Annotated in this window: 201 protein-coding genes, 20 tRNA genes, 17 rRNA genes, 4 pseudogenes, 1 riboswitch and 2 other annotated features; of the genes and pseudogenes, 217 read left to right on the forward strand and 25 right to left on the reverse strand. The window is 41.7% G+C overall.

From position 1 onward, the window contains the following. Positions 1-14: 14 nt before the first annotated feature. The 13 genes from UP17_RS00155 to rsmI all read left to right on the forward strand — a co-directional run bounded on the left by UP17_RS00155 (position 15) and on the right by rsmI (position 11,103). Positions 15-2,948, forward strand: a 23S ribosomal RNA gene (locus UP17_RS00155). Positions 2,949-3,012: 64 nt separating this feature from the next. Then, positions 3,013-3,128 (forward strand): 5S ribosomal RNA (rrf, locus tag UP17_RS00160). Positions 3,129-3,336: 208 nt separating this feature from the next. Beyond that, positions 3,337-3,555, forward strand: coding sequence for a sigma factor G inhibitor Gin (locus UP17_RS00165; protein ID WP_081108652.1), 219 nt, complete (start codon positions 3,337-3,339; stop codon positions 3,553-3,555). Between the two features lie 229 nt (positions 3,556-3,784). Continuing rightward, positions 3,785-5,239 (forward strand): aminotransferase class I/II-fold pyridoxal phosphate-dependent enzyme, encoded by a 1,455-nt coding sequence (locus UP17_RS00170; RefSeq protein WP_061440310.1) that lies wholly within the window; start codon positions 3,785-3,787, stop codon positions 5,237-5,239. 39 nt (positions 5,240-5,278) lie between these two features. Further along, complete coding sequence (gene tmk / locus UP17_RS00175) at positions 5,279-5,920, forward strand: dTMP kinase (RefSeq protein ID WP_061440311.1); 642 nt, start codon at positions 5,279-5,281, stop codon at positions 5,918-5,920. A gap of 102 nt (positions 5,921-6,022) precedes the next feature. Beyond that, positions 6,023-6,352, forward strand: a complete 330-nt coding sequence (locus tag UP17_RS00180; protein WP_061440312.1) for a cyclic-di-AMP receptor — start codon at positions 6,023-6,025, stop codon at positions 6,350-6,352. A 24-nt stretch (positions 6,353-6,376) separates the two neighbouring features. Then, entirely contained in the window at positions 6,377-6,817 is a 441-nt protein-coding gene (locus UP17_RS00185) for a YaaR family protein (protein WP_061440313.1), read from the forward strand. Positions 6,818-6,825: 8 nt separating this feature from the next. Continuing rightward, on the forward strand, positions 6,826-7,830 hold the full coding sequence (gene holB, locus UP17_RS00190; RefSeq protein WP_155727169.1) for a DNA polymerase III subunit delta': 1,005 nt from the start codon (positions 6,826-6,828) through the stop codon (positions 7,828-7,830). A 1-nt stretch (position 7,831) separates the two neighbouring features. Further along, the gene (locus tag UP17_RS00195) at positions 7,832-8,662 is read left to right on the forward strand and encodes a PSP1 domain-containing protein (protein ID WP_061440314.1); all 831 of its coding nucleotides are present in this window, start codon (positions 7,832-7,834) and stop codon (positions 8,660-8,662) included. A 50-nt stretch (positions 8,663-8,712) separates the two neighbouring features. Continuing rightward, a complete protein-coding gene (gene yabA / locus UP17_RS00200) occupies positions 8,713-9,051 on the forward strand; it encodes a DNA replication initiation control protein YabA (protein WP_375166265.1) in 339 nt (112 codons plus the stop codon). A 178-nt stretch (positions 9,052-9,229) separates the two neighbouring features. After that, positions 9,230-9,973 carry a tRNA1(Val) (adenine(37)-N6)-methyltransferase gene (locus UP17_RS00205; protein ID WP_061440316.1) on the forward strand — a complete coding sequence of 248 codons (744 nt, stop codon included), beginning with the start codon at positions 9,230-9,232 and terminating at the stop codon, positions 9,971-9,973. Beyond that, positions 9,960-10,220 (forward strand): GIY-YIG nuclease family protein, encoded by a 261-nt coding sequence (locus tag UP17_RS00210; RefSeq protein ID WP_061440317.1) that lies wholly within the window; start codon positions 9,960-9,962, stop codon positions 10,218-10,220. The genes UP17_RS00205 and UP17_RS00210 overlap by 14 nt, the downstream gene beginning before the upstream one ends. A 1-nt stretch (position 10,221) precedes the next feature. Next, positions 10,222-11,103 carry a 16S rRNA (cytidine(1402)-2'-O)-methyltransferase gene (rsmI, locus tag UP17_RS00215; RefSeq protein ID WP_061440318.1) on the forward strand — a complete coding sequence of 294 codons (882 nt, stop codon included), beginning with the start codon at positions 10,222-10,224 and terminating at the stop codon, positions 11,101-11,103. Between the two features lie 64 nt (positions 11,104-11,167). On the opposite strand, the gene UP17_RS00220 is transcribed toward rsmI, so the two are convergent. Beyond that, on the reverse strand, positions 11,168-11,452 hold the full coding sequence (locus UP17_RS00220; protein WP_057915383.1) for a transition state genes transcriptional regulator AbrB: 285 nt from the start codon (positions 11,450-11,452) through the stop codon (positions 11,168-11,170). Positions 11,453-12,076: 624 nt separating this feature from the next. Between UP17_RS00220 and metG the strand changes: the two genes are divergently transcribed. The 28 genes from metG to UP17_RS00355 all read left to right on the forward strand — a co-directional run bounded on the left by metG (position 12,077) and on the right by UP17_RS00355 (position 38,981). After that, positions 12,077-14,038, forward strand: coding sequence for a methionine--tRNA ligase (gene metG / locus UP17_RS00225; protein WP_061440319.1), 1,962 nt, complete (start codon positions 12,077-12,079; stop codon positions 14,036-14,038). Between the two features lie 209 nt (positions 14,039-14,247). Continuing rightward, entirely contained in the window at positions 14,248-15,015 is a 768-nt protein-coding gene (locus UP17_RS00230; protein WP_061440320.1) for a TatD family hydrolase, read from the forward strand. 278 nt (positions 15,016-15,293) lie between these two features. Next, entirely contained in the window at positions 15,294-16,448 is a 1,155-nt protein-coding gene (locus UP17_RS00235) for a G5 and 3D domain-containing protein (RefSeq protein ID WP_250211734.1), read from the forward strand. A gap of 265 nt (positions 16,449-16,713) precedes the next feature. Then, positions 16,714-17,277 (forward strand): ribonuclease M5, encoded by a 564-nt coding sequence (gene rnmV, locus UP17_RS00240; RefSeq protein WP_061440322.1) that lies wholly within the window; start codon positions 16,714-16,716, stop codon positions 17,275-17,277. Next, a complete protein-coding gene (gene rsmA, locus UP17_RS00245; RefSeq protein ID WP_061440323.1) occupies positions 17,270-18,148 on the forward strand; it encodes a 16S rRNA (adenine(1518)-N(6)/adenine(1519)-N(6))-dimethyltransferase RsmA in 879 nt (292 codons plus the stop codon). Before rnmV ends, rsmA begins: the two co-directional genes overlap by 8 nt. Positions 18,149-18,349: 201 nt before the next feature. Beyond that, a complete protein-coding gene (gene yabG / locus UP17_RS00250; RefSeq protein WP_061440324.1) occupies positions 18,350-19,228 on the forward strand; it encodes a sporulation peptidase YabG in 879 nt (292 codons plus the stop codon). 313 nt (positions 19,229-19,541) lie between these two features. Further along, the gene (gene veg, locus UP17_RS00255; RefSeq protein WP_061440325.1) at positions 19,542-19,793 is read left to right on the forward strand and encodes a biofilm formation stimulator Veg; all 252 of its coding nucleotides are present in this window, start codon (positions 19,542-19,544) and stop codon (positions 19,791-19,793) included. A 151-nt stretch (positions 19,794-19,944) separates the two neighbouring features. Further along, positions 19,945-20,121 carry a small, acid-soluble spore protein, alpha/beta type gene (locus UP17_RS00260; protein WP_061440326.1) on the forward strand — a complete coding sequence of 59 codons (177 nt, stop codon included), beginning with the start codon at positions 19,945-19,947 and terminating at the stop codon, positions 20,119-20,121. A 323-nt stretch (positions 20,122-20,444) separates the two neighbouring features. Next, complete coding sequence (ispE, locus tag UP17_RS00265) at positions 20,445-21,314, forward strand: 4-(cytidine 5'-diphospho)-2-C-methyl-D-erythritol kinase (protein WP_061440327.1); 870 nt, start codon at positions 20,445-20,447, stop codon at positions 21,312-21,314. 61 nt (positions 21,315-21,375) lie between these two features. Beyond that, positions 21,376-22,200: a pur operon repressor gene (gene purR, locus UP17_RS00270; protein WP_061440328.1), complete on the forward strand. Its 825-nt coding sequence runs from the start codon at positions 21,376-21,378 to the stop codon at positions 22,198-22,200. Between the two features lie 13 nt (positions 22,201-22,213). Then, positions 22,214-22,588: a RidA family protein gene (locus UP17_RS00275; protein WP_061440329.1), complete on the forward strand. Its 375-nt coding sequence runs from the start codon at positions 22,214-22,216 to the stop codon at positions 22,586-22,588. A gap of 197 nt (positions 22,589-22,785) precedes the next feature. Next, positions 22,786-23,082 (forward strand): septation regulator SpoVG, encoded by a 297-nt coding sequence (spoVG, locus tag UP17_RS00280; protein WP_034316332.1) that lies wholly within the window; start codon positions 22,786-22,788, stop codon positions 23,080-23,082. 665 nt (positions 23,083-23,747) lie between these two features. Further along, complete coding sequence (glmU, locus tag UP17_RS00285; RefSeq protein ID WP_061440330.1) at positions 23,748-25,121, forward strand: bifunctional UDP-N-acetylglucosamine diphosphorylase/glucosamine-1-phosphate N-acetyltransferase GlmU; 1,374 nt, start codon at positions 23,748-23,750, stop codon at positions 25,119-25,121. A 15-nt stretch (positions 25,122-25,136) separates the two neighbouring features. Next, positions 25,137-26,090 (forward strand): ribose-phosphate diphosphokinase, encoded by a 954-nt coding sequence (locus UP17_RS00290; RefSeq protein ID WP_061440331.1) that lies wholly within the window; start codon positions 25,137-25,139, stop codon positions 26,088-26,090. Positions 26,091-26,330: 240 nt separating this feature from the next. Further along, positions 26,331-26,489, forward strand: coding sequence for a hypothetical protein (locus UP17_RS27235; protein ID WP_155727171.1), 159 nt, complete (start codon positions 26,331-26,333; stop codon positions 26,487-26,489). 5 nt (positions 26,490-26,494) lie between these two features. Next, positions 26,495-26,698 (forward strand): type 2 periplasmic-binding domain-containing protein, encoded by a 204-nt coding sequence (locus tag UP17_RS00295; RefSeq protein WP_061440332.1) that lies wholly within the window; start codon positions 26,495-26,497, stop codon positions 26,696-26,698. 519 nt (positions 26,699-27,217) lie between these two features. Beyond that, on the forward strand, positions 27,218-27,856 hold the full coding sequence (locus UP17_RS00300; RefSeq protein WP_061440333.1) for a 50S ribosomal protein L25/general stress protein Ctc: 639 nt from the start codon (positions 27,218-27,220) through the stop codon (positions 27,854-27,856). 261 nt (positions 27,857-28,117) lie between these two features. Beyond that, the gene (pth, locus tag UP17_RS00305; protein WP_061440334.1) at positions 28,118-28,678 is read left to right on the forward strand and encodes an aminoacyl-tRNA hydrolase; all 561 of its coding nucleotides are present in this window, start codon (positions 28,118-28,120) and stop codon (positions 28,676-28,678) included. A gap of 104 nt (positions 28,679-28,782) precedes the next feature. Then, a complete protein-coding gene (locus UP17_RS00310; protein WP_061440335.1) occupies positions 28,783-29,013 on the forward strand; it encodes an anti-sigma-F factor Fin in 231 nt (76 codons plus the stop codon). 169 nt (positions 29,014-29,182) lie between these two features. Continuing rightward, positions 29,183-32,719 carry a transcription-repair coupling factor gene (gene mfd / locus UP17_RS00315; protein WP_061440336.1) on the forward strand — a complete coding sequence of 1,179 codons (3,537 nt, stop codon included), beginning with the start codon at positions 29,183-29,185 and terminating at the stop codon, positions 32,717-32,719. 190 nt (positions 32,720-32,909) lie between these two features. After that, positions 32,910-33,446, forward strand: coding sequence for a stage V sporulation protein T (gene spoVT / locus UP17_RS00320; RefSeq protein WP_061144055.1), 537 nt, complete (start codon positions 32,910-32,912; stop codon positions 33,444-33,446). Positions 33,447-33,659: 213 nt separating this feature from the next. Further along, positions 33,660-35,279 (forward strand): putative polysaccharide biosynthesis protein, encoded by a 1,620-nt coding sequence (locus UP17_RS00325; protein ID WP_061440337.1) that lies wholly within the window; start codon positions 33,660-33,662, stop codon positions 35,277-35,279. After that, positions 35,272-36,744: a bifunctional methyltransferase/pyrophosphohydrolase YabN gene (mazG, locus tag UP17_RS00330; protein WP_061440338.1), complete on the forward strand. Its 1,473-nt coding sequence runs from the start codon at positions 35,272-35,274 to the stop codon at positions 36,742-36,744. The genes UP17_RS00325 and mazG overlap by 8 nt, the downstream gene beginning before the upstream one ends. 23 nt (positions 36,745-36,767) lie before the next feature. Further along, positions 36,768-37,031, forward strand: a complete 264-nt coding sequence (locus UP17_RS00335; protein WP_061465928.1) for an RNA-binding S4 domain-containing protein — start codon at positions 36,768-36,770, stop codon at positions 37,029-37,031. 76 nt (positions 37,032-37,107) lie between these two features. Next, positions 37,108-37,416, forward strand: coding sequence for a sporulation protein YabP (yabP, locus tag UP17_RS00340; RefSeq protein ID WP_053348985.1), 309 nt, complete (start codon positions 37,108-37,110; stop codon positions 37,414-37,416). Continuing rightward, entirely contained in the window at positions 37,413-38,045 is a 633-nt protein-coding gene (yabQ, locus tag UP17_RS00345; RefSeq protein WP_061440339.1) for a spore cortex biosynthesis protein YabQ, read from the forward strand. Before yabP ends, yabQ begins: the two co-directional genes overlap by 4 nt. Positions 38,046-38,058: 13 nt before the next feature. Beyond that, the gene (locus tag UP17_RS00350) at positions 38,059-38,445 is read left to right on the forward strand and encodes an FtsB family cell division protein (RefSeq protein ID WP_061440340.1); all 387 of its coding nucleotides are present in this window, start codon (positions 38,059-38,061) and stop codon (positions 38,443-38,445) included. Positions 38,446-38,525: 80 nt separating this feature from the next. Then, positions 38,526-38,981 carry a S1 domain-containing RNA-binding protein gene (locus UP17_RS00355; protein WP_061440341.1) on the forward strand — a complete coding sequence of 152 codons (456 nt, stop codon included), beginning with the start codon at positions 38,526-38,528 and terminating at the stop codon, positions 38,979-38,981. Positions 38,982-39,179: 198 nt separating this feature from the next. On the opposite strand, the gene UP17_RS00360 is transcribed toward UP17_RS00355, so the two are convergent. Next, a tRNA-Glu gene (locus UP17_RS00360) sits at positions 39,180-39,251 on the reverse strand. 20 nt (positions 39,252-39,271) lie between these two features. After that, positions 39,272-39,345 (reverse strand) — tRNA-Met (locus UP17_RS00365). Between the two features lie 326 nt (positions 39,346-39,671). On the opposite strand from UP17_RS00365, the gene spoIIE reads away from it, so the two are divergent. The 102 genes and pseudogenes from spoIIE (at position 39,672) to UP17_RS00870 (ending at position 125,660) form a co-directional block, all read left to right on the forward strand. Then, positions 39,672-42,146, forward strand: a complete 2,475-nt coding sequence (gene spoIIE, locus UP17_RS00370) for a stage II sporulation protein E (protein ID WP_061440342.1) — start codon at positions 39,672-39,674, stop codon at positions 42,144-42,146. Between the two features lie 201 nt (positions 42,147-42,347). Then, positions 42,348-43,085, forward strand: a complete 738-nt coding sequence (locus UP17_RS00375; protein WP_061440343.1) for a VWA domain-containing protein — start codon at positions 42,348-42,350, stop codon at positions 43,083-43,085. Continuing rightward, positions 43,051-44,049, forward strand: coding sequence for a protein kinase domain-containing protein (locus tag UP17_RS00380; protein WP_349817584.1), 999 nt, complete (start codon positions 43,051-43,053; stop codon positions 44,047-44,049). Before UP17_RS00375 ends, UP17_RS00380 begins: the two co-directional genes overlap by 35 nt. 91 nt (positions 44,050-44,140) lie before the next feature. After that, a complete protein-coding gene (gene tilS, locus UP17_RS00385) occupies positions 44,141-45,535 on the forward strand; it encodes a tRNA lysidine(34) synthetase TilS (protein WP_061440344.1) in 1,395 nt (464 codons plus the stop codon). 32 nt (positions 45,536-45,567) lie between these two features. Further along, complete coding sequence (hpt, locus tag UP17_RS00390; protein ID WP_061465930.1) at positions 45,568-46,107, forward strand: hypoxanthine phosphoribosyltransferase; 540 nt, start codon at positions 45,568-45,570, stop codon at positions 46,105-46,107. A gap of 117 nt (positions 46,108-46,224) precedes the next feature. Further along, entirely contained in the window at positions 46,225-48,285 is a 2,061-nt protein-coding gene (gene ftsH, locus UP17_RS00395; RefSeq protein ID WP_081108653.1) for an ATP-dependent zinc metalloprotease FtsH, read from the forward strand. Positions 48,286-48,466: 181 nt separating this feature from the next. Then, a complete protein-coding gene (locus tag UP17_RS00400) occupies positions 48,467-49,246 on the forward strand; it encodes a type III pantothenate kinase (protein WP_061440345.1) in 780 nt (259 codons plus the stop codon). Between the two features lie 27 nt (positions 49,247-49,273). Beyond that, positions 49,274-50,155 carry an Hsp33 family molecular chaperone HslO gene (gene hslO / locus UP17_RS00405; RefSeq protein ID WP_061440346.1) on the forward strand — a complete coding sequence of 294 codons (882 nt, stop codon included), beginning with the start codon at positions 49,274-49,276 and terminating at the stop codon, positions 50,153-50,155. A 19-nt stretch (positions 50,156-50,174) separates the two neighbouring features. Then, positions 50,175-51,071, forward strand: a complete 897-nt coding sequence (locus tag UP17_RS00410) for a peptidyl-prolyl cis-trans isomerase (protein WP_061440347.1) — start codon at positions 50,175-50,177, stop codon at positions 51,069-51,071. Positions 51,072-51,198: 127 nt separating this feature from the next. Continuing rightward, complete coding sequence (gene cysK / locus UP17_RS00415) at positions 51,199-52,125, forward strand: cysteine synthase A (protein WP_061440348.1); 927 nt, start codon at positions 51,199-51,201, stop codon at positions 52,123-52,125. 161 nt (positions 52,126-52,286) lie between these two features. Further along, the gene (gene folP, locus UP17_RS00420; protein ID WP_061440349.1) at positions 52,287-53,123 is read left to right on the forward strand and encodes a dihydropteroate synthase; all 837 of its coding nucleotides are present in this window, start codon (positions 52,287-52,289) and stop codon (positions 53,121-53,123) included. 1 nt (position 53,124) lies between these two features. Continuing rightward, positions 53,125-53,484, forward strand: a complete 360-nt coding sequence (gene folB / locus UP17_RS00425) for a dihydroneopterin aldolase (RefSeq protein ID WP_061440350.1) — start codon at positions 53,125-53,127, stop codon at positions 53,482-53,484. A 2-nt stretch (positions 53,485-53,486) separates the two neighbouring features. Next, positions 53,487-54,014 carry a 2-amino-4-hydroxy-6-hydroxymethyldihydropteridine diphosphokinase gene (gene folK, locus UP17_RS00430; protein ID WP_061440351.1) on the forward strand — a complete coding sequence of 176 codons (528 nt, stop codon included), beginning with the start codon at positions 53,487-53,489 and terminating at the stop codon, positions 54,012-54,014. Then, positions 53,966-54,178, forward strand: a complete 213-nt coding sequence (locus UP17_RS00435; protein ID WP_061440352.1) for a helix-turn-helix domain-containing protein — start codon at positions 53,966-53,968, stop codon at positions 54,176-54,178. The genes folK and UP17_RS00435 overlap by 49 nt, the downstream gene beginning before the upstream one ends. A 23-nt stretch (positions 54,179-54,201) precedes the next feature. Further along, the gene (gene dusB, locus UP17_RS00440) at positions 54,202-55,200 is read left to right on the forward strand and encodes a tRNA dihydrouridine synthase DusB (RefSeq protein WP_061440353.1); all 999 of its coding nucleotides are present in this window, start codon (positions 54,202-54,204) and stop codon (positions 55,198-55,200) included. A gap of 187 nt (positions 55,201-55,387) precedes the next feature. After that, the gene (gene lysS, locus UP17_RS00445) at positions 55,388-56,887 is read left to right on the forward strand and encodes a lysine--tRNA ligase (RefSeq protein WP_284149548.1); all 1,500 of its coding nucleotides are present in this window, start codon (positions 55,388-55,390) and stop codon (positions 56,885-56,887) included. A 423-nt stretch (positions 56,888-57,310) separates the two neighbouring features. Next, positions 57,311-58,861 (forward strand): 16S ribosomal RNA (locus UP17_RS00450). A 176-nt stretch (positions 58,862-59,037) separates the two neighbouring features. Continuing rightward, positions 59,038-61,971, forward strand: a 23S ribosomal RNA gene (locus UP17_RS00455). 64 nt (positions 61,972-62,035) lie between these two features. Further along, positions 62,036-62,151 (forward strand): 5S ribosomal RNA (rrf, locus tag UP17_RS00460). A gap of 10 nt (positions 62,152-62,161) precedes the next feature. Continuing rightward, a tRNA-Val gene (locus UP17_RS00465) sits at positions 62,162-62,237 on the forward strand. 10 nt (positions 62,238-62,247) lie between these two features. Next, positions 62,248-62,323 (forward strand) — tRNA-Thr (locus UP17_RS00470). 42 nt (positions 62,324-62,365) lie between these two features. Continuing rightward, positions 62,366-62,441 (forward strand) — tRNA-Lys (locus tag UP17_RS00475). Positions 62,442-62,450: 9 nt separating this feature from the next. Then, positions 62,451-62,532, forward strand: a tRNA-Leu gene (locus tag UP17_RS00480). 5 nt (positions 62,533-62,537) lie between these two features. Next, positions 62,538-62,612: transfer RNA gene (locus UP17_RS00485), tRNA-Gly, on the forward strand. Positions 62,613-62,624: 12 nt separating this feature from the next. After that, positions 62,625-62,713, forward strand: a tRNA-Leu gene (locus UP17_RS00490). A 9-nt stretch (positions 62,714-62,722) separates the two neighbouring features. Then, positions 62,723-62,799: transfer RNA gene (locus tag UP17_RS00495), tRNA-Arg, on the forward strand. An 8-nt stretch (positions 62,800-62,807) separates the two neighbouring features. After that, positions 62,808-62,884 (forward strand) — tRNA-Pro (locus tag UP17_RS00500). A gap of 9 nt (positions 62,885-62,893) precedes the next feature. Further along, positions 62,894-62,969 (forward strand) — tRNA-Ala (locus tag UP17_RS00505). Between the two features lie 157 nt (positions 62,970-63,126). Beyond that, positions 63,127-64,677: ribosomal RNA gene (locus tag UP17_RS00510) — 16S ribosomal RNA — on the forward strand. 176 nt (positions 64,678-64,853) lie between these two features. Continuing rightward, a 23S ribosomal RNA gene (locus UP17_RS00515) occupies positions 64,854-67,787 on the forward strand. Between the two features lie 64 nt (positions 67,788-67,851). Next, a 5S ribosomal RNA gene (gene rrf / locus UP17_RS00520) occupies positions 67,852-67,967 on the forward strand. The 16S, 23S and 5S rRNA genes sit together here with 9 tRNA genes alongside, the layout of an rRNA operon. Before the next feature lie 269 nt (positions 67,968-68,236). Then, positions 68,237-68,698 carry a CtsR family transcriptional regulator gene (locus UP17_RS00525; RefSeq protein ID WP_061440355.1) on the forward strand — a complete coding sequence of 154 codons (462 nt, stop codon included), beginning with the start codon at positions 68,237-68,239 and terminating at the stop codon, positions 68,696-68,698. Between the two features lie 21 nt (positions 68,699-68,719). Continuing rightward, the gene (locus tag UP17_RS00530) at positions 68,720-69,271 is read left to right on the forward strand and encodes a protein-arginine kinase activator protein McsA (RefSeq protein WP_061440356.1); all 552 of its coding nucleotides are present in this window, start codon (positions 68,720-68,722) and stop codon (positions 69,269-69,271) included. Next, positions 69,268-70,344: a protein-arginine kinase McsB gene (locus tag UP17_RS00535; RefSeq protein ID WP_061440357.1), complete on the forward strand. Its 1,077-nt coding sequence runs from the start codon at positions 69,268-69,270 to the stop codon at positions 70,342-70,344. The genes UP17_RS00530 and UP17_RS00535 overlap by 4 nt, the downstream gene beginning before the upstream one ends. A 129-nt stretch (positions 70,345-70,473) precedes the next feature. Further along, positions 70,474-72,915 carry an ATP-dependent protease ATP-binding subunit ClpC gene (gene clpC / locus UP17_RS00540; RefSeq protein ID WP_061440358.1) on the forward strand — a complete coding sequence of 814 codons (2,442 nt, stop codon included), beginning with the start codon at positions 70,474-70,476 and terminating at the stop codon, positions 72,913-72,915. Between the two features lie 205 nt (positions 72,916-73,120). Then, entirely contained in the window at positions 73,121-74,509 is a 1,389-nt protein-coding gene (gene radA, locus UP17_RS00545) for a DNA repair protein RadA (protein ID WP_061440359.1), read from the forward strand. A 2-nt stretch (positions 74,510-74,511) separates the two neighbouring features. Beyond that, a complete protein-coding gene (gene disA, locus UP17_RS00550; RefSeq protein WP_061440362.1) occupies positions 74,512-75,585 on the forward strand; it encodes a DNA integrity scanning diadenylate cyclase DisA in 1,074 nt (357 codons plus the stop codon). Positions 75,586-75,810: 225 nt separating this feature from the next. Beyond that, positions 75,811-76,890, forward strand: coding sequence for a PIN/TRAM domain-containing protein (locus UP17_RS00555; protein ID WP_061440363.1), 1,080 nt, complete (start codon positions 75,811-75,813; stop codon positions 76,888-76,890). Between the two features lie 21 nt (positions 76,891-76,911). Beyond that, entirely contained in the window at positions 76,912-77,595 is a 684-nt protein-coding gene (gene ispD, locus UP17_RS00560) for a 2-C-methyl-D-erythritol 4-phosphate cytidylyltransferase (RefSeq protein ID WP_061440364.1), read from the forward strand. Between the two features lie 17 nt (positions 77,596-77,612). Beyond that, positions 77,613-78,092 (forward strand): 2-C-methyl-D-erythritol 2,4-cyclodiphosphate synthase, encoded by a 480-nt coding sequence (gene ispF / locus UP17_RS00565; protein ID WP_061440365.1) that lies wholly within the window; start codon positions 77,613-77,615, stop codon positions 78,090-78,092. A 90-nt stretch (positions 78,093-78,182) separates the two neighbouring features. Then, entirely contained in the window at positions 78,183-79,640 is a 1,458-nt protein-coding gene (gene gltX / locus UP17_RS00570; RefSeq protein WP_061440366.1) for a glutamate--tRNA ligase, read from the forward strand. A 42-nt stretch (positions 79,641-79,682) separates the two neighbouring features. After that, positions 79,683-79,932, forward strand: a binding site (T-box leader). Between the two features lie 80 nt (positions 79,933-80,012). After that, positions 80,013-80,663, forward strand: a complete 651-nt coding sequence (gene cysE, locus UP17_RS00580; RefSeq protein ID WP_061440368.1) for a serine O-acetyltransferase — start codon at positions 80,013-80,015, stop codon at positions 80,661-80,663. Between the two features lies 1 nt (position 80,664). Continuing rightward, positions 80,665-82,062, forward strand: coding sequence for a cysteine--tRNA ligase (gene cysS / locus UP17_RS00585; RefSeq protein WP_061440369.1), 1,398 nt, complete (start codon positions 80,665-80,667; stop codon positions 82,060-82,062). Between the two features lie 3 nt (positions 82,063-82,065). After that, the gene (locus UP17_RS00590; RefSeq protein ID WP_034305071.1) at positions 82,066-82,488 is read left to right on the forward strand and encodes a Mini-ribonuclease 3; all 423 of its coding nucleotides are present in this window, start codon (positions 82,066-82,068) and stop codon (positions 82,486-82,488) included. Continuing rightward, positions 82,485-83,228 (forward strand): 23S rRNA (guanosine(2251)-2'-O)-methyltransferase RlmB, encoded by a 744-nt coding sequence (gene rlmB / locus UP17_RS00595; protein ID WP_061440370.1) that lies wholly within the window; start codon positions 82,485-82,487, stop codon positions 83,226-83,228. Before UP17_RS00590 ends, rlmB begins: the two co-directional genes overlap by 4 nt. A gap of 4 nt (positions 83,229-83,232) precedes the next feature. Continuing rightward, positions 83,233-83,742 (forward strand): NYN domain-containing protein, encoded by a 510-nt coding sequence (locus UP17_RS00600; RefSeq protein ID WP_061440371.1) that lies wholly within the window; start codon positions 83,233-83,235, stop codon positions 83,740-83,742. 85 nt (positions 83,743-83,827) lie between these two features. Next, positions 83,828-84,460: an RNA polymerase sporulation sigma factor SigH gene (sigH, locus tag UP17_RS00605; RefSeq protein WP_089364078.1), complete on the forward strand. Its 633-nt coding sequence runs from the start codon at positions 83,828-83,830 to the stop codon at positions 84,458-84,460. Between the two features lie 185 nt (positions 84,461-84,645). Further along, positions 84,646-84,795: a 50S ribosomal protein L33 gene (gene rpmG, locus UP17_RS25875; RefSeq protein WP_081108654.1), complete on the forward strand. Its 150-nt coding sequence runs from the start codon at positions 84,646-84,648 to the stop codon at positions 84,793-84,795. Positions 84,796-84,845: 50 nt separating this feature from the next. Further along, complete coding sequence (gene secE, locus UP17_RS00610) at positions 84,846-85,028, forward strand: preprotein translocase subunit SecE (protein WP_061440373.1); 183 nt, start codon at positions 84,846-84,848, stop codon at positions 85,026-85,028. Between the two features lie 258 nt (positions 85,029-85,286). Next, positions 85,287-85,820, forward strand: a complete 534-nt coding sequence (gene nusG / locus UP17_RS00615; RefSeq protein ID WP_061440374.1) for a transcription termination/antitermination protein NusG — start codon at positions 85,287-85,289, stop codon at positions 85,818-85,820. 174 nt (positions 85,821-85,994) lie between these two features. After that, positions 85,995-86,420 carry a 50S ribosomal protein L11 gene (gene rplK / locus UP17_RS00620; protein WP_034305057.1) on the forward strand — a complete coding sequence of 142 codons (426 nt, stop codon included), beginning with the start codon at positions 85,995-85,997 and terminating at the stop codon, positions 86,418-86,420. Between the two features lie 104 nt (positions 86,421-86,524). Beyond that, the gene (gene rplA / locus UP17_RS00625; protein WP_061440375.1) at positions 86,525-87,220 is read left to right on the forward strand and encodes a 50S ribosomal protein L1; all 696 of its coding nucleotides are present in this window, start codon (positions 86,525-86,527) and stop codon (positions 87,218-87,220) included. 46 nt (positions 87,221-87,266) lie between these two features. Continuing rightward, positions 87,267-87,417 (forward strand) — a sequence feature (ribosomal protein L10 leader region). 39 nt (positions 87,418-87,456) lie between these two features. Further along, positions 87,457-87,957 carry a 50S ribosomal protein L10 gene (rplJ, locus tag UP17_RS00630; protein ID WP_061440376.1) on the forward strand — a complete coding sequence of 167 codons (501 nt, stop codon included), beginning with the start codon at positions 87,457-87,459 and terminating at the stop codon, positions 87,955-87,957. Between the two features lie 64 nt (positions 87,958-88,021). Next, positions 88,022-88,381 (forward strand): 50S ribosomal protein L7/L12, encoded by a 360-nt coding sequence (gene rplL / locus UP17_RS00635; RefSeq protein ID WP_053349071.1) that lies wholly within the window; start codon positions 88,022-88,024, stop codon positions 88,379-88,381. A gap of 188 nt (positions 88,382-88,569) precedes the next feature. After that, positions 88,570-89,175 carry a class I SAM-dependent methyltransferase gene (locus UP17_RS00640; protein ID WP_061465931.1) on the forward strand — a complete coding sequence of 202 codons (606 nt, stop codon included), beginning with the start codon at positions 88,570-88,572 and terminating at the stop codon, positions 89,173-89,175. 238 nt (positions 89,176-89,413) lie between these two features. Continuing rightward, positions 89,414-92,983, forward strand: a complete 3,570-nt coding sequence (gene rpoB, locus UP17_RS00645; RefSeq protein ID WP_061440377.1) for a DNA-directed RNA polymerase subunit beta — start codon at positions 89,414-89,416, stop codon at positions 92,981-92,983. 184 nt (positions 92,984-93,167) lie between these two features. Further along, complete coding sequence (rpoC, locus tag UP17_RS00650; protein WP_061440378.1) at positions 93,168-96,767, forward strand: DNA-directed RNA polymerase subunit beta'; 3,600 nt, start codon at positions 93,168-93,170, stop codon at positions 96,765-96,767. A gap of 287 nt (positions 96,768-97,054) precedes the next feature. Further along, the gene (locus tag UP17_RS00655; protein ID WP_034305040.1) at positions 97,055-97,303 is read left to right on the forward strand and encodes a 50S ribosomal protein L7ae-like protein; all 249 of its coding nucleotides are present in this window, start codon (positions 97,055-97,057) and stop codon (positions 97,301-97,303) included. Between the two features lie 104 nt (positions 97,304-97,407). Further along, complete coding sequence (gene rpsL / locus UP17_RS00660) at positions 97,408-97,830, forward strand: 30S ribosomal protein S12 (RefSeq protein WP_061440379.1); 423 nt, start codon at positions 97,408-97,410, stop codon at positions 97,828-97,830. Between the two features lie 41 nt (positions 97,831-97,871). Beyond that, complete coding sequence (gene rpsG / locus UP17_RS00665) at positions 97,872-98,342, forward strand: 30S ribosomal protein S7 (RefSeq protein WP_048677878.1); 471 nt, start codon at positions 97,872-97,874, stop codon at positions 98,340-98,342. A 44-nt stretch (positions 98,343-98,386) separates the two neighbouring features. Further along, complete coding sequence (fusA, locus tag UP17_RS00670) at positions 98,387-100,465, forward strand: elongation factor G (protein WP_061440380.1); 2,079 nt, start codon at positions 98,387-98,389, stop codon at positions 100,463-100,465. Positions 100,466-100,585: 120 nt separating this feature from the next. Then, a complete protein-coding gene (gene tuf / locus UP17_RS00675; protein ID WP_061440381.1) occupies positions 100,586-101,773 on the forward strand; it encodes an elongation factor Tu in 1,188 nt (395 codons plus the stop codon). A 419-nt stretch (positions 101,774-102,192) separates the two neighbouring features. After that, positions 102,193-102,501, forward strand: coding sequence for a 30S ribosomal protein S10 (gene rpsJ / locus UP17_RS00680; RefSeq protein ID WP_019244375.1), 309 nt, complete (start codon positions 102,193-102,195; stop codon positions 102,499-102,501). 40 nt (positions 102,502-102,541) lie between these two features. After that, complete coding sequence (rplC, locus tag UP17_RS00685) at positions 102,542-103,171, forward strand: 50S ribosomal protein L3 (RefSeq protein WP_061440382.1); 630 nt, start codon at positions 102,542-102,544, stop codon at positions 103,169-103,171. 25 nt (positions 103,172-103,196) lie between these two features. Continuing rightward, positions 103,197-103,820 (forward strand): 50S ribosomal protein L4, encoded by a 624-nt coding sequence (gene rplD, locus UP17_RS00690; RefSeq protein ID WP_061141104.1) that lies wholly within the window; start codon positions 103,197-103,199, stop codon positions 103,818-103,820. After that, positions 103,820-104,104: a 50S ribosomal protein L23 gene (gene rplW / locus UP17_RS00695; RefSeq protein ID WP_034305023.1), complete on the forward strand. Its 285-nt coding sequence runs from the start codon at positions 103,820-103,822 to the stop codon at positions 104,102-104,104. Before rplD ends, rplW begins: the two co-directional genes overlap by 1 nt. Positions 104,105-104,130: 26 nt before the next feature. Continuing rightward, positions 104,131-104,961: a 50S ribosomal protein L2 gene (gene rplB, locus UP17_RS00700; RefSeq protein WP_061440383.1), complete on the forward strand. Its 831-nt coding sequence runs from the start codon at positions 104,131-104,133 to the stop codon at positions 104,959-104,961. Positions 104,962-105,021: 60 nt separating this feature from the next. Beyond that, positions 105,022-105,300 (forward strand): 30S ribosomal protein S19, encoded by a 279-nt coding sequence (rpsS, locus tag UP17_RS00705; RefSeq protein ID WP_034305018.1) that lies wholly within the window; start codon positions 105,022-105,024, stop codon positions 105,298-105,300. A 17-nt stretch (positions 105,301-105,317) separates the two neighbouring features. Further along, entirely contained in the window at positions 105,318-105,659 is a 342-nt protein-coding gene (gene rplV / locus UP17_RS00710; protein WP_061440384.1) for a 50S ribosomal protein L22, read from the forward strand. A gap of 3 nt (positions 105,660-105,662) precedes the next feature. Further along, complete coding sequence (rpsC, locus tag UP17_RS00715) at positions 105,663-106,319, forward strand: 30S ribosomal protein S3 (protein WP_061440385.1); 657 nt, start codon at positions 105,663-105,665, stop codon at positions 106,317-106,319. Between the two features lies 1 nt (position 106,320). Further along, a complete protein-coding gene (gene rplP, locus UP17_RS00720; protein ID WP_053349061.1) occupies positions 106,321-106,755 on the forward strand; it encodes a 50S ribosomal protein L16 in 435 nt (144 codons plus the stop codon). Next, positions 106,745-106,948 carry a 50S ribosomal protein L29 gene (gene rpmC / locus UP17_RS00725; protein ID WP_034305010.1) on the forward strand — a complete coding sequence of 68 codons (204 nt, stop codon included), beginning with the start codon at positions 106,745-106,747 and terminating at the stop codon, positions 106,946-106,948. The genes rplP and rpmC overlap by 11 nt, the downstream gene beginning before the upstream one ends. A gap of 18 nt (positions 106,949-106,966) precedes the next feature. Then, positions 106,967-107,230, forward strand: a complete 264-nt coding sequence (rpsQ, locus tag UP17_RS00730; protein WP_034305007.1) for a 30S ribosomal protein S17 — start codon at positions 106,967-106,969, stop codon at positions 107,228-107,230. Positions 107,231-107,271: 41 nt separating this feature from the next. Next, on the forward strand, positions 107,272-107,640 hold the full coding sequence (rplN, locus tag UP17_RS00735; protein WP_061440386.1) for a 50S ribosomal protein L14: 369 nt from the start codon (positions 107,272-107,274) through the stop codon (positions 107,638-107,640). A gap of 43 nt (positions 107,641-107,683) precedes the next feature. Continuing rightward, positions 107,684-107,995, forward strand: coding sequence for a 50S ribosomal protein L24 (rplX, locus tag UP17_RS00740; protein WP_061440387.1), 312 nt, complete (start codon positions 107,684-107,686; stop codon positions 107,993-107,995). A gap of 29 nt (positions 107,996-108,024) precedes the next feature. After that, a complete protein-coding gene (rplE, locus tag UP17_RS00745; RefSeq protein ID WP_048677889.1) occupies positions 108,025-108,564 on the forward strand; it encodes a 50S ribosomal protein L5 in 540 nt (179 codons plus the stop codon). Between the two features lie 25 nt (positions 108,565-108,589). Further along, entirely contained in the window at positions 108,590-108,775 is a 186-nt protein-coding gene (locus UP17_RS00750) for a type Z 30S ribosomal protein S14 (RefSeq protein WP_034304998.1), read from the forward strand. Positions 108,776-108,805: 30 nt separating this feature from the next. Continuing rightward, entirely contained in the window at positions 108,806-109,204 is a 399-nt protein-coding gene (rpsH, locus tag UP17_RS00755) for a 30S ribosomal protein S8 (protein WP_061440388.1), read from the forward strand. A gap of 30 nt (positions 109,205-109,234) precedes the next feature. Further along, positions 109,235-109,771: a 50S ribosomal protein L6 gene (gene rplF, locus UP17_RS00760; RefSeq protein WP_061440389.1), complete on the forward strand. Its 537-nt coding sequence runs from the start codon at positions 109,235-109,237 to the stop codon at positions 109,769-109,771. A gap of 32 nt (positions 109,772-109,803) precedes the next feature. Next, on the forward strand, positions 109,804-110,166 hold the full coding sequence (rplR, locus tag UP17_RS00765) for a 50S ribosomal protein L18 (RefSeq protein ID WP_061440390.1): 363 nt from the start codon (positions 109,804-109,806) through the stop codon (positions 110,164-110,166). Between the two features lie 22 nt (positions 110,167-110,188). Then, on the forward strand, positions 110,189-110,689 hold the full coding sequence (gene rpsE, locus UP17_RS00770) for a 30S ribosomal protein S5 (protein WP_034304987.1): 501 nt from the start codon (positions 110,189-110,191) through the stop codon (positions 110,687-110,689). Positions 110,690-110,705: 16 nt separating this feature from the next. Further along, complete coding sequence (gene rpmD, locus UP17_RS00775; RefSeq protein ID WP_057915223.1) at positions 110,706-110,888, forward strand: 50S ribosomal protein L30; 183 nt, start codon at positions 110,706-110,708, stop codon at positions 110,886-110,888. Positions 110,889-110,920: 32 nt separating this feature from the next. Continuing rightward, on the forward strand, positions 110,921-111,361 hold the full coding sequence (gene rplO / locus UP17_RS00780; protein ID WP_034304982.1) for a 50S ribosomal protein L15: 441 nt from the start codon (positions 110,921-110,923) through the stop codon (positions 111,359-111,361). Continuing rightward, the gene (secY, locus tag UP17_RS00785) at positions 111,361-112,656 is read left to right on the forward strand and encodes a preprotein translocase subunit SecY (RefSeq protein WP_061440391.1); all 1,296 of its coding nucleotides are present in this window, start codon (positions 111,361-111,363) and stop codon (positions 112,654-112,656) included. Before rplO ends, secY begins: the two co-directional genes overlap by 1 nt. 58 nt (positions 112,657-112,714) lie before the next feature. Next, positions 112,715-113,368, forward strand: coding sequence for an adenylate kinase (locus UP17_RS00790; RefSeq protein ID WP_061440392.1), 654 nt, complete (start codon positions 112,715-112,717; stop codon positions 113,366-113,368). Between the two features lie 71 nt (positions 113,369-113,439). Then, a pseudogene (locus UP17_RS28500) lies at positions 113,440-113,891 on the forward strand (M24 family metallopeptidase); the annotation flags it as partial. Between the two features lie 42 nt (positions 113,892-113,933). Beyond that, complete coding sequence (gene infA, locus UP17_RS00795; RefSeq protein WP_028390440.1) at positions 113,934-114,152, forward strand: translation initiation factor IF-1; 219 nt, start codon at positions 113,934-113,936, stop codon at positions 114,150-114,152. Positions 114,153-114,192: 40 nt separating this feature from the next. Then, positions 114,193-114,306 (forward strand): 50S ribosomal protein L36, encoded by a 114-nt coding sequence (gene rpmJ, locus UP17_RS00800; protein WP_003156543.1) that lies wholly within the window; start codon positions 114,193-114,195, stop codon positions 114,304-114,306. A gap of 22 nt (positions 114,307-114,328) precedes the next feature. Next, positions 114,329-114,694: a 30S ribosomal protein S13 gene (gene rpsM / locus UP17_RS00805; RefSeq protein ID WP_057915228.1), complete on the forward strand. Its 366-nt coding sequence runs from the start codon at positions 114,329-114,331 to the stop codon at positions 114,692-114,694. A gap of 22 nt (positions 114,695-114,716) precedes the next feature. Next, entirely contained in the window at positions 114,717-115,106 is a 390-nt protein-coding gene (gene rpsK / locus UP17_RS00810) for a 30S ribosomal protein S11 (RefSeq protein WP_028390438.1), read from the forward strand. 177 nt (positions 115,107-115,283) lie between these two features. Then, positions 115,284-116,228: a DNA-directed RNA polymerase subunit alpha gene (locus UP17_RS00815; protein WP_053349049.1), complete on the forward strand. Its 945-nt coding sequence runs from the start codon at positions 115,284-115,286 to the stop codon at positions 116,226-116,228. An 83-nt stretch (positions 116,229-116,311) separates the two neighbouring features. Beyond that, on the forward strand, positions 116,312-116,674 hold the full coding sequence (gene rplQ / locus UP17_RS00820) for a 50S ribosomal protein L17 (protein ID WP_061440393.1): 363 nt from the start codon (positions 116,312-116,314) through the stop codon (positions 116,672-116,674). A gap of 367 nt (positions 116,675-117,041) precedes the next feature. Then, positions 117,042-117,881: an energy-coupling factor ABC transporter ATP-binding protein gene (locus UP17_RS00825; RefSeq protein ID WP_061440394.1), complete on the forward strand. Its 840-nt coding sequence runs from the start codon at positions 117,042-117,044 to the stop codon at positions 117,879-117,881. Further along, the gene (locus tag UP17_RS00830; protein ID WP_061440395.1) at positions 117,857-118,723 is read left to right on the forward strand and encodes an energy-coupling factor ABC transporter ATP-binding protein; all 867 of its coding nucleotides are present in this window, start codon (positions 117,857-117,859) and stop codon (positions 118,721-118,723) included. The genes UP17_RS00825 and UP17_RS00830 overlap by 25 nt, the downstream gene beginning before the upstream one ends. Beyond that, a complete protein-coding gene (locus UP17_RS00835) occupies positions 118,723-119,520 on the forward strand; it encodes an energy-coupling factor transporter transmembrane component T family protein (protein ID WP_061440396.1) in 798 nt (265 codons plus the stop codon). The genes UP17_RS00830 and UP17_RS00835 overlap by 1 nt, the downstream gene beginning before the upstream one ends. A gap of 14 nt (positions 119,521-119,534) precedes the next feature. Beyond that, positions 119,535-120,275 (forward strand): tRNA pseudouridine(38-40) synthase TruA, encoded by a 741-nt coding sequence (truA, locus tag UP17_RS00840; protein WP_061440397.1) that lies wholly within the window; start codon positions 119,535-119,537, stop codon positions 120,273-120,275. A 267-nt stretch (positions 120,276-120,542) separates the two neighbouring features. After that, positions 120,543-120,980, forward strand: a complete 438-nt coding sequence (rplM, locus tag UP17_RS00845) for a 50S ribosomal protein L13 (protein WP_034304960.1) — start codon at positions 120,543-120,545, stop codon at positions 120,978-120,980. Positions 120,981-121,000: 20 nt separating this feature from the next. Next, a complete protein-coding gene (rpsI, locus tag UP17_RS00850; protein ID WP_034304957.1) occupies positions 121,001-121,393 on the forward strand; it encodes a 30S ribosomal protein S9 in 393 nt (130 codons plus the stop codon). A gap of 464 nt (positions 121,394-121,857) precedes the next feature. Continuing rightward, positions 121,858-122,385: an ECF transporter S component gene (locus UP17_RS00855; protein WP_061440398.1), complete on the forward strand. Its 528-nt coding sequence runs from the start codon at positions 121,858-121,860 to the stop codon at positions 122,383-122,385. A gap of 845 nt (positions 122,386-123,230) precedes the next feature. Beyond that, positions 123,231-123,656 carry a DUF2521 family protein gene (locus UP17_RS00860; protein WP_061440399.1) on the forward strand — a complete coding sequence of 142 codons (426 nt, stop codon included), beginning with the start codon at positions 123,231-123,233 and terminating at the stop codon, positions 123,654-123,656. A gap of 82 nt (positions 123,657-123,738) precedes the next feature. Next, the gene (gene cwlD, locus UP17_RS00865; RefSeq protein ID WP_061440400.1) at positions 123,739-124,455 is read left to right on the forward strand and encodes an N-acetylmuramoyl-L-alanine amidase CwlD; all 717 of its coding nucleotides are present in this window, start codon (positions 123,739-123,741) and stop codon (positions 124,453-124,455) included. Between the two features lie 146 nt (positions 124,456-124,601). Beyond that, the gene (locus tag UP17_RS00870; protein ID WP_061440401.1) at positions 124,602-125,660 is read left to right on the forward strand and encodes an Mrp/NBP35 family ATP-binding protein; all 1,059 of its coding nucleotides are present in this window, start codon (positions 124,602-124,604) and stop codon (positions 125,658-125,660) included. Between the two features lie 37 nt (positions 125,661-125,697). Here UP17_RS00870 and gerD read toward each other — a convergent pair whose 3' ends face one another. After that, positions 125,698-126,273 (reverse strand): spore germination lipoprotein GerD, encoded by a 576-nt coding sequence (gene gerD, locus UP17_RS00875; RefSeq protein WP_061440402.1) that lies wholly within the window; start codon positions 126,271-126,273, stop codon positions 125,698-125,700. A gap of 137 nt (positions 126,274-126,410) precedes the next feature. Between gerD and UP17_RS00880 the strand changes: the two genes are divergently transcribed. Further along, positions 126,411-127,091, forward strand: a complete 681-nt coding sequence (locus UP17_RS00880; RefSeq protein WP_061440403.1) for a KinB-signaling pathway activation protein — start codon at positions 126,411-126,413, stop codon at positions 127,089-127,091. Between the two features lie 90 nt (positions 127,092-127,181). Here the strand turns inward: UP17_RS00880 and pdaB are convergent, their stop codons facing one another. Beyond that, positions 127,182-127,934: a polysaccharide deacetylase family sporulation protein PdaB gene (gene pdaB / locus UP17_RS00885; RefSeq protein ID WP_061440404.1), complete on the reverse strand. Its 753-nt coding sequence runs from the start codon at positions 127,932-127,934 to the stop codon at positions 127,182-127,184. A gap of 131 nt (positions 127,935-128,065) precedes the next feature. Here pdaB and UP17_RS00890 point away from each other — a divergent pair, with 131 nt between their 5' ends. From UP17_RS00890 to rocF, 14 genes are all read left to right on the forward strand, one after another. Then, on the forward strand, positions 128,066-128,302 hold the full coding sequence (locus UP17_RS00890) for a hypothetical protein (protein WP_061440405.1): 237 nt from the start codon (positions 128,066-128,068) through the stop codon (positions 128,300-128,302). A 279-nt stretch (positions 128,303-128,581) separates the two neighbouring features. Continuing rightward, positions 128,582-130,132, forward strand: a 16S ribosomal RNA gene (locus UP17_RS00895). Positions 130,133-130,308: 176 nt separating this feature from the next. Next, positions 130,309-133,242: ribosomal RNA gene (locus UP17_RS00900) — 23S ribosomal RNA — on the forward strand. Positions 133,243-133,318: 76 nt separating this feature from the next. After that, positions 133,319-133,434 (forward strand): 5S ribosomal RNA (gene rrf, locus UP17_RS00905). Between the two features lie 45 nt (positions 133,435-133,479). After that, positions 133,480-133,554: transfer RNA gene (locus tag UP17_RS00910), tRNA-Asn, on the forward strand. 3 nt (positions 133,555-133,557) lie between these two features. Continuing rightward, positions 133,558-133,630, forward strand: a tRNA-Thr gene (locus tag UP17_RS00915). 35 nt (positions 133,631-133,665) lie between these two features. Next, a tRNA-Glu gene (locus UP17_RS00920) sits at positions 133,666-133,740 on the forward strand. An 18-nt stretch (positions 133,741-133,758) separates the two neighbouring features. Beyond that, positions 133,759-133,834: transfer RNA gene (locus tag UP17_RS00925), tRNA-Val, on the forward strand. A gap of 14 nt (positions 133,835-133,848) precedes the next feature. After that, positions 133,849-133,924 (forward strand) — tRNA-Thr (locus tag UP17_RS00930). An 18-nt stretch (positions 133,925-133,942) separates the two neighbouring features. Next, positions 133,943-134,026, forward strand: a tRNA-Tyr gene (locus UP17_RS00935). Positions 134,027-134,130: 104 nt separating this feature from the next. Then, positions 134,131-134,205, forward strand: a tRNA-Gln gene (locus tag UP17_RS00940). A 3-nt stretch (positions 134,206-134,208) separates the two neighbouring features. After that, positions 134,209-134,280: transfer RNA gene (locus UP17_RS00945), tRNA-Gly, on the forward strand. 19 nt (positions 134,281-134,299) lie between these two features. Continuing rightward, positions 134,300-134,375, forward strand: a tRNA-Ala gene (locus tag UP17_RS00950). 208 nt (positions 134,376-134,583) lie between these two features. Then, positions 134,584-135,486, forward strand: coding sequence for an arginase (gene rocF / locus UP17_RS00955; protein ID WP_061440406.1), 903 nt, complete (start codon positions 134,584-134,586; stop codon positions 135,484-135,486). Between the two features lie 137 nt (positions 135,487-135,623). On the opposite strand, the gene UP17_RS00960 is transcribed toward rocF, so the two are convergent. Next, positions 135,624-135,809: an aspartyl-phosphate phosphatase Spo0E family protein gene (locus tag UP17_RS00960; protein WP_061440407.1), complete on the reverse strand. Its 186-nt coding sequence runs from the start codon at positions 135,807-135,809 to the stop codon at positions 135,624-135,626. Positions 135,810-135,981: 172 nt separating this feature from the next. On the opposite strand from UP17_RS00960, the gene sigW reads away from it, so the two are divergent. From sigW to UP17_RS01005, 9 genes are all read left to right on the forward strand, one after another. Continuing rightward, positions 135,982-136,545, forward strand: a complete 564-nt coding sequence (gene sigW / locus UP17_RS00965; protein ID WP_061440408.1) for an RNA polymerase sigma factor SigW — start codon at positions 135,982-135,984, stop codon at positions 136,543-136,545. A gap of 16 nt (positions 136,546-136,561) precedes the next feature. After that, positions 136,562-137,185, forward strand: coding sequence for an anti-sigma factor family protein (locus tag UP17_RS00970; protein ID WP_061440409.1), 624 nt, complete (start codon positions 136,562-136,564; stop codon positions 137,183-137,185). A gap of 219 nt (positions 137,186-137,404) precedes the next feature. Next, the gene (gene cdaA / locus UP17_RS00975; RefSeq protein ID WP_061440410.1) at positions 137,405-138,229 is read left to right on the forward strand and encodes a diadenylate cyclase CdaA; all 825 of its coding nucleotides are present in this window, start codon (positions 137,405-137,407) and stop codon (positions 138,227-138,229) included. Beyond that, complete coding sequence (locus tag UP17_RS00980; RefSeq protein WP_061440411.1) at positions 138,222-139,574, forward strand: CdaR family protein; 1,353 nt, start codon at positions 138,222-138,224, stop codon at positions 139,572-139,574. Before cdaA ends, UP17_RS00980 begins: the two co-directional genes overlap by 8 nt. 53 nt (positions 139,575-139,627) lie before the next feature. Further along, the gene (glmM, locus tag UP17_RS00985) at positions 139,628-140,977 is read left to right on the forward strand and encodes a phosphoglucosamine mutase (RefSeq protein ID WP_061440412.1); all 1,350 of its coding nucleotides are present in this window, start codon (positions 139,628-139,630) and stop codon (positions 140,975-140,977) included. Between the two features lie 460 nt (positions 140,978-141,437). Then, positions 141,438-143,240, forward strand: a complete 1,803-nt coding sequence (glmS, locus tag UP17_RS00990) for a glutamine--fructose-6-phosphate transaminase (isomerizing) (protein ID WP_061440413.1) — start codon at positions 141,438-141,440, stop codon at positions 143,238-143,240. A 284-nt stretch (positions 143,241-143,524) separates the two neighbouring features. Continuing rightward, positions 143,525-143,896: an iron chaperone gene (locus tag UP17_RS00995; protein ID WP_061440414.1), complete on the forward strand. Its 372-nt coding sequence runs from the start codon at positions 143,525-143,527 to the stop codon at positions 143,894-143,896. 357 nt (positions 143,897-144,253) lie between these two features. Next, entirely contained in the window at positions 144,254-144,802 is a 549-nt protein-coding gene (locus UP17_RS01000) for a hypothetical protein (protein WP_061440415.1), read from the forward strand. Between the two features lie 77 nt (positions 144,803-144,879). After that, positions 144,880-145,740 (forward strand): CPBP family intramembrane glutamic endopeptidase, encoded by an 861-nt coding sequence (locus UP17_RS01005; RefSeq protein ID WP_061440416.1) that lies wholly within the window; start codon positions 144,880-144,882, stop codon positions 145,738-145,740. A gap of 330 nt (positions 145,741-146,070) precedes the next feature. On the opposite strand, the gene UP17_RS01010 is transcribed toward UP17_RS01005, so the two are convergent. The 3 genes from UP17_RS01010 to UP17_RS01020 are packed head-to-tail and all read right to left on the reverse strand — an operon-like array spanning position 146,071 to position 149,545. Beyond that, on the reverse strand, positions 146,071-147,105 hold the full coding sequence (locus UP17_RS01010) for a sensor histidine kinase (RefSeq protein WP_061440417.1): 1,035 nt from the start codon (positions 147,103-147,105) through the stop codon (positions 146,071-146,073). Beyond that, positions 147,102-147,776 (reverse strand): response regulator transcription factor, encoded by a 675-nt coding sequence (locus tag UP17_RS01015; RefSeq protein WP_061440418.1) that lies wholly within the window; start codon positions 147,774-147,776, stop codon positions 147,102-147,104. The genes UP17_RS01010 and UP17_RS01015 overlap by 4 nt, the downstream gene beginning before the upstream one ends. A 23-nt stretch (positions 147,777-147,799) precedes the next feature. Then, positions 147,800-149,545, reverse strand: coding sequence for an ABC transporter ATP-binding protein (locus UP17_RS01020; protein ID WP_061440419.1), 1,746 nt, complete (start codon positions 149,543-149,545; stop codon positions 147,800-147,802). Between the two features lie 379 nt (positions 149,546-149,924). Between UP17_RS01020 and UP17_RS01025 the strand changes: the two genes are divergently transcribed. The 13 genes from UP17_RS01025 to UP17_RS01090 all read left to right on the forward strand — a co-directional run bounded on the left by UP17_RS01025 (position 149,925) and on the right by UP17_RS01090 (position 166,510). Continuing rightward, the gene (locus UP17_RS01025) at positions 149,925-151,094 is read left to right on the forward strand and encodes an ATP-grasp domain-containing protein (protein ID WP_081108656.1); all 1,170 of its coding nucleotides are present in this window, start codon (positions 149,925-149,927) and stop codon (positions 151,092-151,094) included. Between the two features lie 13 nt (positions 151,095-151,107). Further along, a complete protein-coding gene (locus UP17_RS01030; protein WP_061461128.1) occupies positions 151,108-151,941 on the forward strand; it encodes a HAMP domain-containing protein in 834 nt (277 codons plus the stop codon). Beyond that, positions 151,892-152,803, forward strand: a complete 912-nt coding sequence (locus tag UP17_RS01035; protein WP_061461129.1) for a methyl-accepting chemotaxis protein — start codon at positions 151,892-151,894, stop codon at positions 152,801-152,803. The genes UP17_RS01030 and UP17_RS01035 overlap by 50 nt, the downstream gene beginning before the upstream one ends. A 323-nt stretch (positions 152,804-153,126) precedes the next feature. After that, complete coding sequence (locus tag UP17_RS01040; protein WP_034304915.1) at positions 153,127-153,327, forward strand: cold-shock protein; 201 nt, start codon at positions 153,127-153,129, stop codon at positions 153,325-153,327. Between the two features lie 554 nt (positions 153,328-153,881). Next, on the forward strand, positions 153,882-154,253 hold the full coding sequence (locus UP17_RS01050) for an ArsR/SmtB family transcription factor (RefSeq protein ID WP_061461131.1): 372 nt from the start codon (positions 153,882-153,884) through the stop codon (positions 154,251-154,253). Next, positions 154,246-156,369 (forward strand): heavy metal translocating P-type ATPase, encoded by a 2,124-nt coding sequence (locus UP17_RS01055; RefSeq protein ID WP_061461132.1) that lies wholly within the window; start codon positions 154,246-154,248, stop codon positions 156,367-156,369. Before UP17_RS01050 ends, UP17_RS01055 begins: the two co-directional genes overlap by 8 nt. Positions 156,370-156,786: 417 nt before the next feature. Next, positions 156,787-158,049 (forward strand): GTPase HflX, encoded by a 1,263-nt coding sequence (gene hflX, locus UP17_RS01060; RefSeq protein WP_061461133.1) that lies wholly within the window; start codon positions 156,787-156,789, stop codon positions 158,047-158,049. Between the two features lie 697 nt (positions 158,050-158,746). After that, entirely contained in the window at positions 158,747-160,105 is a 1,359-nt protein-coding gene (locus UP17_RS01065) for an NAD(P)-dependent oxidoreductase (RefSeq protein WP_434218689.1), read from the forward strand. A 26-nt stretch (positions 160,106-160,131) separates the two neighbouring features. Next, a complete protein-coding gene (gene preA, locus UP17_RS01070) occupies positions 160,132-161,418 on the forward strand; it encodes an NAD-dependent dihydropyrimidine dehydrogenase subunit PreA (protein WP_061461135.1) in 1,287 nt (428 codons plus the stop codon). A 14-nt stretch (positions 161,419-161,432) separates the two neighbouring features. Next, complete coding sequence (hydA, locus tag UP17_RS01075; protein ID WP_061465932.1) at positions 161,433-162,851, forward strand: dihydropyrimidinase; 1,419 nt, start codon at positions 161,433-161,435, stop codon at positions 162,849-162,851. Positions 162,852-162,893: 42 nt separating this feature from the next. Continuing rightward, positions 162,894-164,378 carry an NCS1 family transporter gene (locus UP17_RS01080; protein ID WP_061461136.1) on the forward strand — a complete coding sequence of 495 codons (1,485 nt, stop codon included), beginning with the start codon at positions 162,894-162,896 and terminating at the stop codon, positions 164,376-164,378. Between the two features lie 16 nt (positions 164,379-164,394). Beyond that, the gene (locus UP17_RS01085) at positions 164,395-164,610 is read left to right on the forward strand and encodes a hypothetical protein (RefSeq protein WP_061461137.1); all 216 of its coding nucleotides are present in this window, start codon (positions 164,395-164,397) and stop codon (positions 164,608-164,610) included. A 268-nt stretch (positions 164,611-164,878) separates the two neighbouring features. Beyond that, positions 164,879-166,510, forward strand: a complete 1,632-nt coding sequence (locus UP17_RS01090; RefSeq protein WP_061461138.1) for a PucR family transcriptional regulator — start codon at positions 164,879-164,881, stop codon at positions 166,508-166,510. Positions 166,511-166,629: 119 nt separating this feature from the next. On the opposite strand, the gene yhfH (UP17_RS25885) is transcribed toward UP17_RS01090, so the two are convergent. From yhfH (UP17_RS25885) to yhfH (UP17_RS29115), 4 genes are read right to left on the reverse strand one after another with little or no spacing between them, the layout of a single operon-like run. Continuing rightward, positions 166,630-166,770: a protein YhfH gene (yhfH, locus tag UP17_RS25885; RefSeq protein WP_081108658.1), complete on the reverse strand. Its 141-nt coding sequence runs from the start codon at positions 166,768-166,770 to the stop codon at positions 166,630-166,632. Between the two features lie 28 nt (positions 166,771-166,798). After that, complete coding sequence (gene yhfH / locus UP17_RS25890) at positions 166,799-166,936, reverse strand: protein YhfH (protein WP_081108659.1); 138 nt, start codon at positions 166,934-166,936, stop codon at positions 166,799-166,801. Between the two features lie 29 nt (positions 166,937-166,965). Continuing rightward, positions 166,966-167,142, reverse strand: a complete 177-nt coding sequence (gene yhfH / locus UP17_RS25895) for a protein YhfH (RefSeq protein WP_284149575.1) — start codon at positions 167,140-167,142, stop codon at positions 166,966-166,968. After that, positions 167,143-167,277: a protein YhfH gene (yhfH, locus tag UP17_RS29115; protein ID WP_284149549.1), complete on the reverse strand. Its 135-nt coding sequence runs from the start codon at positions 167,275-167,277 to the stop codon at positions 167,143-167,145. A 496-nt stretch (positions 167,278-167,773) separates the two neighbouring features. Here yhfH (UP17_RS29115) and UP17_RS01095 point away from each other — a divergent pair, with 496 nt between their 5' ends. The 12 genes and pseudogenes from UP17_RS01095 to UP17_RS29665 form a co-directional block, all read left to right on the forward strand. After that, entirely contained in the window at positions 167,774-168,661 is an 888-nt protein-coding gene (locus UP17_RS01095; protein ID WP_061461139.1) for a diacylglycerol/lipid kinase family protein, read from the forward strand. A gap of 282 nt (positions 168,662-168,943) precedes the next feature. Continuing rightward, complete coding sequence (locus UP17_RS01100) at positions 168,944-170,977, forward strand: Na+/H+ antiporter (protein WP_061461140.1); 2,034 nt, start codon at positions 168,944-168,946, stop codon at positions 170,975-170,977. 195 nt (positions 170,978-171,172) lie between these two features. Then, on the forward strand, positions 171,173-171,490 hold the full coding sequence (locus UP17_RS01105; protein ID WP_284149576.1) for a GNAT family N-acetyltransferase: 318 nt from the start codon (positions 171,173-171,175) through the stop codon (positions 171,488-171,490). Between the two features lie 137 nt (positions 171,491-171,627). Then, positions 171,628-173,013, forward strand: coding sequence for a protoporphyrinogen oxidase (locus tag UP17_RS01110; RefSeq protein WP_061461142.1), 1,386 nt, complete (start codon positions 171,628-171,630; stop codon positions 173,011-173,013). A gap of 604 nt (positions 173,014-173,617) precedes the next feature. Then, positions 173,618-174,160: a helix-turn-helix domain-containing protein gene (locus tag UP17_RS01115; protein WP_061461143.1), complete on the forward strand. Its 543-nt coding sequence runs from the start codon at positions 173,618-173,620 to the stop codon at positions 174,158-174,160. Between the two features lie 69 nt (positions 174,161-174,229). Further along, positions 174,230-175,339 carry an ABC transporter ATP-binding protein gene (locus tag UP17_RS01120; protein WP_061461144.1) on the forward strand — a complete coding sequence of 370 codons (1,110 nt, stop codon included), beginning with the start codon at positions 174,230-174,232 and terminating at the stop codon, positions 175,337-175,339. Continuing rightward, the gene (locus tag UP17_RS01125; protein ID WP_061465933.1) at positions 175,329-176,132 is read left to right on the forward strand and encodes an ABC transporter permease; all 804 of its coding nucleotides are present in this window, start codon (positions 175,329-175,331) and stop codon (positions 176,130-176,132) included. Before UP17_RS01120 ends, UP17_RS01125 begins: the two co-directional genes overlap by 11 nt. Position 176,133: 1 nt before the next feature. Continuing rightward, positions 176,134-176,937 (forward strand): ABC transporter permease, encoded by an 804-nt coding sequence (locus UP17_RS01130; protein WP_061461145.1) that lies wholly within the window; start codon positions 176,134-176,136, stop codon positions 176,935-176,937. Continuing rightward, a complete protein-coding gene (locus UP17_RS01135) occupies positions 176,934-178,007 on the forward strand; it encodes an ABC transporter substrate-binding protein (RefSeq protein WP_061461146.1) in 1,074 nt (357 codons plus the stop codon). Before UP17_RS01130 ends, UP17_RS01135 begins: the two co-directional genes overlap by 4 nt. A 309-nt stretch (positions 178,008-178,316) precedes the next feature. Then, entirely contained in the window at positions 178,317-179,213 is an 897-nt protein-coding gene (locus UP17_RS01140; protein ID WP_061461147.1) for a foldase protein PrsA, read from the forward strand. Between the two features lie 143 nt (positions 179,214-179,356). After that, positions 179,357-179,692 (forward strand): HTH domain-containing protein, encoded by a 336-nt coding sequence (locus UP17_RS01145; RefSeq protein WP_081108662.1) that lies wholly within the window; start codon positions 179,357-179,359, stop codon positions 179,690-179,692. 318 nt (positions 179,693-180,010) lie between these two features. Further along, a pseudogene (locus tag UP17_RS29665) lies at positions 180,011-180,284 on the forward strand (IS3 family transposase); the annotation flags it as partial. A 96-nt stretch (positions 180,285-180,380) separates the two neighbouring features. Here UP17_RS29665 and UP17_RS01155 read toward each other — a convergent pair. Further along, a complete protein-coding gene (locus tag UP17_RS01155) occupies positions 180,381-180,905 on the reverse strand; it encodes a hypothetical protein (protein WP_061461149.1) in 525 nt (174 codons plus the stop codon). A 236-nt stretch (positions 180,906-181,141) separates the two neighbouring features. Here UP17_RS01155 and UP17_RS28155 point away from each other — a divergent pair. Beyond that, positions 181,142-181,313 (forward strand): annotated as a pseudogene (locus UP17_RS28155) (hypothetical protein); the annotation flags it as partial. 98 nt (positions 181,314-181,411) lie between these two features. Here UP17_RS28155 and UP17_RS01160 read toward each other — a convergent pair. From UP17_RS01160 to nagA, 4 genes are all read right to left on the reverse strand, one after another. Further along, positions 181,412-182,134 carry an SIS domain-containing protein gene (locus tag UP17_RS01160; protein WP_061461150.1) on the reverse strand — a complete coding sequence of 241 codons (723 nt, stop codon included), beginning with the start codon at positions 182,132-182,134 and terminating at the stop codon, positions 181,412-181,414. Positions 182,135-182,214: 80 nt separating this feature from the next. Continuing rightward, positions 182,215-182,937, reverse strand: coding sequence for a GntR family transcriptional regulator (locus UP17_RS01165; protein WP_061461151.1), 723 nt, complete (start codon positions 182,935-182,937; stop codon positions 182,215-182,217). A gap of 15 nt (positions 182,938-182,952) precedes the next feature. After that, a complete protein-coding gene (nagB, locus tag UP17_RS01170) occupies positions 182,953-183,687 on the reverse strand; it encodes a glucosamine-6-phosphate deaminase (RefSeq protein WP_061461152.1) in 735 nt (244 codons plus the stop codon). Then, positions 183,687-184,865: an N-acetylglucosamine-6-phosphate deacetylase gene (gene nagA, locus UP17_RS01175; protein ID WP_061461153.1), complete on the reverse strand. Its 1,179-nt coding sequence runs from the start codon at positions 184,863-184,865 to the stop codon at positions 183,687-183,689. Before nagA ends, nagB begins: the two co-directional genes overlap by 1 nt. A gap of 303 nt (positions 184,866-185,168) precedes the next feature. On the opposite strand from nagA, the gene nagE reads away from it, so the two are divergent. After that, on the forward strand, positions 185,169-187,079 hold the full coding sequence (gene nagE, locus UP17_RS01180; protein WP_061461154.1) for an N-acetylglucosamine-specific PTS transporter subunit IIBC: 1,911 nt from the start codon (positions 185,169-185,171) through the stop codon (positions 187,077-187,079). Between the two features lie 232 nt (positions 187,080-187,311). Here the strand turns inward: nagE and UP17_RS01185 are convergent, their stop codons facing one another. Next, positions 187,312-189,045, reverse strand: coding sequence for an AAA family ATPase (locus UP17_RS01185; RefSeq protein WP_061461155.1), 1,734 nt, complete (start codon positions 189,043-189,045; stop codon positions 187,312-187,314). A 255-nt stretch (positions 189,046-189,300) separates the two neighbouring features. Here UP17_RS01185 and def point away from each other — a divergent pair, with 255 nt between their 5' ends. Beyond that, positions 189,301-189,879, forward strand: a complete 579-nt coding sequence (gene def, locus UP17_RS01190) for a peptide deformylase (RefSeq protein WP_061461156.1) — start codon at positions 189,301-189,303, stop codon at positions 189,877-189,879. A gap of 46 nt (positions 189,880-189,925) precedes the next feature. Here def and UP17_RS01195 read toward each other — a convergent pair whose 3' ends face one another. Continuing rightward, complete coding sequence (locus UP17_RS01195) at positions 189,926-190,627, reverse strand: SGNH/GDSL hydrolase family protein (RefSeq protein WP_061461157.1); 702 nt, start codon at positions 190,625-190,627, stop codon at positions 189,926-189,928. A gap of 127 nt (positions 190,628-190,754) precedes the next feature. Then, positions 190,755-192,269, reverse strand: a complete 1,515-nt coding sequence (locus UP17_RS01200; protein ID WP_061461158.1) for an MDR family MFS transporter — start codon at positions 192,267-192,269, stop codon at positions 190,755-190,757. A gap of 129 nt (positions 192,270-192,398) precedes the next feature. On the opposite strand from UP17_RS01200, the gene UP17_RS01205 reads away from it, so the two are divergent. From UP17_RS01205 to UP17_RS01220, 4 genes are all read left to right on the forward strand, one after another. Next, entirely contained in the window at positions 192,399-192,872 is a 474-nt protein-coding gene (locus tag UP17_RS01205; RefSeq protein ID WP_061461159.1) for a MarR family transcriptional regulator, read from the forward strand. A 159-nt stretch (positions 192,873-193,031) separates the two neighbouring features. Beyond that, a complete protein-coding gene (efeO, locus tag UP17_RS01210) occupies positions 193,032-193,913 on the forward strand; it encodes an iron uptake system protein EfeO (protein WP_289319068.1) in 882 nt (293 codons plus the stop codon). Beyond that, positions 193,914-195,200, forward strand: a complete 1,287-nt coding sequence (gene efeB / locus UP17_RS01215) for an iron uptake transporter deferrochelatase/peroxidase subunit (RefSeq protein ID WP_061461161.1) — start codon at positions 193,914-193,916, stop codon at positions 195,198-195,200. It abuts the gene before it with no gap. Between the two features lie 87 nt (positions 195,201-195,287). After that, a complete protein-coding gene (locus UP17_RS01220) occupies positions 195,288-197,042 on the forward strand; it encodes an FTR1 family iron permease (RefSeq protein WP_061461162.1) in 1,755 nt (584 codons plus the stop codon). Between the two features lie 141 nt (positions 197,043-197,183). On the opposite strand, the pseudogene UP17_RS01225 reads toward UP17_RS01220, so the two are convergent. After that, positions 197,184-198,542: pseudogene (locus tag UP17_RS01225) on the reverse strand (IS1182 family transposase). Between the two features lie 866 nt (positions 198,543-199,408). Here UP17_RS01225 and UP17_RS01230 point away from each other — a divergent pair. From UP17_RS01230 to UP17_RS01250, 5 genes are all read left to right on the forward strand, one after another. Next, entirely contained in the window at positions 199,409-199,780 is a 372-nt protein-coding gene (locus UP17_RS01230; protein ID WP_250211735.1) for a MerR family transcriptional regulator, read from the forward strand. A 197-nt stretch (positions 199,781-199,977) separates the two neighbouring features. Then, entirely contained in the window at positions 199,978-201,276 is a 1,299-nt protein-coding gene (locus UP17_RS01235; RefSeq protein WP_061465934.1) for a hemolysin family protein, read from the forward strand. Positions 201,277-201,631: 355 nt separating this feature from the next. Beyond that, positions 201,632-204,433: a response regulator gene (locus tag UP17_RS01240; protein WP_061461164.1), complete on the forward strand. Its 2,802-nt coding sequence runs from the start codon at positions 201,632-201,634 to the stop codon at positions 204,431-204,433. Between the two features lie 28 nt (positions 204,434-204,461). Beyond that, positions 204,462-205,295 (forward strand): CheR family methyltransferase, encoded by an 834-nt coding sequence (locus UP17_RS01245; protein WP_061461165.1) that lies wholly within the window; start codon positions 204,462-204,464, stop codon positions 205,293-205,295. Between the two features lie 284 nt (positions 205,296-205,579). Next, positions 205,580-206,722, forward strand: coding sequence for a PP2C family protein-serine/threonine phosphatase (locus UP17_RS01250; protein WP_061461166.1), 1,143 nt, complete (start codon positions 205,580-205,582; stop codon positions 206,720-206,722). Between the two features lie 102 nt (positions 206,723-206,824). Here UP17_RS01250 and UP17_RS25900 read toward each other — a convergent pair whose 3' ends face one another. After that, entirely contained in the window at positions 206,825-206,995 is a 171-nt protein-coding gene (locus tag UP17_RS25900) for a CsbD family protein (RefSeq protein WP_081108663.1), read from the reverse strand. Positions 206,996-207,073: 78 nt separating this feature from the next. Further along, on the reverse strand, positions 207,074-207,832 hold the full coding sequence (locus tag UP17_RS01255; RefSeq protein WP_061461167.1) for an alpha/beta hydrolase: 759 nt from the start codon (positions 207,830-207,832) through the stop codon (positions 207,074-207,076). A gap of 903 nt (positions 207,833-208,735) precedes the next feature. On the opposite strand from UP17_RS01255, the gene UP17_RS01260 reads away from it, so the two are divergent. The 7 genes from UP17_RS01260 to UP17_RS01290 all read left to right on the forward strand — a co-directional run bounded on the left by UP17_RS01260 (position 208,736) and on the right by UP17_RS01290 (position 220,096). Next, positions 208,736-210,286, forward strand: a 16S ribosomal RNA gene (locus UP17_RS01260). 177 nt (positions 210,287-210,463) lie between these two features. Beyond that, positions 210,464-213,397 (forward strand): 23S ribosomal RNA (locus UP17_RS01265). 64 nt (positions 213,398-213,461) lie between these two features. Further along, positions 213,462-213,577 (forward strand): 5S ribosomal RNA (gene rrf, locus UP17_RS01270). A gap of 546 nt (positions 213,578-214,123) precedes the next feature. After that, positions 214,124-215,674 (forward strand): 16S ribosomal RNA (locus tag UP17_RS01275). A gap of 177 nt (positions 215,675-215,851) precedes the next feature. Further along, positions 215,852-218,785, forward strand: a 23S ribosomal RNA gene (locus tag UP17_RS01280). Between the two features lie 64 nt (positions 218,786-218,849). Further along, positions 218,850-218,965: ribosomal RNA gene (rrf, locus tag UP17_RS01285) — 5S ribosomal RNA — on the forward strand. 291 nt (positions 218,966-219,256) lie between these two features. Next, positions 219,257-220,096 carry a tyrosine-type recombinase/integrase gene (locus UP17_RS01290; RefSeq protein ID WP_061461168.1) on the forward strand — a complete coding sequence of 280 codons (840 nt, stop codon included), beginning with the start codon at positions 219,257-219,259 and terminating at the stop codon, positions 220,094-220,096. A gap of 330 nt (positions 220,097-220,426) precedes the next feature. On the opposite strand, the gene UP17_RS01295 is transcribed toward UP17_RS01290, so the two are convergent. Then, on the reverse strand, positions 220,427-223,555 hold the full coding sequence (locus tag UP17_RS01295; protein ID WP_061461169.1) for an efflux RND transporter permease subunit: 3,129 nt from the start codon (positions 223,553-223,555) through the stop codon (positions 220,427-220,429). A gap of 191 nt (positions 223,556-223,746) precedes the next feature. Here UP17_RS01295 and UP17_RS01300 point away from each other — a divergent pair, with 191 nt between their 5' ends. The 6 genes from UP17_RS01300 (at position 223,747) to UP17_RS01325 (ending at position 230,660) form a co-directional block, all read left to right on the forward strand. Further along, the gene (locus UP17_RS01300; RefSeq protein WP_061461170.1) at positions 223,747-224,601 is read left to right on the forward strand and encodes a TetR/AcrR family transcriptional regulator; all 855 of its coding nucleotides are present in this window, start codon (positions 223,747-223,749) and stop codon (positions 224,599-224,601) included. A gap of 165 nt (positions 224,602-224,766) precedes the next feature. Next, entirely contained in the window at positions 224,767-225,663 is an 897-nt protein-coding gene (locus UP17_RS01305) for a diacylglycerol/lipid kinase family protein (protein ID WP_061461171.1), read from the forward strand. A 126-nt stretch (positions 225,664-225,789) separates the two neighbouring features. Then, on the forward strand, positions 225,790-226,452 hold the full coding sequence (locus tag UP17_RS01310; RefSeq protein WP_061461172.1) for a hypothetical protein: 663 nt from the start codon (positions 225,790-225,792) through the stop codon (positions 226,450-226,452). Between the two features lie 14 nt (positions 226,453-226,466). Continuing rightward, positions 226,467-227,729, forward strand: coding sequence for an efflux RND transporter periplasmic adaptor subunit (locus tag UP17_RS01315; RefSeq protein WP_061461173.1), 1,263 nt, complete (start codon positions 226,467-226,469; stop codon positions 227,727-227,729). A 201-nt stretch (positions 227,730-227,930) separates the two neighbouring features. Then, positions 227,931-228,080: riboswitch (cyclic di-AMP (ydaO/yuaA leader) on the forward strand. 171 nt (positions 228,081-228,251) lie between these two features. After that, positions 228,252-229,511, forward strand: a complete 1,260-nt coding sequence (locus tag UP17_RS01320; RefSeq protein WP_061461174.1) for a cation:dicarboxylate symporter family transporter — start codon at positions 228,252-228,254, stop codon at positions 229,509-229,511. A gap of 366 nt (positions 229,512-229,877) precedes the next feature. Then, positions 229,878-230,660, forward strand: a complete 783-nt coding sequence (locus UP17_RS01325) for a hypothetical protein (protein ID WP_061461175.1) — start codon at positions 229,878-229,880, stop codon at positions 230,658-230,660. The last annotated feature ends 26 nt before the right edge of the window (positions 230,661-230,686 follow it).

Consider the following 230,686-nt stretch of genomic DNA (forward strand, 5'->3'; position numbering starts at 1 on the left):
AGATCTTTTTTAACGGTTAAGTTAGAAAGGGCGCACGGTGGATGCCTTGGCACTAGGAGCCGATGAAGGACGGGACTAACACCGATATGCTTCGGGGAGCTGTAAGTAAGCTTTGATCCGGAGATTTCCGAATGGGGAAACCCACTGTTCGTAATGGAACAGTATCTTTACCTGAATACATAGGGTACTGAAGGCAGACCCGGGGAACTGAAACATCTAAGTACCCGGAGGAAGAGAAAGCAAATGCGATTTCCTGAGTAGCGGCGAGCGAAACGGAATTAGCCCAAACCAAGAGGCTTGCCTCTTGGGGTTGTAGGACACTCAACATGGAGTTACAAAGGAACGGGGTAAATGAAGTGATCTGGAAAGGTCCGTCAAAGAAGGTAAAAACCCTGTAGTTGAAACTTCGTTCCCTCCTGAGTGGATCCTGAGTACGGCGGGACACGAGAAATCCCGTCGGAAGCAGGGAGGACCATCTCCCAAGGCTAAATACTCCCTAGTGACCGATAGTGAACCAGTACCGTGAGGGAAAGGTGAAAAGCACCCCGGAAGGGGAGTGAAATAGATCCTGAAACCGTGTGCCTACAAGTAGTCAAAGCCCGTTAATGGGTAATGGCGTGCCTTTTGTAGAATGAACCGGCGAGTTACGATTTCATGCGAGGTTAAGTTGATAAGACGGAGCCGCAGCGAAAGCGAGTCTGAATAGGGCGAATGAGTATGAGGTCGTAGACCCGAAACCAGGTGATCTACCCATGTCCAGGGTGAAGTTCAGGTAACACTGAATGGAGGCCCGAACCCACGCACGTTGAAAAGTGCGGGGATGAGGTGTGGGTAGCGGAGAAATTCCAATCGAACCTGGAGATAGCTGGTTCTCTCCGAAATAGCTTTAGGGCTAGCCTCAAGATGAGAGTATTGGAGGTAGAGCACTGATTGGACTAGGGGCCCCCAACGGGTTACCGAATTCAGTCAAACTCCGAATGCCAAATACTTATTCTTGGGAGTCAGACTGCGAGTGATAAGATCCGTAGTCGAAAGGGAAACAGCCCAGACCACCAGCTAAGGTCCCAAAGTATACGTTAAGTGGAAAAGGATGTGGAGTTGCTTAGACAACCAGGATGTTGGCTCAGAAGCAGCCACCATTTAAAGAGTGCGTAATAGCTCACTGGTCGAGTGACTCCGCGCCGAAAATGTACCGGGGCTAAACGTATCACCGAAGCTGTGGATTGACACCATTTTGGTGTCGATGGTAGGAGAGCGTTCTAAGGGCGTTGAAGTCAGACCGGAAGGACTGGTGGAGCGCTTAGAAGTGAGAATGCCGGTATGAGTAGCGAAAGAAGGGTGAGAATCCCTTCCACCGAATGCCTAAGGTTTCCTGAGGAAGGCTCGTCCGCTCAGGGTTAGTCGGGACCTAAGCCGAGGCCGAAAGGCGTAGGCGATGGACAACAGGTTGATATTCCTGTACCACCTATACATCGTTTGAACGATGGGGGGACGCAGAAGGATAGGGTAAGCGCGCTGTTGGATATGCGCGTCCAAGCAGTTAGGCCGGAAACGAGGCAAATCCCGTTTCCATTAAGGCGGAGCTGTGATGGCGAGGGAAATATAGTACCGAAGTTCCTGATTCCACGCTGCCAAGAAAAGCCTCTAGTGAGATGTAAGGTGCCCGTACCGCAAACCGACACAGGTAGGCGAGGAGAGAATCCTAAGGTGTGCGAGAGAACTCTCGTTAAGGAACTCGGCAAAATGACCCCGTAACTTCGGGAGAAGGGGTGCTTTTTAGGGTGAATAGCCCGGAAAAGCCGCAGTGAATAGGCCCAGGCGACTGTTTAGCAAAAACACAGGTCTCTGCGAAGCCGCAAGGCGAAGTATAGGGGCTGACACCTGCCCGGTGCTGGAAGGTTAAGGGGAGAGGTTAGCGCAAGCGAAGCTTTGAACCGAAGCCCCAGTAAACGGCGGCCGTAACTATAACGGTCCTAAGGTAGCGAAATTCCTTGTCGGGTAAGTTCCGACCCGCACGAAAGGTGTAACGATCTGGGCACTGTCTCAACGAGAGACTCGGTGAAATTATAGTACCTGTGAAGATGCAGGTTACCCGCGACAGGACGGAAAGACCCCGTGGAGCTTTACTGCAGCCTGATATTGAATTTTGGTACAGCTTGTACAGGATAGGTAGGAGCCTGAGAAGCCGGAGCGCTAGCTTCGGTGGAGGCGTTGGTGGGATACTACCCTGGCTGTATTGAAATTCTAACCCGCGCCCCTTATCGGGGTGGGAGACAGTGTCAGGTGGGCAGTTTGACTGGGGCGGTCGCCTCCTAAAGAGTAACGGAGGCGCCCAAAGGTTCCCTCAGAATGGTTGGAAATCATTCGTAGAGTGTAAAGGCACAAGGGAGCTTGACTGCGAGACCTACAAGTCGAGCAGGGACGAAAGTCGGGCTTAGTGATCCGGTGGTTCCGCATGGAAGGGCCATCGCTCAACGGATAAAAGCTACCCCGGGGATAACAGGCTTATCTCCCCCAAGAGTCCACATCGACGGGGAGGTTTGGCACCTCGATGTCGGCTCATCGCATCCTGGGGCTGTAGTCGGTCCCAAGGGTTGGGCTGTTCGCCCATTAAAGCGGTACGCGAGCTGGGTTCAGAACGTCGTGAGACAGTTCGGTCCCTATCCGTCGCGGGCGCAGGAAATTTGAGAGGAGCTGTCCTTAGTACGAGAGGACCGGGATGGACGCACCGCTGGTGTACCAGTTGTCTTGCCAAAGGCATAGCTGGGTAGCTACGTGCGGACGGGATAAGTGCTGAAAGCATCTAAGCATGAAGCCCCCCTCAAGATGAGATTTCCCATGGCGCAAGCTAGTAAGATCCCTGAAAGATGATCAGGTTGATAGGTCAGAGGTGGAAGCGTGGCGACATGTGGAGCTGACTGATACTAATAGATCGAGGACTTAACCAACGCTTTTTAAAAAATGAAATACCTTCTTATTATCTAGTTTTGAAGGAACAACGTTCCTGATATGTTTGGTGGCGATAGCGAAGAGGTCACACCCGTTCCCATTCCGAACACGGCAGTTAAGCTCTTCAGCGCCGATGGTAGTTGGGGGTTTCCCCCTGTGAGAGTAGGACGCCGCCAAGCCATTTAAAAAGATCAGCCATCCGGCTGGTCTTTTTTGTTGAATGAAAAGAAAAATCATTAGATATAAAGGGTTTATCAATTATGGAAACTTTTATAAAGACATACACGTATTGAAAAACTTCATCATACATTGTTAAAAGCATCCCCGGTTCTCTTAAACTATTTAAATTAATGTATGTGAACAATGGTTTTTGGGGAGAATGCAGGTATGGAGGTGGAGATGTTGGGGACAACAACAACCAAAACAACGGCAGGGGAATCGTGCGTGGTTTGTGAACAAATAAAAGGGATGGGAATACATCTATATACGACTTTTATTTGTGAGGAATGTGAAAGGGATATGATCGGGACGGATACGAACGATCCAAAGTACAAATATTACTTAAAGCAATTAAGAAAAATCAATAATCCTGAAATATTTTCATGAATAAGCAGTTTGAGAAAAGTTAAAGAGTCAGAGAATGAAGAAATGGAGTGTTTCTTTATTCTCTGACTCTTTTTTTGGTACTTTAGAAGAATGCTTGCTAACAAGCTGCGTTTCTGTATTTAAACAGAGTGTTCGAAGATACATAATTGCCTTTCTGTCGAGCAATAAGAGATAAATATGAACTTATTTGATAAAATGAAAAAATACTATGATTTGAGGGAAGAGAAAAATGAATCAATCACAGACACCATTGTTCGATGCAATGAGTGCCCTTTATAAAAAAAGACCAATATCCCTGCATGTGCCAGGACATAAAAATGGATGGGTCTTTAGTAAAAAGGGCGAAGCAATATATAACCCCCTGCTTGGCATAGATGCCACGGAGATAAGCGGTTTAGATGACCTTCATGCTCCAGAGGGCGCCATTTTAAAGTCCGAGCAACTGCTCGCTGATTTATATGGGGTAAAGAAAAGTTACTTTCTGGTTAATGGGTCAACCGTAGGCAACATTGCGATGATTCTTGCTACCTGCCGTGAAGGTGATAAAGTGCTTGTCCAAAGAAATTGCCATAAATCAATTTTGCATGGGTTGATGTTAGCGAATGTACAGCCGATTTTTTTACAGCCGGATTTTTATGAGGAATGGGGCATTGCTGGTGGTGTAGGATCAAAATTAATTGAAGAAGCTTTGAGTGCCAATCCAGATGTTAAAGCCATCGTTGTAACCTACCCGAATTATTATGGTCTTGGTGAAGACTTGACGGAATTGGTGAGACTTGCACATCAAAAGGGAATCCCGGTGCTGGTGGACGAAGCACATGGCGCTCACTTTCAGTTAGGAAGTCCGTTTCCTAAAACAGCTATTTTCGCAGGGGCAGATGCCGTTGTCCATTCAGCACATAAAACACTGCCGGCTATGACGATGGGGTCATATCTTCATGTCAATTCATCCTTAGTTGATGTGGGGCAAGTATCATTCTATTTACAAATGCTTCAGTCTAGCAGCCCGTCTTACCCAATTATGGGATCGCTCGACTTAGCCAGAGCATACTTAGCCGCTTTTACATCAGAAGATAAAAAATCCCTTATTAAAAAGATATCAGATTTCAGACGGGAATTGGGCGCCCTACAAACAGTAAGGGTGTTAGAGGCGCCACCAGGTACTTCAGCAGACCCATTGAAAGTAGTCATTCAATCAACAAATGGCTTAAGCGGGTTTGAGTTACAGCAGCTATGTGAAGCCGAAGGCATTTTTACAGAATTAGCTGATCCTAATAATTTATTAATGATTTTACCTTTATTAAAAACGAGTATCGATTTTCCCTTTCAAGAAATCGTTCAAAATATAAAAAGTGCGACTAAAGACAGAACTGGAAGCGTCGAAGCAAATCAAGTGGGTAGCTGGTTTGCTGGAAGTTCGATTACGGCTCTGGAAATTACTTACTCCGTCATGAAGCATAGTAAATCGAGACCGGTTGTATTGAGAGAAGCCGTAGGAGAGGTATCTGCCGAGATGGTCATCCCTTATCCGCCAGGAATTCCATTAATTATGTCCGGGGAAATGATTACGACAGATCATATTACCAATTTGAAGAGACTGCTTGAACTGGGATCAAGGTTTCATGGAGGTTCCTCCCTTTCAAACGGAGAGTTGATCGTTTATGAAAGCGGGCATGCTGGTTAAAATGATATACTACAAACAAAGAACCTTGGAGGTACATCGATGAAACGTGGTATTTTTATTACAATGGAAGGGCCCGAGGGTGCTGGGAAAACAACAATTACCCAAATGCTTGGCAAGGCTCTGCAACAAGAAGGCTACAAAGTCCTATTAACGCGTGAGCCAGGGGGAGTTCCCATTTCGGAGCAGATTAGGGAAGTGATCCTTAATAAGGATAATACAGCTATGGACTCGAGAACAGAGGCCTTATTATATGCAGCGGCTAGACGTCAGCATTTAGTGGAAGTGGTCATGCCGGAGTTGGAACGAGGGGGAATTGTCCTCTGTGACCGATTTATAGATAGCTCGTTAGCCTACCAAGGCCATGCAAGGGGTTTGGATATTGAAGAGGTTTACAGTATCAATAAATTCGCAATTGGAGATATGATGCCCGATGCCACTTTCTTTTTTGATATAGATCCAGAAGAAGGATTGAGACGTATCCAGGCCAATGGGGAACGGGAAGTGAACCGGCTGGATCTTGAAGCCCTGGACTTTCATAAAAAAGTTTGTGAGGGGTATCAGTCCATTATAAATAGATGGGAAGACCGTTTTATTATCATTGATGCAGGACGTACAGTTGATGAAGTTTTTGAAGAAGCGAAAGCCAGTTTGTTTAATTATCTGGAGAAAACAGGGAATTAAATATTAGGTTTCCATATTATTCAACCCGAATACTATTCCAAGCAAAGACTAGTTGCTATAATGGAGTTAGGAAAAATTCAGAGTAACCGGAGGATGATGAGAATGAAAATGATCATTGCTGTCGTTCAAGACAAGGATAGTCATCGCCTGCTAAATGAATTAGTTGAAAATAATTTCGGAACAACCAAGCTAGCCAGCACTGGCGGGTTTTTAAAATCAGGTAATACGACTTTTATGATTGGCACAGAGGATGAACGTGTTGACCAAGCCATCCAGATCATCAAACAGAATTGTCAGTCACGATCCCAGTTAGTATCACCGGTTTCTCCGATGGGCGGGAATGCCGAGTCCTATGTACCTTACCCAGTGGAGATTCAAGTAGGCGGTGCGACCATTTTTGTTCTGCCGGTTGAAAACTTTTTACAATTCTAACGGTTAGCTGCAGGGAGGTTCATTATGAAAATCAACCATGATACTCCTATTAAGCTGGATAAATCGCGCCAGGATGCCAAACAGTTTCAAATCGGGAATGGAAGATTTAAACAAATGGTCCAGACGCAGGATCAAAAAATGCAAATCCAAACATTAAACCGTTTGATAGGCGATATAGAAGGGGCGGGACAGCGTTTAGTAAGGTCACGTACTTTTAGGGAACTGGCAAAATATAAAGCATTAGTGAAACGGTTTGTTAAAGAAGCGGTTGAATATGGACTGGAACTGAAGCAATCCACTAGCTGGAACCAATATGGACAGAGCCGGCCGTTGAAAACCGTGGAAACGATAGATGCAAGATTAGTGGAGTTAAGCGAGGAAATTCTTAATAAAGAGAAAAGCTCGCTTGAAATATTGGAAATGATAGGTGAAGTTAAAGGTCTTCTGATTAATTTATATACTTAAGTGAGTTGATGGTTTTGGATAAAACATGGCAGGACATGAATCAAATTCAGCCGCAGGTAATGATGATGCTGCAAAATAGCATAATGAAGAACAGGGTGGCTCATGCGTATTTATTTGAAGGGGAAAAAGGGACGGGTAAGCAAGATATAAGCAAAACCTTTGCCAAAAGCTTATTATGTGAAGCACCAAAAGCGGGTTATAAGCCATGCGAACTTTGCCGAAATTGCAAACGGATTTCCAGTGGGAACCATCCTGATGTCCATTTAATAGAAAAAGACGGTCTTTCAATAAAGAAAGAACAAATTAAGGAGCTCCAAGAAGAATTTTCAAAAAAAAGCGTAGAGGCGGATCGAAAGGTTTATATGATTGCCGATGCGGACAAAATGTCAGTGGGGGCAGCCAACAGTCTATTGAAATTTTTAGAAGAACCTTCGGCCGATACCGTAGCAATATTGATGACCGAACAGCTTCAGAGGATTCTGCCGACCATATTATCAAGATGCCAAGTGATTTCGTTCAAGCCATTATCCCCGGAGAATGTGAAACGGAAGCTGATAGAACAGGATTTAGAACCGCAGCTTGCCTCGGTTATTGCACATATAACACAGAATGTGGAAGCTGGAATCGAGCTTAGCAATGATGAATGGTTTGTACAAGCTCAAAAAATAGTGGTAAAATTATATGAAGTGTTAAAACTTAATTCCTTGAAGGCATTGTTGTACCTGCAGACGGATTGGTTTTCACACTTTAAAGAAAGAGAACAGGTTGACAGAGGTCTTGATTTGTTACTTCTTATATATAAGGATTTATTATACATTCAGTTGGACAAAAAGGACTTCGTTGTATTCCAAAATAAACTGAAGGAATTTGAAACTCACGCTCTTCATCTTTCCCCAAGACGCCTTGCTGAACATATGGGTTGTATTTTGGAAGCAAAACGGAAGCTGATGTCCAACACGAATCCACAGCTGTTGATGGAACAGCTTGTGCTGAATTTGCAGGAGGGATCATGATTTGTATGATGTTGTAGGTGTCCGTTTTAAAAAGGCGGGCAAAATATACTACTTTGATCCGGGTGAATTCGCTATTCCTAAGGACGATTTTGTAATAGTGGAGACTGTCCGCGGTGTTGAATTCGGTAAAGTTGTTACAGCCCGTAAACAAGTAGATGAAAACGATGTTGTCCTGCCGTTAAAAAAAGTACTTCGGGTCGCTGATGCAAAAGATAAGCTGATTGTTGATGAGAACAAGGCGGCTGCAGAAGAGGCCTACTCTATATGTTGCCAAAAGGTTGTTGAGCATAAGCTGGATATGAAGCTGGTTGATGTGTCATATACTTTCGACAGAAATAAGGTCGTGTTTTATTTTACAGCGGATGGTCGCGTGGATTTCCGTGATTTAGTCAAAGATTTAGCTGCCATATTCAGAACTCGGATAGAACTGCGCCAAATTGGGGTAAGGGATGAGGCCAAGATGCTTGGTGGCATTGGACCTTGTGGCAGAATGCTTTGTTGCTCCACATTTCTTGGAGATTTTGAACCGGTTTCCATCAAAATGGCGAAGGATCAGAATTTATCATTGAACCCTACAAAAATCTCAGGATTATGCGGTCGATTGATGTGCTGTCTGAAATATGAAAATGACGAGTATGAAAGTGCGAAGGAAATGCTTCCTGATTTAGGTGAAATGATTAATACGCCTGGTGGCAAAGGCAAGGTAGTGGGGCTTAATATTCTAGAACGCGTACTTCAGATTGAACTAATCGAGCAGGAAAGAGTATTAGAGTATACTCTTGATGAGATTCTAAAAGAGGGAGCCGTTTCTATTCAAGCCACAGATTATTAAGGTGGTGGGAGAGCGTGGATAAGAAAGATATTTTTGAGTCGGTGACCAATATGGAAACCCAGATAGGCCAATTATATAAGCAGCTTGGAGAATTGAAGCAGAACTTAGCTGAAATCCTTGAGGAAAATCAGTCGCTCAAGCTGGAGAACGAACACTTGCGTCATCGGTTAGGTCTTGTGGAAGTCGAAAGTGCGCCTGCTGCAGTGAAGGTTAAACAAAAAGTGAAAAACCGTACTGCTAGTACGGACAAGGTTATGGATATCGGGGAAGGCTATGATAATCTAGCCCGTATCTATCAAGAAGGCTTCCATATTTGCAATCTGCATTTTGGCAGTTTACGAAAAGAAGGAGATTGCCTGTTCTGTTTATCTTTTTTAAACAAAAAGTGATAATGGAATAATATAAAAGATGTTCCATCTCTTTTACGTGATAGATAGACCGTTTACAATATATAGTGATTCGGGGTCTGACGCATACTATGAGTCAGATCCCTTTTTTTACGATACGAATGTCGAAGCATGGACCCTAAACATGCGTTTTCCATACATAATTAGGAGGGTAACAGCAATGGTAGAACTTAAAGGAGATGAACGCCTGGATTATCTATTGGCTGAGAATTTAAGGATCATCCAGAGCCCATCAGTATTCTCTTTTTCATTAGATGCCGTTTTATTATCAAGGTTCGTAAATGTCCCGATCCAAAAAGGGAAAATCGTAGATCTTTGCTCAGGGAATGGGGTCATCCCCTTGCTGCTGAGTACAAGAACGAAAGGGACAATTACAGGTGTTGAGATTCAAGAGCGGTTATATGACATGGCCAAGAGGAGCATGGACTATAATGGCGTATCCTCCCGGATCGAAATGATTCATGGGGATATAAAAGAGATTCCGAAGCAGATAGGATACAGCAAGTATGACGTGGTTACTTGCAATCCACCCTATTTCCCGACGCCATCAATTGAGGAAATGAATAAAAATGAGCATTTTGCAATTGCCCGTCATGAAATAATGTGTAATCTTGAGGACGTCATGCGTATTTCAAGCCAGTTGCTGCGTCAAGGTGGAAAAGCGGCATTCGTTCATAGGCCGGGCCGTCTGATGGATATCCTGCGATTAATGAAGATGTACAGGATTGAACCGAAGCGATTGCAATTCGTTTATCCAAAAAGCTCGAAAGAAGCAAATACGATTCTAATTGAAGGGATAAAGGACGGCAACCCTGATTTGAAGATTTTACCTCCTCTTGTTGTGTATAACGACCAAAATGATTATAATCCGGAAATAAAAAGGATTTTATATGGAGAGGAATAAGCACTATTTTTATGTTTTAAAATGCAAGGACGGCAGCTATTATGCTGGGTATACAAATGACTTGGATCGTAGGATTGATGCTCATAATCAAGGCAGGGGGGCAAAGTATACCCGAGGACGGACCCCGGTTGAACTGATTCATCATGAAATATTTGAAACACAGACATTGGCCATGCGGGCTGAATATAAGTTTAAGCAATTAACAAGAAAACAAAAGCAAAAGTGGATGGCAAAGGAGGATGCATGATATGTGGCAACAAAAGAGTTTTGAAAAAGAAGGATTGGAGCCAGCTCTATATCTGGTTCCTACACCGATAGGAAACCTTGAAGATATGAGCTTTCGGGCTTTAAGAATCTTAAAGGAAGCGGATGTCATTGCAGCTGAGGACACACGAAATACGAAGAAATTATGCAACTACTTTGAAATTTCGACACCTATCGTCAGTTACCATGAACATAATAAAGAATATAGCGGGAAACAGATGCTCGAGCGGCTTCGATCAGGAGAGGTCATCGCATTGGTAAGTGATGCTGGCTTGCCAACGATATCCGATCCGGGATATGAACTGGTCAAAGATGCCATTGCTGAACAGTTTAAAGTCATTCCGTTGCCAGGTGCCAATGCTGCATTAACTGCATTGATTGCATCTGGGCTCATTCCACAGCCTTTTTACTTTTATGGCTTTTTACAACGGGGAGCAAAAGAAAAAAAGCAGGAGCTGGAAAAGTTAAAAAAAATGGAATCCACATGGATCATTTATGAATCGCCACATCGATTAAAAGAAACGTTGAAACATATGCATGAAATTTTAGGTGACCGTCGAATAGTATTATGTCGCGAATTAACTAAGAAATTTGAAGAGTTCATTCGAGGGACGGTAAGTGAAGCATTGACGTGGGCGATGGAATCCGAGATTCGCGGTGAGTTCTGTTTAATAATAGAAGGTGGACAATTGACTGAGGATGAATCTGAGGAAGCTTGGTGGGCGGCACTTGATTTAGTCGGTCATGTTAATCATTATATAGAAAACAAGCAGCTCAATTCAAAGGACGCAATCAAGCAGGTCGCAAAAGATCGCAATATACAAAAACGCGATGTATATCAAGCGTATCACATTGATATACAATAAAAATTATAACGATAAATAAGCAAAAAAAAACTTCCGAAGATCGGAAGTTTTTTTTTTATATCATTTATTTAGAAGTAGTGAAGTTTTGTTGAATTTCTTGGATAAGTAATTCAGCACCTTCACGACTAAGAATCAATTTACCATTAGCAAGTGTAAGGTTATTATCGGAAACTTCACCTGTAACTTGGCAAGTCATGTTTGGTTTGTATTTTTTCAAGATGATGCGTTCGTCATCAACATAGATCTCAAGAGCATCTTTCTCAGCAATACCCAATGTACGACGAAGTTCGATTGGAATAACCACCCGGCCTAACTCATCAACTTTACGAACAATACCTGTAGATTTCATTTTAAAATTCTCCTCTCAGTTACAATCTAGTACCCTATTTCTATTTTTTTCGCCAATATTCGACAAATTTTTTTATAAATTTATAATACCAGCCATTCCCAAATCCGTCAATGATTTATTTTCATTTTTTTGTAAAAAAGAAAGCGGCTGCATTCCGATGAAAAAAAGACTTTTAAAGAGAAAAAAATGTTTATGTCTTTATAATTCAAGAAATAATAGGCTGCAAATAATTACTCAATTCACCACAATTCGACAAAGTGTGCATGTATCTCTCCATCTTTATTATATGATTAAATGCAATTTAGTTTCAAAACAAAAGTTCTTAATTAAGGATAATTTTCCAGGGATATTTTCAAATTTGTGAGTTGTTGCACAAAAAAAGAATTTTAGGTATATTTTGTTGAGGTAAGAGGTAATGCTGACATAAGGGAAGCTCACATCGTGAACCCTTATTTTAAAATGACATTTACTTATATTATTTTTTATTCTATTAACATGTTGATTAGTGATTATTGTCGCGTAGAATCGTATATAGCGTTAAAATAGAGATAATAGCTTAAATATATAGTCTTATGGCTTTGGGCAGTCCTAAAGCGGTTTTGCAAAAGATGAGGAGGGAACGAAGTGCAAGAAAAATTAAAAACATTCTATATCACGACACCCATATATTATCCGAGTGGTAATTTACATATAGGGCACGCATATACGACAGTGGCAGGTGATGCCATGGCTCGTTATAAAAGGATGCGTGGTTTTGATGTCATGTATTTAACAGGCACTGATGAACATGGTCAAAAAATCCAGCGTAAAGCAGCTGAAGAAGGAATCACTCCACAGCAATATGTAGATAATATCGTATCAGGGATTAAAGAGCTCTGGGAAAAACTTGATATTTCTTATGATGATTTCATTAGGACGACAGAAGATCGCCATAAAGAGGTTGTAGCCAAGATCTTTAAAAGGCTATTGGACCAGGGTGATATATACTTGGATCAATATGAAGGGTGGTATTGTACACCTTGTGAATCTTTCTTCACGGATCGTCAGGTGGAAGAAAGCAATGGAAACTGTCCAGATTGCGGCAGACCTGTTGAAAAGGTGAAAGAAGAGTCTTATTTCTTTAAGATGAGTAAATATGCGGATCGATTACTGAAGTTTTATGAGGAAAATCCGGATTTCATTCAACCGGAATCCCGCAAAAACGAAATGATCAATAACTTCATCAAACCTGGATTGGAAGATTTGGCCGTTTCACGTACTACTTTCGATTGGGGCATCAAGGTGCCAGGAGATCCAAAGCACGTTATTTATGTATGGATTGATGCATTGACTAACTATATAACGGCATTAGGGTATGGAACGGATAATGACTCTAAATACCTGAATTATTGGCCTGCGGATGTACATCTTGTCGGAAAGGAAATTGTCCGTTTCCATACAATTTATTGGCCGATTATGTTAATGGCTCTTGACGTACCGCTTCCTAAGAAAGTCTTTGCACATGGCTGGCTTCTCATGAAAGATGGTAAAATGTCCAAATCAAAAGGGAATGTAGTGGATCCCGTTACATTGATTGATCGTTATGGTTTGGATTCTTTACGGTATTACTTATTGCGTGAAGTCCCATTTGGTTCTGATGGAGTATTTACACCGGAAGGGTTTGTAGAACGGATCAATTTTGACCTCGCAAATGATTTAGGGAATTTATTAAATAGAACAGTGGCAATGGTCAATAAGTACTTTGATGGTGTTATTCCAAGTTACGAAGGATCAAATGGCGAATTCGAAAAAGCTTTGGTTGAAATGAACCAAAGCACTGTAGGCAAGTATGAGGAAGCCATGGAAAACATGGAATTTTCAGTTGCACTCACATCCATTTGGCAACTCGTGAGCAGAACTAATAAATTCATTGATGAAACCCAGCCATGGACTCTTGCTAAAGATGAATCAAGGAAAGAAGACCTTGCCAGTGTCATGGTTCATTTGGCGGAGTCATTACGCAGGACGGCAATTCTTTTAAAGCCTTTCTTGACGCAAACACCGGAAAAAATCTTTGCTCAGCTTAGCATCAAAGATAATGCTTTAAAATCATGGGATAGCTTAGCGGAGTTCGGTCAAATTCCTGCTGAAACAAAAGTTTTGAAGGGTGAGCCGATCTTCCCCCGTTTGGATATGGAAGAGGAAGTTTTATATATTAAAGAACAAATGCAGGGTGGAGCCCCTGAGGCCGAGGAAAAAGTGGAAGAGACGATTCCAGAGGTTGATGAAATCACTATTGATGACTTTACAAAAGTAGAGCTCCGTGTTGCTCAGGTCATGGAAGTGGAGCCGGTAAAGAAAGCGGATAAGCTTCTTAAACTGCAGCTTGATTTAGGTTATGAGAAACGGCAAGTCGTATCAGGAATTGCTCAGCACTATAAACCTGAAGATTTAGTAGGCAAAAAAGTGATATGCGTAACGAATTTGAAACCTGTTAAACTTCGTGGAGAGCTCTCTCAAGGGATGATATTGGCGGGCAGCCAGGATGGTGTGCTCTCAGTCGCTACAATAGATTCATCGATTCCAAATGGTTCAAAGGTGAAATAAACCCACGAAAACATAAAGGTGTTTCATATGAAACATTTTTATGTTTTTTTCTTTATGTTTTTGGAGAAAGTAAATTATACAGGTTTTGATTATTAGGTCTATTTTTACTTGTTGGGCATATAGGCTCCTTTGTAATCTTTTTGTTACCTAAATGTGAAACATAAAACTTTCATTTTTTTATAAAATAGTGCTAGAAAGGAAGAAAAATAATGTTATTTGACACACATGTACATGTTAATGCAGAACAATTCAACGAGGATCTCGATGATGTCATAGAACGAGCTAAGGAAGCAGGAGTGAATAATATGGTAGTCGTTGGTTTTGACCAGCCTACCATTATAAGGGCAATGGAATTAATAGAAACTTATGATTTCATGTATGCCGCAGTCGGATGGCATCCAGTGGACGCTATAGATATGACCGAGAAGGACTTACAATGGATCGAGGAGTTATCCAATCATCCAAAGGTTGTAGCTATTGGTGAAATGGGTCTTGATTATCATTGGGATAAATCACCTAAAGATGTTCAAATGGAGGTATTCAGGAAGCAAATCCGATTGGCGAAAAAAGTGGGGCTGCCCATCATCATCCATAATCGGGAAGCGACTGCGGATATCGTGAACATATTAAAGGAGGAAGCGGCATCAGAGGTGGGAGGCATCATGCATTGCTTTAGCGGAAGTGCAGAAACAGCTTTGGAATGCATCAATATGAATTTTTATATTTCATTGGGTGGCCCTGTGACCTTCAAGAATGCAAAAAAGCCAAAAGAGGTAGCGGCGGCCGTACCTTTAGAGCGTTTACTGATTGAAACTGATTGTCCATATTTGGCTCCGCATCCATATAGAGGAAAGCGTAATGAACCTTCCTATGTGAAGCTTGTTGCTGAACAAATCGCAGAAATCAAACAACTCACAATAGAGGAAGTTTCCCAGGCAACAACCGAAAATGCCAAGAAATTATTCGGCATTAACTGACAGCTTTTTTTACAATATCTCCCGGGATTAGCTAGCCAAAATCGCATTTTTTTAGATTTCTACAAATCTTACACCTATTTTAGGCTTATTATGTCGAGAATTCGCCCTTTCCTTTTCACCATAAGATATGCATAATAGGTAGTAATTTCCTAAATGAGAAGTGAATGGGTTGACAGCTTGATAACTATGTCTATATAATCACCGGGAGGAAGGAGGAGTTTTTCATTCTATTAAAAACTATGAAAAACCTTATTCCCAAACCTTTTGGGAAGAAGAGAATGGCAATTGCCATATGCAGTGCGATTCTTGTTTCTACAGCATTGGGAATACTAATCCATCAAGGAACAAAGCATACAGTCACAATAATGCTAGACGGAAAAAAAGAGGTAGTGCGGACACACGCTGCTACTGTAAATGATATGTTGAAAGATTTAAAGATTACTGTTAAAGCGGCAGACTATGTCCACCCATCAAGAGACACGGCGGTTGAAGATGATTTAGAGGTGGTTTGGAAGCCTGCACAAAAAATCGTCTTGGTACAAGATGGTAAGGCGGAGAAAGTTTGGTCCACTGCCGATACGGTAGACGAACTTTTAAAAGAACAAGATCTGAGTGTGAAGGAACAGGATAAGATTACGCCTTCAAAAAATACGAAGCTGAATGCCAATATGGAAGTTTCCATAGACAAAGCCTTTTCACTGAAATTAGTGGTAGCTGGAGACGAAAAGAAGGTATGGTCAACTTCGACTACTGTCGCTGACTTTTTAAAGCAACAAGGAGTAAAACTCAATGATTTGGATCGGGTTGAGCCAGAATTAGCCGAAAAAGTTGAAGCTGAGAATACGGTAAACGTAATTCGAATTGAAAAAGTCACCGATGTAGTGGAAGAACCAGTTGACTTTGCTGTCATAACTAAAAAAGATGACTCCTTATCAAAAGGGAAAGAGAAAATTGTTAAAGAAGGAAAAGACGGACTCATTTCTAAGGAATATGAAGTTATTAAAGAGGATGGCAAAGAGGTCAAAAGAGAATTACTTTCAGAAAAAGTTGTTAGTAAAAAGCAGGATAAAGTTGTGACGGTCGGAACTAAAACAACGGTTGCCCAGGCTTCCCGCGGAGTAACTAACGTTAGTTCTACTAGTGGAAAAGAAATATACGTATCATCAACGGCTTATACTGCCAGTTGTAAGGGCTGTTCCGGTGTCACGTCAACAGGCGTAGATCTAAAGAGTAGTCCGGGTGCGAAAATAATTGCTGTCGATCCAAGCGTAATCCCTATGGGGTCGAAAGTATATGTAGAGGGCTATGGCTATGCAGTAGCTGCTGACAAAGGCGGGGCAATAAAGGGAAATAGAATTGACGTCTTCTTTTCCTCAAAAAATGATGCCTATCGCTGGGGTGTAAAGAAAGTTAAGATTCGGGTATTGGACTAATAAGGTTTCTCTCGCAGGAGATGAATTCGTCTCCTGCTTTTTGACGTTTTATTTTTCCACTTCTTGAAAAAGCCCATGTAAAACTGTTTTAATAAGATAGACGACTTAATATTCCATAAGATTTCATAATAAGCGTTTAAACTTTCATAAAGATGTTGACCTGGATTCACTCCTATCCTGGAAATTAAAAAGAAAAAGGGTGGGTGTCCAACGCGTTTATCAAGAGCTAAGCAAAGCGCTTGCGCTTTTCTGTATGGAGGAAAACATGAAAAAGATTAAAGAAATTATTGTTGTAGAGGGTAAAGACGATACGGTAGCGATTAAAAGGGCAGTAAATGCTGATACAATCGAAACGAACGGTTCCGCTGTGAATGATTCCTGTATTGAGCAGGTGAGGCTGGCACAAAAGACACGTGGGGCCATCATTTTCACAGACCCTGATTTTCCTGGTCAAAAAATCAGGAATATAATTTCAGAACAAGTAAAAGGCTGTAAACACGCCTTTTTAACGAAGAAGGAAGCCCTTCCTAAGTCAGGGAAAGGGATAGGTGTGGAACATGCTTCTCCTGAGGCAATTCGTAATGCTTTAAAGGAAGCCCAATTAATGGATGAAGAGGCTTCGGAAGAGATTTCACAGCAGGATTTAATAGATGCAGGTTTAATTGGAGGATCCGGTGCCAAGGAGCGAAGGGAAAAACTTGGTTTTATTTTGAAAATCGGGTTTACCAATGGTAAACAGTTATATAAAAGGCTAAAAATGTTCCAAATATCAACGGAGGCTTTTGCTGAAGCGATCGTACAGATAAACCAGGAGGAAAAAAATGAATAAGGATATTGCAACCCCTGTCAGAACGAAAGATATATTGAAGAAGTACGGATTCTCCTTTAAAAAGAGCTTAGGTCAGAACTTTTTAATCGATACGAATATCCTGAAACGTATTGTCGAACATGCAAATTTAACAGAGGAAAGCGGCGCCATCGAAATTGGGCCGGGGATCGGCGCCTTGACTGAACAACTAGCAAAAAGCAGCAAAAAGGTTACGGCCTTTGAGATTGATCAGCGTTTATTGCCCATCCTATCGGATACACTGTCTCCTTATAACAATGTAAACATCATTCACGGGGATGTACTAAAGGCTGATGTTAAGAAGGTCATCGAAGAAGAATTTGCTGGCTTCTCGGACCTAATGGTGGTTGCAAATCTGCCTTACTATGTCACGACGCCCATCATTTTAAAGCTATTGTCTGAGGACCTGCCCATTAGAGGCATCGTATGCATGCTGCAAAAAGAAGTGGCTGATAGAATTGCCGCTAAACCTGGGACAAAGGAATACGGTTCTTTATCCATCGCCATTCAATATTATACTGAAGCGGAAACAGTGATGATTGTACCCAAAACGGTATTCATGCCTCAACCTAATGTTGATTCAGCTGTAATACGCCTTACTAGGCGGGTTAAGCCGATCGTCGAGGTCCTTGATGAGGATTTCTTCTTCATTGTGACCCGGGCGAGCTTTGCACAGCGTCGGAAAACGATTTTAAACAACTTAACCAGTCAGCTTCCAGATGGTAAATCGAAAAAAGAACTAATACTTGCCGCTCTCGAAGCCTCGGAAGTGGATCCGTCAAGACGGGGAGAAACACTGAGCATCAAAGAGTTTGGACGCTTGAGTGATGCGTTATTGCCAAATTTCAAATAAATCAAATGTAAAAATTCAAGCCGGAAATGGGATCACTCCCAGCTTCCGGCTTTTTTCTTTTGAAATTGGCCTAACATGAATGGAACGTACCCAAAAATGTAGTCAATCCCCATCTTTCACCATTCAAGAATGGTTCGCATAACTTAAGAATGAAAATAAACTAGGGCGGGCTGAAAATAAGTCTTCTCATGGGGTGGGGCCATGAATATTCAAATAAACGATATTGTTGGTCGGGTTTCTTATAAATGCGACGTGTTGTTCCGGGTAATCGATATCCGCGATATTGATGGAAGACGTGAAGCAATTCTTTATGGGGAAGATATCCGGCTGATTGCAGATGCACCTTTTCAAGATTTAATGATCATAAATGATAATGAAAGAAATGATAGGCAAAGGTCGAATGAGGTACTTCAAGAACAATCAGACCGCTTATTAACACAAGATCTGGAGCTGCAACAACAAAAAAACGGCTATCAATCCAGTAATGGCTATCGTTATAGCGGTGAATATTTTCAGATACCAGGTAGGGTCCTCCATGTTGATGGGGATGCATCTTACTTAAGGAAATGCATGGATCTATATCAGAAATTCGGTATTCCGGTCAACGGTATCTATTGCAATGAAAAGGAAATGCCCCAAAGAATCGGGGGGTTACTGGACCATTATCGGCCGGATATCCTTGTTGTCACCGGTCATGATGCTTATTCAAAATCAAAAGGACCAATGTCCGATATCAATGCCTACCGTCACTCTAAGGACTTTGTACTGACAGTTAGAGAAGCGAGAAGGAAGGTTTCTCATTTAGATCAACTTATTATCTTTGCCGGGGCATGTCAATCTCACTTTGAATCGCTGATCCAAGCTGGGGCAAATTTTGCAAGTTCCCCTTCCCGTGTAAATATTCATGCTCTCGATCCAGTATATATAGTCGGAAAGATAAGCTTTACGCCTTTTTCTGAGCATCTTCATGTATGGGATGTCCTTCGGAATACATTAACGGGAGAGAAGGGCTTAGGGGGAGTTGAGACAAAAGGGGTGTTGCGGACAGGGTTGCCTTTCAAGCCATTTCAGGAAGAATGAACGGGCTGCATTTTGAAAGAATGCAGCTTGCTTTTATCGTGTCAGAATTCGGATATTATCAACAAAAACCAGGGTTTTTGTTGAGTGATGCCACTAGGTGAGGATTAAATTACGAAAATTCGGCTTAATAAATAATGAAATAGTTCGTTTACATAATTTTTCATTTCCCAGGATATAATAAAATTGTTCGCGATTTTGCCGGATTTCAGATAAAAATATATTGACTACATTTTTAAGTGCTGATATAATTTATTATTTTGTTTGCGTATATTTGTAATTTGTGATATACTTAACTTAGTGAGGTGGACCGAAAATGCCAAAAACTCTAGCTGATATTAAAACTGCACTTGATTCAAACCTAGGTAAAAGATTGCTCTTAAAAGCAAACGGTGGAAGAAGAAAGACTGTAGAACGTTTTGGAACTTTGGCGGAAACTTATCCGGCTGTTTTTGTAATTGAGCTCGACCAAGACGAAAATGCGTTTGAAAGAGTATCTTACAGCTATGCGGATGTTTTAACGGAAACCGTAGAACTAACATTTTTAAACAAACAACAAGAGATTTAACTTAGACGAGGCAGCGAACAATTTTTGTTTGCTGCTTTTTGTTTTTTTAAAATATCCTGTGAGCTCCAATAAAGGCTTAAAAAGGATGTAATGAAATAGCGTATGATGCAAACACTAGGCATGTGACAGCATGTGAAAGGGGTTGTTTCGCTTGGGCAGGAAAAAAGGGATTATGTCAAACGATCTTAAAGAGGAATTGGCAAAAGAACTTGGATTTTACGATGTTGTCCAGAAAGAAGGCTGGGGAGGAATCCGGGCCAGGGACGCAGGAAACATGGTGAAACTTGCGATCGAAAAAGCGCAACGTCAATTGGTGAACAAAGAGTAAGATAAACACTTAATTGTATCATGCTGTCATACTGAAAGAAGCCAGACTCTTTATACAATGTATAGCCCTATTCATTTTTGCTTACATTGTAGATAAGGAGTCTGGTTTTTTTATGTATCGGTAAATGCTATATATGGATATGTAGCAAGTCTTTTGGGAAGCAGGAATGAGTTGATCTCCCATGTACCTACATGTGTCTATTCTCCTCTAAAGGTCATCTTAGCTTCATTACATTGAAATTACGGTGAAAAAACCTTTAGAATATAAACAAATATGATAGAATAGGACAAGAACTTTTAAGAACGTTAAAGTAGGTGGACATATTGAAGCTTATGGAAAAAGCCCCGGCTAAAATCAATTTGGCTTTGGATGTGCTTTTCAAACGGCCTGATGGGTATCATGAGGTGGAAATGATCATGACGACAGTCGACCTTGCCGATAGAATTGAACTAAAGGAAATTAAGGGAAATCATATTCAAATTCTATCCCATAATCGATTTGTTCCGGATGATCACCGGAATTTAGCTTATCAAGCCGCATTTATTCTAAAGGAACGTTTTGGTATCAATAAAGGTGTTTCTATAACCATAGAGAAAAATATACCTGTAGCTGCAGGACTTGCTGGTGGAAGCAGTGATGCTGCAGCTACCTTGAGAGGCTTGAATAGACTGTGGAAGCTTGGTCTTTCCATGGATGAACTTGCGGAAATAGGAGCTGAAATTGGCTCTGATGTTTCATTTTGTGTGTATGGAGGAACGGCATTGGCAAGAGGGCGCGGTGAAAAAATCACGCATCTCCCTGCACCGCCAAAATGCTGGGTCATCTTGGCCAAACCGACAATCGGCGTTTCGACTGCTGATATATACAAAAGGCTCCAAATTTCTAAAATGGATCACCCAGATGTACCTGGAATGATTTCGGCTATTAAGGAAAATAATTATCACGATGTATGTCAGGGTTTGGGCAATGTTCTAGAACAAGTGACATTGCAGTTATACCCAGAGGTTGCGAATATTAAAGATCAAATGAAAACATTTGGAGCAGATTCGGTCTTGATGAGCGGAAGTGGTCCGACCGTTTTTGGTTTGGTGGAGCATGATTCGCGGATGCAAAGAATTTATAATGGACTTCGGGGATTTTGTGATCAAGTCTATGCGGTCCGCTTATTAGGTGATCGAAACAATCTTGAATAGAAACGTACATTAGTGGTATAGTTGCTATATAATATTCGGAATTCACAAAGGGGGTGTCTCAATGAAATTTCGTCGCAGCGAGAGGCTAGTCGATATGACCAATTATTTATTAGAACATCCAGGGGAACTTGTTTCGCTGACTTATTTTGCTGAAAGGTATAGTTCGGCAAAATCCTCGATCAGTGAAGATTTGACAATCATCAAAGATACCTTTGAACAACGCGGGATAGGTTCTTTAACAACTGTTCCCGGTGCAGCAGGTGGAGTGAAGTATATTGTTTCCATCAAGGAAGCTGAAGTCAATACCTTCATTGACGGATTATGCGATACGATCGCTAGTCCCGAAAGGTTACTTCCTGGCGGCTATCTATATATGACAGACATATTAGGTCATCCACAAACCGTGAATAAGGTTGGAAGGATAATCGCTTCAATGTATGCCAAGAAAAATGTCTCTGTCATTATGACAATGGCAACTAAAGGGATATCATTAGCATACGCCGTGGCAAATTATTTGAATGTTCCAGTTGTCATTGTAAGTAGGAATAATAAAGTAACGGAAGGTTCTACAGTGAGCATCAATTATGTTTCAGGCTCTTCAAAGAGGATTCAGACGATGGTACTCTCTAAAAGAAGCTTGGTTGAGGGTTCGAATGTATTAATTGTAGATGATTTCATGAAGGCTGGGGGTACCATTAATGGTATGGTCAGTTTATTGGATGAATTTAAGGCAACAGTTGCCGGAATTGCGGTGCTGGTCGAATCCGAACATACTGAAGAATGTCTTGTCGAGGACTATGTTTCACTGATCAAGTTGACCCAGGTGGTCGAAAGAGACAAAAAAATCAATGTCAGTCGTGGGAATTATTTTTCGCAAAAGGAATAGGGGGAATCATTTCATGAAAACGATACATACGGATGAAGCACCGGCAGCGATCGGCCCATATTCACAAGGCGTGATCGTGGATAAGTTATTTTTCAGTTCAGGACAAATCCCTCTTACTGCTTCTGGTGAGATGGTAACAGGGAATGTTAAGGAACAGACACACCAGGTCTTTAAAAATCTCCAAGCTGTATTGAAAGAAGCGGGAGCCTCATTGGAAACTGTCATTAAAGCTACGGTATTCATTAAAAGCATGGACGATTTCGGTTCGATTAATGAAATATACGGAGAATATTTTTCAAGTCACAAACCTGCTCGCTCTTGTGTAGAGGTTGCCAGGCTTCCTAAAGATGCACTAGTGGAAATAGAAGTGGTTGCGCTCGTTAAATAAACGGGCGTTTTTTTGTGAATTTTTTTAAAGGGAATTTTCAATGGGCAATTTCCCTGTAATATAAGGGTGATTTTTAGTATTTTTGAAAACTAGGCTGAATTTTCTAAAAAACTTACAGATAATAGAAGGAGTTCACGTTTTTTTGTTGAATATGTACTTTAAGTTTTAACAACAACAAAAAGGGATGGTGAGCTTAAATGGAAGTAACTGACGTAAGATTACGCCGTGTGAATACGGATGGTCGTATGAGAGCTATCGCATCAATTACACTGGATAATGAATTTGTGGTTCATGATATTCGTGTAATCGACGGAAACAATGGTTTATTTGTAGCTATGCCAAGTAAACGAACTCCAGATGGAGAATTCCGGGATATCGCTCATCCAATCAATTCCTCGACACGCGGGAAAATTCAAGAAGCTGTCTTGACAGAATATCATCGATTGGGAGAACTTGAAACTGAATTAGAGGAAGCTGGAGCAGGAGCTTCTTAATTAACCTTGCCTTAAAACTTTAAATTTATAATTCGTGCACCTAGAGCCTACTTCATAAGTAGTGCTCTTTTTTATTTTATTCGGAAACGATAAGTTTAGAACTTATCCCCTTTTTAGACAGGAATTTGTTTAATTTGGCAGATAGTGTAATGATCACGGTGCTATCTTCAAAGGTTTAAGTACCCGACTTTTTTATTTTTTAAACCTTTTTTATTCATCCTTATATTGCCTCCCCAAAAAAGCGGGATGGACAGAATTGCATTAACGGAGTTTACTATACCTCTAATGACCTGAATATGAAATGGATCTGTAACTGAGTTTCGGAATGGGCATTAACAAAGGATGCAGTGGTTCCTAAAGGCATGTACATAGGGCATAATGCGATCAGGGTAGTGTTTTGGGATAATGAGGGTAGCTTGTGTTATAAAGGGGAGAAGACATGGTTTCTGTATTATGCCAATAATGAATATAACATGGACCAGGCATATTATTATTACTTGAATGATTTAAAAGAAGACTAAAAGGACCAATAAAAATGTTTTTAAGGCTGCGAAAATTTACCTTTGCGGTTGACAATTATATGTACTTTTAATTGTTACCTTGAAAAGAATCACTATTTGAGATAATATTTTTAGTGGATAAAAAGGTGAAAATGGAGGCCTGTTATGAGTAATCGCTATGCAATAATATTGGCCGCTGGGCAAGGTACTAGGATGAAATCTAAGCTTTATAAGGTTTTACACCCTGTTTGCGGAAAACCAATGGTACAACATGTCATCGATCAAGTCAATCAACTTCAAATAGAAGATATTGTAACAGTTATCGGCCATGGAGCTGAAAAAGTTCAAGAACAACTTGGTGATTCATGCGAGTATGCCTTACAAGGTCAGCAATTAGGTACGGCACATGCTGTAATGCAAGCGGAAAGCGTTTTATCCGATAAAAGTGGAACGACCCTTGTTATTTGCGGTGATACGCCTTTGATCAAAGCAGAAACGATGAAAGAGCTTATAGCATTGCATGAGCAGAGTCAGGCGAAAGCAACAATCTTAACAGCATATGCAGATAACCCTGCTGGCTATGGAAGGGTCCTTCGCGGTGGAGGCGGACTTGTAGAAAAAATCGTCGAGCATAAGGATGCCACTGATGAAGAAAAATATGTTAAGGAAATAAATACCGGAACATATTGCTTCGATAACCAAGCATTATTTAGCGCGCTGAAAAAAGTTTCAAATGAAAATGTCCAGGGAGAATATTACTTACCGGATGTTATTGAAATTTTAAAACAAGAAGGCGAAGTGGTGACGGCCTTCCAATCAAGTGACTTCGAGGAGACATTAGGTGTAAATGACCGAGTGGCTTTATCGCAGGCTGAGCAAATTTTACGGAAACGCATCAATGAATCGCATATGAGGAATGGCGTAACAATCATCGATCCTCTTACTACGTTCATTGAAGCGGATGTGCAGATCGGACAGGATACGGTCATTAACCCTGGGTCATGCATAAAAGGAAATAGTATTATCGGGCAGGATTGTTTGATTGGCCCGAATACAGAAATCAAAAATTGTGAAATTGGTGATGGAACGGAAATCCTCCAATCGGTTGTACACGAAAGCAGTATTGGAAGTTCTGTTAAAATCGGTCCTTTTGCACATGTTAGACCTCAATCAGAGATTCAGGATTCCGTTAAAATCGGTAATTTTGTAGAAATTAAAAAGACCGTTTTTGGCAAAGGAAGCAAGGCCTCCCATTTGAGTTATATTGGCGATGCAGAGGTTGGGGAGAATGTTAATATAGGCTGCGGATCTATTACCGTGAATTATGACGGGGAAAATAAACATTTGACGAAGATTGAAGACAATGTCTTCATAGGCTGCAATTCTAATCTTGTTGCACCTGTGACGATAGGAGAAGGAGCATATGTAGCTGCAGGGTCAACCATCACTCAAGATGTACCGCAGGAAGCTCTATCCGTTGCTCGGGCTCGTCAAGTTAATAAAGAAGATTATGTCAAGAAATTGAAATTTAATAAATAACCGACGGAGGTCAACATGTCAAATCAGTATTTAGATCCTAATTTAAAAGTATTCTCTTTAAATTCAAACTTCGATTTAGCTCAAGAAATTGCTGCTGCAATCGGTGTTGAGCTTGGAAAATGTAGCGTAACAAGTTTCAGTGACGGTGAAGTTCAGATTAATATTGAAGAAAGTATTCGTGGCTGTGACGTTTACGTAATCCAATCAACAAGTCAACCAGTCAATGAAAATTTAATGGAACTTTTAATTATGATCGATGCTCTTAAACGTGCTTCAGCTAAAACGATCAATATCGTAATGCCATATTACGGTTATGCCCGACAAGATCGTAAAGCGCGTGCGCGTGAACCAATTACAGCTAAACTAGTTGCTAATCTTTTAGAGACAGCTGGTGCCCACCGTGTAATTACATTAGATCTTCACGCGCCACAAATTCAAGGTTTCTTCGATATTCTGATTGATCACCTTGTAGCTGTTCCGATCTTAGCGGATTTCTTCAAAGAAAAAGATTTAAGTGATATCGTCATCGTTTCTCCTGATCATGGTGGTGTAACACGTGCACGTAAAATGGCAGATCGCCTAAAAGCACCGATTGCCATTATCGATAAGCGCCGCCCAAGACCGAACGTGGCTGAAGTCATGAACATCATAGGTAATATTGAAGGGAAGACAGCTATCCTGATTGATGACATCATCGATACTGCAGGTACTATTACACTAGCGGCCAATGCACTTGTAGAGAATGGTGCTAAAGCAGTTTATGCTTGTTGTACACACCCGGTCCTTTCAGGTCCTGCCATCGAAAGGATTCAAAATTCAACAATCAAGGAATTGGTCGTAACTAACTCGATTGCCCTATCCGAAGATAAGAAAATCGATAAAATTGTGGGACTTTCTGTAGCACCGTTGATTGCAGAGGCAATTATTCGTGTCCATGAGGAACAATCAGTCAGCACATTATTCGATTGATAACAATAAAGTAACCAAAACACGGCGGGCCTATGGGCTCGTCGTGTTTTGGTTCAAACCATTCTTTCGAAAATAATTAATTCATAGTTGAGTAGGTCATACAACTGAACGCCGACCGGACTACCGAAGGCCCCTTTTCAATTACCATTGAACATTAGGCGTTTTTTGCCCTACTGTCATATTGGTGAAGAAAAGGAGCCTTTTATTTTAGATAAATAGTTCAAGAAGGGTGTGAATGAAATGTGTGGCGAGCATCCTCATGCTGATATTAAGTGGATATGCGGGGGGAAAAAACAGTTCCAAAAAACGAAAGGGTCGGATAATGCCATTCGAATCGGTTATCATAAATTCGGGTCGTTAATCTTTAAAAATCAACAGGGGAACTGGAAGCGCATTTAAAACATATGGGATATACCGTCGATTGGACTCCAGCAGGACCCCGGCTACTTGAAACCTTGAATGTCCAGCCTGATTTTGGGCTTACAGGGGAGGCGCCACCGATATTTGGACAGGCAGCCAAAGCTTCACTTGTCTATATGGCTAAACAGCCAGCAAACCCTTCAGGAGAGGCTATCGTCGTGCAAAAGAATCACCCATTAAAAATATGAAAGATTAAGGGGAAGAAGGTTGGTTTAAATAAAGGCTTTGATGTTCGTCAAAAGCTTTGGAGGAAACTGCTCTCACCTCTGGGAATGCTTTGACGAGGATTGGCATCTAAAGCTGATTGAAGAACGATAGAGGAAAAAGGACTACTTGACTGCCTCGCTTGTTACAAATGCTGCAGAAGCCGTACTGCTTTTAAGACCTAGTCCTATTAATCGGAAAAGGGGTCATGAATAAGGAAATCAATCTGCCGAGACCACGGCAAAGGACAATATTCAAAAGGAGCTGCCCAAATACTTAACAGAGTCATGCAAGTTAGGGGTGAAATGGAAAACAAAGCGATTCACGCTTAAACCAAAAAAAAAGAATGAAAAAGTTTTTTGCAGGAAATTCCTTTGTTTACCATATGTTTATACTGTTATTGTAGCCTTCAGTTTCTATCTTTCATGTTTAATGCCTCGCCATTTAGGGAAATGTTAAATATAGAGAAACTTGTAATTTATAATTAGGAAGGCGGAGGATGTATGAGTAATTTATTAGCTGCAAAGGAACGTACGGATTTAAAACAGTCCAATTTAAGGAATTTGAGGGAAAGCGGCGAAATCCCTGCGATAGTATATGGCAATCAAAATGACAGTACAGCCATTTCGGTCAATAATATTGAACTTCAAAAGACAATAAAGGAAATAGGCCGTAATGGTATCATTTCTTTGGACTTGGAAGGAACGAGTTATAAAGTCATGCTCTCTGACTATCAAAAGGATCCTATAAAGAACTTCATTTATCATGCAGACTTTTTAATTGTAGATATGTCCGCTCAATTACAGGCACAAGTTCGCATTAACCTTGTCGGTGTTTGTAAAGGCGTTAAAGACGGTGGTGTCCTTCAGCAGTCTCTTCATGAAGTGACGGTGACGGCTAAACCTAATGACATTCCTGAATCCATCGACGTTGACGTTACCGAACTACAAGTAGGGGATACAATCTACATATCTGATATCGAAACGAATCAGCAAGTTACTATCGACAATGATGGTGAAGAAGTTGTTGCATCTGTTTTGGCTCCTCGTCAGGAAGAGGAAATAGGTACAGGTGAACAGCAAGATGGAGGTATCCCTGAAAATGCAGAGGGCAGGGAGACAAAAGCTTCACCAGAGTCATGATGCCGGGATTAAACAAGTGAATCATGATATAATAGGCGTAGCTCTTAATGAGTTACGTCTTTTCAATCTCTGGATGCGTTTATTCAAACTGTGCCATTTTTAGGGATTGATTCCTTTAATTAGGGTTTATTTCTAATTAGTTCTCCGGTCGCTTGCAGTCCAGCTTGAAATTAGGGTACTATTTTTCTAAGGTCAATGATCTTGGAAAAAACTTCGTCCCAACGTAACTCCCTAAATAACCGTAATGACGGAGTGTGAATCATGAAAATTATTGTAGGGTTAGGGAACCCAGGTAAACAATACGAAAAAACCCGGCATAACGTCGGATTTGAAGTAATAGATGAGTTATCCAGAAAATGGTCGATCCCACTTGACCAAGCAAAACATAAGGGGATCTATGGTGTGGGAATGGTAAAGGGAGAGAAAGTTTTATTGCTTAAACCCTTAACCTACATGAATTTATCAGGAGAATCCATTTCGGCAGTCATGCATTTCTTTAAGGTGGATATCGCGGATGTAGTCATTATATATGATGACCTTGATTTGCCTCCAGGGAAGCTTCGCCTTCGTCAAAAAGGAAGTGCAGGCGGTCATAATGGGATAAAATCTTCAATTGCCCATTTGGGTACCCAAGAATTCAATCGAATCAGAATAGGCATTGGCCGCCCGATAGGCCGTATTCCAGTACCTGATTATGTATTAGGGCGTTTTACTCCTGAGGAATGGGATCATGTAGGGGCAACAATCGAAAAAAGCGCAGCTTCTTGTGAAGCCTGGATGGAAAAACCATTTATACAGGTCATGAACGAATATAACCAATAGGCAAAGAGTAGATATAAGTAAAGAATAATTCTTCCTGTTTCGCTGAATAAATCCCCTCTACTTTTGTACATACTAACACTATTACTTAAATAGGGGGTTACGAAATGGCTCTCCATTATCGATGCCGACATTGCGGAACTAAACTGGGCTCAATCGAGGCACACTCACTGAGTACGGAGCAGTTAGGTTTTAATCAACTTACCGATGAAGAGCGACAAGAGATGATCGTTTATGATTCTGAAGGGGATATGCATGTAAGGGCGATATGTGAAGATTGTCATGAATCGCTGCAGAGAAACCCTGAATTATATGAAAACGATTATATTATTCATTAGCGGAAGAGGGCTTTGGACAAAATCCAAAGCATTTTTCCGTTTGTCTGGTTTACAAGGGCATATAAAATGAGAAATTACCGTTAATAAAGAGGACGCTTGGTTTTAATGGCCAAGTTTAAATACAAGAGTTTCAAATGGTTTTCGCACGTTATAGAGGGGGGGAAAGAAAATGAATGGATTGCAAAACTTGTTCTCCAAACAAGATGATGTTCATTCGTTAATAGCCGGCATTGATGAAGGGCTTAAGGAACAAATCGTCTCTGGTCTGACAGGTTCCTCGAGATCACTTTTGCTGGCTTCCGTATATGAAAAGACGAATAGGCCGATTTTATTGGTTACCCATAATTTATTGCAAGCACAAAAATTCCATGAAGACTTATCCAGTTTCATTCCCGAGGAAGAATTATATATATATCCAGCCAATGAATTGATTGCGGCTGATTTGAGTGTGGCCAGTCCGGAATTAAGGGCCCAACGTATAGAGGCATTGAATTTTTGGGCGGAGGGGAAGAAAGGGATTGTCATTGCGCCGATTCCCGGGGTCCGTCGTGTGCTTCCTTCAAAGGATATTTGGAAGAGGCATCAGCTTACGTTCAATTTAGGGGAAGACATCGGGCTCGAACCAACGCTTAATAAATTCATTGCTATGGGGTATAACCGGTCTGAAATGGTTGCTTCTCCAGGTGAATTCAGTATCCGGGGCGGTATAATCGATATTTATCCGATCACGGAACCTAATCCAATACGAATTGAATTATTCGATACCGAAATAGATTCAATAAGGACCTTTTCAAGCGAAGATCAGCGATCCATCGAGAAACTCAAGAAAGTGACGATCGGTCCCGTCAGTGAGGCTTTACTAGAGACAGAGCACATCGAAAGAATCATAACAAGGCTTGAGAGCGGATTAAGTAAAAGCTTGAAGAAGCTTAAAGATGAGAAAACCAAGGAACAACTGGTTCAAACGATCAGCTATGAACTTGAGCAGCTGAAAATGGGGAATAAACCAGACCAAATCTTTAAATACTTAAGTTTAGCTTATGAAGATCCAGCTAGTTTAATAGATTATTTACCTGTAAATGGTTTGGTTTTCTTAGATGAAATCAGTCGAATCCAGGAAATCAATGATTCTTTGGAAAAGGAAGAGGCTGGTTGGTACACTGACCTTTTAAGTCAGGGACAGATTATCCATGACATAAAGTTGGCTCATCCCATGCAGGAATTAATAATGAAATCCAGCAGGCCGTTTGTATACCTTTCATTATTTTTACGGCATGTACCGCATACGAATCCTCAGAATATCCTGAATTTTGCCAGTAAACAAATGCAAAATTTCCACGGCCAGATGAATGTGTTCAAAGCTGAACTGGAACGGTGGAAAAAAGGGAAATTTACAGTCGTCATACTTGGACAGGATGATGAACGGGTAAAAAAACTGCATTCGGTTTTAGCCGATTATGATATAGAGGCCGCAGAACTGTTTGATGCGAACAGCATTCTTCCAGGTAAAGTACAGATTTTACGCGGCAGTTTAAATAGCGGCTTTGAATTACCCATGCAGAAATTCTGTATCATTACGGAAACGGAATTGTTTAATAAGAAATCAAAGAAATCGACACGGAGACAGAAACTATCGAATGCGGAGCGAATCAAGAGTTATTCCGAACTTAAGATCGGTGACTATGTCGTTCATGTTAACCATGGTATCGGGAAATATTTAGGGATTGAAACCCTTACGATAAATGGGGTCCATAAAGATTACCTGAATATTCGTTATCAAGCGGATGACAAATTGTATGTTCCTGTTGACCAAATTGATCTTGTCCAAAAATATGTCGGTTCAGAAGGGAAAGAACCGAAGCTTTATAAGCTAGGCGGAACGGAATGGAAACGTGTCAAAAGCAAGGTTCAATCATCAGTTGAAAACATTGCTGATGATTTAATCAAGTTATATGCAGAAAGGGAAGCGGCAAAGGGCTATGCTTTTTCACCTGATGGTGATATGCAGAGAGAGTTCGAAACTTCATTTGCTTATAATGAAACGGAAGATCAATTACGTTCTATAGTCGAAATCAAAAAGGATATGGAACGGGAACGGCCGATGGATCGTTTATTATGCGGCGATGTCGGATATGGGAAGACAGAGGTGGCCATCCGTGCCGCTTTTAAAGCCATTATGGATGGCAAGCAAGTTGCATTTCTTGTTCCGACCACAATCCTCGCCCAGCAGCATTATGAAACATTAAGGGAGCGTTTTCAGGATTATCCCATTTCGATTGGTCTTATGAGCCGTTTCCGGAGTAAAAAACAGCAAACGGAGACGATTAAAGGATTGAAGGCCGGCACGGTGGATATTGTGGTAGGCACGCATAGGATTTTATCCAAAGATATCGTGTACCGCGATTTGGGATTGCTTATCATAGATGAAGAACAGCGCTTTGGCGTTACACATAAGGAGAAGATCAAACGGTTAAAAACAAATGTGGATGTACTGACTTTGACTGCGACGCCGATTCCAAGGACCCTTCATATGTCCATGTTGGGCGTGAGGGACTTGTCCGTTATCGAAACACCTCCTGAGAATCGCTTCCCGATTCAAACCTATGTGATGGAGTATAATGGCTCGTTGGTAACGGAAGCGATAGAACGGGAATTGGCCAGGGATGGCCAGGTTTATTTCCTATACAATCGGGTAGAGGATATAGCAAGAAAAGCAGAAGAAATTTCCATGTTAGTACCAGATGCCCGTGTGACATTTGCTCATGGGCAAATGTCAGAGCAAGAGCTGGAAGCCGTCATGTTTGGCTTTTTAGAGGGTGAATATGATGTTTTGGTAAGTACAACCATTATTGAGACAGGTGTCGATATCCCGAATGTAAATACACTAATAGTGAATGAAGCAGATAGAATGGGACTTTCACAGCTCTATCAGCTACGTGGCCGTGTAGGGCGATCCAATCGGGTGGCATATGCATTCTTTACTTATAGGAAAGATAAAGTATTGACGGAAGTCGCAGAAAAACGTCTCCAATCCATTAAGGAATTTACAGAATTGGGTTCAGGGTTCAAAATTGCGATGCGTGATTTATCCATCAGGGGAGCTGGAAATATTCTAGGGGCTCAACAACACGGCTTCATCGATTCGGTTGGTTTTGATTTGTACTCACAAATGTTGAAAGAAGCGGTGGATGCAAAACGTAATGATCAACCAGTCGAAGAAAAGAACACCCTTGAAATTGACGTTGAAGTGGATGCATATATACCTGATGCCTACATAATGGATGGACATCAGAAAATAGAAATGTATAAAAGGTTCAGGGGCATTACCTCACTTGAAGAAGTGGAAGAATTACAAGATGAAATGCTCGATCGTTTCGGAGAGTATCCCGAAGAAGTCGCCTATTTATTCATGATTGCCGAGATGAAGGTATATGCTGAAAAAGCTGGAATTGAAAGCATTAAACAATTGAAGCAGGAAATCAGCATTCTTATTAGGGAAAAGGTAAGCAGCGATGTGGATGGACAAAAGGTGTTTGAGCTGGGATCGAAGTATGGCCGTATGGTTGGCTTTGGCATGGACGGCAATCGAATGAAGCTGGTCCTGCACATAAAAGGCGTAGAACAAAGCAAATGGCTTAATATTTTATTTGAGATGGCCAAGGGCTTACAGCATGTAAAAAAAGAGACTCAAGCCACAAAGAACTAAAAGTGAATGATTATCCTCTTGAAGAAATGTTTTTTAAGATACCATGGTAAAAGAGTGCAACGAAAAGAAAAATTTTTTCAAAGTGCATAGAACTTACCATTAGAAAAATACTAAGTACAATAGCTGGTGATGATTTTGCTACAAAAAGAGGATTTATCAAATCAATTAGATGAAAGTGAGGCAACATTAGATGAAAGCAACTGGTATCGTTCGCCGAATTGATGATTTAGGAAGAGTCGTCATCCCGAAAGAAATTCGAAGGACCCTCCGTATTCGTGAAGGGGATCCATTGGAAATCTTTGTAGACAGAGACGGAGAAGTCATCTTAAAGAAATATTCTCCTATTAGTGAATTAGGAGATTTTGCAAGAGAATATGCAGAAGCACTTTATGATAGCCTTGGAAACCCAGTTATGATTTGTGACAGGGATACTTACATTGCAGTGGCAGGTGGCTCCAAAAAAGAATACTTAAATAAAAGCGTTAGTGAACTAGTGGAAAAAATCATGGAAGAAAGAAATCCTGTTTTGGAATCTCCGAATGGACAAATTTCCTTCGTTGATTCAAATGACGAAGAGGTCCAATCATATACTGCAGCTCCGATCATTGCGAGTGGCGACCCGATTGGTGCCGTCTTGATTTTCTCTAAAGAAGGTACCATTGGAGAAGTGGAACAGAAATCGGTTGAAACCGCAGCAAGTTTTCTAGCTAGACAAATGGAACAGTAAGTTTGGACATGCCATTATATTTTTAGATGTGGAAAGGGCAGCAATCGCTGCCCTTTTTGCTCTTTATTAAACGGATTGGGGAGGACAATAAAAAGGAGGAGTATTTTCTCTAGATGGATATGGGAATTAATTTACAGTATGGTTACAAATGAAAATTAACGACTTGAATTATGCTATAATAACTACCACATATGAGTGAAAAGGGGAAAAAGAATGGCTGAAAAGCCTTATAAAACTTCAAATGAACTTTTTCGAGGTGCGCTGATCCTGAGCATAGCAGCGATTATCGTTAAAGTTTTGAGCGCGGCATATCGCATACCTTATCAGAACATAGCAGGCGACATCGGGTTTTATATCTATCAGCAGGTATATCCCTTCTACGGTGTGGCTTTTACATTATCAACACTTGGCTTCCCTGTTGTCATATCCAAATTGATCGCAGAGCGGGAGTCTTCAAAAAATGATTTTGCGGTCAAGGACATTTTAGTTACCTCATTCGTCGTCTTAAGCTCGATAGGAATCATGATGTTTGCTGCACTGTTTTTTGGCGCAGATTGGATTGCCGGATGGATGAAGGATCCGAATTTAGCCAGTCTGCTAAGAATCACTGCCTATTCCTATTTATTAATGCCGATTTCATCCGTATTAAGAGGGTATTTTCAAGGAATAAACGACATGATACCTACAGCGAGTTCTCAGGTCGCTGAACAATGTATCCGTGTATTGACGATACTGGTGCTTTCCACAATATTCGTGTATCAGGGCTACTCTCATTATGTGGTCGGTAAGGGGGCGGTTTTCGGTTCGATTACTGGCGGCATAACTGGCCTGGTACTGCTTATTGTTTTCGTAATTTTAAAAGAAGAATGGAAGCTTATTTTACGAATGAATATCAAACCGGTAAATTTCATCAAGATTTCCAAAGTCCTGGTTTTTCAAGGGTTGGCGTTTTGCATAACTGGCTTGATCCTTATCTTGTTTCAGTTTGTTGATTCACTGCACCTGTATTCGCTACTAAGGGATACGGGGATGGGGGAAAAGGAAGCTAAAGAATGGAAAGGGGTATATGATCGTGGACAGCCATTGCTTCAGCTAGGGACAGTCGTGGCTAATTCTTTTGCATTGGCGCTTGTACCTGTAATATCTGGATTTGTTAAGAAGAAAAGTGAACAAGAATTACTCAATAAGATTAAATTGGCGCTGCGTGTAAGTACGACAATTGGACTTGCTGCTGCGATTGGACTGTTAGTAACGATTAAGCCGGTCAATCAAATGCTGTTCACGGATGCCAAAGGAACAATTACTTTAGCAATTTTCTCCTTATCGATTTTATTCACATCCATCATAATGGCAGAAGCGGCAGTGCTTCAAAGTTTAGGTTACTCGTTTGTGCCGGTGATCATTACGATTATAGGGGTGGGTAGCAAGTGGGCTTTGAACCTTGTTCTTGTGCCCCATTACAAAACCGCGGGAGCAGCCTCTGCAACCGTACTTGCATTTATGATCATGACTGCATTATTTTATACGGTATTGAGAGTACATATTAAAAAGACATTAATTGAAAGGAAGTACCTGTTAATAATTTTGAAGAGTACGGTTTACATGGGTACGGCGGTTCTTTTATTCAATGCCTTATTCCAATTGATGTTTCCAGGTGAGAGCCGAATGTTAGCTGCGATCCAAGCGCTGATCGGTGTAGGGATCGGTGCAGCCGTTTTTGTGATGACCGCCCTTCGTGCAGGTTTATTTGGTGAAGAAGAACTTTCACTTATACCTGCTGGATCAAAGCTTAAACGATTTATAATAACGAATAGGAGTATACGAGATGAATGAGATTACGATAATAGGCCTTGGTGCAGGAGATTTAGATCAGCTTCCGCTAGGGATTTATAAAAAATTGACACAAACTGAACAATGCTTCGTCAGAACGATAGATCATCCTGTAATCGGGGATTTGAAAAGGGAAGGCATCATTTTCACGGCATTTGACGAGATATATGAAAAGCACGACCAATTTGAAGCGGTATATGAAGAGATTGCTGAAACACTATTACAGGAGGCTTCAAGCCGTTCCGTTCTTTACGCGGTTCCAGGGCATCCAATGGTTGCGGAAAAAACGGTTCAGCTTTTGCTCGAAAAGGGTCCGTCTCTTGGAATAGCCATTAAGCTAGAAGGCGGTCAAAGTTTTCTTGATCCCTTGTTTCAGGCTGTTCAGATCGATCCGATTGAAGGCTTCCAGCTTTTGGATGGTACAGATCTTTCTCCGGATGATTTGCACATTACCCAGCACATGATAATCGGGCAGGTGTATGATGCTTTCAGCGCGTCCAATGTGAAGTTGACTTTAATGGAAAAGCTTCCGGATGACTACGAGGTATATATCGTCACAGCGGCAGGCAGCAGTCAGGAAAAAGTGACAAAGTGCGCACTGTTCGAACTCGACCGTCAGATGGAGTTAAGTAACTTGACGAGTGTTTATGTCCCGCCTGTTAGAGAAGAAGCGTTACGGTATCGGGAGTTTTCTAAACTGCGGCAGGTCATTGCAGAACTTAGAGGTCCTGGCGGATGCCCTTGGGATAAGAAACAGACTCATGAAAGCTTGAAGAAATATCTAATAGAAGAGGCATACGAGCTTATTGATTCCATAGATGAAGAGGACGATGAGGGCATGGTTGGTGAACTTGGGGATGTACTCCTTCAGGTGATGCTTCATTCTCAAATCGGCGAAGATGAGGGAATGTTCACGGTGGATGATGTGATTGAAGGCATTACTGCAAAAATGATTCGGCGCCACCCTCATGTATTCGGGGATGTTGAGGTGAATGGCGAGGAAGATGTATTAGTGAACTGGCAGAAAATCAAAGAAGATGAGAAAGGGAGCGAAACAAAGGCTTCAATTTCCATTCTGGATGGTATTGAGAAATCGCTGCCAAACTTAATTCGGGCAGAAGAGTACCAAAAAAGGGCTGCGAAGGTTGGATTTGATTGGGATGAGGTTTCCGAAGCGTGGAAAAAGGTTATAGAAGAAGTGCAGGAATTAGAAGAGGAAATATTTAGCCCGAATCGGGATGTCGAAAGAATTAAATCAGAGCTGGGCGACCTCTTTTTTGCGCTTGTCAACATTTCACGTTATTATGACATACAAGCAGAAGAAGCCGTCTACAAAGCAAACCAGAAATTTCACCAGCGTTTTACATATATAGAAGAGAGCATTCAAAGGGCAGACAAAAAGTTTGAGGATTATACATTAGAAGAACTGGATTCATATTGGAATGAGGCAAAAGCTAAAGGACTTTAATTAAGGGAGAGATTTGAATGTCGATGAGATTGGATAAATTCCTAAAAGTTTCAAGGTTGATCAAACGCCGCACACTTGCGAAGGAAGTTGCGGATAAAGGAAGAATCACGATTAACGGACAACAGGCAAAAGCAAGTTCGAGTGTTAAAGATGGTGATGAATTAACTGTACGATTCGGTCAAAAGCTGGTTACTGTGCGAGTCGATAAAATTCAAGAAACGACGAAAAAGGAAGCGGCTGCAGATATGTATTCCATCATAAAGGAAGAGAAGCTAGCAGAGGAGTAAGGACAGGCTTGGTTCTAATTCCCTTCTTACGGACATACACTTGTACAAAATCAGTGGTACTGTGAGGGATGAAAAAATGAGCCAATATATTGATCCGAATGCTGGTTACACAAAGGGAACGATCCAAGAGCATGATGTAACGATGAAAGGCCGCCGTTTACTTGATATTACCGGTGTCAAACAAGTGGAAAGCTTTGATAATGAAGAGTTTTTGCTAGAAACATCAATGGGATTCTTATCTATCCGGGGCCAAAACTTGCAAATGAAGAATTTAGACGTTGATAAAGGCATCGTTTCCATTAAGGGAAAGATTTTCGACCTCGTTTATTTAGATGAGCAATCAGGGGAGAAGGCTAAAGGCTTCTTTGGCAAATTGTTCAAATGACCTTAACGACCCAATTTTATACGTTGCTTGCGATGATAGGCATGGGCAGTGCCTTTGGGGCTGCCCTGGATACGTATAGCCGGTTCCTGAAGCGTCCAGAAAGGAAAAGGTGGATTGTATTCATCCATGATTTCCTTTTCTGGATCATTCAGGGTCTCCTTATTTTTTATGTTTTGTTTTTAGTGAATGAGGGAGAATTTCGCCTCTATTTATTTTTGGCCTTATTATGCGGTTTTTCAGCTTATCAAGCACTTTTCAAAGGGTTCTATCAACGTTTTTTAGAGCTTTTGATAATACTGGTGATAAAGTTGGCGAGATTTATAACTGATGCGGTTCAAATGCTGATATTTCTTCCGATAAAATGGTTAATAGTATCTGTAATAGCCATTATTATCGGGATAGGTAAGTTCGTTTTAGCATTACTAAAATGGGCGGGGAAAATACTTCTCTTTATTTTAAATATTTTCTGGAGGCCATTAAAATGGATTCTGACCTATATATGGAATTTATTGCCGGTTTTTGTTACGAAAAACGTCGGGAAGTTTTATAATAAAGGAAAAGGGATTTTATTGAAAATAAAGAATTCTATAAATAGAACGCTAAATAGATGGAGAACTAAAAAGAAATGAGGAGCGATAATACATGAGTAGCCTTGGTAAAAGGAAAGTGGCAAAAATAGAAAATCCCTACGTCGCTCAACAAGAGAAAAAAGTACAAACAGTAGAAAAAAAGAAGCGTGGTCTAATGCGTAGATTGACACTTTACTCCGTTTTCGCCGCTGTCTTTTTGATTTTGGCTGTTCCCACCCTTCTAACGCAAAATGTTGCACTTGATGAGAAAATTCAACAGAAGAAAGAATTGAAGGGTAAGTTAGCTAAATTGGAAAAGGACGAGACCCTTCTTAAAGAAGAAATCGTAAAGCTTAATGACGATGACTATATAGCGAAAATAGCCAGACGGGATTATTTCTTATCTGAAAAAGGTGAAATCATTTTTACCCTTCCAAAAGGGAAGGAAGATAGTGACTAATATTGACACTGTTTTTTTACTTTCGTTATAATATAGAGTGAAGAGATTTTTTAACATTTCTAAGGAGGAACATTTTTTTTATGTCAATCGAAGTAGGCAGCAAGTTACAAGGTAAAGTAACAGGCATAACTAATTTTGGTGCATTTGTAGAGCTCCCTCAAGGTTCAACCGGTCTTGTCCATATCAGTGAAGTGGCTGATAACTATGTCAAAGATATTAATGATCATTTAAAAGTGGGCGATACAGTCGAGGTGAAAGTCATCAATGTGAAAGATGGCAAGATTGGCTTGTCCATAAAAAAAGCGATAGACCGTCCTGAAGCTGAGCAAAAACCTGCATACACACCACGTCCGCGCCAAGGAAGAGGGAATGACAGCCGTTCCAAAGACTTCCGCTCAAAAGGTAACAGTTTCCAACCCAAGGAAAACTTTGAGCAAAAAATGGCTAAATTCTTAAAAGATAGTGAAGACCGCTTAACGACCCTTAAACGTAGCACCGAAACGAAACGGGGAGGTCGAGGAGGAAGACGCGGATAAAAACTGCTGCTGAAAATAATAGTTTAGCTACTTTTCCTGTGAAATTATTCATAGTGTAGATAAAGGCAAGCTTGCTGGCTTGTCTTCTTTTAATTATATAAGGCTTTACTTATGGTAATAAAACCTTCAAACGACAATAAAAAGCGCCTCTGTACACTTATTCGGATAAGTGTACAGAGGCGCTTTCGGTGTATATGATGACCCGTACGGGATTCGAACCCGTGTTACCGCCGTGAAAGGGCGGTGTCTTAACCGCTTGACCAACGGGCCGTGATTTTAATAGAAAAAGATAGCGGCAGAGGGGATCGAACCCCCGACCTCACGGGTATGAACCGTACGCTCTAGCCAGCTGAGCTACGCCGCCATAATGGTAAGTGCTACTGAAGCACAAGTTATATCTTACATTCGTGAAGGGAAAATGTCAACAAAAAAATAAAGTTTGTCGGTTTCCATTTCCTTATTATTTATTCGTGTTATTTTCCACAAAAATAACCTAAAAACTTTGCTTTTCTTCAAAAAAAAAAGAACGCCTGTTTCTGTATTGAAAAAAAAGGTACAAAAACCTGTATACAAATGATTGTTCAAGAAGAATTTCGTCGAACGTTTTTCTTATCCGCTTATAAAATTCTGACAAAAAAATAAACAAGCCCTCTTTATAATAAAAATCACTAATATGAATGGGGTGTTGAAATGGAAAAAGTGGAAAGACCTATGATGGAACCTCTTGGTGATGTTCAGTTAAAGGAAGCAAAGGCAGGGGCCATCAACTGGATCCAACAACTGCAAACGAAGACGGAAGATATATTCATAAAGAAAGGTATCTCTTTAGCCATTATCGGTTTTTTATTAGGACGGGCATTAATTCTTTCTCAGTTGGCACCATTTGGACTTCCGTTTTTTGCAGCAGTTTTTCTTATGAGGCGTGACAGGGCTCCACTAGCTTTATTCGGATTGATTGCAGGCGGGCTCACCGTTCACTATTCCAATAGTTTGGTCATCTTTGCATCGGCGTTCCTGCTTCTGTTATTTCATAAGATCAAGAAGCCCGCCGTTGAAGGGCAATTCAAAACGATGTCGATGTACGTCTTTGCTTCACTATTCCTGGTCAACCTGGCCGAGCAATATCTGGTATTTCGAACGATTCAGCTGTACGACTTAATGATGATAGGAGTGGAAGCGGGACTCGCCATGATTTTAACCTTAATCTTCATACAGTCCATCCCGCTGCTAACCATACGGACAAAGTCCCAATCATTAAAGACGGAGGAAATCGTAAGCCTCATCATCTTACTGGCTTCGGTAATGACTGGAACCATAGGCTGGATGATATACGATTTATCACTCGACCATATATTCTCACGATATCTGGTCCTCCTCTTTGGGCTGGCGGGAGGGGCCGCCATAGGCTCCACTGTAGGTGTAGTTACTGGATTGATATTCAGTTTGGCAAGTATTGCCAGTCTTTATCAAATGAGCCTTCTCGCTTTTTCCGGACTTCTGGGCGGGTTGTTGAAGGAGGGAAGGAAGATAGGGGTCGCCGTAGGCCTCTTAATTGCTACGTTACTGATAGGTTTATATGGTGAGGGCACCAATAATATTATGGTGACCCTTTATGAATCACTTGTAGCTGTGGCTTTATTTATATTAACACCGTCATCCATAATCAACAAAATAGCGAAACACATACCGGGAACAGTCGAGAATTCTGATGAACAGCAGCAGTATGCCCGGAAAGTGAGGGATGTTACGGCTCAAAGGGTGGAGCAATTCTCACATGTATTTGAGGCGCTTTCAAATAGCTTTTCCCAAGTGGATGAAAGGGGGAGATTGGAGGAAGATGAGAAAGAATTCGATTACTTCTTGAGTAATGTAACGGAAAAGACGTGCCAGCTCTGTTTTAAAAAGGAACAATGCTGGTCCAAGAACTTCAATACAACCTATGACGGTATGCAGGAAATTATGATTCAATTAAGTGAAAATGATGGACAGCTCCCTCAAAAGACTTCGAAAGAATGGGGGAAATATTGCAGCCGCGGACCACAGGTCATTGGGGCGATATCACAGGAACTTACTTATTTTGAAGCAAACCAAAAGTTAAAAAGGCAGGTGAAAGAAAGCCGGAAACTAGTGGCGGATCAGCTGAGGGGCGTTTCTGCAGTAATGGATGATTTTGCGAAAGAAATTCAAAGGGAAAGGAAAAATCATCATGTACATGAAGAATCCATCATGGAGGCCATCCAGGATTTTGGCCTCCATATAGGCCATGTTGAAATATACAGTCTAGAACAAGGAAATGTTGATATAGAAATGAGTGTCCCATACTGCCAGGGCAGAGGGGAATGTGAAAAGTTGATAGCCCCTATGCTTTCGGACATTCTAGGGGAAACGATAGTCGTTCATTCAGAAGAGTGTGCAACATATCCAAACGGGCAATGTGAGGTGATATTTAGGTCAGCAAAAAAATTCACGGTCGAAACGGGTGTAGCTCATGCTGCAAAGGGGGGAGGGCTTGTTTCAGGAGATAGTTATACGACCATGGAAATTGGTTGCGGTAAATTCGCAATAGCCATTAGTGATGGTATGGGAAATGGGGAAAGGGCCCATTTTGAAAGTACAGAGACATTAAAGCTGCTTCAAAAATTTTTACAATCGGGAATAGAAGAAAAAATAGCCATTAAATCCGTAAACTCCGTATTATCTCTACGCACTACCGATGAAATATTTTCAACTCTTGATTTGGCAATGATTGATCTTCAGGACGCAAAGGCTAAGTTTTTAAAAATCTGTTCGATACCGAGTTTCATTAAAAGGGGTGATAGGATAATAAAAATTGAGTCGAGTAACCTGCCTATGGGAATCATCCAGGATTTCGATGTTGATGTTGTTTCAGAAGAGCTGAAGGCAGGGGATATATTAATCATGATGAGCGATGGAGTGTTCGATGGTCCCTCCCATGTCGAAAATATCGAGTTCTGGCTTAAACGAAAGATCAAGGAAATGGAGACAGAAGATCCGCAGGAAATTTCGGATTTAATATTGGAAGAGGTCATCCGAACAAAAGGGATAATAGATGATGATATGACAGTGGTAACGTCCAAAATTAAACATAATACACCGAAATGGGCATCCATTCCCGTTTCTCCAAAACGTAAAAAGGCCCAGTAGGGGCCGTTCATATATATAAAATAAATAAAACTAAAAACGAGGTGGTGTGTTGGTAGACGGGTAAAAGGTAAAAAGGTGGACTTTAGAAAAATTTAATGAATCCACTCCATGAATGTGAATTGATTGCGTAAGCCTTTGGCGTATAATTTCCCCCTTTTTAGTCAATTATGGTAACAGATTGAAAGGAAGGGAGAGCAAAACATGAAAGCAGGAACATTAAGGCAGATTTTGCTTATAACCGACGGATGTTCAAATCATGGTGAGGAGCCCTCTGCCATGGCTGAATTAGCAAGGGAGCAAGGCATAACCATCAATGTAATAGGTGTAATGGAGAATGATGTGATAGATGAAAAGGGACTTAAGGAAATCGAGAAAATTGCTGGTTCAGGAGGTGGCGTAAGTCAAATAGTCTATGCCCAGCAGTTGTCCCAAACCGTCCAAATGGTGACCCAAAAGGCGATGACCCAAACTATACAGGGAGTTATCAATCGTGAACTTCAACAAATACTGGGAGATTCAAGAACGATGGAGGATCTTCCGCCGGAAAAACGTGGAGAGGTAATGGAGGTGGTCGATGAGCTTGGGGAAACAAGCAAGCTCGAAGTACTGATACTTGTTGATACTAGTGCAAGCATGAAACATAAATTGCCTAGTGTAAAAGATTCCTTATTAGATCTTTCCCTTAGTATGAATGCAAGAATGGGTGACAGCCGTTTTTCAGTATTCGTATTTCCTGGGAAAAGAAATGATGTGGAAAAGTTGTTGGATTGGACGCCGAACCTTGAAGCCTTGACGGCAACTTTTCCTAAGCTTAGTACAGGGGGACTTACTCCGACAGGTCCAGCCATTCGTGAAGCTCTAACATATTTCAATAAAAAACGTTCATTGAGGGGATTGTTATCACATGATGATGAACAATACTTTGAGGAATCAATGTAACCTCCTCCCTGGCGGTTTGGTCACTGGAAAATGGAATAAAAACGAGTACAAAATAATTAAGGAATTGGGGTGTGGAGCGAACGGGATCGTCTACTTGGTTGAAAGTGAAAATCGTCATTATGCTTTAAAGCTCAGTGATAATGGGACGTCCATTATTTCGGAGATGAATATCCTAAAATCCTTCTCAAAGGTCCAGGGGTCTACCCTTGGACCTTCCTTTTTGGAAGCGGACGATTTCATCAAAGCAGGAAAGCAGCTCCCGTTTTATGTCATGGAATATATCCATGGACACGATTTTTTGCGTTTCATTGAAAAGAAAGGGCCATCGTGGATCGGGGTCTTAATGCTTCAGCTTTTAACCAGTTTATCTGCCCTGCATACAAATGGCTGGGTGTTTGGGGATTTAAAACCTGAGAATTTGATAGTGACTTCACCAGCCTACAAAGTGCGGTGTGTCGATGTAGGCGGAACCACCTTGATTGGCCGATCTGTTAAAGAATTCACCGAGTTCTTCGACAGAGGTTACTGGGGACTTGGATCAAGAAAGGCTGATCCGCAATATGACTTGTTCGCTGTGGCGATGATTATCATCAATTCTTCCTACCCTAAACGTTTCCACAAGAACGGGGAGGGGTATAAACAGCTTAACGACTTGATTAAACAGAGAAAGGAATTGCACCCATATAGAAAGATGTTGGATAAAGCACTCCGTGGGCAGTATGATTCAGCCCTTCAAATGCAAGAGGATTTAGTCACTGTGTTAAGTAAGCAAAATCATTTGAACAAAAAGGGACCCGGCCAGACAGCGACGAGGCAGCCTTCAACAAAGCAACCTGCAACAAGGCAAGCCAGAAGGTCCCAAAACCATTCCAAAAATAAGAGGGGAGGTTTTTTTGAAACCTTTTTACTGGTAGCCATAATATCGATGCTCTATGTTCTTTACATATATGAACAGTTGTTATGATATAGTTAATGGATGAATGCATGGAATAATTGAAACCATTTCATGTTTGAATCGTATAAACTAATACCTGTCCATAAAGAAGGAAGATTGTATGTTAAAGGAAAAAGTTCTGAATACCATTTATAGAAACGAATTGATTCAGGAAAACTCGAAGTTGCTCATAGGGGTTTCAGGGGGACCGGACTCGTTGGTGCTTCTCCATATCCTTAAGGAAATTCAATCACTTTTTCATTATGAGATTATTGTTGCAAGTGTTGACCATATGTTTCGTGGTGAGGAATCATATGAAGATTATAAATATGTCGAGCATATATGTGAACAGTGGGGCATCGCATTTGAAGGAAAAAGGATTGATGTTCCTGCCCGGATGGAACAGACGGGGGAAAGCTCACAAATAACGTCAAGAAAGGCACGCTTTGCTTTCTATGAAGAAATGATGGATAAGCATCAAGCCTCCGCTCTTGTCCTGGGACATCATGGAGATGATCAAATCGAAACGATGCTCATGCGTTTAACAAGAGGGGCGACAGGTAAAGCAAGAGCAGGCATTCCTATAAAAAGGCGTTTTCACACGGGTCATTTGATCAGGCCATTTCTTGAAATCACGAAAGGCCAAATTATTGAATATGCGGGCCAGCATAATATTGAACCAAGGTTTGATCCGAGCAATGAAAAAGATGACTATGTAAGAAATCGATTTAGACATGAAGTTCTTCCATTTTTAAAGAAAGAAAATAGAAAGGTTCATGAGCATTTTCAACGATTCAGTGAAGAACTTTATGAAGATGAAGAGTTTTTTCAGAACCTGGTTTCAAGCAAAATGACCGAGGTTTGGATCCATCAGGATAAGGATCTAGCGGTTATTCAGATTGATAAGGTTCTCGCGATGCCTAAACCTTTACAAAGAAGAGCGATTCAACTAATATTAAATTATCTTTATTTGGAGAGACCTTCATCGCTTTCGGCATTACATATTGATCAACTTTTAGTTTTGTTTTTAAATCCTCAACCATCTGCAGAATTGCATCTTCCGGAGGGCCTTATTGCTGAAAAATCATATCAAACTTGCACTTTTAGATTTTTTCGGCAAAAAAGCCATAAATATTCCCTTAAATTACAAATTCCCGGTGAGACTATTCTTCCGAATGGATACAAGATTAAAGCGCACTATATAAAAGAAGAAATTCCAGTTCTTAAAGGAAATCATTCTTTTATACTTCCCGAATCAGCTGTGAAGTTTCCGCTTACAGTCCGAACCAGGAATGAAGGCGAACGGATGGCAGTCAAGGGATTAGGTGGAACTAAAAAGTTGAAGGATATTTTTATTAATGAGAAGATCCCGATGCTAGAAAGAAATGTGTGGCCGGTCATCATCGATCAAGCTGGAACGGCCATTTGGCTTCCTGGTTTAAAGAAATCGAATGTTGAGCCGGATATAATTTCTGATGAAAAATCTTTAATCTACTTAGAATATAAAAAAGCTTAATTCTTCATGGGGGGCAATTAATTACTATGACCATGCAAAACGACATTGAAAAAGTGTTAATAACTGAGGAAGAACTACAAAAAAAAATCAGGGAATTGGGTGCGCAGCTTGAAGCTGATTACCAAGGTAAGTTCCCGCTGGCTATCGGAGTGCTGAAAGGCGCCATGCCATTTATGTCAGATTTACTGAAACGCGTGGATACACATCTTGAAATGGACTTTATGGATGTTTCAAGCTATGGTAGCTCTACTGTATCTTCCGGTGAAGTGAAAATCATCAAAGATCTTAATACATCCGTTGAAGGCCGGGATATTTTAATCATCGAAGATATTATCGATAGCGGCTTAACCCTTAGCTATCTTGCGGAACTTTTCCGTTATAGAAAAGCAAAATCAATTAAAATCGTTACCCTATTGGATAAACCAACAGGCAGGAAAGCCGATATCACTCCTGACTATGCCGGATTTATCGTTCCTGATGCATTTGTTGTCGGATATGGTCTTGATTTTGCAGAAAAGTATCGTAATCTCCCGTATATTGGCATATTGAAGCCTGAAATTTACTCGAATTAATCGTTCCTGTTCGAAAGAGAAGACCAGATAAAAACAGCGGTGTTAAATTATTGTAATTCATTAATTTTGTATGATAGTATTTACTATAGTTTGTTTACCCGTGGGAGGAGGTAAGGGATGAATCGGATCTTCCGTAATACCATATTTTATTTACTGATCTTTTTGGTCATCATTGGGATTGTAAGCATCTTTAATAATAACAATGAACCAACAGAGAAAATGACCCAAGATGAATTCTATAAACATTTGGAGAGTGGGGACGTTACAGCACTAACGATGCAGCCCGAAAGCAGTGTGTTTGAAATCACAGGGAAGCTCAAAGGTTATGAGGAAAACAAATACTTTGTGACGTACGTACCTTTCAGTGAATATTCGCAGAGTCGAATTAATGATGCCGTAACTAAGTTGGGTAAAGACATCATCACTGTTGAACCTCCAGAAAAGACAAGTGGCTGGGTGACATTTTTCACTTCAATCATTCCATTTGTAATCATTTTTATCCTCTTCTTCTTTTTACTTAACCAAGCTCAAGGTGGCGGTGGTGGCCGTGTCATGAACTTCGGGAAAAGTAAGGCGAAATTGTATAATGATGATAAGAAAAAAGTACGCTTCAATGATGTTGCCGGAGCGGACGAAGAAAAGCAGGAACTTGTCGAGGTCGTTGAATTCTTAAAAGATCCTCGCAAATATGCCGAGCTTGGAGCCCGTATTCCTAAAGGGGTACTTTTAGTCGGGCCTCCTGGTACAGGTAAAACTTTACTTGCACGGGCAGTAGCTGGTGAAGCCGGTACTCCTTTCTTCTCGATCAGTGGTTCTGATTTTGTTGAAATGTTTGTAGGTGTCGGTGCATCCCGTGTTCGTGATTTGTTTGAAAATGCTAAGAAGAATGCACCATGTATCATCTTTATCGATGAAATTGATGCAGTCGGTCGTCAACGTGGCGCAGGTCTAGGTGGCGGTCACGATGAACGTGAACAAACACTGAACCAACTACTTGTAGAAATGGATGGTTTCGGTGGGAATGAAGGAATCATTATCATCGCTGCGACTAACCGTGCTGATGTATTGGATCCGGCATTATTGCGTCCAGGACGTTTTGACCGTCAAATTACGGTTGGCCGCCCAGATGTTAAAGGCCGTGAAGAAGTATTGAAAGTGCATGCACGTAATAAACCTTTAGCTGAAACGGTTGATTTGAAAGCGATCGCTCAGCGTACACCAGGATTTTCTGGTGCAGATCTTGAAAACTTACTGAATGAAGCGGCGCTTGTCGCTGCCCGTCAAGATAAGAAGAAGATCGACATGTCCGATTTGGATGAAGCTTCGGATCGCGTTATTGCGGGACCTGCTAAGAAAAATCGTGTCATTTCCAAAAAGGAACGGAATATTGTAGCATGGCATGAAGCGGGGCATACCATTATTGGATTGGTTCTCGATGATGCCGAAGTCGTTCATAAAGTTACGATTGTCCCTCGTGGTCAAGCTGGCGGATATGCAGTTATGCTGCCGAAAGAAGATCGTTTCTTCATGACGGAGCCTGAACTGAAAGATAAAATCGTAGGACTTTTGGGTGGCCGAGTATCCGAAGAAGTTACATTCGGAGAAGTGAGTACCGGAGCGCATAATGACTTCCAGCGTGCAACTGGCATAGCTCGAAGCATGGTTATGGAATATGGTATGAGTAAGCTCGGACCTCTTCAATTCGGTAATTCTCAAGGTCAGGTCTTCCTAGGCCGCGATTTTAACAATGATCAAAATTACTCAGATGCAATAGCATATGAAATTGATCTTGAAATTCAACGCATCATCAGGGAAGCTTACGAAAGATGTAAGACGATTCTTACTGAAAATCGTGAAAAACTTGATTTGGTTGCAAAAACCTTGCTTGAAGTGGAAACACTTGATGCTGAACAAATCAAAAGTTTATTCCATAACGGTAAGTTGCCAGAACGGGATTATACCGCTTTGAATGGGAATTTGACTACTGATGAGAATGTCAAGGTGAACATCAATACGAAGAAGGAAGAAAAAGAGGCCCTATTAGATCCATTGGATAAGAGAGGACCTGAGGACCTTGAAATAACGGAGGAAGGATTGAATACTCCTCCAATCAAAGAAGGCACACCTCAAGATCAGCCGCTTTCCTTCCCGAACGAAGATGACAATAAAAAGTCTTAAGTTGACTATAAGAAAAGGGTATTTCCGCCTCGGAAATACCCTTTTCTAACTCTTAAAATGACTTTGGGGACGTAAGAAAAAGATGCTGGGATTTTTTTACCTTACGAAAAGCGCGACTAATAGCGTGGGAAATAACAGTGTGGTATGATGTTGGAGAATAATTTACCGGAGTGATGAAACGATGATTTTTGTATTGGATGTTGGGAATACGAATACTGTATTAGGCGTATACGATGAAGATATTTTAAAATATCATTGGCGAATTGAGACTAGCCGTCATAAAACAGAAGATGAGTATGGAATGGTCATAAAGTCTTTACTGCAACATGAGGGTCTTTCGTTTGATCAGTTTGATGGAATCATTATTTCTTCGGTAGTTCCGCCGATTATGTTTGCGCTTGAACGTATGTGTAAAAAATACTTTGGCATTAAGCCGCTTATAGTGGGGCCTGGAATAAAAACTGGATTGAATATTAAATACGAAAATCCCCGTGAGGTGGGAGCGGACCGGATCGTTAATGCTGTTGCAGGCATTCAGGAATATGGAAGCCCTCTCATTATCGTGGATTTTGGCACGGCAACGACATATTGCTACATAAATGAGGATAAACAATACATGGGCGGAGCCATTGCTCCGGGCATAAATATTTCTACAGAAGCACTTTATTCAAAAGCGGCCAAACTTCCAAGGATAGAAATCAGCCGACCTGAAGGAATCATTGGCAAAAATACGGTATCCGCCATGCAGGCTGGTATTTTGTTTGGGTATGTTGGACAGGTTGAAGGAATCGTTAATCGAATAAAGGCGCAAAGTAATCTAGAGCCAACGGTAATAGCGACAGGCGGACTGGCTACCTTAATTGCTAATGAGTCTACTGTGATTGACGTTGTTGAGCCATTTTTAACTTTAAAGGGATTGCAGCTGATTTATAAACGAAATCGTGAACAAGTGAAGAAGTAATTATACAGCATGGAAGGAGCATAACAAATGAAGGATTATCTAATAAAGGCGTTAGGCTATGAAGGACAGGTACGGGCATATGCTGTTTCAACAACTGATACCGTAGGAGAAGCTCAACGACGTCATTATACATGGCCTACTGCTTCCGCTGCCCTTGGGCGTGCAATGACGGCAGGTGTGATGATGGGCGGAATGTTAAAAGGTGAAGAAAAACTGACGATTAAAATCGAGGGCGGTGGCCCGATTGGATCCATCCTGGTCGACAGCAATGCGAAGGGAGAAGTCCGCGGATATGTGACTCACCCGCAAACCCATTTTGATTTGAATGAACAAGGAAAGCTGGATGTCAGGAAAGCGGTGGGGACAGACGGAGTGTTGACTGTAGTGAAAGATATTGGTCTCCGTGATCATTTTTCAGGTCAAGTACCGCTTGTATCGGGGGAATTAGGTGAAGATTTCACTTATTACTTCGCTACTTCCGAACAGGTGCCTTCTTCTGTAGGAGTGGGGGTCCTGGTGAATCCGGATAATTCGATACTTGCAGCAGGTGGATTTATCATTCAATTGATGCCAGGCACATCCGATGATACGATTTCCAAAATCGAGAGTCGTCTAAGCACAATAGCTCCTGTTTCTAAGATGATCCAGAAAGGTCTGACTCCTGAAGAAATCCTAACCGAGATTTTGGGTGAGGGCAATGTGAATATTTTAGAGAAAATGGATGTTGCATTTTCCTGTCAATGTTCAAGGGAAAGAATTGCCAATGCATTGATTAGCCTTGGACAAGATGAGATCCGGGATATTATTGAGACAGAGGGACAAGCGGAGGCACAATGCCATTTTTGTAATCAGACCTACCAATTCTCGAAGGAAGATCTCGAGGAACTAGAAGCAGAAACCAAAAAATAATTTACGGGGGATAAGGGTTTTGCCTAAACAAAAGCTTCGGGCGATTATTGCCGGCCTTGCATTGTTGAACCTGTTGACCATCATAATCTTTGTCATAAAACCGTTGATCATTTCAAAATCCGTCATTGGGCAGGAAACAGTCGCAAAGGTTGGTTCCAAGGATATTTCCCGGGAAGCATGGATTAATGAACTCGAAAAAAGGTATGGGGAAGATGTACTTGAGGAAATGGTCGATAAAGAGGTAGTGAAACAGGCAGCGGAAAAATACAAAGTGAAAACTTCGGATGAAGAGATCGATCGGGAACTTAAAATGATGAAAACAATGTATGGAACTGCCGGTCAGACTCTTAATAAAAGTACGGATCAATTGAGGCAGGAAATTCAGTCTAGTCTACTCCTTGAAAAGCTCCTCACAAAGGATGTTTCGGTTTCCGAAACGGCAATGCAGAATTACTATGATAATAATAAGGATATTTACCGAATCCCTACTACTTTCCATATTTCCCATATTACCTTGTCTACAAAAAAGCAGGCGGACCAAATCATACGTGAACTGGAGAAAGGTGTCTCCTTTAATGTCTTAGCGATGGAAAAATCCCTTGATGAATTCACTGCCAATCAGGGAGGCGACATGGGTTATATATCGCAGGATAATGAGCAAGTCTCCAAGGAATACATTACCGCTGCCGAGAAATTGAAGGCTAAAAAGTGGAGTGATCCAATACAAACGGAAGATGGTTGGGCCATTATCTATCTGCATGAAAAAATAGAGGGCAAGCAGTATAAATATGAAGAAGTTAAAGATAAGATTCACCGCCAAATAGCTCTTGAACAGATTCAGGCACCGGTCTCCGGGAAGATTTTCTGGGATGAATTTAATGTAGAATGGTTTTATGGATTGAAAGAACAAAAGTAGGTCAATGGATTGTGTGAAAATTTAGAATATAGTATATAATCATTGACAATGAACTATTAAAACTGGTAACTTTAATTAATAAAACCAATAAACATACTCGGTATTGAAATGATAAGGAGTGGAGAAAATGGCACGTATAGCTAATTCTGTAATCGATTTAATTGGACAAACACCTATTGTGAAGTTAAACAAGCTTCAAAATGAAAATAGTGCAGATATTTATTTGAAACTTGAGTATTTTAACCCAGGCAGTAGTGTAAAAGACCGTATCGCCCTTGCGATGATCGAAGCAGCAGAAAAAAACGGTAACCTTAAGCCAGGTGATACGATCATTGAACCTACAAGCGGAAATACCGGAATAGGACTAGCGATGGTAGCGGCAGCCAAAGGCTATAAATCAATCCTGGTCATGCCTGAGACAATGAGCCTGGAACGCCGTAACTTGCTTCGCGCTTATGGGGCAGAGTTAGTTCTTACACCTGGTCCAGAAGGAATGAAGGGAGCGATTGCTAAGGCAACTGAGCTGTCTAAAGAAAAAGGTTACTTTATTCCGCAGCAATTCGAGAATGAAGCCAACCCTGAAGTTCATCGTAACACTACTGGCCCTGAAATCGTTGAAGCCTTTGGTGATGAAGGTCTGGATGCATTCGTTGCCGGAATCGGTACTGGTGGAACCATTACTGGTGCTGGTGAAGTTCTGCGTGAAAAATATCCTGACATTAAAATTTACGCTGTTGAGCCTGCGGATTCTCCTGTATTATCCGGTGGGACCCCGGGGCCCCATAAAATCCAAGGAATCGGTGCAGGCTTCGTTCCAAGTATTTTAAATACAGATCTCTATGACGAAATCATTCAAGTCAATACAGAAGAATCGTTCGATTACGCCCGTAGAGCAGCAAAAGAGGAAGGGATTCTTGGCGGAATTTCTTCTGGAGGCGCAATTGCTGCGGCTATTAAAGTGGCTGAAAAACTGGGAAAAGGCAAAAAGGTCCTTGCTATCATACCAAGTAATGGTGAACGTTACTTGAGTACACCATTATATAACTTTGAGTGAGACCAGATACTAAATGAGAAGCAAAGTTCCTTATGGGCTTTGCTTTTCTTTTTGTAGAAAAGTCTGCGAAGTATTTCTAATCTTCACGGAGGGTTGCGCTATGCCTATGTAAATGGGTAAACTCGTATATATAGATTTCTTTAGGCGAAGGAGAACGTTGGATGTCATTAGCTGAAGTATCAAAAATAACATGCGGTTCATTTGATTTGGATTATAGCAAGAAAACCTTAATTATGGGGATTTTGAATGTTACGCCGGACTCCTTTTCGGATGGCGGGAAATATAATCGGGTAGATGCTGCTTTGAAGCATGCCGAACAGATGGTCAACGACGGAGCGGATATTTTGGACGTAGGCGGAGAGTCCACCCGTCCCAACTATGAGAGAATATCGGATGAGGAGGAGATTGAGAGAGTAGCCCCGATTATTGAGGCCGTTTCCCGTAATATTGAGATACCAATATCGGTCGATACGTATAAATCAAGAGTTGCGGAAGAGGCAGTAAAAGCAGGAGCCCATATATTAAATGATATTTGGGGAGGAAAAGCCGATTCCTTGATGGCGAAGGTTGCGGCGGAATATAAGGTGCCGATTATCTTGATGCATAACAGGGATAATATGGGTTATGGACATTTTGTTCGGGATGTACTTCAAGATTTATTCGAAAGCATCATGTTGGTAAAGGATGCGGGAGTCAAGGACGAAAACATCATTCTCGATCCAGGCATTGGATTTGCGAAAGATTTAAAGTTAAATTTGGAAATGATGAGGAATCTTGATAAGCTGGTATCATTAGGTTATCCTGTGCTGCTTGCGACATCAAGAAAGTCCATGATTGGACATGTTCTGGACCTGCCGCCTAGTGAGCGGATGGAAGGCACTGCCGCTACAATCTGCCACGGCATTCAGCAAGGCTGTCAAATGGTTCGCGTACATGATGTGAAGGAAATGGCACGGACTGCAAAGATGATGGATGTTCTTTTAGGAAAAGGTGAATGAAATGGATAAGATATATGTGAATAAAATGGAGTTTTACGGTTATCATGGAGTTTTTCCGGAAGAAACGAAGCTTGGTCAGCGGTTTAAAGTTGATTTAATCGTCCAGACTGATTTAGCCAATGCTGGGAAGAGTGACAACCTTGAAGACTCAATCAACTATGGCGAGTTATATGAAGTGTGTAAAAGTGTTGTTGAGGGAGAGCCTTTTAAGTTAGTGGAAGCTGTTGCTGAAAAAATTGCTTCTGAACTACTTAATAAATATTCTTCCATCGAGACATGCACCGTGAAGGTATATAAACCAGACCCTCCTATAGCGGGGCACTATGACTCGGTAGCTATAGAAATTGTAAGGGGACGCTGATTGTGGTAAATATTGCTTACCTTTCTATAGGATCGAACTTAGGGGATCGCCTTGATACTTTCCGAACGGCTTTCCAATTATTGTCTGAAAACCCGCATATCCAGTTGGCGGCCTGCTCTTCTTTATATGAAACAGACCCGATAGGATATGCCGACCAGGACTGTTTTTTAAATGCTGTCCTTAAAGTGAAAACCGATTTAGAACCTGAGGAATTACTTCACGCCTGTATGAAAATTGAAACCGAATTAGGGAGAAAAAGGGAAATTAGGTGGGGTCCCCGTACTTTAGACCTTGACATTTTGTTATATAATCATGAAAATATTGAGACAGAGATTCTTTCAGTCCCGCACCCTCGTATGCACGAGAGGGCTTTTGTTATCGTGCCTTTAATGGAAGTGGACCCTGATATTAGGCTTCCGCACATGCATGCACCTTTGAGCGACTTGCTTGAACAGATTCCGGATAAAGAAGGAGTTCGATTATGGAAGGTGAAAAATGGGGAAGGCGCATTCGCGCTTTTCGAAAGTTAAAGGGTTATACACAGGAAGGCTTTGCGAGAGAAATAGGCGTTTCCGTTTCCTTGTTGGGGGAAGTTGAAAGAGGGAACCGAAACCCTTCAGAGGCATTTTTACTGGAAGTGGCGGATATCCTTCATGTTTCCATTGAGGAGCTTCAACCTCCTGAGGATAAATGAAAGAATGTTATAGGAGGTCACACGTGTTAAAAATAGGCGATATAGAAATGAAAAATCCAGTAGTGCTAGCACCGATGGCCGGAGTCTGTAACTCGGCATTCCGCTTGACGGTCAAGGAATTTGGTGCTGGTCTAGTTTGTGCGGAGATGGTCAGTGACAAAGGAATCGTTCTTCAAAATGCCAAAACGCTGAATATGCTTTATATAGATGAAAGAGAAAAACCATTAAGTTTGCAAATCTTTGGCGGCGAAAAGAAATCCTTAGTCAAAGCTGCTCAATTCGTTGATAAGAATACAAATGCCGACATCATTGATATCAATATGGGCTGCCCTGTCCCGAAAATCACGAAATGTGATGCAGGGGCGAAATGGCTTCTAGACCCGAATAAAATTTATGAGATGGTTTCCGCGGTTGTTGATGCTGTCGAAAAGCCTGTAACCGTGAAAATGCGCATTGGCTGGGATGAAGAGCATGTGTTTGCGATTGAAAATGCTCAGGCAGTTGAACGCGCGGGTGGTAAAGCCGTTTCCATGCATGGGAGAACCCGGGTTCAAATGTATGAAGGAAAAGCTAACTGGGACATCATTCGTGAAGTGAAGAAATCGATTAATATCCCTCTTATAGGTAACGGTGATGTGGAAACTCCGCAGGATGCGGAAAGAATGCTTAAAGAAACGGGTGTTGACGGTGTCATGATTGGCCGTGCAGCACTAGGTAACCCATGGATGATTTACCGGACTGTAAAATATTTAGAAACGGGTCAACTGATGGATGAACCTACAGTTCGTGAAAAGATGGATGTTTGTGTACTTCATATGGATCGTCTGATTGCACTGAAAAACGAAAACGTCGCTGTCCGTGAAATGCGTAAGCATGCTTCTTGGTACCTAAAAGGTGTTAAAGGGAATGCCAAGGCACGTAAAGGGATTAACGATTGTGAAACAAGGGAAGATGTCGTGAGCCTTCTTTATGGAATGGTCGATGATATTGAAGCGAAGGAAATGAACATTCAAATGGTCTGATGTTGACTTCGCCTTCCTGTTTTCCTATAATACGCATATCTTAAACTGCCATTAAACCTGGCAGTTTTTATATATACATAAAGAAGTTTTTAAGATAAAAAGCTGTTGAATTCTCGTACTTTATGTAAGAATAAATACGTATGCAAAAGAATTTCTGATAAATTATATAAAGCTTTTATTAATAAAGATGGAGATGATTTTCGTGAGTCATGAAGAATTGAATGACCAACTGCAAGTGAGACGCGATAAAATGCAGGCCATGATTGATAATGGGCAAGACCCATTCGGGAGCAGATTCGAGCGCACACATAACACTCAAGAAATAGTTAGTGCTTATGGGGAATTAGAAAAAGAAGATCTTGAAGAAAAAGAAATTGAAGTTACGATCGCTGGCCGGGTAATGACTAAGCGTGGAAAAGGGAAAGCGGGATTTGCCCATATTCAGGATATTAGCGGCCAAATCCAAATCTACGTCCGTTTAGATAAAATAGGTGAAGATGCTTACCAAATTTTCAACCAAACGGATCTGGGCGATATCGTAGGGGTCACTGGTGTAATTTTCAAAACGAAAGTCGGGGAACTTTCCATTAAAGCTAAAGAATATGTGTTCCTTGCTAAAGCGCTTCGCCCATTACCTGATAAATTTCATGGTCTAAAGGATGTTGAAGAGCGTTATCGGAAACGTTATGTTGATTTAATTACAAATGAGGAAAGTAAAAACACGTTGATCATGCGCAGTCGTATTGTACAAGCCATGAGACGATATCTTGATGATCATGGATACCTTGAAGTAGAGACGCCTCTATTGCACTCTGTTGCTGGTGGAGCTGCTGCACGCCCTTTCCTTACTCATCATAATGCATTGGATATGTCTTTGAATTTAAGGATTGCCATCGAGCTTCATCTAAAACGCTTAATCGTTGGCGGATTAGAGAAAGTTTATGAAATAGGACGGGTTTTCAGGAATGAAGGAGTATCTACAAGACACAATCCGGAATTCACATTGATTGAATTATACGAGGCATATGCTGATTACCAAGATATCATGAGTTTAACCGAAAACCTGATTGCCCATATAGCACAAGAAGTTCTGGGGACGACTACCATTCAGTATGGGGAGTATGAAATAGAGTTAAAACCGGAATGGAAAAGACTTCACATGGTTGATGCTGTAAAAGAATATACAGGTGTGGACTTCTGGACTAAAATGAGTAAAGAAGAAGCCCAACAGCTTGCTAAAGATAACGGAATTGAAGTTAAGGAATCCATGGAATTTGGTCATATTGTAAATGAGTTCTTTGAACAGAGGGTTGAAGATAAGTTAATTCAACCTACATTCATTTATGGACATCCAGTGGAAATCTCTCCGTTAGCAAAGAAAAACCCGGAAGATTCCCGTTTTACCGATCGTTTTGAGTTATTCATTGTGGGTAGGGAGCATGCAAATGCCTTCACGGAACTTAATGACCCTATTGATCAACGTCAACGCTTTGAAGCACAATTAAAAGAACGAGAGCAAGGTAATGATGAGGCTCATGAAATGGATGAAGATTTCTTGGAGGCTTTAGAATACGGAATGCCGCCAACTGGCGGATTGGGAATTGGTGTTGACCGTTTGGTTATGCTATTGACCAATTCTCCTTCTATACGTGACGTGCTGTTATTCCCGTTAATGAGACACCGCTAATAATGTAAGGTAATTAATGATTGCAGGGCCGAATTCGGACGGCTGGGAATCAGGAGTGTATCTCATGATCCCGGTTAGTTCAATTCGGTTTTTGTTTTTTAATTATAATTTCATGTCTTTTAATTGATTGGATTCTAGGGTTGGAAAGAAAAACAACATTATCTCAAAAAAACTTTATAAAAGGTATTGCGCAGTTACCGTAATGGTGTTATATTTATATCTGTCGTTACGAACGAGTTGCAAACGGATTACAAACTTTAAAAAAAGTTTTAAAAAGTTGTTGACTCAGAGTAATGAAAATGTTATTATTAATAAGCTGTTCCGAAAGACATTGCTCTTTGAAAACTGAACAAAACAAAGCGCCAACGTTAAATTTTAAGTGAGCACACACTATCAAAAAAGCAAATGAGCAAGTCAAACATTTCTTCGGAGAGTTTGATCCTGGCTCAGGACGAACGCTGGCGGCGTGCCTAATACATGCAAGTCGAGCGAATCGATGGGAGCTTGCTCCCTGAGATTAGCGGCGGACGGGTGAGTAACACGTGGGCAACCTGCCTATAAGACTGGGATAACTTCGGGAAACCGGAGCTAATACCGGATACGTTCTTTTCTCGCATGAGAGAAGATGGAAAGACGGTTTACGCTGTCACTTATAGATGGGCCCGCGGCGCATTAGCTAGTTGGTGAGGTAATGGCTCACCAAGGCGACGATGCGTAGCCGACCTGAGAGGGTGATCGGCCACACTGGGACTGAGACACGGCCCAGACTCCTACGGGAGGCAGCAGTAGGGAATCTTCCGCAATGGACGAAAGTCTGACGGAGCAACGCCGCGTGAACGAAGAAGGCCTTCGGGTCGTAAAGTTCTGTTGTTAGGGAAGAACAAGTACCAGAGTAACTGCTGGTACCTTGACGGTACCTAACCAGAAAGCCACGGCTAACTACGTGCCAGCAGCCGCGGTAATACGTAGGTGGCAAGCGTTGTCCGGAATTATTGGGCGTAAAGCGCGCGCAGGTGGTTCCTTAAGTCTGATGTGAAAGCCCACGGCTCAACCGTGGAGGGTCATTGGAAACTGGGGAACTTGAGTGCAGAAGAGGAAAGTGGAATTCCAAGTGTAGCGGTGAAATGCGTAGAGATTTGGAGGAACACCAGTGGCGAAGGCGACTTTCTGGTCTGTAACTGACACTGAGGCGCGAAAGCGTGGGGAGCAAACAGGATTAGATACCCTGGTAGTCCACGCCGTAAACGATGAGTGCTAAGTGTTAGAGGGTTTCCGCCCTTTAGTGCTGCAGCTAACGCATTAAGCACTCCGCCTGGGGAGTACGGCCGCAAGGCTGAAACTCAAAGGAATTGACGGGGGCCCGCACAAGCGGTGGAGCATGTGGTTTAATTCGAAGCAACGCGAAGAACCTTACCAGGTCTTGACATCCTCTGACAACCCTAGAGATAGGGCTTTCCCCTTCGGGGGACAGAGTGACAGGTGGTGCATGGTTGTCGTCAGCTCGTGTCGTGAGATGTTGGGTTAAGTCCCGCAACGAGCGCAACCCTTGATCTTAGTTGCCAGCATTCAGTTGGGCACTCTAAGGTGACTGCCGGTGACAAACCGGAGGAAGGTGGGGATGACGTCAAATCATCATGCCCCTTATGACCTGGGCTACACACGTGCTACAATGGATGGTACAAAGGGCTGCAAACCTGCGAAGGTAAGCGAATCCCATAAAGCCATTCTCAGTTCGGATTGTAGGCTGCAACTCGCCTACATGAAGCCGGAATCGCTAGTAATCGCGGATCAGCATGCCGCGGTGAATACGTTCCCGGGCCTTGTACACACCGCCCGTCACACCACGAGAGTTTGTAACACCCGAAGTCGGTGAGGTAACCTTTATGGAGCCAGCCGCCTAAGGTGGGACAGATGATTGGGGTGAAGTCGTAACAAGGTAGCCGTATCGGAAGGTGCGGCTGGATCACCTCCTTTCTAAGGATAATTACGAGAGCGCTTTTGTTTTGTTCAGTTTTGAATGAGTAATTCATTCAGATACGAAAGATAAGCATCACGATGTGATGGACTCTTTCTACTTTGTTCCTTGAAAACTAGATAATAGATAGAAGGCAATTAATTTTTTTCAAAGCATCAGTAAGATCTTTTTTAACGGTTAAGTTAGAAAGGGCGCACGGTGGATGCCTTGGCACTAGGAGCCGATGAAGGACGGGACTAACACCGATATGCTTCGGGGAGCTGTAAGTAAGCTTTGATCCGGAGATTTCCGAATGGGGAAACCCACTGTTCGTAATGGAACAGTATCTTTACCTGAATACATAGGGTACTGAAGGCAGACCCGGGGAACTGAAACATCTAAGTACCCGGAGGAAGAGAAAGCAAATGCGATTTCCTGAGTAGCGGCGAGCGAAACGGAATTAGCCCAAACCAAGAGGCTTGCCTCTTGGGGTTGTAGGACACTCAACATGGAGTTACAAAGGAACGGGGTAAATGAAGTGATCTGGAAAGGTCCGTCAAAGAAGGTAAAAACCCTGTAGTTGAAACTTCGTTCCCTCCTGAGTGGATCCTGAGTACGGCGGGACACGAGAAATCCCGTCGGAAGCAGGGAGGACCATCTCCCAAGGCTAAATACTCCCTAGTGACCGATAGTGAACCAGTACCGTGAGGGAAAGGTGAAAAGCACCCCGGAAGGGGAGTGAAATAGATCCTGAAACCGTGTGCCTACAAGTAGTCAAAGCCCGTTAATGGGTAATGGCGTGCCTTTTGTAGAATGAACCGGCGAGTTACGATTTCATGCGAGGTTAAGTTGATAAGACGGAGCCGCAGCGAAAGCGAGTCTGAATAGGGCGAATGAGTATGAGGTCGTAGACCCGAAACCAGGTGATCTACCCATGTCCAGGGTGAAGTTCAGGTAACACTGAATGGAGGCCCGAACCCACGCACGTTGAAAAGTGCGGGGATGAGGTGTGGGTAGCGGAGAAATTCCAATCGAACCTGGAGATAGCTGGTTCTCTCCGAAATAGCTTTAGGGCTAGCCTCAAGATGAGAGTATTGGAGGTAGAGCACTGATTGGACTAGGGGCCCCCAACGGGTTACCGAATTCAGTCAAACTCCGAATGCCAAATACTTATTCTTGGGAGTCAGACTGCGAGTGATAAGATCCGTAGTCGAAAGGGAAACAGCCCAGACCACCAGCTAAGGTCCCAAAGTATACGTTAAGTGGAAAAGGATGTGGAGTTGCTTAGACAACCAGGATGTTGGCTCAGAAGCAGCCACCATTTAAAGAGTGCGTAATAGCTCACTGGTCGAGTGACTCCGCGCCGAAAATGTACCGGGGCTAAACGTATCACCGAAGCTGTGGATTGACACCATTTTGGTGTCGATGGTAGGAGAGCGTTCTAAGGGCGTTGAAGTCAGACCGGAAGGACTGGTGGAGCGCTTAGAAGTGAGAATGCCGGTATGAGTAGCGAAAGAAGGGTGAGAATCCCTTCCACCGAATGCCTAAGGTTTCCTGAGGAAGGCTCGTCCGCTCAGGGTTAGTCGGGACCTAAGCCGAGGCCGAAAGGCGTAGGCGATGGACAACAGGTTGATATTCCTGTACCACCTATACATCGTTTGAACGATGGGGGGACGCAGAAGGATAGGGTAAGCGCGCTGTTGGATATGCGCGTCCAAGCAGTTAGGCCGGAAACGAGGCAAATCCCGTTTCCATTAAGGCGGAGCTGTGATGGCGAGGGAAATATAGTACCGAAGTTCCTGATTCCACGCTGCCAAGAAAAGCCTCTAGTGAGATGTAAGGTGCCCGTACCGCAAACCGACACAGGTAGGCGAGGAGAGAATCCTAAGGTGTGCGAGAGAACTCTCGTTAAGGAACTCGGCAAAATGACCCCGTAACTTCGGGAGAAGGGGTGCTTTTTAGGGTGAATAGCCCGGAAAAGCCGCAGTGAATAGGCCCAGGCGACTGTTTAGCAAAAACACAGGTCTCTGCGAAGCCGCAAGGCGAAGTATAGGGGCTGACACCTGCCCGGTGCTGGAAGGTTAAGGGGAGAGGTTAGCGCAAGCGAAGCTTTGAACCGAAGCCCCAGTAAACGGCGGCCGTAACTATAACGGTCCTAAGGTAGCGAAATTCCTTGTCGGGTAAGTTCCGACCCGCACGAAAGGTGTAACGATCTGGGCACTGTCTCAACGAGAGACTCGGTGAAATTATAGTACCTGTGAAGATGCAGGTTACCCGCGACAGGACGGAAAGACCCCGTGGAGCTTTACTGCAGCCTGATATTGAATTTTGGTACAGCTTGTACAGGATAGGTAGGAGCCTGAGAAGCCGGAGCGCTAGCTTCGGTGGAGGCGTTGGTGGGATACTACCCTGGCTGTATTGAAATTCTAACCCGCGCCCCTTATCGGGGTGGGAGACAGTGTCAGGTGGGCAGTTTGACTGGGGCGGTCGCCTCCTAAAGAGTAACGGAGGCGCCCAAAGGTTCCCTCAGAATGGTTGGAAATCATTCGTAGAGTGTAAAGGCACAAGGGAGCTTGACTGCGAGACCTACAAGTCGAGCAGGGACGAAAGTCGGGCTTAGTGATCCGGTGGTTCCGCATGGAAGGGCCATCGCTCAACGGATAAAAGCTACCCCGGGGATAACAGGCTTATCTCCCCCAAGAGTCCACATCGACGGGGAGGTTTGGCACCTCGATGTCGGCTCATCGCATCCTGGGGCTGTAGTCGGTCCCAAGGGTTGGGCTGTTCGCCCATTAAAGCGGTACGCGAGCTGGGTTCAGAACGTCGTGAGACAGTTCGGTCCCTATCCGTCGCGGGCGCAGGAAATTTGAGAGGAGCTGTCCTTAGTACGAGAGGACCGGGATGGACGCACCGCTGGTGTACCAGTTGTCTTGCCAAAGGCATAGCTGGGTAGCTACGTGCGGACGGGATAAGTGCTGAAAGCATCTAAGCATGAAGCCCCCCTCAAGATGAGATTTCCCATGGCGCAAGCTAGTAAGATCCCTGAAAGATGATCAGGTTGATAGGTCAGAGGTGGAAGCGTGGCGACATGTGGAGCTGACTGATACTAATAGATCGAGGACTTAACCAACGCTTTTTAAAAAATGAAATACCTTCTTATTATCTAGTTTTGAAGGAACAACGTTCCTGATATGTTTGGTGGCGATAGCGAAGAGGTCACACCCGTTCCCATTCCGAACACGGCAGTTAAGCTCTTCAGCGCCGATGGTAGTTGGGGGTTTCCCCCTGTGAGAGTAGGACGCCGCCAAGCAGTTATATATGGAGGATTAGCTCAGCTGGGAGAGCATCTGCCTTACAAGCAGAGGGTCGGCGGTTCGATCCCGTCATCCTCCACCATTTTACACCTGCCGGTGTAGCTCAACTGGTAGAGCAACTGACTTGTAATCAGTAGGTTGGGGGTTCAAGTCCTCTTGCCGGCACCATCTTCATAAAAGCTTAATATAGCATATATAAATAGTTTATATGAGCCATTAGCTCAGTTGGTAGAGCATCTGACTTTTAATCAGAGGGTCGAAGGTTCGAATCCTTCATGGCTCACCATTTTATTGTGCGGGTGTGGCGGAATTGGCAGACGCACCAGACTTAGGATCTGGCGCCGCAAGGCGTGGGGGTTCAAGTCCCTTCACCCGCATGTTCGCGGAAGTAGTTCAGTGGTAGAATACAACCTTGCCAAGGTTGGGGTCGCGGGTTCGAATCCCGTCTTCCGCTCCACTATTTATTTATGCCGGGGTGGCGGAACTGGCAGACGCACAGGACTTAAAATCCTGCGGTAGGTGACTACCGTACCGGTTCGATTCCGGTCCTCGGCACCATCTTAATATGCGCCCGTAGCTCAATTGGATAGAGCATCTGACTACGAATCAGAAGGTTGTAGGTTCGACTCCCGCCGGGCGCACCATATTTTTTCGGGAAGTAGCTCAGCTTGGTAGAGCACTTGGTTTGGGACCAAGGGGTCGCAGGTTCGAATCCTGTCTTCCCGACCATTATTTTTTGGGGCCTTAGCTCAGCTGGGAGAGCGCCTGCCTTGCACGCAGGAGGTCAGCGGTTCGATCCCGCTAGGCTCCACCAAAAAAACTTGACAAGCCGATTTGGCTTTGATATGATAAGAAAGTTGATTCTTTATAAGAGTCAAATTGCTCTTTGAAAACTGAACAAAACAAAGCGCCAACGTTAAATTTTAAGTGAGCACACACTATCAAAAAAGCAAATGAGCAAGTCAAACATTTCTTCGGAGAGTTTGATCCTGGCTCAGGACGAACGCTGGCGGCGTGCCTAATACATGCAAGTCGAGCGAATCGATGGGAGCTTGCTCCCTGAGATTAGCGGCGGACGGGTGAGTAACACGTGGGCAACCTGCCTATAAGACTGGGATAACTTCGGGAAACCGGAGCTAATACCGGATACGTTCTTTTCTCGCATGAGAGAAGATGGAAAGACGGTTTACGCTGTCACTTATAGATGGGCCCGCGGCGCATTAGCTAGTTGGTGAGGTAATGGCTCACCAAGGCGACGATGCGTAGCCGACCTGAGAGGGTGATCGGCCACACTGGGACTGAGACACGGCCCAGACTCCTACGGGAGGCAGCAGTAGGGAATCTTCCGCAATGGACGAAAGTCTGACGGAGCAACGCCGCGTGAACGAAGAAGGCCTTCGGGTCGTAAAGTTCTGTTGTTAGGGAAGAACAAGTACCAGAGTAACTGCTGGTACCTTGACGGTACCTAACCAGAAAGCCACGGCTAACTACGTGCCAGCAGCCGCGGTAATACGTAGGTGGCAAGCGTTGTCCGGAATTATTGGGCGTAAAGCGCGCGCAGGTGGTTCCTTAAGTCTGATGTGAAAGCCCACGGCTCAACCGTGGAGGGTCATTGGAAACTGGGGAACTTGAGTGCAGAAGAGGAAAGTGGAATTCCAAGTGTAGCGGTGAAATGCGTAGAGATTTGGAGGAACACCAGTGGCGAAGGCGACTTTCTGGTCTGTAACTGACACTGAGGCGCGAAAGCGTGGGGAGCAAACAGGATTAGATACCCTGGTAGTCCACGCCGTAAACGATGAGTGCTAAGTGTTAGAGGGTTTCCGCCCTTTAGTGCTGCAGCTAACGCATTAAGCACTCCGCCTGGGGAGTACGGCCGCAAGGCTGAAACTCAAAGGAATTGACGGGGGCCCGCACAAGCGGTGGAGCATGTGGTTTAATTCGAAGCAACGCGAAGAACCTTACCAGGTCTTGACATCCTCTGACAACCCTAGAGATAGGGCTTTCCCCTTCGGGGGACAGAGTGACAGGTGGTGCATGGTTGTCGTCAGCTCGTGTCGTGAGATGTTGGGTTAAGTCCCGCAACGAGCGCAACCCTTGATCTTAGTTGCCAGCATTCAGTTGGGCACTCTAAGGTGACTGCCGGTGACAAACCGGAGGAAGGTGGGGATGACGTCAAATCATCATGCCCCTTATGACCTGGGCTACACACGTGCTACAATGGATGGTACAAAGGGCTGCAAACCTGCGAAGGTAAGCGAATCCCATAAAGCCATTCTCAGTTCGGATTGTAGGCTGCAACTCGCCTACATGAAGCCGGAATCGCTAGTAATCGCGGATCAGCATGCCGCGGTGAATACGTTCCCGGGCCTTGTACACACCGCCCGTCACACCACGAGAGTTTGTAACACCCGAAGTCGGTGAGGTAACCTTTATGGAGCCAGCCGCCTAAGGTGGGACAGATGATTGGGGTGAAGTCGTAACAAGGTAGCCGTATCGGAAGGTGCGGCTGGATCACCTCCTTTCTAAGGATAATTACGAGAGCGCTTTTGTTTTGTTCAGTTTTGAATGAGTAATTCATTCAGATACGAAAGATAAGCATCACGATGTGATGGACTCTTTCTACTTTGTTCCTTGAAAACTAGATAATAGATAGAAGGCAATTAATTTTTTTCAAAGCATCAGTAAGATCTTTTTTAACGGTTAAGTTAGAAAGGGCGCACGGTGGATGCCTTGGCACTAGGAGCCGATGAAGGACGGGACTAACACCGATATGCTTCGGGGAGCTGTAAGTAAGCTTTGATCCGGAGATTTCCGAATGGGGAAACCCACTGTTCGTAATGGAACAGTATCTTTACCTGAATACATAGGGTACTGAAGGCAGACCCGGGGAACTGAAACATCTAAGTACCCGGAGGAAGAGAAAGCAAATGCGATTTCCTGAGTAGCGGCGAGCGAAACGGAATTAGCCCAAACCAAGAGGCTTGCCTCTTGGGGTTGTAGGACACTCAACATGGAGTTACAAAGGAACGGGGTAAATGAAGTGATCTGGAAAGGTCCGTCAAAGAAGGTAAAAACCCTGTAGTTGAAACTTCGTTCCCTCCTGAGTGGATCCTGAGTACGGCGGGACACGAGAAATCCCGTCGGAAGCAGGGAGGACCATCTCCCAAGGCTAAATACTCCCTAGTGACCGATAGTGAACCAGTACCGTGAGGGAAAGGTGAAAAGCACCCCGGAAGGGGAGTGAAATAGATCCTGAAACCGTGTGCCTACAAGTAGTCAAAGCCCGTTAATGGGTAATGGCGTGCCTTTTGTAGAATGAACCGGCGAGTTACGATTTCATGCGAGGTTAAGTTGATAAGACGGAGCCGCAGCGAAAGCGAGTCTGAATAGGGCGAATGAGTATGAGGTCGTAGACCCGAAACCAGGTGATCTACCCATGTCCAGGGTGAAGTTCAGGTAACACTGAATGGAGGCCCGAACCCACGCACGTTGAAAAGTGCGGGGATGAGGTGTGGGTAGCGGAGAAATTCCAATCGAACCTGGAGATAGCTGGTTCTCTCCGAAATAGCTTTAGGGCTAGCCTCAAGATGAGAGTATTGGAGGTAGAGCACTGATTGGACTAGGGGCCCCCAACGGGTTACCGAATTCAGTCAAACTCCGAATGCCAAATACTTATTCTTGGGAGTCAGACTGCGAGTGATAAGATCCGTAGTCGAAAGGGAAACAGCCCAGACCACCAGCTAAGGTCCCAAAGTATACGTTAAGTGGAAAAGGATGTGGAGTTGCTTAGACAACCAGGATGTTGGCTCAGAAGCAGCCACCATTTAAAGAGTGCGTAATAGCTCACTGGTCGAGTGACTCCGCGCCGAAAATGTACCGGGGCTAAACGTATCACCGAAGCTGTGGATTGACACCATTTTGGTGTCGATGGTAGGAGAGCGTTCTAAGGGCGTTGAAGTCAGACCGGAAGGACTGGTGGAGCGCTTAGAAGTGAGAATGCCGGTATGAGTAGCGAAAGAAGGGTGAGAATCCCTTCCACCGAATGCCTAAGGTTTCCTGAGGAAGGCTCGTCCGCTCAGGGTTAGTCGGGACCTAAGCCGAGGCCGAAAGGCGTAGGCGATGGACAACAGGTTGATATTCCTGTACCACCTATACATCGTTTGAACGATGGGGGGACGCAGAAGGATAGGGTAAGCGCGCTGTTGGATATGCGCGTCCAAGCAGTTAGGCCGGAAACGAGGCAAATCCCGTTTCCATTAAGGCGGAGCTGTGATGGCGAGGGAAATATAGTACCGAAGTTCCTGATTCCACGCTGCCAAGAAAAGCCTCTAGTGAGATGTAAGGTGCCCGTACCGCAAACCGACACAGGTAGGCGAGGAGAGAATCCTAAGGTGTGCGAGAGAACTCTCGTTAAGGAACTCGGCAAAATGACCCCGTAACTTCGGGAGAAGGGGTGCTTTTTAGGGTGAATAGCCCGGAAAAGCCGCAGTGAATAGGCCCAGGCGACTGTTTAGCAAAAACACAGGTCTCTGCGAAGCCGCAAGGCGAAGTATAGGGGCTGACACCTGCCCGGTGCTGGAAGGTTAAGGGGAGAGGTTAGCGCAAGCGAAGCTTTGAACCGAAGCCCCAGTAAACGGCGGCCGTAACTATAACGGTCCTAAGGTAGCGAAATTCCTTGTCGGGTAAGTTCCGACCCGCACGAAAGGTGTAACGATCTGGGCACTGTCTCAACGAGAGACTCGGTGAAATTATAGTACCTGTGAAGATGCAGGTTACCCGCGACAGGACGGAAAGACCCCGTGGAGCTTTACTGCAGCCTGATATTGAATTTTGGTACAGCTTGTACAGGATAGGTAGGAGCCTGAGAAGCCGGAGCGCTAGCTTCGGTGGAGGCGTTGGTGGGATACTACCCTGGCTGTATTGAAATTCTAACCCGCGCCCCTTATCGGGGTGGGAGACAGTGTCAGGTGGGCAGTTTGACTGGGGCGGTCGCCTCCTAAAGAGTAACGGAGGCGCCCAAAGGTTCCCTCAGAATGGTTGGAAATCATTCGTAGAGTGTAAAGGCACAAGGGAGCTTGACTGCGAGACCTACAAGTCGAGCAGGGACGAAAGTCGGGCTTAGTGATCCGGTGGTTCCGCATGGAAGGGCCATCGCTCAACGGATAAAAGCTACCCCGGGGATAACAGGCTTATCTCCCCCAAGAGTCCACATCGACGGGGAGGTTTGGCACCTCGATGTCGGCTCATCGCATCCTGGGGCTGTAGTCGGTCCCAAGGGTTGGGCTGTTCGCCCATTAAAGCGGTACGCGAGCTGGGTTCAGAACGTCGTGAGACAGTTCGGTCCCTATCCGTCGCGGGCGCAGGAAATTTGAGAGGAGCTGTCCTTAGTACGAGAGGACCGGGATGGACGCACCGCTGGTGTACCAGTTGTCTTGCCAAAGGCATAGCTGGGTAGCTACGTGCGGACGGGATAAGTGCTGAAAGCATCTAAGCATGAAGCCCCCCTCAAGATGAGATTTCCCATGGCGCAAGCTAGTAAGATCCCTGAAAGATGATCAGGTTGATAGGTCAGAGGTGGAAGCGTGGCGACATGTGGAGCTGACTGATACTAATAGATCGAGGACTTAACCAACGCTTTTTAAAAAATGAAATACCTTCTTATTATCTAGTTTTGAAGGAACAACGTTCCTGATATGTTTGGTGGCGATAGCGAAGAGGTCACACCCGTTCCCATTCCGAACACGGCAGTTAAGCTCTTCAGCGCCGATGGTAGTTGGGGGTTTCCCCCTGTGAGAGTAGGACGCCGCCAAGCCATTTAAAAGATCAGCCATTCGGCTGGTCTTTTTTGATATTCTGATTAGTGAAGAAGTCTTAAAGGTAAGAAAAAATTGCAGGTTTTGCATTTATCTTTTAGGGTATTTATGTAAGATATTTTAACTTTAATGTTCAATGAGGTATGTAACTACATATAATTTGGAGAAAATGGATATTACAGAAAGAAAGTGCGTTTAAGTTGCAAAATGCATTTTTCCTTGTATAATAATAGTCAAATATAGTCAAAGTCAGATTGGAGGAGGCTGAGTGAGAAACATATCTGATGTTATCGAAACTTATTTGAAGCAAGTACTGGAAATAAGTCAAAAAGATATCTTAGAGATTAAAAGAAGTGAAATAGCAGATAAATTTCAGTGTGTTCCTTCTCAAATCAATTACGTAATCAATACCAGGTTTACAATCGAGAGAGGTTATGTTGTAGAGAGTAAGCGTGGAGGCGGTGGTTATATACGCATCATGAAAGTGGAATCGCAGGATTCCGTGCAACTTATTAACCAATTATTATCGCTTATTGGTTCTAGGGTAACCCAATCAATGGCTGAAGGAGTAATTTCCCGGCTGATGAATGAGGAAGTCATCAATGAAAGAGAAGCAAAGATTATGATGAGCGTCATAGATAGATCTGTGATTTATATCGACCTACCTGACCGCGATGAGCTTAGGTCAAGAATTTTAACTGCGATGCTTACGACTTTAAAATATAAATGAAACTGGCAGAGGTGATGAACGTTGATTTGCCAAGAATGTCATCAGAGGCCTGCTACCCTACACTTCACCAAAATCATCAATGGAAAAAAGACTGAAGTAATGATTTGTGAGAAATGTGCTCAGGAAAAAGGTGAGATGTTCATGGATGCAGGTGGACCTGTTTTTTCAATAAATAATTTATTAGCAGGATTGTTGAATATGGAGTCGAATATTCAACAGACAAAGGCAAATGCATTTCCGAAAACGGAAGAGGCGCGTTGCCCGCATTGTCATCGATCTTATAAAGAATTTGTCCATATTGGTAAGTTTGGCTGTGCCGAATGTTATAAAACATTCAATGATCAGTTAAACCCTATTTTAAAGAGGGTTCATAGCGGCAATACAGCACATATAGGGAAAATTCCAAAAAGGATTGGTGGCACCATATATCTTCGAAAGCAAATTCTGGACTTGAAAGAAGTTTTAAAGAATCACATTAATGAAGAGGAGTTTGAGAAAGCGGCTGAGGTAAGAGATAAGGTCCGTTCCCTTGAAAAAAGGTATGAAGCACAAGAGGGAGGCGAGGAACTATGAGCTTGGAAAAGTTTGTAGAAAACGCCTTGAGTTCCTGGATGAGTGCCGAAGGGCCGGAGATGGATATTGTATTGAGTTCCAGGATTCGGTTAGCCAGGAATTTCAAAGACTTTACCTTCCCAACCTCCTTTTCTAACGAAGAAGCTAAAAAAATTATTGAATTGGTCAAAAAAAGAATTGAACAGGAAGTAACTCCGGAAATTGGAAAACTGGAACTTTTAGAGATTGACCAATTACAGCCACTGGAAAAGCGCGTTCTCGTTGAAAAACATTTAATCAGTCCTCATTTAGTTGAAGGTTCAGCGAAAAGCGCATGTCTTCTTTCGGAAAATGAAGAAATAAGTATCATGATAAACGAAGAGGATCATCTCCGTATTCAGTGTTTAATGTCGGGGTTGCAGCTAAAGGAAACCTTAAAGATTGCAAATGTTCTTGACGATTGGATTGAAGAATCCATAGACTATGCATATGATGAAGAAAGAGGATACCTAACTAGTTGTCCAACTAATGTGGGGACAGGATTAAGGGCCTCAGTCATGATGCATCTGCCCGGTCTGGTCCTTACACAGCAGATAAATAATATCATACCGGCTATCAATCAATTGGGGTTGGTGGTTCGAGGGATTTATGGAGAGGGCAGTCAAGCGTTGGGGAATATCTTTCAAATCTCTAATCAAATCACTCTTGGAAAGTCGGAGAGGGATATCGTTGAAGATCTAACGAGTGTAGTGCAGCAAATCATAGCTCAGGAACGCTCAGCGAGGGATGCATTAGTTAGGACTTCCCACATACAATTAGAAGATAGGGTTTTCCGTTCATATGGGATATTGTCCAATGCTCGAATCATTGAGACCAAGGAAGCAGCTACCTGTATCTCCGATGTTAGGCTAGGTATAGATCTTGGGTATATAAAAAATATTTCTAAAAGCATTCTTAATGAGTTGATGATTTTGACACAGTCGGGATTTTTACAAAAGTACGCAGGTGGCCCTCTAAGATCCCATGAAAGGGATATCCGGAGAGCAGCACTCATACGAGAACGCTTGAATTTAACGGAATCTACCTCCTCATAGAGGTCATTAACCTCTGAGTGAGTACCAATATTCATGTAATAGATTTGGGGCAAGAAGAAGCTTCTGCCATTACTTAGAGAATTGTCAGCAATTTTATTCAAAACGAAAATTCTTAAGGAGGAATTCCCTATGATGTTTGGTCGTTTTACTGAAAGAGCCCAGAAAGTATTAGCATTAGCCCAAGAAGAGGCAATCCGTTTAGGTCATAATAATATTGGCACGGAACATATTTTACTGGGCCTTGTCCGAGAAGGTGATGGCATTGCAGCCAAAGCGTTATATGCACTTGGATTGGGTCCGGATAAGATACAGAAAGAAGTGGAAAATTTAATTGGCCGTGGACAGGATACGGCTCAAACGATACATTATACCCCAAGAGCCAAGAAAGTCATTGAGCTTTCCATGGATGAGGCAAGAAAATTAGGTCACTCATATGTTGGAACAGAACATGTACTTCTAGGTTTGATACGAGAAGGGGAAGGTGTAGCTGCCCGCGTGTTGAATAATCTGGGAGTTAGCTTAAATAAAGCTCGACAGCAGGTATTACAACTTTTGGGAAGCAATGAATCAGGTGGTCATCAAGGTTCAGCTGCCTCAAATGCAAGCACACCGACTTTGGATGGCCTTGCCCGTGATTTAACGGCCATTGCCCGGGAAGGAAGCTTGGATCCCGTTATCGGAAGAAGTAAGGAAATACAGCGTGTCATTGAAGTATTAAGCCGCCGTACAAAAAATAACCCAGTATTGATTGGTGAACCTGGGGTAGGTAAAACTGCCATTGCTGAAGGTCTTGCCCAACAGATCATCAATAATGAGGTACCTGAAATTTTACGTGATAAACGCGTAATGACACTTGATATGGGTACTGTTGTGGCTGGTACTAAATACCGTGGTGAATTTGAGGACCGATTGAAGAAAGTAATGGACGAAATTCGTCAAGCGGGTAATATCATCTTATTCATCGATGAATTGCACACATTGATTGGTGCAGGCGGTGCAGAAGGTGCCATCGATGCTTCGAATATCCTTAAACCATCATTGGCCCGTGGTGAATTACAATGTATCGGTGCTACTACTTTGGATGAGTACCGAAAGTATATTGAAAAAGATGCTGCGCTTGAACGTCGTTTCCAGCCAATCCAGGTCGATGAACCAACTATGCAAGAGTCCATTCAAATTCTAAAGGGTTTGCGTGACCGTTATGAAGCCCATCACCGTGTATCGATTACGGATGAAGCGATTGATGCCGCAGTCAAATTATCCGACCGTTATATTTCCGATCGCTTTTTACCGGATAAAGCGATTGACTTGATTGATGAAGCTGGATCCAAGGTTCGGTTGCGCTCATACACTACGCCTCCAAACTTAAAGGAACTTGAAGTGAAGCTAGATGATGTCCGTAAGGAAAAGGATGCTTCCGTTCAAAGCCAGGAATTTGAAAAAGCTGCATCGCTTCGCGATACAGAACAACGCTTAAGAGAACAATTGGAAGAAACGAAAAAGACTTGGAAAGAAAAACAAGGGCAAGAGAACAGTGAAGTGACTGTGGATGACATTGCACACGTCGTATCCAGCTGGACTGGAGTTCCAGTCACAAAACTGGCGCAAACAGAGTCAGATAAACTGCTTAATATGGAATCAATCCTCCACGATCGCGTAATCGGGCAGGAAGAGGCCGTCATTGCGGTTTCTAAAGCAGTACGGCGTGCAAGAGCAGGTTTGAAAGATCCTAAACGTCCAATTGGTTCATTCATCTTTCTGGGACCTACAGGGGTGGGTAAAACCGAGCTAGCCCGAGCTTTAGCTGAATCCATTTTTGGTGATGAAGATGCAATGATCCGCATTGATATGTCCGAATATATGGAGAAACATTCAACTTCACGTCTTGTTGGATCACCTCCAGGATATGTTGGATATGAAGAAGGCGGGCAGTTAACGGAAAAGGTGCGGAGGAAACCATATTCCGTCGTTCTGCTTGATGAAATAGAAAAGGCACATCCCGATGTCTTCAATATTCTTCTGCAAGTATTGGAAGACGGAAGACTGACGGATTCCAAGGGGCGTACTGTAGATTTCAGGAATACCATTCTGATTATGACATCGAATGTAGGGGCGTCTGCCTTAAAAACTGATAAGTATGTCGGCTTTAACATCCAGGATACTGGCCAGGACTACAAGAATATGAAAGGGAAAGTGATGGAAGAACTCAAACGTGCATTCCGTCCGGAATTCCTGAATCGTATTGACGAAACTATCGTTTTCCACTCATTAGAGAAGGACCATTTGAAACAAATCGTTACATTGATGTCGAATCAACTTACTACCCGTTTGAAAGAACAGGAAATTTACTTGGAGCTGACAGATGCGGCTAGAGAAAAAATTGCTACGGAAGGTTTTGATCCTGAATATGGGGCACGACCAATCCGCAGGGCACTTCAGAAGCATGTAGAAGATTATCTCTCCGAAGAGTTGCTTAAAGGTAATGTGAAAAAAGGGCAAACGGTCGTGATGGATGTTGTGAATAATGAGTTTGCAATCCGACAAGGCGAGCCTGTCAATATAAGTGAATAACCTGATTCTAAACTTCGAGGTACACGCAGATTTTTTTGCAGTGTACCTCTGTTTTTTATCCGTAGGTAGAAATGAGTATAAGTCGGACAAGGTAGAGTTAGAGTAGTTATTTTTTTAAAAAAACTTAGCCTTAAGAAGGTTTAAATAAAACGGAGGTATAATATCCTTAATATAGGTATTTTTTCCAAAGGAAGAGGAGTAATTTATGGCTGTAAAAAAGAAAACCAAATTTATGTGTCAGTCTTGTGGATATGAGTCAGCGAAATGGATGGGGAAATGCCCAGGATGCGGTGAATGGAACAAAATGGTCGAGGAAACTGAAATCGTTAAACCTGCTAGAAAAGGTGCATTTACCAATTCAGAGGTCAGAGGTTCCGGAGAGCGGGAGAAGGCAGCACCCATAACTACTATTCAATCAGAAAAAGAACCCCGGATTAAGACGGATTTAATGGAATTGAATCGTGCTCTTGGGGGCGGGATCGTACAGGGATCCCTTGTTTTGATTGGGGGGGATCCGGGTATCGGTAAATCGACCCTACTTTTGCAGGTATCTTCCCAATTGGCGCATAAACAGAAAAAAGTGCTTTATATATCAGGCGAAGAATCAGTCAAGCAGACCAAGTTGAGAGCGGATCGGCTTGGGACCATGTCAGAAAATCTACTGGTTTATGCTGAAACCGATATGGACTATATCCAACAGGCGATTACAGAGGTGAAACCGGATTTGGTCATTATTGACTCCATTCAAACGGTGTACCATTCGGAGGTTACATCTGCTCCGGGAAGCGTTTCACAAGTGAGGGAGTGCACAGCCTCACTCATGCGTATTGCTAAAACGAATGGGATTGCGATCTTTATCGTCGGGCATGTTACAAAGGAAGGTACCATTGCAGGGCCTCGGCTGCTAGAGCATATGGTAGACACCGTTTTATATTTCGAGGGAGAAAGACACCATACATATCGAATTATACGTGCGGTCAAGAACCGCTTTGGTTCGACGAATGAGATGGGTATTTTTGAAATGAAAGAACATGGCTTGGAAGAGGTTGCGAATCCATCGGAAATTTTCCTTGAAGAACGGTCGCAAGGAGCGTCTGGTTCTACAGTCGTTGCATCCATGGAAGGAACAAGGCCAGTGCTTGTCGAAATTCAAGCATTGATTTCACCTACGAGTTTTGGCAATCCAAGGCGGATGGCCACAGGGATTGACCACAATCGGGTTTCGCTCTTAATGGCTGTTCTGGAAAAGAGGGTGGGCCTGTTGCTCCAAAATCAAGATGCGTATTTAAAGGTTGCTGGTGGTGTCAAGCTGGATGAACCGGCAATTGATCTCGCTGTCGCAATCAGCATTGCCTCGAGCTTCCGTGATAAACCAACAAACCCTGCCGATTGCATCATTGGTGAAGTGGGGCTGACAGGGGAGGTAAGAAGGGTGTCACGAATTGAGCAAAGGGTGCAGGAAGCAGCAAAACTAGGGTTTGAGCGGGTTATAATACCGGCGAATAATATAGGGGGATGGACTGCGCCAAAAGGTATTAAGATCGTTGGTGTTTCATCGGTTTCAGAGGCTCTTCAACAAGTGTTAGGGGGTTAAGTATGACAGATAAAAAAGGGTATGAGAAAACAAAACTGGAGATTCTGCAAATTGTAGCTCCGGGTACCCCGCTTCGGGAGGGTATTGAAAATGTCCTGAGGGCAAATACGGGTGGTTTGATAGTGGTCGGATATAACGAGAAGGTTCGAACGATTGTAGATGGCGGCTTCGAAATTAACTGTAACTGTACCCCAAGTACATTGTATGAGCTGGCGAAGATGGACGGGGCCATCATTTTAAATGAAAAGGCCGATACGATCATTTTCGCAAATGCCCAATTAGTTCCCGATAATAGTACACCTTCCACAGAAACGGGAATGCGGCATCGGACAGCGGAACGTGTAGCAAGGGAGACCAAATCGTTGGTCATTGCAATCTCACAACGTCGGAATGTCATAACTTTATATCAAGGCAATTTCCGGTATGCCCTCAAAGATATAGGAGTCATACTCGCCAAGGCTAATTTAGCCATTCAAACCTTGGAAAAATACAAGGTGGTTCTACAGCAGAGCATATCGGTATTAGGAGCACTGGAGTTTGAGGAAATCGTGACCTATGCCGACCTTTTGCAGGTATTTCACCGTTATGTAATGGTACTCAGAATCAAGGCGGAGCTATTAACGTATCTTAATGAGCTTGGTACGGAAGGAAGATTGATCCGTCTGCAGATGAATGAGATCCTGGCGGATATTGAAACGGAAGGGAAGTGGCTTATCAAGGATTATACCTCCAGCAATGATGAAAAACCTGAGGAAATCATTTCTCGGCTTCAAGAGTTGGCGATGCAGGAAAAACTGGACGAAAGCATACTTCTAAAGGTGCTGGGCTATCACGGATACATACATCTTGATGAGTCAGTACACCCCCGTGGTTACCGTATTCTTCATAAAATCCCACGCTTGCCGGGTTTGATCATCGAAAATTTAGTGAAACAGTTCGGAAGCTTTAGCGAAGTCAATAAAGCAACGGTTGAAAACCTTGACGATGTAGAGGGTATTGGCGAAGTCCGTGCCAATAAAATTAAAGAGGGGCTCCGTATTTTAAAAAATCAACTGGTTACAAATAGAAGGATGTAATGTGCAGCTTGCCATTAAAATTTTCCTGAATTAGCTTGAAATGAATAGTGTTTATTTTTGACACTCAAAACTCAGGGTGCTAGGCTAATATTACGAAATAGAGAAGGAGTCATATTTGTAAATCCACTAATTCCTTAGGTGAATTTCACGTATATAATGAAAACGAATTTTCGAAGGTTTCATTTTATTTTATTGGTCAATAATGAATAGAGGGAGGTGAAAGGGATGTTAAAACGCATTATACAAGCATGCTTCTTAATAGTCGGCGGAACACTGGGAATGTTACTTATTCCAGAATTATTAATTGTTTTACATGCAGATGATATTGCTTTAATAAACAATCCTTATGTAAGTGTACTGTTGGGTGCCATTATCTTTTATCTTATTACTTTTTGGGCAGTAGATCATGTGATCTATTTTATGAAGTGGCTGGAGGAACAGCTTGTTAAGATACCAATTACGGACATAATCTTTGGCAGCGTCGGTCTTTTAGTGGGGCTGCTTGCGGCGTTCCTGGTTGGCTCCGCCTTCAGTGCCATCAAGGTGGTTCCGATCATCCTTACGCTTTTATTTGGTTATCTTGGTTTCCAGGTGGGCTTTAAAAAACGGGATGAACTATTGAATCTATTCACGAAAAATAATAAGAAAAAGAATTCCGAGGGTGAAGCAGGCGAAGAGGATGAAGAGGGTTATAGCAAGCGGCTGAAGATTCTCGATACAAGCGTCATCATTGACGGCAGAATTGCGGATATCTGTCAGACAGGATTTCTAGAGGGGACCATAGTCATCCCTCAATTCGTATTAAACGAACTACAGCACATTGCTGATTCATCTGATGCCTTGAAAAGGAATCGTGGAAGACGTGGTTTGGATATCCTTAATCGGATTCAAAAAGACCTTCCGATTAAGGTGGAGATGTATGAGGGAGATTTTGAAGATATTCAGGAAGTGGACAGTAAACTGGTGAAGCTTGCCAAAATATCGGGCGGAATGGTCGTTACCAATGATTTCAATTTAAATAAAGTATGTGAGTTTCAAAATGTGGCGGTCCTTAATATCAATGACCTAGCCAATGCCGTTAAACCTGTTGTACTTCCTGGGGAAGAGATGAATGTACAGGTCATTAAGGACGGGAAAGAGCAGAACCAGGGCATCGCTTATTTAGACGATGGTACAATGATCGTTGTCGAGGGTGGCCGTGACCATATTGGAAAACGCATCGATGTACTTGTCACAAGTGTACTGCAAACCTCTGCAGGTCGTATGATATTCGCTAAACCGAAACTATTAGAAAAAGCATTATAAAGAAGAGTAGGAGAAACCGTCATGTTTTATGAAGTAGTGATACCTGCAGCTGGACAAGGAAAAAGAATGAAGGCGGGCAAGAATAAACTTTTTATTGAACTATCGGGTATCCCGATTATTGTTTATACACTACGTGTCTTCGAAGAAGATCCTGACTGTCGGGGGATTATCCTTTCGATAAACCCGGCAGAAAAGGATTATTTCAGTCAATTGATATCAAAGTATGGGCTTAAAAAGGTCAAGAAACTCGTCATGGGCGGCAAGGAGCGCCAACAAAGCGTTTATAATGGGCTGCAACATGCAGGAGAAGAAATCATCCTGGTCCATGACGGAGCTCGCCCTTTTATCGATCTGGGGCAAATCAGTGAATTGACTACCGCCGCTTCCCTTCATGGAGGTGCCGTTATTGCAGTGCCAGTTAAGGATACGATTAAAAAAGCGGCAAACAAAAAGGTATTGGAAACGGTGGAACGATCAAGCTTGTGGGCGGTACAAACTCCACAGGCTTTTCGTGTATCCATATTAAAAAGGGCGCATGAAGAGGCAGAGGCTGAAGCATTTTTAGGGACGGACGATGCAAGTTTGCTAGAACGGATCAATGAACAGGTAGTTATTATTGAGGGCAATTATGATAATATTAAAATTACGACTCAGGAAGACCTTTATTTTGCAGAAGCGATTTTACATAAAAAACATGGAAAATGATGATTGGGGAGAATGATATGTTTCGAATTGGACAAGGATATGACGTTCATCAGCTTGTTGAGGGAAGACCTTTGATTATTGGTGGAATTACTATTCCGCATGAGAAAGGTTTGCTAGGTCATTCTGATGCGGATGTCCTTCTGCATACTGTTGCTGATGCTTGCTTGGGGGCAATTGGTGCAGGGGATATCGGAAAGCATTTTCCGGATACGGATCCTGAATTTAAAGATGCCGATTCGGCAAAACTGCTGCAGTATATTTGGGCGATTGTAAAAAAAGAAGGATATACCCTAGGCAATGCGGATTGTACAATCATTGCACAAAGCCCGAAAATGGCACCATATATTGAAGCGATGCGAGGCAGGATTGCAGAACTTTTAGATGCCTCGATAGATAGAATTAATGTAAAGGCGACCACTACTGAGAAACTTGGGTTTACAGGCAGAAGCGAAGGAATCGCGGCACAGGCTGTTGTCTTATTAGTTAAATCTAACTAAATTCATTTTTAGAGTGGATGCCTTTATCCCAATGTATATAAATGATAAAATAAACAATAGAAAAGAACGACTGGGAGGTCTATATATATCATGAGCAGCGATATTCGAGTTCGCTATGCACCGAGTCCTACTGGACATTTACATATAGGTAATGCACGGACGGCTTTATTTAATTATTTATACGCACGAAATAAAGGCGGGAAGTTCATCATCCGCATTGAAGATACCGACCAAAAGAGGAATATTGAAGGCGGCGAGGAAAGTCAGCTTAAATATTTGAAATGGCTTGGAATGGACTGGGATGAAGGTGTTGATGTTGGCGGTGAATACGGTCCATATCGTCAATCCGAACGGAACGACCTTTATCAGGAATTATATCAAGAACTTTTAGGTAAGGGTTTGGCTTATAAATGCTATTGTACGGAAGAAGAGCTTGAAGCAGAGCGAGAAGGACAGGTCGAACGGAACGAAACGCCAAAATATTCAGGGAAGTGCAAGCATTTAACTGAAGAAGAGCAAGCGAAACTGGTGGCTGAAGGAAGAAAACCAAGCATTCGCTTTGCCGTTCCAGCGGGGAAAGTCCTTACTTTCAAAGATATGGTTAAGGATGACGTTTCGTTTGAAACAGATGGTTTTGGTGATTTTGTTATCGTTAAAAAAGATGGAATCCCAACCTATAACTTTGCAGTTGCAGTCGATGATCACTTGATGAAGATTTCCCATGTCCTGCGTGGTGATGACCATATCTCCAATACTCCAAAACAATTGATGATTTATGAAGCATTTGGATGGGAACCGCCGGTATTCGGACATATGACGCTGATTGTAAACGAAAGCAGGAAGAAACTGAGTAAACGTGATGAGTCGATCATTCAATTCATTGAGCAATATGAAGAGCTTGGTTATGTACCTGAAGCTTTATTCAATTTCATTACGTTACTAGGATGGTCTCCGGTTGGGGAGGAAGAGATTTTCACGAAAGAAGAGTTCATTAATCTTTTCGATGCAGATCGATTGTCTAAATCACCTGCACTTTTCGATAAGCAAAAGCTTACATGGATGAATAACCAATACGTGAAGCAATTGGACAGCGATCGTGCAGTGGAATTGTCAATGCCTCACTTAATTAAAGCAGGGAAGGTTTCGGAGACACTAACTGCTGAAGAAGCAGAGTGGGTACACGGCCTAGTTTCCCTTTTTCAAGAGCAGATGAGCTATGGAGCGGAAATAGTTGAGCTATCTGAACTGTTTTTCAAGGATGAGGTCGAGTTCGAGCCAGAAGCTAAGGAAGTGTTGGCTGAAGAACAGGTACCTGAAGTCATGAAAGCTTTCCTTCAGGAAATCGAGGGGCTTGAAGAATTTAAAGCGGACGAAATCAAGAAGTCGATAAAAGCGGTACAAAAAAGCACAGGGCATAAAGGGAAAAAATTATTCATGCCGATAAGGGCTGCCGTCACGGGTCAAACACATGGCCCTGACTTGCCTAAGGCGATTTCATTACTGGGCAAAGAAAAAATTAAACAGCGAATTCAGAGTATTTTATATTAACAATTTGTCGAAAATGTAATATAGTATTTAATAATCTTACAAAAGAACGCGTAGATGGGGAGAAGTAAGCAAACGAAGCTTTTTAGAGAGAACCATAACCTGCTGAAAGTGGTTCAAGCCTCTCGTTGTCTGAAATGCACCCTTGAGTCCTTTGCTGAACTAACCTATAGTAGGCACAGGCGGAATGTCCTCCGTTACAGGGATTAAAGTTGGGGATGAAAAAAACAGGGGAACGCTTTACCTGCTTCGTGCATCCCAAACAGAGTGGAACCGCGCTAAAAGCGTCTCTGTCTATTTGGACAGAGACGCTTTTTTATATGCTTTAAAAGCTTCAAAGGGGATGTTGGAAAAGGGACATAGGGGGGGATCATTTTGTTAAAGATGTTTAAAGAGGATATCGAAGTGGTTTTTGATCAAGATCCTGCTGCACGCAGTTATTTCGAAGTCATTTTGACGTATGCGGGTTTACATGCTATTTGGAGCCATAGGATGGCTCACGCACTATTTAAGAAGAAGTTCTTTTTCCTGGCGAGAAGTATATCTCAAATCAGTCGGTTTTTTACCGGAATTGAAATCCATCCAGGGGCCACCATTGGCCGTCGTTTCTTCATTGACCACGGAATGGGGATCGTCATTGGCGAAACTTGTGAAATTGGTGACAATGTGTCTGTCTTTCAAGGTGTAACCCTAGGGGGGACGGGAAAGGAAAAGGGAAAACGTCATCCTACGATAAAGGATAATGTGTTGATTGCAACAGGAGCAAAAGTGCTGGGTTCCATTACTGTTGGTGAAAACTCCAAAATCGGTGCCGGATCAGTCGTTTTAAAGGAAGTGCCACCTAATTCAACAGTTGTGGGCATTCCAGGTAAAGTGGTCATTCAAGATGGTATCAAAATCAACAAAGACCTAAATCATTGTGATCTTCCTGATCCAATTAATGATCGCTTTAAGGAATTGGATAGCGAGATCAGGTCCTTAAGAGCGAAGCTGGCTGAACAGAAGCAGGAAGAAAGGAGTCTATAATATGGCGATTAAAATATATAACACAGCTACAAGAAAAAAGGAAACCTTCGTCCCAATTGAAGAGGGAAAGGTGAAAATGTACGTATGTGGACCCACTGTCTACAATTACATTCATATTGGGAATGCAAGACCGGCAATCGTTTTTGATACCGTTCGTAGGTATTTGGATTACCGTGGATATGATGTGCAATTCGTTTCGAACTTTACGGATGTGGATGATAAGCTGATTCGTGCGGCAAAAGAATTGGGGGAAGATGTCCCAACCATATCAGAGCGATTCATCAAGGCTTATTTTGAAGACGTTTCGGCATTGGGCTGCAAAAAAGCGGATGCTCACCCAACCGTAATGGAGAACATGGATGCAATCATTGAATTCATCTCGGCATTAATTGAGAAAGGATTCGCTTATGAATCTGAAGGGGATGTGTATTACCGCACTCGTAAGTTTGATGGGTATGGAAAACTTTCACATCAGTCCATCGATGAGTTGCGAGTGGGGGCCCGTATTGAAATTGGGGAGAAAAAACAAGATGCCCTTGATTTTGCCCTTTGGAAAGCGGCCAAGGATGATGAAATATCTTGGGAGAGCCCATGGGGGAGAGGGCGTCCTGGCTGGCATATCGAGTGCTCCGCAATGGTCAAAAAGTATTTGGGGGATACAATCGATATTCATGCAGGAGGTCAAGATCTAGCTTTCCCGCATCATGAAAATGAAATTGCACAATCCGAAGCATTAACAGGCAAGACCTTTGCGAATTATTGGATGCATAACGGGTATATAAATATTGAGAATGAAAAAATGTCTAAGTCCTTAGGCAATTTCGTTCTTGTTCATGACATCATTCAGAAGCATGACCCACAAGTGTTACGCTTCTTCATGTTATCCGTTCATTACCGTCATCCCATCAATTATAGTGAAGAAGTGCTTGAAAATGTAAAAGCGTCTCTTGATCGGTTACGGACATCTTATCAAAACTTAAAGCATCGTCTTCAAGTAAGCGACGGATTGACTGAGAATAATGATGTTTGGTTGGAGAAACTTAATGAATTACATGAACAATTCACTAAGGAAATGGACGATGATTTTAACACTGCTAATGCAATTTCCATACTCTTTGAACTTTCCAAACAGGCAAATTATTACTTGATGGAGAAAAATACAGACAAGGAAGTCATTGATGCGTTCCTTGAAAAATTCAATATCTTATTTTCTGTCCTAGGTTTGTCCCTTGAAGAAGAGGGGCTTTTGGATGAAGAAATTGAAGGTTTGATCCAGCAGAGGATTCAAGCGCGGAAAGACCGCAATTTTGGGTTATCTGATGAAATTCGTGATCGATTGAAAAACATGAACATCATATTAGAGGATACCCCTCAAGGTACAAGATGGAAAAGAGGGTAATTAATGCTTCATTACGATAGTAAGGTAGATGCTAAAATGCTGAACAGTCTTGCTTTAGCTTATATAGGTGATGCCGTATACGAAACGTATATCCGGCATCATCTCATTCAAAAAGGAGCGGTCAAGCCCAACCTTCTTCACAAAAAAGCTACATCTTTTGTAGCGGCTAAGGCTCAAAATAAAATTATCCATTTTTTCCTGGAGTCAGATTGGTTATCGGAAGAGGAATCCGCCGTCGTTCGGCGCGGCCGAAATGCAAAATCCGGTACTGTACCGAAGAATACAGATGTGCAAACGTATCGTTACAGTACAGCCTTTGAGGCACTAATGGGATTTTTGTATTTATCCGGTCGGATAGAAAGAATGGAAGAACTTATCAAAAAATCTATTGAATACATTGAAGAAGAAAAGGGGAGTAACCCATGAGCGAAGAATATATCATTGGCAGAAACCCCGTATTGGAAGCTCTTCGCTCCGAACGGGACATTAATAAAATTTGGATAGCTGAGGGCTCACAAAAAGGCTCGATGCTTCCACTCATCGGTCTGGCTAAGGAAAAGAAGGTATTCGTGCAAATCGTACCGAAGAAAAAAATTGACCAAATGGCAGAAGGCATCCATCAAGGTGTTGTCGCACAAGTGGCTGCATATGAATATGTGGAATTGGATGACTTATTCGCAAAAGCGGCTGAACGGGATGAAGCACCTTTTTTCATGATTCTTGATGAAGTTGAAGATCCGCATAATTTAGGTTCAATCATGAGGACCGCTGATGCAGTCGGGGCCCATGGAATCATCATTCCGAAAAGAAGAGCGGTGGGCTTGACGGCAACTGTGGCCAAAGCCTCGACGGGTGCAATCGAATATATTCCGGTAGCTCGCGTTACAAATTTGGCAAGGGCAGTCGAAGAGTTGAAAGAGCGTGGAGTATGGATAGTCGGTACCGATGCGAAAGGAAGCGATGATTACCGTAACATGGACGGAAAAATGCCTATCGGACTTGTTATCGGTAGTGAAGGAAAAGGTATGGCCCGGTTAATGAAGGATAAATGTGACTTTCTCATCCGTCTCCCTATGGCAGGACAAGTAACATCGTTAAATGCATCGGTAGCAGCCGGTTTATTGATGTATGAGGTTTATAGAAAAAGAAATCCCCTAGGGCAATGATGGGATGAATATTCTGTTGGTGGACGGTTATAACATTATTGGAGCCTGGCCGGAACTGAGAGAATTAAAAGAAAGGGATCTTGCTGCTGCAAGAGACCGGTTGATTGAAATGATGGCGGAATATCAAGCATTTACCGGATACCGTGTAATTATCGTATTTGATGCTCAATACGTTCAGGGAATTGCCCGTATATTCAAAAATCACAAAGTTGACGTAATTTTTACAAAAGAAAATGAGACTGCCGATGAAAGAATAGAAAAGATGGCCATTGAACTGAATAACGTCAAAACGCAAATTCAAGTGGCAACCTCTGACTTCACGGAACAGTGGGTGATCTTTGGTCAAGGGGCTCTAAGGAAATCCGCTCGTGAATTGCTTATTGAAATGGAAGAAATTCAAGGGGAAATCAAGAAAGATGTAAGAAAAACAACGACGATAAAACCTGCAGCTAAAATTCCTTTAAGTGAAGAAGTGGCAGAAATTTTCGAAAAATGGCGCCGGGGTAAAATTTGAACCATTGACGGGTAAATTTTACCTGCTGTATAATATTTCTATCTGAGTCAGGTCAGGGGGATATAATGTGGGTCTCAAATTCGGAATGAAACTGAACGAAAAGTATCTGCAGTTTGAGGATGATGAATTGATAAGGTTGGTACACACTGGAGACAGTGAAGCGCTGGATTACTTGATCCAAAAGTATCGTAATTTTGTTAGAGCAAAGGCAAGGACTTATTTCTTAATTGGTGCAGATAAGGAAGACATCGTGCAAGAAGGTATGATTGGTTTATATAAAGCCGTCCGTGATTTTAAAGGGGATAAGTTATCTTCCTTTAAAGCATTTGCAGAACTGTGCATTACGAGGCAGATCATTACAGCTATCAAAACAGCAACACGTCAAAAACATATTCCGCTCAATTCCTATGTTTCCCTGGACAAACCCATTTATGATGAGGAATCGGACCGAACTCTAATGGATATTATATCGGGTACGAAAGTTTTGGACCCGGAAGAACTGATCATCAACCAAGAAGAGTTTGACGATATCGAATTAAAGATGGCTGAGCTCCTGAGTGATCTTGAGAGAAAAGTGTTAGCTCTTTACCTGGATGGACAAACCTACCAAGAAATTTCGGAAGAGTTGAACCGGCATGTTAAGTCAATCGACAACGCCCTTCAGCGGGTGAAAAGAAAGCTCGAGCGCTATCTGGAAGTAAGGGAAATCAGTTTATAATCCCTCCGCTTTTTCCGCTTAATTTCATCTGTCCCTTCTCCACATGGTAGTTTATTATTCACTATGTTAGAAACCGATATTTTGATTTCCGGTATCCATAATGGGCTAAACCTGCTTTGATATTGACAATAAAAGACAGCCGTGATAAGGTTTTATGGATATAGTAGATAGGATAGGTGTATCTAATGCGAAAAAAAATAGTTCTTGCCTGCATTGATTGCGGTTCAAGAAATTATAGTTATGAGAGCAAACAATCGACAAGCGGCGAACGCCTGGAAATCAAGAAATTTTGCAGTACGTGCAACTCACACTCGATTCATAAAGAAACGAAATAACCGTTTTATAAATAGATTGACAGAAGCTTCTAATGCTTGGAGGTACATTCATGAAACGTTTTACCGAATTTTTCAGCGGTGTCGCTCGCGAAATGCAAAAAGTAAGCTGGCCGAAACGCAAGGAGCTTACCAAATATACAATCGTGGTAGTAACGACTGTATTGTTTATGGCTTTTTTCTTTACAGTGGTCGATTTGGGCATTTCCGAATTAATTCGCTTAGTTATTGAATAAGAGATTCGAAAATAAGGTATAATAGTGATAGAATAATATGTGTCAGCAGAAAAGCCCGGAAACGGGTTTTTTAATTTGTCTTTTTTATGAAGTGAAGAAGTTCCAAATCGAGCACTGCTGTAATATGAATCATCACAATATATTCTAGTTAAGCCGGGATGACGCCGGAATTGGCTTTTTGGCTAAAACGTTCAAAGATAAAGATTAATAAAGAAAATGATTGATTGCAGGGAGGGAAGGACTTTAAAGTCCTAACACATGGAAAAGAATTGGTATGTAGTTCACACCTATTCAGGTTACGAGAACAAAGTTAAGGCTAACTTGGAAAAACGTGTGGAAACTATGGGGATGGAAGATAAGATCTTTCGCGTTGTAGTTCCAGAAGAAGAAGAAACGGAAATGAAAGATGGCAAAAAGAAAGTGACCAAAAAGAAAGTATTTCCAGGTTATGTATTAGTTGAGATCATCATGACGGATGATTCTTGGTATGTAGTCCGGAATACACCTGGTGTAACTGGTTTCGTAGGTTCATCTGGAGCTGGGTCAAAACCGACTGCGTTGCTACCGGAAGAAATTGAAGTCGTTCTTAAACGAATGGGCGTAGATGAAAGTAAATTCGAAGTTGATTTTGAAATCGGCGAAACCGTTCAAGTTAAAGAAGGACCTTTTGCAACCTTTGCAGGGCCGATTGAAGAACTTGATAAAGATAAAGGTAAAGTAAGGGTCCTAGTCAATATGTTCGGCCGTGATACACCGGTTGAACTTGATTTTAATCAAGTGGAAAAATTATAAACGGAAAAAAACTTGAAATTACCTTTTGAAAGTGGTAAAATTTCAAAGGTCAGTATGTTTCAATTTTTAGGCCTCAACGATACAAGCATTCTTTATTAATATATAAAGAATTCAAGATGAGTGGGAGGGTATACCCCTATTACCACATCACGGACTTATAAGGAGGTGTGTCTCGTGGCTAAAAAAGTAATTAAAATGGTTAAATTGCAAATTCCTGCTGGTAAAGCGAATCCGGCACCGCCAGTCGGTCCTGCATTAGGTCAAGCTGGTGTAAACATCATGGGATTCTGTAAGGAGTTCAACGCTCGTACAGCAGATCAAGCTGGTCTAATTATTCCTGTTGAAATCACGGTATTTGAAGACCGTTCATTTACATTCATTACAAAAACTCCACCGGCTGCAGTATTGCTTAAGAAAGTAGCTGGTATCGAGTCTGGTTCTGGTGAACCTAACCGTAATAAAGTTGCTACAGTCAAGCGTGATCAAGTGCGCGAGATTGCTGAAACTAAAATGCCTGACCTAAACGCTGCAAGCGTTGAAGCTGCAATGCGTATGGTTGAAGGTACTGCTCGCAGCATGGGTATTGTCATCGAAGACTGATCCATGTAATTGCTATTTGTTTCTACGGGGTTGCGATTGATACTCGCAACCTTTATTCGTGGGAGGTTATTCCGTTAAAACCACAATTTAGGAGGATTTATATCATGGCGAAAAAAGGTAAAAAGTATCTTGAAGCAGCTAAGCTTGTAGAAGTTTCTAAGGCTTATGCTGTAACTGAAGCAATCGAAGTTGCTAAAAAAGCAAACTTCGCAAAATTCGATGCGACTGTTGAAGTGGCTTTCCGTTTAGGCGTAGACCCTAAGAAAGCTGACCAACAAATTCGTGGAGCGGTTGTTCTACCGAATGGTACTGGTAAAACTCAACGCGTATTAGTATTCGCTAAAGGCGAAAAAGCAAAAGAAGCGGAAGCTGCTGGTGCTGACTACGTTGGTGAATCTGACTTCATCAACAAAATCCAACAAGGATGGTTCGAATTCGATGTAATCGTTGCGACTCCAGACATGATGGGTGAAGTTGGTAAACTTGGCCGCGTATTAGGACCTAAAGGTTTAATGCCTAACCCTAAAACTGGCACAGTAACATTCGACGTAACAAAAGCTGTTAATGAAATCAAGGCTGGTAAAGTTGAATACCGCGTAGATAAAGCTGGAAACATCCATGCTCCAATCGGTAAAGTATCTTTCGAGGATGCTAAACTAGTGGAAAACTTCACTACTATCTATGATACATTAATGAAAGTTAAACCTGCGGCTGCTAAAGGAACTTACATGAAAAACGTTTCTGTAACAACTACAATGGGCCCTGGTGTGAAAGTTGATCCTTCTACTTTCAATAAATAATTGACATTCCAAAACTATTATTGTTATAATAAGTTTTGTTGTGAATAAATGAATATCATTTGTACCGTAGACAGTAGGTGCTCCATTCGAGCTTAATTCCCTGCCGAGGTAATTCGATAATAATAGTCCTTGACTATGACTTTTGAAATTACTGCCTTCATGTCTGCAATAGAGATGAAGGCTTTTTCTTTGAAACGGTATAAATGTTTTCAAGCAAATCTACAGGAGGTGTAAGGATGAACGCAATTATTGAACAAAAGCAAAAAATCGTTGCTGAGATTACTGATAAATTAACTGCAAGCCAATCAACAGTAGTTGTTGACTACCGTGGATTGACTGTTGCTGAATTAACAGAACTTCGTAAGCAACTTCGTGAAGCTGGCGTTGAGTTTAAGGTTTACAAAAACTCTTTAACTCGTCGTGCTGCTGAAAGTGCTGAACTTAGCACTTTGAACGAATCATTAACAGGACCAAACGCAATTGCATTCTCAAATGAAGATGTTATTGCGCCAGCAAAAATCCTTAACGATTTTGCGAAAAAACATGAAGCGTTAGAAATCAAAGCTGGAGTTATCGAAGGAAATGTTGCAACTGCAGAAGAAATTAAAGCTCTTGCAGAACTACCTTCACGCGAAGGCCTACTTTCAATGCTACTCAGCGTGCTACAAGCACCTATGCGCGGACTTGCTCTTGCTACAAAAGCAGTTGCAGATCAAAAAGAAGAACAAGGCGCGTAAGCTAACCGCTTATTTAGCCTATTGATTCAAAAAAAAAACCAACCATTTCGAGGAGGAAATAACAATGACTAAAGATCAAATCTTAGAAGCAGTTAAAAACATGACTGTTTTAGAATTAAACGACCTTGTAAAAGCAATCGAAGAAGAATTTGGCGTAACTGCTGCTGCACCTGTAGCTGTAGCTGCTGCTGGTGGCGCTGCTGCTGAAGAGCAAACTGAGTTTGATGTAATCCTTACATCTGCTGGAGACCAAAAAATCAAAGTAATCAAAGCTGTACGTGAAGTAACAGGTCTTGGACTTAAAGAAGCAAAAGAACTTGTTGACAACACTCCAAAAGCAATCAAAGAAGGCGCTTCTAAAGAAGAAGCTGAAGAAGTTAAAGCTAAACTTGAAGAAGTTGGAGCTGGCGTTGAAGTTAAGTAATCTTGCATAAACAAAAAGCTCGCTATCACTGGCGGGCTTTTTTCTTCATTTTAAAGAAAATGACGGAAATTTGCCGTTAATGGTTTGATTAAAAGGATTTCGTCAAACATCCCGGCATGCAAGCATCCATTCTTCAAATCTCTTCTCAATAAATCTTCAATATTCCTTTCTGATAGGGGGAGATGACTCTGACAGAGCATTACTACTCACATAAACCGGATGTCGTAAGCAATCCGAAATTTTGGGATTTTACATTAAAGGGACGTACCTTTCGCTTCAAAAGTGATAATGGTGTTTTTTCGAAAAAAGAAGTTGATTTCGGATCGCGTCTTTTGGTTGAAAGTTTTAACCTAGATGAAGCTGTAGAAGGAGATATTCTTGATGTTGGTTGCGGTTATGGACCAATCGGAATATCGATTGCGGCAGCTTATCCCGATCGAACGATAGAAATGATTGATATAAATAGCCGGGCAGTTGAATTGTCAAAAGAGAATGCCGCTTCTAATGGGATTGCAAATGTAAAGATTTACGCAAGTGATCGTTTTGACAAAGTTGGCTCCAATCAATTCGCAGCAATTCTTACGAACCCTCCCATTCGCGCAGGCAAAAGTGTAGTCCACGAAATTTTAGAAGAAGGCTATCGCAGTTTGGTGGCTGGTGGAGAATTATGGGTTGTCATTCAAAAAAAACAAGGAGCTCCATCCGCTATGGATAAAATGGAGCAATTATTTGGAAATATTGAAGTGCCCGTTAAGAAAAAAGGTTACTATATACTATTATCCAAAAAGGTTTGACTCTAAATTTTCGCTATGTTAGTATTATAAAATGCATATATATAATTCCGTAACTATGCAATTTTTATACCATTGGTGTATAACCAATGGATAATATGGGAAAAATATATAAATAATAGTTCGTTTTATGAGAAATAGTGGTTTTTAAAATAAAAACCATTTTCTTTTTGTCTATGGAAATGATTCCTTTTCCGAGGCAATTGGATCCTTATAACGCTTGATTTAAGGGGTGAATCAGTTGACAGGTCAACTTGTTCAGTATGGACGACACCGCCAACGTAGAAGTTATGCAAGAATCAGTGAGGTTTTGGATCTTCCGAATCTGATTGAAATTCAAACAGCTTCTTATCAATGGTTTCTAGATGTAGGTTTAAAGGAAATGTTCCAGGATATTTCTCCTATTGAGGATTTTACAGGTAATTTATCGTTAGAATTCATCGATTACAGCTTAGCTGAGCCGAAGTATTCTGTAGAAGAAACAAAAGAACGCGATGTTACGTATTCTGCACCGCTTCGAGTGAAAGTGCGCCTTGTTAACAAAGAAACAGGGGAAGTGAAAGACCAGGATGTATTTATGGGCGACTTCCCGCTGATGACTGAAACAGGTACATTTGTAATCAATGGTGCTGAACGGGTAATTGTATCCCAATTAGTGCGCTCACCGAGTGTTTACTACAATGGTAAAATGGATAAAAACGGTAAGCTTGGATTCTCTGCGACCGTTATTCCTAACCGTGGTGCATGGCTTGAATATGAAACAGACGCCAAGGATGTTGTGTATGTTCGAATCGATCGCACCAGGAAATTGCCTATCACGGTATTGATGCGTGCCCTTGGATTCGGAACAGATCAAGAAATCATTGATTTGATTGGAGACAACGAATACCTTCGCAACACTCTTGAAAAGGATAACACCGAGAGTGTAGATAAAGCATTGCTAGAAATCTATGAGCGTCTACGCCCAGGTGAACCACCTACTGTCGATAACGCGAAAAGTCTTTTAGTATCCCGCTTTTTTGATCCAAAACGTTATGATTTAGCAAATGTAGGTCGTTATAAAATAAACAAAAAACTGCATATTAAGAACCGTTTATTCGGACAGCGTATTGCAGAGACCTTGATTGATCCTGAAACAGGAGAAATCATCGTGGAAAAAGGTACAATGCTTGATCGTCGGACTCTTGATAGGATCCTGCCTCATATCGAAGCTGGAATCGGATTCAAAACATTCCATCCATCAGGTGGTGTAGTAGAAGAAGAAACCCTTCTTCAACCTATTAAAGTGTTTGCACCAAATGATGCTGAAGGCGAAAAAGTAATCAATATCATCGGTAATGCCTATGTGACCGACCAGGTCAAAAACATTACTCCAGCTGATATCATTTCTTCCATTAGTTATTTCTTTAACTTATTGCATGGTGTGGGAATCACGGATGACATTGACCATTTAGGTAACCGTCGTCTGCGTTCCGTTGGTGAATTGCTGCAAAACCAATTTAGAATTGGTTTATCCCGTATGGAGCGTGTCGTTCGTGAAAGAATGTCTATTCAGGATACGAATACAATTACTCCGCAGCAACTAATTAACATTCGCCCAGTAATTGCATCAATTAAAGAATTCTTTGGAAGCTCACAGCTTTCCCAATTCATGGATCAAACGAACCCGTTGGCTGAATTGACGCATAAACGTCGTCTATCTGCATTAGGACCTGGTGGTTTGACACGTGAGCGTGCGGGCTTTGAAGTACGTGACGTTCATTATTCCCACTATGGCCGCATGTGTCCGATTGAAACGCCTGAGGGACCAAATATTGGTTTGATTAACTCATTATCCAGTTTTGCTAAGGTTAACCCATATGGCTTCATTGAAACACCATATCGCCGTGTGGATCCCGAAACAGGCAAAATTACAAGCCAAATCGATTACTTAACAGCTGATGAGGAAGATAATTATGTAGTTGCCCAAGCGAATGTACGTCTATCAGATGACGGGTCATTCCTTGATAATGACGTTGTTGCACGTTTCCGCGGTGAAAATACCGTTGTTCCGCGTGACCGCGTAGATTACATGGATGTATCTCCTAAACAGGTTGTATCTGCTGCGACAGCATGTATTCCTTTCTTGGAAAATGATGACTCCAACCGTGCCCTTATGGGAGCGAACATGCAACGTCAAGCAGTGCCTTTGCTGCAACCGGAAGCCCCTCGAGTCGGAACGGGTATGGAATATGTTTCAGCGAAAGACTCCGGTGCTGCTGTCATCTGTAAACACCCTGGTATCGTAGAACACGTTGAATCACGTGAAGTATGGGTACGTAGGGTAAGTGAAGTTGACGGACAGCAAGTAAAAGGAAATCTTGATAAATACCGTCTATTAAAATTCATTCGTTCTAACCAAGGAACGTGCTATAATCAACGCCCTATCGTAAGTGTTGGCGACAACGTTGTAAAAGGTGAGATTCTTGCTGATGGTCCTTCAATGGAAAAAGGTGAGTTAGCACTTGGACGTAACGTATTGGTTGCCTTCATGACATGGGATGGATATAACTATGAAGATGCCATCATCATGAGCGAACGATTGGTTAAAGATGATGTGTACACTTCTATTCATATTGAAGAATATGAATCTGAATCACGCGATACAAAATTAGGGCCTGAAGAAATCACCCGTGATATCCCTAATGTAGGGGAAGATGCGCTTCGTAATCTTGATGAGCGCGGAATTATCCGTGTTGGTGCAGAAGTAAAAGACGGAGACCTTCTAGTTGGTAAAGTCACGCCTAAAGGTGTAACGGAATTGACTGCTGAGGAACGTTTATTACATGCAATCTTCGGTGAAAAAGCACGTGAAGTAAGAGATACATCACTTCGTGTACCTCACGGCGGCGGTGGAATCGTCCTTGATGTTAAAGTATTTAACAGAGAAGATGGCGATGAACTTCCTCCTGGTGTAAACCAACTTGCACGTGTATATATTGTACAAAAACGTAAAATCCATGAAGGCGATAAAATGGCTGGACGACATGGTAATAAAGGGGTAATCTCCAGGATCCTTCCTGAGGAAGATATGCCTTATTTACCAGATGGCACTCCAGTCGACATCATGTTAAACCCATTGGGTGTACCTTCACGTATGAACATCGGTCAGGTGTTGGAGCTTCACTTAGGTATGGCTGCACGCGCACTTGGCATTCATGTAGCATCTCCTGTATTTGATGGTGCTACTGAGGAAGATGTTTGGGGTACGATTGAAGAAGCCGGGATGTCCCGTGATGCAAAAACTGTCCTTTATGATGGCCGTTCAGGTGAAGCATTCGATAACCGTGTATCCGTTGGTGTCATGTATATGATCAAACTGGCACATATGGTCGACGATAAACTTCATGCACGTTCAACTGGACCTTACTCCCTTGTTACGCAGCAACCACTTGGTGGTAAAGCGCAATTTGGTGGACAGCGTTTCGGTGAGATGGAAGTATGGGCACTTGAAGCTTATGGTGCTGCTTATACATTACAAGAAATCTTAACCGTTAAATCAGATGATGTCGTTGGTCGTGTTAAAACGTACGAAGCGATTGTCAAAGGTGAAAATGTCCCTGAACCAGGTGTTCCCGAGTCCTTCAAAGTATTGATTAAGGAGCTTCAAAGTTTAGGATTGGATGTTAAAATTCTTAATGCTGAAGATCGTGAAATCGAAATGCGAGATTTGGAAGATGAAGAAGAAGCCAACCAAGCAGACAAGTTAAGCCTTGATTCAGAAACTAAAGATATGGTTGCTTCCGAAGTAGGGGCACCTGTCAAAGAATAAAATCAAATATAAACATATCTAGTTATATATTACCCGCTCTGACTGGCAGCAAGATGTTTCTTTGAAGATCATGCTGCCTTGTTAGAGCATTATTGATTCAATCAACCATCATCCGGTGTATGATTGCCTGATACTTGATGGCAATCAAGGGTTAAACCTGGAGATTAAAAGGGAGGTAGGCCCCTTGTTAGACGTTAATAATTTTGAGTATATGAAAATTGGTCTTGCTTCACCAGACAAGATTCGTTCTTGGTCCCATGGAGAAGTTAAAAAACCAGAAACAATCAACTATCGTACGTTAAAGCCAGAAAAAGACGGTTTATTCTGTGAGAGAATTTTTGGTCCTCAAAAGGACTGGGAATGTCATTGTGGAAAATATAAACGTGTTCGTTATAAAGGTGTAGTCTGTGACCGTTGTGGCGTTGAAGTCACTCGTGCTAAGGTACGTCGTGAGCGTATGGGTCATATTGAGCTGGCAGCTCCGGTTTCACACATATGGTATTTTAAAGGAATCCCTAGCCGTATGGGACTTGTTCTTGACATGTCTCCACGGGCATTGGAAGAAGTTATTTACTTTGCATCTTACGTAGTAACTGAAACAGGCGATACAACTTTAGAAAAGAAACAGCTTCTTTCTGAAAAGGAATATCGTACATACCGTGAAAAATACGGTAAGAAGTTCCAAGCTGCCATGGGTGCGGAAGCTATTAAAAAACTTTTACAAGATATTGATACGGAAAAGGAAGTAGAGTCGTTGAAAGAGGAGCTTAAAACAGCTCAAGGACAACGCAGAACCCGTGCAATCAAACGCTTGGAAGTTCTTGAAGCATTCCGTAACTCCGGAAATGAGCCATCATGGATGATCCTCGACGTGCTTCCGGTCATTCCACCGGAACTTCGTCCTATGGTTCAACTTGATGGTGGACGTTTTGCCACATCTGATTTAAATGATTTATATCGCCGTGTTATCAACCGTAATAATCGGTTGAAAAGATTACTTGACCTTGGAGCGCCAAGCATTATCGTTCAAAACGAGAAGCGTATGCTTCAAGAAGCTGTCGATGCTCTTATCGATAATGGCCGTCGCGGCCGTCCGGTAACTGGACCTGGTAACCGTCCGTTAAAATCTTTATCTCACATGTTAAAAGGTAAACAAGGTCGTTTCCGTCAAAACCTTCTTGGTAAACGTGTTGATTATTCTGGTCGTTCCGTTATCGTAGTCGGACCAAACTTAAAGATGTACCAATGCGGTCTTCCGAAAGAAATGGCGATTGAATTATTCAAACCATTCGTTATGAAGGAGCTTGTTCAAAGAGGTTTAGCGCATAACATCAAATCTGCTAAACGTAAAATTGAACGTTTATCTCCTGAAATTTGGGATGTGCTAGAAGAAGTAATTAGAGAACATCCAGTACTATTGAACCGTGCACCGACTCTTCATAGACTTGGTATTCAAGCTTTTGAACCAACTTTGGTTGAAGGTCGCGCAATTCGTTTGCATCCGCTCGTGTGTACAGCTTACAACGCTGACTTTGACGGTGACCAAATGGCGGTACACGTTCCTTTATCTTCTGAAGCCCAAGCCGAAGCACGTATGCTTATGCTTGCAGCACAGAACATTTTGAACCCTAAAGATGGTAAACCTGTCGTTACACCTTCTCAAGATATGGTATTAGGTAACTATTACTTAACTTTGGAAAGAGAAGGCGCTATCGGTGAGGGTATGATCTTTAAAGATACAAGTGAAGCATTACTCGCATACCAAAACGGATATGTACACTTGCATTCCCGTTGTGCCGTACATGCATCTTCACTAAATAATGAAACATTCACTGAAGAGCAAAACAGCCAACTTCTAATTACCACTGTCGGTAAATTGATCTTCAATGAAATTTTACCAAAATCATTCCCGTATATTAACGAACCAACACGATACAATCTGGAAACGAAAACTCCGGAGAAATATTTTGTGGAAAAGGGCGCTAATATCCCTGAATTGATTAAGGCTCAACCTGCTATTGATCCATTCAAGAAAAAAATTCTTGGAAACATCATTGCGGAGGTCTTTAAACGGTTTAAAATTACCGAGACATCCAAAATGCTTGACCGGATGAAAGATCTTGGATTCAAATATTCGACAAAAGCTGGTATTACCGTTGGTGTGGCTGATATTGTCGTTTTAAAAGAAAAACAAGAAATCATCTCTGAGGCTCAAACAAAAGTGGATAACGTCTTAAAACAATTCAGACGTGGTCTAATCACAGAAGATGAGCGTTATGATCGTGTTATCTCAATTTGGAGTGCTGCCAAGGATACCATCCAGTCCAAACTTATGGACTCACTGGACCGACGCAACCCGATCTTCATGATGAGTGACTCCGGTGCCCGTGGTAATGCTTCTAACTTTACGCAGCTTGCTGGTATGCGTGGTTTGATGGCCAACCCGGCTGGACGTATCATTGAATTACCGATCAAATCAAGTTTCCGCGAAGGTTTAACAGTGTTGGAGTATTTCATCTCCACGCATGGTGCGCGTAAAGGTCTTGCCGATACAGCACTTAAAACAGCCGATTCCGGTTACCTTACTCGTCGACTTGTTGACGTTGCCCAAGATGTCATCATCCGTGATGACGATTGTGGAACGGACCGCGGCTTGAAAATTTCAGCCTTGAGAGAGGGTACTGAAATAATTGAGCATCTTGAAGAGCGTCTAATTGGCCGTTATGCAAGAAAAGCGATCAGACATCCGGAAACAAATGAAGTAATCGTGGCTGAAAACGACCTTATTACTGAAGATCTTGCGAACTATATTGAATCACTTGGAATTGAAACAGCATGGATCCGTTCTGCCTTTACATGTAACACCAGCCATGGTGTATGTAAAAAATGTTATGGACGCAACTTGGCTACCGGTCAAGAAGTTGAAGTGGGCGAAGCAGTCGGTATTATTGCCGCTCAATCAATCGGTGAACCTGGTACACAGTTAACGATGCGTACATTCCATACTGGTGGGGTTGCTGGAGACGATATCACTCAAGGTCTTCCTCGTATCCAAGAAATATTTGAAGCGAGAAACCCTAAAGGTCAAGCAGTCATTTCCGAAATCGAAGGAACGGTCGTTTCGATTAACGAAATTCGGGATAAACAACAGGAAATCGTTGTTCAAGGAGCAGTTGAATCACGCACATATACTGCACCGTACACAGCGCGCTTAAGAGTAACTGTTGATACTCCTGTCCGTCGCGGTGAAGAGCTGACAGAGGGTTCTATTGATCCGAAAGAGTTGCTGAAGGTTACAGATGTACTTACTGTGCAGGAATACCTGCTTCATGAAGTTCAAAAAGTATACCGGATGCAAGGGGTTGAAATCGGTGATAAACACATCGAGGTAATGGTTAGACAAATGATGCGTAAAGTCCGTGTACTTGATGCAGGTGAAACTGAAGTGCTTCCAGGAACATTATTGGATGTTAACCAGTTTACTACAGCAAACACTGATGCATTGCTGACTAACAAATTACCAGCTACAGGACGCCCTGTACTACTAGGTATCACAAAAGCATCACTAGAAACGGATTCCTTCTTGTCCGCCGCTTCATTCCAAGAAACAACTAGAGTCTTGACTGATGCAGCAATAAAAGGAAAACGTGATGAATTGCTAGGACTTAAAGAGAATGTCATCATCGGTAAACTAGTCCCTGCAGGAACAGGAATGCTTCGATACAGAAAAGCAAACCCGGTCGTTGTAAGTGATGAAAGTGCCGATACAGTAACAGTGGATTAAAAGAAAAAGGACCAGCTCAATAAGTAAAACTGAAAACCGAACTCCTGGATTCTTGGAGCTGAAGGCTCAGAATTTATTGAGCTGGTCTCTCTTATTACTCATGGCTGACTGAAGCCGTATGAGGACCAATATTTTCCCTTTAGACATAGTGAAAATAGTAATGGAATTATGTAAGGAAAACCTTTTGCTAGAATTATTTTTTGAAAGAAGTTGACAGTATCCGACTATTAATGATACTATAGCAAAGGTGCTCCTATGTTACCCTGTAACTTTGGAGGATATGGACCATGTCTTATGAAAAAGTAATACAGGCAAAGTCAGTGATTATAGGGACGAAACAAGCAGTTAGAGCTCTTAAAAACAATTTAATTCAAGAAGTTATCATCGCTGATGATGCAGATATATACTTGACTGGGCGTGTCGTTGAGACCGCTAAAGAATTGGATGTTCCTATCACATATGTTGATTCGATGAGAATGCTTGGCAAAGCATGTGGTATTGATGTCGGAGCAGCAACTGTTGCCATTAAAAAGTAAAAATGTTTTTGCAATTATATTTGCAAAGACTTTGTTTTTACCCATTTATGAACCACCTGGATGTGTGGTACTAGAAATGAAAACGTGAAGGGAGGAAAAATGTAATGCCTACTATTAATCAATTAGTGCGTAAAGGACGCGAGTCTAAAGAGGTTAAATCAAAATCTCCAGCACTTAACAAAGGCTACAACAGCTTTAAAAAAGCACAAACTAACGTATCATCTCCGCAAAAACGTGGTGTTTGCACTCGTGTGGGTACTATGACACCGAAAAAACCAAACTCCGCGTTACGTAAATATGCGCGTGTACGTTTAACAAACGGTATCGAGGTAACAGCTTATATCCCAGGTATCGGTCACAACCTACAAGAACACAGCGTGGTTCTTATCCGTGGCGGTCGTGTAAAAGATTTACCAGGGGTACGTTATCATATCGTACGTGGTGCTCTTGATACTGCTGGAGTTAACAATCGTATGCAAGGCCGTTCTAAATACGGTACTAAGCGTCCGAAAGCAGCAAAAAAATAATCTCAAACAAAAATTAAACTTTCTTGAAAGGAGGAAATATAATGCCTCGTAAAGGACCTGTAACGAAAAGAGATGTATTACCAGATCCGATTTATAATTCAAAACTTGTGACTCGCTTAATCAACAAATTAATGGTTGATGGACAAAGAGGTAAATCACAAAAAATTCTTTACTCTGCATTTGATTTAATCAAAGAACGTACTGGCAATGAGCCGATCGAAGTTTTCGATCAAGCACTTAAAAACATCATGCCTGTATTAGAAGTAAAAGCACGCCGTGTGGGTGGAGCTAACTACCAAGTACCAGTTGAGGTGCGTCCAGACCGTAAATCGACTCTAGGACTTCGTTGGTTAGTAAACTACTCTCGCCTTCGTGGGGAAAAAACGATGGAAGAGCGTTTAGCTTATGAAATCATGGATGCTGCTAACAATACTGGAGCAGCAGTTAAGAAACGTGAAGATACACACAAAATGGCTGAAGCTAACAAAGCATTCGCTCATTATCGCTGGTAAGATCAAACACTATAAAATCCTTATAGAAGGAAGGAGAAAGACAAATGGCAAGAGAGTTCTCCTTAGCAAACACTCGTAATATCGGTATCATGGCTCACATCGATGCTGGTAAAACGACAACAACAGAACGTGTTCTATACTATACTGGTAAAATCCATAAAATTGGTGAAACACACGAAGGTGCTTCACAAATGGACTGGATGGAACAGGAACAAGAACGCGGAATCACGATCACATCCGCTGCAACAACTGCACAGTGGAAAGGTCACCGTGTAAACATCATCGATACACCAGGACACGTAGACTTCACAGTTGAAGTTGAACGTTCATTGCGTGTACTTGATGGAGCTGTAGCTGTACTTGATGCCCAATCAGGTGTTGAGCCTCAAACTGAAACTGTTTGGCGCCAAGCTACAACTTATGGTGTACCGCGTGTCGTATTCGTAAATAAAATGGACAAAATCGGTGCGGATTTCCTTTACTCAGTTGGAACAATCCACGATCGTCTACAAGCTAATGCTCATCCAGTTCAGTTACCAATCGGTGCTGAAGATCAATTCTCTGCAATCATTGACCTTATTGAAATGAAAGCTCATTTCTATGCCAATGATCTAGGAACTGATATCACTGTTGGTGAAATTCCTGAAGAACATCGGGAATTAGCTGAAGAATACCGTGAAAAGTTAATTGAAGCAGTAGCAGAAGTTAATGAAGACTTAATGGAAAAATACCTTGGCGGCGAAGAAATCAGCATTGCTGAATTAAAAGCAGCTATTCGTACAGCAACCGTTAACGTTGAATTCTTCCCAGTTATCTGTGGATCAGCTTTCAAAAACAAAGGTGTTCAATTAATGCTTGATAACGTTATCGACTTCCTTCCATCTCCGTTAGATGTACCAGCTATTAAAGGTACTCTTCCTGATACAGAAGACGAAGTAGAACGCCACTCAGATGATTCTGAACCGTTCTCAGCTTTAGCGTTTAAAGTAATGACGGATCCTTACGTTGGTAAACTTACATTCTTCCGTGTGTACTCAGGTACATTAGAATCAGGTTCTTATGTAATCAACTCAACTAAAGGTAAACGTGAACGTATTGGACGTATCCTTCAAATGCACGCAAACAGCCGTGAAGAAATATCAACTGTATACGCAGGAGATATTGCTGCAGCTGTAGGATTGAAAGATACTACAACTGGTGATACTCTATGTGACGACAAGAACCAAGTTATTCTTGAGTCTATGGTATTCCCAGAGCCAGTTATTTCACTTTCAGTTGAACCAAAATCCAAAGCAGACCAAGACAAAATGGGCCAAGCTTTACAAAAGCTACAAGATGAAGATCCAACATTCCGTGCGCATACTGACCAAGAAACTGGTCAAACGATTATCGCTGGTATGGGTGAACTTCACTTGGACATCCTTGTTGACCGTATGCGTCGTGAATTTAAAGTGGAAGCAAACGTTGGTGCTCCTCAAGTAGCATACCGTGAAACTTTCCGTGGATCAGCTAAGGTTGAAGGTAAATTCGTTCGCCAATCAGGTGGTCGTGGACAATTTGGACACGTATGGATCGAATTTGGTCCAAACGAAGAAGGTAAAGGATTCGAATTTGAAAATGCTATCGTCGGTGGTGTAGTACCACGTGAATATATCCCTGCTGTACAAGCTGGATTAGTTGATTCACTTGACCGTGGTGTACTTGCTGGTTACCCGCTAGTCGACATCAAAGCAAAATTATTTGACGGATCTTACCATGACGTTGACTCCAACGAAATGGCATTTAAAATTGCTGCATCAATGGCACTTAAAAATGCTGCTTCTAAATGTAAACCGGTTATCCTTGAGCCAATCATGAAAGTAGAAGTAGTTATTCCTGAAGATTATCTAGGCGACATCATGGGAGATATCACATCCCGCCGTGGTCGTGTAGAAGGTATGGAAGCTCGCGGTAACACGCAAATGGTTAAAGCGATGGTTCCACTATCTGAAATGTTCGGATATGCTACGTCTCTACGTTCTAACACACAAGGACGCGGAACATTCTCTATGCACTTCGATCATTATGAAGAAGTACCTAAGAGCATTTCTGAAGAAATCATCAAAAAAAATAAAGGTGAATAATTGATTTTCATCTCTTATTAAAGTATAACTATCTTATGTAAGCTGTGATGGAAGAATTAGTCTTCTTTCACAGCCCTATATACTTAATCTTTTATTTATAATTTTAAGGAGGAATTCCTAATGGGAAAAGCTAAATTTGATCGTTCAAAACCGCACGTTAACGTTGGAACAATTGGTCACGTTGACCATGGTAAAACAACTCTAACTGCTGCAATCACAACTGTACTTGCTAAAACTGGTGGAGCAGAAGCTCGCGCTTATGACCAAATCGATGGTGCTCCAGAAGAAAGAGAACGTGGTATCACAATCTCTACTGCACACGTTGAGTACGAAACAGCTACTCGTCACTACGCACACGTTGACTGCCCAGGACATGCTGACTATGTTAAAAACATGATCACTGGTGCTGCACAAATGGATGGCGGAATCCTAGTAGTATCTGCTGCTGATGGCCCAATGCCACAAACTCGTGAGCACATCCTTCTTTCTCGTCAAGTAGGTGTACCATTCCTAGTAGTATTCATGAACAAATGCGACATGGTTGATGACGAAGAACTTCTTGAATTAGTAGAAATGGAAATCCGTGATCTACTATCTGAATACGAATTCCCTGGCGATGACATTCCAGTTATCAAAGGATCTGCACTAAAAGCTCTTCAAGGAGAAGCTGAATGGGAAGAAAAAATTCATGAATTAATGACAGCTGTTGATGAGTATATCCCAGAACCAACTCGTGACACTGAAAAACCTTTCATGATGCCAGTTGAGGATGTATTCTCTATCACTGGTCGTGGTACAGTTGCTACTGGTCGTGTTGAGCGTGGACAAGTTAAAGTCGGTGACGTTGTTGACATCATCGGTTTCAACGAAGAGTCTAAACCAACAACTGTAACAGGTGTTGAAATGTTCCGTAAACTTCTTGACTATGCTGAAGCTGGTGACAACATCGGTGCACTTCTTCGTGGTGTATCCCGTGAAGATATCCAACGTGGACAAGTACTTGCTAAACCAGGTACAATCACTCCACACACAAAGTTCAAAGCTGAAGTTTATGTTCTTTCTAAAGAAGAAGGTGGACGTCACACTCCATTCTTCACAAACTACCGTCCTCAGTTCTACTTCCGTACAACTGATGTAACTGGTATTTGTAACCTTCCTGAAGGCGTAGAAATGGTTATGCCTGGAGACAACATCGAAATGACTGTAGAACTTATCGCTCCAATCGCTATCGAAGAAGGTACTAAATTCTCTATCCGTGAGGGTGGACGTACTGTAGGCGCTGGCGTAGTTGCTACAATCACAGAGTAATTGATTCATAAAACAATATTGGAAGGGACGCCTTCCGGGAAAAGCAGATGGGACGCCATCTGCTTTTTTTTATTTTAAAGGACTTTATATTTCTTCTTCTATAATATCCGTTGGAAATTGAGTACATTCCAAAGAAAACGTTGTGGATTTACCAAATGAAGAAAATGGATATGAAAGACCGTGTAGAATGTACTTGTAAATACTTGAGATAGTATGTATAATAATAAAAGTGTGTTGCACAAGAAAATCTAAGTTTAACTTGCATTCTACTTGTGCTTTATGTATAATAGACAATGTTGGTCTTTGACTGCGATGATATGGAAGGTTGCTGACACACCCGGCCGCTTTGCCATGGCGAGTGTGTGGGAAATTTCCATTGAGAAGGTCTATTTCAAAATAGGCGAAAAGGAGGGAAAATTATGGCAAAACAAAAAATTCGTATCCGTTTAAAAGCATATGATCACAGAATTCTTGATCAGTCTGCTGAGAAAATTGTTGAAACTGCAAAACGTTCTGGTGCGGCTGTATCTGGTCCAATTCCATTACCTACTGAAAGATCGGTATACACGATCCTACGTGCGGTTCATAAATACAAAGATTCTCGTGAACAATTCGAAATGCGTACGCATAAACGTCTAATCGACATCGTTAATCCAACTCCACAAACAGTTGACTCATTGATGCGTTTAGATTTACCATCAGGCGTTGACATTGAAATCAAATTATAATTCATATAAATATGAACAATTACTCTAGGAGGTGTGACTTATGACCAAAGGAATCTTAGGAAGAAAAATCGGTATGACTCAAGTTTTTGCTGAAAACGGCGAACTTATCCCGGTAACAGTTATCGAGGCTGCTAATAACGTGGTTCTTCAAAAGAAAACTGTTGAAACTGATGGGTATGAAGCAGTTCAAGTTGGTTTTGAAAACAAACGTGAAAAGCTTTCTAACAAACCTGAAAAGGGACATGTTGAAAAAGCAAATACTACTCCTAAGCGCTTCATTCGCGAATTCCGCGGAACGGATCTTACTGAATATGAGATCGGTCAAGAAGTCAATGTTAGTATTTTCGCAGAAGGCGATTTAGTAGATGTATCAGGAATTTCAAAAGGTAAAGGTTTCCAAGGCGCTATCAAACGTCACGGACAATCTCGCGGACCGATGACTCATGGTTCTCGTTACCACCGTCGCCCAGGTTCAATGGGTCCTGTAGCTCCAAACCGCGTATTCAAAGGTAAACTATTACCAGGACGTATGGGTGGGGAACAAATTACTGTTCAAAACTTAGCTATCGTTAAAGTTGATGTTGAACGTAACCTACTATTGATCAAAGGTAATGTACCTGGTGCTAGAAAAGCATTGATCAAAGTTAAAACTGCTGTTAAAGCAAAGTAATTTCTGAGAAAGGAGGAGCAATAGAATGCCAAAAGTTACATTGTTCAACCAAACAGGTTCTCAAGTTGGCGACATCGAACTGAATGAATCCATCTTTGGTATCGAACCTAATAATCATGTATTATTTGAAGCAATCATTATGCAACGAGCTTCCTTACGTCAAGGAACTCATAAAGTTAAAAACCGTTCTGAAGTTGCAGGCGGTGGACGTAAACCTTGGAAACAAAAAGGAACTGGACGTGCGCGTCAAGGTTCTATCCGTTCTCCACAATGGCGTGGCGGTGGCGTTGTTTTTGGACCAACTCCAAGATCTTACGCTTACAAGCTACCTAAAAAGGTGCGTCGTTTAGCTATTAAATCTGCATTGTCTGCAAAGGCATTGGAAGAGAACATTTTGGTACTTGAAAGCTTGTCTTTCGAAGCTCCAAAAACAAAAGAATTTGTAGCAGTACTTAAAAACCTTTCTGTTGATACTAAAACGTTGATCGTTACTGACGGATTAGATGAGAAAGTTGCTCTTTCTGCACGTAACATCCCTGGTGTTACTGTAGTTGAAGCTGTTGGTCTTAATGTTCTTGATGTTGTATCACACAACAAATTGATCTTGACTAAATCAGCTGTCGAAAAAGTAGAGGAGGTGCTTGCATAATGGATGCACGCGATATCATTAAGCGCCCCGTAATCACTGAACGCTCTTCAGACATAATGGCTGAAAAAAAATATACTTTTGAAGTTGATGTTAGAGCTAACAAAACTCAAGTTAAAGATGCTGTTCAAGAAATTTTCGGCGTTAAAGTTGAGAAAGTAAACATCATGAACTACAAAGGTAAATTCAAACGTATGGGCAAACACGCAGGCTATACTAACAAGCGCCGTAAAGCAATTGTTAAATTAACTGCTGACAGCAAAGAAATCGAGCTATTCGAGGCTTAATTCATTAGAGAAGGAGGGAAATACAAATGGCGATTAAGAAGTATAAACCTACCTCTAACGGTCGACGTAATATGACAACTTCCGATTTTGCTGAGATCACTACAGACAAACCGGAAAAATCATTACTTGCTCCTTTACACAGCAAAGGCGGCCGTAATAACCAAGGTAAGTTAACAGTTCGTCATCAAGGTGGCGGCCACAAGCGTCAATACCGTATCATCGATTTCAAACGGAATAAAGATGGTATACCAGGACGCGTTGCTACTATTGAGTACGATCCAAATCGTTCTGCAAACATTGCATTAATTAATTACGTTGATGGAGAAAAACGTTATATCCTAGCTCCAAAAAACCTAGAAGTAGGTTTGGAAATCATGTCAGGTCCAGAAGCTGACATTAAAGTGGGTAACGCACTTCCTCTTATTAACATCCCAGTTGGTACAGTAATTCATAACATCGAACTTAAACCAGGAAAAGGTGGACAATTAGTCCGTTCAGCAGGAACATCTGCGCAAGTACTTGGTAAAGAAGGTCGTTATGTACTTGTACGTTTAAACTCAGGTGAGGTTCGTATGATTCTTGCTACTTGCCGTGCTACAATCGGTCAAGTTGGTAATGAACAACATGAACTTATCAACATTGGTAAAGCTGGCCGTAACCGTTGGTTAGGTAAACGCCCAACAGTTCGTGGATCAGTAATGAACCCGAACGATCACCCACACGGTGGTGGTGAAGGTAAAGCTCCAATCGGACGTAAATCACCAATGTCTCCATGGGGTAAACCAACTCTTGGATTCAAAACTCGTAAGAAGAAAAATAAATCCGATAAATTTATCGTACGTCGTCGTAAAAAATAACGGGATTGACCTACGGTTCATATATAGAACCGTAGAACAGTCACGAAGGGAGGTACTCGCATGGGTCGTAGCTTAAAAAAAGGGCCTTTTGTTGATGATCATTTATTGGTAAAAGTTGAAAAATTAAATGAAGCTGACAAGAAACAGGTAGTAAAAACTTGGTCTCGTCGCTCAACAATCTTCCCGCAATTCATCGGACATACAATCGCTGTTTATGACGGTCGTAAGCATGTGCCGGTTTATGTAACAGAAGATATGGTAGGTCACAAACTAGGCGAATTCGCGCCTACACGCACTTATAAAGGTCACGCAAGTGATGACAAGAAAACAAGACGTTAATGAGAGGAGGGCATCTCATGCAAGCAAAAGCTGTCGCTAGAACAGTTCGTATTGCTCCTCGTAAAGTGCGTTTAGTCGCAGATTTAATTCGAGGAAAACAAGTAGGTGAAGCAGTAGCGATTCTTCGCTTAACACCAAAATCTGCTTCTCCAGTCGTAGAAAAAATTCTGAAATCTGCTATCGCAAATGCAGAACACAACTACGAAATGGATATTAATAACCTAGTCGTTTCAGAGGCATACGTTAACGAAGGACCAACATTAAAACGTTTCCGTCCTCGCGCTCAAGGTCGTGCGAGTGCAATAAACAAACGTACTAGTCATATTACAATCGTTGTATCAGAAAAGAAGGAGGGGTAATCTGTGGGTCAAAAGGTAAATCCAGTCGGTTTGCGTATCGGGATCATCCGTGATTGGGAATCCAAATGGTACGCTGATAAAGACTACGCAGTTCTTTTGCATGAAGACATTAAAGTTCGTGAGTATATCGCGAAACGTTTAAATGATGCTTCTGTATCCAAAGTTGAAATCGAACGTGCAGCTAACCGTATCAATGTATCTGTTCACACTGCTAAACCAGGAATGGTTATCGGTAAGGGCGGTACTGAAGTTGAAGCACTTCGTAAAGCTTTGAACCAGTTAACTGGCAAAAGAGTTCATATCAATATCATTGAAATTAAAAGAGCAGATCTTGACGCAAAATTGGTTGCTGAAAACATCGCTCGTCAATTAGAAAACCGTGTTTCATTCCGTCGTGCTCAAAAGCAAGCTATCCAACGTACTATGCGTTCTGGCGCACAAGGAATCAAAACTCAAGTTTCTGGTCGTCTTGGCGGTGCTGATATTGCTCGTGCTGAACATTACAGCGAAGGAACAGTTCCACTTCACACACTTCGTGCTGACATAGATTATGCTCATGCTGAAGCAGATACTACTTACGGTAAGCTAGGCGTGAAAGTTTGGATCTACCGTGGAGAAGTTCTTCCTACTAAGAAGAAATCTGAGGAAGGAGGAAAATAATATGTTATTGCCAAAACGCGTAAAATACCGTCGTGAACACCGCGGTAAGATGAGAGGGATGGCTAAGGGCGGCACTGAAGTTCATTTTGGAGAATTTGGACTTCAAGCTCAAGAAGCTTCCTGGATCACTAACCGCCAAATCGAAGCAGCTCGTATTGCGATGACTCGTTATATGAAACGTGGAGGAAAAGTTTGGATCAAAATTTTCCCAAGCAAACCTTACACAGCTAAGCCGCTTGAAGTACGGATGGGTTCCGGTAAAGGTGCTCCTGAAGGTTGGGTAGCAGTAGTTAAACCGGGCAAAGTATTGTTTGAAATCTCTGGTGTATCTGAAGAGGTGGCAAGAGAAGCATTGCGCCTTGCAGCACACAAACTTCCAATCAAATGCAAGTTTGTAAAAAGAGAGGAAATTGGTGGTGAAACAAATGAAAGCTAATGAAATCAAAGATCTAACCACTGCTGAAATTGAACAAAAACTAAAATCTCTTAAAGAAGAACTATTTAATCTTCGTTTCCAGTTAGCTACTGGACAACTTGAAAATACAGCTCGCATCCGTGAAGTTCGCAAATCGATTGCTCGTATGAAAACAGTTGTTCGTCAAAGAGAGATCGGTGTCACTAATCGATAATGAATGGAGGTTTGCAGAATGAGCGAACGCAACCAACGCAAAATCTACACTGGCCGCGTAGTATCCGATAAAATGGATAAAACAGTAACAGTTGTTGTAGAAACCTATAAAAAGCATTCTTTATACGGTAAACGCGTGAAATACTCTAAAAAGTTAAAAGCTCATGACGAGCTAAACGAAGCTAAAGCAGGCGACGTAGTACGTATCATGGAAACTCGTCCACTTTCAGCTACAAAGCGCTTCCGTCTTGTAGAAGTAGTAGAAAAAGCAGTAATCATTTAATATAGTTCGGATTAAGCTAATTCCGAAGGGAGGTACCGTACATGATTCAACAAGAATCTCGTTTAAAAGTCGCTGACAATTCAGGTGCTCGTGAAGTACTAACAATTAAAGTCCTAGGTGGTTCTGGCCGTAAAACTGCAAACATTGGTGATGTCATCGTTTGTACAGTTAAACAGGCAACACCAGGAGGCGTTGTTAAAAAAGGTGAAGTCGTTAAGGCTGTTGTTGTCCGTACAAAACGTGGTATGCGTCGTCCTGACGGTTCTTACATTCGTTTTGATGAAAACGCATGTGTAATTATCCGTGACGATAAGAGCCCACGTGGAACTCGTATTTTTGGACCTGTTGCTCGTGAATTACGTGACAATAGTTTCATGAAGATCGTTTCTCTAGCTCCAGAAGTTCTATAATATGTAAAATTTGTATAAAGCCTTTCAAGGAGGTGCCAAGCTAATGCATGTTAAAAAAGGTGACAAAGTCGTAGTCATCTCTGGTAAGGACAAAGGCAAACAAGGAACAATTCTTGAAGCATATCCGAAACAAAATCGTGTGCTTGTTGAAGGAATTAACATCGTGAAAAAGCATTCCAAGCCATCTCAAATTAATCCACAAGGTGGAATTATCAGCAGAGAAGCTGCTATTCACGTATCCAATGTAATGCCACTTGATCCTAAATCAGGTAAACCGACTCGTGTTGGATATAAGATCGAAAATGGTAAAAAAGTACGCGTAGCTAAAATATCAGGTGAATCTTTAGATAAATAAGTCATAAATGAAGGGAGGTACACTAAGCAATGAGCCGCCTTAAAGAAAAATTCAAAAGTGAAATTACACCGTCATTGATGGGTAAATTCAACTATCAATCAGTAATGCAAGTACCAAACATTGAGAAAATCGTTATTAACATGGGTGTGGGTGACGCAGTATCTAACTCAAAAGCTTTAGATACAGCTGTTGAAGAACTTACATTGATCACTGGTCAAAAACCAGTTATAACAAAAGCTAAAAAATCAATCGCAGGCTTCCGTTTGCGTGAAGGTATGCCTATCGGAGCGAAGGTTACATTACGTGGAGAACGTATGTATCAATTCCTTGATAAGCTAGTATCTGTATCTTTACCACGTGTACGTGATTTCCGCGGCGTTTCAAAGAAATCCTTTGACGGACGTGGGAACTATACATTAGGTGTTAAAGAACAACTTATCTTCCCTGAGATTGATTACGATAAAGTGAGCAAAGTTCGTGGTATGGATATCGTTATCGTAACGACTGCCAACACTGACGAAGAAGCTCGTGAACTACTTACTCAAGTTGGAATGCCGTTCCAAAAGTAATCTCTAAATAAAGGGAGGCGAAATCGTGGCTAAAAAGTCTATGATCGTAAAGCAAAAACGCGAACAGAAGTTTAAAGTACAAGAATATACACGTTGCGAACGTTGCGGACGTCCACATTCTGTATTACGTAAATTTAAACTTTGTCGTATTTGTTTCCGCGAACTTGCATATAAAGGACAAATTCCTGGCGTTAAAAAAGCTAGCTGGTAAAACCCGAGTTTGGGAAGGAGGTAAAATATAATGGTCATGACAGATCCTATTGCAGATATGCTTACTCGCATCCGTAATGCGAATATGGTTCGTCACGAAAAACTAGAAGTTCCTGCTTCAAAGATCAAAAAGGAAATTGCTGAGATCTTAAAGCGTGAAGGCTTCGTACGTGACTTTGAATTAATCGAAGACAACAAACAAGGTATCATCCGTATCTTCTTAAAATACGGTGCAAACAACGAACGTGTTATCACTGGTCTAAAACGTATCAGCAAACCTGGTTTGCGTGTATATGCAAAAACTGGAGAGGTACCACGCGTTCTAAACGGTTTAGGTATCGCAATTGTTTCTACTTCTCACGGAGTTTTAACAGACAAGGAAGCTCGCTCTAAACAAGCTGGCGGAGAAGTTTTAGCATACGTTTGGTAATACATTTTCACAAGAATGGAGGTGCACAATATGTCTCGTATAGGTAAAAAACCTATTGAAATCCCTACAGGCGTAACGGTTACTGTTAACGGAAGTGAAGTAACTGTTAAAGGTCCTAAAGGTGAATTAACTAGATCATTCAGTCCTGACCTTACAATCGTTGTTGAAGAGAACGTGTTAACTGTTACACGTCCGTCTGACGAGAAGGCTCACCGTTCTTTACACGGAACTACTCGCGCACTTATCTCTAACATGGTTGAAGGTGTATCAACAGGCTTTGTAAAATCACTTGAACTTATTGGGGTTGGGTACCGTGCACAAAAGCAAGGTACTAAGCTTATCCTTAACGTAGGATATTCTCACCCTGTAGAAATAGAGCCAGAAGCTGGCGTTGAAGTCGAAGTTCCTTCTAATACAAAAGTAATCATCAAAGGTGCAAACAAAGAACGTGTAGGAGCTCTAGCAGCTAATATCCGTGATGTTCGCCCACCTGAACCGTATAAAGGTAAAGGGATCCGTTACGAAGGCGAATTCGTTCGTCGTAAAGAAGGTAAAACTGGTAAGTAATGCCGCATAAGTAAACGAAAGGAGTGACGTAAATGATTACGAAGCTTGATAAAAATGCTACTCGTCAGAAGAGACATGCGCGTGTACGTGCTAAGCTTTCTGGAACAGAAGCTCGTCCTCGTTTAAATGTGTTTCGTTCAAACAAACACATTTACGCACAATTAATTGACGATGCACAAGGCGTAACATTAGCAAGTGCTTCAACTCTTGATAAAGAGATCAGTATCGAAGCTAGTAGCAATGCTGAAGCAGCTCAAAAAGTTGGCGAACTTATTGCGAAACGTGCTGTTGAAAAAGGTTTCAAAGCTGTGGTATTTGACCGCGGTGGTTACCTCTTCCATGGTCGTGTTAAAGCATTGGCTGACGCTGCTCGTGAAAACGGCTTAGAATTTTAATGGATAAGGAGGGACATAACAGATGCGTAGCATTGATCCTAATAAATTAGAACTTGAAGAACGCGTAGTTACAGTAAATCGTGTAGCTAAAGTTGTTAAAGGCGGACGTCGTTTCCGTTTCACTGCACTAGTTGTTGTTGGTGATAAAAATGGTCATGTTGGATTTGGTACTGGTAAAGCTCAAGAAGTTCCGGATGCTATCCGTAAAGCTATTGAGGACGCTAAGAAAAATCTAATTACTGTACCAATGGTTGGAACTACAATTCCTCACCTTGTGAACGGTCGCTATGGCGCAGGTCACATTCTATTGAAACCAGCTTCTGAAGGTACAGGAGTAATTGCTGGTGGTCCTGTTCGTGCGGTACTAGAATTAGGCGGAGTTAGCGATATCTTGTCTAAATCACTAGGTACTAATACACCTATTAATATGGTTCGCGCAACAATTGAAGGATTGAAGCAATTGAAACGTGCTGAAGACGTAGCTAAGTTACGTGGAAAATCAGTACAAGAACTGTTAGGATAAGGAGGGAAATCGAATTATGGCTAATAAATTAGAAATTACCCTCACTCGCAGCTTGATTGGTCGTCCTGAAGATCAACGTGTTACAGTTAACACTTTGGGTTTACGCAAAATGCATCAAACGGTTATTCATGAAGATAACCCTGCGATTCGCGGTATGATTACCAAAGTTGCTCATCTTGTTACTGTAAAAGAACAATAAAATAATTTTTAACTTAACAAGGAGGTGCCAACATGAAACTTCATGAGTTAAAAGCTGCAGAAGGTTCTCGTAAAGAACGTAAACGTAAAGGTCGCGGTATTGGATCTGGTAACGGTAAAACAGCAGGTAAAGGACATAAAGGACAAAACGCTCGCTCCGGCGGCGGTGTGCGTCTTGGATTTGAAGGGGGACAAACTCCTCTATTCAGACGTTTACCTAAACGTGGATTTACCAACATCAACCGTAAAGACTATGCTATCGTGAATCTTGATACGTTAAATCTTTTCGAAGACGGTACTGAAGTAACACCAGCTCTTTTACTTGAGACTGGAGTTGTTAGTAAAGAAAAAGCAGGAATCAAAATTCTTGCAAAAGGAAGCATTGAGAAAAAGCTTACTGTTAAAGCTCACAAATTCTCGTCTACTGCTAAAGAAGCTATCGAAGCTGCTGGCGGTAATACAGAGGTGATCTAATGTTTCGCACGATCTCCAATTTTATGCGCGTGGGTGAAATAAGGAATAAGATTATTTTTACCCTTCTAATGTTAATCGTCTATCGCATCGGTACATTTATACCTGTACCGCATGTGAATGCCGGTTTTCTCGCTGAACAGGACCAGCTGAGCGTCATAGGTCTTTTAAATACCTTTGGCGGCGGAGCACTAAAAAACTTCTCCATATTAGCGATGGGTATCATGCCATATATCACGGCATCTATCATCGTTCAACTATTACAGATGGATGTTGTACCTAAGTTCACTGAATGGTCTAAACAAGGGGAAGCAGGGCGCCGTAAATTAGCTCAATTCACGCGTTACTTCACTATTATCCTAGGATTTATCCAAGCTTTGGGCATGTCTTATGGGTTCAATAATATGTCAGGTGGCCAGTTGATTGAAAATCCTGGAATTGCAACATACTTGCTTATTGCGACTGTCTTAACGGCAGGAACAGCTTTTCTTTTGTGGTTAGGGGAGCTGATCACTGCTAAGGGTGTGGGTAATGGGATTTCCATCATAATCTTTGCTGGTATCGTAGCTAGTTTGCCAACAACGGCAAATCAAATATACGCCCAACAATTTCAAAATGCTGGCGATCAATTATTCTTACGAATTATAACGATTATCCTCATTGTATTAGCAGTATTAGCAATCGTGGTTGCTGTCATCTTCATTCAGCAGGCATTACGTAAAATTCCTATTCAGTATGCCAAACGTGCTGCGGTAGGTCGTACACAAATGGGTGGCCAGTCTACACATTTACCATTGAAAGTAAATGCTGCAGGGGTTATTCCGGTAATCTTTGCAATGGCATTTCTTATCACTCCTACTACAATCGCATCTTTCTTTGGAAAGAACAGTGTTACTAGTTGGATAACAGAAAATCTTGCTTATACCAATCCAATTGGTATGATCATATATGTCGCTCTTATCATTGCTTTTGCGTATTTTTATGCATTCATTCAGGTTAACCCTGAACAAATGGCTGAGAATTTGAAAAAGCAAGGTGGCTATGTGCCGGGGATTCGTCCAGGTAAGAGTACACAAGAATATTTAACACGTGTTTTATACCGTTTGACGTTTGTAGGCTCTATATTCTTAGCCATCATTGCCGTTTTACCGGTATTCTTCATTAAGATTGCTGATTTACCTCAATCTGCACAGATTGGTGGTACTAGTTTGCTAATCGTAGTGGGGGTTGCCCTTGATACGATGAAGCAGCTCGAATCACAACTTGTGAAGAGACACTATAAAGGCTTTATAAAGTAATGAGTTTTGGGAACGCCTTGTTCCCTTTACCCATTATAGAGTTTGAGGGGGAAGAAAATTGAATCTAGTGTTAATGGGTCTGCCTGGTGCTGGTAAGGGCACTCAAGCTGAACAAATCGTAGAAAAATATAATATCCCTCATATTTCTACTGGAGATATGTTCCGAACAGCTATCAAAGATGGAACAGAATTAGGTCTAAAGGCAAAATCATTCATGGACAAAGGCGAATTGGTACCAGATGAAGTTACCATTGGCATTGTACGTGAAAGATTAAGCAAGGAAGACTGCCTAAAAGGATTTTTGCTTGATGGTTTTCCACGTACTGTGGCACAGGCAGAAGCACTTGAAAGCATTCTTACTGATTTAGATCGAAAAATGAATTTTGTCATTAATATCGATGTTGATAAAAGCATCTTAATGGAAAGATTGACAGGACGTCGTATTTGCAAATCATGTGGTGCGACATATCATCTTGTATTCAATCCTCCCGCTAAAGATGATGTATGCGACCGCTGCGGCGGAGAATTATATCAACGTGCTGATGATAATGAAGAAACGGTTCAAAATCGCTTAGATGTGAATTTGAAACAAACCAAACCACTTCTTGATTTCTACGGAGAAAAAGGATACTTGGTCAACATTAACGGACAGCAAGATATTAATAAGGTATTTGAAGATATTGATGTGTTACTTGGTGCTTTGCAAAATTAATCATTCGTATTGATTTATGAAATTCAAACCATTTTTACAACTTACTAGTTAAACTTGGTGCATTCCTTTAATACAAAGGGTATAATGGATTTCGCGAGAGCATTCGCACATTTATTAATCAGGTTCTTGTACTTGGTATTCCCTGAATTGGGCGATTACTTTCTAAGTGATCTTCATGGACATATCCGGTCGGCAAAATTGATGAAGAAATGCAGTGACTCTATTGGGATTCCTAAAGAGTCGTGATATAGAGGGTTGAAAGAAGCTATGTCAGGCGTGCGCCTTTCAAACATCTCCCATGCTATTCAAACCTATGTCGAGACTAATTGCTTCTCTATTTCGAGAGTATGTCGGTCACGGAATCGGTCAAGACTTACATGAGGACCCATAAAATCCTCATTTCGGTCCAACTGATAAAGGTCCTCAGTTAAAGCCTGGTTCTACAAAATGGTGAATACTTGATGCAGAATTGTAAGACTTATGAGGATAATTGGACTGTAGTAATGTTGACGGAAAGATGTGTACCTTTAATAGGTTCACGCATAGAGAAGGGAGAATCACTTTAATGGCGAAAGATGATGTAATTGAAGTAGAAGGCACAGTACAAGAGACTTTGCCAAATGCAATGTTTAAGGTAGAATTAGAAAATGGTCATACTGTTTTAGCTCATGTATCCGGTAAAATTCGTATGCACTTTATTCGCATTTTGCCTGGAGATAAAGTTACGGTTGAGCTTTCCCCGTATGATCTAACTCGCGGCAGAATCACATACCGGTTCAAATAATCCGGTTACGCTCCGATCTGTATAAGGAGGTTAGATAGCAATGAAAGTCAGACCATCAGTCAAACCAATCTGCGAAAAGTGTAAAGTTATCCGCAGAAAAGGTAAAGTTATGGTTATTTGCGAAAACCCTAAACATAAACAAAAACAAGGCTAAATAGAAGGAGGTGCACTCAAGCATGGCACGTATTGCTGGAGTAGATATTCCCCGTGACAAACGTATTGTTATCTCATTAACATATATATATGGTATTGGAAAACAAACCGCGATGAAAGTTCTTGCAGAAGCAGGCGTTTCTGAAGAAACTCGCGTTCGTGACTTAACGGAAGACGAATTGAATAAAATTCGTGATATCATTGACAAGCTTAAAGTAGAAGGCGACCTTCGTCGTGAAATCTCCCTAAACATCAAACGTTTAATGGAAATCGGTTCTTACCGTGGTTTACGTCACCGTCGTGGTCTTCCTGTTCGCGGTCAAAATACAAAAAACAATGCTCGTACGCGTAAAGGACCTCGTCGTACTGTAGCTAACAAGAAAAAATAATTAGTAAAGGAGGTTACTTTTCATGGCACGTAAAACTAATACACGTAAACGTCGTGTGAAAAAGAATATAGAAACTGGTATTGCACATATTCGTTCAACATTCAATAACACTATCGTTACGATCACTGACTCTCATGGTAATGCTATTTCTTGGTCAAGTGCTGGAGCTCTAGGATTCCGTGGATCTCGTAAATCCACTCCATTCGCTGCACAAATGGCTGCTGAAACAGCTGCTAAAACATCAATTGAACATGGTATGAAAACTCTTGAAGTTACAGTTAAAGGACCTGGTGCTGGACGTGAGGCTGCTATTCGTGCACTTCAAGCTGCTGGCCTAGAAGTAACTGCAATTAAAGATGTAACTCCAGTTCCACATAACGGATGCCGTCCACCAAAACGTCGCCGTGTTTAATTTTTCTGTATAGATTTTGTATTCCTGTCAATAATGGGATATAATACTGAGTTTGCGTTCTTACAGAAGATTAATTTTCAGTTGTTGCGCACAGCGGGAACGTATACATGGGGAATTTCGGTTTAAGTGACTTAGTTTACTTGCCGGGGTTTTGACGTTTTGAAGGAGGGTTTATTGATGATCGAAATAGAAAAACCAAAAATCGAAACGGTTGAAATCAACGACGATACCAAATTCGGTAAATTCGTCGTAGAGCCACTAGAGCGTGGGTATGGTACTACATTGGGTAACTCCTTACGTCGTATCCTTTTATCCTCACTCCCAGGTGCTGCTGTCACAGCTATACAAATTGATGGAGTGCTACATGAGTTCTCAACAATTGAAGGCGTCGTGGAAGATGTAACATCTATCATTCTTAATGTGAAAAAACTAGCTCTTAAGATTTACTCTGATGAAGAGAAGACGCTGGAAATTGACGTTCAAGGTGACGGAGTCATCACGGCTGCTGATATCACTCATGATAGTGATGTAGAAATTCTTAATCCGGATTTATATATTGCTACAATTGGTAAAAACGGTCATATGCGTATGCGTTTATCTGCACGTCGCGGCCGCGGCTACACTCCTGCTGTTCAAAACAAGAGAGAAGACCAGCCAATTGGTGTAATTCCAATCGATGCTCTTTACACTCCGGTTTCACGCGTATCTTTCCAAGTTGAAAATACACGTGTTGGACAGTTGTCTAACTTTGACAAGTTAACGTTCGATGTTTGGACTGATGGCAGTACGGGTCCGCAAGAAGCGGTAGCACTTGGAGCTAAGATTTTAACAGAGCATTTAAATATTTTCGTTGGGTTAACCGATGAAGCTCAAAATGCTGAAATCATGGTTGAAAAAGAAGAAGATCAAAAAGAAAAAGTTCTTGAGATGACGATCGAAGAATTAGACCTTTCTGTTCGTTCTTACAACTGCTTGAAGCGTGCTGGAATCAATACCGTTCAAGAGCTAGCTCATAAAACGGAAGAAGATATGATGAAAGTACGTAATCTAGGCCGTAAATCACTTGAAGAAGTGAAAGCGAAACTAGAAGAATTAGGCTTAGGTCTTCGTAAAGACGACTGATAACATGGCGGAATCAATCCATTATGTTGTGAGCCTTGTTTTAGACACACAATATAGAACTTCAACAAAGGAGGGAATCTCTAATGGGTTACAGAAAGTTAGGACGCACTAGCGCACAACGTAAAGCATTACTTCGTGATTTAGCTACGGATCTTATTATCCATGAGCGCATTGAAACTACTGAAGCACGTGCAAAAGAATTACGTTCTGTAGTAGATAAAATGATCACTCTTGGTAAACGTGGTGACTTGCATGCACGCCGTCAAGCTGCATCATTCATCCGTAACGAAATCGCTGACGCTGAGAAAGGCACAGATGCCCTTCAAAAACTATTCAGTGACGTGGCTCCACGTTATGAAGAACGTCAAGGTGGATACACTCGTATCATGAAAGTTGGTCCACGCCGCGGTGACGGTGCACCAGTCGTGGTTATTGAATTAGTTTAATAACAACGATGAAAAAGGGCGGGACAAATGAATATACTCACTTGTTCTATGCCCTTTTTCTTTTTTTAAATAGAAATTCTGTTTTTTAGAAATTCGCATTGAGTGTTACGATGGCTGGCGGAACCTGTTTATACAGGGAGCCTTCACGTCTAGCTCAAGCATCCCTTCCCGCTTTTTTTAATAAGCGATTATAAGATAACCTGTTTTTCGTAACAGGCCCGCTGTAAGCTGCTCTTAATTTACCGAAAATTCTTTCGGTGGAAGGGGTGCAGCGTTTTTTTATATTTTCAGAAGAAATACTACTATGTTTATGTTGATAGAGCAGAGTTCAGATTAGACGAGTGCAGTCGAGGATGAGGAGGGCCACATGGGGAAGAAGCTGGTTTCTTTAAATAATATTATTTACAAATATGAGGGTCAGTCTCGAAACGCTTTGGATGATGTTTCTTTTGATATTCATCAGGGGGAGTGGCTTGCGATTGTCGGACATAATGGTTCTGGCAAGTCGACATTAGCGAAGTTACTGAATGGTCTTCAGTTCCCTAACTCAGGTACCATTACGATTAATGATCAACTTTTGACAGAAGAAACCGTTTGGGATGTACGCCAGAAAATTGGCATGGTTTTTCAAAACCCAGATAATCAGTTTGTAGGCACTACAGTTCAGGATGATGTGGCTTTTGGTTTAGAAAACGCCGGTGTTTCTCAGCAGGTTATGGTGGAGCGTGTTCATGGTGCGTTAAATAAGGTTAAAATGAATGCCTTTCTTAATCAAGAGCCGCACCATCTATCCGGCGGTCAAAAGCAGAGAGTGGCCATAGCAGGTGTAATAGCCTTGCAGCCAGACATAATCATCTTAGATGAAGCAACCTCAATGCTTGACCCAAGAGGCCGTGAAGAAGTGCTTGAAACAGTTAGGGAATTAAAACAGGAAAACGAGATTACCGTCATATCGATCACCCATGATCTTGAGGAAGCTGCGAAAGCTGATCGAATGATAGTCATGAACCAAGGTCGGTTATATCGTGAAGGACCGCCTCAGGGTATTTTTGAATTAGAGGAAGAATTAATTGCCCTTGGTCTGGATATTCCCTTTTCAGTGAAACTAACCAAAGAGTTACAAAAAAATGGTGTTCGTGTGGTTGATGGGCATTTGACAGAGGAAGAGTTGGTGAAGGATTTATGCGAATTACACTCGATGATGTAGAATACCGCTATCAGGTGAATACTCCTTTTGAGCATCTAGCCCTTCATGATGTCAATATTTCAATGGAGCCTGGAACCTATACCGCAATCATCGGGCATACAGGGTCTGGAAAATCGACGCTACTGCAGCATTTGAATGCTCTTTTAAAACCGACGAAGGGCAGGGTCTTCATTGGTGACCGGACGATTGAGGCTGGACGAAAAGAAAAGGCATTACGGTCGATTAGACAAAAGGTTGGAATTGTTTTTCAGTTTCCGGAACATCAACTGTTTGATGAAACGGTTGAAAAGGATATATGTTTCGGACCTATGAATTTTGGGGTTTCTGAAATCGATGCAAAGAAACTGGCCAGGAAAGCTATCGCCCAAGTGGGGTTGAGTGAGGAAATTCTTGAAAAATCTCCATTCGACTTATCCGGTGGTCAAATGCGAAGGGTGGCCATTGCTGGGGTACTTGCCATGGAGCCGGAAGTATTGGTACTGGATGAGCCCACAGCGGGACTGGACCCACGAGGACGGAAAGAAATCATGGATATGTTTTATGATTTGCATAAAGTTAGGGGCATTTCTACAATTCTGGTGACACATAGCATGGAGGATGCAGCCAAGTACGCGGATGACATCATTATCATGCACCAGGGTACGGTGTTCAAAAAGGGAACTCCCCAGGAAATTTTCTCCGAGCCAGAACAACTTCTGGAGCTTGGCCTGGATGTACCTGATACGGTCCGTTTTCAGCTCAAGCTCCAGAAGGAACTTGGGGTTCGGTTTGATCATCCATGTCTTAATATCGGTGATTTAGCTGTAGAAATAGATAAAGCCATGAAACGGGGGAACCGCTGATGCTGGATAAAATGATTATCGGGCGTTATGTCCCTGCAGACTCCCTGATACACAAGATGGACCCAAGGGCTAAATTGCTCCTTGTGTTCCTGTTTGTTTGTGTCATCTTCTTGGCGAATAATGTCGTTTCTTATGGTTTACTTGCGGTTTTCACCATCCTGTTGATTAGCCTTTCGAAGATACCGCTTCGCTATCTTTATAATGGGTTAAAACCTATTTTTTTCTTAATCGTATTTACATTCCTTCTCCATATATTGTTTACGAAAGAAGGGGAATTGCTTTTTGAATACGGTTGGTTCGAAATCTATGAAGGCGGTTTGATTCAAGGTTTGTTCATATCCGTAAGATTTACTTTACTAATCCTTGTTACGTCTTTATTAACTTTGACGACAACCCCAATATCCATTACAGATGGGATGGAAGAGCTGTTGGGACCCTTGAAAAAGTGGAAAATGCCTGTACATGAACTAGCATTGATGATGTCCATTGCCCTTCGATTCATTCCAACGCTGATGGAGGAAACAGAAAAAATCATGAAGGCTCAAACGGCAAGGGGAGTTGACTTTTCATCAGGTCCTATAAAGGACAGGGTTAAATCGATTGTACCGCTGCTTGTTCCTTTATTTGTGAGTTCGTTCAAACGGGCAGAAGAATTGGCGACTGCCATGGAATCAAGAGGATACCGTGGTGGGGAAGGCCGCACGAAATACCGCCAATTGGACTGGAAGACGAGTGATAGCCTTTTGATGGTCTCAATAGGTCTTCTTACGGCCATGTTATTTTTATTACGTTCATAATAAGGAAGAGTACTATGCCAAAATATAAATGTGTGATCGCTTATGACGGCACGGATTTCGCTGGTTATCAGGTGCAGCCTGAGAAACGGACCATCCAAAGTGAATTTGAGGCAGTCTTAGCCCAAATGCACAAAGGCACAATTATAAAGGTCACTGCTTCAGGCAGGACAGATTCAGGGGTTCATGCAAAGGGGCAGGTGATTCACTTTGAATCACCCCTTACATTTCCTACTGAAAATTGGGTAAAGGCGTTCAGCGCCCTTCTTCCGACCGATATTATCGTTTTGGAAGTCGTTATCGTGCCTGATGATTTTCATGCCAGGTTCCATACGACTGGGAAAGAGTACCGTTATATCATAGCCCGATCCAAATTACGAGATCCGTTTAAACGGAATTACGCCTATCATTACCCCTATCCATTAGATGATAAGGCGATTAAGGAAGCAATTTCCTATTTGGTAGGGACGCATGACTTTACAAGTTTTTGTTCGGCAAAAACGGAAGTGGTCGATAAGGTTCGAACCATCCAAGAAATTGACTTTGAAGAGAGCGATGGCTTCATGGTTTTTCGCTTCGTTGGGGAAGGGTTTTTGTATAATATGGTGCGGATCTTGGTTGGGACGCTCCTGGAAGTCGGCAGCGGCAAGATGGAACCCTGGGATATGATCGGGATATTGGACAAAAAGGACCGCAGTTTTGCAGGGAAAACAGCACCTGCCCAAGGCTTGTATTTATGGAAAGTATTTTACAAATAAAAATATTTTCGAAGTGATACCAGTTTTTTTACAACTGGCAAACAGGATGAAATCAGTAATGGAGCGGTTTGATGCCATACTGACCTTTTCATGGAGTTACAAAGAGTGTTTTATAGACAACTTATCCTAGTGTAACATTCCCTTGACAATGAATCTGGGAGAAGTTAATATAATATGGTATGTATTTTAATCCCACGATAAGCCCCGGAAGTTTATTGTGATTGAAAATAAATATAAAAAATTAAAAAGTTTTTTAGGAGGTTAACCATGCGTACGACATTTATGGCGAAAGCTAATGAAGTAGAACGTAAATGGTATGTGATTGACGCTGAAGGCAAAACTTTGGGTCGCCTTTCTACTGAAGTAGCATCCATCTTACGTGGTAAACATAAACCAACTTTTACACCTAACATTGACACTGGTGATCATGTAATTCTAATCAATGTTGAAAAAATCCACTTGACTGGTAAAAAATTGACTGACAAAATTTATTACCGTCACACTATGCATCCAGGCGGTCTTAAAACTAGAACTGCTCTTGAAATGCGTACAAACTACCCTGAGAGAATGCTTGAACTTGCTATCAAAGGTATGCTTCCAAAGAATTCTCTTGGTCGTCAAATCTACAAAAAATTACACGTATACGCTGGAGCTGAGCACCCACACGCTGCTCAACAACCAGAAGTATACGAATTACGCGGATAATTACTAAGGAGGTTACTATCTTGGCACAAGTTCAATATTATGGTACTGGTCGCCGTAAGAGCTCAGTAGCTCGTGTACGTTTAGTACCAGGCGAAGGTCGCATCGTTATTAACGGTCGTGACATTAATGAATATATTCCTTTCGCAGCATTACGTGAAGTTGTTAACCAACCACTAGTTGCTACAGAAACTACTGGAAATTACGACGTTCTAGTAAACGTTAGCGGTGGTGGATACACTGGTCAAGCTGGAGCAATCCGTCACGGTATCGCCCGTGCATTGCTTCAAGTTGATCCAGAATACCGTCCATCTCTTAAAACTGCTGGTTTACTAACTCGTGACCCACGTATGAAAGAGCGTAAAAAATACGGTCTTAAAGGCGCACGTCGTGCACCTCAGTTCTCAAAACGTTAATTCTATTTTCGTTTCGAAAGGCTCTCAACCATTTTGGTTGGGAGTCTTTTTTATGAAAAGAAAGCTTTTGACCACACCATAGCTCCATGGACCTTTTGGGGTTTAGAAGGTTTTTGCTCTCTAGTATCTGTTACATGTTTATTTATGATCATTGTCATATGAATGTCCCTAGTATCGCCCCATCTTCTTTAACCTTACTCCGGCTTCAACAAGGTAAGAATCATGGGATGTCTGAATACAAGAATAAATAGAGGCTTAAGGAGAATCAAAGGTAATTAACGCTTTATACCGCTCTTATCGGCTTTTACCATCCTAGCCCAAATGAAATGCCGGGATCGTAATGGTGTGTTCCTTTTAAATCACTGGAGTTTATTTATATGATAAAGATTTATTTGTAAAATCCATATTTATTAAGTTTCTGATTAGGAGTATGATAATACTTAAAAAAAGAAAGAGGACCTCATATGAACTCAACATTCTCACCAATTGAAACGACTAAAACAAAAGCCTTGGTCATCAATGCGCTATTCATCGCATTAACCCTTGTAGCGACAATGATCAACATCAAGCTCCCAATAATGGGTAACGGAGGCCTAATCCATCTTGGTAACGTTCCCCTTTTTATAGCAGCTTTGGTATATGGCAAAAAAACAGGAGCGATAGCAGGCGCAATCGGAATGGCCTTCTCCGATCTTATCTCACCTTGGGCAGCATGGGCACCGTTTACATTCATTATCGTAGGTGCAATGGGCTTTTTAGCTGGCCTCATATCCGAAAAGGTACCCGGAAAAAGAGAACTTGTATATACACTTGCCGTTGTCGTTGCATTGATTGTAAAAGTCGTGGGCTACTATTTTGCCGAAGTTATCCTTTACGGTAACTGGATACAGCCATTCGGCTCTATCCTCGGAAACGTAATGCAGGTCGTATTAGCGGGTATAATTGTAGTGCCCCTTGCAGGACGCTTAATGAAAAGAGCTGGTCAGATATAGGCAGTGGAATTTGCGGAAACTATTTTTCAAACCATTCTTGGAGTTGGAATACGTTGTTTGTGAACTCAAAAAAGTGCCTTTTTGATGAGTGAACTAACGCTATGAATTTCACCCCCGCTGCTAAATAAGCAGTGATTATGACCGCTATTGCAATATGTTATATCATGTGAAAGAAGGACATCCGTTTACAATGGATGTCCTTTTTCATCCTAATCGAGTTTTTTTATTAAGGGGATTGAAAGAGAAAACAAAATCATTACATTCGCTTAAAGTTCAAGGAAGAAATACAGATAAGAATATTTACATATTGAATCAATGTCCTGGAAAGGCATGCGTGGTGAGCTGCCCGAGTCGGCACGGACAGCCTCGGGTAGCAGCCTGAGTGGCGAGTTATCGGGGGATAATTCCAAGTTTCTTAGGTCCAAATGATTGGCTTAAGTGGGGGGGACAACGAGTAAACCTCCGAAGATGCAATCATATTCTTGTTTGCTAAGGCGGTGCGTTCGTAGGTTCGCGTATCGATTCATTTTAAAAAAACAACTGGATCCTCCTCAAAGGTTCATCTTTGTTCCAAGTCCTTGTAAACAGACTTTTATCACTTGAATGTACGTTCTGCCTTTTAATAACGTTTCTTAAAGAAAGACTCTATATTAAATCGAGTTTCATGTGCCTTCTTCATTTACTTCCATTCACCCATGCATTTAGATCATCAACCTACGGCTGATGAACTTATTCTCATTATATTTTGCCAATAGAATAAATGAATGGTTCAAAATAGAACGCAAAAACTAAATTATGTCTTAGGAAATAATTTGGGAAATGGGGAATTGCCCCGGAGGTGAAATATGGCTGTGATATTAGGTTTACAGGAGATGCAAAGGGAAAGGCAATTGAAGTTCGAACGTAGATTGCTCAGGGATCTTTCTATCGACGATATGAAGGGAAGGATTCAGCGTTACTTTGGACAGGATTTCATGGATGTCTTGGAGGAAGGCTACTTCGATGTTGCCATCGAGGCTTATTTATTAGGAGCGAACTATAGTAAGTTTGGCTATTACGGTGAGTCAGAAGAAGATGTAAGGGCCAGGTGTTGGAAGGAAGAGAAGTTTTTGACCGATACTCTTTTTAACTTTATTTTGTATTGGAGAGAAGTTACAGCGAATAACGCTTTCGATGAAGGGCTGTTTTATTGCTGTGAAGGGTTTGTGGGAGAGTGGTGGCAAGACGGCTTTAAGACTGGTGAAAAACGATATAAAATGAAACTGCATTAGAAGGCAAAAATCCCATACCTTGTTCTAATTCCATGGTTTGTCCCATACCTTTTAGTATAGGAATCATGGAAGGGGAACGGTCATGCGCAGAAAGCTGAAATATACAGGAATCGCTATGGGATTGTTTGTCCTTTTTTTAATTGTAACTTTTAAATTTGTTGAAGATGATTCTTGGGACTCCTGGAACCTTCCATTGGCAGGTAAGGTAATCGTGCTGGATGCCGGTCATGGGGGAATGGACGGCGGGGCAAATGTACAAGAGGTAATGGAGAAGGAAATTGCCCTTTCCGTTTCATTAAAGGTTCGGGACTATTTACAGGAACAGGGTGCCCTTGTCATCATGACCCGTGAGAAGGATGAGGATTTGGCACAGGGAAAGACAAAAGGGATCCGCCAGCGAAAACAGGAAGACTTACGGAACCGGGTTGAAATGATCAATGATTCGGAAGCGGACTTATTCTTAAGCATTCATTTGAATTCTTTTCCTTCAGCGTCATCGAAAGGAGCCCAGACCTTTTATACAAACAGGTTTGAGGAAAATGAACAGGTAGCAAAATTCATTCAGACTGAAATCATTAGAAACCTTGAAAATACAAAGCGTGATGCAAAAACAATAAATCATGTGTATTTGATGAATCGTGCTAAGAAACCGGGAGCTCTTGTGGAAATTGGTTTTCTTTCCAATAAGGAGGAAAGGGAGCGCCTAGTCAGTGATCGGTATCAAGAAAAGGTGGCCAGTTCGATTTATATGGGTATTTTACGTTACTTTACAGAGGAAAAACTAACGCAAGAAGAGTGATTTCTGGGTCTCTTGTAACGTACAAGGCCCTTTTTACTATGGGGAAGTAATCAGGTTTCAAGTACAGGGCAGATAATAAGCTTTATTTCAGTAATATGTTATACTGAAAAATGGGAAAATAAAACGAATTCAAAGGGGTGCTCTACTTGTTAACAGAAGAGAAAGTACTGAATTTATTAAAGGATCTTAAAGACCCTTTTCTACATAAAAGCCTTGAAGAGACAAATGGGATTATAGAAATCAAAATAAAACCTGAAAAGAATCATGTAAGCGTTAAACTTGCCATTGCGAAAACGGGTACTGCCGAGCAAATGCAAATGCAATCGGAAGTGGTGGACTTGCTGAAAACGAACGGAGCGGAATCTGTAGGGATTCGTTTCACGGAGCTTTCTGAAGATGAGTTAGCCAAGCACCGGGAAGGCATTCCGCAGGATGAAGCGGACCAAGGCTTGCTTGGACCTAACAGCAAGACACAATTCATTGCGATTGCGAGTGGTAAAGGCGGAGTGGGAAAATCTACGATTTCAGTGAATTTCGCCACTTCACTTGCTCGCTTGGGTAAAAAGGTCGGATTGGTTGACGCTGATATTTATGGATTCAGTGTACCTGATATGATGGGGATAACAAAAAGACCAGTCGTCCGCGGAGAAAAAATCATTCCTGTAGAACGGTTTGGCGTTCAGGTTATCTCAATGGGCTTTTTTGTGGAAGATAACGCGCCTATCATCTGGAGAGGGCCGATGCTGGGGAAAATGCTTAACAGTTTCTTTAATGAAGTGGAATGGGGAGAATTGGACTATTTAGTCCTTGACTTACCACCAGGTACAGGCGATGTTGCATTGGACGTGCATACGATGCTCCCTTCATGTAAAGAAATCATCGTTACGACACCGCATCCGACTGCTGCCTTCGTTGCTGCAAGAGCTGGTGCAATGGCCATCAAGACAGAACATGAAGTCATTGGTGTTATTGAGAATATGTCATTCTTCGAAAGTAAAACGACCGGTGAAAAAGAATATGTTTTCGGAAAAGGCGGCGGAGCGAAGCTTGCAGAAGAGCTTCGAACAGAAGTCTTAGGTCAACTCCCGTTACAACAGCCAGATTGGAACGAAGAGGACTTTGCTCCATCCATTTACGCAGCAGACCATAGGCTCGGTAGGATTTATGAGGATATTGCTAAAAAGGTCATTGAAAAGCTACAATAAAAAAAGGCTGATTCCAATGGAATCAGCCTTTTTTTTATTATTTTGCCTTTTTATCCTTATTTTCTTTCTCTACCGCTTTAGTAGCTGCTTTATCCAATCTCTCCTGCATTTTCGCTTGAACGAGAGGACTCTCCATGGTTTCTATGATCAGCTCTTTATAGACGGAACGCATTTCCTTAGTTTTTAATAATTTATTCATTTCTTTTTCCATATCCGGTTCTTTCAATATATCCATGATCATTCCACGATACTGAGGATCAGCAGTTAAGTCCTTCAATACCTTTTTATGTTCGTCTTCTAAAGCTTTAGCATAAGCGGAAGCGAATTCAGGATCATTAAATGTCTTTTTCCAAAATTCCTTTCCTTTATCTGAAGTGACCATATCTTCAATGGATTTCTTAATGACATCCGAGTCCATTATAAGTTCAGCTTTCGTTTTATCATCGGAAATGATATCCTGGATGGCTTTTTTTCCATCATCTGTCTTCAAGATATCGACGACCATTTTCTTTGTCTCTTCATACTCCATTTTATCTGCGCCTGCTCCATTTTGAGCACAACCGGAACAAACGAGTAAGAATGACGTGAAAAGCAAAGCAACTCCCACTCTCATACGCAGGGCCCCTTTCATCCTTCTTATTGTTAATATGGTTCCAAACGGCGATATTATTCCTTGGTGGAATAAGTGGATTTTTCCAAATTTGGTTGGTACAATTAGGGGAATTAAATAGAAATGTATGGAGGAAAACAATGAACAGCCGTAATTTAGTTAAATTGTTTTTAACAACATTGCTTATCGGTGGTGTAACGGGCGGAGTTGTAGGGTTTTTGGCTCGATGGAGTGAGTTTGAGGCTTATTTCTCTTCTTTTGAAGCCAGCGCCATCCTATCCACGTTTATTTGGTTATTCGGTGTTGGGTTAATTTTTAGTGTCATAAGTCAAGCTGGCTTTTTTGCCTATTTAACGATCCATCGTTTTGGCCTGGGAGTATTTAAAAGCGCTTCTTTATGGAATGCCGTTCAAATTGTACTTATCCTTTTTGTTGTTTTTGACCTGGTTTACCTGCGATATCTTAATTTTGGTTCAGGAGAGGGGATTAGTTCCTATATAGTGTTAGCATTGGTTGTTTTGGCTGCAGCACTGATTACAGCTTATTTCAAAATGAAACAAACGAATAGACAATCGTTTATCCCAGCCTTATTCTTCATGGTCGTAGTCACAGTTTTGGAGTGGTTACCTGTCCTAAGTACCAATGATGAAAGCTGGCTTTACTTTATGCTGCTTCCTTTGATAGTCTGCAATGCTTATCAACTCTTGGTTCTAAGCAAATTGATTGAACGATCACAAAAGGAATTGGCCAGTAAAAAAGCACGGAAGCAAACTCGAGCAAAGGAAATGAAAGCAGGCGAATTAGGTAAAGGCAGCAGCTAATCTACTGTAAGTCGGGCCATACATAAGGAAGGTCAACATAAAAACTGCGTACTAAGGTTCATGAGGACCATCAGTACGCAGTTTTTTCAGTCAGCGGATTTCCTCGCTGTTTGCCGATGAATTGGAAATCATTTCAGAAACGTTAACAAAGTTTAAATTTTTTGATTGTAGTTCCCCTAGTAACTGTGGCAAAGCCTTATTAGTTTGTTTTGCTGAGTCTGAAGCATGTAATAAGATGATATCACCCTTTTTGGTCTTACTGATGTTCTGAACGATCTGGTCAACACCTGGATTGGTCCAATCCTTTGAATCGATGCTCCAATGGACTACAGTATATCCGAAGTTCTCACTGATCTTTAAGAGGCGTTTATCAAAGTGACCGGTGGGCGCTCGTAAAAGTTCTATATTCTTTACATTCAGTTTTTTAAATGCTTCTTGAGCTTTAGATATATCTCGGATGATTTCTTGATCTTCCATTTCGGAATAATCCTTATAATCGTAACCAAGCATACCGATTTCATATCCTTCTTTCCTGATTTTCTCTACTATGTCCGGATGGCGCTCAGCCCAAGATCCCGAAAGGAAAAAAGTGGCTGATTTAATCTGTTCCCTTTTTAATGTTTCTATTATCGGAGCGGCTTTCTCATCACCCCAGCCAATATTGAACGTAATCGCGACATTCTGTTCCCCTTTATAAACCGCTTTTGGCCCATCTTCTGTAGAAAAAACAGGGGCTTGAAGAATGTTTTGTACAAAAAGGAACCAGGCGGTAAAAAGTGCCGTAAGTAAAATTAACGAATAATACTTGATTTTTTTTGCATGAAGCACCATGAAAAATTTCATTAATCCATCCCCTTGTCCAAAAGACTCTTGTCTTCAAATTTATGCGCGAGGATTATTGTTATGCAAAAAATCAGTTGAAAATTCATAAAATGGGTGTGAATGGGGAAAGATGTCTGATGGAGGTGTGAATCATGCTCGGTTTATTGATTAATGACAAAGAAAAGATGGAATTGGAGTACCTGTTAAAAAGAGAGATGGATGAAATACTTTTCGATTTGCAAGATGACAGAATTGATCACTTAGTAAAAAGGGCAATAAACGAGAAATATAACATCCTTTTCAGACTGTTTAAAAGGGTGAGCACTGAGGAGGAATGCCTAATGTATATGAGGGTGAAAACGAATTTAACCAAGGGAAATCAGTCATGACATATAAAAGTGAATTATATTCAAAAAACCTATTGACTATTAATTTATACACTGGTATATTATAAAAGTTGCTGAAACGTAGTAATGCTTTTGAAAAAGAGTGAAAAAACTTTTCGAAAAAAGTTATTGACGAAGCGGTAATAAGATGTTAAGATATTAAAGTCGCTAAGAGATAAAGCGAAAAAATTGCTCTTTGAAAACTGAACAAAACAAAGCGCCAACGTTAAATTTTAAGTGAGCACACACTATCAAAAAAGCAAAATGAGCAAGTCAAACATTTCTTCGGAGAGTTTGATCCTGGCTCAGGACGAACGCTGGCGGCGTGCCTAATACATGCAAGTCGAGCGAATCGATGGGAGCTTGCTCCCTGAGATTAGCGGCGGACGGGTGAGTAACACGTGGGCAACCTGCCTATAAGACTGGGATAACTTCGGGAAACCGGAGCTAATACCGGATACGTTCTTTTCTCGCATGAGAGAAGATGGAAAGACGGTTTACGCTGTCACTTATAGATGGGCCCGCGGCGCATTAGCTAGTTGGTGAGGTAATGGCTCACCAAGGCGACGATGCGTAGCCGACCTGAGAGGGTGATCGGCCACACTGGGACTGAGACACGGCCCAGACTCCTACGGGAGGCAGCAGTAGGGAATCTTCCGCAATGGACGAAAGTCTGACGGAGCAACGCCGCGTGAACGAAGAAGGCCTTCGGGTCGTAAAGTTCTGTTGTTAGGGAAGAACAAGTACCAGAGTAACTGCTGGTACCTTGACGGTACCTAACCAGAAAGCCACGGCTAACTACGTGCCAGCAGCCGCGGTAATACGTAGGTGGCAAGCGTTGTCCGGAATTATTGGGCGTAAAGCGCGCGCAGGTGGTTCCTTAAGTCTGATGTGAAAGCCCACGGCTCAACCGTGGAGGGTCATTGGAAACTGGGGAACTTGAGTGCAGAAGAGGAAAGTGGAATTCCAAGTGTAGCGGTGAAATGCGTAGAGATTTGGAGGAACACCAGTGGCGAAGGCGACTTTCTGGTCTGTAACTGACACTGAGGCGCGAAAGCGTGGGGAGCAAACAGGATTAGATACCCTGGTAGTCCACGCCGTAAACGATGAGTGCTAAGTGTTAGAGGGTTTCCGCCCTTTAGTGCTGCAGCTAACGCATTAAGCACTCCGCCTGGGGAGTACGGCCGCAAGGCTGAAACTCAAAGGAATTGACGGGGGCCCGCACAAGCGGTGGAGCATGTGGTTTAATTCGAAGCAACGCGAAGAACCTTACCAGGTCTTGACATCCTCTGACAACCCTAGAGATAGGGCTTTCCCCTTCGGGGGACAGAGTGACAGGTGGTGCATGGTTGTCGTCAGCTCGTGTCGTGAGATGTTGGGTTAAGTCCCGCAACGAGCGCAACCCTTGATCTTAGTTGCCAGCATTCAGTTGGGCACTCTAAGGTGACTGCCGGTGACAAACCGGAGGAAGGTGGGGATGACGTCAAATCATCATGCCCCTTATGACCTGGGCTACACACGTGCTACAATGGATGGTACAAAGGGCTGCAAACCTGCGAAGGTAAGCGAATCCCATAAAGCCATTCTCAGTTCGGATTGTAGGCTGCAACTCGCCTACATGAAGCCGGAATCGCTAGTAATCGCGGATCAGCATGCCGCGGTGAATACGTTCCCGGGCCTTGTACACACCGCCCGTCACACCACGAGAGTTTGTAACACCCGAAGTCGGTGAGGTAACCTTTATGGAGCCAGCCGCCTAAGGTGGGACAGATGATTGGGGTGAAGTCGTAACAAGGTAGCCGTATCGGAAGGTGCGGCTGGATCACCTCCTTTCTAAGGATAATTACGAGAGCGCTTTTGTTTTGTTCAGTTTTGAATGAGTAATTCATTCAGATACGAAAGATAAACATCACGATGTGATGGATTCTTTCTACTTTGTTCCTTGAAAACTAGATAATAGATAGAAGGCAATTAATTTTTTTCAAAGCATCAGTAAGATCTTTTTTAACGGTTAAGTTAGAAAGGGCGCACGGTGGATGCCTTGGCACTAGGAGCCGATGAAGGACGGGACTAACACCGATATGCTTCGGGGAGCTGTAAGTAAGCTTTGATCCGGAGATTTCCGAATGGGGAAACCCACTGTTCGTAATGGAACAGTATCTTTACCTGAATACATAGGGTACTGAAGGCAGACCCGGGGAACTGAAACATCTAAGTACCCGGAGGAAGAGAAAGCAAATGCGATTTCCTGAGTAGCGGCGAGCGAAACGGAATTAGCCCAAACCAAGAGGCTTGCCTCTTGGGGTTGTAGGACACTCAACATGGAGTTACAAAGGAACGGGGTAAATGAAGCGATCTGGAAAGGTCCGTCAAAGAAGGTAAAAACCCTGTAGTTGAAACTTCGTTCCCTCCTGAGTGGATCCTGAGTACGGCGGGACACGAGAAATCCCGTCGGAAGCAGGGAGGACCATCTCCCAAGGCTAAATACTCCCTAGTGACCGATAGTGAACCAGTACCGTGAGGGAAAGGTGAAAAGCACCCCGGAAGGGGAGTGAAATAGATCCTGAAACCGTGTGCCTACAAGTAGTCAAAGCCCGTTAATGGGTAATGGCGTGCCTTTTGTAGAATGAACCGGCGAGTTACGATTTCATGCGAGGTTAAGTTGATAAGACGGAGCCGCAGCGAAAGCGAGTCTGAATAGGGCGAATGAGTATGAGGTCGTAGACCCGAAACCAGGTGATCTACCCATGTCCAGGGTGAAGTTCAGGTAACACTGAATGGAGGCCCGAACCCACGCACGTTGAAAAGTGCGGGGATGAGGTGTGGGTAGCGGAGAAATTCCAATCGAACCTGGAGATAGCTGGTTCTCTCCGAAATAGCTTTAGGGCTAGCCTCAAGATGAGAGTATTGGAGGTAGAGCACTGATTGGACTAGGGGCCCCCAACGGGTTACCGAATTCAGTCAAACTCCGAATGCCAAATACTTATTCTTGGGAGTCAGACTGCGAGTGATAAGATCCGTAGTCGAAAGGGAAACAGCCCAGACCACCAGCTAAGGTCCCAAAGTATACGTTAAGTGGAAAAGGATGTGGAGTTGCTTAGACAACCAGGATGTTGGCTCAGAAGCAGCCACCATTTAAAGAGTGCGTAATAGCTCACTGGTCGAGTGACTCCGCGCCGAAAATGTACCGGGGCTAAACGTATCACCGAAGCTGTGGATTGACACCATTTTGGTGTCGATGGTAGGAGAGCGTTCTAAGGGCGTTGAAGTCAGACCGGAAGGACTGGTGGAGCGCTTAGAAGTGAGAATGCCGGTATGAGTAGCGAAAGAAGGGTGAGAATCCCTTCCACCGAATGCCTAAGGTTTCCTGAGGAAGGCTCGTCCGCTCAGGGTTAGTCGGGACCTAAGCCGAGGCCGAAAGGCGTAGGCGATGGACAACAGGTTGATATTCCTGTACCACCTATACATCGTTTGAACGATGGGGGGACGCAGAAGGATAGGGTAAGCGCGCTGTTGGATATGCGCGTCCAAGCAGTTAGGCCGGAAACGAGGCAAATCCCGTTTCCATTAAGGCGGAGCTGTGATGGCGAGGGAAATATAGTACCGAAGTTCCTGATTCCACGCTGCCAAGAAAAGCCTCTAGTGAGATGTAAGGTGCCCGTACCGCAAACCGACACAGGTAGGCGAGGAGAGAATCCTAAGGTGTGCGAGAGAACTCTCGTTAAGGAACTCGGCAAAATGACCCCGTAACTTCGGGAGAAGGGGTGCTTTTTAGGGTGAATAGCCCGGAAAAGCCGCAGTGAATAGGCCCAGGCGACTGTTTAGCAAAAACACAGGTCTCTGCGAAGCCGCAAGGCGAAGTATAGGGGCTGACACCTGCCCGGTGCTGGAAGGTTAAGGGGAGAGGTTAGCGCAAGCGAAGCTTTGAACCGAAGCCCCAGTAAACGGCGGCCGTAACTATAACGGTCCTAAGGTAGCGAAATTCCTTGTCGGGTAAGTTCCGACCCGCACGAAAGGTGTAACGATCTGGGCACTGTCTCAACGAGAGACTCGGTGAAATTATAGTACCTGTGAAGATGCAGGTTACCCGCGACAGGACGGAAAGACCCCGTGGAGCTTTACTGCAGCCTGATATTGAATTTTGGTACAGCTTGTACAGGATAGGTAGGAGCCTGAGAAGCCGGAGCGCTAGCTTCGGTGGAGGCGTTGGTGGGATACTACCCTGGCTGTATTGAAATTCTAACCCGCGCCCCTTATCGGGGTGGGAGACAGTGTCAGGTGGGCAGTTTGACTGGGGCGGTCGCCTCCTAAAGAGTAACGGAGGCGCCCAAAGGTTCCCTCAGAATGGTTGGAAATCATTCGTAGAGTGTAAAGGCACAAGGGAGCTTGACTGCGAGACCTACAAGTCGAGCAGGGACGAAAGTCGGGCTTAGTGATCCGGTGGTTCCGCATGGAAGGGCCATCGCTCAACGGATAAAAGCTACCCCGGGGATAACAGGCTTATCTCCCCCAAGAGTCCACATCGACGGGGAGGTTTGGCACCTCGATGTCGGCTCATCGCATCCTGGGGCTGTAGTCGGTCCCAAGGGTTGGGCTGTTCGCCCATTAAAGCGGTACGCGAGCTGGGTTCAGAACGTCGTGAGACAGTTCGGTCCCTATCCGTCGCGGGCGCAGGAAATTTGAGAGGAGCTGTCCTTAGTACGAGAGGACCGGGATGGACGCACCGCTGGTGTACCAGTTGTCTTGCCAAAGGCATAGCTGGGTAGCTACGTGCGGACGGGATAAGTGCTGAAAGCATCTAAGCATGAAGCCCCCCTCAAGATGAGATTTCCCATGGCGCAAGCTAGTAAGATCCCTGAAAGATGATCAGGTTGATAGGTCAGAGGTGGAAGCGTGGCGACATGTGGAGCTGACTGATACTAATAGATCGAGGACTTAACCAACGCTTTTTAAAAAATGAAATACCTTCTTATATTATCTAGTTTTGAAGGAATGAAAATTCTTCAAAAATGAATATAGTCTGGCAATGATGGCGAAGAGGTCACACCCGTTCCCATTCCGAACACGGAAGTTAAGTTCTTCAGCGCCGATGGTAGTTGGGGGTTTCCCCCTGTGAGAGTAGGACGTTGCCAGGCTATTCATTTAAATCTTTAAATGGGTTTTAGGAAACATTATATTATTCCGCAGTAGCTCAGTGGTAGAGCATTCGGCTGTTAACCGAACGGTCGTAGGTTCGAGTCCTACCTGCGGAGCCATATGCTTCCATAGCTCAGTAGGTAGAGCACTTCCATGGTAAGGAAGAGGTCAGCGGTTCGAATCCGCTTGGGAGCTTCCCAATCTATCTATGAACAGAAAATAAATAGTCCGGCCCGTTGGTCAAGCGGTTAAGACACCGCCCTTTCACGGCGGTAACACGGGTTCGAATCCCGTACGGGTCACCATTCTTAATTCATTAATCCGGAGGATTAGCTCAGCTGGGAGAGCATCTGCCTTACAAGCAGAGGGTCGGCGGTTCGATCCCGTCATCCTCCACCATTTTAACCTTATTTGCCGGTGTAGCTCAACTGGTAGAGCAACTGACTTGTAATCAGTAGGTTGGGGGTTCAAGTCCTCTTGCCGGCACCATTTACAACCATATATTGCGGAGGGGTAGCGAAGTGGCTAAACGCGGCGGACTGTAAATCCGCTCCTTCGGGTTCGGCAGTTCGAATCTGCCCCCCTCCACCATTTTAATAAAATCCTGTGGATCAGTTATATATTCTCTTTAATAGGGAAATATATGATTACCACCTTTTTATTTTGTTGAATATTAATTATTACATATCATATATTGGGCTATAGCCAAGCGGTAAGGCAACGGATTTTGATTCCGTCATGCGAAGGTTCGATCCCTTCTAGCCCAGCCATTTGCGGAAGTAGTTCAGTGGTAGAATACAACCTTGCCAAGGTTGGGGTCGCGGGTTCGAATCCCGTCTTCCGCTTAATTATTTTAAACCCTTAGGGGCCTTAGCTCAGCTGGGAGAGCGCCTGCCTTGCACGCAGGAGGTCAGCGGTTCGATCCCGCTAGGCTCCACCATCAACTACATACACCAAAATTTACGTCTTAAGCCAAAATGGTTTAAGACTTTTTTTTGTTTATACGCATTGTTGGGGTAACCAACCCCTAGAAGCTTTTTTTATAGAAAAAGTATGAGATAGGAAAGAGTGGTGCATCTTTATAAATGTAAATGTTTAGTTGAACCACTTGTCATATACGATGTAAAATGGTGGAAAGGGGGAGTTGTATGTCTATTCAGAAAATATCCGTCATTGGATTGCCTATGGACCTTGGCCAAGCAAGGCGAGGGGTGGATATGGGACCTAGTGCCATTCGCTGCGCAGGGATTTTCGAGCGTCTTGAACAGTTAAATATCGAAGTAGAGGATTTAGGAGATATCATTGTAGGACGACCTGGAAATGCAAATAAGCCTGGGACAAATCTGAAAAACTTACCGCTTGTTGCAAAGGGGAACGCCCTGTTAGCTACAAGAGTTGATGAAATAATAGAAGGCGGTTCTTTTCCACTTGTATTGGGTGGGGACCATTCAATTGCTATAGGAACACTGGCAGGAGTTGCAAAGCACTATGAAAATGTAGGTGTGATTTGGTATGACGCACATGGGGATTTAAATACGGAAGATACTTCGCCATCAGGAAATATCCATGGTATGCCGCTTGCTGTCAGTATTGGGCTTGGACATCCCGATCTAATCAATATCCATGGTTCCGCTCCAAAAGTGAAACCAGAAAACATTGTAATCATTGGGGCAAGGTCATTGGATGAAGGGGAAAAAGAACTTATACGTGATAAAGGGATTAAAGTATTTACGATGCATGAAATAGATCGCATGGGAATGACAAGGGTCATGGAAGAGTGCATAGATTATTTAAGGGAAAGAACGGATGGTGTCCACCTTTCATTGGATTTGGATGGAGTTGACCCAGCAGATGCACCTGGAGTGGGGACACCGGTGATTGGTGGCATAAGTTATCGGGAAAGTCATTTGGCCATGGAAATGCTCGCGGAATCCAACTTGATAACATCAGCTGAATTCGTTGAAGTCAACCCCATTTTAGATGAGCGAAATAAAACTGCGATCGTTGCTGTGGCTCTAATGGGTTCGTTATTTGGAGAAAAGTTATTATAACTGAAAAAATAAAAGAAACAGTAACTGGCTTGTAATGGGTTACTGTTTTTTATATGCTAGAAGACGTAGGCTTATTATCCAGGGTGTATATAACGGAACATATCCATAAATAGATGGTTGCAATCACATATCCATATTCACTTAAGAGCACGTTGGTCTGGGAGACCTCCATTTTTAGTTAAATGGATGTATTGGTTGATTAAAGAATCCAGTTTGCTGCTAACTTCAACTACTTCATTATCAACCATCGAAGAACGGGAAGCCAAAATCATCATTTTCTGTCTGTATTGTTCAATATGGTCTAAAATTTGTTCAGCAGTCATGTAGAGATTCACTCCCTTGAATTTCACAATATCTTACTATATAGCCCTGTTTTTTTTTTCTTAAACATAAAATGTAAAACTTTGTTAAAATTAATGTAATAAATTTTTGAAACCTTTTAGCTTACGATTCGTAATAATCGTATAGCCGCATGAGCGGGGGTAAAACCGGAAAATGGATGTACTCATTAAAGAGAGAATTAATCAAGTATTAAAGGGAGATCATAATGCATTTGGGGAAATTGTCGAAATTTACAAGGACAAAGTTTTCCAGATATGTTTCAGGATGCTCGGAAACAGGCAAGAAGCAGAAGATTTGGCACAAGAGGCCTTTGTAAGGGCCTTCGTGAATATTCGCAGTTTCAATATACAAATGAAATTTTCGACATGGTTATACCGGATTGCGACTAACCTTTGTATTGACCGTCTTCGCAAGAAAAAACCGGATTACTATCTAGATGCAGAGGTGGCAGGAACAGAAGGATTGAATATGTATTCCCATGTTGCATCAGATATGGCGAAACCCGAGGAAGAGGTTGAATCTTTAGAACTACAGGAAACCATTCAAGTTGAAATAATGAAATTACCCGAGAAATACCGATCGGTAATCGTATTGAAGTATATTGAAGAGTTATCTTTAAAGGAAATCAGTGAAATACTCAATTTGCCAGTCGGTACGGTTAAGACGAGAATACATCGTGGTCGGGAAGCCTTGCGTAAACAACTACGCCATTTATAAAAAGAAGGTGAGAAAAATGAACTGCCATGAGGAAATCATTGAATATATGCATGATTATTTAGATGAGGACATCAAACCTGAGCACAAAGAAGTATTACGGGAGCACTTGCATAATTGTGCTGAATGCCGGGATTACTTTCATGAAATGAAAAAGGCGGTCGCGCTTGTACAAAGCACTTCACATATTAAGGCCCCGGAGGACTTTACAGCAAAGGTTATGGCTCAATTGCCAAAGGAAACGAAAACAACGGGCGCCAAACGTTGGTTCAAAAGCCATCCCTTCATGACAGCGGCAGCGATGTTCATCTTATTGATGACAGGATCTATTTTTTCCACTTATAATCAGGACGAACATTTTTCAGTGTCAAAGCAGCCTAACTTAGTGGTCGAAGGTGAAACGGTGATTGTGCCTGCAGGTAAGACAATCAAGGGAAATGTGGTAGTTCAAAATGGTAACATTCAAATAGATGGTGAAGTAGAAGGAGATGTTACAGTCATAAATGGACATAAATATATGTCTAAGGCAGGGAATGTGACTGGGAGCATCAATGTTATTGACCAAGCTTTTGAGTGGATGTGGTATAAAGTAAAGGACACTGCAACCTCGTTGGTTCCTGCTAAAGAGGAAAAAAAGGAATAAGGTATATAAGCTGGGAGAAGGCATCGTTTTCATATATACGGTGACTTCGCTCAGCTTTATTTTTTAAAGGGAAAGGAACCATTTTGCATGATTCGTCCTTACCATGTAAATTTCTCACACTAGTTTTTAGATGTATCATTTAAAAAATGGTATACTATTAAGGTTATTACACAACGATTGTAATTGGTATTTGGAGTAATACTGACTGGAGGAAACAACATGTCTTTATCCAATTTGACTGTTTGGGACTATGTAGTAAATTTCATTGATATTCTCCTTGTATGGTTTGTGATATATAAATTGTTAACTATTATTCGAGGCACGAAGGCTATTCAGCTGCTAAAAGGAATTTTTGTAATTGTCATTGTAAAAAGCTTAAGCAACCTGTTTGGTTTCAATACACTTGGATGGTTAATGGCACAAGTCATGAATTGGGGAGTATTGGCGATTCTTGTCATTTTTCAACCTGAACTGAGAAGGGCACTTGAACAATTAGGACGCGGGAAGCTCTTTGCAAGGGGCACCGTTCCAGAAGAGAACCAGCAAGAGCGTTTAGTCGAAGAAATTCTAAAGGCGTCCACTTATATGGCGAAAAGGCGGATTGGAGCCTTGATTACGATAGAAAAAGGTACGGAGCTTGGGGATTATGTTGAAACGGGGATTCCTCTAAGATCCTATATTTCTTCAGAACTGCTCATTAATATCTTTATCCCCAATACGCCGCTCCATGATGGCGCAGTTATTTTACAAAATAACCAGGTTGCGGCCGCAGCTTGCTACCTGCCATTATCAGAAAGTCCATTCATATCAAAAGAACTTGGCACGCGGCATAGGGCAGCCATCGGCATGAGTGAAGTTACGGATAGTCTTACCATTGTTGTTTCAGAAGAAACGGGAGGGATATCCGTCACTAAAAACGGGGAGCTTTACCGGGATTTGAATCAAGAATCATTTAGGGCCATGCTTACTAGTGAACTGGTAGTGGAGAACATCAAATCAACTTCCTCAGGCATCTGGAACTGGAGGGGGAAAAAGAATGGATAAATACACCAATAGCGCTTGGTTTATGAGAATCGTAGCTTTTGCCTTGGCAGCACTTTTGTTCATTTCCATTAACTTTGAGATGGAGTCGGATAAAAAATCCCTTGGTTTATCGACCGCCCCTGAAATCAGTACGGAGACCATCGAAAATGTACCGGTTGAAGTGTACTATGACCGTGAGAATCTAGTGGTGAGCGGAGTACCTGAAACGGTGGATGTTACTCTAAAGGGAGCAAAAAGTCTATTGATAAATGCGAAAAACCAAAGGGACTTTAAAGTTTATGTGGACCTTTCGGATCCTGAAATCTCAATGGGGAACAGAACTGTCACATTTAAAATAAGTGATTTGAATGAAAGGTTAGTGGCGACGATCGATCCTGAATATGCAGAAGTCAATGTTCAGGAACGGGTGACGAAGGAATTCCCCGTTGAAGCCGAGTATAACAACTCTTTACTTGAAGAGGGATATACCGCTGACCAGCCAACAGTTAGCCCGAAAACTGTCAAAATAACGGGTGCTAAAGATACGATTGACCAAATTTCCTATGTAAAGGCAAACCTTGAAATAAGTAAGGGACTTAACGAAACGGTGAACGGAAAGGCAACCGTTAAAGCCCTTGACCGGGACTTGAATAAGTTGGACGTGACGATCGAGCCCGCTTCAGTTGCCGTTTCCTTAAAAGTGAGCATTCCTTCCAAGACGGTGTCGATAACCCCGAAGCAAACTGGGAAGGCAAAGGATGGCATCAGGATCAAGAGTATAAGTGTCGATCCAAATGAGGTCACCTTATTCGGGTCTGAAACGAGCCTGGGGAAAATAAGTGAAGTAAATCTTCCTGTAAATATCTCGAAAATTGACGGTGATACAGACATGGAACTCGATCTTACTAAACCCGAAAGTGTACAAAAAATGTCCTTGGGTAAAGCAAAGGTCAAGATTCGCACAGAGAAAGTGGATGTGGATGCGGATGAAGCGAATGTAGATCCAGTTGAAGAAGAGAAAAAACCGGAAACTGAACAAAAACAAGAAGAAAAGGTAGTCGATAAAGATGAACCGGCTGCCATTGAGTCTAAAACATTCAGCAATATAAAAATAGTGCCTGTGGGCATGAAGGATGACCAAGACGCCGAATTGGAAACCGATGTAACAAGCATCACCTTGCTTGGTGAAGCGGATGACCTGAAGAAAATAACTAAAGATGACATTAATCTTACAGTAGATGTAAGTAATTTAGATGAAGGTACGCATGATGTAGAACTGGTGGTAAACGCGCCTGAGGGAGTGACCTGGGAACTGGACTCTAAAACGGCTTCGGTCACCATTACTCAAAAAGACGAAGAGACATGACCTTCCTTTAACATCATTTAATTCAGTAACGATTCGAAGAAGGAGCGATAAAGATGGGTAAATATTTTGGAACAGACGGAGTTAGGGGTATAGCGAATAGCGAATTAACACCGGAGTTGGCATTTAAACTAGGCCGTTTAGGTGGCTACGTTCTTACTAGGAATACAGAAAAACCCAAAGTGCTGATAGGGCGCGATACACGTATTTCTGGTGAAATGCTGGAAGGTGCACTTGTTGCCGGTCTATTATCCATTGGGGCTGAAGTGATGCGCCTGGGTGTAATTTCGACACCGGGAGTTGCATATTTAACAAAGGCTTTAAGTGCTGAAGCAGGTGTCATGATTTCAGCTTCGCATAATCCGGTAGCGGATAATGGCATTAAGTTCTTTGGACCGGATGGGTTTAAGCTATCCGATGATCAAGAAGCGGAAATTGAAACACTGTTAGATTTGGAAAAGGATGAACTTCCGCGCCCGGTTGGCGGAAATTTGGGCCATTTGAACGATTATTTCGAAGGAGGGCAAAAGTATCTCCAGTATTTGAAACAATCAGTGGATGAAGACTTTACAGGCATTCATGTTGCGCTTGATTGCGCACATGGGGCGACATCGGCCTTGGCCATGCATTTGTTTGCCGATCTTGATGCAGACATCTCTACAATGGGGGCATCGCCTAATGGATTGAACATTAATGACAAGGTAGGTTCCACACACCCTGAAGCACTTGCTGAATTCTTAAAAGAAAAAGGTGCTGATGTTGGACTTGCTTTCGATGGTGACGGAGACCGCGTCATTGCCATAGATGAAAAAGGAAATATAGTGGACGGCGACCAGATCATGTATATATGTGCAAAATACTTGAAAGAAAATAACCGTCTGAAACAGGGAACAGTAGTTTCTACGATCATGAGCAACCTTGGTTTTTATAAAGGTCTTGAAGAGCATGGTATACAAAGTGCCCAAACGGCAGTGGGGGATCGCTATGTGGTGGAAGAGATGCGAAAAGGCGGCTATAACCTTGGCGGCGAACAATCCGGACATATCATTTTTCTGGACTATAACACGACAGGAGATGGCTTATTGACGGGCTTACAGCTTGTGAACATCATGAGTGACACCCAAAAAACCTTATCGGAGCTAGCTGGCGAGATGAAGAAATATCCACAAACACTCATCAATGTCAGAGTTACCGATAAGCACGGTGTAACTGATAATGAAAAGGTACAGGAAGTCATTAAGGCAGTCGAAGGGGAAATGGCCGGAAACGGTCGTATTTTGGTGAGACCATCCGGTACGGAACCGCTAGTCCGTGTTATGGCTGAAGCACCGACTGCTGAGGAATGCACTAATTATGTAGATCGCATCGTCTCAGTTGTAAGAACGGAAATGGGAATAAACGAATAATAACCGTATGCATAAAAGGAACGAAATTTCCTTTTATGCATATTTTTATAAAGAAGTTCTTTAGGTCTTGGTAATAAAGAATTGACCTATGTCCCTTGTTTAAGGTATGATTATCCTGATTTACAACTCATTTTCTGAAAATGGTTGTTTCAAAAAAGGAGGGTAGGCAAGGAGAAACTGATTTACAAAAGCGCCTGAACTAAGTCTGGTCGAAAAAGGCTTAGTTGACGAGGAGGAGGTTTATCGAATGATCGGCGGATACCTCCCGGCTGAAGTGCACAGCCGCAGTAATTCCAATCTTAAAACAGTAGGGCAACTTACTGCACAAAGGGTTGGAAATGCACAAAGGGAAAAAGTGCTTTAAGGCATTTCCTTTATAAAAAATATATATCAGAGATGAGGGGGCAGGGATGCCCCCGTGCATTCCTGTTCCCTCGAATCGGTTGGAGGAACAGAAATTATGTGTGGAATTGTTGGATATATTGGACTTAACGATGCAAAGGAAATTTTATTAAAAGGTCTTGAAAAACTTGAATACCGCGGTTATGACTCTTCAGGGATTGCTGTGAGAAATGAAGCAGGCGTGACAATCTTTAAGGAAAAGGGAAGAATTGCGGACTTACGCGGAGCCGTGGATGAAAATACTATGGCACATACTGGAATAGGACATACACGCTGGGCCACCCATGGTGTGCCAAGCCGTGAAAATGCCCATCCTCACCAAAGTAATTCAGGTCGATTGACTTTAGTTCATAATGGGGTCATTGAAAACTATGCGATTCTAAAACGTGAATATTTGAAGGATGTTTCCTTTAAAAGTGAAACGGATACGGAAGTCATCGTTCAACTCATAGAGAAGTTCGTAAACGAGGGCATGGAAGTGGAAGAGGCGTTCCGTCAAACACTCACTCTTTTGGAGGGGTCATATGCCATTGCCCTATTGGATGCTGAAAATGATGAAACCATCTTAGTCGCAAAAAATAAAAGCCCGCTGCTAATCGGTGTCGGAAAAGACTTTAACGTTGTCGCTTCGGATGCAATGGCCATGTTGCAAGTCACAGATCAATTCCTTGAACTGATGGATAAGGAAATGGTTATCGTGACAAATGAAAAGGTAACGATCAAGAACCTTTCCAACGAAGAAGTTATGCGTGCTCCATACACTGCTGAACTGGATGCAAGTGATATTGAAAAAGGTACGTATCCGCACTATATGCTCAAAGAAGTCGACGAGCAGCCAGCTGTCATACGTAAAATCATTCAAGCATACCAAAATGAAGAAGGTAAACTTACAATCGATTATAGCATTACTGAAGCCGTAAGTGAGGCTGACCGTATTTATATCATCGCTTGCGGAACTAGCTATCATGCAGGGTTGATTGGTAAGCAATTCATCGAAAAAATGACGGAAATACCGGTTGAGGTCCATGTGGCATCGGAATTCACTTACAATATGCCGTTATTATCGAAAAAACCGCTATTCATCTTCATTTCACAAAGTGGTGAAACTGCAGATAGCCGTGCCGTGTTAGTGTCCATCAAAGCGCTTGGTCATAAAGCCTTGACCATCACGAACGTACCTGGCTCTACATTGTCACGTGAAGCGGATTATACGCTCTTGCTGCATGCTGGTCCTGAAATTGCCGTTGCCTCAACAAAGGCCTACACAGCTCAAGTGGCGGTCTTGGCCATATTAGCAAATGTAACTGGCCAATTCCGTAACATGGAGTATGATTTCGACCTTGTAAAAGAGCTTGGAATCGTTGCGACGGCAATGGAAGCCCTATGTGATTCGAAAGAAGAGATGGAAGTCATTGCCCGTGAATATTTGTCCGTTACAAGAAATGCCTTCTTCATTGGCCGTTCCCTTGACTACTATGTTGTTCTTGAAGGGGCGCTTAAGCTGAAGGAAATTTCATATATTCAGGCGGAAGGCTTTGCTGGCGGCGAGCTTAAACACGGAACGATCGCCTTGATTGAAGAAGGTACACCTGTCATAGCCCTTGCTACGCAAGCGGGTGTCAACCTAAGCATCCGTGGTAATGTAAAAGAAGTGGTTGCCCGAGGCGCCAACCCTTGCATCATTTCCATGAAGGGGCTTGAAGAAGAGGATGACCGTTTCGTCATCCCGGAAGTAAATGAACTATTAACACCCCTTATCTCTGTTATCCCGCTGCAGCTCATTGCTTACTACGCAGCCTTGCACCGCGAATGTGACGTGGATAAACCGCGTAATCTTGCGAAAAGTGTAACGGTTGAGTAAGTTTGAATGAATGCAATGTAGATTATAAAAAGTTGCGAAGCTTTACCCCTTTGGCTATGATTAGCCAAAGGGGTATTTTTATGTTTAAAACAACGAGAACCTCTCAAGTTGACAAGTGGATTAGAAGACCGAGGTAATAAGAATCGGTGTGCAGTGTAATGCAATCTATCAAATCCATCAGTAGGTAGTCATAGCATCCATTAGAGCAATGTTAATGATCTTCCTATGGTGCATTGTTGAAAATGAAGTCTTCATAAAAATTTTTTTATTTAGGAGAGAATAGCATGGAAGTCTTTACAGAATTTTTAGCGAATATTGATAACCCGCAACATAGGGAACGAACGGAAGAAGTCCTGGCTTGGGTAACTAAGAAATTTCCAAATCTAATGCCAAAGATTGCGTGGAATCAGCCTATGTTTACCGATCATGACACATATATTATTGGCTTTAGCGTAGCCAAACATCATTTGGCTGTTGCCCCTGAAAAGGCAGGGATCGATCACTTCTCTGATGAAATCGTGCAGGCTGGCTATGATCATACCAAGCAGTTAGTACGTATCAAGTGGGACAGTCCGGTTGATTACTCATTACTTGAGAAAATGATCGAGTATAATATTTTTGATAAGGCAGACTGTTCAACTTTTTGGCGGAAATAAATAAAAATCGGAGGGTGGGTTGAATCTCTATTAAAGTGTCCATAATTCGGGCTTCTGTCAATATTAGAAGTGAAACGATGTGGTCCTGAGGTTATAAGCAAGCTCTCCATATATGCCGCCTGAACTAGCTCCATAGGCAAAAAGGCAGATTCTCCATCCTTAATGACCTTTACCTTTACGGTTGCGACTCCATAAATGGTTTAAGTTCAAAAAAAGCACAGGGAGTTCCAAATTTGGAACTCCTTGTGCTTTTGTTTTTTGATAAAATCGAGAGAACAAATATTACAACCAAACTACTTAAGATATTAAATCAAAAATCATAAGGGGTATCCAAGGAAAAAATATTGGGGTGAAGAAATGAGGAAGTTATTATACCTTTTTATATTAATAATTCCTCTATTTTGGTTTGGATTTAATCCAATATCAACTTTTGCAAGTTCTCCAACTGAATTAAAAGAGGAAAGCCAATCAGGTGAGTTTCTGACAGAATATACAACCCTATCAGGCTCTGATGTACTTTTAGGTCAAGAAATACCTATACTTGTAGATGAAAAAACAGGAGAAATCACGAATAATAGAATTGGTATATCTCCAGTGTGTGCTACTTGTAATCGGTATACTTGGAAAACAGCCACAGATAAACGACAATCAAGTGTCTTTCACAAAAAAGTGACTGATACTACAAACTGGAGTCTTAACCTTACCTTCAAGGTGGAGATAGCAGGTAAATTAGTTATTTCTGGTGGCGGAGAAAAGGTATATTCGGCAACGAAAAAATGGAACCAATACAAAGAAACATGGAAATTGACTGGCACTCTAAAAACATATAGTCCAACTGGTAATTTGATAAAAACAGAGCAAAGAAATACAACGTACATTAAATATAAAAAAGTGGCAATAAAATAAGTTGAAAAAAGTGCAAATACAAACTCTTATTCTAAAAAATGACTTCTTTGAAATTATTGTATAGCAAAGGGGTAAGAATGGATACTGATATTAAGCAAACACATCGCTTTATATTATATATAACAATACTAATTATGATTATTTTTCCTTTTGCCCAACTTACATTACAAGAACTTTTTTTGCAAATAAACAAACAATTATTTTTCTTTATAAGTAAACTGGTTATTATCTATATTCTTTTTCTTTTCTTAAAAAAGAAAAAAATAACCTTATCGAGCATTAGGCTTAATAAGGTACATATAAAATATATTCTTCTTGGTATGTTAATGGGTAGTATAGCTCACATGCTGACTGTGTTTTTTGGTAGGACCCAACATTATCTACTAACGGGCGAATGGCTTACTGCTGAAAAAATTGTTTGTACACTTATGGAAAGTAGTAAAAACATAAGTTTTTACAGCATTATGATGATTGGCTTTTCAGTGGCGATTAGTGAAGAAATTCTTTTTAGGGGTATATTATTAAAACAATATCAGAGAATGGACATAAAATCGGCCATAATTTTAAGTGCTTTTATTTTTAGCATTTATCATATGACGGTAGGAAATTTTATTTTTGCATTTGTAATGGGTATTTCTCTTGCACTATTAACCATCTATACGGGGAGCATCGTCCCGGCTATCTTTTTTCACTTTTTGGTGAATGAAATAATGAGGATCATCATGCATTTCCCAGATAAGGTTACTGAAACTTATTTTAAGGTAATGGTATCTCCAATTACCACCATAACTGGTTTAATACTTTTTCTATCTATATTGACTTTCTTATTTGTAAAGGTAAGAAAGAATAACCATTTTCAAAGTGGAAAAGTTAAATTCTTTGATGGATATATTATTTTGTTGTTTTTGATGTATGTTATTTTCCTGACAATAACATAAATTTTAATCAAAGATAATACAGGTATTATAACGATTTCATTTAAGAGTAATGTCCATATTTAGCCACCAACAATTTTTCCGGCTTGTTAATCGTTGGGTATCAAATTCGCTTTTTGTACCCAACGTTTATAATATAAGTAATATTAATATGATTAAATTATCAATTCCTGTTTCAATCTTTTAAGGGAATTTCCGTAAAATTTCACACAATCGCCTGCTTTTAGTGGAAGCGTTGATATCACAATATAATCATCAACGAACGGGCAGTTTTTTTTAAAATAGCAGGAAGCATTAATGATTTAAAAAAGGTTTTTAACAATCACAAAACCCTCACGAAATAGGAAGCAGAATCGTAAAAGTAGTTCCCTTTTCGAGTTCACTTTCCACGGATATGGTCCCTTCATGCATCTCTATAATTCTTTTCACGATGGACAGACCTAAGCCGCTACCGCTTTTTGTACGTTCCCTTGCAAGGTCGGCTTTATAGAATCGCTCGAATATATGGAACTGGTCGGTTTCGGAAATGCCGATTCCATTGTCGGATATCGTTATGGATGCCAGGTCATCAATCTGTTGTAATCGAATCGTGATCTTTCCGCGATGGCGGGTGAATTTGATGCTATTGTGTATTAAATTTGTCCATACTTGGCTCATCAAATCCTGGTCTGCCACTATTGGAATCTTTTCCAAGGCTATGTCCAATTCGAATTCTTTTTCCAACCAAGCGGGTTCACAAGCCAAAATAATGGTCCGTATTTGCTGATCCAGCCGGAAATCTGTCCTTTCAAAAGGATGATGCTCGGATTCAAGGGATGTAAGCTTTAGAAGGTTATCACTTAATTTGGATAATCTCCTGCTCTCTGTCTCTATTATATGAAGATAATGATTTCGTTCTTCGATTGTCAGCTTATTAAATTGAAGTGCTTGGGCAAATCCTACAATGGAGGTAAGGGGCGACTGTATTTCATGTGAGACGTTAGAGATGAACTCCTGCCGCATTTCTTCCATTTGCTTCAATTGTTTGGCCATGTGATTGAAGTGGTTAATGATATTGGTCATTTCGTTTTTCTTTTCCATTTTAAAATCCAATTGTACATTATAATCGCCATTTGCTATTTTCCTTAAGGCATCTATGATCTCGAGGTAAATATTTACCCGTTTATTGTGATGGATAGCACGGATAAGATAACCGATGGATATCATCATTGCGATGCTTGTCATGATAGTGGCCAGAAACCGAACATAATCGGGTAACCTTAATGGCAATAGCTGAATGATATAGTAACCGGCCGAAAAGCAAATTGAAATAAACGTAAGAAAAAACAGTATGCCAAGTGTTTGTTTGAAAAATCGATCGCTTCTCATCTCGTTATCTCCAAACGGTAGCCCAATCCCCAAATCGTTTTAATCCGGAAGGGGAATTCCGATTCCGAAAACCGTTCTCTCACTCTTTTAATATGAACATCGACAGTTCGTTCATCACCTTCATAATCATAGCCCCAAATGTCTTCAATAAGATCTTCCCTGGAAAAAGTTTTTCCAGGATAGCTTGCTAATTTAAACAACAATTCGAATTCTTTTAATGGAATTGAATATTCCTGGTCTTTGAATGACATTTCATGTGTGTTGCGATTCATCTTTAATTCGCCAATATTTAATGTTTGTGAAATAGTGATTTTATACCGTTTTAATAATGCCTTTATTCTAAGAACCAATTCGATCGGTTCAAATGGCTTTACAAGATAATCATCTGCCCCAAGACCGAATCCTTTTACTTTTTGTGTGGTTTCCCCTTTTGCAGTAAGCATTAAAATGGGGATATCACTAAATTCTCTTAACTCTTTGCATAATTGCCATCCATCCATATTAGGCATCATAATATCGATGACTGCCAAATCTATTTTCACTTTCTCCATTAATTTCAATGCTTCAAATCCATCTGAGGCTTCATATAAATCAAATCCTTCTTTTCTTAACAAGAGTTGTAAAAGTTCGCGAATATGGGCATCATCATCTACAATTAATATTTTTGTCATCCTTCTTCTTTCCTTTCGGTGAATTAGGCCAGTTCAAGTTTGTTTAACTGCTGTTGGGCAAATTCACGATATAAGGAGTGCGTATTATATAGCTCTTTATGTGTTCCGCTGCCTGTTATTTCCCCTTTTTCCAGGAAGATGATTTGATCTGAACCAATAACGGTCGATAGGCGGTGAGCAATTACTATTGTTGTTCTGCCTTTCATTAAATCATTCAATGCCTGTTGAACAACATTTTCTGATTTGCTGTCTAGGCTTGAGGTGGCTTCATCAAGCATTAATATTTTTGGGTTTCTTAAAAATGCTCGAGCGATTGCAATTCTTTGCCTTTGACCGCCTGATAATTTCATGCCCCTTTCACCAACCTCTGTATCAAACCCGTTGGGAAGCTCAGAAATAAACTGATCTGCATACGCCATTTTAGCTACTTGATTTAATTCCTCATCTGTTATATCCCGATACATTCCATAACAAATATTATCTCGAATTGTGCCTGATACAATTGGACTTTCTTGTGAAACATACCCAATCTTGCTTCTCCATGAAAGCAGTGTGAAATCATTTATGGATTTCCCGCCTATGGAAATGGAGCCTTGCTGTGGTTTGTAGAAACGCTCGAATAATGAGAAAAGGGTGGTTTTTCCGCTTCCGCTTGGGCCGACAATTGCAGTGACCTTACCTGCTTCAACGTTAAAGCTTATATCTTTAAGTACCTGTTCTCCATTATTATAACTATAGTTCAGGTGATCCACGCTGATTGATTGATTTATATTTTGAACTTGCTGCTCCGAATCTTCTTCCTCTGCTGAATCTAAAATGGAAATGATGCGCTCTGTGGCACCCGTAGCTTTTTGGAATTGTGTAAAGAAACTGGCTAATTGAGCCATTGGCATGATTATTTGGAAAAGATACATAATGAATGCAACTAAAGCTCCAGCTGTCAGGGCTCCTGAAGAGACACGCATTCCTCCATAACCTAAAATCAGTACGAGTAAGGCCATCATGACAAAACTCATTAGCGGCGCAATCAAGGCTTGGATTTTTGCTTCTTTTAATCCAAATTGAAATAATTTGTTGATTCCTTTTTTTCCATTTTGATATTCCAAGGCTTCTGCATTCGATGCTTTAACAAGACGGATTTCCGTTAGCACCTGCTGAAGGACTGCGGTGAAGCTTGCTGTTTCGTCCTGCATCCCTTTTGAAATTTTATGCATTTTTTTCCCTAGTGGCATTAATATCAAAACAGAGAGTGGGATGGCAATGAACATCAACAATGTCATTTTCCAATCCAGGACGAATAAAACGATCATGGAGCCAACGATGGAAATGATGCCTGTAACGAAATTAGAGAGGTGTTCAGAGATTAATCCCTTCACTACAGTTGTATCATTTGTCATTCGGCTGACCGTTTCACCCGATGGATGCTCATCAAAATAACTCACGGGTAATACGAGTAATTTTTTCCATAGTTGATCGCGGATACCCGCCACTACAGATTGACCGATTCGATTTAATAAATAGATGGAAAATCCACTGGCCAATGCTTGAACAATGATGGCAAGAACGAGAAGTGTGATTCTTTCAGTGCTTAGTGAACTGATTGAAAAATCATTAATTAGATTTTTTGTGAATAAAGGGACTAATAAACCTACACCTGTTGTACCTAGGCTTAATGCTAATGCAATCCCTATCATTAGTTTAGAAGGCTTCGTTTGATGAACTAACCGAATGAACTGGCGCCATCCTTTTTGTTTTTTCTCTTCTGACATATGTTAATACATCCTTTCTTGATCATTATTACAGGGCAAGTATATAAAGAAGTTATGAATTGAATATGAACTCCTAAGTATTTTTCTATTTAGTCTTAGTTATTCCACGAAATTACTGGTGAACTTTTTCTGAATGAAAAATTTGAAAAAATATGGCGGACACTTAAAATAGTGTCGGCCTTTTTTAATGAAGATTCAAGAAAATTAAATATTCGATGGTATGTGTAAGGACGACCTCAAGGCTAGATCTGATGGGATAGGTAAAAAGATATATTGATATCTTGATTTTTAATAATAAATACCTGCATAAGCTAAATACTTACCGCTTTTAACCGATTAAATATGGAGATACAAAAAACAGATAAGTTAGGTGAAAAGAATGATTATTTTGAATGAGTCCATTGTGTCGCCAATTCTTCTAAAGGTGTTAGAGAAACAGCAAATTCCAGTACTGGAACAAGGGCAATGGGGAGACACTTTAACATCGGAAAAGCTAAACATTCAAAAAGATATAGAATTTTTCAAGTCCATGGAAAAGGAAAAAAGAATTCTTATAAACTCTGAAAATGGCATAACAGTATTAGGTCATTTTCAACCCAATAGCAAGGAATACATTTGGTCAAAGTTATTGAAGGATAAGAGTCAGGTGCGAAATTTGACGAAATCTTTATATCCTGATTTCTATTTCCAAGATATCGATTTATCCATAATAAGTGACCTGGATAAAAATCAAATTCCGTATCCAGTAGTTATCAAACCCAATATTGGCTATTCAAGTGTAGGGGTGCACAAAGTCAAGAATGAGCAGGATTGGGAAATAGCCGTGAACCAGCTTAAAGCGGATTTACTTCATTCGGGTGGATTATATGATTCAGAAGTGGTCGATTCCCATACCGTTTTAATAGAAGAGTGGATTCAGGGTGAAGAGTATGCCATTGATGGTTATTACAATCAAGATGGTGAACCGGTCATTTTGAATGTCTTCAAACGATTATTCAAGGATGATTACGATACTTCCGATCGAATTTATTATACTTCGAAGTTGGCCATCAATGAAATCTATCATGATGCACTAAAGTTCATGAAGAATACCCAAACGGTCCTTCCACTTAGGAATTATCCTATACACTTTGAAATTCGCAAAAAGGGAGACCGGGTGATACCCATCGAAATCAATCCCCTGCGTTTTGCTGGGGCGGGTACAACGGATCTAGGTTACCATGCCTATGGAATGAATATGTATGAGCACTATTTTTCAGGAACGAAACCCGATTGGGATCGGATATTGGAAGAGATGGACGATCATATATATAGCTTTTTCTTTGCAGAGGTTCCACTGGAAATAAGTCTGGAGGATGTTTCATGTATTGATCATGATGGACTTCGTCATGAATTCGAACATGTATTGGAATATAGGCAGCTTCCTTTCCAAAATGACCGGAGCATGGCAATCATCTTTTATAGAAGTGAGGATTTGAATAATAATCTCCAATTGCTTCATTTGGACTTAATACCATATTTGACTATAGAACACCTGGTTTTCATCTAAGGGGGGCACGGAAATGAGAATTTCAAAGCTAAATCCTAAAAAATCTTTGCTGGCAAAACTATTCTCGTTTTATATTATTCCATTCGTACTTTTCGCAGGGGCCATGGGCCTTTGCTTTTCCTATATTACTAATAAAATGATCAATGAGAATGTCCTTCCGCAATTCGATGAGCGTCTTTCTGAAAATGCCCACAGTTTAGCAGCAAGCCTCAATCCCACTTTGATAAACAATGCTTCGGTGCGGGGAGAAGAGATTAAGCGGAAATTAGATGCCTTTGTTGAAGATAAAAAGAGCATTGAATATGTTTACGTACTGAAGCGGGAGAATGATGCCGAAATGATTGTAGCCCTGAACGGCAGCGAGGACTTTTTGGTTGAATCCCCTTTCACGCCGGAACAGGCAAAATCGATAAATGGAAGCGAAGACGTCTTGAGTGAAATATATAAAGATAAGTGGGGAACACACAAGTCCTACTTTACGCCAATCGAAGGAACGGACGCGATTGTCGGAATCGATATGGATGCAAAATTCATTGATGAATTGAAAAGCAAAATGATATTCTATAATATCTTATTTCTTGCAAGTGCCATTATATTAGGCGTGCTATGCGCCGTTGTCATCGGTAAAAAGATCTCGGGACCCGTCAATGAGCTTGTTGGTTACACGAATGAAATGGCAGAAGGGGACTTAAGTAAATCGATTCCCATTGGCAGACAGGATGAGATTGGCGATCTGTCAGATGGATTCGAAGATATGAGATTAAGTTTGTCCCATATAATTCAGAATGTCCGTGAACATGCTCAAAAAGATGAATCAAACGACAGTGTCCATTCACCAATCCTTTGAAGAGATGGTGGAATCCTATGGCCAGATAGTAACGGGGACAACGGAAGAGGCAAAAGCTTCTGAAGAACGTGCCCATCATATTGACCGAATTTCCAATATGATCAGTGACTTAACGGATACAATCCGTTTAATGAGCGAGCAAACGAATAAAATGAATGAATTTACCATGCATGCGAATACACTTGCAGAACAAGGAAGTAAACAAGTGCAGGATGTAACGAGCCAGATGGATAAAATCTTGGAAAATGGCCAAGCGAATAAAGTCAATTTGGTGAGCCTGGAAGAGGATGTAGTGAAGATAAATGAAGTGATTGGTTTAATAAGGGTCATTGCTTCTCAAACGAACCTGCTATCCCTTAATGCTTCCATAGAAGCGGCACGGGCGGGGGATGCCGGCAGAGGTTTTGCTGTAGTCGCTCAAGAGGTGCAAAAATTGGCTGTGCAAACAGATGAATCCATTGATATCATTTCAGAATCGATCATGCGGATTAATGAACAAACAGCCAAAGTCATCCAAAATAACGATAGAAGTTTCCAGGATATCTTAAATGGTGTTTCCTTAGTGGAAAACAATGGCGAGATTTTCAATAAGATATTCGAATCCGTAGAGAAATTGTTGGAAGGCACAGAACAATTAGCGACCCATGCGAAAAAAATCAACGAGTCCTCGGATGAAAGTCTAGCATCCATTCAGGAAATAGCAGCGATTTCAGAAGAGGGAGTCGCAACAACGGAGCAAATCTCTGCGGCTGCAATTCAACAAAGCTCCATAATGACTGGATTGAAAGAGCAAAACGAAGAGTTAGCAAACGAAGCGGCCATATTAGAAGAGCTGGTAGAAAAGTTTATTACGAAAAAATAATTTTTTTGATGTGAGCATCTACAAAAAACATCCCGTTACGGGATGTTTTTGTTTGTGAAATGCATGTAAGATGTCATCTGGGCCAGTAAGCTATAACACATAGAGTCCATTCATGCTTATTTGATGAATTTAAAGAGTATTAAAAATTGCTTGAAAAAAGTTTGCCCAAACTATTTGCAATCGCTGCCATTTAATGTTATGCTTAGTCTTAATTATTTTTGTTCGGTACTAAGGATACTAAAAGTACTACTTTTCGTTTTCGATGATGACTTAGAGCAAGGATAGTAATACAATGTGCTTAAATGCACTAGGAGGCAACAACAATGGAACAAGGTAAAGTGAAATGGTTTAACGCAGAAAAAGGTTTTGGATTCATCGAACGCGAAAACGGAGACGACGTATTCGTACATTTCTCAGCTATCCAAAGCGAAGGTTTCAAATCTTTAGACGAAGGCCAAGAAGTTACTTTTGAAGTAGAACAAGGTCAACGTGGACCTCAAGCTTCTAACGTTCAAAAAGCATAATTTCAAAAACAAATAAAGACAGATCCTAGTTATAGGGTCTGTCTTTTTTGTTTTGTGAAAATATATAACAAAAAACCCTGCTCAACGATGAGCAGGGTAAATGGTACAAGTAAAGTAAAACGCTTAAAAAGGTTTGACTAAGTATATCATAGTTCTTCAAGAAAATACTAAATTAAATATATTATACTTATCAAGGTACGGATAGGGAATTACTGAAATCATTGGATTGAAGGGGCTTGAAGGACTTCTTTTTTTGTCACTGGCAGATAAAAGTTTCGGTTCACGCGATTCGAGAAGGATGGATGGGTTCCTGGAAAGAGGACAGGCGGATATTCTGTGGCCTGTCTTTTTTTGTTCAGCCATTCTAGGGGGCGAGCAAAATCGTGGATGTGAAACAAAAAAGTGATACCCACATATAAAGACATATAGGGTACTTTCACTATGCCGTTTGGAGGAAGGGGAAAGATTCTTAAACATTCCAATATGGATTTGAATATTCGGGGAATTATGTTATATTATAATCAAACGCATATTTGAATGAGAGGTGTGAGAAGATGACGGAACTGAAAGATGTATGTGATGTCCACCTGCATGATGAAGTGAAGGTTAATCGCATACAAGAAGAGATGAGCCAGGTGAATATATCCAGCATGTCGAAGCTGTTTAAGGTGATAGGTGATGAAAATAGGGCGAAGATAGCTTATGCGCTCTGTACGGACGAAGAATTGTGTGTGTGCGATCTGGCCAATATCATTGGTGCTTCGATGGCGACAACGTCACATCATCTTCGTACACTTTATAAACATGCAATCGTAAAATACCGAAAAGAAGGAAAGCTAGCTTTTTATTCTTTGGATGATCACCATATAAAGCAATTGATTCTCATTGCATTAGAACATCAGCAGGAGGTAAAGGTCGATGGCTGAGTCCCCATTAAAAACGTATCGTATTCAGGGTCTATCCTGCACGAATTGTGCTGCTAAATTTGAAAACAATGTCCGTGATCTGGAGGGTGTGAAGGAGGCCAAAATTAACTTTGGTGCTTCAAAAATTTCTATACAGGGAAGCGCGACAATTGAAGAGATTGAAAAGGCGGGGGCATTTGATAACCTGAGAATCCGGGATGAACAGGAACAGGTGACGCAAAGGGAACCAATTTGGAAGCAAAAAGAAAATATTAAAGTGGTGTTCTCGGTTATCCTTCTGCTAATCAGTTGGATATTGGATAAGCAATATGTTGATGGAGGCACCATGCCGATAATCGGTTATGCGGCTGCAATCATAGTTGGAGGATATTCATTATTTTTCAATGGGTTGAAAAATCTTGCCAGAATTCGTTTTGATATGCACACCCTTATGACGGTTGCTATCATCGGAGCGGCCGTGCTGGGTGAATGGGGCGAGGGGGCAACTGTCGTCATTCTATTTGCAATAAGTGAAGCGCTGGAAAAATATTCAATGGATAAAGCACGTAATTCCATAGAATCCTTAATGAATATCGCACCTAAAGAAGCCTTGATCCTAAGAGGGCATCACGAAATGATGGTTGCTGTTGGTGAGATTGAAGTGGGCGATATCATGATCGTTAAACCCGGCCAAAAGATTGCCATGGATGGCAGGATCATGAAAGGGGCCTCGACACTTAATCAAGCAGCCATTACAGGGGAATCCGAGCCGGTTTTCAAAACGGTTGAGGGTGAAGTATTTGCTGGAACCTTAAATGGGGAAGGGCTGCTCGAAGTGGAGGTCACGAAGCGGGTCGAGGATACGACGATTGCAAAAATCATCCACCTTGTTGAAGAAGCACAGGCAGAAAAGGCCCCTTCCCAAGCTTTCGTGGATAAGTTCGCAAAATTTTATACGCCGGCTATTATGCTCATTGCCTTGGTCATTGCCGTGTTACCCCCGCTTGTGAACAATGGAGATTGGAGTGAATGGATTTACCGGGGATTGGCTGTACTGGTTGTCGGTTGTCCTTGTGCTTTGGTCATTTCAACGCCCATCGCTATTGTGACAGCAATAGGAAATGCTGCTAAACATGGTGTGCTGATTAAAGGCGGGGTCCATTTGGAGGAAGCAGGAGCCTTAAAGGCGATTGCGTTTGATAAAACGGGTACTTTAACAAAGGGTGTACCTGAAGTGACTGATTTCACAGTATTGTCTGATGTGTTGAATGAACAGGACGTGCTAGCGATCGCTGCCGCTTTAGAAAGCAGATCACAGCACCCCCTTGCCACGGCCATTCTTCAAAAGGCGGAACAAAATGACGTGGACTATCATTCTTTATTGGTCGAGGATTTTACAGCAATCACCGGTAAAGGTATAAAAGGGAAAATCAATCAAGAAATCTATTACATTGGTAAACCCCATCTTCTTGAAGAAGTGGCAGGTATAGTTTTCCCTAATGATGTCCTAAAACTGATCACCGGCTTTCAAAACGCAGGGAAAACAGTGATGGTGCTAGGTGATCAAATGAAGCTCCTGGCACTCATTGCGGTGGCTGATGAAATAAGGGAAAGCAGTAAGGAAGCAATTCGGAAACTGCATGCATTGGGCATTGAAAAAACGATAATGCTGACCGGGGATAATATCGGAACAGCAAAAGTGATTGGAGCTGCAGCTGGGGTTCAGGAGATTGAGGCGGAGCTATTGCCACAAGATAAACTGACCATCATCAAACGATGGAAACAAAAATATGATCGAGTGGCCATGGTGGGCGATGGTGTCAATGATGCGCCTGCCTTGGCAGCTTCCACGGTAGGGATTGCCATGGGCGGGGCAGGTACTGATACGGCCCTTGAAACAGCAGACATTGCCTTAATGGGTGATGACTTATCGAAGCTGCCTTATACAATCCGCTTAAGTCGCAAAACATTAAAAATCATTAAGCAAAACATCACGTTTTCATTGGTGATTAAAATCCTGGCCTTATTATTGATAGCGCCGGGCTGGTTAACACTTTGGATGGCGATTTTTGCCGACATGGGTGCAACATTATTAGTTACATTGAACAGCCTAAGATTACTGAGAATAAAAGAATAAAAGAATAAAAGAATATGGGCTCCCTGGTGCATTTTAAGGTGCTGGGGAGCCTTTGTTATGCACTTTCCGATTGTTTCATGTGAAACTTGGAAAATATGCATCCATATTCCTTTGATAACGTAAATAGATTTGAACAGGGAAAGTGCTAACGGTGTCCAAGGGAAATCATGTTAGTCAACCAAAGTAATAATATCAATAGGATATATAGCATGATAGGTCATATTTAGTCCTGTTATTTATAGTTGAATTTATTTATTAGTAAAAGGAATTCTAATAAGAACATTTTGCTTGGCTAAGCAATCGTTATGCAAGTGATGGTCAGTATGCTACAATGTGGCTGACTTTTAGTGCAGTATGATAGGTATGGCTATGTGTAAGGTTATAGGGAGTACGGTATGTAGGAAGGGATTTGAAAGGATGGAATTACAGCAGAGGGCAATCTTGGTTGGAGTTAATCTCAACGGTCAAAAGGATTTTGAATATTCAATGGAAGAATTGGCCAATTTAACGGAAGCATGTGAGGTAGAGGTTGCAGGGACCATCACACAAAATTTGCATCGGGTGAACTCATCACATTTTATCGGTACCGGGAAGATTGAGGAAGTAAAAAGTCTCGTTGAGTATAAAGAAGCTAACGTCGTCATTTTTAATGATCAGCTCTCACCTTCGCAACTTCGGAACCTGGAGAGGGACATGGATTGCAAGGTGATCGATCGGACAATCTTGATTCTTGATATCTTCGCGCACCGGGCGAAAACGAAGGAAGCGCAGCTTCAGGTAGAAGTGGCAAAGCTTCAGTACATGCTCCCGCGCCTTGTTGGTTTAAGGGAGTCATTAGGGCGTCAAAGTGGTGGAGTCGGCACAAACAAAGGGGCAGGTGAAAAGCAGTTAGAGCTTGACCGTAGGAGAATCGAGGAAAATATAAGTGTTTTGAATAAAGAATTGGAAGAGCTTGTTGCGCACCGGCAAACGCAGAGAAAACAGCGGAAAAAGAATTCCATCCCTGTTGTATCCTTAGTAGGGTATACCAATGCAGGGAAATCTTCGATCATGAATGCCCTGATCGGGATGTTCCATCCAACAGCCGAGAAGCAGGTTTTGGAAAAGGATATGCTGTTCGCTACTCTTGAGACATCCGTTCGAAACATTCCGCTTCCGGATAAAAAGGAATTCTTATTGACGGACACGGTGGGCTTTGTGTCTAAATTGCCCCATCACCTTGTGAAAGCATTCCGATCCACATTAGAAGAAGTGGTAGAAGCGGATCTGTTGATCCATGTTGTCGATTTTTCCAACCCTAATCATGAGCAGCAAATAGAGATAACTGATAAGACTTTAGAAGAGATAGGCATTAAAGGGATTCCAACGGTTTTTGCCTATAATAAAGCGGACCTTACCGATTTGGAAATTCCCCAGGTGAATCGTGGATCTGTATATATGTCCGCAAAAAACAAAGTCGGCATTGAGGAATTGATCAATCAAATTCGCGGACATATTTTTGTCGGCTATACTCATTGTGAAATGCTTATTCCATTTGATCAAGGACAGCTGGTTTCTTATTTCAATGAAAATGGTCATATAACGGAAACTGAATATGAGGAAAACGGATATCGAATTAAGCTTGAGTGCAAGAAAACGGATTATGAAAAATATAATCGTTACGTTATTCATCCAGAATAACCTTCCTGTTGATAAGTTGTTAACAGCTTGTTGATAAGTGAGGGAGCAAATTTAATTATGTGGATAACTTTGGTTGTAATGCTTTTGTTCCGCAAAAATAAAGAGAATAAAGCAATATGTTATGTGCATAAGTTGTGGATAAAAATAATAAGCCCAGGAAAACTTGAATAAAGTTTCTGGGCTTTTTTTTATGTGGACAAAGTGTTGATAAATAGGTTTTCTGAACAAATCATCAAAGAATATCAGAAAGTATGATGAATATTAAGTTTGAATGTAGAAAAATGACGATGTTTATCATTTGTTGTTAGGAAATATAACATGGATATTACAGATTGCATATCTGACAGCTGGCAATACTTTACACTTTGTATAATGTAACTTACTTTTTAACATTATAAAATAAAGAATAACTCATTTCTCAGATCAATCATCAGGATTTGAGTTTTTAAGATTAGTAGGGGGGCTTTTTATGCCGAAGGAAGGGACCAGGCGTGGCCAGTGAGAAAATAATAAAATGTACGTGAGAATTTTGGCAAGGAAATCGCCATGACTGTCTGTTGAATAAGTTGATGAAAAACCATGTTGCAATGTTTCAATCCTTTAAATGTGAGGATTGTATTATTAGAGAAATGCATGCAATTCCTCCCTTTTTATTTTTCGAAAAAATAAATTATTGGAAGGAGAATAGTAGATGAGTATGACGAGCCCATTAAAAGGTGGCCTAGAGATTAACTTTCAGGAAGCGGAGAGGGGGCTGTCCCCAAGGGAAGCTTTGGAAGAATCGAATCGATGTTTATACTGCTATGACGCCCCATGTATCCAAGCCTGTCCGACAGGGATAGATATTCCTAGTTTTATCAAGAAGATAGCTTCAGGTAATTTTAAAGGGTCGGCCAAGACGATTATGACGGCCAATCCCGTCGGTGCTAGCTGCGCGCGGGTATGTCCGACTGAAGAGTTATGTGAGGGGGCATGTGTCCTGAACCATTCTACAAAGCCAATCATGATTGGCGACCTCCAGCGTTATTCCACAGATTGGGCCATCCAAAATAAACAAGCCCTTTTTAAGACCGGGAAGAAGAATGGCAAAAAAGTTGCCATTGTAGGAAGCGGTCCAGCGGGCTTATCTGCAGCAAGAGAATTAGCCTTGCTTGGCTACAGTGTAACCATTTTCGAAGCTGAAAAAAATCCAGGCGGATTAAATACTTACGGAATTGTATCGTTCCGTTTGCCTCAGAGCATTTCTTATTGGGAGGTCGAACAAGTAAAGAGTCTGGATGTAGAAATTAAAACGAATACACAGGTCGGGGTTGATGTTTCCGTAAATCAGCTGACTGCCGACTATGATGCGGTCATTTTAGCTATTGGCATGTCCGCTGTTCCTAAGCTTGGAATAGAAGGAGAAGATTTGGCTGAGGTTTATGATGCAATTGATTTCGTCAAGGCAACGAAAACGGAGGGCATCACTGATAAATTCATTGGGAAGAAGATGGCGGTAATTGGGGCCGGAAATACGGCGATCGATGCCGCGACCTGTTCTGTACGCCTAGGTGCCGAGCAAGTGAGCATTATATATCGCCGTACCCAAAAGGAAATGACAGCTTATGATTTTGAATATGAGTTTGCCAAACAAGAGGGTGTCGGGTTTCACTGGCTGACTAACCCTTCCAGAATCCTGTCGGATGAAAGCGGTCAGGTAACGGGCATCGAATGTGTGAAAATGATGCTTAGCGAGGCTGGGGAAGATGGCCGGCGCCGTCCAGTCACAATTTCCGGATCAGAGTTCGTCATACCTGTCGAAGGGGTCATTCGCGCTATAGGCCAATCGAGGTATGTAGGATTGATTGAACAGTTCGGCATACAACATGATGATGGAGTCGTAACATTGGAGGGTGATTCCTACAGGACATCGAATGAAAAGATCTTTGCGTGCGGTGACGTGATTTTCGGAAAAGGCCAAGGTGAGGCAATGGTTGTTTCAGCTGCCCAGCAAGGGAAGAAGACAGCCTATGAAATTGACTCGGTTTTAATGGGTGAAGCGGTGGATATTGCTTAATAATAATGAAAATTAGGAGGCTTATCATGGCTGATTTATCAATTGATCTTGCAGGTATTAAATCTCCCAATCCTTTTTGGCTTGCTTCAGCACCACCCACTAATTCGGGTTATCAAGTACAGCGGGCATTTGAAGCTGGCTGGGGAGGAGCTGTTTGGAAGACACTGGGTGATCCCATCCTGAATGTCTCATCACGTTTTGCAGCTGTCAGTTTTAATGGACAAAGAGTCGCCGGGTTCAACAATATAGAATTAATTACGGATAGGCCGCTTGAAGTGAATTTGAAAGAAATATATGAAACGAAGAAGAGGTTCCCTGATCATGCAATCATTGCATCAGTTATGGTGGAGCCACAACAGGACAAGTGGCATGAAATCATCAAGCGTATAGAAGATGTAGGTGTCGATGGTTACGAGTTGAACTTTGGCTGCCCGCACGGTATGGCAGAGCGTGGGATGGGAGCTGCTTCGGGACAGGTTCCCGAACTTGTGGAAAAGCAAACATATTGGGCGAAGGAAGCAGCATCCAAACCTGTCATCGTCAAGCTTACACCTAATATAACCGACATTACGGTTACGGCTGAAGCGGCGGTGCGCGGCGGTGCGGATGCAATAAGTATGATCAATACGATTAACAGCTTAGCGGGAGTGGATATTCATTCATGGAATACGATTCCCCATGTAGGCGGCAAGGGGGCTCATGGAGGGTATTGTGGTCCTGCTGTGAAGCCAATCGCATTGAACATGGTGGCAGAGTGTGCAAGGAATCCAATGATTAATGTTCCCATCTCAGGAATAGGCGGCATTTCAAATTGGCAGGATACAGTGGAATTTTTACTGATGGGTTCAACCGGAGTGCAAATTTGTACGGCTGCCATGCATCACGGTTTTAGGATAGTGGAGGACATGATTGATGGCCTGTCCAATTACCTTGATGAAAAAGGGATATCGTCTGTGATGGATATTGTCGGTAAGTCTGTACCGCGCTATTCCGATTGGGGAAATTTAGATCTTAATTATAAGGTAGTTGCGCGCATTAATAATGATGTGTGCATTAACTGCAACAAATGCCATATTGCCTGTGAAGATACTTCTCATCAATGTATAGATATGTTAAAGGACACATCAGGCAGCTCCTACTTGAGGGTGCGCGAAGAAGATTGCGTAGGATGTAATCTTTGCTCGATCGTATGTCCGGTCGATGGGGCAATCGATATGATTGAATTGACAAATGAATTACCGCCAATGACGTGGAATGAACGCCAATCATTACTTGGGGGCATCGGCAGTGAAAGTGTTGATTTCGTAAAATGATGGAGGGATCGAATTTGAAGAAAATCATTAAAAATGGAACGATTGCAACAGCTGCAGATACGTATCAAGCAGATATATTAATTGAAAATGAGAAGATTGCAATGATTGGCAAGGACCTGCCTGCTGAGGGGGCTGAAATCATTGATGCAAAAGGAGCTTATATTTTTCCGGGGGGCATTGACCCACATACCCATCTCGATATGCCGTTTGGCGGGACAACCACAAAGGATGATTATGAAACAGGTACGATTGCCGCTGCATATGGAGGAACGACAACGATCATCGACTTTTGTTTGACCGAAAAAGGGGTGCCGTTAAAGAAAGCGATTGAAACATGGCATGAAAAGGCAAACGAAAAGGCCGCCATAGATTATGGTTTTCATTTAATGATCAGTGAGATTAATGATGATGTATTGGCTGAGTTGCCAAGTATCATCGATAATGAAGGGATTTCCTCCTTTAAAGTGTTCATGGCCTACAAGAATGTTTTTCAAGCAGATGATGCCACACTATTCCGCACTTTGTTGCAAGCAAAGGAACTTGGGGCACTAGTCATGGTTCACGCCGAAAATGGTGATGTCATCGATTATCTTACAAAGAAGGCGCTTGCTGAAGGTAACACCGATCCAATTTACCATGCGTTAACAAGACCGCCGGAGCTTGAAGGTGAAGCAACCGGAAGGGCAGCTAAACTGACGGAAATGGCAAACGGTCAGCTCTATGTCGTTCATGTCACCTGTGAAGATGCAGTTGAAAAGATTATCGAGGCAAGAAATAAAGGGGTGGATATTTGGGGGGAGACCTGTCCGCAATATTTGGTCCTTGACCAGTCTTATCTTGAAAAGCCCCATTTCGAAGGATCTAAGTATGTATGGTCCCCACCATTAAGGGAGAAGAAAAACCAGGAAGTGCTATGGAATGCTTTAAAAATGGGACAATTGCAAACGATCGGCTCAGATCAATGCTCTTTTGATTTTAAGGGTCAGAAGGACCTTGGACGTGAAGATTTCACGAAAATACCAAACGGCGGCCCAACGATTGAGGACCGCATGAGTATCCTCTTTTCTGAAGGGGTCATGAAAGAGCGCATTACCTTGAATCAATTCATCGACATGACCTCTACGCGTGCTGCCAAACTATTTGGATTATTCCCTAAGAAAGGGACGATTGCAGTAGGCTCGGATGCTGATATTGTCATTTTTGACCCGGAAGTTAAAAGGAGCATTTCTGCAGATACTCATCACATGGCTGTGGATTATAATGCGTTTGAAGGTATGGAAATTACAGGTGAACCGGTTTCCGTCCTATCCAGAGGTCAATTCGTCATTAAAGACAAACAATTTGTAGGCGAAGCTGGAAAAGGGCAATTCTTGAAACGGGCAAAATATAATGCGGCGCTGAAGCAGGATGCAGGGAAAAAGCTTTCAGTCTAACTTCGGTAAGGAATCCTGCAAATTAATATAGGGGGATTTTATATGAGTGAGAAGAAAGATTATTTAAAGTCTCCCGATTTGCTGCCTATACCTCATAGTGAGAAAAACATAAGTGCAGCCGGATTTGGTTTCATTTGGGTGGGCATGGCTGTAGTATTGGCTGCCTTCGCGATTGGCGGGAATGGTGTTCAAAGTTTATCCTTAGGCTGGGTCGTTCTTGCAACGGTCATTGCCTGTGTGGTTCTCGGATTTTTGATGACAATGACAGGGGATATTGGTGTTGAACATGGAATATCATTCCCAGTCTATATGAGGGCGCCGTTCGGTACGATAGGAACCCATATCCCTTCGGTTGTACGGGGGTTTGTAGCTTCATGCTGGTTTGGTCTTAACACTTACTTTGGAGCTACTGCAATGAATGCTATCTTTACAACCCTTTTTGATTTTGATAATTGGTTTACCTGCTTCCTCATTTTTGCCGTTTTACAATTGGTCAACACGGCAATGGGAATAAAATCGGTAGAACGTTTTGCCGACTTGGCAGCGCCTGTTATCATTTTAATTTCTGGCTGGATGTATTTTACCCTTTCCGATAAAGCTGTGGCCCAAGGAAGAGATGTATGGTCCTGGATTGAAAGTCCGGTCACTGGCGGGGCTGCCGCTACGGCTTTCATGGTCGTCATTATGGCAAATATGGGATTTTGGGGCACATTGACTGCAGATATGCCGACCCTCTCCCGCTATATAAAAGCACCAAAAAATGAAAAAAACTGGTTCAAGCGCAATAAGGGGCAGATAATTGGGAATATTATCACCTATCCCATCACTCAGACGTTCATGGTCATTATCGGTGCGGTTTCCTATATGGCTGTTTCCAATTATGATCCCGTAGTTGCTATACAGGGATCAGCAAGTGGGATAGCTCTCGGCGTCCTTTTAATCATGATCGTATTTGCTCAATGGTCGACGAATACTACGGCCAATGTTATTCCCGCAGCTACCATTTTCTCCAATATCCTGGGTCCTAGATTGCCATTTTGGATGGGAGTCGTTGTAGCGGGGGTCATTGGGATAGTGGTTCAGCCATGGAGCCTGTTCGGCATAATAATAGAAGTTTTATTAATAATAGGTGGAATCCTGGCATCCATTGTCGGCATCCTGGTAGCAGATTATTATTTTCTCCGTAAACGGCGGGTTAATGTACAAGAACTCTATGAGAGTGAAGGCCAGTATAAATACTTGAATGGAGTGAATTGGGCAGGAATCATTTCTTGGGTGATTGGAGGAATTGGTGCAACGGTTTTTTCGAATTATTCGTTTATTATTGGCTTTGTTCTTGGCAGTGCAAGTTATTATATATTGGCTAAGTATTGGTGGTTCAAGAAATATGAACAGGCTGAAATCATTGATCCCAGCGATGAGAAATATTTGGGTATTTCCGTCGGAAGGGATTGGAAAATCGAAAAGGGTCTAGAGCTAGAAGAAGAGACGGTTTTTACGGCTTCAGCTGGCAAGGAGAACCTATAAAAAAGGGGGAATGGGAATGTCCGAATATCAAGACTATCGCTTAGAAAGGGAACAAATCGATTATTTACTTGAAAAAGGATATCGAATCACCCGGGTTTCAGAAAATTTAAGCGGAGCTTTTCTCGATTTTGAACTGATTGAAGGAACGAAGCAGGAATGGAAGCAATTGAACATTAAAACCCCGGAAGGAAGAAAATATTTCTCTACGTTGCTTTACAAGAAGTTAAATTAAAATTAGTTATGGACCGGGCCTTTTCCTCATGAATGGGTCCTTTTTCTTGTGCATGTTTAGATTTTAACATTCTAAGAGGAAACGATAGATGCTGAAAGTGAATGAACAGGTAATCTATGAGTTTTTGTTTTCCCGGCAGCCTTGTGAGTGGAAAGGGTCGAATTTTTTGTAGAATTTTGACGTTAGATTTTCTAACAAGTGTCTGGAGATTTAAGGAATGTCCGTTTATAATAGATTTTAAAGCAGTTTTATAAAAGGATGTGGATGGATGAATACGTCGATTACAATCGAGGAAATTCTAACACGCAAGCATTTTAATCTGACGGATATAATTGCAGGTAGCAGTGGGATAAAGCGTCAAGTGAAGTGGGTTCACTGCATGGAAGTCACTCAAATCAGCCATTTGTTAAATGGAAATGAACTGATTCTGACTACCGGTTTAGGGTGGAAAGATTGCGATGAAACATTTCTATCCTACTTAAAACAGTTAATTGAATGCAATGCAGCTGGCCTCTGTATAGAGATTGGCGCCAACACCATGGCAGTGCCGCAATGTGCCATTGATCTAGCAAATGAACAGCAATTCCCTATCATCCTATTTCATGAGGAAGTCCCTTTCGTAGAAATCACTCAGGATATTCATTCCCTTATCATTAATAAACAATATCAAATGATCTCCAACTTAGAAAACTACTCCCAGCAGTTAAATAAAAATCTCCTCGAAATTGACCATTATGAACCAATTCTAAAATTTCTCCACAGCTATTTAAATGTACAGGTTATTCTTATCTTTAATGAAAACGATATAGCCAGCATTCCCAAAACGAAGAAAAAAATAACCTATCAAATGGTATCGGACATATACAAAGAATCGAAATTCGATAAAACCATTCATAGACAGACAATTCAAGTGCTCGGTGAAAATTATGCGGAACTGCTCATTTGCAGCAACGACAGAGAGTTGACGGACTTTGATTCACTGATTTTGGATCGAACGGCTACCGCTTTGGCACAGCATCTATTAAGGGAGTTATATATTGAAGAAAAGAAAATGTCGGAAGAGAGTAAATGGCTTACAAATTGGATTGAAGGTGAGTATAGTGACGAAGCAATCCGGGAGAGGCTTTCCTATATTGATCCGAAAATGCAGTTGGATGGCGGAATTGTTTGCATTTGCAAACAACACCCAAGGTATAATAGAAGTTCTGCAAAATTAGATGGGACCTATTTTAAGATAATGTTTAAGACAGTTTTTGAACAGTACGGCTTTCAGATATTTTCTATGGAAATTAATCAGCATCTAGTTTTTATTTTAGGTGATAATCGTTCATCTGAAGATTGGAAATCAAGGGTGACAAGCGCAGTGGACCGAATCATGAAAATGGATGTTAGCGGGCGTAATCGAATGAGTTTGCTCTCCATTGGTTTTGGAAAGCATGTTCGAGGGTTAAGCGAGATTTATAAAAGTTATGAAACGGCCCGTGAGACTCTGCTGCTTCAGGATACATTACCAGAGGATAACAGGAGCTTCTTTTATCAGGATTTACATATGCATCGCATGATTTCGCTCATAAATAAACATGGTAACCTGGAGGAAACGGTGCACGAATATTTAGGTCCTGTCATTGAATACGACAAGCAAAACAATGGTGAGTTAATGCCTACCCTGAAGACCTATCTTGCTTGTAACGGTTCTAAACAGGAAACCTCAAAACAACTATTCATTGTCCGGCAAACGCTATACCATAGGCTTGAAAAATTAGAAAAACTGTTAGGTTCGGATTTTATGCGTTCAGATAAGCGTCTAGGACTTGAATTCATGATTTTTGCATTGGACTTCTTACAGTACAGCAGCAGGAAAGTCAGTGGAAAATATGTAGATAAATATATTGGGAAGTGAAAAATAGTATGAATGAAGGGTGTCCCGAGGACATCCTTTTTTGAATGTAGAAAGGGAAGCTAATACAAGGTTAATGCTGACATCAAACCTATAGAGCTTCTTGATGTCAGCATCTTTTATTAATATTCATTTTTTTTGGAAAGGCAGTGGTCACATTCCAAGAGGTAGGATTCAGCTTGTTCAATAATAGGAGTACCGCATTCCGTACATTGTTTAGGTGGCAGTGTCCTGAAGAATTCCAATGGGTTTTTAGTTTGCATGATTATTCCTCCTTATGATTTGGTTTAGTTATTCTTCGCGTTTGGAAAGGCAGTGGTCACATTCCAAGAGGTAGGATTCAGCTTGTTCAGTGATATGGGTTCCGCACTCTGTACATTGTTTAGGCGGAAGTGTCCTAAAGAATTCCAATGGGTTTTTAGTTTGCATGATGGTTCCTCCTTTTTGATTTGGGTTAATTAGTCTTCGCGTTTGGAAAGGCAGCGGTCACATTCCATTAAGTAGGATTCAGCTTGTTCAATAATATGGTCACCGCACTCGGGACAATGTTTAGCTGGGATATTGTTAAAAAATTCAATGGATTTTTTCATTTGCATGAAGATTTCCTCCTTTGTTTTGTTATTTTTTCGATCGATTTATTCCTCACGTTTGGAAAGGCAGCGATCGCACTCCAACAGATAGGAATTTGAGTGATCCACATGTGTTTCACCACATTCTGGGCAATGTTTAAAAGTATCGATTATAAATGTATCCGATTGATTTGCTTGCATGGCTTGCACTCTCCTTATAGTACAGTTATTGTTGTTTGTGTGTTGTTATAATACAGTATATACCCGAATTTGGAAAATGTATAGGTATTTAACAGAAAATTTGAAATTTATTTCAAGAAGAGTCTGAAAACCTTATAGATAGGGAGTTTTTTTAAACTTTTTTTTTGTATTTCTTTTCACGGAAGCTTGGAAAATGAAGAAAAAATGGGTTTTATAAAGGGGGAAAAACAAAGGAGGGCGAAAGGGACAGACAATTTTCAGTTGATTAGAATAGGTATTACTGTAACAGAAGAGGAACAGGGGTGATGATTACCTGTTTCACAGTCCATGAACATATAAGAGCTGTTCAAAATGTCAGCAAACCGTCAAGCTGCAGCAATTATGAAAGTTCCAGCCAAACTTCTTTATTCAACAATCGGAAAAATTGTCCGTGTGGTTTTATTACTTCAGTAAAGAGGTAACTTGCTAGTAGATATACAATAAAGGGAGGTAGCATATGTCGAAAGTGATGATTATCATAAATCCATCTTCAGGTAGGGAAAAGGCAGGAAAGATTTTGCCGAAAGCGGAAAAGGCACTTGGTGATATATATGATGAGGTGTCCGTCCGTCAAACCGAAGGAGAGGGGGATGCTACGGATTTTGCCAAGGAGGCCTGTGAAAAGAGGTTCGATGCTGTCATTTCCATGGGTGGGGATGGAACGGTGAACGAGATAGTGAATGGGTTGGGCGAGCAGCAGCATCGGCCAATTTTCGGAATCATCCCACTAGGAACCGTTAATGATTTCGCTAGATCTTTGGGCATACCCTTGAATCCCAATACGGCCATTGAGATATTAAAGGACATGCATATTAAGGAATCGGACATAGGGAAGATCAATGACCATTATTTCATGAATGTGTTGGCAGTAGGGGCGATCGCTGAGGCCACCTATAATGTTTCCGTAGACCAAAAAACCCATCTGGGGTCTTTTGCATATTTCATTGAAGGAGCAAAAGCGATGATTAAAAAGAATCCGTTTCCTTTAACGGTTGAACATGATCAGGGAAGGTGGATGGGTGAGGCTCATTTACTGATTGCAACAATGACTAACTCTGTCGGCGGTTTCGAACAACTTGCACCAGAGGCGGAAGTGAATGATGGAAAGCTGCACACATTCATCATTAAGGATTTATCACTTCCTTTTATCGTCAAGATCATTCCCAGTTTAATGAAAGGAGAGATCAAGGGACATGACGAAATTGAATATATTCAAACATCCAAGCTCAATTTATCCACAACAGACGAACTTGCAGTCAATATCGATGGAGATGAAGGCTTTCTCCTTCCATTTCAATCAAATGTACTGCACAAACACCTTCGTTTCTTTGTCCCGGGGAACTAAATGGTGTTTTAACATTAAGCAGTGCCGACTTGTTCTGTGGTTAGTCTTTTCACAAAATGCTGATTAGGGTAAGCCAATCAGCTTTTTTCTTTGAAATCCGATGCTGATTTGAGTCGATTTTGTATTCATTCAATCACCTCAATTTTCATGGTGATCCATCACGCAACAGGTATCAGTATTCAGGAGTATTCTAGGTTAGAATAGTAAATGATGAATGGATGGGTCTGAATATGTTACGATTATAGTTATGAGAATAGATGAGAGAGGAAGTTTGATGTTTGAATGGAGTTTTTTCTTGTTATATTAGCCCTTCTTATATTGATTGGAGTGTCTAATGTAATTAACCACTTTATACCCTTTATACCTGTACCATTAATACAAATAGCACTGGGTGTCATACTGGCACTTTTACCCCTGGGTATGCATGTTGAGATGGAGACGGAATTGTTTTTACTGTTATTCATCGCCCCTCTTTTATTCAATGATGGCAAAAATGTGCCCCGCACTGCACTTTGGAAGTTGAGAGCACCCATTCTCATGCTTGCACTAGGCCTGGTATTCATAACGGTTTGGGCAGGCGGGTATTTAATTAATTGGATGATTCCTTCGATTCCATTGCCAGCAGCATTCGCCTTAGCAGCCATTTTGTCCCCTACAGATGTAGTGGCAGTAAGCGCTTTGGCGAGTCGAGTTAAGTTACCTAAGAGCATAATGCACCTTCTTGAAGGAGAAGGGCTCATGAATGATGCCTCAGGTCTAGTTGCCTTTAAATTTGCCGTTGCAGCTACAGTCACTGGTGTTTTCTCATTAGTGGATGCAACGTTCAGTTTCATATGGATTTCGATTGGTGGTTTTGTAGGAGGAGCAATTGTTGCCTTCATCATTATCAGGCTCCGTGTATTTCTTCGCCGTTTAGGAATGGAAGATGTTACGATGCACATGTTAATCCAGATCCTGACTCCTTTTATTATTTTCCTCTCTGTGGAACATTTCCACCTTTCTGGGATTTTAGCGGTCGTGGCTGGGGGGATTGTCCATGCCATTGAACGAGATCGGGAAATATCACCAACTGTAGAACTTCAGGTCGTTTCAAAGAGTACATGGTCCGTCATTTTATATGTATTGAATGGTCTTGTATTCGTTTTGCTAGGTTTGCAAATTCCAAGCGTTTTGAAAATTATCTTTCAAGACCCAGTCTTCAATAATGGGCAAGTGATCCTATATATCGTGGTCATTACACTTTTCCTCTTTGCTTTACGATTCATTTGGCTTACTGCTGCCTGGTCGATTGGCTGGATGACGAAAAAAGCAGGCGCCCAAAAACCAGACTTCAAAGCAGCTGGAATCATTACCATTTCCGGTGTTCGCGGAGCTGTAACGTTAGCGGGTTCGTTCTCGATTCCGTATGTGTTGGCAGATGGAAGTCCTTTTCCGGAGCGTTCGTTAATCATCTTCATTGCAGCAGGTGTCATATTGCTGACTTTGATCGTTGCCAGTGTTTTTCTGCCAATCATAGCACGGGCAGAAGAAGAGGAAATCGTGGATAAGCAGGCTGATAGAACGAAAGCGGCTGCCATTCACACACATCAAGCGGCGATTAAAGTTATAGAATCCCAAATGACAGATGAAAACCGGGAAGCGGCTTTATCGATCATTTCGAGGTACTGTACCAAGATCAATGCACTGTCCTATGTAGAACAGGAGAAAGAGCCAGCTGCATTAAGGGAAGAAGAAAAGGGTCTTCGCTTTAAAGCCCTTGAAGCAGAGCAAAGGTTTCTTGATAAACTTATTAAGGATGAGAAAGTGGACCGGGAAACGGCATTTATATGTAAAGAATATATCCAGCGTATGGAAGGCGCGGTCACAAACCGGATGAAATTCCGTTTTTTCAGGTCCGTAACGCTTTTCAGAAGAAGTATGCTGAGGGTTTTTAAATTATTTTTCCCTAATAAAAGTGAAATAAGAAGGATCAATATAGAGAGATTGGAAAAGGTGAGAGACCTTAAAATCAGGATGTACAAAGCCGCCATCCAAGAGATACAAGCGGGTATCACTTCTGAAAATCATGAGACGTCTTCGATGATCATAGAAGAGTATAAAGTGTTGATATTAAAATGCAAACGTGAAAATAGAGGCCGTACCCCTAGTAAAATGGTCGATTATGAAAGGGAGCTATTCTATAAAGCGATCCAGGCAGAACGGGACGAAGTGCAGGATATGTTTGAAAAACGACAAATTTCCCGCGAGGTTGCCAATATACTCCGCAAGCAAATCAATTTACGAGAAGCACTGACAATCAATGAAAGCACCCATTGATTATTTTAAGGAGCGCTGCCGATATATTCGGCAGTGCTTCTTTCATTTAGTGGAGGGATTTTAAGGTGACGCATCGAACGGAAGAGTCACTGAAATATTGCCGAAACGATGTTGACAGACACCCTTTCGTTATATTGGCTGCGGGTATTCCGTTTAGGTTAGAACATCAGCCCTTTCACCAGCAATAAAAAAGCGATATTACTCCGTGGATTTCTTATTGACCAAAATCATCAAGGGAAACGGATTGCGAAGAAAGCCTTGCAAATCTTTCCGGAATTCGCAAAAGGGATTTTTCCAAACAAGGATTCGATTGTACTGGCAGTGGACGTCAAGAATATGATTGCCAAAACCCTTTATACGAAAACGGGGTTTCAGGATAAAGGAATTCATAAAGAAGGAAGAAGCGGGTTGATGGAGATAATGGAGTATAGATTAGATAAAATGAACATGGATATGGAAAAAGGAAATGAGATACAGAGTATCAATATGAGGGTATTTAGACTTTTCGAATGAGAGAAGGTCTTTTTTTTTGTCCAATTTGTTACAGGTTTCAGTACGAAACTAATGAATTAAAGGGTCGCTTTTAATAATGCTGCTGCCTTATGGTACACTTTACTTAATGTAAATTTCGTTAATCGAGGTGTATTCTAATGAAAACGGTCGTAGTGGTAGGTGGAGGCATTACGGGTTTATCAACCATGTATTATTTACAAAAAGCTGCTAAAGCGAACAGTCTCTCCGTACGATTAATATTAATAGAAGGAAATGAGAAACTAGGCGGTAAAATCAGGACAGTGCATGATGGTCCATTTAAAATCGAAGCGGGTGCCGATTCGATTGTCGCCAGGAAACAAAATATAAAACCATTTCTTAAAGAATTGAACCTTGAGGATCAAGTTGTCTATAATGCGACGGGAAAATCATTTATCCATACCGATGGCGTGCTAAAAGGAATCCCTGAAGATGCCCTATTCGGAATTCCAATGAGCCTGGAGTCCCTGGTGAAAAGTGATCTGGTTTCTGCACAAGGAAAGGTCGATGCCTTAAAGGATTTCTATACAAAGAATGAGACGTTTACGAAAAACGACTCAATCGGTTTATTTCTTGAAAGTTTCTTAGGTAAGGAATTGGTACAAAAACAGATATCACCTGTCCTATCGGGTGTTTATTCAGGAAAACTAAATGAATTGACCATTGCTAAAACACTGCCGGAGATGCTGGATTATAAAAATGAATATGGCAGTATCATACGCGGTCTATCGGAAAATAAGCAGAAATATCAAAGCAAGGGAAATAAGAAGTTCCTTTCGTTTAAAAATGGCTTATCGGTATTGATTGAACGTATTGAGGAAAGCCTCAATATGGTGGAAATTGTTAAAGGGGTCAAGGCGGAAAAAATCAGAAAGAATGATGAGAGGTATATAATTTCATTGGCAAACGGTGAATCGCTGGAAACGGACTTCATCGTATTGAGTACACCGCATACAATTGCCCAGAAACTATTGGGTGATAGGGAGTTGGATCAAGACTTCGCTGGCTTGATCAATAGTTCAATGATAAGCGTTTACCTTGGATTCGATATCCCGGACAGCATGCTTCCCAATGATGGGACGGGTTTCATTGCAGGTGATAATAGTGATTTGATCTGCAATGCATGTACGTGGACGAGCCGGAAATGGGAGCATACTTCTGAAAACAGTCAGCTTTTAGTAAGGCTTTTTTATAAAAGCTCAATTCCGGACTATGAACGGTTACGGTCCCTTACAAATCAGGAATTAATCCAGGTGGCTTTACGAGACATTAAAAGCAGTTTAAGTATTTCTGGGACTCCAATTACAAGTGAAGTGACGAAATGGCATGAGGAAATGCCGAACTACCATATTAAACATCCTCAAATCGTTCAATCACTGGAGGCGAAAATCTCCGAGAATTATCCGAATGTTTTACTTGCGGGATGTTCATACAATGGTGTCGGAATACCGGACTGTATTGCTGATGGGGAAAAGAAGGCGGAAGAGATATGTCTGAATTTGTAAAAGGGGGACTGCCGGGTGGCAGTCTCAAACTGTAGACAAACTCGAGGGGAAATATCATCTACTGTTTTTTTGAGTGTTAGTAAAGTGGAACGTTGATTTCCGCTCCAGGCACTCGCTTTCCGCGGGCGGTCCGCCCTCGGCGCACTTTTCCCGCAGGAGTCTCGTACACCCGTTCCAATCAACTTTGTATTAACTTTTAGCGATTTTGTAATAGGTACGATTGCAGCACCAGCTATGATAATAATATCCAAGAGTCTCAATAGGAAAACGTGATTGGAAGAGGACACCAAACATATTTGCGGTGCCTTTTTTAGCAATGTACGGAAAGAAAGGATCAAAATGGTTTGACACGTCACATTTGGCAAGAATACGTGGAAGAATCACGAGAGGTAACTATTCCTATACCTGCTTTGCTTCATTTCCAATAGTAAATCAGAAAGGACTGCCCTGCGGCGGTCCTATTTTTTGTATGACTGGAAATTCCGTTTGAAGTTTCCCGCATTTCCTGTATAATGATATTCGTAAAATTAAACTGAAAGTTTACTTATATAAAACTTTATCTACTGTAGGTTTACTATAAGTAAACTAATTGAGGGTAAATAGGATGCAAATTGGAAAAAAAATAAAAAACCTTCGCTTGAAAAAGGGATTGACCCAGGAAGAATTGGGAGAAAGAACGGATTTAAGCAAAGGATATATTTCACAGTTAGAAAGGGATCTGAGTTCCCCTTCCATTGAAACCCTTTTCAATATATTAGAAGTACTCGGCTGCAAGCCGAAGCAATTCTTCGATGAAGAGGATCAGGTCCAAAAAGTAGTGTATGAAGAAGAAGCACAAACATTTTTTATCGATGAGGAACGAGGGTATCAAATTCAGTGGCTTGTGCCTGAATCGAATGAGAAGGAAATGGAACCGATTCGCCTGACCCTTCAGGAAAAAGGGGAATTCAAACAATTTGAACCATCTTTGTCGGAAACATTCGGTTATGTAATAAGCGGAAGAGTCATTGTAAAGCTTGGTACACATACGTATTTCGTCAAGGCAGGTGAATCAATTTATTTTCATGCTTCCGATGAACACCAAATCATCAATGATTTTGGGGGTCCATCCGAGTTATTGCTTGTGGTGACGGAATCATACTTATAGAGTTCAAAGCAATTGCTATCGTCTATGTAAAGACGGATGAAGTAAGGTAATGGAAAGAGGGAAGTAGCTATGGCAAACGAGAATATAATACACTTCGATCAGGTTACGAAGCAATTCGATGATGATACGGTAGTTCTCGATAATGTTAGTTTTGAAATCGAGAGAGGGAAGTTCTATACGCTTCTGGGTCCTTCAGGCTGTGGGAAGACAACGATCCTTCGCTTGATTGCCGGATTTACGGAGGCCTCCAAGGGTGATATTTACTTTGAGGGAAAAAAGATCAATGATGTGCCAGCCAATAAAAGGCAAGTAAATACGGTATTTCAAGATTATGCACTTTTTCCACATTTAAATGTTTTCGAAAATGTAGCATTCGGTCTTCGCATCAAAAAAATGAAAAATACCGAAGTGGAAATAAAGGTGAAGGAAGCCCTCAGCTTTGTTAATTTGGAGGGTTATGAAAAACGGGAGATCAGGGAAATGTCCGGCGGTCAGCGGCAACGTGTAGCGATTGCCAGGGCGATAGTTAATGAACCGGAAGTCATCCTGCTGGATGAACCGCTATCTGCCCTTGATTTGAAATTGCGTACAGAAATGCAATATGAATTGCGGGAGCTACAACAAAGACTTGGAATCACGTTCATCTTCGTCACTCATGACCAAGAGGAAGCATTAGCGATGTCAGATGAGATTTTTGTCCTTAACAAAGGGAAAATTCAGCAAAGTGGGCCCCCTACGGATATTTATGATGAACCGCTGAATCGATTCGTTGCCGATTTCATTGGTGAGTCGAACATTGTAAAAGGAAAAATGATTGAAGATTACCTAGTGGAATTCGTCGGCAGACAGTTCGAATGTGTAGACCAAGGTTTGAACAGCGATGAAGCTGTTGATATTGTCATCCGCCCGGAAGATTTAGAGATTACTTCCGTCAATCGCGGGAAACTGCAAGTTCGGGTGGATTCTCAGCTATTTCGCGGTGTGCATTATGAAATCAGCTGCTATGATCATGATGGGAATGAGTGGCTTGTCCAATCAACGAAAAAGGCAACAGTTGGAGATGAAATAGGTCTTTATTTCGATCCCGAAGCGATTCATGTCATGCGATTGGGTGAAACGGAAGAGGAATTCGATAAGCGTTTGGAAGCGTATCATGATGGGGAAAGTCATGCGGAATAAACTATCACGGAATATTTATTTCATACCCTATGTCTTATGGATTGCATTATTCGTTGTCGCACCCATTTTGTTAATCCTTTACTATTCCTTCTTCGACATTGAAGGTAATCTCTCTTTGAGTAACTATCAAAAGTTCTTTACACCAGTATATTTAAAAATGACTTTAAGCTCATTTTGGTATGCTTTCCTCATTACGGTAATATCCCTTTTAGTGGCTTACCCTACCGCATATTTGTTAACGAAAACCAAGCATAAGCAGTTGTGGCTTTTGCTGATAATCGTGCCTTCCTGGATTAATTTACTCTTAAAGGCTTATGCCTTCATTGGCATTTTTGGCACGTATGGTGTGGCGAATGGTTTTCTGGAGGCAGTAGGAATCGGAAAGCAGCAAATTCTCTTTACGGATTTCAGCTTCATATTCGTTTCGGTTTATATATTCATCCCGTTTATGATCTTACCGATATTCAATGCGCTTGATGAAATGAATCCAACCCTTTTGGATGCGGCCAATGACTTGGGAGCGTCCCGGTGGATGACATTCCGCCGCGTCATTTTTCCTTTGACGATAGATGGTGTAAAGACGGGATGCCAGGTAGTCTTCATCCCGGCACTTTCATTGTTCATGCTTACAAGACTGATTGCCGGTAATCGAGTCATTACGCTTGGTACGGCTATCGAGCAGCACTTCCTTGTGACACAGGATTGGGGAATGGGTTCCACAATCGCGGTATTTTTGATTATTATAATGTTCCTGATTATGTTTGTAACGGGTAACCGAAAGCAGGGTGTGTAAATTGGGCAATAAATTATCACCAATATCAAAAGCGTTTCTCGTTTTGATTTTTCTCATACTCTATGCACCGATTTTCTTTTTAGTCTTTTACTCGTTTAACAGCGGTGGAACGATGTATGACTTTAAAGGGTTCACCATGGAGTGGTACAAGGAGCTGTTCCAAGATACAAGGCTGTTGATCATTGTATTGAATACGCTTGTGATCGCTTTATTATCTGCACTGATCGCCACGATCATTGGGGTGATTGGAGCCATTGGAATTCGTTCCTTTACGAGCAGTAAAGCTAGGAATACGGTATTGTCATTGAATAATGTATTGATTGTCAGTCCCGATGTGATTATCGGTGCTTCCTTCCTGATTCTATTCACAATGGCTGGGATCAAGCTTGGATTCTACTCAGTACTGTTGTCGCATATCGCCTTCAGCATCCCGATCGTTGTGCTGCTGGTCCTTCCGAAACTTCAGGAAATGAGCCCTACCTTAATTGATGCGGCCCGGGATTTAGGGGCAAGCCGTTGGGATGTATTGACGAAGGTCATCCTACCATACATCTTACCAGGTATCTTTGCTGGTTTTTTTATGGCTTTGACTTATTCACTTGATGATTTTGCGGTTACGTTCTTTGTGACCGGTAATGGCTTCTCCACTCTATCAGTGGAAATCTATTCATTGGCCCGCCGTGGTATTTCATTGAATATCAATGCACTATCGACACTGCTGTTCGCCTTGACACTATTGTTGGTTGTCGTTTATTACTTTATAACTCAACGTGTAAGGCAAACGGGAATGGGGGGGAAACGATGAAAAGGCTGGTCCAAATGTTTTTAATCATTTCCCTCGTATCCGCCTTACTGCTATATGCGATTTCAAGATTGAACTCATCACAGGGGTTTACGAGCAATAATACGCTTACCATCTATAATTGGGGCGATTACATCGATACGGATCTAATCGACCGTTTTGAAGAAGAAACGGGTATAAAGGTCATTTATGAGACGTTCGATTCAAATGAGGCAATGATGACTAAAATTGAGCAGGGCGGTACGACTTATGATATTGCCATACCGTCTGAGTATATGATTGATAAGATGAGGCAAGAAGACTTATTGGTTCCCCTGGATCATTCCAAGCTACCAAATTTGAAAAATATCGACGAGCGGTTCATCAATCTGCCATTCGATCCGGAGAATAAATATTCCGTACCTTATTTCTGGGGAACAGTTGGAATTGTTTACAACTCCAAGATGCTCGGTGGCAAAGAAATAACGGCTTGGGCGGATTTATGGGATAAAGATTTAAAAAATGAAATACTTTTGACGGATGGGGCTAGAGAAGTGATGGGCATGGGCCTGAACTCTTTGAATTATTCATTGAATGATATAGATGAAGAACACCTTCAAGAGGCAAAGTCCAAGCTTGATGCACTCACTCCAAATATTAAAGCGATCGTTGGAGATGAAAGCCGCATGCTATTGGAAACCCAGGAAGCGGCGATTGGGCTTGTTTGGTCCGGAGTGGCTTCTGAAATCATGGCTGAAAATGAAGATCTCGAATATGTGGTCCCTAAAGAGGGGTCCAATTTATGGTTTGATAATATGGTCATCCCGAAAACAACCAAAAATGCCGATGCGGCTCACCAGTTCATCAACTTCATGCTGGACCCAAAAGTTGCGGCACAGAATGCCGAATATGTAAGCTACTCGACCCCTAATAAAGAAGCACTGAAATATATGCCTGAAGAAGTGGTGAAGGATGAACGTTTCTATCCATCACCAGAACTGACAGAGAAGCTGGAAGTGTACGAAAACCTTGGGAAGAAAAACTTGGCCCATTACAACGAACTCTTCCTTGAGTTTAAGATGCATCGTAAATAATACAAGAAAAGCATGGTGTAAAGGTATCCCCCTTATACCATGCTTTTTTCTGAGTTTTTGACGTATGATCTCCGTTGCTTCGCCACCATTACCTATATATCAAAAGTCAATATAACGGTATAATTTAGAGCTTTGTAATAATGAATTTATAGCAATGTAAAATGTTAGGACCAGAAAATGCTCTAAAATATCAGTAGGGATATAAGTATGTTAGTATAATGATGGGAAATACCACAGGTGGAACTAATATTTTAAGGATTGATTAATATTTCCAAGCTATCATAATAGAAAAATTAAGGGAGAGCATTCATGAACCTATTAAGAAGCACGAAGGCATATGTTTGGGCAGGGAGCACTTTAATCATTGCCGGGATCATGGCATTTGCGATGATTTCGTCTACGGAAAAGAATAAAACAATGGCAAGTATCGATGGCAAGAAAATCAGTAAGGATGAGCTGTATGACGCGCTTGTTGCAGAGTACGGAGCAGATACTTTAGACCTGTTAATTACGAATAAATTGGTTGAATTGGAAGCGGAAAAAGAAGGAATTAAAATTAAAGATGAAGAAATCCAAAAAGAAATAGATACCATGGCTGAGTCCTATGGCGATGAAAAGTCGTTAAAAGAGCAATTGGAAGCAAGCGGTTCGTCCATGGAAGCCTTGAAAAATGATATCGTGGTTTATCTGCAAACGAAAAAACTGATCGAACCGAGAATTACCGTTACAGACGATGAAATCAGTACATATTTTGAAGATAATAAAGATACATTTGCACAAGCTGAACAAGTGGAAGCCAGTCACATTTTAGTCGAAGACGAAAAAACGGCTAAAAAGGTTGAGAAGGAAATTGCAGAGGGCGGTGATTTCGCTAAATTGGCAGCTGAATATTCCACTGATACAGAAACGGCGGATAACGGTGGAAGCTTAGGATACTTTGGGAAAGGGAATATGGTGGATGAGTTTGAAGATGTTGCCTTTGATCTTGATATAGGCAAAGTCAGTGATCCAATCAAATCCGATTATGGTTATCACATCATAAAAGTAACCGGTAAAAAGGAAGCAAAAGAAGCTAATTTAGAAGACAGTAAAGAGGAAATCAAGGAAACGCTTCTTTCTGAAAGATTACAAGAGGAATATCCAGCTTGGTTAGCTGAAGTGAAAAAAGATCATGAGATTACGAATAAAATAGAGGGTTCTGAATAAGGTTATCAAGTGAAATGATATATGGAACAACAAAAAGCTGGGGCGTAATAAAATGTACCCTATAGAATAGACACTTTGAAAAAAGTCTATCCTGTAGGGTACTTTTGTTTATGATAAGAAAAAACACGTCGGAGTGAACTAAGATGACCAAACGATTATTTACGGAGAAAGAACAAACACAACTAAAATGTAATCCTCATGTTCAAGCTGTTAGTGACAAGGCCATCACGTACACCGATGAATTTAAACGCCTATTTATTACTGAAAATGAGAAAGGAAAAATACCAAGAACTATTTTTGAAGAAGCAGGTTTAGATATTGAACTAATCGGTTTAAAACGTATACAATCTGCAGGAAAAAGCTGGAGTGCAGCTCATCGTGAAAATGGAGAAGAAAGTCTACAAGATGCAAGAAAAAACAAATTCAGGACGTCCCCAAGAGCGAGAATTAAGTTTAGAAGAAAAATTCGCACGACTTGAAGCACAAAATCGATTCTTACAGGCGGAGAATGAACTTTTAAAAACGCTTGATCTACTCGAAAGGCAGATGTTGAAAAAGAAATCAAACTTGTAGCGGAACAAAAATTTGAATTGGTTCATCAGACAATTGAAAAATATCAATTAAAGCGCCTTGTACGCTATCATTGTGAAATCATCAGCGTGTCTCGCTCTGGTTACTATAATTATTTCACAGAGAAGTCAGCACAAAAGCGTGCAGCACGTGATGCGGCAGATGAAGAAGTAAAAGATATAATTTTAAAGGCCTATCATTTTCGTCGAAGAAAAAAAGGTGCGCGTCAAATTAAAATGACGTTAGAAAATCAGTATCAAATCACTTACAACTTAAAAGAATTCGTCGCATTATGAATAAATTTAATAGGATCTGCCCGATCTGAAAAGCAAATCCTTATCGCCGAATGGCAAAAGTGACACACGAACACCGTATTTATCCAAACCTCCTACAGCGTCCATTCAAACAAGGAGTGCAGGCAAAGTATTATTAATGGACATCACTTACTTAACTTACCATCACGGCAAACGTGCTTATTTGTCGACCATTAAAGATGCCGCCTGCAAAATACAGACAGCATCTCCTTCAAGTTGCCTAGCTTTTTTTAAAATGTCCTTTACAAAGGGTCACTTCATAATGCCTCAGCTTTTTTATATATTAGAAGTTCGATGAAATTGATTTTTGATTGGATAATCCTGATTTTGTAACGACGTCATCGCTCTCTTTTTCACTTTTTTTATTATCTGACTTCAATGATTGTGTTGGTGTTTCCTTCAGTTGTTTACCGGCAACGACCACTTTTGAGCTGATGTCCTTTAATTCATTTGTTGCGTCCTTAGCTGTACCAAGGGCGTTAGTGGAGATATCCTTTACTTCGGATACTTTACCCACCACGTCTTCATTGACGGTTTCATATAAGGTTTCAACGTCATTGATTGCCTCTTTAATCGTCTCTGTTGCGCCTTTGACTCCTGATACCATTTGTTCCTTCATTTCGCCGGGATTCTCCTTGACCTGTTCAATCATATTCATGGAGTTGTCTTTTAAAAGGACGGCTGAACGCTTTACTTTATTTCTTGTATTGGAGTCAAGCAAGGTTAACGCACCACCAACAAGTCCTCCAATTAGAATCCCTTTTAACAGTTTGCTATTCGTTTGAGTTTCGATAGTTGTTTGAGTCATTTATATTTCCTCCCTTAGAATAGTAGATTGTTTGCTTACTTTGGTTTTCCCTTATTTACCATAAGTTAAACTAGGAATAATAAACTATTATGGGATTGATATGTTAAATAAAACAGTAGTAAGCTACATATAGTTTAATGATTGAGCTACTTTTTGAGAGGTGCAACGATGACAAATGAAAAATTTTCTGGTTTGATTGATCGGTATATGGAAGTTTTCTTTTATGTCAATAAGATGGGGGAACTTTTGCTGCGATGATGCCGGCTGGGGTTTTATCACTCTTGGAGATTGCCACGTTAATATTGATGGGGCTTGCTTTATACGCGTTTGTCATCTTGCCGTTGTTCAGTAATGGTTGCAACGTTTGGAAACGCGAATTGGTGGCCATTTTTGAAAAAAAAGGATTAAAAGGGACAATAAAATAAAGAAGGCATTCGAATGGATGCCTTCTTTATTATTTCATCATGTGGAACATAAAAGCTGTATGCCTTTTTGGCTATATCTATTCACAATTGGGGGATTCTTGTTTTATATTTCGCGATAATCTTTTGATTGTGTTCATCTGCCCCTTCGATATTACTGCTTAGAAATACGGGAGGGGTCACTCCTGATTCAATAATCGTTTCAATGACTTGTGTGAAAATCATATTGAGAAGGACGGCCCCGATTACGGTCGATCCGGAACCAAAGGATATATTATTTGATTTCAGCAATGTGTCACCTTTGGAAATATGATTGTCTATGACCAAATCAACGACATCGTGGAGATAAAGCTTCTTTTTATGCCGTGAAGGACAACTGTTTGCATACTCCGGTGATGTAAGTCCAATGACAAAGGCGCCCTTTTCTTTTGCGATTATGGCTACATCGATGGGAACGGGATTCACACCAGACGATGAAATGACAATACAGACATCGCCAGGACGGATATCCTCATCAAGCATGAATTTCTCAGATAGGTCATTTTGCCTTTCGAGTTGCGATGACCTAGATGCTCCCTTAAAAAGCATCAAATCTTCAACGAAAATAGGATGAATGGCGGCTAACCCACCTGCCCGGTAGAATACCTCTTCCGTCAAAATATGAGAATGTCCGCTTCCGAATAGATGAATGACTCCATCCGACATCACTGCTTTCGAGATATGTTCCACAGATTCCTTAATTGATTGCTTTTCCTGTTCTCCCACAATTTTGAGTAAAGCCTGAACTTCTTCAAAGTATGAATTCATATATGTGACACCCTCCGATTACCTTTAGCAATTAATAGACTCTAGTGATTGGCCCTTTTGTATATCAAAAATATTCAAGATTATCTGGTTATAGTGATAGTGAACTTATACCTGTCTGCACGATAAGCCGATTTAACATATTCAAGAGGGGTTCCATCTATTAAAAATGTATTCCTTTGAATGAATAATATGGGTGAGTGCTTTGGGATCGCTAAATGGGTCACTTCCAATTCAGAAGCAATCGCTGATTCCAATGTTTGTGAAGCATAGTCTATTTTAAGTTTAATGTAATTCTCCACATATTGGTAAAGGGAAAGGTTAATGATTTCTTCCGTTAGTCCTTTAATTAAATTAGCAGACATGTACACGGTCTCGAGTGCCATTGGAACATCATCAGCCAAGCGAATGCGTTTTATTTCATAAACGGGAGCATGAAGGGAAATGTGCAATTCACTGGCAATTTTCTTATTAGCCGGAATGATTTCAAAGCTCAGCAGCTTACTGCTTGGATTTAACCCCCTGGCTTTCATATCCTCTGTAAAGCTGGTCAGCCCATTGAGCTGCTGCTCCAACTTCTTATCGGCGACAAAGGTTCCCCTTCCTTTTTGACGGTATAAGTATCCGTCATTCACCAAATTATTTATGGCTTGCCGGACGGTCATCCGGCTAATTCCGAATTGCTCGGCATATTCGCGTTCAGATGGAAGGGCATCGTGCGCTTGGAACTCACCGTTTTCTATTTGTCTTTTTATTTGTTCTTCGATTTGAAAATAAATCGGAAGAGGTGAGTTTTTATCAATCATCGACTTTCGCTCCTTTTAGGGTATTATCACTCCGGATAACGCTTTTTGGTCTGCGATAATTGTAACATTATTATGTTTTTTTAGGATAGATGCAGGGAATTCCTCTGAAATGTCACCGTGTATCAATTTCTTCAAGGTTTCGGCTTTTTCTTCACCAGATATTAACAGCAGAATTTCTTTGCTTTTCATGATTGTTGAAATGCCCATAGTAACGGCATGTGTAGGAACTTCGTCTATGGAATCGAAATAACGTGCATTCGCTTGACGCGTGGATTCTTCAAGTGTCACGACATGTGTACCTGATGTGAAGGAAGTTCCAGGTTCATTAAAACCAATATGGCCATTTTGCCCAATGCCAAGTATCTGAAGATCGATCCCTCCGACGGAATCAATCATTTCATCATACCGTTTACATTCTCCTTTGGTGTCATCTGCTGTGCCATTTGGCAGGTGAGTTCGCTCTTTATTTATATTGATGTGAGTGAATAGGGAGTCATTCATATAATGATGGTAACTGTTTGGATCATTTGGTTTTAAGCCGATATACTCGTCAAGATTAAAAGACGTTACACGTTCATAAGAAGTATGATTGCGCACATGATCTTCAATCAAATTATCGTACATTCCTTTAGGGGTACCGCCTGTTGCAAGGCCCAATTTGATATTAGGATTTCCTTTGACTTTTCCGATCACTATTTCTGCGGCTGTCCGGCTCATTTCCATGTAGTCCTGCACTTGTATGATATTCATTATACATTCTCCTTTTTAAAAGCTAAATTTCCTCTGCAGAACGTCATTTCAACGTCCAAGCGGTCATTCAATATTACAAGATCGGCGTCTTTGCCGACCTGGATGCTTCCTTTTCTGTCAAAAATCCGAAGTTGTTTGGCAGGGTTTTCCGCCGTCATTTTTATAATGTCAGTCATGGAACAATCGGTATATTCCATTGTGTTCTTAATGGCATCGTTCATTTTCAATATACTGCCGGCTAGTGTACCATCTAAAAGCGTTGCTTTCGTTTCGTTAACATACACAGGCTGACCACCTAAATCATAGGTTCCCTTTTCAAGCCATTTGGCACGAAGCGAATCCGTTATCAAGATCATTCGTTCGCTAGTAATTTGGTTATATGCCAGCTTGATCATTTCCGGCCTGCAGTGAATGCCGTCAGCAATAAGTTCAACATATAGCTCGTCTCGAAGATAAGCAGCTCCCAAAACACCAGGTTCACGGTGATGGAGTCCCCGCATCCCATTATAAAGATGTGTAACGTGGGTAGTCCCTGCTTGGATTGCTTTATCGATTTGGTCATATGTTGCATCTGAATGTCCAATGGAAGCGACGACACCAGTTGCCTTTAAGTGAGCGGCAAGATCTAATCCGTTTGGTTGTTCAGGAGCAAGCGTTACAAGCTTGATTTGATTTTCGGCCATTTCCTGCCACCTTTTAAATAGAGTGACATCAGGGTCAACGATATGCTCTTCAGGCTGTGCTCCTTTTCGGACCGGTGAAATGAAAGGACCTTCTAAATGGACTCCAATTATTTCAGCGTGTTCTTGAGATTGACTTTCGATATATTTACCAGCATTAAGTAGTGCTGATTCAATGGCTTCGGTAGTTTGGGTCATTGTAGTGGCCAGAAAGCTGGTGGTTCCTTCTTTGGGAAGAGTCTCTGCCATTGTGGATAATGCTTCATGTGTGGCATCCATTGCATCAAAATTGGATGCTCCATGGATATGAATGTCGATGGCACCGGGAATTACCTGATAATCTGATGAAAGAGTAATTACCTTAACATCATCGTCATGTTTGTATTGGTTTACTGGCCCAACTTCGGCAATTTTTCCATCCACGACCTTAATGTACCCATTTTTGTATGTTTCGTTTTCGCTATGAACTATCAGATCATTAATAATGAATGTTTTCATACATAATCTCCTTTGTGAAAGTAAAACTTAATGAATGAGTTATGAATTGGTCTCTTATATTTTGCCTTCATTTTATCGTTTTTATTAATAGTTGTCTAGACCAGTTAAAGGGTAAATGATGATGTTTTTCTCTTATATTCTAAGAATATAGTATATTTCCAGCAGAATTGGTATAGACATCTATATGTTTTCTGTGCTAGTATAAGCCAAAGAAAAATTATTCTATTGACAAAATGAAAACGCTTTATATGTCTTGTCATTCTGCTGAATCAAAAGATGTTAGGTACAAGGGAGATGAGTTAGATGTTAAATTTTCTACAAAAAATTGGGAAAGCTTTGATGTTGCCAATTGCTGTTTTACCAGCAGCTGCTTTATTGCTTCGGTTAGGGCAACCGGATTTACTTGATATTCCATTTATGGCTGCCTCGGGAAAAGCAATTTTTGATAACCTTGCCATACTGTTCGCTTTAGGTATAGCGATTGGATTATCCAAAGATGGTAGCGGTGCTGCTGCATTAGCTGGTCTTGTTGGTTACTTTGTTTTGACGAATGGTACACAAGCGATTAATAAAGATATCGACATGGCTGTATTAGGAGGTATTATATCGGGTATAGTTGCTGCCTTCCTATATAATAGATATTCTGAAATAAGACTCCCTGAATGGCTTGGATTCTTTTCAGGGAAACGATTTGTTCCGATCATCACATCTCTGGCGATGATTTTACTTGCGGGAATATTCGGTTTTGTATGGCCTCCTATTCAAGATCTAATCAATAACGTTGGAGACTGGATTACAGGTGCAGGAGCTTTAGGTGCTGGCGTATTTGGCGTATTGAATCGCTTATTGCTTCCAGTAGGGTTGCATCACGTCTTGAATAGTATGGTATGGTTCGTATTTGGTGAATACAATGGAGCGACCGGTGATATAAACCGTTTCTTCGCAGGTGATCCAACTGCTGGACCTTTCATGACTGGTTTTTTCCCAATCATGATGTTCGGCCTTCCAGCTGCAGCATTAGCGATGATTGCAGCTGCTAAGAAAGAGAAACGTAAATTGGTGACGGGGATGCTGCTCGGGTTAGCTTTCACTTCGTTCTTAACAGGAATCACTGAACCGATTGAATTTCTGTTCATGTTCATCGCGCCAGTGTTATATGTAATACATGCCCTATTAACCGGGGTCTCTCTTGCACTTGCTGTTATATTGGATATCCATCACGGTTTTGGATTCTCCGCAGGAGCCATTGATTATTTCTTGAACTTTGGCATTGCGCAAAAACCACTATGGTTAATACCGATTGGCTTAGTATACGCTGTCGTTTACTTCGTGATTTTCTATTTTGTCATCAAGATCATGGATTTAAAAACACCTGGTCGTGAAGACGATGAGGAAGATGTGGAAGAAGAAACTATTGTGAAAACAGGGGATAAATATACCGATATGGGATCGCTTTTCATTCAAGATCTTGGCGGTAAAGAAAACATAAAACTAATTGATAACTGTGCAACACGCTTACGTTTAGAAGTTGCCGATACAGGTAATGTGAATGAAGCCGCCTTAAAAAGGCATGGTGCGCGCGGTGTAATGAAATTGAATAAATCAAGTGTGCAAGTTATTGTTGGAACGAATGTTGAATTTGTGGCAAATGCGATGAAACAACTTGTGATGAATGGCGTCGATCCAATCCAAGTGAAAACAGGTCCATCTGCACAAGTGGCAGAGGAAAGAGTGGAAGAAAACCAAGCTTTGGGGGCAAATGACTTTGTCCTTCCAATTGAAGGAACCGTTTTGCCGATAGAGCAGGTTCCCGATCAAGTATTTGCGATGAAAATGATGGGCGATGGCTTTGCTATCGAGCCAGTCAATGGGAAACTAGTATCACCAATCGATGGGGAAGTGCTTAGTATCTTCCCAACAAATCATGCATTGGGATTGATAATGAATAATGGACTGGAAATTCTGATCCATGTTGGCTTAGATACAGTTAAATTAAATGGAGAAGGCTTTACATCTCTTGTGCAAGAAGGTCAAAAGATAACAAAAGGAACACCTCTTTTAGAAATTGATTTAGATTTCATAAAACGGAATGCTCCGTCTACGGTCACTCCTATCATATTCACTAACTTACCAGAAGGAACGGCAGTGAAATTGCAAAAGGCAGGGATCCAGAAACAAAACACACCAGGTATCATCCAGTTGGGAAAACTATAAAATGTTAGGTGCAAACCTTGAAAAAGGGGGCTGTCGACAATGTCGACAGCCCCCTTTTATATGCTGAAATCCACTCATAGGGAGTGGACGGAATTTCATTCTGGTTAATTTCCCGTTCCTCACTTCTTGGCTTTACGGGTCGCTTCCGAATATGATCAAAAAAAAGAGCCTGTTCGATTCAAACAGGCCCCAAACATAGAGTAGGTTTTAAAACACTCAGCAGAAAATAGTGTTAAGCATTCGAGCATACGCTGGTTATTTCTGAAGCATCAACGATACGCTGAACTTCTGATCCATCGAGTGTTTCTTTTTTCAATAACTCATCAACGAGCTCATCATACTGTTGGCGATTCGTATCAATCAACATTTCCGTTTCCTGAATCGCTTTGGTGAATAATTCCTGCATCTTTTGTTCCTTCTCGCTTTTATTGAAGGTGAGGGTAAATCCATCTTGAAGCATTCCGGTATCGACCATTTGTTCAAGTAGATGTTTCGCCTGCTGTACATCTCCGCCTACACCAATGCTGTGTTCCCCTAAATACATTCTTTCCGCCACGCCGCCCGCTAAAATCATTTTGACTTGATCAAGCAATTCGCTTGCTGTAGCTAGATGTAGTTCTTTTGGTATCGGCGCTACATATCCAAGGGCTTCCCCACGCGGAATGATGGTCGCCTTTCGAACAGAACCAGGCTTTGTCAAAGCTGCAATCAGGGCATGTCCACTTTCATGAATGGCCACACGCCGCTTCGTATCCACATCATTCAAAGTACGTGATGTGGCTCCAAGTATCGTACGGTCAATGGCATAATCAAGATCCTGTTTACGAATCATATCCTGTTCATTCCTCAGTGCATGACGTGAGGCAGTATCGAATAGAGCACTTAAGTCAGCACCTGAGAAACCGGATGTACTTTCAGCCAATTCATCCAAGGAGGCAAGGACGTCCGTTGCCAAATGCTTTCCCTTCGAATGGATATCGATGATTTCCTTTCTTCCTTGTGTATCTGGAAGTGGAACTTGGAAGGAGAAATCGATCCTGCCCGGACGTAGAAATGCCTCATCGAGCATATCTTTCCGGTTGGTCGCTGCGATGAATAAAATGCCTTCATTTGGATGGCCTCCATCCAATTGCACAAGCAGTTCAGTTAACGTTTTTTCGCCTTCTTCCCCGCCATGAGCTTTCCTTTTGCCGGCCAACGCATCCACTTCATCGATGAAAATGACAGCTGGCGATTGCTTACGTGCATTTTGGAAAAGACTGCGGACACGGGCTGCTCCGACTCCAACAAACATTTCGTTGAAGGCCGAACCGCTCGTAGAGAAGAAGTTTGAACCAAGCTCTTTTGCGATTGCCTGGGCAAGCAGCGTTTTCCCCGTCCCAGGGGGGCCGTATAATAAAATGCCTTGAGGCGGCTTAATCCCAATCTTTGCTGAACGTTCAGGTTCTTTTAGTGTAGTGAGCGTCTGTAGGATTTCCTGTTTGATTTCGGTTTGCAAACCGCCTACATCATCCATGGTTATCTCTGGTAGAGGCTTAGGGGTGGAAAGGCTTTGTTTCTTGCTTCCGATCCGTAATCCACCTTTTGATCTTTTCTGTATAATGACACCGGTTGCGACGAGAGCCGCCAACAATCCGCCTAGAATCCATATTGCTGATTTATTAGTTGATGAAAAAGAATATTGAACGTTATATGTTTCGACAAGTTTATTGATCATTTGACTGTTGGGAGGAATACTAGAAACGTATTCTCCATCTGGTGTGGAGATGTGAAGAGTGCCATCCTTTTTTTCTTCAATGGTGACAGGGGCTCCATTTTGAGCTTTTATCGTCTTTTCTACAGAAGAAAAAGGAATGACCATTTCCTTTGACTGTGTAACAACATACCAACTGATTCCAGTAATTATCACAATGAAAGCCGTCAAGAACGGCAGCAACTTCGAAACTAATTTAGAGTTCGAATTCAATTTTTCATCTCCTTTAAGAATATATATTCAGTATAGAATTTTTAAACGTTTAATACATAGGTCTTTGTACCCTAAAGTTGAGGTAAATAATGTTAGAGTATGGAAATGAAATTTAATATTGAAAATTTTAGTAATGGAATCCAGGATTTAGGGATATTTATTCTAACCTGCATATTAGACTTTTTAAATGCGAAATGCTAAAGTGAAATGGTCTAAGTCATGAAAAAATAAAATGGTAGAAGAGTGTGAAGTTCTATGAGTAAATTTATAAAAGACTATATGATTACGATGAAGGATATCGTTAGAGAAGGAGATCCAATTCTGCGTCAGGTAACGGATGAAGTTAGCCTGCCGATTTCGGATGAAGATCGTGAAACGTTGGAATGCATGATGCAATACCTTAAAAATAGCCAGGACCCAAAACTCCAAAAGAAGTATAACTTGCGTGAAGGCGTTGGGTTGTCTGCAAATCAGATAGGCTTGAATAAACGCATGTTCGTCATGTATTTTCCAGACGAAAAGGGGAAGCTGTTTGAATATGCCCTTGTGAATCCGAAAATTATCAGTCATTCTGCCACAATGATCTATTTACCGCAAAGTGAGGGCTGCCTTTCTGTCGATCGTGATATTAAAGGATATGTACCGCGTTATGAACGGGTTAAAATTAAAGCGGTGGATGGTAATGGTGAGGAAATAGAGATGCGGCTGAAGGGCTTTGCTGCAATCGTTTTTCAACATGAGCTAGATCATTTGAACGGGATGATGTTTTATGACCGGATCAATACCGAGAACCCTTTCAAGCTTCCGGAAAACGTGGAAGTGAAAAGTCTATAAAAACAGAAAAAAAGGCAAAGCGCCATGCTTTGCCTTTTTTTCTGTTTTAAGGCCGAGGATTTATTTCTACTGCCATATGCTTTTGCAAATAATAGAATATGGCCATGCTCATTTGTTGATACCCTTCGGAAGTGAGGTGGATGCCATCATCACTAATCAAGAGACCCAAGTCGCCGGAGGATTTAATATGGGAACGGACATCAATCAAAGGCACCCTAAGTTCTTCTGCAAGGTTTTTCAATTGGCGATTATACATCCCATGCCAATGTTCAATACCTCCGACATGGGAAACGAAATGCCCGATCGAATGCCCGAATTTATCAGCTATAGATCTGTAATACCTGGCAGGGTCCAAAGGTGGGAGAGTTAAAAGGAAGGGTGTTACATGCTTGTCCTGAACCTGCTTGACAAGTTGTGTGATATTTTCCAGATAACGTTCGATTGGAACGATGGGCTCATGGTTACCTTCTGGATTCTTGGCTACTTCATCCCAATGGAAGTTACAGTCGTTTCCACCGACCTCTATTAATACGATATCGGGATTTTCCGACATCACGTCTTTCTCGATCCGGCTAACCAACAGGTCGGAGTTGTCATTGAAAACCCCTTTATTCAAAACTTCCACGAATGGCAATGATTCTGTAAGCTTAGCTAAAGAGTTCGGATAATTTTCTTTAATAATGCGAAGCCGTCCCTTAACATAAGAAATGCCTCTGGTTAAACTGTCACCAAAACATACAATCTTCAAACTTCTCACCTCGGTATGTGAATGTGTTACTTATATTTTAGTAGTAGACTGATTTTTCGGCAATTTTCACCTCCTAAATAGAAGGAATGAAAATAAATAAAAAGCGCTGGAAGTCCAGCGCTTTTATTTATTTTAATGATTCCTCATTTGAAGTTGTTTCCACTCTTGTTTTTCCCATAAAGAACACAGTGATTGCTGCAAGACCAATCGGAATGAGGGCCAAGGTGAATATTAGTGAAATCGAATCGGACATCGCATGAACGATTTTATCCAGGACAAAGTCCGGAATCTCAGCACGTGCATCCGATTGGAAGAGTTGACGTGGGTCCTTGATTAATCCTGCTGTATCCGGGCTTTCTTGCATGCCTTTAAATGCATCCGCCATTTTGCTTGTGAACACATTGTTCTGAATCGCTCCATAAATCGTTACACCGAGTGTCATCCCAAAAGAACGGAGGAATGAGTTTGTTGAGTTGGCCGACCCCCGGAATCTTGGTTCCAAATTGTGAATGGAGGCAATAGGCAAAAGGGAGAAGGAAAAGCCCATGCCAAACCCAGTCAGAATCATGTATAAAGTTAATAAAGTCCTGCTGGTATCAGGAGTAATGGTCCCTAATAAAAGCATCCCCGAAAAATAGCAGATGACGGAAATCGTCATTAAGTTGCGAAAGCTTGTCTTTGTATTGAATATCCCGCCAATTGCACTGCCGAATACCGAACCGAGCATCATAGGGGTGAGGATCAATCCGGCATTTGTTGCGGAACCACCGTAAACCGCTTGGACGAAAATCGGGATATAAACGGTTAAAATAATGAATGTACCGCCATAAAGAATGGCTAAAATTTGAGAAGTGGCAAATAATCGCCTTTTAAACAGCCATAATGAGATGATTGGATCCTTTGCCCTTTTTTCGAAAAAGAAAAAAGAAATGAAGAAAACCACAAAGCTAGCAAACAGACATACGATAGGAGTTGAACCCCAGCCATACTCTCCGCCCAGTTCGAGAGCGAACATTAAGCTGATAACGGCAATGACGAGAGTTGCTGCTCCACCCCAATCAATTTTTTGCTCTTGGGTGTTGGCTGACTCCTTGTAATATTTCCAGATAAAAAATAAAGAGATGATTCCAATCGGAACATTGACGTAGAAAATCCAGTGCCAGCTGGAATATTCGGTAATATATGCACCTAAAAGTGGTCCCAATACGCTGGAGGCACCAAATACAGCACCAAAAAGTCCTGTCAATTTTCCTCGTTTCTCAGGTGGAAATATATCGAAAATGATCGTAAAGGCGATTGGCATCAAAGCTCCTCCGCCTATACCTTGGATGGCACGGAAGATACTTAACTGTACTATGCTCTGAGCCATACCGCATAAAGCGGAACCGATTAAAAAGACTATGAGTCCAAAAATGAAAAACCTTTTTCTTCCATACATATCGGAAAGCTTACCGAAAATCGGCATACTTGCCATCGTGGCGACCATATAGGCAGATGTCACCCATACAAACTTATCGAACCCGCCTAAATCGGAAACGATCGTTCCCATTGCAGTCGCAACAATCGTATTATCCATTGCTGACATCAAGATACCCAATAATAAACCGGCAACAATGAATCTTTGTTTTTTTTGATCGTTCATTTATTTTCCTCCTTCGCATCAACCAGCTCATGAATTTCCTTTACATGGTTGAAGGGTAAACGTTAAGATGAAACAAAACATTTATCTTGAAAATCAAGATAAATTCAAGTGTAAAAGGGGTGGCATTTTATGTCAAGCGATTATGGGGTGAATGCAGCTCTGTTAGAGAGTTTAACACACAGTTTGCAAAGGTATGGAATGAGATCCGTTTTATTTCAACAAAACATGGCTCAGAAAATAGGGGTGTCCCATACGGATTTAAAGAGTGCTGAAATATTGAATGAAACAGGACCAATAACTGCTGGGGAACTATCCAAAATTACAGGATTGAGTACGGGCTCGGTTACGGCACTGATCAATCGCCTTGAGAAATCCGGTTATGTTAAAAGAGAACGAGATCATATGGACGGAAGACGGGTAATGATTGCACCGATATCCGAAAGACAGGAACAGATTAAATCACACTATCAATCACTCTCTATGGCCACCAAAGATTTATGCTCCGCTTATAATGAGCAAGAGCTAATATTTATCAATCAATTTGTTGAGGACATCACAAAAATCATGGACAAAGAAAATGACAAGTTAATGAGTGAGCGTTAGAGGTAGCTGAAAGAACACTGCCTTTTTTATTTTTAGCCGCTTTAAGCTTTTTATATACGGAAGGGAAAAGGTAAAGTGGGTGGATTTTTTCGAAGAGAATGAAAAATGTCGCATTTTCATTAAAATATATATTGATAATGATTTTCATTATCTGATAATATGAATCTACAAATCAATTCTAAGGGAGAATACAATATGAAGAAAGCAAAGGCGACATTAGCAGTCTTACTATCAACCAGTCTATTATTTGGCTGTACTCAGAAAAAGGAAGAAACTAAGCCAGCAGATGATAACGCCAAAGAAGCGAGTGCGAGTAAGCTTGATGATGTATCTACCGAGTACAGGGAATATGCAATTGGTGAAATAGAAGAGTTCGTAAACGCAACGGAAGAATTTACTACGGCGGTATCTTCCGGAGATATTGAAAAAGCGAAGGAAGCATACGCACCAGCCCGCATGCATTATGAGAGAGCGGAACCGATCGCAGAAGTATTTGGAGATCTTGATCCGAAAATTGACGCGCGTAAAGGGGACGTCAAAGATGCAGAATGGGGCGGTTACCACCGGATTGAAATGGGGTTATGGGAAGAAAACACAACCAAGGGGTACGAAAAGTATGCAGATCAATTAATGAGTGATGTCAATTTGCTTCGTGCCAAAGTTGAAACGGTTGAGGTCACACCTGATTTGTTAATCACGGGTGCAGTGGATTTATTGAATGAAGTTTCTACCAGTAAAGTTACAGGAGAAGAGGACCGATACTCTCATACGGATTTATATGATTTCGTTGCAAATGTAGAAGGCGCAGAAAAGATCTATGAACTGCTTACGCCAGCGCTGAAAGAAAAGGATCCGAAGCTTGCTGCGGAAATCCAAAAACGTTTTGACGATGTATACGGCTTGCTTGAAAAGCATAAAGAAGGAAATGGCTACATCTCATATACGGATTTAAAGGAATCTGAAGTCAAAGAGTTGAGCCAAGCAATTGATGCATTAGCTGAACCACTTTCGCAAATAGGGATTGTAACGGAGGAATCATAATTGAAAGAAAACACGCCAAAAGATGAAACTGGTATTTTTACAAAAAAAGTAAGTCGTAGAAATATATTGAAAACGGCAGGGGTCGGTGGAATCGGTGTCGCGATAGGGGCATCTGGATTTGGAGGACTGCTGACTCTTTCTGATCAAAAGGCAAAGGGGCAAACTAAAGATATTGTCCCATTTTATGGAGCGCATCAGGCTGGTATCACCACCGAAGCGCAAGATAACCTTTATTTTGCATCATTGGAAGTAACGACAGATAATAGGTCTGAGTTAATCCAGCTGTTTAAGGATTGGACAGAGGCTGCGGCTCAGATGACAGCAGGAGATTTAATTGGTGAAGCATCTCTTAATACAAATATGCCGCCAAAAGATACGGGGGAAGCGAAAGAATTATCACCTTCCAATTTAACGATTACTTTTGGAGTGGGTCCTACCCTATTTTCGAAAGATGGGAAAGATCGATTTGGTTTGAAATCGAAACGACCTGCTGAATTAAAGGACCTGCCCAAATTCCCTTTAGATGCATTAGAAGAAGAATGGAGCGGTGGGGATATTTGTATTCAAGCATGTGCAGATGATCTTCAAGTGGCTTTTCACGCTGTTCGGAATTTAGTGAGAATCGGGAGAGGGAAAACAATCATTCATTGGGCACAGACAGGTTTTCAACGGACTAAGCAAGCCGATTCACAAAAAACGACACCGCGAAACTTATTTGGGTTTAAGGATGGGACTGCCAATCCGGATAAGAATAATAACAGTGAAATGAATGAACATGTTTGGGTAAAGGCTGATGACGGGCCTGACTGGCTTATTGGAGGCAGTTATATGGTAGTGCGCCGAATCCAGATGTACATTGAAGTTTGGGACCGCACAATATTGAAAGAACAAGAAAATACGTTTGGCCGACATCGGGACAGTGGAGCTCCACTAGGAATGAAGAATGAGTTTGATAGCGCTGACCTGGAAGCTAAAGACCCAAATGGAAATCGGATCATTCCCAAAGATTCGCATATGAGTCTATCTAGGGGGGACGGAAAAGCAAAGATACTGCGACGTCCTTATTCATATGCAGATGGAATGGATCCTAAAACAGGAAGCTTCAATGCGGGCCTGCTATTCATTTGTTTTCAACGAAACCCAAGTAAACAATTTATTCCCATACAGGAGCGACTAGCGAAAAATGATAAGCTCAACGAATATATCGTTCACAAGGGCAGTGCCATGTTCGCCTGTTTACCAGGTGTGAAAAAGGGTGGCTATATAGGGGATTCCCTTTTTGGATAAATTGAATTACAAATGAGGACGTGAAAATCGCCAGCATGGATATTATCCGGGTTGGCGATTTTAGTTCATGAAAAAGGAGGGACCGGTATGACCGTTTCTAAATGGAAGAGTGGAATATTGGTTTTAATAGTCAGTCTTTTATTTCTTTCATCTGCTGTAAGGATCGTTTCGGCGGGTGAAAACCATGATCAGCTTTTTGTTTATATTGGCGATAGTTTAATGAAGGTAAAATCCGGGGACCTTAAGGAAGTATCGAAAAATATCGATCTATTCGAGAAAGAATGGAAAACGATAAAAACGGACAGTGAAAGTGCGGTGAAAGTCGACGAGCAGCTATCTGCTGTAAAAAGCGCTTTGAGAGAACAAGCCTCCACAGATGAAATCAAAAAGCGGCTATCGGCTTTATCAAGTACTCTTGTTACATATGATACTAATGAAAACCCAGTTGACAAGACGGACTATAAAGAAAGGTTACAAGCGATAATTCCTTTAATAGATGAGTTGGACGCAACGGTAACTAAAGGTGACTTTGATCAAGCTAAAGTTCAATATACGAACCTGCTGAATCAATGGACCGACGCAGAGGTCGTTGTCAGGGAGAAAAGTGTTGCTACATATGGTGAAATTGAAACAAGTATGGCCTTTGTGCGAATAGCGATTACACAAGATCCCCCAGATTCAGAAAAAGCCAAAAAGAATCTAGTTGAATTGAAGGGTTTAATGGAGGATTTCCTTGCTGGTAAAGTTGAAGAAGGAAGCCAGAAGAAGACCTATTCACTTGGGGATGTAACGCAACTCTTACAAAGTAGTGCAACGGATATTGAAAAGGATGACATCGATTCTGCCGTTGATCAATTAAATGAAATTTTAACAATTTGGCCTAATGTCGAAGGGGAGGTCTCCACAAGGGACAGCAAGCTTTACAGTGATATGGAAACGAAAGTCCCTACCGCAATCAGCCTATTGCAATCGAAAAAGGTAAAGGCTGAGGAAGCTAAGGGAATCGTATCCGATTTAAACTCAAGGTTACTCCCTTTGATTGATGATACGAGTTATACAACATGGGATGCCGCTCTGATTCTTTTACGGGAAGGGTTGGAAGCACTCTTGATTGTGGCTACATTATTGTCTTTCCTAAAGAAAATAGGGCAAGCGGACAAACAAAAATGGATTTGGACAGGGGTAGGTGCAGGTTTAGTTGCCAGTTCCATATTGGCGGTCATAATCAATATCGTTTTCTCTCAGGTCACGGCTGCGTCAAGCCGGGAATATATTGAGGGAATCACTGGGATAATAGCTGTATTGATGATGTTGACAATTGGTCTGTGGCTTCATAGTAAATCGAATGTCCATGCATGGAACCGTTATATCAGCAAGCAAATGAACCAGGCCATTGCAACGGGAAGCATCATCTCTTTTGCTTTAATCAGTTTTCTATCCATATTCCGTGAAGGTGCGGAGACCATTATCTTTTATGCTGGAATGGCTCCATATATGGAATTAAAGCAGCTGATGAGCGGGATTTTCCTTGCCTTCCTCATATTAGTGGTAATTGGATTCATCATGTTACGCTACAGTGTGAAATTACCGATGACCCTATTCTTTAAAGTCGCAACGATACTCATATATGCCTTGGCTTTCAAGATTCTTGGGGTCTCTATCCATTCGCTTCAGGTTTCGCAAGTGATACAGACAAATACGATCAGCTCCTTCCCATTTGTAGAATGGATAGGTCTCTATCCAACAATGGAAACGCTGGTGCCGCAAGCTGTTTTAATTCTTTTAATCGTATTGGCGACCTATTGGGTTAAAAGGAATAATTCTTTACATGCAACTGAATAAAAAAATGGGACTGACGTATGTCAGTCCCATCAGTTTGTAGACAAAAGGGGTTCGGAATTAAAAAATTCCGAACCCCTTTTTGAGATTCCCTTTGAATTTTTGCCTGAAGTTAGGAGATTGGGGCTCTACGAGCCCACTATGTTAGGCCATTTTTGGACCTCCCCATGTCCAATTGGCCATCTTCTTTAAATTAATGGCAGCGAAAGTAAGCATCGCCTGCATCGACAATTTTTTAAGTCCCCTTAAAGTTGTCCAACGCATACCATGCTAATCTTTTGCATCTGCGAATACACGCTCAATCGTTTCTTTACGTTTCGCATATATAGTTTTTACATCTTGATGATGACGCAGATGATCTGCTTCTTCCACATGTGTTTGCCAAATATGCCGTGTCACCACTTTTTGATGGTCTTTGCTTTCTGTACACTGAGATAAAAATGAGCATGCCGCACAAGTGTGTTTGGGTGATTTATACTCGCGATAGCCCTCTTTATTGGTTGTTGAGTACTTTAATAGCTCTCCCGAAGGACAAAGGTAACAATCAAAATGTTCATCGTATACATAGTCCTGTTTGCGGAAAAATCCTTCTTTGGTGCGAGGACGTGTATAAGGTAAAGCCGGTATGATTTCTTTGTTAAATAGGTAGCTTGTAATCGCTGGTGTTTTATAAGCTGCATCTGCGGCAACGGCTTCCGGTTTTCCAATTTTCTCAATCACTTGTTCAACTAGTGGCTCTAAGATCTGACTGTCATGTATATTTCCAGGTGTTACAATCGTTCCCAATACAAAACCGTTGCGGTCTGCGGCCGCGTGGAATGAATAGGCAAACTGTTTTGTTCGTTCATCTTTCACATAGTAGCCACTCTCAGAATCCGTTGTACTTTCTTTAATCTCTTTGGTCTCTTCTTTATCAAATTTATCTGATGGAAAAGGCTTCTTTCCATGGTTTTCACGATCTTGATTGATTTCTTCTTGAAGACGCCCTTGATACGCTCGTGTTTCTTTACGAACGATTTTCTTTTCAAATTTCCGTTTATTTGCACTGGCTTTCACATGTGTGGAATCCACGAAAACGTGTTCAGCACTTATTAACTTTTTATTAGCAGCTGTCATTAAAATGCGATAGAAAATCTGTTCAAACAGGTCTGTATCTTTAAAGCGTCGCTCATAATTTTTCCCAAACGTAGAGAAATGAGGTACTTTATCATGGAAACCATAGCCTAAGAACCAACGGTAAGCCATATTAGTTTCAACTTCTTCAATCGTTTTACGCATGGAACGAATACCGAAGGTATATTGAATGAATGTCAGTTTAACTAAAATAACTGGATCAATACTTGGGCGTCCTACCTCTGAATACATATCTTTCACCAAGTCATAAATGAAAGTGAAGTCAATGGCAGCCTCTAGTTTACGAACCAAATGGTTCGGTGGCACCAGTTGATCTAACGTAATCATTTCAAGTTGATCTCGCTGAATAGAGTCATGTTTCGAAAGCATCCTCATCACCTCAAGTTTTAATACTTCTATTTTAAAACAAAAGCGACTCAGGGCAAAAGTGTTTATCTAAAAGATAAGACAAAGTTGATTGGAACGGAAGGTACGAGACTCCTGCGGGAAAAGCGCGTCTAGGGGAGACCCCGCAGGCGAAAGCCGAGGAGGCTCCCCGACCGCCCGCGGAAAGCGAGTGCCTGGAGTGGAAATCAACGGCCAAATTGTACAACTCATAAAAAATAGACAAACTCGATTTTCCTCGAGTTTGTCTACAGTCCCATTTTTAAAGAGAAGACCTAAAAGTCCCGGCTAAAAGAATCACAAAACGCATATTTATCACTTGTGAAGTGTGATGCTTATAAAATAAGTGATAAAAATGCAAAAACACCCCCTAGTTTATAATAATTTTAATATAGTATTGATTATCATTATTGAAGTAGTATAATAGGTATAACAAGCAGTTAAAGCGAGGAGGACAGTATAAATGGTAGCAAAAGTCTGTGAAACGTGCGGAAAACCAATAAAAAAGCTAAAGCATTCTTCCCTATGCCAATGCGGTCCTAAGATATTGAGCAATCAATTTTCAGTTAAAACAAAAAAATAGAATCCATGGATTAAATGATAAATTAAACCGATTATTCAATTAATCGGTTTTTGTTTATCCAATGAAGGGTAAAAATGTGAAGAAGACAATATTTATCCTTTCACCCAATTTAAAATATTTTTCATTTCAATAAAAATAATGTACGATTAGAGGATAGAAAAAACGTCATGGCGGAAAAGACATCTGTTCAGTTTGTCTAAACCATCACGTTACGGTTTGGAGGGGTTATATTGGGAACGAGACATTAAAAATTGGCGAGTTGGCGGAAATGGCGAATGTTACAAAACGAACCGTTGATTATTATACGAACTTAGGCCTGCTTAAAGCAGAACGTTCCGCCTCTAATTACCGCTATTATTCGGTAGGTGAACTTGAAAGGCTCCGCAGTATCGAGGGATATAAAAGAAAGAACCTTTCATTGGAAGACATAAAAGATATATTTAAACAGGAAAAGGAAGTCGCATCAGCAATTGAGGAAACAGGCCTTCAACTGAAAAACAAAATGGATGGCCTGAACGAAGAACTTCAAGAAGTCATCAGCTTGATTAAAAAAGACGAAAAAAATGAGCTTCTTCTAAAAAAACAGATTTCCCATGAAAGCATGGCCTTGATCCAATCATTACTAGTGTTGCTGGTATGATTAAAATTTATTCCCTATTATTTTGTGTGCAAAGGTGCATATTAACGATATAGGCTAAATGGTTTTGGTTCATGTTAAGGCGAAAATCGCTTTTTGAAACGAATAAACCCATTTATACAGGAGGTGCTTGGGATTAAACCGTGTATGTCTAATCCAAATGTTAGAAGGATAGGCGCTTCATGGTGAACCCGCACATATTGGAGATTTTTATAAAATTATTAGCTGTAGCTGTACTAATAGCATTAACCGCATTTTTCGTTGCATCGGAATTTGCAATCGTGAAAGTCAGAAGTTCCCGAATCAATCAGTTGATTGAAGAAGGGCATAGAAATGCACTTGCGGCTAAGAAAGTGACGACCCATATCGATGAGTACTTATCTGCCTGTCAGTTGGGGATTACAGTAACTGCCTTAGGTTTGGGGGTATTGGGTGAACCGACAGTTGAGGCGATCTTAAGACCATTGTTCAATAAATGGGGATTAGAGGAATCGGTAAGTCATATCATCTCTTTCGTAATCGCATTCGGTTCTGTAACATTCCTTCATGTTGTAGTGGGGGAACTGGCACCAAAAACAGTTGCGATCCAAAAGGCAGAAGAGGTAACCTTGCTTTTTTCAAAGCCGTTAATTCTCTTTTACCGGATTTTGTACCCATTTATTTGGTTACTGAATGGTTCTGCCCGTCTCCTAACTGGCATATTCGGATTAAAGCCTGCTTCTGAGTCCGAAATGGCCCACTCTGAAGAAGAACTACGCATCATTTTATCGGAAAGCTATAAAAGCGGTGAGATCAACCAGTCGGAATACAAATATGTAAACCAGATATTTGAATTTGATGAGCGTATTGCGAATGAGATCATGGTTCCGCGTACGGAAATGACCGTTATCGAAAAGGGCATGCCTTTATTGGAAGTTGTTGAACTTATACAAGAAGAACAATACACAAGGTACCCAGTCATAGACGGTGATAAAGATAATGTCGTGGGAATGGTCAATATCAAGAGACTTTATACAGCGACAATTACAGAGGAAAATGTAACAGAGCTGACGGTGGATTCCTTTGTAACACCTGTCATCCGTGTTCTTGAAACGATCGCCATTCATGATCTGCTGCTGAAAATGCAGAAGGAACGGATTCATATGGCGGTCTTGACTGATGAATATGGCGGAACTGCCGGCCTTGTTACTGTTGAAGACATCCTTGAAGAAATCGTTGGGGAAATCCGGGATGAATTTGACCAGGATGAACGTCCGCTTATTCAAAAAATTAATGAAGGACATTATGTTTTCGATGCAAAAACATTGGTTGAAGATGTCAATGATACCCTTGCAATCGATTTGCCAGAGGAAGATATCGATACATTGGGCGGATGGTTCCTGACAGGCCGATTTGAGATTGCGGTCGGGGATAGAATTGAATATGCCGGATATGAATTTACTGTAAAGGAAATGGCCGACCACCATGTTTTATATGTGGAAGTGAAGAAAATTCAATAACAGATTCGCAACAAGAGCCGAAGGTGAAAACCTTCGGCTTTTAATTATGAGTTAATACGGATTTAAAAACTGTCCTCGGTTCGGACAATGGACCCTTTTGGTTATAACAAAGGAAAAGACAGACTGCCACTTAATTGGAAAAAGGAATACATTTAAAAAAACACTGCAGGTAACCATTTTAGCTATGGAAATGTTAAAATGGAGTCTGAGCAATGAATCTATCTATCTATCATTTTAGTAAATTAAAAGCATATAAAGAAAAATCCTAGTGTTCCAAATGATAGTAATAAGATGTATTTTGCAATGCCGTTTATTTCTGGATGATTATAAATTTGTATTGAAGGTGGGCGGGAAAATGGGTTTTAGGAAGAAGCAAATGTTGGGATTCGGTTTAATCTTACTTTTCTTGGCTATTTTACTTTCTTTCATGCTGGTCATGCTTAACAATTTAAAGAGTAGCATGACGGAAATAGTTGAAAATCGCTATGAAAAAGTTCAAGCTTCGATGGAAATCCGTCAGCTGTTTTCTAGGTCGGACCGTGAGATTTTATTTGCAGCTAATGATGCAAATAAGGAAGAAAGAGCAGAGAGCTTTGAAATCATCAATGAGAATCATGGTTTGATTGAATCAAAAATTGCAGGGTTATCAGGCAGTTTACAGAGGGTGAAAGCAAAACAATTATTGAAAGAGTTTGAAACTCAATATGCTTCTTACTCCATAACTGAGGCTGAGATCATCCAAAAGATAAAATCGGGAAACTCTTCGGATGATCTTTCAAACTTGATGGACGTTCAAAGGGAAAAACGAAAGAAAGTCATCAGTACGATGGATGAATTTAAGGATTACCAAGAAGGTGTTATGAAAGATACCTTAAGTAATTCGAAACAAACTTATGAAGATATGATCGGTTTTGTGATTTTTGCGGTCATTCTCAGCATTTTGGTTATTTCCGTAACGGTTGTTTGGATGATTCGCAGTACATCGAATGATCTGCAATCCATTACGAAAGTCATCAAAAATATCGATTTTAAAAATTTATCGGTCGTACCAAGAATTCCGGTTCGAACTACTGATGAAATTAGTGATATAGCGAGATCGTTCAATGATATGGCGGAATCGCTTGAGGCCTATAATCGAAAAGAGAAAGATTTCACTGATAAGATCAGTGAACAGAACTGGATCCAAACCCGTGTTGCAGATATAGCTACCATGTATCAGCGCATTGTTGATGTGGAAGTTCTGGCTGACCGATTCATTACGAGACTTGCACCGATGATGGGAGCTTCAATTGGAGCTTTTTACCTCAAGCGGGGTGAGGGTGAGGATATGCGTTTTGTTAAGCTTGCCAGCTTTGCAGGAGATGGTGAAGACTCAGGCAGACGTGAATTCCGTATGGGCGAAGGTTTGATCGGACAATGCGCCCTTGAAAAGAAATCGAAAGTCATTGACGATATCCCTGAAGATTTCCACTTGGTTACAACGGGATTAGGGGAAGTCCATCCGAAAAGCATTGTCATTGCGCCAGTGGTTTTTGAGGATGAAGTTGTGGCGATGGTTGAATTGGCAAGCTTGGAGGCCTTTACGAAGTTGCAAAAACATTTCCTGAACCAGGTTCTTGATACTCTAGGCATTACGATTAATAATGTAGAGGGCCGGATGGAAATAGAGCGTTTATTGCAAGAATCACAGGCACAAACCGAAGAGTTACAGGCTCAATCGGAAGAATTACAATCACAGTCAGAGGAAATGCAAGCCCAATCAGAGGAACTGCAAACACAGGCTGAAGAGCTGCGGATGATTAATGAACAATTAGAAGAGAGAAACCGTGAAACGGAAGAAAAATCAAAAGAGCTTCAAGTCGCAAAACAAAACCTTGAAAAACAAGCCGAAGAATTAAAGTTAAGTTCAAAATATAAATCGGAGTTCATGGCAAATATGTCCCATGAATTGCGGACACCGCTCAATAGTATTCTGATTTTATCAGAAATGCTTTCCGATCCAAATGATAGTAAATTAACTGAAGAGCAACAGGAATTCGCTCGTGTCATTAACTCATCAGGGCAAGACTTATTAACGTTGATCAATGACATTTTGGATTTATCAAAAGTTGAAGTCGGAAAGCTCGAAGTGGTCTTTGATGAAATGAATATGAGTGAACTTCCTGAGTTATTGCACCGTAACTTCGATCATGTAGCCAAGAAAAAGAACATTGACTTTATAATAGAAAAAGATAAAAATGTTCCGGATATTTTCTTTACGGATGAACAACGCTTCCAGCAAATTTTGAAAAACCTGTTGTCCAATGCATTTAAATTCACAGAAAAAGGTTATGTGTCCGTCCAAATCAAAAAAGCTGATGAAGAAAATGTAGCACAATGGATACAGACAAAAGGAGCTAGCAATTGGGTTGAAATTAAGGTGAAGGATACGGGTATCGGAATTTCAAAAGAGAAGCAAAAACTTATCTTTGAAGCGTTCCAGCAAGGTGATGGAGCTACAATGAGAAAATATGGCGGTACAGGACTTGGGCTATCGATTTGCCGGGAGTTTGCCAAACTCCTAGGAGGCTGGGTGATTGTAGATAGTGAAGAAGGGCAAGGCAGTACCTTCACCCTCTTTATTCCAAGCATGCCAGAGGGCTTCAAAAATGTTGGCGAAGCAATAGCGGCTTCTCCAGAAGTGGCAGCTGCTAACCACGATGAGCCTGCGGCACCTTTTGACAGTCATGTAGAACCGGATGTGCATATAATGGATGGAATAAATCAGAATATGGCCAAACCATTCTGCAATAAAACAGTACTTGTCGTCGATGATGACCACCGAAATATATTTGCACTGAAAAATGCCCTGAAGCATGAAGGGATGGAAATCCTTACAGCTGAAAACGGCTACGAATGTTTGGAACTCCTTGAAAAAGGTAACGATATAGATGTAATATTGATGGATATCATGATGCCAGGCATGGACGGTTACGAAACGATGACCAGAATTCGCGAGCAAAGTAAGTTCGAGAATCTTCCAATCATCGCGCTAACGGCCAAAGCGATGAAAGGCGATAGGGAAAAATGCCTGAAGGCTGGCGCTTCCGATTATGTCAGCAAGCCATTAAAATTAGATCAGCTGTTATCCGTTCTAAGAGTATGGCTGACTAATTGATTGATAGTATGGGTAAGGAAGGTTTTGCATGAAGGATACTTTAACGATTGAAGAAAGAGAAGATATAGAAATCGAATTATTGTTAGAGGCCATTTATTCCGTTTCCGGCTTTGACTTTCGCAAGTATATGCGTTCTTCAATTAAAAGAAGAGTTGAAAATAGAATGAGACTGGATCATATTCGCAGGATTAGCGGAATGATAGAAATGGTTTTATATGAAAAAGGCTATGTCGAGAAGCTTTTGAAGGATTTTTCAATAAATGTTACAGAAATGTTTCGCGATCCGGAATTCTTTAAAGCTTTTCGTTTGAATATCGTTCCGCTTTTGAAAAACCTTCCCGAAATCAGAATATGGCATGCTGGTTGTTCGACCGGTGAAGAAGCCTTTTCCATGGCGATCATCCTCAAGGAAGAAGGACTTTATGATAAGGCAAGGATTTATGCCACTGATATGAATGATGAAGTCCTCAGTCATGCGGAAAAAGGAATATTACCATTAAATAGAATGCAGTCTTATACAAAAAACTATCTGCATGCTGGCGGTAACCAAGAATTTTCGGAGTATTACACAACCGATTATCAAAATGCCTACCTTGATTCGAGTCTCCTTAAAAACATTGTGTTTTTCCAGCATAATTTAGTTACTGATGGTTCGTTCAATGAATTTCATATCATAATGTGCCGGAATGTGATGATTTACTTTACCGGTGAATTACAGACCTATGTTAATCAGTTGTTTTATGACAGTCTTTGTAAAGACGGTTTCCTTGCGGTTGGCAGTAAGGAAACACTTCATACATCATCCTTTTCGGAAGATTATGAGGACTTTGACTCAAAGGAACGGATTTATCGGAAATTGTAAAAAGAAAGAGTACGCATATTTGCGTACTCTTTCTTTTAATTTATAGTGATATACTATATTTTCCGCTTTTTTTGCATTTCTATGTTTATGGTGTCGGAAGAAGGGGTATAAACAATGAGTTGGTCTTCATTTTATATTCGTTGTCGTGCTTTATTATTATTAAAAGAGACTGAACTTCGTTATAATATAATGGGAAAATACTTGTTATGGGAGCTTTATTAAACTGATCCATATTATAAAGATAAATGTTGCCGCTCGATATAAGCCAAAAGGGGAATGAAAGAATGACGATTCTAATCGTAGATGATAACCAGGTTAACCTTTTCGTTATAGAGAAAATTCTAAAGCGAGCTGGCTATACGGACTTTCTATCATTAACTTCAGCTGTTGAGATGTTTGAATATTTACAGGTGGATAGTCCGCAACCTAAAGAGACTTCAGTTGATATCATTCTGCTTGATATTATGATGCCGGAGATCGATGGGATAGAGGCATGCAGGAGGCTTCAAAGTATTCCTCACCTTAAAGATATACCGGTTATTTTTGTGACCGCTCTTGAAGATTCAAACAAGGTGGCCGAGGCACTTGATGTGGGCGGTATTGATTATATAATGAAGCCTATCAATAAAATAGATTTACTTGCGAGAATTCGCGTGGGTTTAAGACTTAAATATGAAAAAGATTGGCATAAAATGCAGGATGAAAAAATTCGCAACGAATTGGATCTCTCCATGCAGGTTCAAAGCAGTTTATTAAGTGAGCCCATTAGAAATGACCACTTAACTATAAGAGCATCATACTTACCTGCGAATAAATTGGCAGGGGATATGTACTATTGGCACCGTATTGATGAAAATCGGTATGGGATCATCCTGTTGGATATGATGGGGCATGGCATTTCCGCCTCACTTGTGTGTATGTTCATTTCTTCAGTTTTGAGAGATGCCATCAGGACACATACTGATCCAGTGGCAGTCATAAACGAAATGAATCGCTGGATGAGTACCCTTAATAAAGAGGACAACCTAGTGCATTATTATTTTACCGCGATTTATTTGCTCATTGATACAGAGCAAAAGACAGTGGAATATGTGAATGCTGGACATCCTCCAGGCTTTGCTTTAATAGATGATGGAAAAGTGGCATCACTTTCAAAAGGGACATGTCCAGTTGGTTTCTTTACCGAGATGAAGATAGGAAAATCCATCATTCATTATGAAGAGAAGATTCAGCTTATGCTATTTACGGATGGAGTCATGGAAGCTATTGATCGGGAAGGGACAGAAGGGCTCAGCCAAATAAAAGAAGCGGTCTCGACGAGATGGTTAGATTGTAAAGAAACTCCCCCTATTGATTTTTTGATGCCCCCGAAAATGCAGCAAGATCAACCAGATGATATGTGTGTTGTAGTTATTCAAGCAAATTAAAGAAGGAAGAGGCGGCAGATTATCTGCCGCCTCTTCTCTATATAAGGGGGGGCGAGAATGTTCGTTAAGAGTATTGAGTGAATAATGTACCCATCTATTGCTTCAACGGTTATTTTTCAATTTACTAATGTTATCCTGTAAATTGCCTTTTAATTTATCGACTTTACCTTCTGCTTGTAAGTGAGGATCATTTTTCGCGTTTCCGACCTGGTCTTTCGTTTCACCTTTAACCTTATTTACAGTACTTTTTACTTTGTCTGATAAACCGCTCATTATGTTACCTCCTTTTTCTTTATAAACTTTATATACCCATGAAGTGTATGGGTAAACCCAATTTATAGTGAAAGGAGGTTAAGAAGCGATTGTTGCCCTTTTATTTTGCTTTTGAATAAATTGACATGACCGTTCAATGATATGATCTTTATCATGATCCAATGAGGCCACATGATATGAATTTTCAAGGGGCACCATTTCCTTATCGCTGGACATGACAGTTTCGTAAATCTGATAGGAACATAGGTCTGGTACAACGTGATCTTCTGGAGAATGGAAGAGGAGTATTGGGCACGTAATGTTTTTAAGTAGTTGACTGGTATGTTCCATTATATCGAGCAATTGATTAATCGCTTTTGACGGAACTTGGTCATATGTGACTTCTTTGGTCGTATCATCTTTTATGTCTGGTTTGCCTTCAGGAATGAAGCGTGGAACCAATTGGTTACGGTATATTTCATATTCGGGAACTTGAAGAGCGGCATTGATGGTTAGAATCCCGTCACAAGCCACTTTTGTCGCTAAATCCAGGACAAGAGCTCCTCCCATTGATTGGCCAATAGCGAATACTTTGGTGCAGGTTCGCTTTAACTTTGCATAGGCCATTTCAACATCTTGTATCCATTCTTGATAATGGCTCGTTTCCATTTCACCTTCATTCGTTCCGTGGCCCGCCAATCTGGGAGCGAAGACAGTAAAGCCTTTGGCAGCGAATTTTTCACCTAAATACCTTACGCTTTGTGGTGTTCCGTTAAAACCATGGCAAATAAGGATACCGATAGAATTGCCGGGTAAGAAAAAAGATTCCGCACCTGGTATTACCATTGCTGCTTTCATATTCCCATCTCCTTTTAGCTATATAGTTATGTTTAATTAAAAGTTAGCTTGAAAAGTATAAAATAAACTATTCCTATTATTTTACTTGGTTATATATTAACATGATGGAAATTGTGAAGTCAATTTGGTTATATTCCACACTCCATTATTCATTAGATTTAGATGTCATTCATAAAAAAATATACAGGAGTTTATTAGGCTATTATATGTAGTATGGATGTTTACAGAGGAATTCTGAGTTTTTTTGTCGATAACCCTATCTTATCTGTTCTTTACAAAACTTTTCCTCTGAGGAGAAAGACCGACAGGTATACTGGCAAGACATTCAAGAATTAGGGAAAAAACAATGAATATTCGAGGGGATAGGGGGTAGTCAATTTAATTAAACAGCTGAAGGAGCTCTTTTTTACACTTTACATCCCTGCAGAATGATAATACACAATCCACAAAGTAATTATGTATGGTTACATTTCTTTCTATTTATATAAGTACTGTCATGGAATTGTTTAAACTTTAGAAGCTAATAAACTGTGCACTCAAACAAATATAATAATATAGAGAAAAAGCGTTGACTTTAAGGTGAAATAGGATTAATATAAATAAGCACCAACTAAGACAAACGAAAAACTTTTGGCAGATTGCTAGAAGAAAATAATAACTATTGACTTCTTACTATGAAAATGATAAGATGAAATGGTCGCTGAAAAACACAGCGATTTAAAATAAGTTAAAAACTTCGCAGAAGTTGACAACTAATCAATAAAGTGTTATGATGAATAAACAAGCCGTTCGAAAGAACGATTGTGAAAATTGCTCTTTGAAAACTGAACAAAACAAAGCGCCAACGTTAAATTTTAAGTGAGCACACACTATCAAAAAAGCAAAATGAGCAAGTCAAACATTTCTTCGGAGAGTTTGATCCTGGCTCAGGACGAACGCTGGCGGCGTGCCTAATACATGCAAGTCGAGCGAATCGATGGGAGCTTGCTCCCTGAGATTAGCGGCGGACGGGTGAGTAACACGTGGGCAACCTGCCTATAAGACTGGGATAACTTCGGGAAACCGGAGCTAATACCGGATACGTCCTTTTCTCGCATGAGAGAAGATGGAAAGACGGTTTACGCTGTCACTTATAGATGGGCCCGCGGCGCATTAGCTAGTTGGTGAGGTAATGGCTCACCAAGGCGACGATGCGTAGCCGACCTGAGAGGGTGATCGGCCACACTGGGACTGAGACACGGCCCAGACTCCTACGGGAGGCAGCAGTAGGGAATCTTCCGCAATGGACGAAAGTCTGACGGAGCAACGCCGCGTGAACGAAGAAGGCCTTCGGGTCGTAAAGTTCTGTTGTTAGGGAAGAACAAGTACCAGAGTAACTGCTGGTACCTTGACGGTACCTAACCAGAAAGCCACGGCTAACTACGTGCCAGCAGCCGCGGTAATACGTAGGTGGCAAGCGTTGTCCGGAATTATTGGGCGTAAAGCGCGCGCAGGTGGTTCCTTAAGTCTGATGTGAAAGCCCACGGCTCAACCGTGGAGGGTCATTGGAAACTGGGGAACTTGAGTGCAGAAGAGGAAAGTGGAATTCCAAGTGTAGCGGTGAAATGCGTAGAGATTTGGAGGAACACCAGTGGCGAAGGCGACTTTCTGGTCTGTAACTGACACTGAGGCGCGAAAGCGTGGGGAGCAAACAGGATTAGATACCCTGGTAGTCCACGCCGTAAACGATGAGTGCTAAGTGTTAGAGGGTTTCCGCCCTTTAGTGCTGCAGCTAACGCATTAAGCACTCCGCCTGGGGAGTACGGCCGCAAGGCTGAAACTCAAAGGAATTGACGGGGGCCCGCACAAGCGGTGGAGCATGTGGTTTAATTCGAAGCAACGCGAAGAACCTTACCAGGTCTTGACATCCTCTGACAACCCTAGAGATAGGGCTTTCCCCTTCGGGGGACAGAGTGACAGGTGGTGCATGGTTGTCGTCAGCTCGTGTCGTGAGATGTTGGGTTAAGTCCCGCAACGAGCGCAACCCTTGATCTTAGTTGCCAGCATTCAGTTGGGCACTCTAAGGTGACTGCCGGTGACAAACCGGAGGAAGGTGGGGATGACGTCAAATCATCATGCCCCTTATGACCTGGGCTACACACGTGCTACAATGGATGGTACAAAGGGCTGCAAACCTGCGAAGGTAAGCGAATCCCATAAAGCCATTCTCAGTTCGGATTGTAGGCTGCAACTCGCCTACATGAAGCCGGAATCGCTAGTAATCGCGGATCAGCATGCCGCGGTGAATACGTTCCCGGGCCTTGTACACACCGCCCGTCACACCACGAGAGTTTGTAACACCCGAAGTCGGTGAGGTAACCTTTATGGAGCCAGCCGCCTAAGGTGGGACAGATGATTGGGGTGAAGTCGTAACAAGGTAGCCGTATCGGAAGGTGCGGCTGGATCACCTCCTTTCTAAGGATAATTACGAGAGCGCTTTTGTTTTGTTCAGTTTTGAATGAGTAATTCATTCAGATACGAAAGATAAGCATCACGATGTGATGGACTCTTTCTACTTTGTTCCTTGAAAACTAGATAATAGATAGAAGGCAATTAATTTTTTTTCAAAGCATCAGTAAGATCTTTTTTAACGGTTAAGTTAGAAAGGGCGCACGGTGGATGCCTTGGCACTAGGAGCCGATGAAGGACGGGACTAACACCGATATGCTTCGGGGAGCTGTAAGTAAGCTTTGATCCGGAGATTTCCGAATGGGGAAACCCACTGTTCGTAATGGAACAGTATCTTTACCTGAATACATAGGGTACTGAAGGCAGACCCGGGGAACTGAAACATCTAAGTACCCGGAGGAAGAGAAAGCAAATGCGATTTCCTGAGTAGCGGCGAGCGAAACGGAATTAGCCCAAACCAAGAGGCTTGCCTCTTGGGGTTGTAGGACACTCAACATGGAGTTACAAAGGAACGGGGTAAATGAAGCGATCTGGAAAGGTCCGTCAAAGAAGGTAAAAACCCTGTAGTTGAAACTTCGTTCCCTCCTGAGTGGATCCTGAGTACGGCGGGACACGAGAAATCCCGTCGGAAGCAGGGAGGACCATCTCCCAAGGCTAAATACTCCCTAGTGACCGATAGTGAACCAGTACCGTGAGGGAAAGGTGAAAAGCACCCCGGAAGGGGAGTGAAATAGATCCTGAAACCGTGTGCCTACAAGTAGTCAAAGCCCGTTAATGGGTAATGGCGTGCCTTTTGTAGAATGAACCGGCGAGTTACGATTTCATGCGAGGTTAAGTTGATAAGACGGAGCCGCAGCGAAAGCGAGTCTGAATAGGGCGAATGAGTATGAGGTCGTAGACCCGAAACCAGGTGATCTACCCATGTCCAGGGTGAAGTTCAGGTAACACTGAATGGAGGCCCGAACCCACGCACGTTGAAAAGTGCGGGGATGAGGTGTGGGTAGCGGAGAAATTCCAATCGAACCTGGAGATAGCTGGTTCTCTCCGAAATAGCTTTAGGGCTAGCCTCAAGATGAGAGTATTGGAGGTAGAGCACTGATTGGACTAGGGGCCCCCAACGGGTTACCGAATTCAGTCAAACTCCGAATGCCAAATACTTATTCTTGGGAGTCAGACTGCGAGTGATAAGATCCGTAGTCGAAAGGGAAACAGCCCAGACCACCAGCTAAGGTCCCAAAGTATACGTTAAGTGGAAAAGGATGTGGAGTTGCTTAGACAACCAGGATGTTGGCTCAGAAGCAGCCACCATTTAAAGAGTGCGTAATAGCTCACTGGTCGAGTGACTCCGCGCCGAAAATGTACCGGGGCTAAACGTATCACCGAAGCTGTGGATTGACACCATTTTGGTGTCGATGGTAGGAGAGCGTTCTAAGGGCGTTGAAGTCAGACCGGAAGGACTGGTGGAGCGCTTAGAAGTGAGAATGCCGGTATGAGTAGCGAAAGAAGGGTGAGAATCCCTTCCACCGAATGCCTAAGGTTTCCTGAGGAAGGCTCGTCCGCTCAGGGTTAGTCGGGACCTAAGCCGAGGCCGAAAGGCGTAGGCGATGGACAACAGGTTGATATTCCTGTACCACCTATACATCGTTTGAACGATGGGGGGACGCAGAAGGATAGGGTAAGCGCGCTGTTGGATATGCGCGTCCAAGCAGTTAGGCCGGAAACGAGGCAAATCCCGTTTCCATTAAGGCGGAGCTGTGATGGCGAGGGAAATATAGTACCGAAGTTCCTGATTCCACGCTGCCAAGAAAAGCCTCTAGTGAGATGTAAGGTGCCCGTACCGCAAACCGACACAGGTAGGCGAGGAGAGAATCCTAAGGTGTGCGAGAGAACTCTCGTTAAGGAACTCGGCAAAATGACCCCGTAACTTCGGGAGAAGGGGTGCTTTTTAGGGTGAATAGCCCGGAAAAGCCGCAGTGAATAGGCCCAGGCGACTGTTTAGCAAAAACACAGGTCTCTGCGAAGCCGCAAGGCGAAGTATAGGGGCTGACACCTGCCCGGTGCTGGAAGGTTAAGGGGAGAGGTTAGCGCAAGCGAAGCTTTGAACCGAAGCCCCAGTAAACGGCGGCCGTAACTATAACGGTCCTAAGGTAGCGAAATTCCTTGTCGGGTAAGTTCCGACCCGCACGAAAGGTGTAACGATCTGGGCACTGTCTCAACGAGAGACTCGGTGAAATTATAGTACCTGTGAAGATGCAGGTTACCCGCGACAGGACGGAAAGACCCCGTGGAGCTTTACTGCAGCCTGATATTGAATTTTGGTACAGCTTGTACAGGATAGGTAGGAGCCTGAGAAGCCGGAGCGCTAGCTTCGGTGGAGGCGTTGGTGGGATACTACCCTGGCTGTATTGAAATTCTAACCCGCGCCCCTTATCGGGGTGGGAGACAGTGTCAGGTGGGCAGTTTGACTGGGGCGGTCGCCTCCTAAAGAGTAACGGAGGCGCCCAAAGGTTCCCTCAGAATGGTTGGAAATCATTCGTAGAGTGTAAAGGCACAAGGGAGCTTGACTGCGAGACCTACAAGTCGAGCAGGGACGAAAGTCGGGCTTAGTGATCCGGTGGTTCCGCATGGAAGGGCCATCGCTCAACGGATAAAAGCTACCCCGGGGATAACAGGCTTATCTCCCCCAAGAGTCCACATCGACGGGGAGGTTTGGCACCTCGATGTCGGCTCATCGCATCCTGGGGCTGTAGTCGGTCCCAAGGGTTGGGCTGTTCGCCCATTAAAGCGGTACGCGAGCTGGGTTCAGAACGTCGTGAGACAGTTCGGTCCCTATCCGTCGCGGGCGCAGGAAATTTGAGAGGAGCTGTCCTTAGTACGAGAGGACCGGGATGGACGCACCGCTGGTGTACCAGTTGTCTTGCCAAAGGCATAGCTGGGTAGCTACGTGCGGACGGGATAAGTGCTGAAAGCATCTAAGCATGAAGCCCCCCTCAAGATGAGATTTCCCATGGCGCAAGCTAGTAAGATCCCTGAAAGATGATCAGGTTGATAGGTCAGAGGTGGAAGCGTGGCGACATGTGGAGCTGACTGATACTAATAGATCGAGGACTTAACCAACGCTTTTTAAAAAATGAAATACCTTCTTATTATCTAGTTTTGAAGGAACAACGTTCCTGATATGTTTGGTGGCGATAGCGAAGAGGTCACACCCGTTCCCATTCCGAACACGGCAGTTAAGCTCTTCAGCGCCGATGGTAGTTGGGGGTTTCCCCCTGTGAGAGTAGGACGCCGCCAAGCCATTTAAAAAGATCAGCCATCCGGCTGGTCTTTTTTTGCGTTATTTAGGGTTCTTTGCAGGAGACCTTAGCTTTGTCTTAATTATATTTTTAAACATGAATGTATGTTTTTCATTTTCAAGCCACGGGAACCGTGCAGATTTGCCCTGGAAGTCTATTCTTATCCTAAGATTGGGAAAGGAAATTATTTATTGTGAAATGTGTTGACTTTAAAGTGAAATAGGATTAATATAAATAAGCACCAACTAAGACAAACGAAAAACTTCATCCGCTTTTGGCAGATTGCTAGAAGAAAATAATAACTATTGACTTCTTACTATGAAAATGATAAGATGAAATGGTCGCTGAAAAACACAGCGATTTAAAATAAGTTAAAAACTTCGCAGAAGTTGACAACTAATCAATAAAGTGTTATGATGAATAAACAAGCCGTTCGAAAGAACGATTGTGAAAATTGCTCTTTGAAAACTGAACAAAACAAAGCGCCAACGTTAAATTTTAAGTGAGCACACACTATCAAAAAAGCAAAATGAGCAAGTCAAACATTTCTTCGGAGAGTTTGATCCTGGCTCAGGACGAACGCTGGCGGCGTGCCTAATACATGCAAGTCGAGCGAATCGATGGGAGCTTGCTCCCTGAGATTAGCGGCGGACGGGTGAGTAACACGTGGGCAACCTGCCTATAAGACTGGGATAACTTCGGGAAACCGGAGCTAATACCGGATACGTTCTTTTCTCGCATGAGAGAAGATGGAAAGACGGTTTACGCTGTCACTTATAGATGGGCCCGCGGCGCATTAGCTAGTTGGTGAGGTAATGGCTCACCAAGGCGACGATGCGTAGCCGACCTGAGAGGGTGATCGGCCACACTGGGACTGAGACACGGCCCAGACTCCTACGGGAGGCAGCAGTAGGGAATCTTCCGCAATGGACGAAAGTCTGACGGAGCAACGCCGCGTGAACGAAGAAGGCCTTCGGGTCGTAAAGTTCTGTTGTTAGGGAAGAACAAGTACCAGAGTAACTGCTGGTACCTTGACGGTACCTAACCAGAAAGCCACGGCTAACTACGTGCCAGCAGCCGCGGTAATACGTAGGTGGCAAGCGTTGTCCGGAATTATTGGGCGTAAAGCGCGCGCAGGTGGTTCCTTAAGTCTGATGTGAAAGCCCACGGCTCAACCGTGGAGGGTCATTGGAAACTGGGGAACTTGAGTGCAGAAGAGGAAAGTGGAATTCCAAGTGTAGCGGTGAAATGCGTAGAGATTTGGAGGAACACCAGTGGCGAAGGCGACTTTCTGGTCTGTAACTGACACTGAGGCGCGAAAGCGTGGGGAGCAAACAGGATTAGATACCCTGGTAGTCCACGCCGTAAACGATGAGTGCTAAGTGTTAGAGGGTTTCCGCCCTTTAGTGCTGCAGCTAACGCATTAAGCACTCCGCCTGGGGAGTACGGCCGCAAGGCTGAAACTCAAAGGAATTGACGGGGGCCCGCACAAGCGGTGGAGCATGTGGTTTAATTCGAAGCAACGCGAAGAACCTTACCAGGTCTTGACATCCTCTGACAACCCTAGAGATAGGGCTTTCCCCTTCGGGGGACAGAGTGACAGGTGGTGCATGGTTGTCGTCAGCTCGTGTCGTGAGATGTTGGGTTAAGTCCCGCAACGAGCGCAACCCTTGATCTTAGTTGCCAGCATTCAGTTGGGCACTCTAAGGTGACTGCCGGTGACAAACCGGAGGAAGGTGGGGATGACGTCAAATCATCATGCCCCTTATGACCTGGGCTACACACGTGCTACAATGGATGGTACAAAGGGCTGCAAACCTGCGAAGGTAAGCGAATCCCATAAAGCCATTCTCAGTTCGGATTGTAGGCTGCAACTCGCCTACATGAAGCCGGAATCGCTAGTAATCGCGGATCAGCATGCCGCGGTGAATACGTTCCCGGGCCTTGTACACACCGCCCGTCACACCACGAGAGTTTGTAACACCCGAAGTCGGTGAGGTAACCTTTATGGAGCCAGCCGCCTAAGGTGGGACAGATGATTGGGGTGAAGTCGTAACAAGGTAGCCGTATCGGAAGGTGCGGCTGGATCACCTCCTTTCTAAGGATAATTACGAGAGCGCTTTTGTTTTGTTCAGTTTTGAATGAGTAATTCATTCAGAATACGAAAGATAAACATCACGATGTGATGGATTCTTTCTACTTTGTTCCTTGAAAACTAGATAATAGATAGAAGGCAATTAATTTTTTTCAAAGCATCAGTAAGATCTTTTTTAACGGTTAAGTTAGAAAGGGCGCACGGTGGATGCCTTGGCACTAGGAGCCGATGAAGGACGGGACTAACACCGATATGCTTCGGGGAGCTGTAAGTAAGCTTTGATCCGGAGATTTCCGAATGGGGAAACCCACTGTTCGTAATGGAACAGTATCTTTACCTGAATACATAGGGTACTGAAGGCAGACCCGGGGAACTGAAACATCTAAGTACCCGGAGGAAGAGAAAGCAAATGCGATTTCCTGAGTAGCGGCGAGCGAAACGGAATTAGCCCAAACCAAGAGGCTTGCCTCTTGGGGTTGTAGGACACTCAACATGGAGTTACAAAGGAACGGGGTAAATGAAGCGATCTGGAAAGGTCCGTCAAAGAAGGTAAAAACCCTGTAGTTGAAACTTCGTTCCCTCCTGAGTGGATCCTGAGTACGGCGGGACACGAGAAATCCCGTCGGAAGCAGGGAGGACCATCTCCCAAGGCTAAATACTCCCTAGTGACCGATAGTGAACCAGTACCGTGAGGGAAAGGTGAAAAGCACCCCGGAAGGGGAGTGAAATAGATCCTGAAACCGTGTGCCTACAAGTAGTCAAAGCCCGTTAATGGGTAATGGCGTGCCTTTTGTAGAATGAACCGGCGAGTTACGATTTCATGCGAGGTTAAGTTGATAAGACGGAGCCGCAGCGAAAGCGAGTCTGAATAGGGCGAATGAGTATGAGGTCGTAGACCCGAAACCAGGTGATCTACCCATGTCCAGGGTGAAGTTCAGGTAACACTGAATGGAGGCCCGAACCCACGCACGTTGAAAAGTGCGGGGATGAGGTGTGGGTAGCGGAGAAATTCCAATCGAACCTGGAGATAGCTGGTTCTCTCCGAAATAGCTTTAGGGCTAGCCTCAAGATGAGAGTATTGGAGGTAGAGCACTGATTGGACTAGGGGCCCCCAACGGGTTACCGAATTCAGTCAAACTCCGAATGCCAAATACTTATTCTTGGGAGTCAGACTGCGAGTGATAAGATCCGTAGTCGAAAGGGAAACAGCCCAGACCACCAGCTAAGGTCCCAAAGTATACGTTAAGTGGAAAAGGATGTGGAGTTGCTTAGACAACCAGGATGTTGGCTCAGAAGCAGCCACCATTTAAAGAGTGCGTAATAGCTCACTGGTCGAGTGACTCCGCGCCGAAAATGTACCGGGGCTAAACGTATCACCGAAGCTGTGGATTGACACCATTTTGGTGTCGATGGTAGGAGAGCGTTCTAAGGGCGTTGAAGTCAGACCGGAAGGACTGGTGGAGCGCTTAGAAGTGAGAATGCCGGTATGAGTAGCGAAAGAAGGGTGAGAATCCCTTCCACCGAATGCCTAAGGTTTCCTGAGGAAGGCTCGTCCGCTCAGGGTTAGTCGGGACCTAAGCCGAGGCCGAAAGGCGTAGGCGATGGACAACAGGTTGATATTCCTGTACCACCTATACATCGTTTGAACGATGGGGGGACGCAGAAGGATAGGGTAAGCGCGCTGTTGGATATGCGCGTCCAAGCAGTTAGGCCGGAAACGAGGCAAATCCCGTTTCCATTAAGGCGGAGCTGTGATGGCGAGGGAAATATAGTACCGAAGTTCCTGATTCCACGCTGCCAAGAAAAGCCTCTAGTGAGATGTAAGGTGCCCGTACCGCAAACCGACACAGGTAGGCGAGGAGAGAATCCTAAGGTGTGCGAGAGAACTCTCGTTAAGGAACTCGGCAAAATGACCCCGTAACTTCGGGAGAAGGGGTGCTTTTTAGGGTGAATAGCCCGGAAAAGCCGCAGTGAATAGGCCCAGGCGACTGTTTAGCAAAAACACAGGTCTCTGCGAAGCCGCAAGGCGAAGTATAGGGGCTGACACCTGCCCGGTGCTGGAAGGTTAAGGGGAGAGGTTAGCGCAAGCGAAGCTTTGAACCGAAGCCCCAGTAAACGGCGGCCGTAACTATAACGGTCCTAAGGTAGCGAAATTCCTTGTCGGGTAAGTTCCGACCCGCACGAAAGGTGTAACGATCTGGGCACTGTCTCAACGAGAGACTCGGTGAAATTATAGTACCTGTGAAGATGCAGGTTACCCGCGACAGGACGGAAAGACCCCGTGGAGCTTTACTGCAGCCTGATATTGAATTTTGGTACAGCTTGTACAGGATAGGTAGGAGCCTGAGAAGCCGGAGCGCTAGCTTCGGTGGAGGCGTTGGTGGGATACTACCCTGGCTGTATTGAAATTCTAACCCGCGCCCCTTATCGGGGTGGGAGACAGTGTCAGGTGGGCAGTTTGACTGGGGCGGTCGCCTCCTAAAGAGTAACGGAGGCGCCCAAAGGTTCCCTCAGAATGGTTGGAAATCATTCGTAGAGTGTAAAGGCACAAGGGAGCTTGACTGCGAGACCTACAAGTCGAGCAGGGACGAAAGTCGGGCTTAGTGATCCGGTGGTTCCGCATGGAAGGGCCATCGCTCAACGGATAAAAGCTACCCCGGGGATAACAGGCTTATCTCCCCCAAGAGTCCACATCGACGGGGAGGTTTGGCACCTCGATGTCGGCTCATCGCATCCTGGGGCTGTAGTCGGTCCCAAGGGTTGGGCTGTTCGCCCATTAAAGCGGTACGCGAGCTGGGTTCAGAACGTCGTGAGACAGTTCGGTCCCTATCCGTCGCGGGCGCAGGAAATTTGAGAGGAGCTGTCCTTAGTACGAGAGGACCGGGATGGACGCACCGCTGGTGTACCAGTTGTCTTGCCAAAGGCATAGCTGGGTAGCTACGTGCGGACGGGATAAGTGCTGAAAGCATCTAAGCATGAAGCCCCCCTCAAGATGAGATTTCCCATGGCGCAAGCTAGTAAGATCCCTGAAAGATGATCAGGTTGATAGGTCAGAGGTGGAAGCGTGGCGACATGTGGAGCTGACTGATACTAATAGATCGAGGACTTAACCAACGCTTTTTAAAAAATGAAATACCTTCTTATTATCTAGTTTTGAAGGAACAACGTTCCTGATATGTTTGGTGGCGATAGCGAAGAGGTCACACCCGTTCCCATTCCGAACACGGCAGTTAAGCTCTTCAGCGCCGATGGTAGTTGGGGGTTTCCCCCTGTGAGAGTAGGACGCCGCCAAGCCATTTAAAAAGATCAGCCATCCGGCTGGTCTTTTTTGCGGTTGTTATTCCTTCTGTTTCTTATGTTTAAATCTGTTAAAAGGTAGGAGACTCAAAAGATTATAGAAAGTATAGGAAAGTATATATGTTAGGACATACTTATAAATGCATCTAGTGATAAATAAGCAAATAATTTCTGCTTCAATCTGTATAATCGTATATCTGTTTAAGGCATATGGACAGAATTCTTCGTTTCTGTAGGGAAATATGTTAAACTTAACGTAGTTCTGAAACTGTCATGGGGGAATAGCCGATGGATACCTCTGCTAAAGATGAAATGATTTTTTCGTTTGCTGAATGGTTGAGAGACCAAGGCAAATCAGCTAATACGATCAAAACGTATACTGGTGTCCTTTCACAGTTTTGTGACCAGACACAAAAGATATTGATGGAGATTCATTCTGAAGATGTTCAGGATTATCTTGACTATTTAGAAAATTGCAAGAAAAGTCCAGGGACAATCGAAAAACACTATATCGCTCTAAATGTATTCTTTAAATTTTTAGGCAAGCCACAAGTAATGCTTTCTGTGGAACGCAAGGTTAAAGAGCACAAGCTAGAAGTGCCTGAAACTTTAAGCATAAAAGAGCAGCAAATCCTGTTAAGAGATATAGAAGCCGAAGGAAATCTTAGGAACATTGCCATCGTCTACCTTTTGTTGCATACAGGAATTCGTGTTTCTGAATTATGTGACTTAAATGATCAGGACGTCATCATGGAAACAGAGCGAAATTATATACTTGTCAGGAACGCAAAAGGTGAAATTGATAGAACCGTTCCCCTTACACTATCGGCTATACAACATGTAAAAAATTATCTTCATTCTTTAAAAGAAAAAGCAGATCCGTTATTCATCTCAAGTTATAATCAAAGGATCACTCCGAGGTCAGTTCAATATATATTAAAAAAATACAATGTGCATCCACATAAATTGCGTCATACCTTTTGCCAAAGGTTAGTGGATAATGGAATAGCTATACAAACGATATCCAAGCTTGCCGGTCATAAAGATTTAAATGTGACCAAGCGTTATTTAAAAGAGAAATCGCTGGATTTGGAAAATGCGATAGACCAAACTTTCACCAAACACTAATCTATAGAAATCAAAAAGGAAGGCGAGTGCTTTCCTTTTTTTGTTTGCATAAAAATCAGTTTTAAAAACAAACGAATTTCCTTGGAAATGACGACGAATAGGCATTTATGTTACGAGTGGCGGGTGTCTGGTTAAAAAAGAAGGAATCAAGTCATAAAGACCTTGTCTAGAGAGCTGGCAGGAAGCTGTATAGGACAAATTGAATATATATTTATTAATGCATTATGAAAATGAAGGTGGAGTAGAAGAATTCAAAATTATTATTGTTGAATCAGAAAAGAAGAGGGTATCCCTTTAATTAGGGATACCCTCTTTCTTTTCTTTTCTTTATTATTTAACTGTTTTTTTCTTCTTTTTACCTATTTTCATTATAACTTCATAAACTACCGGTACTATGACCAGTGTTAGCAATGTAGAACTCACTAGTCCGCCGATAACGGTAATTCCTAAACCTTGTGATATTAATCCACTGCCTTCTGCACCGATTGCCAGAGGTATTAAGGCGCCTATTGTGGCAAGGGCAGTCATCAGGATTGGACGTAAACGGGTGGATCCAGCTTCGAGTAAAGCTTCCCGAGTAGATAAACCTGATTCTTCATTTTTGATAACACGGTCCACTAATACAATGGCATTGGTTACGACGATACCAATAAGCATTAGGACACCCATCATTGCCGAAACGCTGATCGTCTCACCTGTAACGAATAGCCCTGCCAATGCCCCAATTACCGTGAATGGTAGTGAGAAGAGAATGGCTATTGGTGCTAAACCACCATGGAAAGTAACGACTAGGACAAAGTAAACGATAGCTATGGCTGCTAACATGGCGATTCCGAGTTGAGTGAATGATTCTTGGATATCTTTCGTTACTCCGCCATAGTCTACAGAAACGCTTGCAGGAAGGTCTAATTTTTTAACTTCCTTTTGTACCTCAGCTGTTACTGCTGCTACATCATCCGATTTGATAGTTGCAGACACGTCGGCATAAATTTTTCCATCGCGACGGCTAATTGTATCGGACGCTTTTCCTTCTTCGATTTTCACAAGCTCTTTTAATGGGATTTTCATTCCCATTGGAGAAGAAATTTTCGTGTTCTCAAGATCTTTTTTATCTTTAAATGTCGTTTCTTCTGTCTCGACATATACTTTGACTTCTTCTCCATCTTTTTTAATAGTAGTTAAAGCATCTTCTTTGTTCGTATTTGCAATGGACATACCAATTTGTGCCGCTGTTAGTCCAAGATCACTTAGCTTTTTCTGGTCTGCCACTAGTGTATATTGCTCATAAGCATCGGAAAGACTGGTATCAACATCTTTTAAGTCTTTATTTTTCTTCATGATATTTTTAATATCATCGATTACAGGTTCAATTTCTTTTTGTGTATTTCCGTATACATATAGGGTAGTTTCATTACTTGATGTTGAAGTGAACTCTTGTTGTTTCCATGTTCCAGGTGAATTAAGGCTAGTTAAATCCTTTATGACCTTTTCTTTTTTGTCTCCGAAGTTTTTGGTGTCTTCATCATAGAGTACATAGAAGAGAGCTGAGTTACCCGAGCCGCCCATCATTCCACTCATCATGTTTTCCCCTAGTGTATATTGAACGGTCTTCACATCATCTTTATCGATGAAGTATTTTTCTACTTTTTCTGTTTGCTTTTCAATATCCTCTTTTAATTCGCCAGGCGCTGGAGTGTAAGTAACGATAATCGTTTTTTCCTCATCTGCAGGCATGAAGCTGACACCGATGCTTGGAATAAGGAATAAGCTCCCGACTAATAATACAATGGCTGTACCGAAAGTTATTAACTTATGGTTTAATGACCAATCAAGTGCTTTTCGGTAGAATGCAGATAGTTTGCTGGGTTTTTCTTCATGTGATTTTAATTCCTTTTTAGATAGTCCCTTTTTAAATAAAGAGTCTGCCATGGCCGGAACGAGTGTGATGGCGATTATTAATGAAGCGACTAATGCAAACACCATTGTTAAGGCGAATGGCATGAATAGTTCCCCAACAGCCCCTGTAACGCTTGCTAAAGGCAGATAAACGGCTACTGTAACGATTGTCGATGAAAGGATAGGGATGAACATTTCCTTAGTGGCTGATCTTATTAAGTCGCCGCCTTTTAATTGTTCGCCTTTTAAAGCCATTCTCCTGTAAATATTTTCAATTACGACAATAGAGTCATCGACGACACGGCCAATTGCGACTGTCATGGCTCCCAGTGTCATAACATTTAATGAAATATCCATTTGCTTGAGCACCAAAAGGGCTGCTAACAAAGATAATGGAATCGAAATGACGGAAATTAGAGTCGTTTTAAAGTTCCTAAGGAAAAGCATGATAACGATGACGGCAAACAGACAGCCGAAGATTGCCTTGCTAATCATGGTTTCAACTGAATCTTTAATCGGTTTTGCTTGATCTAGCGTAGTATGTACACTGACGCCTTTAAATTCTTCTTTGAAATTCGATATTTCTTTATTTACTTCGTCTACGATTGCAACTGTATCGGCATCAGGCGATCTTGTAACCTGGATTCCAATCGATTCGCTACCGTTTGTTCTTGAAACCGACTCAGCCTTACCGGTGACTTTAACATCGGCAATATCTGATAATTTGACATTTTGTACTTGGGCAGTACCCGAAGCCATTTCAGGGGATAATTGATTGGTTTCGGGTATGGTTTGTGCTGGCGTTCCAGTTTTAGAACCACCCGTTAAAGGTATCTTTATATTTTTCAGGTCTTTTAATGTGGAAATGTTTCCATCCACAACGATCGTTTTTTCTTTATCATCAAAGTTATATATGCCAAGTGGCATGTTGATGTTTGCGGCCTGGATAACCTTCTTTACGGTCTCTTCATCGAGCCCATATTGAGCCATCTTTTCTTGATCGAATACAAGGCTCCCTTCATTTACTTGTTGTCCGGAAATTGATACGGAAGTTACGCCATCGATTCCTTCAAGTTTAGGTACTAACACCTCTTCGACATTTTTTGTAAGGGCTGGTAAATCCGAATCCTTATCTGTTACACTGAGTGCTACGACAGGAAAAGCGTTTAACTCTAATTTAGATACGCTTGGGTTATCCACTCCCTCAGGCAGTTCTATTTTCTCTAATGCTTCTTTAACAGCTTTTACAGCGTCGTCCATATCCGTATCATAGTCATATTGTAATTGGATGGAAGAAACATTAGCCATGGAAGATGAACTGACTAATTCGACTCCTGATAAATTTGTGACTTTCTGTTCAATCTGGTTTGTGAGTTTATCTGCTACTTCTTCAGGTGCAGCTCCTGGATATACAGTGGAGATACTTATTAATGGAGTCGAGATGTTTGGAATGGTTTCTTGCTTCATGTTTAAACCGGAGTATAAACCCGCTGCAACGATGATGATCGTAAGCAACCAGATTGCCAATTTATTCTTCAAGGAAAATTTAATTATTGAATTCAAACTTGTACCCTCCATACTTAAAATTGTGACTAGTCGGTCATAGACTCAAATATATAGCATAAGGATTATGATTGCAATAGATAATATCTGTTAGTTTTATCGTTGTGATTCCAAGGGTTTTGGGATACAATTTGAAAGATATGACTGATTGGTCATAATTGGACAGACTTTTAAGAGATAGGATGAATTTGATGAATGAAAAACATAAAATGATCATAGATAAATCTGTAGAACTTTTCGCGGAGAAAGGTTATCATGCCACCTCCGTTCAGGAAATTGCTGAAAAATGTGGGATAGCAAAGGGATCTTTTTATAATTATTTTAAATCGAAGGAAGAGTTACTCGTCTCCATTTTTAAATATTATTATGAAGCGTTGACGGACTCATTACTTGATCTTGAGTTAGACGCTTCATTGTCTAGTAAAGACAAATTTTTGAGGCAAATCACTGTTCACATGGAGCATATGACGGGAAATACAAACTTAATTCAAATGCTGATGCAGGAACAAATGCTCCATATCAGCGAAGAACTTGATCGGTTTTTACAATATATCCATGAAGAGGGATTGATTTGGTTCAAGCGTAAAATCATTGAGATATACCCCGGACTTTCGGCTGACCTTCTGCCGGATTGCACAATAATATTAGATTCACTTTTCAAAGGATATATCGGAATATTGATCAGGAAAAAAAATGCTTTCGATGTGGAGTTGTTACCTAGCTTCATGTTGAACCGTATGGATTCAATTATTGCAAGCCTGCAAAACATGGAAGATCCATTATTGAAACAATTTCCTTTACCAGAATGCTCACTGCGGGATTTGAGCCCAAAAGAGGAAATCCATTCGATCATCAGCAGGATGTTGGAAGTGGAAACAAGTAAAAATAGGGAAGCTTTAAAGGCAATTCAAGAAGAGTTTTCAAAAGTTAGGCCAAGTCCCATTATCTTGGAAAGTCTTTTGTTGTTTTTGGAAAAAAATGAAAAACGAAGTCCTTTGTGTTCAAAGCTTGTCTTAACGATGAAGGAATATTTGACGAATATATGAAGGAATAACTGAAAGGGGCGTATAGCCTCTTTTTTTGTTGATATCTTAGAGTTCAAATCCATATGAATTTTTCTATATTTGATTATGAATGAGTTTCAAAATCTGGGGTTTAGGAAAAAGTATAAGTAGTAGGAAAATTCTTTCATTAGTATGGAGGCAAGAATCATGAGATGGAAAAAGGGAATGCTTATTTATAATAAAAAGGCCGGGAACAATAAACTCGAGAGGAATCTTGAGGAATGTCTTCCAGTAATAGCTCCTCATATTGATGAGTTCCTTATTCTACAAACGAAGGAAAAAGGGGATGCATGTCGATTCTGCTCGGAATATGGTGAAGACATGGATGTAGTTTTCGTATTAGGGGGAGATGGAACCGTACATGAGTGTGTAAATGGCCTTTCACCCCTTGGGAAGCGGCCGTTGTTTGGGATATTACCTGGAGGGACTTGCAATGACTTCTCAAGAACATTAAAGATTCCCCAAAATGTTCGTCAGGCTGCGGAAGCAATAGTAAATGGAAAAGTTCGTTCAATTGACATCGGTCAGGCCAACGATGACTATTTCTCCAACTTTTGGGGAATCGGGCTTATTACTGAGGCATCAAGCAATATTGATGTGCAGGAAAAAAACAGGTTCGGAAAGATAGGATATTTATTAAGTGCAGTAAGGACGATTGGTGATAATGCACCCTTTTCCTATAAACTTGAGTATGATGGGAATTTCATTGAAGGAGAAGCAATCATGATTTTGGTCTTGAATGGATGTTTTATCGGTACTAATTTACTCCCCTTTCCCATGGTTAGTCTAGACGATGGGATCTTTGGCGTTGCCATCTTGGAAAACGCAAGCTTTGGTGCATTTTTAGAAATAATAGCGATGAAACGTTCATGGATTGAAAATCTGAGCTCGGAGTCTGGTGTGACCTATGTGCAGGCCGGTAGCATGACTATTGAAAACAAGAGACCACTTGATGTGGATATGGATGGAGAGAGTTATAGCCAAACACCTACTCGAATTAAAGTTCTTGGCCATCATTTATCGGTATTAACTCCAAATTGGTGAGGAGGATTAAATATTAAGGGTAAGTCTATGTGTTTTTTTTGTTTCATTCATTCCTTATTTCTGCAATTGTTTCCAAAATAAGATAAAATATAGGATGATATATCATTTTTTGCAGGAGGAACACATATGGTGTACCAGGTCAGATTGTTAAAGGGCATTTTAGAGCCTCATCGAAGTCGTTATCAGCTGCAAAATGCAGAGGCAGTCACACGGCTTGGATGGAAATTACTATTTTTATATTTTCTTAGTATTATAGTATTTGCTATTGGTGGATATTTTGGCATTGGTTCTGAATCATTTTCCAAAGAAATCACGAAGATGAGTGTTAATGAATTTGAAGCAGGAAAGTTTCTGATATTGAGCGGCAATATAATAGCAAGCCTTATCTACCCATCCATTTACATATTTTTATCAGCCCTTTTCTTTTGGATTGTTACCGATATCCCATACATAAAATTAGTTATCGTTCAAATGATCATTTTCGGGCTGCAATTATTGGAAAAAGCATTACTGATTCCTCTTTTCGTATTAATGGATATAGGCAATGATTCCAACCTTTTTTCATTGGGAGTCATCGGTCAGTATTTTCTCAGAAGTGATTACTTTATTCACTTTTTCAGCGAAATCACCATTTTTCAATTTCTTATTATTGCCCTGCAATATTTCTATTTAAAGGAGTTTTCACAACGAAATAATTATTTGGTCCTTGTAATGATTGTTCTATTCTATCTGGCCACGTGGTTTGTTAAAGCCTTTTTAGCATACATCCAAGTGGGCGTATTTGTATAAGGCGGGTGAAAAGAATGAGTGGGAAATGGAAAATAACAGCAGTCTCAATTGCGTCGATTGTGTTAATAACCGTCAACATATACCTTATTGAAAAAAAAGGAAGCAAAGCGGAACGAACTGTTTTCGTGGAAAACTGGTCAATGGTAAAAAAAGATACAATTACGGATACTATTCAAACAAATGGGGTAATTAAACCTGTAGAAGAGTACGATATCTATTTTGAAACCAAGAAAAATGATTTTAAGAAATTCCTTGTAAAAGAGGGGGATGCTGTAGCGGCTGGTTCCTCGTTGTTTGAGTATACGACAACCGAACTTGATGCACTTAAAGCGAATTTGGAAGCGGAGAAAACTGCTGCTGAGGGAGAAATTGTAGGGATTGACGAATATATTAGAAAGTTAATGGCTTCTCAAGGGGCCCTGACCCGTGATCCTGATAAAGCGGTCATTGATGAATCGGTGAAAAATAACTTGGATATTAATATAACAACAAGCTCTTCAGATCTTATTAAAAGCAACATTGAGCAAGAAATGTACAAGCAAGAACTCGAAAAAAACAGTTTGAATGAAAAAGTGAAAATGCTTGATGCTAAATTAAGTTCAATTGAGGAGCAGGCTAGCGCGATTGTAACGACGAGTGAAGCTGATGGCGTAGTTAAAAATATCAATAAAAACCTGAAAAACCCCATTATATCCATCGTTTCAACAAATATGGCAATTGAAGGTAATTTCACCGAAGAGGAGATGAAAAAAGCTAAAGTGGGCATGACTATAAAAGCAAGTTCCTCTGATTTAAAAAAGTCATTGAAAGGAACGATAGGCCGTATCCATTCCTATCCAGCAGAAGAGCCGTCACTAAAAAGGGATAACAGATTTCCATTTCAGGCTTTAATCGAACCGGAGGGTGAAGAAACCGAATCTTTGTTGGTGGGATCCAAAGTCAACCTTGCTGTAATAACCAATGAGAAAGCTGGTGTACCCGCCATTCCCATAGAGGCAGTGCATTACCAAAAAAAGCCGCATGTCTACAAATTGACTAAAAAAGGCTATGTGGATAAACACTACATTGCAAGAGGGCTTAAAGCAGAAGGTAAGCAGGAACTAATAAAGGGACCGTCAGTAGGTGATGTCATCCTGCTAGAACCGAATAGGGTAGCGAAGAACCATTCTTATTTTATTACCCCAATTCAATTTGAAAAAGTGAAAACTGCAACTTATAAAAAATTTACCTCTAGGGAAAAAGTAAGGTATCTGTTACTTGGCATTTTGGAAAAATAACTGCTTCTTTCATAAAGAAAGGGGATGTCAAATTAGGTATTATTTATATATCCATATAGCATAAATGACTAAAAATCGGGAAGTGTAATACTTGGTGAAATCATCTAAAATGCAGAATATTCAGATATATTTAAAGACTTTTTCTAAAATGGATGAGAATAAACATTTACAGATTAACCTTTTTAGTATAATATTTTATTATAAGTTAACTCGCTTAATCTTATTCCAAGAACGGGGGAACCATTTTTGTGGATTTTAATCCACTAGGGGTGAATTCAGAAATGAAAGGGCAAATTGTGTTTCCAATTCCTAACCCGACAGCTAACCTCGTCAGCGTCTTTAAGGGAACATGTGTGAATATTCACGCCAATAAGAAATTGACACATGAAGTGTCTTTTTTTTCGGCGTAAAGACAGAGTTTTTCAAAAAAGAAAAATTACTTTCTTTCTATTAGTATCTTGTTTCCCTTACCGAGACAAAACGTTTTTGCATCAAAGACTTTATGGAAGGTGAGGAAAGTATATGAAGAAATTTAAGTTAAGTTTAGCTACCCAAATTTTCATTGGTTTAATTCTAGGGATTACCGTTGGTGCCATTTTTTATGGTAATGAGACGGCGCAAAACTTTTTACAGCCATTCGGAGACATTTTCCTACGAATGATTAAAATGATTGTTGTGCCAATCATTGTATCAAGCCTTATCGTTGCAGTTGCGGGTGTAGGTGATTTAAAAGCAGTAGGTAAACTAGGAGCTAAATCACTATCATACTTTGTGGTGGTAACTATGATTGCGATTGCTGTTGGTTTAATTTCCGCTAATATCATTCAGCCTGGTGCTGGCGTAAATATGAATCATCTGGAAAAAACTGACATCTCTACTTATGTTGATACAGCAGAAACTAAGCAGCATGAATCGTTTGTAGATACAATTGTTCACATTGTACCATCCAATCCAGTACAAGCTATGGTACAAGGCGATATGTTAGCGATCATTTTCTTCTCCGTATTGTTTGGACTTAGTATTGCCGCGATCGGTGAAAAAGGTAAACCAGTATTCCGTTTCTTCCAAGGTACAGCAGAAGGAATGTTCTACCTAACTAATATGGTCATGAAATTTGCTCCTATTGGGGTATTTGCACTAATCGGTGTGACCATCTCCAAGTTCGGTTTGGAATCTTTAATTCCGCTAGGTAAGTTAGCGCTTTCTGTATACGGAACAATGATTTTCTTTGTAATTGTCGTTCTGGGTCTTATTGCAAAATTTGTAGGATTCAATATCTTTACATTGATTAAACTTCTAAAAGAAGAATTGATACTTGCGTTCTCTACAGCAAGTTCAGAAGCGGTTCTTCCGAAACTTATGGAAAAAATGGAAAAAGCGGGATGTCCGAAACATATAGCTACATTTGTTATTCCGACTGGATACTCTTTTAACCTTGATGGTTCAACATTATATCAAGCGTTGGCAGCTATCTTCATCGCTCAAATGTACGGAATCCATTTAAGTGCTTATGAGCAAATTACGCTAATGTTAGTGTTAATGATCACGTCTAAGGGTATTGCGGGTGTACCAGGTGTATCCTTCGTAGTTCTTTTAGCGACATTAGGAACAGTTGGTATTCCTATTGAAGGTTTAGCATTTATTGCCGGTATCGACCGTATTCTTGATATGGGACGTACAGTAGTAAACGTTATCGGTAATTCACTTGCAGCAATCGTCATCTCTAAATGGGAAGGTCAATTCAACCCCCCTTCCGATAAAGAATTAGAACAAGTTTCTTAATGCAAAAAATCCAGAGTGATATGTCACTCTGGATTTTTTGTGTTTGAAAAGCGTATCCTTTATATTTGACGGGCCAGAAGCAGCAAACGAAAAGTTTTTTAAAGGGAAGCCGCCTCGTGAAAAGAATTAAAGCCTTATTCAATTTTATCCGTCGTAAATTCCTCCAACTCTTTACTTTTCACTATTATGGATATTTAAAATTATCGAGTTCGTTCCTTAACCTTATAGGTGATTATAGAGTTCAGGTATTCACATTATTTATACGATGCAGATGATGAATAATATTCTGGGTTATATAACTTACTTGAAAACCCAAAAGTTTGATAAAATAACATTATTGATTGAGAGCTCGGAGGGGATCAGGTTATGAAGAATGATAACAATGATATCTTATATATGCATATGCAGGCTTCCGAACGGTTTGTCCTTTTTAATGGACTCAATTTTCGTGAATTTGTCTATTCGCTGCCATATAACTTGGATTCCATCTTATTATTGAAACATCAATTCGATGGTGGAGAATACAATTTGAATGTCCTGCTTGATAGTGCTTCATCTGAGGATATTGCAAAGCTCGTTAAAGAAAATGTCCGGGCATATGGAGATTTCTGTTGGATTGATTTTGAAGAAGAGGAAGGGCTGGATGAATTGGATGGAAGGGAATTAGCTGAACTTTTATATTTAGGGCATGCAAAAACCCACCTAGATCCTCCATTTTTCCGTAAATTGAATAATCAATTTGTGTACCTTGCCCAGGATGATGGCTGGTTCAACAAAATTTATTTTCGTTCACTTTCTACATATTATATGATGTTAGGGAGCCTGATTCCGCTAAAGCTGGAGCCGTTAAAAGTGGAGAGGACGTGGCTTGGAATCAGAAAGAAAAGAGAGCTGACGGCCATTCCTGCAGAAATCATTTCTTCTTTGGCTCATATTATGGCAGAGGGGCTCATTTTTTCCTTTCGGCATGTCAAGTACTCAAGAACGAAGATTGAGATACCGGCATGGGTGGTAGGGGATTATTTAAACATGGATGAGATGCATGATGACTTTTCGGATAGAAATATTAAGGAGCCGGATGTTTTTATCACCTTTAATCGAAAAGAAAAAGTATGGGAAAGTGTTATAAAAAATGAATCATTATTCTGATCCCAATTTCCGGATGCGTGGGTTGG

The sequence above is a fragment of the Peribacillus simplex genome (genome assembly GCF_001578185.1).
Taxonomy (GTDB): domain Bacteria; phylum Bacillota; class Bacilli; order Bacillales; family DSM-1321; genus Peribacillus; species Peribacillus simplex_A.

Bases quoted from the DNA above. Each gene is read 5' to 3' on its own strand.
- UP17_RS00165 (WP_081108652.1), top strand. From the start codon at position 3,337: ATGGAGGTGGAGATGTTGGGGACAACAACAACCAAAACAACGGCAGGG.
- UP17_RS00170 (WP_061440310.1), top strand. From the start codon at position 3,785: ATGAATCAATCACAGACACCATTGTTCGATGCAATGAGTGCCCTTTAT.
- tmk (WP_061440311.1), top strand. From the start codon at position 5,279: ATGAAACGTGGTATTTTTATTACAATGGAAGGGCCCGAGGGTGCTGGG.
- UP17_RS00180 (WP_061440312.1), top strand. From the start codon at position 6,023: ATGAAAATGATCATTGCTGTCGTTCAAGACAAGGATAGTCATCGCCTG.
- UP17_RS00185 (WP_061440313.1), top strand. From the start codon at position 6,377: ATGAAAATCAACCATGATACTCCTATTAAGCTGGATAAATCGCGCCAG.
- holB (WP_155727169.1), top strand. From the start codon at position 6,826: ATGGTTTTGGATAAAACATGGCAGGACATGAATCAAATTCAGCCGCAG.
- yabA (WP_375166265.1), top strand. From the start codon at position 8,713: ATGGAAACCCAGATAGGCCAATTATATAAGCAGCTTGGAGAATTGAAG.
- UP17_RS00205 (WP_061440316.1), top strand. From the start codon at position 9,230: ATGGTAGAACTTAAAGGAGATGAACGCCTGGATTATCTATTGGCTGAG.
- UP17_RS00210 (WP_061440317.1), top strand. From the start codon at position 9,960: ATGGAGAGGAATAAGCACTATTTTTATGTTTTAAAATGCAAGGACGGC.
- rsmI (WP_061440318.1), top strand. From the start codon at position 10,222: ATGTGGCAACAAAAGAGTTTTGAAAAAGAAGGATTGGAGCCAGCTCTA.
- UP17_RS00220 (WP_057915383.1), bottom strand. From the start codon at position 11,452: ATGAAATCTACAGGTATTGTTCGTAAAGTTGATGAGTTAGGCCGGGTG.
- UP17_RS00230 (WP_061440320.1), top strand. From the start codon at position 14,248: ATGTTATTTGACACACATGTACATGTTAATGCAGAACAATTCAACGAG.
- UP17_RS00235 (WP_250211734.1), top strand. From the start codon at position 15,294: ATGGCAATTGCCATATGCAGTGCGATTCTTGTTTCTACAGCATTGGGA.
- rnmV (WP_061440322.1), top strand. From the start codon at position 16,714: ATGAAAAAGATTAAAGAAATTATTGTTGTAGAGGGTAAAGACGATACG.
- rsmA (WP_061440323.1), top strand. From the start codon at position 17,270: ATGAATAAGGATATTGCAACCCCTGTCAGAACGAAAGATATATTGAAG.
- yabG (WP_061440324.1), top strand. From the start codon at position 18,350: ATGAATATTCAAATAAACGATATTGTTGGTCGGGTTTCTTATAAATGC.
- veg (WP_061440325.1), top strand. From the start codon at position 19,542: ATGCCAAAAACTCTAGCTGATATTAAAACTGCACTTGATTCAAACCTA.
- purR (WP_061440328.1), top strand. From the start codon at position 21,376: ATGAAATTTCGTCGCAGCGAGAGGCTAGTCGATATGACCAATTATTTA.
- UP17_RS00275 (WP_061440329.1), top strand. From the start codon at position 22,214: ATGAAAACGATACATACGGATGAAGCACCGGCAGCGATCGGCCCATAT.
- spoVG (WP_034316332.1), top strand. From the start codon at position 22,786: ATGGAAGTAACTGACGTAAGATTACGCCGTGTGAATACGGATGGTCGT.
- glmU (WP_061440330.1), top strand. From the start codon at position 23,748: ATGAGTAATCGCTATGCAATAATATTGGCCGCTGGGCAAGGTACTAGG.
- UP17_RS00290 (WP_061440331.1), top strand. From the start codon at position 25,137: ATGTCAAATCAGTATTTAGATCCTAATTTAAAAGTATTCTCTTTAAAT.
- UP17_RS27235 (WP_155727171.1), top strand. From the start codon at position 26,331: ATGTGTGGCGAGCATCCTCATGCTGATATTAAGTGGATATGCGGGGGG.
- UP17_RS00295 (WP_061440332.1), top strand. From the start codon at position 26,495: ATGGGATATACCGTCGATTGGACTCCAGCAGGACCCCGGCTACTTGAA.
- UP17_RS00300 (WP_061440333.1), top strand. From the start codon at position 27,218: ATGAGTAATTTATTAGCTGCAAAGGAACGTACGGATTTAAAACAGTCC.
- pth (WP_061440334.1), top strand. From the start codon at position 28,118: ATGAAAATTATTGTAGGGTTAGGGAACCCAGGTAAACAATACGAAAAA.
- UP17_RS00310 (WP_061440335.1), top strand. From the start codon at position 28,783: ATGGCTCTCCATTATCGATGCCGACATTGCGGAACTAAACTGGGCTCA.
- mfd (WP_061440336.1), top strand. From the start codon at position 29,183: ATGAATGGATTGCAAAACTTGTTCTCCAAACAAGATGATGTTCATTCG.
- spoVT (WP_061144055.1), top strand. From the start codon at position 32,910: ATGAAAGCAACTGGTATCGTTCGCCGAATTGATGATTTAGGAAGAGTC.
- UP17_RS00325 (WP_061440337.1), top strand. From the start codon at position 33,660: ATGGCTGAAAAGCCTTATAAAACTTCAAATGAACTTTTTCGAGGTGCG.
- mazG (WP_061440338.1), top strand. From the start codon at position 35,272: ATGAATGAGATTACGATAATAGGCCTTGGTGCAGGAGATTTAGATCAG.
- UP17_RS00335 (WP_061465928.1), top strand. From the start codon at position 36,768: ATGAGATTGGATAAATTCCTAAAAGTTTCAAGGTTGATCAAACGCCGC.
- yabP (WP_053348985.1), top strand. From the start codon at position 37,108: ATGAGCCAATATATTGATCCGAATGCTGGTTACACAAAGGGAACGATC.
- yabQ (WP_061440339.1), top strand. From the start codon at position 37,413: ATGACCTTAACGACCCAATTTTATACGTTGCTTGCGATGATAGGCATG.
- UP17_RS00350 (WP_061440340.1), top strand. From the start codon at position 38,059: ATGAGTAGCCTTGGTAAAAGGAAAGTGGCAAAAATAGAAAATCCCTAC.
- UP17_RS00355 (WP_061440341.1), top strand. From the start codon at position 38,526: ATGTCAATCGAAGTAGGCAGCAAGTTACAAGGTAAAGTAACAGGCATA.
- spoIIE (WP_061440342.1), top strand. From the start codon at position 39,672: ATGGAAAAAGTGGAAAGACCTATGATGGAACCTCTTGGTGATGTTCAG.
- UP17_RS00375 (WP_061440343.1), top strand. From the start codon at position 42,348: ATGAAAGCAGGAACATTAAGGCAGATTTTGCTTATAACCGACGGATGT.
- UP17_RS00380 (WP_349817584.1), top strand. From the start codon at position 43,051: ATGATGATGAACAATACTTTGAGGAATCAATGTAACCTCCTCCCTGGC.
- tilS (WP_061440344.1), top strand. From the start codon at position 44,141: ATGTTAAAGGAAAAAGTTCTGAATACCATTTATAGAAACGAATTGATT.
- hpt (WP_061465930.1), top strand. From the start codon at position 45,568: ATGCAAAACGACATTGAAAAAGTGTTAATAACTGAGGAAGAACTACAA.
- ftsH (WP_081108653.1), top strand. From the start codon at position 46,225: ATGAATCGGATCTTCCGTAATACCATATTTTATTTACTGATCTTTTTG.
- UP17_RS00400 (WP_061440345.1), top strand. From the start codon at position 48,467: ATGATTTTTGTATTGGATGTTGGGAATACGAATACTGTATTAGGCGTA.
- hslO (WP_061440346.1), top strand. From the start codon at position 49,274: ATGAAGGATTATCTAATAAAGGCGTTAGGCTATGAAGGACAGGTACGG.
- cysK (WP_061440348.1), top strand. From the start codon at position 51,199: ATGGCACGTATAGCTAATTCTGTAATCGATTTAATTGGACAAACACCT.
- folP (WP_061440349.1), top strand. From the start codon at position 52,287: ATGTCATTAGCTGAAGTATCAAAAATAACATGCGGTTCATTTGATTTG.
- folB (WP_061440350.1), top strand. From the start codon at position 53,125: ATGGATAAGATATATGTGAATAAAATGGAGTTTTACGGTTATCATGGA.
- UP17_RS00435 (WP_061440352.1), top strand. From the start codon at position 53,966: ATGGAAGGTGAAAAATGGGGAAGGCGCATTCGCGCTTTTCGAAAGTTA.
- lysS (WP_284149548.1), top strand. From the start codon at position 55,388: ATGGAGATGATTTTCGTGAGTCATGAAGAATTGAATGACCAACTGCAA.
- UP17_RS00535 (WP_061440357.1), top strand. From the start codon at position 69,268: ATGAGCTTGGAAAAGTTTGTAGAAAACGCCTTGAGTTCCTGGATGAGT.
- clpC (WP_061440358.1), top strand. From the start codon at position 70,474: ATGATGTTTGGTCGTTTTACTGAAAGAGCCCAGAAAGTATTAGCATTA.
- radA (WP_061440359.1), top strand. From the start codon at position 73,121: ATGGCTGTAAAAAAGAAAACCAAATTTATGTGTCAGTCTTGTGGATAT.
- disA (WP_061440362.1), top strand. From the start codon at position 74,512: ATGACAGATAAAAAAGGGTATGAGAAAACAAAACTGGAGATTCTGCAA.
- UP17_RS00555 (WP_061440363.1), top strand. From the start codon at position 75,811: ATGTTAAAACGCATTATACAAGCATGCTTCTTAATAGTCGGCGGAACA.
- ispD (WP_061440364.1), top strand. From the start codon at position 76,912: ATGTTTTATGAAGTAGTGATACCTGCAGCTGGACAAGGAAAAAGAATG.
- ispF (WP_061440365.1), top strand. From the start codon at position 77,613: ATGTTTCGAATTGGACAAGGATATGACGTTCATCAGCTTGTTGAGGGA.
- gltX (WP_061440366.1), top strand. From the start codon at position 78,183: ATGAGCAGCGATATTCGAGTTCGCTATGCACCGAGTCCTACTGGACAT.
- cysS (WP_061440369.1), top strand. From the start codon at position 80,665: ATGGCGATTAAAATATATAACACAGCTACAAGAAAAAAGGAAACCTTC.
- UP17_RS00590 (WP_034305071.1), top strand. From the start codon at position 82,066: ATGCTTCATTACGATAGTAAGGTAGATGCTAAAATGCTGAACAGTCTT.
- rlmB (WP_061440370.1), top strand. From the start codon at position 82,485: ATGAGCGAAGAATATATCATTGGCAGAAACCCCGTATTGGAAGCTCTT.
- UP17_RS00600 (WP_061440371.1), top strand. From the start codon at position 83,233: ATGAATATTCTGTTGGTGGACGGTTATAACATTATTGGAGCCTGGCCG.
- sigH (WP_089364078.1), top strand. From the start codon at position 83,828: ATGAAACTGAACGAAAAGTATCTGCAGTTTGAGGATGATGAATTGATA.
- rpmG (WP_081108654.1), top strand. From the start codon at position 84,646: ATGCGAAAAAAAATAGTTCTTGCCTGCATTGATTGCGGTTCAAGAAAT.
- secE (WP_061440373.1), top strand. From the start codon at position 84,846: ATGAAACGTTTTACCGAATTTTTCAGCGGTGTCGCTCGCGAAATGCAA.
- nusG (WP_061440374.1), top strand. From the start codon at position 85,287: ATGGAAAAGAATTGGTATGTAGTTCACACCTATTCAGGTTACGAGAAC.
- rplA (WP_061440375.1), top strand. From the start codon at position 86,525: ATGGCGAAAAAAGGTAAAAAGTATCTTGAAGCAGCTAAGCTTGTAGAA.
- rplJ (WP_061440376.1), top strand. From the start codon at position 87,457: ATGAACGCAATTATTGAACAAAAGCAAAAAATCGTTGCTGAGATTACT.
- rplL (WP_053349071.1), top strand. From the start codon at position 88,022: ATGACTAAAGATCAAATCTTAGAAGCAGTTAAAAACATGACTGTTTTA.
- UP17_RS00655 (WP_034305040.1), top strand. From the start codon at position 97,055: ATGTCTTATGAAAAAGTAATACAGGCAAAGTCAGTGATTATAGGGACG.
- rpsL (WP_061440379.1), top strand. From the start codon at position 97,408: ATGCCTACTATTAATCAATTAGTGCGTAAAGGACGCGAGTCTAAAGAG.
- rpsG (WP_048677878.1), top strand. From the start codon at position 97,872: ATGCCTCGTAAAGGACCTGTAACGAAAAGAGATGTATTACCAGATCCG.
- fusA (WP_061440380.1), top strand. From the start codon at position 98,387: ATGGCAAGAGAGTTCTCCTTAGCAAACACTCGTAATATCGGTATCATG.
- tuf (WP_061440381.1), top strand. From the start codon at position 100,586: ATGGGAAAAGCTAAATTTGATCGTTCAAAACCGCACGTTAACGTTGGA.
- rpsJ (WP_019244375.1), top strand. From the start codon at position 102,193: ATGGCAAAACAAAAAATTCGTATCCGTTTAAAAGCATATGATCACAGA.
- rplC (WP_061440382.1), top strand. From the start codon at position 102,542: ATGACCAAAGGAATCTTAGGAAGAAAAATCGGTATGACTCAAGTTTTT.
- rplD (WP_061141104.1), top strand. From the start codon at position 103,197: ATGCCAAAAGTTACATTGTTCAACCAAACAGGTTCTCAAGTTGGCGAC.
- rplW (WP_034305023.1), top strand. From the start codon at position 103,820: ATGGATGCACGCGATATCATTAAGCGCCCCGTAATCACTGAACGCTCT.
- rplB (WP_061440383.1), top strand. From the start codon at position 104,131: ATGGCGATTAAGAAGTATAAACCTACCTCTAACGGTCGACGTAATATG.
- rpsS (WP_034305018.1), top strand. From the start codon at position 105,022: ATGGGTCGTAGCTTAAAAAAAGGGCCTTTTGTTGATGATCATTTATTG.
- rplV (WP_061440384.1), top strand. From the start codon at position 105,318: ATGCAAGCAAAAGCTGTCGCTAGAACAGTTCGTATTGCTCCTCGTAAA.
- rplP (WP_053349061.1), top strand. From the start codon at position 106,321: ATGTTATTGCCAAAACGCGTAAAATACCGTCGTGAACACCGCGGTAAG.
- rpmC (WP_034305010.1), top strand. From the start codon at position 106,745: ATGAAAGCTAATGAAATCAAAGATCTAACCACTGCTGAAATTGAACAA.
- rpsQ (WP_034305007.1), top strand. From the start codon at position 106,967: ATGAGCGAACGCAACCAACGCAAAATCTACACTGGCCGCGTAGTATCC.
- rplN (WP_061440386.1), top strand. From the start codon at position 107,272: ATGATTCAACAAGAATCTCGTTTAAAAGTCGCTGACAATTCAGGTGCT.
- rplX (WP_061440387.1), top strand. From the start codon at position 107,684: ATGCATGTTAAAAAAGGTGACAAAGTCGTAGTCATCTCTGGTAAGGAC.
- rplE (WP_048677889.1), top strand. From the start codon at position 108,025: ATGAGCCGCCTTAAAGAAAAATTCAAAAGTGAAATTACACCGTCATTG.
- rpsH (WP_061440388.1), top strand. From the start codon at position 108,806: ATGGTCATGACAGATCCTATTGCAGATATGCTTACTCGCATCCGTAAT.
- rplF (WP_061440389.1), top strand. From the start codon at position 109,235: ATGTCTCGTATAGGTAAAAAACCTATTGAAATCCCTACAGGCGTAACG.
- rplR (WP_061440390.1), top strand. From the start codon at position 109,804: ATGATTACGAAGCTTGATAAAAATGCTACTCGTCAGAAGAGACATGCG.
- rpsE (WP_034304987.1), top strand. From the start codon at position 110,189: ATGCGTAGCATTGATCCTAATAAATTAGAACTTGAAGAACGCGTAGTT.
- rpmD (WP_057915223.1), top strand. From the start codon at position 110,706: ATGGCTAATAAATTAGAAATTACCCTCACTCGCAGCTTGATTGGTCGT.
- rplO (WP_034304982.1), top strand. From the start codon at position 110,921: ATGAAACTTCATGAGTTAAAAGCTGCAGAAGGTTCTCGTAAAGAACGT.
- secY (WP_061440391.1), top strand. From the start codon at position 111,361: ATGTTTCGCACGATCTCCAATTTTATGCGCGTGGGTGAAATAAGGAAT.
- infA (WP_028390440.1), top strand. From the start codon at position 113,934: ATGGCGAAAGATGATGTAATTGAAGTAGAAGGCACAGTACAAGAGACT.
- rpmJ (WP_003156543.1), top strand. From the start codon at position 114,193: ATGAAAGTCAGACCATCAGTCAAACCAATCTGCGAAAAGTGTAAAGTT.
- rpsM (WP_057915228.1), top strand. From the start codon at position 114,329: ATGGCACGTATTGCTGGAGTAGATATTCCCCGTGACAAACGTATTGTT.
- rpsK (WP_028390438.1), top strand. From the start codon at position 114,717: ATGGCACGTAAAACTAATACACGTAAACGTCGTGTGAAAAAGAATATA.
- UP17_RS00815 (WP_053349049.1), top strand. From the start codon at position 115,284: ATGATCGAAATAGAAAAACCAAAAATCGAAACGGTTGAAATCAACGAC.
- rplQ (WP_061440393.1), top strand. From the start codon at position 116,312: ATGGGTTACAGAAAGTTAGGACGCACTAGCGCACAACGTAAAGCATTA.
- UP17_RS00825 (WP_061440394.1), top strand. From the start codon at position 117,042: ATGGGGAAGAAGCTGGTTTCTTTAAATAATATTATTTACAAATATGAG.
- UP17_RS00830 (WP_061440395.1), top strand. From the start codon at position 117,857: ATGCGAATTACACTCGATGATGTAGAATACCGCTATCAGGTGAATACT.
- UP17_RS00835 (WP_061440396.1), top strand. From the start codon at position 118,723: ATGCTGGATAAAATGATTATCGGGCGTTATGTCCCTGCAGACTCCCTG.
- truA (WP_061440397.1), top strand. From the start codon at position 119,535: ATGCCAAAATATAAATGTGTGATCGCTTATGACGGCACGGATTTCGCT.
- rplM (WP_034304960.1), top strand. From the start codon at position 120,543: ATGCGTACGACATTTATGGCGAAAGCTAATGAAGTAGAACGTAAATGG.
- UP17_RS00855 (WP_061440398.1), top strand. From the start codon at position 121,858: ATGAACTCAACATTCTCACCAATTGAAACGACTAAAACAAAAGCCTTG.
- UP17_RS00860 (WP_061440399.1), top strand. From the start codon at position 123,231: ATGGCTGTGATATTAGGTTTACAGGAGATGCAAAGGGAAAGGCAATTG.
- cwlD (WP_061440400.1), top strand. From the start codon at position 123,739: ATGCGCAGAAAGCTGAAATATACAGGAATCGCTATGGGATTGTTTGTC.
- gerD (WP_061440402.1), bottom strand. From the start codon at position 126,273: ATGAGAGTGGGAGTTGCTTTGCTTTTCACGTCATTCTTACTCGTTTGT.
- UP17_RS00880 (WP_061440403.1), top strand. From the start codon at position 126,411: ATGAACAGCCGTAATTTAGTTAAATTGTTTTTAACAACATTGCTTATC.
- pdaB (WP_061440404.1), bottom strand. From the start codon at position 127,934: ATGAAATTTTTCATGGTGCTTCATGCAAAAAAAATCAAGTATTATTCG.
- UP17_RS00890 (WP_061440405.1), top strand. From the start codon at position 128,066: ATGCTCGGTTTATTGATTAATGACAAAGAAAAGATGGAATTGGAGTAC.
- rocF (WP_061440406.1), top strand. From the start codon at position 134,584: ATGTCTATTCAGAAAATATCCGTCATTGGATTGCCTATGGACCTTGGC.
- UP17_RS00960 (WP_061440407.1), bottom strand. From the start codon at position 135,809: ATGACTGCTGAACAAATTTTAGACCATATTGAACAATACAGACAGAAA.
- sigW (WP_061440408.1), top strand. From the start codon at position 135,982: ATGGATGTACTCATTAAAGAGAGAATTAATCAAGTATTAAAGGGAGAT.
- UP17_RS00970 (WP_061440409.1), top strand. From the start codon at position 136,562: ATGAACTGCCATGAGGAAATCATTGAATATATGCATGATTATTTAGAT.
- cdaA (WP_061440410.1), top strand. From the start codon at position 137,405: ATGTCTTTATCCAATTTGACTGTTTGGGACTATGTAGTAAATTTCATT.
- UP17_RS00980 (WP_061440411.1), top strand. From the start codon at position 138,222: ATGGATAAATACACCAATAGCGCTTGGTTTATGAGAATCGTAGCTTTT.
- glmM (WP_061440412.1), top strand. From the start codon at position 139,628: ATGGGTAAATATTTTGGAACAGACGGAGTTAGGGGTATAGCGAATAGC.
- glmS (WP_061440413.1), top strand. From the start codon at position 141,438: ATGTGTGGAATTGTTGGATATATTGGACTTAACGATGCAAAGGAAATT.
- UP17_RS00995 (WP_061440414.1), top strand. From the start codon at position 143,525: ATGGAAGTCTTTACAGAATTTTTAGCGAATATTGATAACCCGCAACAT.
- UP17_RS01000 (WP_061440415.1), top strand. From the start codon at position 144,254: ATGAGGAAGTTATTATACCTTTTTATATTAATAATTCCTCTATTTTGG.
- UP17_RS01005 (WP_061440416.1), top strand. From the start codon at position 144,880: ATGGATACTGATATTAAGCAAACACATCGCTTTATATTATATATAACA.
- UP17_RS01010 (WP_061440417.1), bottom strand. From the start codon at position 147,105: ATGAGAAGCGATCGATTTTTCAAACAAACACTTGGCATACTGTTTTTT.
- UP17_RS01015 (WP_061440418.1), bottom strand. From the start codon at position 147,776: ATGACAAAAATATTAATTGTAGATGATGATGCCCATATTCGCGAACTT.
- UP17_RS01020 (WP_061440419.1), bottom strand. From the start codon at position 149,545: ATGTCAGAAGAGAAAAAACAAAAAGGATGGCGCCAGTTCATTCGGTTA.
- UP17_RS01025 (WP_081108656.1), top strand. From the start codon at position 149,925: ATGATTATTTTGAATGAGTCCATTGTGTCGCCAATTCTTCTAAAGGTG.
- UP17_RS01030 (WP_061461128.1), top strand. From the start codon at position 151,108: ATGAGAATTTCAAAGCTAAATCCTAAAAAATCTTTGCTGGCAAAACTA.
- UP17_RS01035 (WP_061461129.1), top strand. From the start codon at position 151,892: ATGCTCAAAAAGATGAATCAAACGACAGTGTCCATTCACCAATCCTTT.
- UP17_RS01040 (WP_034304915.1), top strand. From the start codon at position 153,127: ATGGAACAAGGTAAAGTGAAATGGTTTAACGCAGAAAAAGGTTTTGGA.
- UP17_RS01050 (WP_061461131.1), top strand. From the start codon at position 153,882: ATGACGGAACTGAAAGATGTATGTGATGTCCACCTGCATGATGAAGTG.
- UP17_RS01055 (WP_061461132.1), top strand. From the start codon at position 154,246: ATGGCTGAGTCCCCATTAAAAACGTATCGTATTCAGGGTCTATCCTGC.
- hflX (WP_061461133.1), top strand. From the start codon at position 156,787: ATGGAATTACAGCAGAGGGCAATCTTGGTTGGAGTTAATCTCAACGGT.
- UP17_RS01065 (WP_434218689.1), top strand. From the start codon at position 158,747: ATGACGAGCCCATTAAAAGGTGGCCTAGAGATTAACTTTCAGGAAGCG.
- preA (WP_061461135.1), top strand. From the start codon at position 160,132: ATGGCTGATTTATCAATTGATCTTGCAGGTATTAAATCTCCCAATCCT.
- UP17_RS01080 (WP_061461136.1), top strand. From the start codon at position 162,894: ATGAGTGAGAAGAAAGATTATTTAAAGTCTCCCGATTTGCTGCCTATA.
- UP17_RS01085 (WP_061461137.1), top strand. From the start codon at position 164,395: ATGTCCGAATATCAAGACTATCGCTTAGAAAGGGAACAAATCGATTAT.
- UP17_RS01090 (WP_061461138.1), top strand. From the start codon at position 164,879: ATGAATACGTCGATTACAATCGAGGAAATTCTAACACGCAAGCATTTT.
- yhfH (WP_081108658.1), bottom strand. From the start codon at position 166,770: ATGCAAACTAAAAACCCATTGGAATTCTTCAGGACACTGCCACCTAAA.
- yhfH (WP_081108659.1), bottom strand. From the start codon at position 166,936: ATGCAAACTAAAAACCCATTGGAATTCTTTAGGACACTTCCGCCTAAA.
- yhfH (WP_284149549.1), bottom strand. From the start codon at position 167,277: ATGCAAGCAAATCAATCGGATACATTTATAATCGATACTTTTAAACAT.
- UP17_RS01095 (WP_061461139.1), top strand. From the start codon at position 167,774: ATGTCGAAAGTGATGATTATCATAAATCCATCTTCAGGTAGGGAAAAG.
- UP17_RS01100 (WP_061461140.1), top strand. From the start codon at position 168,944: ATGGAGTTTTTTCTTGTTATATTAGCCCTTCTTATATTGATTGGAGTG.
- UP17_RS01110 (WP_061461142.1), top strand. From the start codon at position 171,628: ATGAAAACGGTCGTAGTGGTAGGTGGAGGCATTACGGGTTTATCAACC.
- UP17_RS01115 (WP_061461143.1), top strand. From the start codon at position 173,618: ATGCAAATTGGAAAAAAAATAAAAAACCTTCGCTTGAAAAAGGGATTG.
- UP17_RS01120 (WP_061461144.1), top strand. From the start codon at position 174,230: ATGGCAAACGAGAATATAATACACTTCGATCAGGTTACGAAGCAATTC.
- UP17_RS01125 (WP_061465933.1), top strand. From the start codon at position 175,329: ATGCGGAATAAACTATCACGGAATATTTATTTCATACCCTATGTCTTA.
- UP17_RS01135 (WP_061461146.1), top strand. From the start codon at position 176,934: ATGAAAAGGCTGGTCCAAATGTTTTTAATCATTTCCCTCGTATCCGCC.
- UP17_RS01140 (WP_061461147.1), top strand. From the start codon at position 178,317: ATGAACCTATTAAGAAGCACGAAGGCATATGTTTGGGCAGGGAGCACT.
- UP17_RS01145 (WP_081108662.1), top strand. From the start codon at position 179,357: ATGACCAAACGATTATTTACGGAGAAAGAACAAACACAACTAAAATGT.
- UP17_RS01155 (WP_061461149.1), bottom strand. From the start codon at position 180,905: ATGACTCAAACAACTATCGAAACTCAAACGAATAGCAAACTGTTAAAA.
- UP17_RS01160 (WP_061461150.1), bottom strand. From the start codon at position 182,134: ATGAATTCATACTTTGAAGAAGTTCAGGCTTTACTCAAAATTGTGGGA.
- UP17_RS01165 (WP_061461151.1), bottom strand. From the start codon at position 182,937: ATGATTGATAAAAACTCACCTCTTCCGATTTATTTTCAAATCGAAGAA.
- nagB (WP_061461152.1), bottom strand. From the start codon at position 183,687: ATGAATATCATACAAGTGCAGGACTACATGGAAATGAGCCGGACAGCC.
- nagA (WP_061461153.1), bottom strand. From the start codon at position 184,865: ATGAAAACATTCATTATTAATGATCTGATAGTTCATAGCGAAAACGAA.
- nagE (WP_061461154.1), top strand. From the start codon at position 185,169: ATGTTAAATTTTCTACAAAAAATTGGGAAAGCTTTGATGTTGCCAATT.
- def (WP_061461156.1), top strand. From the start codon at position 189,301: ATGAGTAAATTTATAAAAGACTATATGATTACGATGAAGGATATCGTT.
- UP17_RS01200 (WP_061461158.1), bottom strand. From the start codon at position 192,269: ATGAACGATCAAAAAAAACAAAGATTCATTGTTGCCGGTTTATTATTG.
- UP17_RS01205 (WP_061461159.1), top strand. From the start codon at position 192,399: ATGTCAAGCGATTATGGGGTGAATGCAGCTCTGTTAGAGAGTTTAACA.
- efeO (WP_289319068.1), top strand. From the start codon at position 193,032: ATGAATCTACAAATCAATTCTAAGGGAGAATACAATATGAAGAAAGCA.
- UP17_RS01220 (WP_061461162.1), top strand. From the start codon at position 195,288: ATGACCGTTTCTAAATGGAAGAGTGGAATATTGGTTTTAATAGTCAGT.
- UP17_RS01230 (WP_250211735.1), top strand. From the start codon at position 199,409: ATGGCGAATGTTACAAAACGAACCGTTGATTATTATACGAACTTAGGC.
- UP17_RS01240 (WP_061461164.1), top strand. From the start codon at position 201,632: ATGGGTTTTAGGAAGAAGCAAATGTTGGGATTCGGTTTAATCTTACTT.
- UP17_RS01245 (WP_061461165.1), top strand. From the start codon at position 204,462: ATGAAGGATACTTTAACGATTGAAGAAAGAGAAGATATAGAAATCGAA.
- UP17_RS01250 (WP_061461166.1), top strand. From the start codon at position 205,580: ATGACGATTCTAATCGTAGATGATAACCAGGTTAACCTTTTCGTTATA.
- UP17_RS25900 (WP_081108663.1), bottom strand. From the start codon at position 206,995: ATGAGCGGTTTATCAGACAAAGTAAAAAGTACTGTAAATAAGGTTAAA.
- UP17_RS01255 (WP_061461167.1), bottom strand. From the start codon at position 207,832: ATGAAAGCAGCAATGGTAATACCAGGTGCGGAATCTTTTTTCTTACCC.
- UP17_RS01290 (WP_061461168.1), top strand. From the start codon at position 219,257: ATGGATACCTCTGCTAAAGATGAAATGATTTTTTCGTTTGCTGAATGG.
- UP17_RS01300 (WP_061461170.1), top strand. From the start codon at position 223,747: ATGAATGAAAAACATAAAATGATCATAGATAAATCTGTAGAACTTTTC.
- UP17_RS01305 (WP_061461171.1), top strand. From the start codon at position 224,767: ATGAGATGGAAAAAGGGAATGCTTATTTATAATAAAAAGGCCGGGAAC.
- UP17_RS01310 (WP_061461172.1), top strand. From the start codon at position 225,790: ATGGTGTACCAGGTCAGATTGTTAAAGGGCATTTTAGAGCCTCATCGA.
- UP17_RS01315 (WP_061461173.1), top strand. From the start codon at position 226,467: ATGAGTGGGAAATGGAAAATAACAGCAGTCTCAATTGCGTCGATTGTG.
- UP17_RS01320 (WP_061461174.1), top strand. From the start codon at position 228,252: ATGAAGAAATTTAAGTTAAGTTTAGCTACCCAAATTTTCATTGGTTTA.
- UP17_RS01325 (WP_061461175.1), top strand. From the start codon at position 229,878: ATGAAGAATGATAACAATGATATCTTATATATGCATATGCAGGCTTCC.